Source organism: Syntrophaceae bacterium (genome assembly GCA_013177825.1).
GTDB lineage: Bacteria > Desulfobacterota > Syntrophia > Syntrophales > PHBD01 > PHBD01.
The window spans coordinates 1-229,999 of sequence record JABLXX010000006.1 but is presented as its reverse complement, the minus strand read 5'-3'; the positions used below and the strand labels follow the sequence as shown (position 1 = coordinate 229,999).

At 59.8% G+C, this 229,999-nt stretch carries 211 protein-coding genes and 3 tRNA genes (1 of these 214 cut by a window edge); 81 read left to right on the top strand and 133 right to left on the bottom strand.

Annotated elements, in window-relative coordinates:
- The 4 genes in view from HPY65_14015 to HPY65_14000 are tightly spaced (at most 11 nt apart) and all read right to left on the bottom strand, a layout consistent with a single transcriptional unit that may run on beyond the window.
- A protein-coding gene (locus HPY65_14015) for a 1-deoxy-D-xylulose-5-phosphate synthase (protein NPU85588.1) crosses the window boundary here: on the bottom strand, positions 1 to 1,646 show its 5' portion. The gene continues 268 nt to the left of window position 1, outside the view; 1,646 of the gene's 1,914 nt are visible here — the first part of the coding sequence; the start codon lies at positions 1,644 to 1,646; its stop codon lies off the left edge, out of view.
- An 11-nt stretch (positions 1,647 to 1,657) separates the two neighbouring features.
- Positions 1,658 to 2,563 (bottom strand): polyprenyl synthetase family protein, encoded by a 906-nt coding sequence (locus HPY65_14010; protein NPU85587.1) that lies wholly within the window; start codon positions 2,561 to 2,563, stop codon positions 1,658 to 1,660.
- On the bottom strand, positions 2,560 to 2,787 hold the full coding sequence (locus HPY65_14005; GenBank protein NPU85586.1) for an exodeoxyribonuclease VII small subunit: 228 nt from the start codon (positions 2,785 to 2,787) through the stop codon (positions 2,560 to 2,562). Before HPY65_14005 ends, HPY65_14010 begins: the two co-directional genes overlap by 4 nt.
- Positions 2,788 to 2,790: 3 nt before the next feature.
- Positions 2,791 to 4,134 carry an exodeoxyribonuclease VII large subunit gene (locus HPY65_14000; GenBank protein NPU85585.1) on the bottom strand — a complete coding sequence of 448 codons (1,344 nt, stop codon included), beginning with the start codon at positions 4,132 to 4,134 and terminating at the stop codon, positions 2,791 to 2,793.
- Positions 4,135 to 4,246: 112 nt separating this feature from the next.
- Between HPY65_14000 and HPY65_13995 the strand changes: the two genes are divergently transcribed.
- A complete protein-coding gene (locus HPY65_13995; protein NPU85584.1) occupies positions 4,247 to 5,320 on the top strand; it encodes a deoxyhypusine synthase in 1,074 nt (357 codons plus the stop codon).
- Between the two features lie 92 nt (positions 5,321 to 5,412).
- On the opposite strand, the gene HPY65_13990 is transcribed toward HPY65_13995, so the two are convergent.
- From HPY65_13990 to HPY65_13975, 4 genes are read right to left on the bottom strand one after another with little or no spacing between them, the layout of a single operon-like run.
- The gene (locus tag HPY65_13990; protein NPU85583.1) at positions 5,413 to 6,096 is read right to left on the bottom strand and encodes a hypothetical protein; all 684 of its coding nucleotides are present in this window, start codon (positions 6,094 to 6,096) and stop codon (positions 5,413 to 5,415) included.
- Positions 6,093 to 7,037: a hypothetical protein gene (locus HPY65_13985; protein NPU85582.1), complete on the bottom strand. Its 945-nt coding sequence runs from the start codon at positions 7,035 to 7,037 to the stop codon at positions 6,093 to 6,095. Before HPY65_13985 ends, HPY65_13990 begins: the two co-directional genes overlap by 4 nt.
- The gene (locus HPY65_13980) at positions 7,003 to 7,479 is read right to left on the bottom strand and encodes a hypothetical protein (protein ID NPU85581.1); all 477 of its coding nucleotides are present in this window, start codon (positions 7,477 to 7,479) and stop codon (positions 7,003 to 7,005) included. The genes HPY65_13985 and HPY65_13980 overlap by 35 nt, the downstream gene beginning before the upstream one ends.
- Positions 7,476 to 8,264, bottom strand: coding sequence for an ABC transporter permease (locus HPY65_13975; GenBank protein ID NPU85580.1), 789 nt, complete (start codon positions 8,262 to 8,264; stop codon positions 7,476 to 7,478). The genes HPY65_13980 and HPY65_13975 overlap by 4 nt, the downstream gene beginning before the upstream one ends.
- 271 nt (positions 8,265 to 8,535) lie before the next feature.
- On the opposite strand from HPY65_13975, the gene HPY65_13970 reads away from it, so the two are divergent.
- From HPY65_13970 to HPY65_13950, 5 genes are all read left to right on the top strand, one after another.
- A complete protein-coding gene (locus tag HPY65_13970; GenBank protein NPU85579.1) occupies positions 8,536 to 9,351 on the top strand; it encodes a 5-carboxymethyl-2-hydroxymuconate isomerase in 816 nt (271 codons plus the stop codon).
- A 140-nt stretch (positions 9,352 to 9,491) separates the two neighbouring features.
- Complete coding sequence (locus HPY65_13965) at positions 9,492 to 10,967, top strand: DegQ family serine endoprotease (GenBank protein ID NPU85578.1); 1,476 nt, start codon at positions 9,492 to 9,494, stop codon at positions 10,965 to 10,967.
- Between the two features lie 103 nt (positions 10,968 to 11,070).
- Positions 11,071 to 11,757, top strand: a complete 687-nt coding sequence (locus HPY65_13960; protein NPU85577.1) for an endonuclease III domain-containing protein — start codon at positions 11,071 to 11,073, stop codon at positions 11,755 to 11,757.
- Complete coding sequence (locus tag HPY65_13955; GenBank protein ID NPU85576.1) at positions 11,750 to 12,817, top strand: PHP domain-containing protein; 1,068 nt, start codon at positions 11,750 to 11,752, stop codon at positions 12,815 to 12,817. The genes HPY65_13960 and HPY65_13955 overlap by 8 nt, the downstream gene beginning before the upstream one ends.
- Positions 12,814 to 13,524 (top strand): lysophospholipid acyltransferase family protein, encoded by a 711-nt coding sequence (locus tag HPY65_13950; GenBank protein ID NPU85575.1) that lies wholly within the window; start codon positions 12,814 to 12,816, stop codon positions 13,522 to 13,524. Before HPY65_13955 ends, HPY65_13950 begins: the two co-directional genes overlap by 4 nt.
- 61 nt (positions 13,525 to 13,585) lie before the next feature.
- Here HPY65_13950 and HPY65_13945 read toward each other — a convergent pair whose 3' ends face one another.
- The 7 genes from HPY65_13945 to HPY65_13915 form a co-directional block, all read right to left on the bottom strand.
- On the bottom strand, positions 13,586 to 14,653 hold the full coding sequence (locus HPY65_13945) for a phosphotransferase family protein (GenBank protein ID NPU85574.1): 1,068 nt from the start codon (positions 14,651 to 14,653) through the stop codon (positions 13,586 to 13,588).
- A 128-nt stretch (positions 14,654 to 14,781) separates the two neighbouring features.
- Positions 14,782 to 15,987: an acyl-CoA dehydrogenase gene (locus HPY65_13940; protein NPU85573.1), complete on the bottom strand. Its 1,206-nt coding sequence runs from the start codon at positions 15,985 to 15,987 to the stop codon at positions 14,782 to 14,784.
- Between the two features lie 22 nt (positions 15,988 to 16,009).
- Complete coding sequence (locus HPY65_13935) at positions 16,010 to 16,720, bottom strand: histidine phosphatase family protein (GenBank protein ID NPU85572.1); 711 nt, start codon at positions 16,718 to 16,720, stop codon at positions 16,010 to 16,012.
- 68 nt (positions 16,721 to 16,788) lie between these two features.
- Positions 16,789 to 18,990, bottom strand: coding sequence for a CoA-binding protein (locus tag HPY65_13930; protein ID NPU85571.1), 2,202 nt, complete (start codon positions 18,988 to 18,990; stop codon positions 16,789 to 16,791).
- A gap of 121 nt (positions 18,991 to 19,111) precedes the next feature.
- Positions 19,112 to 19,945: a hypothetical protein gene (locus tag HPY65_13925; GenBank protein NPU85570.1), complete on the bottom strand. Its 834-nt coding sequence runs from the start codon at positions 19,943 to 19,945 to the stop codon at positions 19,112 to 19,114.
- Positions 19,946 to 19,978: 33 nt separating this feature from the next.
- The gene (gene lon, locus HPY65_13920) at positions 19,979 to 22,351 is read right to left on the bottom strand and encodes an endopeptidase La (GenBank protein NPU85569.1); all 2,373 of its coding nucleotides are present in this window, start codon (positions 22,349 to 22,351) and stop codon (positions 19,979 to 19,981) included.
- A gap of 62 nt (positions 22,352 to 22,413) precedes the next feature.
- Positions 22,414 to 22,857 carry an Hsp20/alpha crystallin family protein gene (locus HPY65_13915; GenBank protein NPU85568.1) on the bottom strand — a complete coding sequence of 148 codons (444 nt, stop codon included), beginning with the start codon at positions 22,855 to 22,857 and terminating at the stop codon, positions 22,414 to 22,416.
- Positions 22,858 to 22,973: 116 nt separating this feature from the next.
- On the opposite strand from HPY65_13915, the gene HPY65_13910 reads away from it, so the two are divergent.
- From HPY65_13910 to polA, 4 genes are all read left to right on the top strand, one after another.
- A complete protein-coding gene (locus HPY65_13910) occupies positions 22,974 to 23,528 on the top strand; it encodes an NUDIX hydrolase (protein NPU85567.1) in 555 nt (184 codons plus the stop codon).
- A 167-nt stretch (positions 23,529 to 23,695) separates the two neighbouring features.
- On the top strand, positions 23,696 to 24,049 hold the full coding sequence (locus HPY65_13905; GenBank protein ID NPU85566.1) for a phosphomannose isomerase type II C-terminal cupin domain: 354 nt from the start codon (positions 23,696 to 23,698) through the stop codon (positions 24,047 to 24,049).
- Between the two features lie 86 nt (positions 24,050 to 24,135).
- Complete coding sequence (locus tag HPY65_13900) at positions 24,136 to 24,426, top strand: hypothetical protein (GenBank protein ID NPU85565.1); 291 nt, start codon at positions 24,136 to 24,138, stop codon at positions 24,424 to 24,426.
- A gap of 43 nt (positions 24,427 to 24,469) precedes the next feature.
- A complete protein-coding gene (polA, locus tag HPY65_13895) occupies positions 24,470 to 27,139 on the top strand; it encodes a DNA polymerase I (GenBank protein NPU85564.1) in 2,670 nt (889 codons plus the stop codon).
- A gap of 36 nt (positions 27,140 to 27,175) precedes the next feature.
- On the opposite strand, the gene HPY65_13890 is transcribed toward polA, so the two are convergent.
- Positions 27,176 to 27,922: an amidohydrolase family protein gene (locus HPY65_13890; protein NPU85563.1), complete on the bottom strand. Its 747-nt coding sequence runs from the start codon at positions 27,920 to 27,922 to the stop codon at positions 27,176 to 27,178.
- 109 nt (positions 27,923 to 28,031) lie between these two features.
- On the opposite strand from HPY65_13890, the gene HPY65_13885 reads away from it, so the two are divergent.
- Positions 28,032 to 28,108, top strand: a tRNA-Arg gene (locus tag HPY65_13885).
- 288 nt (positions 28,109 to 28,396) lie between these two features.
- Here the strand turns inward: HPY65_13885 and HPY65_13880 are convergent.
- The 16 genes from HPY65_13880 to HPY65_13805 form a co-directional block, all read right to left on the bottom strand.
- Positions 28,397 to 29,176, bottom strand: a complete 780-nt coding sequence (locus tag HPY65_13880) for a DNA adenine methylase (GenBank protein ID NPU85562.1) — start codon at positions 29,174 to 29,176, stop codon at positions 28,397 to 28,399.
- Positions 29,177 to 29,336: 160 nt separating this feature from the next.
- Entirely contained in the window at positions 29,337 to 29,519 is a 183-nt protein-coding gene (locus tag HPY65_13875) for a hypothetical protein (protein ID NPU85561.1), read from the bottom strand.
- Between the two features lie 9 nt (positions 29,520 to 29,528).
- Positions 29,529 to 30,638: a hypothetical protein gene (locus tag HPY65_13870; GenBank protein NPU85560.1), complete on the bottom strand. Its 1,110-nt coding sequence runs from the start codon at positions 30,636 to 30,638 to the stop codon at positions 29,529 to 29,531.
- Positions 30,639 to 30,640: 2 nt separating this feature from the next.
- Complete coding sequence (locus tag HPY65_13865) at positions 30,641 to 30,844, bottom strand: hypothetical protein (GenBank protein ID NPU85559.1); 204 nt, start codon at positions 30,842 to 30,844, stop codon at positions 30,641 to 30,643.
- A gap of 9 nt (positions 30,845 to 30,853) precedes the next feature.
- On the bottom strand, positions 30,854 to 31,798 hold the full coding sequence (locus HPY65_13860; protein ID NPU85558.1) for a hypothetical protein: 945 nt from the start codon (positions 31,796 to 31,798) through the stop codon (positions 30,854 to 30,856).
- Between the two features lie 113 nt (positions 31,799 to 31,911).
- On the bottom strand, positions 31,912 to 35,658 hold the full coding sequence (locus tag HPY65_13855; GenBank protein ID NPU85557.1) for a hypothetical protein: 3,747 nt from the start codon (positions 35,656 to 35,658) through the stop codon (positions 31,912 to 31,914).
- Positions 35,655 to 36,032 (bottom strand): hypothetical protein, encoded by a 378-nt coding sequence (locus tag HPY65_13850; protein NPU85556.1) that lies wholly within the window; start codon positions 36,030 to 36,032, stop codon positions 35,655 to 35,657. Before HPY65_13850 ends, HPY65_13855 begins: the two co-directional genes overlap by 4 nt.
- Positions 36,025 to 38,616 carry a phage tail tape measure protein gene (locus HPY65_13845; protein NPU85555.1) on the bottom strand — a complete coding sequence of 864 codons (2,592 nt, stop codon included), beginning with the start codon at positions 38,614 to 38,616 and terminating at the stop codon, positions 36,025 to 36,027. The genes HPY65_13850 and HPY65_13845 overlap by 8 nt, the downstream gene beginning before the upstream one ends.
- A gap of 198 nt (positions 38,617 to 38,814) precedes the next feature.
- Entirely contained in the window at positions 38,815 to 39,339 is a 525-nt protein-coding gene (locus tag HPY65_13840) for a hypothetical protein (protein ID NPU85554.1), read from the bottom strand.
- Between the two features lies 1 nt (position 39,340).
- On the bottom strand, positions 39,341 to 40,510 hold the full coding sequence (locus HPY65_13835) for a hypothetical protein (protein NPU85553.1): 1,170 nt from the start codon (positions 40,508 to 40,510) through the stop codon (positions 39,341 to 39,343).
- Positions 40,511 to 40,523: 13 nt separating this feature from the next.
- Positions 40,524 to 40,937, bottom strand: a complete 414-nt coding sequence (locus tag HPY65_13830) for a hypothetical protein (GenBank protein NPU85552.1) — start codon at positions 40,935 to 40,937, stop codon at positions 40,524 to 40,526.
- An 8-nt stretch (positions 40,938 to 40,945) separates the two neighbouring features.
- Positions 40,946 to 41,401: a DUF1320 domain-containing protein gene (locus tag HPY65_13825; GenBank protein ID NPU85551.1), complete on the bottom strand. Its 456-nt coding sequence runs from the start codon at positions 41,399 to 41,401 to the stop codon at positions 40,946 to 40,948.
- Between the two features lie 56 nt (positions 41,402 to 41,457).
- On the bottom strand, positions 41,458 to 42,444 hold the full coding sequence (locus HPY65_13820; protein ID NPU85550.1) for a hypothetical protein: 987 nt from the start codon (positions 42,442 to 42,444) through the stop codon (positions 41,458 to 41,460).
- 66 nt (positions 42,445 to 42,510) lie between these two features.
- Positions 42,511 to 43,275: a hypothetical protein gene (locus tag HPY65_13815; protein NPU85549.1), complete on the bottom strand. Its 765-nt coding sequence runs from the start codon at positions 43,273 to 43,275 to the stop codon at positions 42,511 to 42,513.
- 27 nt (positions 43,276 to 43,302) lie between these two features.
- Positions 43,303 to 44,412 carry a hypothetical protein gene (locus HPY65_13810; GenBank protein NPU85548.1) on the bottom strand — a complete coding sequence of 370 codons (1,110 nt, stop codon included), beginning with the start codon at positions 44,410 to 44,412 and terminating at the stop codon, positions 43,303 to 43,305.
- 2 nt (positions 44,413 to 44,414) lie between these two features.
- A complete protein-coding gene (locus tag HPY65_13805) occupies positions 44,415 to 44,858 on the bottom strand; it encodes a phage virion morphogenesis protein (protein NPU85547.1) in 444 nt (147 codons plus the stop codon).
- A 57-nt stretch (positions 44,859 to 44,915) separates the two neighbouring features.
- Between HPY65_13805 and HPY65_13800 the strand changes: the two genes are divergently transcribed.
- The 3 genes from HPY65_13800 to HPY65_13790 are packed head-to-tail and all read left to right on the top strand — an operon-like array spanning position 44,916 to position 45,688.
- Complete coding sequence (locus HPY65_13800) at positions 44,916 to 45,074, top strand: hypothetical protein (GenBank protein NPU85546.1); 159 nt, start codon at positions 44,916 to 44,918, stop codon at positions 45,072 to 45,074.
- Positions 45,075 to 45,085: 11 nt separating this feature from the next.
- Positions 45,086 to 45,397, top strand: coding sequence for a hypothetical protein (locus tag HPY65_13795; protein NPU85545.1), 312 nt, complete (start codon positions 45,086 to 45,088; stop codon positions 45,395 to 45,397).
- Positions 45,398 to 45,400: 3 nt separating this feature from the next.
- The gene (locus tag HPY65_13790) at positions 45,401 to 45,688 is read left to right on the top strand and encodes a hypothetical protein (protein NPU85544.1); all 288 of its coding nucleotides are present in this window, start codon (positions 45,401 to 45,403) and stop codon (positions 45,686 to 45,688) included.
- On the opposite strand, the gene HPY65_13785 is transcribed toward HPY65_13790, so the two are convergent.
- The 25 genes from HPY65_13785 to HPY65_13665 all read right to left on the bottom strand — a co-directional run bounded on the left by HPY65_13785 (position 45,678) and on the right by HPY65_13665 (position 66,256).
- Entirely contained in the window at positions 45,678 to 47,939 is a 2,262-nt protein-coding gene (locus tag HPY65_13785) for a minor capsid protein (GenBank protein NPU85543.1), read from the bottom strand. The genes HPY65_13790 and HPY65_13785 overlap by 11 nt on opposite strands.
- Positions 47,932 to 49,434 (bottom strand): DUF935 family protein, encoded by a 1,503-nt coding sequence (locus HPY65_13780; protein NPU85542.1) that lies wholly within the window; start codon positions 49,432 to 49,434, stop codon positions 47,932 to 47,934. Before HPY65_13780 ends, HPY65_13785 begins: the two co-directional genes overlap by 8 nt.
- A 1-nt stretch (position 49,435) precedes the next feature.
- The gene (locus HPY65_13775) at positions 49,436 to 50,983 is read right to left on the bottom strand and encodes a hypothetical protein (protein ID NPU85541.1); all 1,548 of its coding nucleotides are present in this window, start codon (positions 50,981 to 50,983) and stop codon (positions 49,436 to 49,438) included.
- Positions 50,980 to 51,501, bottom strand: a complete 522-nt coding sequence (locus tag HPY65_13770) for a DUF3486 family protein (GenBank protein ID NPU85540.1) — start codon at positions 51,499 to 51,501, stop codon at positions 50,980 to 50,982. The genes HPY65_13775 and HPY65_13770 overlap by 4 nt, the downstream gene beginning before the upstream one ends.
- Positions 51,502 to 51,503: 2 nt before the next feature.
- Positions 51,504 to 51,818 (bottom strand): hypothetical protein, encoded by a 315-nt coding sequence (locus HPY65_13765; GenBank protein NPU85539.1) that lies wholly within the window; start codon positions 51,816 to 51,818, stop codon positions 51,504 to 51,506.
- Complete coding sequence (locus HPY65_13760) at positions 51,811 to 52,095, bottom strand: hypothetical protein (protein NPU85538.1); 285 nt, start codon at positions 52,093 to 52,095, stop codon at positions 51,811 to 51,813. Before HPY65_13760 ends, HPY65_13765 begins: the two co-directional genes overlap by 8 nt.
- Before the next feature lie 22 nt (positions 52,096 to 52,117).
- Positions 52,118 to 52,342 (bottom strand): hypothetical protein, encoded by a 225-nt coding sequence (locus tag HPY65_13755; GenBank protein ID NPU85537.1) that lies wholly within the window; start codon positions 52,340 to 52,342, stop codon positions 52,118 to 52,120.
- A gap of 41 nt (positions 52,343 to 52,383) precedes the next feature.
- Complete coding sequence (locus tag HPY65_13750) at positions 52,384 to 52,917, bottom strand: hypothetical protein (GenBank protein ID NPU85536.1); 534 nt, start codon at positions 52,915 to 52,917, stop codon at positions 52,384 to 52,386.
- Between the two features lie 14 nt (positions 52,918 to 52,931).
- Positions 52,932 to 53,408, bottom strand: coding sequence for a M15 family metallopeptidase (locus HPY65_13745; protein ID NPU85535.1), 477 nt, complete (start codon positions 53,406 to 53,408; stop codon positions 52,932 to 52,934).
- Entirely contained in the window at positions 53,389 to 53,583 is a 195-nt protein-coding gene (locus tag HPY65_13740; protein NPU85534.1) for a hypothetical protein, read from the bottom strand. Before HPY65_13740 ends, HPY65_13745 begins: the two co-directional genes overlap by 20 nt.
- Positions 53,584 to 54,773: 1,190 nt before the next feature.
- Complete coding sequence (locus HPY65_13735; GenBank protein NPU85533.1) at positions 54,774 to 55,193, bottom strand: universal stress protein; 420 nt, start codon at positions 55,191 to 55,193, stop codon at positions 54,774 to 54,776.
- Positions 55,186 to 56,319: a cation:proton antiporter gene (locus HPY65_13730; GenBank protein NPU85532.1), complete on the bottom strand. Its 1,134-nt coding sequence runs from the start codon at positions 56,317 to 56,319 to the stop codon at positions 55,186 to 55,188. The genes HPY65_13735 and HPY65_13730 overlap by 8 nt, the downstream gene beginning before the upstream one ends.
- 181 nt (positions 56,320 to 56,500) lie before the next feature.
- Positions 56,501 to 57,799, bottom strand: a complete 1,299-nt coding sequence (gene eno / locus HPY65_13725; GenBank protein NPU85531.1) for a phosphopyruvate hydratase — start codon at positions 57,797 to 57,799, stop codon at positions 56,501 to 56,503.
- 38 nt (positions 57,800 to 57,837) lie between these two features.
- On the bottom strand, positions 57,838 to 59,508 hold the full coding sequence (locus HPY65_13720; protein NPU85530.1) for a hypothetical protein: 1,671 nt from the start codon (positions 59,506 to 59,508) through the stop codon (positions 57,838 to 57,840).
- A 208-nt stretch (positions 59,509 to 59,716) separates the two neighbouring features.
- On the bottom strand, positions 59,717 to 59,929 hold the full coding sequence (locus tag HPY65_13715) for a Com family DNA-binding transcriptional regulator (GenBank protein NPU85529.1): 213 nt from the start codon (positions 59,927 to 59,929) through the stop codon (positions 59,717 to 59,719).
- Positions 59,929 to 60,498 (bottom strand): hypothetical protein, encoded by a 570-nt coding sequence (locus HPY65_13710; protein ID NPU85528.1) that lies wholly within the window; start codon positions 60,496 to 60,498, stop codon positions 59,929 to 59,931. The genes HPY65_13715 and HPY65_13710 overlap by 1 nt, the downstream gene beginning before the upstream one ends.
- Positions 60,495 to 60,962, bottom strand: a complete 468-nt coding sequence (locus HPY65_13705) for a hypothetical protein (GenBank protein NPU85527.1) — start codon at positions 60,960 to 60,962, stop codon at positions 60,495 to 60,497. The genes HPY65_13710 and HPY65_13705 overlap by 4 nt, the downstream gene beginning before the upstream one ends.
- Positions 60,946 to 61,344, bottom strand: a complete 399-nt coding sequence (locus tag HPY65_13700; GenBank protein ID NPU85526.1) for a hypothetical protein — start codon at positions 61,342 to 61,344, stop codon at positions 60,946 to 60,948. The genes HPY65_13705 and HPY65_13700 overlap by 17 nt, the downstream gene beginning before the upstream one ends.
- Before the next feature lie 20 nt (positions 61,345 to 61,364).
- Positions 61,365 to 61,853, bottom strand: a complete 489-nt coding sequence (locus HPY65_13695; protein NPU85525.1) for a DUF1018 domain-containing protein — start codon at positions 61,851 to 61,853, stop codon at positions 61,365 to 61,367.
- The gene (locus HPY65_13690; protein NPU85524.1) at positions 61,850 to 62,302 is read right to left on the bottom strand and encodes a hypothetical protein; all 453 of its coding nucleotides are present in this window, start codon (positions 62,300 to 62,302) and stop codon (positions 61,850 to 61,852) included. Before HPY65_13690 ends, HPY65_13695 begins: the two co-directional genes overlap by 4 nt.
- Positions 62,303 to 62,333: 31 nt before the next feature.
- The gene (locus HPY65_13685) at positions 62,334 to 63,023 is read right to left on the bottom strand and encodes an ATP-binding protein (protein ID NPU85523.1); all 690 of its coding nucleotides are present in this window, start codon (positions 63,021 to 63,023) and stop codon (positions 62,334 to 62,336) included.
- Positions 63,024 to 65,273, bottom strand: a complete 2,250-nt coding sequence (locus HPY65_13680) for a hypothetical protein (protein NPU85522.1) — start codon at positions 65,271 to 65,273, stop codon at positions 63,024 to 63,026.
- 3 nt (positions 65,274 to 65,276) lie between these two features.
- Complete coding sequence (locus HPY65_13675) at positions 65,277 to 65,480, bottom strand: hypothetical protein (protein NPU85521.1); 204 nt, start codon at positions 65,478 to 65,480, stop codon at positions 65,277 to 65,279.
- On the bottom strand, positions 65,477 to 65,953 hold the full coding sequence (locus HPY65_13670; GenBank protein NPU85520.1) for a hypothetical protein: 477 nt from the start codon (positions 65,951 to 65,953) through the stop codon (positions 65,477 to 65,479). The genes HPY65_13675 and HPY65_13670 overlap by 4 nt, the downstream gene beginning before the upstream one ends.
- A gap of 45 nt (positions 65,954 to 65,998) precedes the next feature.
- Positions 65,999 to 66,256 (bottom strand): helix-turn-helix transcriptional regulator, encoded by a 258-nt coding sequence (locus HPY65_13665; protein ID NPU85519.1) that lies wholly within the window; start codon positions 66,254 to 66,256, stop codon positions 65,999 to 66,001.
- A 292-nt stretch (positions 66,257 to 66,548) separates the two neighbouring features.
- On the opposite strand from HPY65_13665, the gene HPY65_13660 reads away from it, so the two are divergent.
- The 5 genes from HPY65_13660 to HPY65_13640 all read left to right on the top strand — a co-directional run bounded on the left by HPY65_13660 (position 66,549) and on the right by HPY65_13640 (position 69,904).
- Positions 66,549 to 67,244 (top strand): helix-turn-helix domain-containing protein, encoded by a 696-nt coding sequence (locus tag HPY65_13660; GenBank protein ID NPU85518.1) that lies wholly within the window; start codon positions 66,549 to 66,551, stop codon positions 67,242 to 67,244.
- A gap of 28 nt (positions 67,245 to 67,272) precedes the next feature.
- Entirely contained in the window at positions 67,273 to 67,485 is a 213-nt protein-coding gene (locus tag HPY65_13655) for a hypothetical protein (protein ID NPU85517.1), read from the top strand.
- 508 nt (positions 67,486 to 67,993) lie between these two features.
- Complete coding sequence (locus tag HPY65_13650) at positions 67,994 to 69,184, top strand: hypothetical protein (protein ID NPU85516.1); 1,191 nt, start codon at positions 67,994 to 67,996, stop codon at positions 69,182 to 69,184.
- 47 nt (positions 69,185 to 69,231) lie between these two features.
- Positions 69,232 to 69,660 carry a hypothetical protein gene (locus tag HPY65_13645; protein NPU85515.1) on the top strand — a complete coding sequence of 143 codons (429 nt, stop codon included), beginning with the start codon at positions 69,232 to 69,234 and terminating at the stop codon, positions 69,658 to 69,660.
- 64 nt (positions 69,661 to 69,724) lie between these two features.
- Complete coding sequence (locus HPY65_13640) at positions 69,725 to 69,904, top strand: hypothetical protein (protein ID NPU85514.1); 180 nt, start codon at positions 69,725 to 69,727, stop codon at positions 69,902 to 69,904.
- Between the two features lie 789 nt (positions 69,905 to 70,693).
- Here the strand turns inward: HPY65_13640 and HPY65_13635 are convergent.
- A complete protein-coding gene (locus HPY65_13635; protein NPU85513.1) occupies positions 70,694 to 71,179 on the bottom strand; it encodes a hypothetical protein in 486 nt (161 codons plus the stop codon).
- Between the two features lie 441 nt (positions 71,180 to 71,620).
- On the opposite strand from HPY65_13635, the gene HPY65_13630 reads away from it, so the two are divergent.
- The 3 genes from HPY65_13630 to HPY65_13620 all read left to right on the top strand — a co-directional run bounded on the left by HPY65_13630 (position 71,621) and on the right by HPY65_13620 (position 74,736).
- Positions 71,621 to 72,895 (top strand): radical SAM protein, encoded by a 1,275-nt coding sequence (locus tag HPY65_13630; protein NPU85512.1) that lies wholly within the window; start codon positions 71,621 to 71,623, stop codon positions 72,893 to 72,895.
- A gap of 149 nt (positions 72,896 to 73,044) precedes the next feature.
- The gene (locus HPY65_13625) at positions 73,045 to 73,572 is read left to right on the top strand and encodes a hypothetical protein (GenBank protein ID NPU85511.1); all 528 of its coding nucleotides are present in this window, start codon (positions 73,045 to 73,047) and stop codon (positions 73,570 to 73,572) included.
- A gap of 261 nt (positions 73,573 to 73,833) precedes the next feature.
- Complete coding sequence (locus HPY65_13620) at positions 73,834 to 74,736, top strand: hypothetical protein (GenBank protein ID NPU85510.1); 903 nt, start codon at positions 73,834 to 73,836, stop codon at positions 74,734 to 74,736.
- Between the two features lie 117 nt (positions 74,737 to 74,853).
- Here HPY65_13620 and HPY65_13615 read toward each other — a convergent pair whose 3' ends face one another.
- Positions 74,854 to 76,533: an autotransporter outer membrane beta-barrel domain-containing protein gene (locus HPY65_13615; GenBank protein NPU85509.1), complete on the bottom strand. Its 1,680-nt coding sequence runs from the start codon at positions 76,531 to 76,533 to the stop codon at positions 74,854 to 74,856.
- A gap of 509 nt (positions 76,534 to 77,042) precedes the next feature.
- Between HPY65_13615 and HPY65_13610 the strand changes: the two genes are divergently transcribed.
- Genes HPY65_13610 through HPY65_13590 form a run of 5 tightly spaced genes read left to right on the top strand, consistent with a single transcriptional unit; the run spans position 77,043 to position 81,198 of the window.
- A complete protein-coding gene (locus HPY65_13610; protein ID NPU85508.1) occupies positions 77,043 to 77,510 on the top strand; it encodes a Zn-ribbon domain-containing OB-fold protein in 468 nt (155 codons plus the stop codon).
- 9 nt (positions 77,511 to 77,519) lie between these two features.
- On the top strand, positions 77,520 to 78,665 hold the full coding sequence (locus tag HPY65_13605; protein NPU85507.1) for a thiolase family protein: 1,146 nt from the start codon (positions 77,520 to 77,522) through the stop codon (positions 78,663 to 78,665).
- Between the two features lie 11 nt (positions 78,666 to 78,676).
- On the top strand, positions 78,677 to 79,834 hold the full coding sequence (locus HPY65_13600; protein ID NPU85506.1) for a thiolase family protein: 1,158 nt from the start codon (positions 78,677 to 78,679) through the stop codon (positions 79,832 to 79,834).
- Between the two features lie 38 nt (positions 79,835 to 79,872).
- A complete protein-coding gene (locus tag HPY65_13595; protein ID NPU85505.1) occupies positions 79,873 to 80,313 on the top strand; it encodes a Zn-ribbon domain-containing OB-fold protein in 441 nt (146 codons plus the stop codon).
- A gap of 3 nt (positions 80,314 to 80,316) precedes the next feature.
- Positions 80,317 to 81,198 carry a hypothetical protein gene (locus tag HPY65_13590; protein NPU85504.1) on the top strand — a complete coding sequence of 294 codons (882 nt, stop codon included), beginning with the start codon at positions 80,317 to 80,319 and terminating at the stop codon, positions 81,196 to 81,198.
- A gap of 54 nt (positions 81,199 to 81,252) precedes the next feature.
- Here the strand turns inward: HPY65_13590 and HPY65_13585 are convergent, their stop codons facing one another.
- The gene (locus HPY65_13585) at positions 81,253 to 81,798 is read right to left on the bottom strand and encodes a hypothetical protein (GenBank protein ID NPU85503.1); all 546 of its coding nucleotides are present in this window, start codon (positions 81,796 to 81,798) and stop codon (positions 81,253 to 81,255) included.
- Positions 81,799 to 82,232: 434 nt separating this feature from the next.
- Between HPY65_13585 and HPY65_13580 the strand changes: the two genes are divergently transcribed.
- The 3 genes from HPY65_13580 to HPY65_13570 all read left to right on the top strand — a co-directional run bounded on the left by HPY65_13580 (position 82,233) and on the right by HPY65_13570 (position 84,483).
- The gene (locus tag HPY65_13580; protein ID NPU85502.1) at positions 82,233 to 82,820 is read left to right on the top strand and encodes a TetR/AcrR family transcriptional regulator; all 588 of its coding nucleotides are present in this window, start codon (positions 82,233 to 82,235) and stop codon (positions 82,818 to 82,820) included.
- 56 nt (positions 82,821 to 82,876) lie between these two features.
- Positions 82,877 to 83,437 (top strand): flavodoxin family protein, encoded by a 561-nt coding sequence (locus HPY65_13575; protein ID NPU85501.1) that lies wholly within the window; start codon positions 82,877 to 82,879, stop codon positions 83,435 to 83,437.
- A gap of 272 nt (positions 83,438 to 83,709) precedes the next feature.
- Positions 83,710 to 84,483: a class I SAM-dependent methyltransferase gene (locus tag HPY65_13570; GenBank protein ID NPU85500.1), complete on the top strand. Its 774-nt coding sequence runs from the start codon at positions 83,710 to 83,712 to the stop codon at positions 84,481 to 84,483.
- 8 nt (positions 84,484 to 84,491) lie between these two features.
- Here HPY65_13570 and HPY65_13565 read toward each other — a convergent pair whose 3' ends face one another.
- From HPY65_13565 to HPY65_13540, 6 genes are all read right to left on the bottom strand, one after another.
- A complete protein-coding gene (locus tag HPY65_13565) occupies positions 84,492 to 88,460 on the bottom strand; it encodes a PAS domain S-box protein (protein ID NPU85499.1) in 3,969 nt (1,322 codons plus the stop codon).
- Positions 88,461 to 88,745: 285 nt separating this feature from the next.
- Complete coding sequence (locus HPY65_13560) at positions 88,746 to 90,275, bottom strand: AMP-binding protein (protein ID NPU85498.1); 1,530 nt, start codon at positions 90,273 to 90,275, stop codon at positions 88,746 to 88,748.
- 208 nt (positions 90,276 to 90,483) lie between these two features.
- The gene (locus HPY65_13555) at positions 90,484 to 91,644 is read right to left on the bottom strand and encodes a 2Fe-2S iron-sulfur cluster binding domain-containing protein (GenBank protein NPU85497.1); all 1,161 of its coding nucleotides are present in this window, start codon (positions 91,642 to 91,644) and stop codon (positions 90,484 to 90,486) included.
- Positions 91,645 to 91,654: 10 nt separating this feature from the next.
- Positions 91,655 to 93,157 carry an NAD(P)/FAD-dependent oxidoreductase gene (locus HPY65_13550; protein NPU85496.1) on the bottom strand — a complete coding sequence of 501 codons (1,503 nt, stop codon included), beginning with the start codon at positions 93,155 to 93,157 and terminating at the stop codon, positions 91,655 to 91,657.
- Between the two features lie 745 nt (positions 93,158 to 93,902).
- Positions 93,903 to 96,149 carry a molybdopterin-dependent oxidoreductase gene (locus HPY65_13545; protein NPU85495.1) on the bottom strand — a complete coding sequence of 749 codons (2,247 nt, stop codon included), beginning with the start codon at positions 96,147 to 96,149 and terminating at the stop codon, positions 93,903 to 93,905.
- 38 nt (positions 96,150 to 96,187) lie between these two features.
- A complete protein-coding gene (locus HPY65_13540; protein ID NPU85494.1) occupies positions 96,188 to 96,613 on the bottom strand; it encodes a MarR family transcriptional regulator in 426 nt (141 codons plus the stop codon).
- Between the two features lie 169 nt (positions 96,614 to 96,782).
- On the opposite strand from HPY65_13540, the gene HPY65_13535 reads away from it, so the two are divergent.
- Together HPY65_13535 and HPY65_13530 are read left to right on the top strand one after the other, a co-directional pair.
- Positions 96,783 to 97,055, top strand: coding sequence for a hypothetical protein (locus HPY65_13535; protein NPU85493.1), 273 nt, complete (start codon positions 96,783 to 96,785; stop codon positions 97,053 to 97,055).
- A gap of 119 nt (positions 97,056 to 97,174) precedes the next feature.
- Complete coding sequence (locus HPY65_13530; GenBank protein NPU85492.1) at positions 97,175 to 98,143, top strand: 3-keto-5-aminohexanoate cleavage protein; 969 nt, start codon at positions 97,175 to 97,177, stop codon at positions 98,141 to 98,143.
- Between the two features lie 234 nt (positions 98,144 to 98,377).
- On the opposite strand, the gene HPY65_13525 is transcribed toward HPY65_13530, so the two are convergent.
- The 3 genes from HPY65_13525 to typA form a co-directional block, all read right to left on the bottom strand.
- Positions 98,378 to 98,995, bottom strand: coding sequence for a flagellar brake protein (locus HPY65_13525; GenBank protein ID NPU85491.1), 618 nt, complete (start codon positions 98,993 to 98,995; stop codon positions 98,378 to 98,380).
- An 87-nt stretch (positions 98,996 to 99,082) separates the two neighbouring features.
- On the bottom strand, positions 99,083 to 99,454 hold the full coding sequence (locus tag HPY65_13520) for a prepilin-type N-terminal cleavage/methylation domain-containing protein (protein ID NPU85490.1): 372 nt from the start codon (positions 99,452 to 99,454) through the stop codon (positions 99,083 to 99,085).
- Positions 99,455 to 99,603: 149 nt separating this feature from the next.
- The gene (gene typA / locus HPY65_13515; protein ID NPU85489.1) at positions 99,604 to 101,430 is read right to left on the bottom strand and encodes a translational GTPase TypA; all 1,827 of its coding nucleotides are present in this window, start codon (positions 101,428 to 101,430) and stop codon (positions 99,604 to 99,606) included.
- Positions 101,431 to 102,276: 846 nt separating this feature from the next.
- On the opposite strand from typA, the gene HPY65_13510 reads away from it, so the two are divergent.
- Positions 102,277 to 102,462, top strand: coding sequence for a hypothetical protein (locus HPY65_13510; protein NPU85488.1), 186 nt, complete (start codon positions 102,277 to 102,279; stop codon positions 102,460 to 102,462).
- Between the two features lie 481 nt (positions 102,463 to 102,943).
- Here HPY65_13510 and HPY65_13505 read toward each other — a convergent pair whose 3' ends face one another.
- Positions 102,944 to 103,762, bottom strand: coding sequence for an alpha/beta hydrolase (locus HPY65_13505; GenBank protein ID NPU85487.1), 819 nt, complete (start codon positions 103,760 to 103,762; stop codon positions 102,944 to 102,946).
- Between the two features lie 224 nt (positions 103,763 to 103,986).
- On the opposite strand from HPY65_13505, the gene HPY65_13500 reads away from it, so the two are divergent.
- Together HPY65_13500 and HPY65_13495 are read left to right on the top strand one after the other, a co-directional pair.
- Positions 103,987 to 104,655 (top strand): adenine nucleotide alpha hydrolase, encoded by a 669-nt coding sequence (locus tag HPY65_13500; protein ID NPU85486.1) that lies wholly within the window; start codon positions 103,987 to 103,989, stop codon positions 104,653 to 104,655.
- 224 nt (positions 104,656 to 104,879) lie between these two features.
- Entirely contained in the window at positions 104,880 to 105,062 is a 183-nt protein-coding gene (locus tag HPY65_13495) for a hypothetical protein (GenBank protein NPU85485.1), read from the top strand.
- A gap of 23 nt (positions 105,063 to 105,085) precedes the next feature.
- Here HPY65_13495 and HPY65_13490 read toward each other — a convergent pair whose 3' ends face one another.
- From HPY65_13490 to lysS, 16 genes are all read right to left on the bottom strand, one after another.
- Positions 105,086 to 105,256, bottom strand: coding sequence for a Trm112 family protein (locus HPY65_13490; GenBank protein NPU85484.1), 171 nt, complete (start codon positions 105,254 to 105,256; stop codon positions 105,086 to 105,088).
- Positions 105,253 to 106,143, bottom strand: coding sequence for a hypothetical protein (locus HPY65_13485; GenBank protein NPU85483.1), 891 nt, complete (start codon positions 106,141 to 106,143; stop codon positions 105,253 to 105,255). The genes HPY65_13490 and HPY65_13485 overlap by 4 nt, the downstream gene beginning before the upstream one ends.
- Positions 106,140 to 107,189, bottom strand: a complete 1,050-nt coding sequence (waaF, locus tag HPY65_13480) for a lipopolysaccharide heptosyltransferase II (protein ID NPU85482.1) — start codon at positions 107,187 to 107,189, stop codon at positions 106,140 to 106,142. Before waaF (HPY65_13480) ends, HPY65_13485 begins: the two co-directional genes overlap by 4 nt.
- On the bottom strand, positions 107,186 to 107,749 hold the full coding sequence (locus tag HPY65_13475) for an HAD family hydrolase (protein ID NPU85481.1): 564 nt from the start codon (positions 107,747 to 107,749) through the stop codon (positions 107,186 to 107,188). Before HPY65_13475 ends, waaF (HPY65_13480) begins: the two co-directional genes overlap by 4 nt.
- Positions 107,749 to 108,846 carry a lipopolysaccharide heptosyltransferase II gene (gene waaF / locus HPY65_13470; protein NPU85480.1) on the bottom strand — a complete coding sequence of 366 codons (1,098 nt, stop codon included), beginning with the start codon at positions 108,844 to 108,846 and terminating at the stop codon, positions 107,749 to 107,751. Before waaF (HPY65_13470) ends, HPY65_13475 begins: the two co-directional genes overlap by 1 nt.
- A complete protein-coding gene (locus HPY65_13465; protein NPU85479.1) occupies positions 108,843 to 109,730 on the bottom strand; it encodes a lysophospholipid acyltransferase family protein in 888 nt (295 codons plus the stop codon). The genes waaF (HPY65_13470) and HPY65_13465 overlap by 4 nt, the downstream gene beginning before the upstream one ends.
- Complete coding sequence (gene lpxK, locus HPY65_13460; protein ID NPU85478.1) at positions 109,727 to 110,866, bottom strand: tetraacyldisaccharide 4'-kinase; 1,140 nt, start codon at positions 110,864 to 110,866, stop codon at positions 109,727 to 109,729. The genes HPY65_13465 and lpxK overlap by 4 nt, the downstream gene beginning before the upstream one ends.
- Positions 110,867 to 110,878: 12 nt before the next feature.
- Positions 110,879 to 112,600 carry a lipid A export permease/ATP-binding protein MsbA gene (msbA, locus tag HPY65_13455; GenBank protein ID NPU85477.1) on the bottom strand — a complete coding sequence of 574 codons (1,722 nt, stop codon included), beginning with the start codon at positions 112,598 to 112,600 and terminating at the stop codon, positions 110,879 to 110,881.
- Positions 112,588 to 113,754: a lipid-A-disaccharide synthase gene (gene lpxB, locus HPY65_13450; GenBank protein ID NPU85476.1), complete on the bottom strand. Its 1,167-nt coding sequence runs from the start codon at positions 113,752 to 113,754 to the stop codon at positions 112,588 to 112,590. Before lpxB ends, msbA begins: the two co-directional genes overlap by 13 nt.
- Before the next feature lie 150 nt (positions 113,755 to 113,904).
- Positions 113,905 to 114,678, bottom strand: coding sequence for an acyl-ACP--UDP-N-acetylglucosamine O-acyltransferase (lpxA, locus tag HPY65_13445; GenBank protein ID NPU85475.1), 774 nt, complete (start codon positions 114,676 to 114,678; stop codon positions 113,905 to 113,907).
- A complete protein-coding gene (gene lpxD, locus HPY65_13440) occupies positions 114,675 to 115,715 on the bottom strand; it encodes a UDP-3-O-(3-hydroxymyristoyl)glucosamine N-acyltransferase (GenBank protein NPU85474.1) in 1,041 nt (346 codons plus the stop codon). The genes lpxA and lpxD overlap by 4 nt, the downstream gene beginning before the upstream one ends.
- A 33-nt stretch (positions 115,716 to 115,748) precedes the next feature.
- Positions 115,749 to 116,279: an OmpH family outer membrane protein gene (locus tag HPY65_13435; protein ID NPU85473.1), complete on the bottom strand. Its 531-nt coding sequence runs from the start codon at positions 116,277 to 116,279 to the stop codon at positions 115,749 to 115,751.
- A gap of 33 nt (positions 116,280 to 116,312) precedes the next feature.
- Positions 116,313 to 118,967 carry an outer membrane protein assembly factor BamA gene (gene bamA / locus HPY65_13430; protein NPU85472.1) on the bottom strand — a complete coding sequence of 885 codons (2,655 nt, stop codon included), beginning with the start codon at positions 118,965 to 118,967 and terminating at the stop codon, positions 116,313 to 116,315.
- On the bottom strand, positions 118,948 to 119,631 hold the full coding sequence (locus tag HPY65_13425) for an ABC transporter ATP-binding protein (protein ID NPU85471.1): 684 nt from the start codon (positions 119,629 to 119,631) through the stop codon (positions 118,948 to 118,950). The genes bamA and HPY65_13425 overlap by 20 nt, the downstream gene beginning before the upstream one ends.
- Positions 119,632 to 119,697: 66 nt before the next feature.
- Entirely contained in the window at positions 119,698 to 120,975 is a 1,278-nt protein-coding gene (locus HPY65_13420) for a lipoprotein-releasing ABC transporter permease subunit (GenBank protein ID NPU85470.1), read from the bottom strand.
- Positions 120,976 to 121,008: 33 nt separating this feature from the next.
- Positions 121,009 to 122,490, bottom strand: a complete 1,482-nt coding sequence (lysS, locus tag HPY65_13415) for a lysine--tRNA ligase (protein ID NPU85469.1) — start codon at positions 122,488 to 122,490, stop codon at positions 121,009 to 121,011.
- A gap of 149 nt (positions 122,491 to 122,639) precedes the next feature.
- Here lysS and HPY65_13410 point away from each other — a divergent pair, with 149 nt between their 5' ends.
- From HPY65_13410 to HPY65_13375, 8 genes are all read left to right on the top strand, one after another.
- Positions 122,640 to 123,662, top strand: a complete 1,023-nt coding sequence (locus HPY65_13410; protein ID NPU85468.1) for a KamA family radical SAM protein — start codon at positions 122,640 to 122,642, stop codon at positions 123,660 to 123,662.
- A 104-nt stretch (positions 123,663 to 123,766) separates the two neighbouring features.
- Entirely contained in the window at positions 123,767 to 124,330 is a 564-nt protein-coding gene (efp, locus tag HPY65_13405) for an elongation factor P (GenBank protein ID NPU85467.1), read from the top strand.
- Between the two features lie 69 nt (positions 124,331 to 124,399).
- Positions 124,400 to 125,266, top strand: coding sequence for an EF-P lysine aminoacylase GenX (gene genX, locus HPY65_13400; GenBank protein NPU85466.1), 867 nt, complete (start codon positions 124,400 to 124,402; stop codon positions 125,264 to 125,266).
- A gap of 92 nt (positions 125,267 to 125,358) precedes the next feature.
- Complete coding sequence (gene tolQ / locus HPY65_13395) at positions 125,359 to 126,087, top strand: protein TolQ (GenBank protein NPU85465.1); 729 nt, start codon at positions 125,359 to 125,361, stop codon at positions 126,085 to 126,087.
- A 46-nt stretch (positions 126,088 to 126,133) separates the two neighbouring features.
- Positions 126,134 to 126,517 carry a protein TolR gene (locus HPY65_13390; GenBank protein ID NPU85464.1) on the top strand — a complete coding sequence of 128 codons (384 nt, stop codon included), beginning with the start codon at positions 126,134 to 126,136 and terminating at the stop codon, positions 126,515 to 126,517.
- The gene (locus HPY65_13385; GenBank protein NPU85463.1) at positions 126,514 to 127,260 is read left to right on the top strand and encodes a TonB C-terminal domain-containing protein; all 747 of its coding nucleotides are present in this window, start codon (positions 126,514 to 126,516) and stop codon (positions 127,258 to 127,260) included. The genes HPY65_13390 and HPY65_13385 overlap by 4 nt, the downstream gene beginning before the upstream one ends.
- Positions 127,261 to 127,350: 90 nt before the next feature.
- Entirely contained in the window at positions 127,351 to 128,589 is a 1,239-nt protein-coding gene (gene tolB, locus HPY65_13380; GenBank protein ID NPU85462.1) for a Tol-Pal system beta propeller repeat protein TolB, read from the top strand.
- 36 nt (positions 128,590 to 128,625) lie between these two features.
- Entirely contained in the window at positions 128,626 to 129,357 is a 732-nt protein-coding gene (locus tag HPY65_13375) for a sulfite exporter TauE/SafE family protein (protein ID NPU85461.1), read from the top strand.
- Between the two features lie 38 nt (positions 129,358 to 129,395).
- Here the strand turns inward: HPY65_13375 and HPY65_13370 are convergent, their stop codons facing one another.
- Together HPY65_13370 and mnmG are read right to left on the bottom strand one after the other, a co-directional pair.
- The gene (locus HPY65_13370) at positions 129,396 to 130,358 is read right to left on the bottom strand and encodes a phosphotransferase (GenBank protein NPU85460.1); all 963 of its coding nucleotides are present in this window, start codon (positions 130,356 to 130,358) and stop codon (positions 129,396 to 129,398) included.
- The gene (mnmG, locus tag HPY65_13365; protein ID NPU85459.1) at positions 130,333 to 132,231 is read right to left on the bottom strand and encodes a tRNA uridine-5-carboxymethylaminomethyl(34) synthesis enzyme MnmG; all 1,899 of its coding nucleotides are present in this window, start codon (positions 132,229 to 132,231) and stop codon (positions 130,333 to 130,335) included. Before mnmG ends, HPY65_13370 begins: the two co-directional genes overlap by 26 nt.
- 404 nt (positions 132,232 to 132,635) lie before the next feature.
- Here mnmG and HPY65_13360 point away from each other — a divergent pair, with 404 nt between their 5' ends.
- The 3 genes from HPY65_13360 to ppsA all read left to right on the top strand — a co-directional run bounded on the left by HPY65_13360 (position 132,636) and on the right by ppsA (position 137,228).
- The gene (locus HPY65_13360; GenBank protein ID NPU85458.1) at positions 132,636 to 133,010 is read left to right on the top strand and encodes an ATP synthase F0 subunit C; all 375 of its coding nucleotides are present in this window, start codon (positions 132,636 to 132,638) and stop codon (positions 133,008 to 133,010) included.
- Between the two features lie 39 nt (positions 133,011 to 133,049).
- A complete protein-coding gene (locus tag HPY65_13355) occupies positions 133,050 to 134,351 on the top strand; it encodes a cache domain-containing protein (GenBank protein ID NPU85457.1) in 1,302 nt (433 codons plus the stop codon).
- Positions 134,352 to 134,813: 462 nt separating this feature from the next.
- Entirely contained in the window at positions 134,814 to 137,228 is a 2,415-nt protein-coding gene (ppsA, locus tag HPY65_13350; GenBank protein ID NPU85456.1) for a phosphoenolpyruvate synthase, read from the top strand.
- A 243-nt stretch (positions 137,229 to 137,471) separates the two neighbouring features.
- Here the strand turns inward: ppsA and HPY65_13345 are convergent, their stop codons facing one another.
- The 10 genes from HPY65_13345 to HPY65_13300 all read right to left on the bottom strand — a co-directional run bounded on the left by HPY65_13345 (position 137,472) and on the right by HPY65_13300 (position 150,893).
- A complete protein-coding gene (locus HPY65_13345; protein NPU85455.1) occupies positions 137,472 to 138,620 on the bottom strand; it encodes an acyl-CoA dehydrogenase in 1,149 nt (382 codons plus the stop codon).
- Between the two features lie 104 nt (positions 138,621 to 138,724).
- Positions 138,725 to 139,507: a crotonase gene (locus HPY65_13340; GenBank protein NPU85454.1), complete on the bottom strand. Its 783-nt coding sequence runs from the start codon at positions 139,505 to 139,507 to the stop codon at positions 138,725 to 138,727.
- A 94-nt stretch (positions 139,508 to 139,601) separates the two neighbouring features.
- Positions 139,602 to 140,891: an acetyl-CoA C-acetyltransferase gene (locus HPY65_13335; GenBank protein NPU85453.1), complete on the bottom strand. Its 1,290-nt coding sequence runs from the start codon at positions 140,889 to 140,891 to the stop codon at positions 139,602 to 139,604.
- 63 nt (positions 140,892 to 140,954) lie between these two features.
- Complete coding sequence (locus tag HPY65_13330) at positions 140,955 to 142,415, bottom strand: long-chain fatty acid--CoA ligase (GenBank protein ID NPU85452.1); 1,461 nt, start codon at positions 142,413 to 142,415, stop codon at positions 140,955 to 140,957.
- A gap of 227 nt (positions 142,416 to 142,642) precedes the next feature.
- Positions 142,643 to 144,013 carry a hypothetical protein gene (locus tag HPY65_13325; GenBank protein ID NPU85451.1) on the bottom strand — a complete coding sequence of 457 codons (1,371 nt, stop codon included), beginning with the start codon at positions 144,011 to 144,013 and terminating at the stop codon, positions 142,643 to 142,645.
- Positions 144,014 to 144,092: 79 nt separating this feature from the next.
- Positions 144,093 to 144,824 carry an outer membrane lipoprotein-sorting protein gene (locus HPY65_13320; GenBank protein NPU85450.1) on the bottom strand — a complete coding sequence of 244 codons (732 nt, stop codon included), beginning with the start codon at positions 144,822 to 144,824 and terminating at the stop codon, positions 144,093 to 144,095.
- Between the two features lie 24 nt (positions 144,825 to 144,848).
- Positions 144,849 to 146,087, bottom strand: coding sequence for an ABC transporter permease (locus HPY65_13315; GenBank protein ID NPU85449.1), 1,239 nt, complete (start codon positions 146,085 to 146,087; stop codon positions 144,849 to 144,851).
- A complete protein-coding gene (locus HPY65_13310) occupies positions 146,080 to 146,784 on the bottom strand; it encodes an ABC transporter ATP-binding protein (protein NPU85448.1) in 705 nt (234 codons plus the stop codon). Before HPY65_13310 ends, HPY65_13315 begins: the two co-directional genes overlap by 8 nt.
- A gap of 246 nt (positions 146,785 to 147,030) precedes the next feature.
- Complete coding sequence (locus HPY65_13305; protein NPU85447.1) at positions 147,031 to 147,858, bottom strand: phosphoribosylformylglycinamidine synthase subunit PurQ; 828 nt, start codon at positions 147,856 to 147,858, stop codon at positions 147,031 to 147,033.
- Positions 147,859 to 147,914: 56 nt separating this feature from the next.
- The gene (locus HPY65_13300; GenBank protein ID NPU85446.1) at positions 147,915 to 150,893 is read right to left on the bottom strand and encodes a phosphoribosylformylglycinamidine synthase; all 2,979 of its coding nucleotides are present in this window, start codon (positions 150,891 to 150,893) and stop codon (positions 147,915 to 147,917) included.
- A gap of 308 nt (positions 150,894 to 151,201) precedes the next feature.
- Between HPY65_13300 and HPY65_13295 the strand changes: the two genes are divergently transcribed.
- The 6 genes from HPY65_13295 (at position 151,202) to HPY65_13270 (ending at position 156,664) form a co-directional block, all read left to right on the top strand.
- Positions 151,202 to 151,363 carry a hypothetical protein gene (locus HPY65_13295; protein NPU85445.1) on the top strand — a complete coding sequence of 54 codons (162 nt, stop codon included), beginning with the start codon at positions 151,202 to 151,204 and terminating at the stop codon, positions 151,361 to 151,363.
- 90 nt (positions 151,364 to 151,453) lie between these two features.
- Positions 151,454 to 151,849, top strand: a complete 396-nt coding sequence (locus HPY65_13290; protein ID NPU85444.1) for a DUF1232 domain-containing protein — start codon at positions 151,454 to 151,456, stop codon at positions 151,847 to 151,849.
- Entirely contained in the window at positions 151,846 to 152,154 is a 309-nt protein-coding gene (locus tag HPY65_13285) for a hypothetical protein (GenBank protein NPU85443.1), read from the top strand. Before HPY65_13290 ends, HPY65_13285 begins: the two co-directional genes overlap by 4 nt.
- A gap of 225 nt (positions 152,155 to 152,379) precedes the next feature.
- Entirely contained in the window at positions 152,380 to 153,990 is a 1,611-nt protein-coding gene (locus HPY65_13280) for a citramalate synthase (GenBank protein ID NPU85442.1), read from the top strand.
- Between the two features lie 90 nt (positions 153,991 to 154,080).
- Complete coding sequence (locus HPY65_13275) at positions 154,081 to 154,689, top strand: threonylcarbamoyl-AMP synthase (protein ID NPU85441.1); 609 nt, start codon at positions 154,081 to 154,083, stop codon at positions 154,687 to 154,689.
- Between the two features lie 13 nt (positions 154,690 to 154,702).
- Positions 154,703 to 156,664, top strand: coding sequence for an Rne/Rng family ribonuclease (locus HPY65_13270; GenBank protein NPU85440.1), 1,962 nt, complete (start codon positions 154,703 to 154,705; stop codon positions 156,662 to 156,664).
- 106 nt (positions 156,665 to 156,770) lie between these two features.
- Here the strand turns inward: HPY65_13270 and proC are convergent, their stop codons facing one another.
- The gene (gene proC / locus HPY65_13265) at positions 156,771 to 157,589 is read right to left on the bottom strand and encodes a pyrroline-5-carboxylate reductase (protein NPU85439.1); all 819 of its coding nucleotides are present in this window, start codon (positions 157,587 to 157,589) and stop codon (positions 156,771 to 156,773) included.
- Between the two features lie 141 nt (positions 157,590 to 157,730).
- On the opposite strand from proC, the gene HPY65_13260 reads away from it, so the two are divergent.
- The 7 genes from HPY65_13260 to HPY65_13230 all read left to right on the top strand — a co-directional run bounded on the left by HPY65_13260 (position 157,731) and on the right by HPY65_13230 (position 162,515).
- The gene (locus HPY65_13260) at positions 157,731 to 158,504 is read left to right on the top strand and encodes an alpha/beta hydrolase (GenBank protein ID NPU85438.1); all 774 of its coding nucleotides are present in this window, start codon (positions 157,731 to 157,733) and stop codon (positions 158,502 to 158,504) included.
- A 116-nt stretch (positions 158,505 to 158,620) separates the two neighbouring features.
- A complete protein-coding gene (locus HPY65_13255; GenBank protein NPU85437.1) occupies positions 158,621 to 158,917 on the top strand; it encodes a YggT family protein in 297 nt (98 codons plus the stop codon).
- Between the two features lie 27 nt (positions 158,918 to 158,944).
- Positions 158,945 to 159,256, top strand: coding sequence for a DUF167 domain-containing protein (locus HPY65_13250; protein ID NPU85436.1), 312 nt, complete (start codon positions 158,945 to 158,947; stop codon positions 159,254 to 159,256).
- A gap of 71 nt (positions 159,257 to 159,327) precedes the next feature.
- Complete coding sequence (murJ, locus tag HPY65_13245) at positions 159,328 to 160,860, top strand: murein biosynthesis integral membrane protein MurJ (GenBank protein NPU85435.1); 1,533 nt, start codon at positions 159,328 to 159,330, stop codon at positions 160,858 to 160,860.
- A 95-nt stretch (positions 160,861 to 160,955) separates the two neighbouring features.
- Entirely contained in the window at positions 160,956 to 162,227 is a 1,272-nt protein-coding gene (serS, locus tag HPY65_13240) for a serine--tRNA ligase (protein ID NPU85434.1), read from the top strand.
- Between the two features lie 6 nt (positions 162,228 to 162,233).
- A tRNA-Ser gene (locus tag HPY65_13235) sits at positions 162,234 to 162,319 on the top strand.
- 102 nt (positions 162,320 to 162,421) lie between these two features.
- Positions 162,422 to 162,515, top strand: a tRNA-Ser gene (locus HPY65_13230).
- Between the two features lie 54 nt (positions 162,516 to 162,569).
- Here HPY65_13230 and HPY65_13225 read toward each other — a convergent pair.
- The 4 genes from HPY65_13225 to HPY65_13210 form a co-directional block, all read right to left on the bottom strand.
- Entirely contained in the window at positions 162,570 to 163,019 is a 450-nt protein-coding gene (locus HPY65_13225) for a hypothetical protein (protein NPU85433.1), read from the bottom strand.
- Between the two features lie 305 nt (positions 163,020 to 163,324).
- Positions 163,325 to 167,266 (bottom strand): hypothetical protein, encoded by a 3,942-nt coding sequence (locus HPY65_13220; GenBank protein NPU85432.1) that lies wholly within the window; start codon positions 167,264 to 167,266, stop codon positions 163,325 to 163,327.
- A 27-nt stretch (positions 167,267 to 167,293) separates the two neighbouring features.
- Complete coding sequence (locus HPY65_13215) at positions 167,294 to 168,901, bottom strand: tetratricopeptide repeat protein (GenBank protein NPU85431.1); 1,608 nt, start codon at positions 168,899 to 168,901, stop codon at positions 167,294 to 167,296.
- Positions 168,902 to 169,353: 452 nt separating this feature from the next.
- Complete coding sequence (locus HPY65_13210) at positions 169,354 to 169,674, bottom strand: hypothetical protein (GenBank protein ID NPU85430.1); 321 nt, start codon at positions 169,672 to 169,674, stop codon at positions 169,354 to 169,356.
- Between the two features lie 149 nt (positions 169,675 to 169,823).
- Here HPY65_13210 and HPY65_13205 point away from each other — a divergent pair, with 149 nt between their 5' ends.
- From HPY65_13205 to HPY65_13195, 3 genes are all read left to right on the top strand, one after another.
- Complete coding sequence (locus tag HPY65_13205) at positions 169,824 to 170,414, top strand: hypothetical protein (protein ID NPU85429.1); 591 nt, start codon at positions 169,824 to 169,826, stop codon at positions 170,412 to 170,414.
- Positions 170,415 to 170,556: 142 nt separating this feature from the next.
- Entirely contained in the window at positions 170,557 to 172,353 is a 1,797-nt protein-coding gene (locus HPY65_13200; GenBank protein ID NPU85428.1) for a hypothetical protein, read from the top strand.
- Between the two features lie 155 nt (positions 172,354 to 172,508).
- The gene (locus HPY65_13195) at positions 172,509 to 172,766 is read left to right on the top strand and encodes a hypothetical protein (GenBank protein NPU85427.1); all 258 of its coding nucleotides are present in this window, start codon (positions 172,509 to 172,511) and stop codon (positions 172,764 to 172,766) included.
- A gap of 57 nt (positions 172,767 to 172,823) precedes the next feature.
- On the opposite strand, the gene amrS is transcribed toward HPY65_13195, so the two are convergent.
- The 3 genes from amrS to moaA all read right to left on the bottom strand — a co-directional run bounded on the left by amrS (position 172,824) and on the right by moaA (position 175,699).
- Positions 172,824 to 173,831, bottom strand: a complete 1,008-nt coding sequence (amrS, locus tag HPY65_13190; protein NPU85426.1) for an AmmeMemoRadiSam system radical SAM enzyme — start codon at positions 173,829 to 173,831, stop codon at positions 172,824 to 172,826.
- An 18-nt stretch (positions 173,832 to 173,849) separates the two neighbouring features.
- Positions 173,850 to 174,617 (bottom strand): class I SAM-dependent methyltransferase, encoded by a 768-nt coding sequence (locus tag HPY65_13185; protein ID NPU85425.1) that lies wholly within the window; start codon positions 174,615 to 174,617, stop codon positions 173,850 to 173,852.
- Between the two features lie 86 nt (positions 174,618 to 174,703).
- Positions 174,704 to 175,699, bottom strand: a complete 996-nt coding sequence (moaA, locus tag HPY65_13180) for a GTP 3',8-cyclase MoaA (GenBank protein ID NPU85424.1) — start codon at positions 175,697 to 175,699, stop codon at positions 174,704 to 174,706.
- A 267-nt stretch (positions 175,700 to 175,966) separates the two neighbouring features.
- Here moaA and HPY65_13175 point away from each other — a divergent pair, with 267 nt between their 5' ends.
- Genes HPY65_13175 through HPY65_13165 form a run of 3 tightly spaced genes read left to right on the top strand, consistent with a single transcriptional unit; the run spans position 175,967 to position 178,816 of the window.
- A complete protein-coding gene (locus HPY65_13175; GenBank protein NPU85423.1) occupies positions 175,967 to 177,049 on the top strand; it encodes a type IV pilus twitching motility protein PilT in 1,083 nt (360 codons plus the stop codon).
- 44 nt (positions 177,050 to 177,093) lie between these two features.
- The gene (locus tag HPY65_13170) at positions 177,094 to 178,275 is read left to right on the top strand and encodes a PilT/PilU family type 4a pilus ATPase (GenBank protein NPU85422.1); all 1,182 of its coding nucleotides are present in this window, start codon (positions 177,094 to 177,096) and stop codon (positions 178,273 to 178,275) included.
- Positions 178,276 to 178,318: 43 nt separating this feature from the next.
- Positions 178,319 to 178,816, top strand: coding sequence for a hypothetical protein (locus tag HPY65_13165; GenBank protein ID NPU85421.1), 498 nt, complete (start codon positions 178,319 to 178,321; stop codon positions 178,814 to 178,816).
- Between the two features lie 74 nt (positions 178,817 to 178,890).
- Here HPY65_13165 and HPY65_13160 read toward each other — a convergent pair whose 3' ends face one another.
- The 4 genes from HPY65_13160 to HPY65_13145 form a co-directional block, all read right to left on the bottom strand.
- A complete protein-coding gene (locus HPY65_13160; protein NPU85420.1) occupies positions 178,891 to 179,997 on the bottom strand; it encodes a hypothetical protein in 1,107 nt (368 codons plus the stop codon).
- Positions 179,998 to 180,220: 223 nt separating this feature from the next.
- Positions 180,221 to 181,339, bottom strand: coding sequence for a Fic family protein (locus HPY65_13155; protein ID NPU85419.1), 1,119 nt, complete (start codon positions 181,337 to 181,339; stop codon positions 180,221 to 180,223).
- Between the two features lie 347 nt (positions 181,340 to 181,686).
- Positions 181,687 to 182,628 (bottom strand): tetratricopeptide repeat protein, encoded by a 942-nt coding sequence (locus tag HPY65_13150; GenBank protein NPU85418.1) that lies wholly within the window; start codon positions 182,626 to 182,628, stop codon positions 181,687 to 181,689.
- Positions 182,629 to 182,710: 82 nt separating this feature from the next.
- Positions 182,711 to 182,911 carry a hypothetical protein gene (locus tag HPY65_13145; GenBank protein ID NPU85417.1) on the bottom strand — a complete coding sequence of 67 codons (201 nt, stop codon included), beginning with the start codon at positions 182,909 to 182,911 and terminating at the stop codon, positions 182,711 to 182,713.
- 402 nt (positions 182,912 to 183,313) lie between these two features.
- Here HPY65_13145 and HPY65_13140 point away from each other — a divergent pair, with 402 nt between their 5' ends.
- Together HPY65_13140 and HPY65_13135 are read left to right on the top strand one after the other, a co-directional pair.
- A complete protein-coding gene (locus HPY65_13140) occupies positions 183,314 to 184,231 on the top strand; it encodes an ABC transporter ATP-binding protein (GenBank protein NPU85416.1) in 918 nt (305 codons plus the stop codon).
- Positions 184,228 to 185,004, top strand: coding sequence for an ABC transporter permease (locus tag HPY65_13135; GenBank protein ID NPU85415.1), 777 nt, complete (start codon positions 184,228 to 184,230; stop codon positions 185,002 to 185,004). The genes HPY65_13140 and HPY65_13135 overlap by 4 nt, the downstream gene beginning before the upstream one ends.
- A gap of 191 nt (positions 185,005 to 185,195) precedes the next feature.
- Here HPY65_13135 and HPY65_13130 read toward each other — a convergent pair whose 3' ends face one another.
- The 3 genes from HPY65_13130 to sfsA all read right to left on the bottom strand — a co-directional run bounded on the left by HPY65_13130 (position 185,196) and on the right by sfsA (position 189,112).
- A complete protein-coding gene (locus HPY65_13130) occupies positions 185,196 to 186,530 on the bottom strand; it encodes a pyridoxal phosphate-dependent aminotransferase (protein ID NPU85414.1) in 1,335 nt (444 codons plus the stop codon).
- 259 nt (positions 186,531 to 186,789) lie between these two features.
- On the bottom strand, positions 186,790 to 187,878 hold the full coding sequence (locus tag HPY65_13125) for an NTP transferase domain-containing protein (GenBank protein ID NPU85413.1): 1,089 nt from the start codon (positions 187,876 to 187,878) through the stop codon (positions 186,790 to 186,792).
- Positions 187,879 to 187,984: 106 nt separating this feature from the next.
- Complete coding sequence (sfsA, locus tag HPY65_13120) at positions 187,985 to 189,112, bottom strand: DNA/RNA nuclease SfsA (GenBank protein ID NPU85412.1); 1,128 nt, start codon at positions 189,110 to 189,112, stop codon at positions 187,985 to 187,987.
- 181 nt (positions 189,113 to 189,293) lie between these two features.
- On the opposite strand from sfsA, the gene HPY65_13115 reads away from it, so the two are divergent.
- Positions 189,294 to 190,541 carry a class I SAM-dependent rRNA methyltransferase gene (locus HPY65_13115; protein ID NPU85411.1) on the top strand — a complete coding sequence of 416 codons (1,248 nt, stop codon included), beginning with the start codon at positions 189,294 to 189,296 and terminating at the stop codon, positions 190,539 to 190,541.
- On the opposite strand, the gene HPY65_13110 is transcribed toward HPY65_13115, so the two are convergent.
- The 3 genes from HPY65_13110 to HPY65_13100 form a co-directional block, all read right to left on the bottom strand.
- A complete protein-coding gene (locus HPY65_13110) occupies positions 190,453 to 194,709 on the bottom strand; it encodes an activase (GenBank protein NPU85410.1) in 4,257 nt (1,418 codons plus the stop codon). The genes HPY65_13115 and HPY65_13110 overlap by 89 nt on opposite strands.
- Before the next feature lie 208 nt (positions 194,710 to 194,917).
- Entirely contained in the window at positions 194,918 to 195,127 is a 210-nt protein-coding gene (locus HPY65_13105) for a hypothetical protein (protein ID NPU85409.1), read from the bottom strand.
- On the bottom strand, positions 195,124 to 196,620 hold the full coding sequence (locus tag HPY65_13100) for an FAD-dependent thymidylate synthase (GenBank protein ID NPU85408.1): 1,497 nt from the start codon (positions 196,618 to 196,620) through the stop codon (positions 195,124 to 195,126). Before HPY65_13100 ends, HPY65_13105 begins: the two co-directional genes overlap by 4 nt.
- Positions 196,621 to 196,912: 292 nt before the next feature.
- Between HPY65_13100 and HPY65_13095 the strand changes: the two genes are divergently transcribed.
- The 4 genes from HPY65_13095 (at position 196,913) to HPY65_13080 (ending at position 201,615) form a co-directional block, all read left to right on the top strand.
- On the top strand, positions 196,913 to 197,644 hold the full coding sequence (locus HPY65_13095; protein ID NPU85407.1) for an enoyl-CoA hydratase/isomerase family protein: 732 nt from the start codon (positions 196,913 to 196,915) through the stop codon (positions 197,642 to 197,644).
- A 107-nt stretch (positions 197,645 to 197,751) separates the two neighbouring features.
- Positions 197,752 to 199,710, top strand: coding sequence for a HAMP domain-containing protein (locus HPY65_13090; GenBank protein NPU85406.1), 1,959 nt, complete (start codon positions 197,752 to 197,754; stop codon positions 199,708 to 199,710).
- Positions 199,685 to 200,080 (top strand): response regulator, encoded by a 396-nt coding sequence (locus HPY65_13085; protein NPU85405.1) that lies wholly within the window; start codon positions 199,685 to 199,687, stop codon positions 200,078 to 200,080. The genes HPY65_13090 and HPY65_13085 overlap by 26 nt, the downstream gene beginning before the upstream one ends.
- Positions 200,077 to 201,615 carry a response regulator gene (locus tag HPY65_13080; GenBank protein ID NPU85404.1) on the top strand — a complete coding sequence of 513 codons (1,539 nt, stop codon included), beginning with the start codon at positions 200,077 to 200,079 and terminating at the stop codon, positions 201,613 to 201,615. Before HPY65_13085 ends, HPY65_13080 begins: the two co-directional genes overlap by 4 nt.
- Before the next feature lie 115 nt (positions 201,616 to 201,730).
- On the opposite strand, the gene HPY65_13075 is transcribed toward HPY65_13080, so the two are convergent.
- The 4 genes from HPY65_13075 to HPY65_13060 all read right to left on the bottom strand — a co-directional run bounded on the left by HPY65_13075 (position 201,731) and on the right by HPY65_13060 (position 204,869).
- On the bottom strand, positions 201,731 to 202,294 hold the full coding sequence (locus HPY65_13075) for a hypothetical protein (protein NPU85403.1): 564 nt from the start codon (positions 202,292 to 202,294) through the stop codon (positions 201,731 to 201,733).
- Between the two features lie 288 nt (positions 202,295 to 202,582).
- On the bottom strand, positions 202,583 to 203,230 hold the full coding sequence (locus tag HPY65_13070) for a formate dehydrogenase (GenBank protein ID NPU85402.1): 648 nt from the start codon (positions 203,228 to 203,230) through the stop codon (positions 202,583 to 202,585).
- Positions 203,231 to 203,243: 13 nt separating this feature from the next.
- Positions 203,244 to 203,570, bottom strand: a complete 327-nt coding sequence (locus HPY65_13065) for an iron hydrogenase (GenBank protein ID NPU85401.1) — start codon at positions 203,568 to 203,570, stop codon at positions 203,244 to 203,246.
- A 15-nt stretch (positions 203,571 to 203,585) separates the two neighbouring features.
- Entirely contained in the window at positions 203,586 to 204,869 is a 1,284-nt protein-coding gene (locus HPY65_13060; GenBank protein NPU85400.1) for a 4Fe-4S binding protein, read from the bottom strand.
- 483 nt (positions 204,870 to 205,352) lie between these two features.
- Here HPY65_13060 and HPY65_13055 point away from each other — a divergent pair, with 483 nt between their 5' ends.
- Both HPY65_13055 and HPY65_13050 read left to right on the top strand, forming a co-directional pair.
- Positions 205,353 to 205,772 (top strand): YjbQ family protein, encoded by a 420-nt coding sequence (locus tag HPY65_13055; protein ID NPU85399.1) that lies wholly within the window; start codon positions 205,353 to 205,355, stop codon positions 205,770 to 205,772.
- Positions 205,773 to 205,894: 122 nt separating this feature from the next.
- On the top strand, positions 205,895 to 206,215 hold the full coding sequence (locus HPY65_13050) for a cupin domain-containing protein (protein ID NPU85398.1): 321 nt from the start codon (positions 205,895 to 205,897) through the stop codon (positions 206,213 to 206,215).
- A gap of 92 nt (positions 206,216 to 206,307) precedes the next feature.
- Here the strand turns inward: HPY65_13050 and HPY65_13045 are convergent, their stop codons facing one another.
- From HPY65_13045 to HPY65_13030, 4 genes are all read right to left on the bottom strand, one after another.
- A complete protein-coding gene (locus tag HPY65_13045) occupies positions 206,308 to 207,657 on the bottom strand; it encodes a DEAD/DEAH box helicase (GenBank protein NPU85397.1) in 1,350 nt (449 codons plus the stop codon).
- Between the two features lie 252 nt (positions 207,658 to 207,909).
- Positions 207,910 to 208,602, bottom strand: coding sequence for a type 1 glutamine amidotransferase (locus tag HPY65_13040; protein NPU85396.1), 693 nt, complete (start codon positions 208,600 to 208,602; stop codon positions 207,910 to 207,912).
- A gap of 83 nt (positions 208,603 to 208,685) precedes the next feature.
- Complete coding sequence (locus HPY65_13035) at positions 208,686 to 209,342, bottom strand: flavodoxin family protein (protein NPU85395.1); 657 nt, start codon at positions 209,340 to 209,342, stop codon at positions 208,686 to 208,688.
- A 159-nt stretch (positions 209,343 to 209,501) separates the two neighbouring features.
- Positions 209,502 to 210,284: a PhzF family phenazine biosynthesis protein gene (locus HPY65_13030; GenBank protein ID NPU85394.1), complete on the bottom strand. Its 783-nt coding sequence runs from the start codon at positions 210,282 to 210,284 to the stop codon at positions 209,502 to 209,504.
- 619 nt (positions 210,285 to 210,903) lie between these two features.
- Here HPY65_13030 and HPY65_13025 point away from each other — a divergent pair.
- The 4 genes from HPY65_13025 (at position 210,904) to msrB (ending at position 213,801) form a co-directional block, all read left to right on the top strand.
- Positions 210,904 to 211,179 carry a hypothetical protein gene (locus HPY65_13025; protein ID NPU85393.1) on the top strand — a complete coding sequence of 92 codons (276 nt, stop codon included), beginning with the start codon at positions 210,904 to 210,906 and terminating at the stop codon, positions 211,177 to 211,179.
- Positions 211,180 to 211,416: 237 nt separating this feature from the next.
- Positions 211,417 to 211,725 carry a hypothetical protein gene (locus HPY65_13020; protein ID NPU85392.1) on the top strand — a complete coding sequence of 103 codons (309 nt, stop codon included), beginning with the start codon at positions 211,417 to 211,419 and terminating at the stop codon, positions 211,723 to 211,725.
- Positions 211,726 to 211,811: 86 nt separating this feature from the next.
- The gene (locus HPY65_13015) at positions 211,812 to 212,261 is read left to right on the top strand and encodes a PaaI family thioesterase (protein ID NPU85391.1); all 450 of its coding nucleotides are present in this window, start codon (positions 211,812 to 211,814) and stop codon (positions 212,259 to 212,261) included.
- Between the two features lie 415 nt (positions 212,262 to 212,676).
- Positions 212,677 to 213,801: a peptide-methionine (R)-S-oxide reductase MsrB gene (gene msrB, locus HPY65_13010; GenBank protein ID NPU85390.1), complete on the top strand. Its 1,125-nt coding sequence runs from the start codon at positions 212,677 to 212,679 to the stop codon at positions 213,799 to 213,801.
- Positions 213,802 to 213,809: 8 nt separating this feature from the next.
- Here the strand turns inward: msrB and HPY65_13005 are convergent, their stop codons facing one another.
- On the bottom strand, positions 213,810 to 214,337 hold the full coding sequence (locus HPY65_13005; protein NPU85389.1) for a gamma carbonic anhydrase family protein: 528 nt from the start codon (positions 214,335 to 214,337) through the stop codon (positions 213,810 to 213,812).
- Positions 214,338 to 214,945: 608 nt separating this feature from the next.
- Between HPY65_13005 and HPY65_13000 the strand changes: the two genes are divergently transcribed.
- The 3 genes from HPY65_13000 to HPY65_12990 all read left to right on the top strand — a co-directional run bounded on the left by HPY65_13000 (position 214,946) and on the right by HPY65_12990 (position 219,273).
- On the top strand, positions 214,946 to 215,365 hold the full coding sequence (locus HPY65_13000; protein NPU85388.1) for a response regulator: 420 nt from the start codon (positions 214,946 to 214,948) through the stop codon (positions 215,363 to 215,365).
- 158 nt (positions 215,366 to 215,523) lie between these two features.
- Positions 215,524 to 218,307: a PAS domain S-box protein gene (locus HPY65_12995; GenBank protein NPU85387.1), complete on the top strand. Its 2,784-nt coding sequence runs from the start codon at positions 215,524 to 215,526 to the stop codon at positions 218,305 to 218,307.
- A 27-nt stretch (positions 218,308 to 218,334) separates the two neighbouring features.
- Positions 218,335 to 219,273, top strand: coding sequence for a hypothetical protein (locus HPY65_12990; protein ID NPU85386.1), 939 nt, complete (start codon positions 218,335 to 218,337; stop codon positions 219,271 to 219,273).
- Positions 219,274 to 219,430: 157 nt separating this feature from the next.
- On the opposite strand, the gene HPY65_12985 is transcribed toward HPY65_12990, so the two are convergent.
- From HPY65_12985 to HPY65_12950, 8 genes are all read right to left on the bottom strand, one after another.
- The gene (locus tag HPY65_12985) at positions 219,431 to 221,362 is read right to left on the bottom strand and encodes a methyl-accepting chemotaxis protein (GenBank protein ID NPU85385.1); all 1,932 of its coding nucleotides are present in this window, start codon (positions 221,360 to 221,362) and stop codon (positions 219,431 to 219,433) included.
- A 27-nt stretch (positions 221,363 to 221,389) separates the two neighbouring features.
- A complete protein-coding gene (locus HPY65_12980) occupies positions 221,390 to 222,406 on the bottom strand; it encodes a hypothetical protein (GenBank protein ID NPU85384.1) in 1,017 nt (338 codons plus the stop codon).
- Positions 222,407 to 223,645: 1,239 nt separating this feature from the next.
- On the bottom strand, positions 223,646 to 224,164 hold the full coding sequence (locus tag HPY65_12975) for a purine-binding chemotaxis protein CheW (protein NPU85383.1): 519 nt from the start codon (positions 224,162 to 224,164) through the stop codon (positions 223,646 to 223,648).
- A 5-nt stretch (positions 224,165 to 224,169) separates the two neighbouring features.
- Positions 224,170 to 225,285 (bottom strand): hypothetical protein, encoded by a 1,116-nt coding sequence (locus HPY65_12970; protein NPU85382.1) that lies wholly within the window; start codon positions 225,283 to 225,285, stop codon positions 224,170 to 224,172.
- A gap of 9 nt (positions 225,286 to 225,294) precedes the next feature.
- Positions 225,295 to 227,520: a chemotaxis protein CheA gene (locus HPY65_12965; GenBank protein NPU85381.1), complete on the bottom strand. Its 2,226-nt coding sequence runs from the start codon at positions 227,518 to 227,520 to the stop codon at positions 225,295 to 225,297.
- 3 nt (positions 227,521 to 227,523) lie between these two features.
- A complete protein-coding gene (locus tag HPY65_12960) occupies positions 227,524 to 228,555 on the bottom strand; it encodes a chemotaxis response regulator protein-glutamate methylesterase (GenBank protein NPU85380.1) in 1,032 nt (343 codons plus the stop codon).
- A gap of 24 nt (positions 228,556 to 228,579) precedes the next feature.
- The gene (locus tag HPY65_12955) at positions 228,580 to 229,002 is read right to left on the bottom strand and encodes a response regulator (GenBank protein ID NPU85379.1); all 423 of its coding nucleotides are present in this window, start codon (positions 229,000 to 229,002) and stop codon (positions 228,580 to 228,582) included.
- Positions 229,003 to 229,034: 32 nt separating this feature from the next.
- Entirely contained in the window at positions 229,035 to 229,874 is an 840-nt protein-coding gene (locus tag HPY65_12950) for a protein-glutamate O-methyltransferase (GenBank protein NPU85378.1), read from the bottom strand.
- Between the last annotated feature and the right edge of the window lie 125 nt (positions 229,875 to 229,999).

Here is a 229,999-nt window from a genome sequence, read left to right as displayed (position 1 = left end):
TTGACGGATCGGGCGTTGACCACCCGGGCCTCGATTCCCTCTTCCCGAAGCCGTTCCGCCGCCGCCAGGGCCGGCAGGACTGTCGCGCCGATGGCCACGATGGCCAGGTCTTTCCCCTCGCGCAGGATTTCCCCGCAGCCCGCGGGAAGGACCCGCAGATCGTCGTCCAGGGGGACCCCCGCCACGGAGCCCCGGGGGTAGCGGATTGCGATCGGGGCGCCCCATTCCACGGCGGTCTTCAGCATGTGCTGGAATTCGTTTTCGTCCTTCGGGGCCAGGACGGTCATGTTGGGAATGGAGCGCAGGTAGGAGAAGTCGAAGAGGCCGTGATGGGTGGGCCCGTCGTCTCCCACGAAGCCGCCCCGGTCCAGGGCCAGAACGACGGGAAGCTTCTGCAGGCAGACGTCGTGGAGAATCTGGTCGTAGGAGCGCTGCATGAATGTCGAATAAATGGCTACGACAGGGATTACCCCCTCCGTCGCCAGGCCGGCGGCGAAGGTGACGGCGTGCTGCTCGGCGATGCCGACGTCGAAGAAACGGGTCGGAAACTGCCGGGCGAACGCGTCGAGGCCGGTTCCCTCGCACATGGCGGCGGTGACGGCCACGATCCGGGGATCCTGTTCGGCCAGCCTGACGAGGGTGTTTCCGAACATCCGGGAATAGGAGATCCGCCCGTCGGCAGACGTGAGGGGTTCCCCCGTCTCGATGCAGAAGGGACCGATTCCGTGGAACTGCAGTGGCCTGGATTCGGCGGGGGCGTATCCCTTGCCCTTCCGGGTCACCACATGGACCAGGATGGGTCCGGGCATCTCCCTGACATTCTGCAGGTTCTTGACGAGGTGATCCAGACGGTGTCCCTCCAGGGGGCCGACGTAGGTAAAGCCCAGGTCTTCGAACAGGGCTCCGGGGACGATGAAGCCCTTCAGGGCTTCTTCGGCCTGTCGGGAGAACTTCAGCATCTGCTCGCCGATGCCCGGGAGGGTCCGAAAGAAGCTCTTCACCTCGGAACGGATCTTCATGGCCCGCTGACCCGTCATCATCCGGTTCAGGTAGGATGAAAGGGCCCCCACGTTGGGAGAGATGGACATCTCATTGTCGTTGAGGATGATGATCAGGTCCTTTTTCCGGTCTCCAGCCCAGTTCAGCCCCTCGTATGCCATGCCGGAGGTCATGGAGCCGTCGCCGATGACGGCGATCACCTTGAAGGCCTCTCCTCGGAGGCATTTTGCCTCGGCAATGCCGGTGGCGGCGGAAATCGACGTCCCGCTGTGGCCGACGTCGAACACGTCGTAAGGACTCTCCTCCCGCTTCGGGAAACCGCTGATGCCCCCCCGGCGGCGCAGGGTGGAGAAGCGGTCCCGCCGCTCCGTGATGATCTTGTGGGCATAGGCCTGGTGTCCCACGTCCCAGACGAGCTTGTCCCGTGGGGTGTCGAAGACGTGATGAATGGCCAGGGTCAACTCCACCGAACCGAGCGAGGAGGCCAGATGACCCCCGCAGACGGAGACGGTCCGGATGATGAGGGTCCGGATTTCCTCTGCCAGGTGGTTCAGTTGAGAAACATCGAGGCCGCGGATGTCGGCCGGCGAGTTGATCTCTTCGAGGGATACGATTCGGGACGTCGGTTTCTCTTCTTTGGCTGCCATAAGATCGTTTGTCAGGATTTTCGTTCGAGGATGTAGTGGGCGATCCGGCGGAGGGGCTCGGCGCGGCCGTCCAGGCAGGCGATGCCCTCCAGGGCCGCCTCGATGCTCTGCCGGGCCATGGCCCTCGACTCTTCCAGACCGAGCAGGGCCGGGAAAGTGACCTTCCGGCGGGCGGCGTCGCTTCCCGTTCCCTTCCCCAGGAGAGAGGGATCCCCTTCGACATTCAGGATGTCGTCGGCGATCTGAAAAGCAAGGCCGATGTGCCGGCCGTATTCCGAGACGGCCTCCAGCTCCTCTTCCCGGCCGTCTGCCAGGATCACCCCCGTCCGGAGCGAGGCGAGGATCATCCGGCCGGTTTTGCCGCTGTGGATGAAAAGGAGTGTGTCATAATCGGAAGGCCGCCCTTCCGACAGGATGTCCACCACCTGGCCGCCCACCATGCCGCCGGCGCCGGCCGCCGTGGCAATCTCGTGAACAATCCGGACCACCCGGCCGGGCTCGACGGAGCAGATGACAGCAGGGTCCGTCAGGAGGCGGAACGCCTCGGTCAGGAGGGCGTCCCCCGCCAGAACGGCCACGCCTTCGCCGAAGACCTTGTGATTCGTCGGGACACCACGCCGGAAATCGTCGTTGTCCATGGCGGGCAGGTCATCGTGGATGAGCGAATACGTATGGATCATCTCGATGGCGCAGGCGGCCGGGAGGATGTCTTCCAGGAGACCTCCCAGGGCCTCCGCCGAGGCGATGCAGAGGATGGGACGGAGCCGTTTGCCGCCGGCGAACAGGCTGTAACGCATGGCCGTATAAATCTCCGGCGGATAGAGACCCTCGGCGGGGAGATAGCGGTTCAGGGCGCTGTCCACAAGTTCCTTCCGGGACTTCAGATAGGAGGAAAAGTCGTCCGGTATGCCGCTCATGCGTCATCCCCGCCGAATGGCTTCGTGGTCAGGAGGTCCCCCTCCCGGAGGAGCACCTCGACGCGACGTTCCGCGTCGTCGAGACGGGCGTTGCACAGACGCACCAGCCGGATGCCCTCCTCGAAGGCCTTGAGGGATTCGTCCAGGCTCATCTCTCCTGCTTCCATGCGACGCACGATCTGTTCCAGCTTCTCGAGGGCATCCTCGAATTTTTCGCGGGCCATGAGTCAACTCCTGTAGGTTTCTTTCACCGCCGCCCGGAATCCTCCCTCGGCCACCCGCACGTCCACGAGGGTTTCTTCGATCAGCGCCGAGGCGTCCGTAATCAAGGTTCCCTGGGGGAGGCGGCGGGCGACGGCATACCCGCGCCGGAGCACGGCCAGGGGATTGAGGGCGTCAAGGCGGACCGCCAGGGTTTGCACCCGCTGCTTTTCCAGCAGCAGCAACGTTTCCAGGTTCCGCTTGAGATCCCGGTACAGGGTTTCCAGGTGCCTGGCCTCCCGGCGGATCCGCTCGCCGGGGCTGGCATGCTGCAGGTGCCGGGCGGCGTAGATCAGGCGTTGTCTTCGTTCCAAAGCGGATCCCTGGAGGAGTCTCTGCAGGCGCTGCAGGCGGTCGTCCATGGCCAGGCGATGATCGGCAATCCGACGGGCCGGATCCCTGAGCCGCCGGCGAGACAGGGCGATTCGCTCCCGCCGCCGGGAAGCACTTCGATCCATCCCTTTTAAAAGGCGATCCCGGAAGGATTCCACCGTCGCCAGCAGGTCCCGGCGCACGGGAACCACCAGCTCCGCCGCCGCGGAGGGGGTAGGGGCCCGAAGGTCGGAGACGAAGTCGGCAATCGTATAGTCCGTTTCGTGTCCCACCGCGGAGACGACGGGAACAGTCGATGCGGCGACGGCCCGGGCTACCCGTTCGTCGTTGAACGGAGCCAGGTCCTCCAGGGATCCCCCGCCCCGGGCCAGGATGATGACGTCCACGAGTCCTTCCGCCTGCAGGTCACGGACGGCCCGAACGATTTCCGGAGGGGCCTCCGGCCCTTGGACGCGCACCGGGGCGATCAGGAGGGGAATCGACGGGAAGCGCCGGGAGGTGATGTGAAGGATGTCCCGCAGGACCGATCCCGAGAGGGAGGTGACCACCCCGATCCGCCAGGGCAGGAAGGGAACGGGCTTTTTCCGGGATCGGTCGAAAAGCCCTTCCGCCTCCAGGCGGGCCTTGAGCTGCTCGAAAGCCCGCTGCAGGGCGCCGATGCCGTAGGGCTCGGCTGTGGAGACGACCAGCTGGTACTCCCCCCGGAGCGGATAAACGCCCAGGCGTCCCCGGCAGAGCACGCGCATCCCGTCCTCGAGACGGAACCTGAGTGCCGCCGCGGAGGAGCGGAACAGAACCGCCCGAACCTGGCCTCCCGCATCCTTCAGGGAGAAGTAGACATGTCCGGAGGAGGGACGGCGAAGATCGGCCACTTCCCCCTCCACCCACAGGAGATCGAACCGCCCCTCCAGCAGGTCCCGGACGGCCTCGTTCAGCTCCGAAACCGTCCAGACTTTTTGGGAAATTCCGTCCGTCATGTCGGGGACCTACCAGATATTCCAGTGGATGACAAGACGGATTCTGTCTTCCCCGCTGCCGCCGGGCCGGACCGCCGAGGTGATCATTGACAACCGGCTGGTCCCTGGGTTAATGAAAAATGAAGAAAAAACGGAAAGGTGGGTTATGAAGACGAAGAAGAAGGATTATCTCCAAACGCCGGTCCGGCATCTGGATATCGCGTCCGTCGACGCCGTCGGCCTGGTCAAGGCCATGAAGGGCATGTCCTTTTCCGCCCGGGACCTGGCCGCAGGCGCCGATCTCTTCGAACGGATGCTGAAGGACCGGTCCTGCTCCGTCATCCTCTGTATCGCCGGGAGCGCAAGCGCCGCCGGCTGCATGAACATCTACGCCGACCTGGTGAAGTACAACATGGTGGACGCCATCGTGGCGACGGGGGCGGCCATCGTCGACATGGATTTCTTCGAGGCCCTCGGATTCCGCCACTACCAGGGAAGCCCCCATGTGGACGATGCTAAGCTGCGCTCCCTGTACATAGACCGGATCTACGACACCTTCATCGACGAGGAGGAGCTCCAGCACTGCGACCGCACGATCGGGGAAATCGCCGACTCACTGCCCCCGGGCATTTATTCCTCCCGGGAGTTCATCCGGGAAATGGGCCGTTTTCTCAAGAAGGGCGCCCGGAAGAAGGGCTCTCTGGTGGAGACGGCCTTCGATCATGAAGTGCCCATCTTCTGTCCCGCCTTTTCCGACAGCAGCGCCGGCTTCGGGCTCGTCCTGCACCAGACCCGGCATCCCGCCGCTCACGTATCCATCGATTCGGTCAAGGATTTCCGTGAACTGACACAGATCAAGATCAAGGCCCGGACCACGGGACTCTTTATCATCGGCGGCGGTGTTCCCAAGAATTTCGCCCAGGACACGGTGATCTGCGCGGAGGTCCTGGGGAAGGAAGTCCCGATGCACAAGTATGCCGTCCAGGTCACCGTGGCCGACGTCCGGGACGGGGCCTGCTCCAGTTCCACCCTGAAGGAGGCGAGCTCCTGGGGGAAAGTGGACGGTACGAGCGAGCAGATGGTTTATGCCGAGGCCACGTCGGTCCTGCCTTTGATGGCCAGCTATGTCTACCACCGGGGGGCATGGAAGAAGCGGCGCCGCCGGTCCTTCTCGAAGCTGTTTCCCGATAGGACGGCGAATAAATAGAGGATTTTGGACGACGGAAGGGAATGAGCGCCGGGCAGCCGGGATGACTGCCCGGTTTTTTTGTGCGGAGTCTGGGTGGGGGAAGAGCCCCTCTATGACGGGATTTCCCGTTTCAGGATTTCCAGGGTTTTTCGCGTTTTTTCGGCCTCTGCCGCGTCTCCCCGCTTCTCATAGAGAAGCCGGAGGCGCTCCAGGTAGGCGAGGACGACCCGCTTCCAGCCGTTCCGGGATGCCTCTGCAAGGCCCGTTTTGAGCAGGGATTCGCCGCTGTGTCCCATCCTGACCGCCACGCCGATGCCGATGAGGCGGGAGAGGGGATCCTGGATCCGGCCGGCTTCCCGGTCGACGGCCTCGTCTTTTCCGTCCCGAAGGGCTTTCAGAAGGCCCCGGTAGGGATCGGGAAGGTTCCGGTCGTCCACGGAGGGTAGTTCTCCGGTCAGAAACCGGTGGAAGGCCCTGTTTTCGGGCATGAGGCGGAGCGCCTCGATTTCCCGGTAGGGCCGGTCGTCGAATGTCTCCAGGCAGGCCGTCAGAACGGCGTACCGGGTCAGATAGGCCCGGCCGAGGACTTCCATGTCCCCGCTCATCCGGATGGCCTCCACGGCATTGCGCCAGTTCGCTTCCGCCGGGCCGTCGCGGCCGGCCAGGTACCGTTCCTTGAAGGATTCCAGGTTGTTGTATCCGTCGGTCGTCCAGTCGGGCACCCGGGCGCCGCCGCAACCGGCCAGGGCGGCGGCCATCAGTATCACAAGGGCGAGAGCGAGGCGGTGCGTCATGGCAACTTGATCTCCCGTTCCTTCTTGAGGGGAACGATCCGGTCCAGGTCTTCCACGGTCCGGCCGATGGACTGGATGGTTGCGTCGATGTCTTTCCGGAGCAGGTGCAGGTCTTTCGTCGAGGCCGCCGCATCGGAGGTGACCTTGGTGACGTTGTCCAGGGCCGTATTCAGTTTTATCAGCTTTGCCAGAACATCCGACAGGATGGAGCGGACCAGCGGCAGCACGCCGTCCTTGCCGTAGAGTTCCACGTCCGTCTTGCCGGCCATATCGTCCAGCTTGACGAGGATGTCCCGGATCTTCTTGACGGACTCGTGAAGCGATTTCACTGTTTCCGGGTCCCCAAGGGCCATCTCGGCGATGGACTTCTTGTCGGTGAAATTGGCCGTCACCTGTTCGGCGTTCCGGAGGATCATGTTGACGCTTCCCTTCGGATTGGCCAGGTTTCCCGTGATGGTCTCGATATGGGAGACGATCTGCCCCACCTTCTCGATGATCGGGGTGAGCTGCTTGATGGCCTCGTTGATGTCGTTGACGACCACCAGTTCGAGCACCTTGTCCTCCGGCAGGATTGGGCTGGCCAGGTTCTCCGTCGAGACGATGAGGCGGGGGGATCCGATGAGGGGCTTGTAGAGGCTGAAGACGCTGTTGGTCCGGATCCATTTCACGTGACGCCGGGGCACCTTGATCTGGATAATCACGACGCCCTGATCGTTCAATTCCATCTGGTCGACCCTGCCGATCCGAAACCCGGCGAAATGGATGGGCATGCCCTCCGCCAGATCCTCGCCGGTTTTCGAGGAGAGCGTAAAGGTGTGCTCCGCCTCGAACAGCCCTTTCTTGTAGGCCATATGGGACAGGAAGAGAATCATCATCAGGGCCGTGATCGACAGGAACAGCCCGACCTTAAAGTTCGTCGATATCGACCGGGATATCTTCATAGCGCTCTCGGTTCCAGGGATAATCGAAAATCACGCAGGACGACCACAAATCCTCGACTTTTGTCAGCATGTCGTGGAAAAAACGGTTTTCCTGGAGATCCGGCACGATCTTCAGGGGGCGGTCGATCACGACGAACGCCTCGGGGACCAGGACGGCCCGGATCAGCATGGCGCAAAACCGCTCCTCCGCCGACAGGTTGGGATTCCGCCGGTATGCGATTCGCTCCATGTCGAAACGCTGCAGGTACGAAAGAACCAGGGCTTCTGCCTCTCGTTTCGGGAGGTTCTCGCGGAACTGCTTGATTAGGGCGAGGTTTCCCAGGATGTCCAGGTTGGAGATCAGGGGCACATCCATGGCCACGAGCCCCAATCGATCGCGGTGCTCCGCCGAGGTGACCGCCAGCGTACGCTCCAGGATTTCCTCCCGGGGGAAAAGTTTCAAAGAAATCTGAGTAGTAATGATAGCACCTCGATAATGACGATGGCAATGAAAACCTTGACCATCCCATTGAGCACGGAGACGGGGATGCTTGTCAGTTCGTCGGTGGCCCGAAGGCCGAAGCGGATGGGGATCAGGGTGATGAAAAAGCCCAGCAGAATGCACTTGACCAGGAGGATGAACAGATCCGAGAAGTCCGCCGACAGGAACAGAAGGTTTGTGTATTCATTGATGCCCAGGTCGAAGAGAAACCGGCTGAACAGGGCGCCGCTGGCAAGGGCGAGGATGGAAAAGAGGCTGCTCAGGCAGACGATGGACAGGATTCCGTTGATGATCCGCGGGAGGAAGAGATAGTCAAGGACGTCGATGCCGAACACATCGAGGGTCTTGAGCTCCCGGTTGACCTTCATGACGGCGATCTCGGCGTTGATGGCGGAACTGGAGCGCAGCGCGATCAGGAGAACCGTCATGAAAGGGGACAGCTCCGTCACGATGAAGCCCATCAGGACCGATCCCATGCGGTCGGCGAGGCCGAAGTGCTTGAGCACCTGCAGGGTGATGCCCACCATGGGGGACCCGAAGAGAATGGAAACGGCGATGAAGAGGGGAAGTACCTGGACGGAGGTGAAGTAAATCTGGTTGACCAGGACCATCCGCATGGCGCTGTTGTAGGATGTCCGGTCGAACATCTTGAAGAAGACAAGGCTGGAAAAGGCCAGCGTCTCGTAAAAGGACCTGGCCGTCCGGATGCTTGTCTCTCCGATCCGCTCGATGGTTGCGTACATGATCCCGTTCTTGATTCACCCGGCATCCGCCGGAGGAGGGTGAAAACCGCGGAAATGATACTACCACAGGTGGGCCGGCCCGGCAAAGAGGATCTGGAGATCTTTCCAGGGGTTCCCAAACGTGTTATGAATGCATAGATTCGCCGGAAGACCGGCCTGCGGCGCCGGGAACCGGAATTGCCGGCTGTCCGGAGGGAAGGGGTCCGATGAAAGCAGGAAGAATCACGTTCCCGGCGGCCTGGATGCCGGTGCAATGGATCGGAGGGAGAGCGGCATGAAGATCATTCGTTTTGCCGATCCGGAAGGCCGGATCGACTGGGGGATGGCCCGCGACGACCGGGCGGACGAGGCATGGGTTCTGAAGGGGGATCTCTTCGGTGGTTTCGAGGTCGGCGCGGATTGCCGGCCCGTCAGGCGGCTCCTCTGCCCCCTGTCTCCACCGAACATACTTGCCCTCGGCATCAATTACCGCCAGCACGGGGATGAGTTCGCCATGTCCTATCCGGAGCAGCCGGTTCTGTTTCTGAAGGCCACGACGAGCCTCATCGGTCCGGGCGATCCGATCCTCCTTCCCCGGGCCGGTGCAGAACACGTGGATTACGAGGCGGAACTGGCGGTGATCATCGGCCGCCGGGCCAAGAACATCGCCCCGGAGGAGGCGATGGAATACATCTTCGGGTATGCCTGTGCCAACGACGTCAGTGCGCGGGACTGGCAGATCGAGAAGCAGAAAGGGCAGTGGGCCCGGGGCAAGAGTTTCGACACCTTCTGCCCGCTGGGACCCTGGCTTGTGACCCGGGACGAAGTGGCTGACCCTGGAAACCTGCGGATCCGCTGCCTGGTGAACGGGCAGGCCCTGCAGGACGCCTCCACCGCCGACATGATCTTTCCGGTGGCGGCCATTATAAGCAACCTGAGTCTTTCCATGACCCTCGAACCGGGAACGGTGATTCTCACGGGGACGCCGCAGGGCGTTGGATTCACGAGGAAGCCGCCGATTTTCCTACATGCCGGCGACACGGTAACCGTGGAGATCGAGGGAATCGGGACCCTCACCAATCCTGTTCTTCAGGAGAACCGACCGGCCTGACCGGTTGCGAGTGAACGTTCCCGGCTGTGGAGAAGGCGGTTGACAAAAGTCCGGATCCGTTTATAAGACCGGATCACGCGAGCCGCCGCATATTCTTCCGGCGAGGCAAGAGTTTTCAGCAAAGTGCATGGGGAGGAAATATGGCCAAGGAAGGCAGCAGCCGGAGAACCTTCATTCTGTTTCTCCTGGCGTTTCTGATCGCCTTTTTTATCGTCTCCTTCGTGGAGGTCCTGAAATCGTCATTCGCTCCGTCTGGGACGGAGATTCCCAACGCCAACGCCGTCAGCGTCCGGGCGCCGGGCTCCTTTGCCGATCTGGCGGAGAAGGTGAAACCGGCGGTGGTCAACATCAGCACGACCAAGACCGTCCGTTCCGGCGGCCGGGGGATGCTCCGGAGTCCCTTCGGGCAGGACGATTCCATGGATCGGTATTTTGGGGACGATTTCTTCCGCCGGTTCTTCGGCGATACACCGCGCACCTTCAAGCAGCGGAGCCTGGGCTCGGGGTTCATCATCAGTTCCGATGGATACATCTTCACCAACAATCACGTCATCGAACAGGCCGACAAGATCCTCGTGAAGCTCTCTGACAGCCGGGAGTTCGAGGCCCGGGTCATCGGCCGGGACGCCAAGACGGACCTCGCCCTCATCCGGATCAAGACCTCCGACAGCCTGCCCGTGGCGGAACTGGGAGACTCGGAGAAGATCCGGGTCGGGGACTGGGTCGTCGCCATCGGCAACCCGTTCGGCCTGGACGCGACCGTGACGGCGGGCATCGTCAGTGCCAAGGGAAGGGTGATTGGGGCCGGGCCTTATGACAACTTCATCCAGACCGACGCCTCCATCAACCCGGGCAACAGCGGCGGTCCCCTGTTCAACATGGAGGGGAAGGTCGTAGGCATCAACACGGCCATTGTGGCCCAGGGACAGGGAATCGGTTTTGCCATTCCCATGGAGATGGCCAAGGCCATTCTTTCGGATCTGAAGGCAAAAGGGAAGGTGACCAGGGGCTGGCTGGGGATCTCCGTGCAGGATGTGACGGAGGACCTGGCAAAGAGCATGAAGCTACAGGACCGGAGCGGAGCCCTGATTTCCGACGTGTTCAAGGGAGATCCCGCCGACAAGGCGGGAATCCAGGCAGGAGACGTCGTGACCGAGATCAACGGCAAGAAGGTGAAGGACACCCACGATCTCCTGCTCATGATCGCTTCGATGCATGTGGATGACCGGATTTCCGTAAAGGTGCTGCGGGACGGCGTGGAACGAACGTTCCAGGTTGTCGTGGAGGAACGGACCGACTCGAAGGAGATGGCACGAGCGAGAGGCAAGGACGAAAAACAGGACTTCGGCATCGCCGTTCAGGACATCACGCCGCAGGTGGCCCGGTACCTGGGGATCGCTCCGCGGAGCGGCGTTCTGGTGACGGAGGTTCGGGAGGCGAGCCAGGCGGACGAAGTCGGCCTGCAGCCCCAGGATATCATCCTCCAGGTGAACAAGGTGCGGGTCACTTCCGTAAGGGATTATCAACGGGAGATCTCCAGGAAGAGCGACAAGAACACGGTGCTCCTCCAGATCAAGCGGGGCCGGGCCACCTTTTACGTGGCCCTCCGGAAGTAGGGTTCCGGACGACTACCACGGCCATCCCCCAGGCGCCTCCTCCCGGGGAACCCCGGTGAGGAGGCAGCCACCCCTCCTCTTTTCCAGCCGACAAGGCAAAATCATGGACAGCGCTCCTTCGACCGTCGATCTCTATGCAAGGATGAACGCCCATTTCGGGGACCTCGGATGGTGGCCCGGGGAGACCCCCTTCGAGGTCGCCGTCGGGGCCATCCTGACGCAGAATACGGTCTGGACGAGCGTGGAGAAGGCCATAGGGAACCTCAAGGAGACCGGCTGTCTGACCCCGGAGGGGCTCTTCGGGCTGGACGAAGCGGGACTGGCGGAACGGATCCGCCCTGCGGGGTATTTCCGCGTCAAGGCTCGCCGCCTGAAGGCATTTCTCTCTTTCCTGCATTCCCGCTACGATCTGAGCCTGGAGCGGATGTTCCGGCAGGATGCCGGGACGTTGAGAGATGAATTGCTGTCCGTTCACGGGATCGGGGAGGAGACGGCGGACAGTATTCTCCTCTACGCGGGGAACCGGCCAGTGTTCGTCGTCGACGCCTATACAAGGCGGATCCTGGCCAGGCATGAATGGATCGATGGATCGGAAACCTATAGAGCCGTTCGGGACGTGGTTGTTCGCGGCCTGCCGGAGAACGTGCCCCTCTTCAAGCAGTATCACGCGCTCTTCGTCCAGACGGGGAAGGTGTTCTGCCGGAAAGCAGAACCACGCTGCGAAGGATGTCCCGTTGACGGCCTCGGCCCGCGGCGGTCCGGACGGAAGGGAGAACCGGATCGTGCATGATTATACAGGTGTTATCCACCTTCACTCGGAGTATTCCTTTGACGGGCGGACGCCGGTGGCCGAGATGGTCCGGGCGGCCCGGACATCGGGAGTTCATTTTCTCGCCCTGACGGACCATGCCTGCATCACCGCCCGGGACCGGGGCTGGGAAGGATGGCACGACGGCGTCCTCGTCCTCGTTGGCCAGGAGATATCACCGCGCTTCAATCATTATCTGGCGTTCGGTCCCTGCGGGGCCGTCGACATTCCCGACGACACGGAAGAAGCGGATCCGCAAAGCTACATCGACCGTGTCCGGGAAGAGGGCGGCATCGGCTTCATCGCCCACCCGGACCACAAGGGAGCCCCTCTGTTTCACGTGAAACACTATCCCTGGAAGGACTGGAACGTCACCGGTTACAACGGCCTCGGCATCTGGGATTTCATGACGGACTGGCAGGGATCCCTCACGGGACACGGAAAGGCCGTGGCGAGTTACCTGATGCCGGGCCTGTTCCTCCGAGGGCCCGAGCAGGAGACGCTGGCCCGATGGGATGCCCTGGGGCGGGAGCGACGGGTCCCGGGGATCGGCGAGTGCGACAACCACAACACGACAAAGCGCTGGTTCGGTGTGGCCATGCCGGTCTTTCCCTTTGCCCGGGTCCTGCCGATTCTGCGGACCCACATCCTGACGGAGGAACCCCTGCCGGAGGAGCCGGGGCCGGCGGCGGAAGCGGTCCTGGAAGCCCTGGCGCAGGGCCGCTCCTATGTGGCGAATGACTGGTTGGGATCCTCCACCGGGTTTCGCTTTCACGCGGAACGACCGGGTGGTGACGTCGCCATGGGAGAAGATGCCCCTTTCCGGTCCGATGAAGACTGCGTCCTCACCGTACGGGTTCCCGGGGAAGGACGGATCCGCCTGCTCCGGGACGGGGGCCTGGTAAAAGAGGAACAGGGGCGTTTGCTTTCCGTGCCGGCCCCGGGGCCCGGGGTGTACCGGGTGGAAGTCAGACAGCGATTCTGGGGACGCTGGCGACCCTGGATCTATTCAAATCCGGTTTATTTACGGGGAACGTCGTGAAAAAAAAGTTTCTGAAGTGGCTTGGCAAAACGGTGGTTGAATCCGGCCTCATCATCCCCCTGGCGCACAACCTGATCCGCGGTTACCTGTTGCTGGTGCGGCTTGAGGTAATCGGAGAGGAGCGGATGCTTTCCCATCTCCGGGGCGGCGGCAAGGCCATTGCTGCCCTGTGGCATCAGCGGGTTCTCGGCGTCGTGGGATACGCTTCGCGATTCCGGGAGTTCAAACCCTCGGCCATCGTCAGCGCCAGCCGGGACGGGGATCTTATCGCCCGGCTCGTGGTGCGCCTCAATTTCCGGCCTGTCCGGGGATCCAGCACGCGGGGCGGCCGGGAGGCCCTCTCGGCCATGATCGAGGACCTGCGGGAGCATCCCTTTGCCGTCCATGCCTCCGACGGCCCCACGGGACCCCGGGGGGTCATCAAGGCGGGCCTGATTCGCATGTCCCAGCTCTCCGGAGCCCCCATTGTTCCTGTGTTCATCTCCTTCAGCCGGGCCTGGGTCCTCGGCAGCTGGGACCGGATGCTGGTCCCGAAGCCCTTCAGCACGATCGTCGTCCGGTGGGGAGACCCCATCTACGTCCCGGCGGATCTCGATGGCCAGGGATTCGAAGACATGAGGCTGAACCTGGAGCGAAGCATCCGGGAGGGGCAGGATCGGGACGACCGGCGTTGGGGATGGAAAAATCTGCTTCTGGAAGGTCTATGACGCAGGCCGGGTGCGACGTCAGGCCGCGGCCGGTCCGCTCCCCGTCCGTCCCTGCTTTTTTTTAAAGGGATGACGTTCCGATCAGCTTCAGGGCTTCCCTCTCGAGAACCTGGACGGCCACGATCATCATCTGGAACCGTTGGTCCTTCGTCTGGCCGTGGTAGAATCGATAGTAGATCTGCTGGGCAATGACGGCCAGACGGAAGAGGCCGAAGGTCTGGTAGAAGTCCATGGCCTTCGTCGTGATGCCCATTTTCCGCAGGTAGTACTCGATCACCCCCTCGCGTGTGAGGGCTCCCTCCAGGTTGGTCGGCCCGAAGAGGATGACCTGACGGTCCGGAGAGTCGTCCTTTTCCACCCAGTAGGCCAGGGCGCCTCCCAGGTCCATCAAGGGGTCGCCGATGGTGGCCATTTCCCAGTCCAGGATCCCGATGACCCGGAAGGGGTCGTCCGGGTGAAGGACCACGTTGTCGAAGCGGTAATCGTTGTGAATCAACGAAACGCGGTCCGATTCGGGCGGCTGTTTTTCCGCGAGCCAGGTCATGACGGCCTCGAAGTCCGGAGCGTCGGGCGTCCGGGCGTTCCGGTATCGCCCGCTCCATCCCTCCACCTGGCGCCGGACATACCCCTCCGGTTTGCCGAAATCGCCAAGCCCGGCCTTCTTTACGTCGACGCTGTGCAGATCGACTAGGACATCCAGCAGATTCTCGCTGAGCTTCCGGGCCTCCTGCGGCGTGAAGATGAGCCCTTTCGGCAACTCGCGCCGGAGGATGATCCCGCGGATTCTCTCCATGACGAAGAAGGGGCAGCCGAGGATCGATTCGTCCTCCGTGTAGACCAGGGGTTCGGGACAGCAGGGGAAGGAAGGCCGGAGGGCCTTGAGTACCCGGTATTCCCGGCCCATGTCGTGGGCCGTCTTGGCCTTTTTCCCGAAGGGAGGCCGGCGGAGGACCATCTCCCGGCCGCCACAGCGGATCAGATAGGTCAGGTTGGAATAACCGCCGGGAAACTGCTCCACCGCCATCGGCCCGTCCAGGCCGGGAATGGCGCTTCTCAGGTACGGCTCAAGGCGAGTGAGATCCAGTTCCTCGCCCGGGCGGATCGCCTTGGTTCGATCGATGTAATCCACGTCCATTCTCCTTTGCCGCAAGGACTTCCCGTCCAGGAGGATGCCGCGGGGCGGGACGTCCCGTGTCTCTCGCCGGCAGTCGGCCGGCAGGGCACCAATTTCCCCGCGGAGCGGGGACGTTTTTCCTTTCAGGCCTTCCTGGCCACCACCTGCTTGATGATCCGCCGGGCCACGGTGACCTTGTGTACTTCGTCCGCCCCGTCGTAGATCCGGGCGGCCCGCTCGTGGCGGTAGAAATAGGCGATGATCGTATCGTCGGTCATCCCCATGCCGCCGTGAACCTGAAGGGCGCGGTCCACGACCCGCTGGAGGACGCCGGCGACGTAGAACTTGATGAGAGAGATGTCCTCCCGGGCCTCCTTGACGCCCAGGTTTTCGATCTTCCAGGCGGCGTGGAGCGTCATGAGGCGGGCCGCCTGGATCTCGGCGGCGGATTCGGCGATCCAGGCCTGGACGATCTGGCGTGAAGCCAGTGTGTTGCCGTCGGGCGAAATGACCCGGCCGGCTGCCCGCCGGCACATCAGGTCGAAGACGCGGTTGCAGATGCCGAGCCAGCGCATGCAGTGGTGAATCCGGCCCGGCCCGAGTCGCTCCTGGGCGATGACGAATCCCCATCCCTCCGGACCGAGAAGATTTTCCCGGGGGACCCGGCAGGACTGGTAGAGGATCTCGGCATGGCTCGCGAAGTCGCTTCCCTGGTGTCCCATGACGGGTATGTTCCGGACCAGGTTGAATCCGGGGTTGTCCGTGGGGACGATGATCATGCTGGCCCGCATGTGCGGAGCGGCGTCGGGATTCGTGACGGCCATGACGATGGCGAAGGCCGCCCCGTCGGCCGACGTGCTGTACCACTTCTGGCCGTTGATGACGTAGTCGTTCCCGTCGGTGACGGCGGTCGTGTCCATCATCACCGGGTTCGATCCCGGGAGGTCCACCTCCGTCATGGAGAAGCAGCTGCGGATCTTCCCCTCCACCAGCGGCTTCAGGTACTGGATTTTCTGCTTCTCCGTCCCGTATTTGTGCAGGATCTCGATGTTTCCCGCGTCCGGGGCGTGGCAGCCGAAGACGTAGTGGCCGATGGGGGACTGGCCCAGGACCTCCGAGACGAGGGCGTGATCCATCAGGTTGAGTCCCATGCCGCCGTACTCGGGCGGATGGTTCGGCGCCCACAGCTCCATCTGCCGGACCATCCGGCGCTTTTCCTCCAGGACGGGGAGGAGGTCCCGGAAATCCGTGGTCAGGAATTCCGGCTCGAGGGGAAACAGCTCCTTCCGGACGAAGTCGTCCATCATCCCCGTGATGGCCTGCATTTTGTCGGATACGGCGAAATCCATGGGACACCTCCTCTACCGGGGATTACCGGTATGTGATGACGGACGGATCCCCCTCCATTTCGAGGTGGGTCGTCCCGTTGAAGGACAGCAGGGAAAGCCGGTCCCCGTCGTGGAGTAATTCCGTGACGGAGGCGTTGCGGATCATCCAGGCCAGGCGGAACGTCTCCTCCGTGGAGAGGCCCAGGGCCGTCTGGACGGTGGCGGAAATGGCCCCCCCGGAGGTGAAAACGGCGATCCGGCTGCCCCGGCCGTTCCGCTGCAGGACCTTTTGCATGCCCGAGGCGACGGTGACGCGGAAATCGTCCCAGCCCATGATCTCCGCCGGAGGTGCCGGGTCGTCGATCCAGCGGCGGACGACCGCTTCAAAAATCCGCTGGAAGGCCTTGCGGTCTTTGTAAAGCCGTTCCAGGTTGCTCTCCAGGGACGGATTGTCGCGAATGACCAGCGGGAAATAATGCAGAAAGATCGACCGGGATGGATACTCGTTGAATTCCGGGATGGTTTCGAGAGGGGGAAGAGGCCGTTCCCGGCCGTCGTAATGGGCTAGCACGGCCTGGGCGGTGTCCTGCTGTCGTTCGAGTTCTCCCGCGTATACGGCGTCGAACGTGCTGCCTGTCTTGAACAGGTGCGCGGCCAGGATCCGCGCCTGCCTCCACCCCATCCGGGAGAGGCGGTCGTAGCGGTCTTTGCCGAAGGAGGCCTGGCCGTGGCGGATCAGGACGATGCGGCTCACAGCAAGGCCCTCTCTTTCTGCGCGGATTCACGGCGCAAAGGGAAGACCGGGGCAGTTCTCATTTTTTTTTACTTCTCCACGGTGCGGCTCTTCTCGCGGGAGAGCCAACTGGAATAAGCACACATCTTCGCCAGGACCCTGACAGCCCGTTCCGGCGTCTGGAAGGCGACGCCCTTGTAAGGGCTCCCCTCCACTTCCACGATCGACCGGCTGTCTTCATCGTTCAGGAGGGCGACGCCCAGAACGGGTTTTTGGTAGGTCTCCATCATGCGGACGGCGAATCGGGAGAAATCGGCCTCGCTCTGGCGTGCCAGGGCAATGCTGCCTTTTAGTCCCTCTTCCGAGTAATTGGGGTCCGTCAGGATGGCCGAATCGGCAACCGTCCGGAAGAAGCTCACCCGCCCCAGCATTCCCAGGTGGAGAACGGCGTCGCATTCTTCCCATTTCAGGAGTTCTTCTATGATTTTCTGCGGGATCAGGGGGTCGAACTCGGCCACCAGGTCGATGGGGTTCGTCCGGCTCCAGTAGGGAGGCAGAATTTTATCGATGCCCGCAATGATTTCGTCCGTCAGGTTGGGAATCACGAGTCCGTTTTCGACGCAGAGATCCGTCGCCACGACACCCCATCCCCCGCCCAGGGTCGCTATGCCGATCCGGCTTCCCTTCGGCAGGGGGAGGGCGGAGAATGCTGCGGACAGATCCAGGAGATCCGTGGGATGATCGGCCGGGACAATGCCTGCCTGGCGGCAGGCGGCCTGGAAGACGGCGATATTGGAAGCCAGGGCACCGGTGTGGCTGGCCGCGGCCCGGTTCCCGGCATCGGTCCGTCCGCCCTTGAGAACCACCACCGGCTTCCTGCGACCCACCCGCCGGGACGTCTCGATGAATCGCGCCCCGTTCTTGATGCTCTCCAGGTACAAAACCACCGTGCGGGTCATGTCGTCCTTTTCGAAGGCGTCGAGGAAGTCCTCGATCGTGATCATTCCTTCATTGCCGGAGCCGCAGAAGGCCCGGATCCCGATGCCCTGCGATTTCGCGAATGCCAGAAGCTGCGTTCCCAGGTTTCCCGACTGGGCCACCAGGGACATTTCCCCTGCCCCGGGCCGAACGTGCATCCCCATACAGTAAAAATGGTGATGCGGGTTGCACAGGCCCATGGTGTTGGGGCCCAGGATCAGGATGCCCAGCTCACGCGCCTGGGCGACCAGTTCCCGCTCGAGCTGCCGCCCCTTGTCGCCCGTTTCGCTGAAGCCCGAACTGATGAGCACGACACGGCGGATCCCCTTGGCGGCGATCTCGGGAATGACGGCGGAAACGCTCGCCGCCGGAACGGTGACCACCGCCAGGTCCACCGGTCCGGGGATGTCCGTCACCGATTTGAAGACGGGCCTCCCGGCGATGACTCCTCCCTTGGCATTCACCAGGTAAAAATCATGTTCATATCCACCGGCGGCCACGTTGGTGAACAGCATATGGCCCCATTTCCCGATGATTCCCGAGGCGCCGATGAATGCGATGGACCTGGGGTAAAAGAAGCCTGCCAGATCCTGGGGATCGACGGGCTCCGCCGCCGCCGGGGGCGCGGCTCTTTTCCCAAGCACGACGAGGGCATCGACGGCGGTAACGCGGCCGTCCGGCCCGATCAGCAGGGGGTTGATGTCCACTTCCGTCACTTCCGGGCTGTCCTCCGCCAGGCGTGACAGACCCGTCAGGGTCCTGATGAGTTCATCCCGTAAGGCCGGCATCTCCCCCCGGAAGGGACCGAGCATGGCGGCGGCGTTGATTTCTTCCAGCATCAAGGCGGCCTCTGCCTCGTCGAAAGGGGCAACACGGAATACGACGTCCCGCAGGGCCTCGGTGAAAATGCCGCCAAGTCCGAACATGACCACGGGGCCGAACAGGGGGTCGCAGAAAAGGCCTGCTACGAATTCCCGGCGGCCCGAAATCATCGGCTGCACCAGGTATCCTTCCAAGTCGGAACCGGCCGCGTTCTCGATGACCAGGGCGGCCTGTCTTACCTCTTCATCCGTGGTCAGGTGGAGCTTTACCAGCCCCCGTTCCGTCTTGTGGGTCAGGCGCGCGCCCAGACCCTTCAGGACAACGGGATAGCCGAGACGGCGGGCTGCTTCAAGAGCCTCCTCGGGAGCCGTGCAGGCGGCTTCTTCCACGACGGGGATGCCGTATTGCCGGAGCAGGGTCTTCGACTCCGCTTCCGTCAACGCGGATCTCCCTTCCTGGAGAGCCTTCTGAATTCCTGCAGTGACTTTCATGAAACACCTCTACGGGCAAGAAACGTCGTTCACGGAAAGAACGCGGCTCGACCCATACCACAGGCGAACCGGTTCTGCAATTGTAGACAGCAAAAGCAGGAATGGTGTGGAATGAACGCGTTCAGACGGACGGAGGAAGATTCCGGAAGGCCCGTCCGTCGGGAGTGTACTCGACAATGGCTCCATCTTCCTCCCGCATTCGCGTAAGGATGCCTTCAACGACCCTGCCCCGGGTGGAACCGATGGCTTCCTCCAGGGTCCGGTAGCGGCACAGTTCCTCGATGGTCAGGAGAGTCGGAAGGACCATGTTGAACCGTCCCCGCCGGGAATCTTCGAGAACGTCCCCGGGGGTGCGCCAGACATGCTCCGTCAGCTCGATCCCGTCGTGGAGCGCCTCCTGGTGTCCCGGTGCCTCCGCCAGGAAAAAGCGGACGTCGTAGCGCAGGGGAAGGAACTCCGGTGTGATCCAGTGGGAGTAATAATGGAGCCGGTCGCAGGCCAGCGTCAACTCCTCCTGTTCGAGGATGTCCGCAAAGGAGGTTTCGCCTTCGATCAGGCGCCTCCGGAGGGATCGCAGCCTCTCCGTTTCCCCGTCGGGGGAAGGAGAGAGGATGCTGCCGTCGGGGCGGTAGGCCAGGAGTATGCCCACTTCCTCGAAGGTCTCCCGGACGGCCGCGACCCACGATCCAAGGGCGATTTCCGGTGAAGGGCTTGCCTCCAGGATCCCCAGGGCCCGGGAGGGCGTCAAGCCCGTGCAGAGCCGTTTCAGGCGCTCCGAGCCGTCCTCCTCGTCCAGGACACCTCCCGGGAAGACATAGGCGTCGGGGACGAACCTGCTCCTCCGGTCCCGGCGGACCATGAGCACTTCGAAGCCGCCGCCCCCGGGGGGACGGCGGAGCAGAATGACAGTGGATGCTTCCTTCGGGACAACAGGCATGGCCGGTCCTCTCTTCATGAAGCAGGGTCTTCCTTCGAGGGCCCCACGCCGTTATTTCTCCAGGGCAAGCCGGAGCACGTCCATCATGTCGTCGACGAAGTGGAAGTCGATTTCCTTCCGGACTTTCGCCGGGACGTCTTCGAGATCCTTTCGGTTCCAGCGCGGGAGCAGAATCGTCCTGACGCCCGCCCGATGCGCCGCCAGGACCTTCTCCTTGATGCCGCCTACAGGGAGGACAAGACCTCGAAGCGTGATCTCGCCAGTCATGGCCAGGTCTTTTTTCACAGCCTTGTTCGTCAGCAGCGACGTAAGAGCCGTGAGCATCGTCACGCCCGCCGACGGCCCGTCCTTGGGGATGGCTCCGGAAGGCACGTGGATATGGAGATCCCGGTCCTCGAAGAAATCCTCCGGGATTCCCAGTTCGGCGGCGTTGGACCGGATGAAGCTCAGGGCTGCCGAGGCCGATTCCTTCATGACGTCTCCCAGCTGGCCCGTCAGGGTGAGGCCTTTTTTCCCCTTCATGGAGGTGGCCTCGATGAACAGGAGGTCGCCGCCGGCGGGGGTCCAGGCCAGGCCCATGGCGACCCCGGGCTTGGAGACGCGGGCATGCATCTCCGAAAAGATCCGGACGGGGCCCAGATACTTGTGGAGGTCCCCGGTGCGGATGGAGGCCTTCTGGATTTCTCCCTCGGCGATGCGGCTGGCCACGCCGCGGCAGATGTTGGCGATTTCCCGCTCCAGGTTCCGGACGCCCGCCTCCCGGGTGTATCCGCAGATGATACGCCGGATAGCCCCTCGGGAAAAGCGGATCTGCTCGGCCGTGAGGCCGTTTTCCCTGATCTGCCTGGGAATCAGGTAGCGCAGGGCGATGTGGACCTTTTCCTCCTCCGTATAGCCCGGCAGTTCGATGATCTCCAGGCGGTCCCGCAGGGCCGGCGGGATCGTTTCGAGGATGTTGGCCGTGGTGATGAACATCACCTTCGACAGGTCGAAGGGCACGTCCAGGTAATGGTCTGCGAACGAGTTGTTCTGTGCCGGGTCCAGGACCTCCAGGAGCGCCGAGGAAGGATCCCCCCGGAAATCGCTGCCGAGCTTGTCGATCTCGTCGAGCATGAAAACGGGATTGTTCGACTCGGCCCGCCGGATTCCCTGGATGATGCGTCCCGGCAGAGCGCCGACGTAAGTCCGGCGATGCCCCCGGATCTCCGCCTCGTCCCGCACGCCGCCCAGGGACAGGCGGTAGAACTTCCGTCCCAGCGCACGGGCGATGGACGTGCCCAGGGATGTCTTTCCGGTGCCCGGAGGGCCTGCGAAGCAGAGGATGGGCCCCTTGGAGTCCGGCTTGAGCCTCCGGACCGCCAGGTACTCCAGGATGCGTTTTTTCGGCTTTTCCAGACCGTAGTGGTCGTCATCGAGGACCTTCCGGGCCTTCCGGATGTCCAGTTTGTCTTCCGTGCTCTCGTGCCAGGGAAGGGACGTGATCCAGTCGAGGTACGTCGAGGCGACGGTGAACTCCGCCGAGGACGGATGCATCCGGGACAGCCGCTCCAGTTCCCGGAGGGCCTCCTTCTTTGCCTCTTCCGGCAGGTCTTTGGACTCGATCTTCGCGCGGTACTCCTCGATCTCGACCTTGGATTCCTCGTCCTCTCCCAGCTCCTTGCGAATGGCCGCCAGCTGCTGGCGCAGGAAGTACTCCCGCTGGCTCTTGTCGATATCGTTTTTTACCTGCGACTGGATCTTGCTGCCCAGTTCCAGGATCTCCACCTGGTGGTTCACCAGACGGGTCACTTCACGGAGACGCTCCTTGACCTCGAGGGCCTCCAGGATTTTCTGCTTCTCTTCCATGGTGACGTTGATGACGGAGGCGATGATGTCCGCCAGGATACCAGGCTCGCTGATGTTCTTCGCCATGGCCCCGAATTCCTGAGGCAGGAAGGGAGACAGCTTGACAATGCGGTCGAATAGGCTGACGAGGTTGGCCATCAGGGCCTCCACCTCGATGTCCATTCCGCCGCTGTCCTCCAGGGTTTCCACCCTGGCGCGGATGTAGGGCTTGCCCTCGACGAACTCGATGACCCGGAACCGGCTGATGCCCTGAACGAGCAGCTGGGCCTTGCTGTCGCCGATCTTGGCCATCTTGAGGATAACCGCGCTGGTTCCGATGTCGAAGAAATGGCTCCGGTCGAGCTTCGTCTCCTGGGGTGGAGTCTTCGCCACGAGCAATCCCATCACCCGGTCCGACGACATGGCCTCGTCGACGAGCTGGATCGCCTGCTCACCGGAGACCTCCATCGGGAACATCATCCGGGGATAAACGGCCACATTGAAGAGCGGCATGATCGGAATCATGCCGGGGACTTGAACCGTACCGGCCTCAATCTTCACTTCGTCGGGAACTTTCAATTCCTCCATGATTGCCTCCATTCGGGTCGTTCCACACACCGCTATAGAGTAAGCATGAACGGGCAGAGATCAAGGGATGGATTTCAAGTGTGATTCTGGATGTGCACGCGATGGACCCGATCCAGTGGCTTTTTGACCATCCGGATGATCAGGAGGCCATTGACAAACGAGGCACGGACATGGTCCGCATCGACGGGGGCCGGAAGGGAAATGCTGCGCTCGAAGGGGCCGAAGGGGATTTCAGCCAGCCGGAAGCGCGCACTGCCTTCCATGGGTGTTTCGGAGCGCTGTCCCGAGACGGTCACGGTATCCGAAGAGACCTCCAAGTGCAGGTCTTCCCGGCGAACGCCGGCGATTTCGACCAAAAGCACGATTTCATCGACGGTTTCGTACATGTCCATATGAGGCTGCCAGACACGAAGCCCTTCCTCCCGGTCGGACTGGAAAAAATGAAGGGCGTCCTTGGGCATGTGGCCCGGGATCACCCGGTGGGATTCCTTTCCGAAGCGAATTCTGATGTATGGCATGGGCCGTCCTCCCGGAGGCAGATCTGTGGAATGTCCGTAACGGAGAAATGAATACAATGGCCTCCGGCAGAAAATCAACCGTTGTTTTTCCCGTCCTCCTGGAGTAGGAAGGCCCCATGATGCCGAAAGCATGGGATGTCCTTTCCACCCGCTATGACCGTTCCTTCCGGGTCTTCCGCCTGCGGACCGACCGGGCCCGCTCACCCCGGACGGGCAAGGATCACGATTTCTTCGTTCTCGAGTCCCCGACCTGGGTAAACGTCATTCCGCTTACACCGGAGGAAGAGGTGGTCCTGGTCCGCCAGTACCGTCACGGCACCCGGGAAGTCACCCTGGAAATCCCGGGTGGAGTCATGGAAGAGGGCGACACGCCGGAAGGGGCGGCCCGGAGGGAGCTTCGGGAGGAGACGGGCTGGAGGGAGGAGCGGATGACCTCTCTCGGCTATGTCATTCCCAACCCGGCCATCCAGAACAACCGCTGCTACACGTTCCTGGCGGAGGGAGTAGTTCCGGTCGGCGCACAGGAGCAGGACGACAAGGAGGATATCGAGGTCGTTCTCCTGCCGCTGGCGGAGATTCCCCGGCTGATCCGGGAAGGGGAGATTCGGCATTCCCTCGTGATCGCCGCGTTTTACCGATATTTCATGGAGTACCGGCACAGCGGAGCCTGAAAGCCTCAGCCGGAGTGGGAACGGGGGCTTTCTTTCCGGGCCGCTCCAACCGGCGCGGTTTCCCCTTGCCCATGGCCTTCTCCTATACGGCTTTCTTCGCCTTGAAAGGGACGCATTTTTCAGATACGCTCGAAACCGTGGATGCAGGAGGATAACCGGTCGTGAAAATCGATGCCGACAGCAACCGTCCCTGGGGTTTCTACGAAGTCCTTTACGACGGAGGCGAGGCCAAGGTGAAGCGGATCCTGGTCCGTCCGGGCGGCCGGTTGAGCCTTCAGCGCCATCGCCGGCGGGCCGAGCACTGGTTCGTCATCCGGGGAGAGGGGACGGTGACCCTGGATGTCCGCGAAATTTCCGTGAAGGCAGGAGATGCCATGGATATCCCCCAGGGAGCCCTCCACCGGATCTTCAACAGCGGCAGCGGCGATTTGGTTTACATCGAGGTTCAGACAGGAGACTATTTCGGCGAGGACGACATCGAGCGCCTGGCAGACGATTACGGGCGGGGAAACGATGGCTGATCCCGCCTGTTTCACGTGAAACGAACGGTTTGGAACGTGAATCTCTCCGGCGCGTCTCCCCCTCGGGGGCTCCCCGTAAGGATGCGATGTCCTCGGCAGTGAAGATGTTCATGGACCGTTATGGAGGATATGTCATGATGCAGGAGCGGTCTTTCGATCAGGGGCGCTTTCGAAATGCCTGCGAGGAGATCTGCCGGACTTTCGGCGTGCGTCCGGAGCTTTTCCTGGCGGTCCTGCTGGCCTGTGCCGTCCGCGGCAAGACGGACTGGAACCGGGAGTCGGTGCTGGAGGTCGTCGGCCGGCTCCAGGAAGGCCAGCCGCCCGGAGCGGTCGTTGAAGACTTCACCATCGCGCCGTTCGGAGGATCGGCCAATTGAGGCCGACAGCGGCGATCCACGAATCCTCCTTCCGGGGCCGGCCATGACGAGCTCGGGCAGCGAAACGAAACCGACCCTCTACCTGGTGGACGGAAGCAACTACCTCTTCCGGGCCTTCTACGCCATCCGCGACCTCTCCAACTCCAAGGGGTTCCCCACCAACGCGCTGTACGGCTTCACCAACATGCTCCTGAAGCTCATCCGGGAGAATGAGGTACAGTACATCGCCGTGGCCTTTGACGTCAAAGGACCTACCTTCCGCCATGAGGCCTTCGACGGCTACAAGGCCACCCGCCGCGCCGTCCCGGAGGCGCTTCTGCCCCAGATTCCCTATGTCAAGGAGATCGTGCGGGGATTTTCCATCCCGGTTCTGGAGCAGCAAGGGATCGAGGCGGACGATATCCTCGGCACCCTGGCCAGGCGCTATGCGTCGCTGGGCCTTAAGGTCGTCCTGGTCTCGGGAGACAAGGACCTGATGCAGCTTGTAACGGACGACGTGATCCTCGTGGACACGATGAACGACAAGACCTACGACCGGAAGGCCGTCCGGGAGCGCTTCGGCGTGGAGCCGGAGCAGGTGCCGGAGATTCTGGGCCTGATGGGAGACGCCTCGGACAATATCCCGGGCGTGCCTGGAATCGGCCAGAAAGGCGCCCAGCGCCTCATCGAGGAGTTCGGGTCCGTCGAAGCGGTCCTTGGAAACCTGGGCAAGGTACACAACGGCCGGGCAAAGGCCGCCCTGACGGAATTCGCCGACCAGGCGCGCCTGAGCCGGGATCTGGCAGTCATCCGCACGGACTCCGACGTGCCCTTCGACCTGGATGAGGCCCGCTGGAGCGGTCCGAACACCGAGGTTCTCAAGGAGCTGTTCCGGGAATTCGAGTTCTCTTCGCTTCTCCAGCAGCTGAAAATCCGGGAACAGTCCGTGGAGGGGGAGTACCGGCTCGTCTGGACGGAGGCGGAGCTGAAGGTCCTCGTGGACCGTCTGTCCCGGGAGGAATCCTTCACCATCGGCATCCTCATGGACGGCGAGGATCCCATGAAGGCTGACCTGGTTGGGCTCGCGCTTTGTCCCGCTCCCGGGGATGTGAGTTACCTGCCCCTGTCGCCGGACGGGGGGAGCGAGGAACTGCTCCGACTGCTCCAGCCCCTTCTGGCTGACGAGAAGGCGGCCAAGAACGGCCATGACCTGAAGGCCGCCGCGATCCTGCTCGCCGATCGGGGACTCCGTATGACGGGACTCGGCTGCGACACCATGGTTGCTTCCTACCTCCTGAATCCGGCACAGCCGTCCGCCGACCTGCCCGATGTGGTCACGGAGCACCTGGGCCGTCATGTCCCGGCCCCCCGGGAAGTGGTGGGCAGCGGCGCCAAGGCCGTTCCCTTCCGGTATCTTCCCGAGGAGGCACGCCTGTCCTATTCCTGCAAACGAGCCGACGGGACGGCGGGCCTGGTCCCGGTCCTTCTGGAGAAGATCCGGGAAGGCGGACTGGGCGACCTGTTTCACCAGGTGGAGATGCCTCTGGTGGAGGTCCTGGCCGCGATCGAGCGGAAGGGGGTGCTCGTCGACACGGAGCTGCTGAATAAGATCTCCCGTGAGATGGGCGGGCTCCTGTCAACTTCGGAGGATCGGATCCACACCCTGGCGGGAGAGCGCTTCAACATCAACTCCCCGAAGCAGCTTCAGCAGATCCTCTTCGAGAAGCTGAAGCTTCCCCGGGGGCGCAAGACGAAAGAGGGATATTCCACCGACGTCGACGTCCTGACGAACCTGGCGGCCCAGCACGAGCTTCCGGCGATGATCCTGGCTCACCGGAGCCTGGCGAAGCTCAAGTCCACCTACGTGGATGCGCTGCCCCTCCTCGTGAACCCGAAAACGGGGAGGATCCACACGTCCTTCAACCAGACCGTCACAGCCACGGGACGCCTTTCCAGCAGCAACCCGAACCTGCAGAACATCCCCATCCGCACCCCCGAAGGGCGGCGGATCCGACAGGCCTTCACGGCCCCCGAGGGAATGGAGATCGTCTCCGCCGATTACTCCCAGATCGAGCTTCGGGTCCTGGCCCACCTCTCCGGGGATCCGGCCCTGGTCGAGGCCTTCGCCTCCGAGGAAGACATCCACACCCGAACCGCCTCGGATATCTTTGGCGTCTTTCCGGGCATGGTGACGCCGGACATGCGCCGTCAGGCCAAGGTTATCAACTTCGGCGTCCTCTACGGCATGAGCGCCTTCGGCCTGGCGAAGGAGCTGGGAATTTACCAGAAGCAGGCCCAAGCTTATATCGACGGCTACTTCCAGCGCTACCAGGGGGTGCGGGTATTCCTGGACGGCATTCTCGAAGAGGCCCGCCGGCAGGGATACGTGACGACCCTCCTGAACCGCCGCCGCTATCTGCCGGAGATCAAAAGCTCCAATGCCGCGGTGCGCCAGTTTGCCGAGCGTACGGCCATCAACATGCCCATCCAGGGAACGGCCGCAGACCTGATCAAGGTGGCCATGGTGAATATCCACCGTCTGCTGGAGAAGAAGAAACTCCGGTCGGCCATGATCCTCCAGGTACACGACGAACTGGTCCTGGAAGTACCTTCGCCGGAGAAGGAGGAGGTCATGACCCTGGTGAAGCGGGAGATGGAGGAGGTCATTTCGCTTCAGGTTCCCCTGAAGGTCGACATCGGTTCCGGCCTGAACTGGGACGAAGCCCACGAGTGAACCGTCCCGGCATCGGCCGGGACGATCCTGAATCCTTCATGACCCGGCCCTCATCAGGTTCAGGATGTTTTTCGAGAAGATCTTTTCGATGTCTTCCGCCGGTAGTCCCAGCCGCTCGATTTTCTGGAGTTCCTGGTACGGCGTTCCGAAGGGGAAGTCGCTGCCGAAGAGGAGCCGGTCCGGGCCGTAGCGGTCCAGGAAGGCCTTGATCTCGTGGCGGGACGCCAGGGCTGTGTCGGCGAATACCGTTTGGTCGTCCCAGATTCCTTCCCGGAACAAAGCCGCAAATCCCCCGTTGAGCATGCCCATGTGGGGGATGATGACGACGGTCCGCCCGGATACCCGGTTCAGGAAATACAGCGTGTTTTCGAAAGACTCCTCCAGGACGATGGGCAGTTCGAGGCGGAAGACCTCCTGGAGGAATTCGCCGCAGCGCGGATCGCCATAGCGATAGATCGGTTCGTACTCGTGGCGGTGCCATTTGACGCCGTGGTATCCTCTCCCCAACTCCTCCCGGCGGAAGTCGTTCCAAACGAAGTAGTAGGCGAAGAAGTCCTCGTGCTGCTCCTGAACGTCCAGCAGATAGCGGTTCGCCCGCTGGCGGCAGTCGACCCAGGCCTGGTTGTCCTCGAAGTGGTAGTCGTACCGGTCGTACACATCCTCGACCGGAGCAAAAACACAGGCCCCGGCGATGTCCCCGTCGTCCAGTTCACTCCGGATGAGCGTATAGGGCTGCCGGACGTTCTGAACGCCGCAGTGCATGTGGGAATCGATGATTTTCACGGGGGATTTCTCCTGGATGGGGGCCTCGATTTATTTTTGCCTCCGCTGGAGGAATATGCTATAGGCACCTCCTCTTTCGGTCAACCGCAATTCACACGGCCTGCACCGTGCGCCCATAGCTCAGCTGGATAGAGCGTCGGACTACGAATCCGAAGGCCCTTGGTTCGAATCCAAGTGGGCGTACCATAGAAAAAAAGGGGGTTACGGATGTCAGCCATTCGTGACCCCCTTTTTTTCTGCCGTGGTAATCCATGGCTCTTCTTCCGGACCATGGGCAGCGCTGTGGGTCAGGAATCATCTCTGTTGTCAGGCGTAATCTATTCGGCGACACAGATTAATAGAATCGGCGACAACGAAACAGAATCGGCGACAAACTGAAAGCCGGTGTGCGAAGGGCGCACAAAACCTGTCCGACTTATCAAGGGATCTGAAATCGGCAGGTTAAGTGCGCTTTTTATGTTTTCAAACGGCTGATCAGTTGCCGTTGATCTCGTAGTTGCGAATCAGTAGTTCTGCCGCCCGTTTATGATGATTTCCACCGGCAATCGTGTAGGATGTAGTAACTTCCTCCAGGACAAACCCTTTAAATATCTGCCGGACCTCGGGCGTATCATTTATCGAGAGCAAGAACTTTCCCTTAATTCCTCGTAGAACATCTGCCAGCTTATTAAAGTCTTCCCTTTTAAAGATCCCAGGGCCGTAATAGTCCTCAAATCCGTAGTAGGGCGGATCCAGATAGAAGAAAGTAAAAGGTTTATCAACTCTAGTGATCAATTTCTCATAAGGCAGATTCTCTATATAAACCCTGGCCAGGCGGAGATGAGCTGCGGACAGGTCCTCCTCGATCCGCAGAAGGTTAAACCGAGGGCGGCCCGTTGCTGCCATATTGAAAACTGGCGACACGATCCGTCCCGCGTAGCCGTTTCGAAGCAGATAATAGAACCGAACAGCTCGCTGGATGTCTGTTAGAGTCTCCGGGCTTTCTTCCTTGAAACGTTCGAACTCCTCCCTTGATACAAGAAGCCACCGAAGATACCGGATGAACTCGTCCAAATGGTGTTTGACCACCCGGTAGAGAGTCACCAGGTCGGTGTTGATGTCGTTGATGATCTCCACCCGTGACTCTTCCTTCTTGAACAGGACCCAGGCGGCGCCGGCAAATACTTCACAATAGCAGCGGTGCTCGAGAATCCGTTCGATAATTTGCTTTGAAAGTAAGGATTTGCCGCCCACATAAGCCAACATGCTGTTCATCGGTCCTCCTCAGATTGTAATCCGGGATGGACCCTGCTATAAGCCGCGTCGCGATGCCCTTCGCACAGCGGATGGCAGCGGGTCATCCCGTCAGGTATTTCCGTACCTGGTCTGGGGAGGTGCCACTCCCTGGAATGCTGTCCGCTTCTTTTTGGAAGAATTACTTCATTTCCTTGATCGATTTCCTCTCGCTAGCATGTTTCGCTGCCGCCGCTTCATCACCGTCCATCATGGCATCAGCCCATTTCTCCCGGGCCTCTTTCAATTGCTTCTCTTGAGACCTGGTCTTTCTGGCTTCTGCCATTCCTTTCATCGCGGCTTGGTGCCTTTCCAATTCGTTCATCTCGATCTCCTATGGCAGCCGGCAAGTCCCGGTCAGATAACATCCCTCCGCTGGCGTGGTATGAACCGCTGAAATCATTGCATACAGAAGATCACCCGCCTGCAGGTCGTCATAGTCCGTGTTGATCACCGCGGGAGTCGCCGCCGTCAGGCTTGAAAATTCATCGCTGTCAATGGTCACTTCCGTGGATAGCATGGGCCGGCCTTTTCCGATCCTGATTGACCCTGTCCCGATGGTCTTGTCGTTCTCCTCCAAAGAACCGGAATCGATCGTCTCGAACCAATTGTCACCCACGGCCGTGATCATCTTTTGCCCGTTATTCCCGACGGAGAAGTTTTGTGCCTGGATATAAGCTGTATCGTAAGGTTGAAGGGATGCCAGGGTATTGGTGATGACCGGATCCGTTCCCGTCCCATCCCATGTATAGCGTGTTGTGTTGGCATCCGGGGTTCCGGGGCGGGTGATGTCAAATCGTGTGGTGCTGTCACCGATGGATGATACCCGAAGCCGATAAAGGCCGATCGACATCGTTGAGCCGACACCGACCTGTGATCCCGTGCCAGCGATAACCTCTTTCAAATTCAAACCTGTCCAGGATGAAGGTAGAACGCCGTTCATTGCTCCAGCTGCCCATTGGGTGCAGGCAACACCATCCTCAACGATCGGGATGAAAAAGTCCTTCGTTTCGGGTTTCATGGGAGGCTTCAAATAGACCGGGTAGAAATCATCACTGGCTGCATTCCGATACCCCAGAACAAGCCGGTTGTAAGCCAGGATGTTGGATGCCGCCCCAGTAGAGATGTTTCCAGCCGATACGGTAAGTGCTGTGCCATTGGTCTCATTCAGATCCACATAAGCGAATTGTCCGTCCGTCATGGCGATGCTGCCGGTGGCGATCGTGTTTTGAACCAGGTTCCCGGCTGCCGTGTTGAAGTGAATCCGGATCGTACTCGCCCATGAAAGGGTCCCCGTCGACGAATCCCAGGACAGGGCGCCGTCACAACTGACAACGATGTTCTTGAGATAGGTGATCGCCTTATCCAGTTCGTTGAACGGGATGTTCATGTGGGTATATTTCCAGAGGGTTTCGGCCGTAAGGGCCGTGAAGAAATTCCCCATGATTAGGTCCCTCCCTTGGCGATATTGTCGACAACGCTTCGAAGGTGAGGTGGGATCATTCCGTTCAGTGCGGATAAAGTGTTATCCACCTGGCTCTTATTTCTTTGCATGGCCTCCTGGGCGTTCTGCCTGGATTGTTCAATGTTAGCGTTCAGCTTCTTCAACTCCGCCAGGATCTCATTAAGCATTCCCTTTATCTCTTCCATGATCCCCTCCTATGGATAGCAGATGATGCTGGCCATCGCCTCGAGGGCGACATTGACATGCAAGGTGAACTTAAAGACGGCGTAATCAGTTGTTCCTTTCGTGTATGTGAAAGTCGTTGATGAAAAGATGCCCGTCCTTGTCGCGGTGGACTCCGGGCCATCATCCCCTGTAAGGGTGCCGTCATCATCGTTGTAGATTTCGGCGGTCAGCACATAGGGCGCCGATGAAGAAACAGCATTGCCATATTGGTCCAACACTGTAACGGTGATGATGGATTGCGTATCCGCCGCATTCAGGTGGTCCGGGGTCAAGGATATGGACAGGCTGGAAGCCGCAGGGGTAGAGTACCTGCCCCCGATATTCGCTGACGTGATCTCCGCTGTCCCTGAATGCAGGAATATATAAGTGGATTCACCGCCGATCTGGACGTGATCGGCGCTCACTTCCGGATAGACCGGCGTTGTCCGGAATGGTGCTCCCTGGACGTAATCAAGAACTCCGTCCGCTCCGATCTGGACAAGATCGAACCGGAAGTAACCGGCGGCCGGGGCCGCCGGGACAGCCAGCGCCCCGGCGATCGTGTTGATCACCCCTCCCATTGAGGCTTTGAACACGTCGGAATTGCAGGCGATGGCGTCCAGGGTATAAACCGTGCCGCCGATCCGGAAGGTCCCCGTCTTGACCAGGACAACCATTCCCGGATCATTATAGGCAGGGACCAGGTTGCAACCCGTCATGACGGCGTCTGCAGGTGTTTGCGAACCCGGGGATGCCGATCCGCCAGTCACAGGAGTAGGAACGACAAGTCCGCAACCCACAACCTCGATCCGGCCCCTGATTCCCCTGGTGTACGCAATCCGGACGGCATTTCCGATTTTGAGCCAGGCGGGCGTCTGCTGCCAGTTTTCCGGGTAATAGGCCGTGATCAGATTGTTGCTGCCCTGGATTTTCACTCGGCAGGTCCTGGTCGATGGTTCTACGCTCCACAAGATCCCGTCCATCGATTCGGAACGGGCCGCGATCTGTCTTTCGACCTTGGATTTGATAAATTGCCTGCTGTAAAGCCTCACGACAAATACCAGCCTTCGATCTCGTCGATGCAGGATGCTTCTTCCCTGGCTCCGGAAGGCACCCGGTACGTCCTCTTGAGATCCGTGATAAAGACCTTCATGACCTGCCCGGAATAGGGGTGAATTACGCTGATGGTGTCTCCTTCCTCATCCTGCAGGTGAGATATTTTGCTGAACTTCACCCGGCGCCGCTGCCCCTTCAGAACGTCCCGTTCATGATTCGCCACCAGCTGGCAGTCCTCGGTGGTGTAACAGAATTCGTTCTCCAGCTTCGTCGAGATGACCTTCCCGATCTCTCCCTGAAGCTCCGTATCGTCTGCCGTGGCCTGAAGAGAACGGCGGACATACCCGACAGGGAGGCCATAGATTTCATATTGATAATTCCCGATGGAGCTGATGATGTTGACGATGACGATCATGGCGATGGCCTGGATGATCCGGCCGATCGGGATAGTGAAGCCTCCCTCGACGATGAAGCCCACCGTTACGACGATGTCGGGGATAAATGCGGCCACAAGATATACAGCGATTGCGACGATCAGCGCGGGGACAAGGTTGGGGGCACTGACAGTGACGATGCAATATTTTTCATTCGCATCGATATATGTGATTCCTTCACTGACCCCGCCAGACAATTTGAAAGCGATCGTTGTAGCGGTCTCGATGACGACAAGACGCGGAGATCTGTACCGTGCCGACTGGTCATCCGAGTAATAAACGATGAAATCATTCTTATAGCCGTACCATCCCGTTGTCCCGCTCCTCGTTGTGATGCGTTCCTCTGCATATACAACCTCTGTGTAGGTCCTCTCCTGGCCCACAACGGTTACCTGGTTCGTGAAATCGGAAAACGTGTCGTCAGGCATGAAGCTCAGAACCTGCGCTGAATTGCCATAGGCATGGGTAACCGCATTATTGAGGGCGATCTTTCCGGCGGAGATCTTGTCGTCTCTGTTGATCTTTAGAAAGTAACCATACCTGTCCAAGATCTGCTGGATCGCATCGAGCAGGGTGGTTTCAACCCATTGGTGGTAAAGGATCGTTTCGTTGTCGATGGCCGGCCAGGAGAAATCACCGGAATCGATGGTATCGTCCGCTTCCATGACCAGGTCTTCAATGATGTCCGTCGGATCATCCGAATATTCGTCGGAAGCGATGATTTCCTTGAACTTCCAAAGCGTGCGCATGTCCTCGGCTGTGATCCTGATCGTGGGAAGCTTTCCCCTTTCGTAGCCCTCCATCCTCCGCTCGGTGATCCAGTACGTTCCCTGGTTCTCCCAATACTCGACGCCGCCGATTAATTCCCCCAGGCGGACGGTAACCTTCCGGCCTTTCTGCACATACTTCCGAAACAGGCTCGCCGTATTGAAGGGATCGAACAGATGGCCGTGGGAAAGCGTAATCTCCAGTTTCCCGGGATCTCCATCAATGGTCCATGTCAAGGCCAGGTCGGTGTCGCGGATCCAGAAGGGCGCGAAGTCGAATGAGGGACCGGCCAGATCCCACCAAACCGACATCTCCGCCTCCTCCTTGAAAACACCGAAGGCATAAAGGTTCCCGGATTCAGCATCCATCGCCGCCGCCAGGTCATAGATGTTGTTTCCCATGACCATGTTGTCGGCTTCACCCCAGGACCAGGTTCCGCCGGAGTAGGTTCCGATCTTGTAATATGCCTGTTTGAACGCGCCATAGACAGAGATGGCGATGACTCCATGCGGGTCTGCAATTCCGCCGAAAGCCGTAAAGATCAGCTCGTTGGCTTCATCATAGTCGAGCAGATAGAAGGAATCGTCCGCGGGCGTGGTCAGGCCAGGGCAATTGGCGTTGCTGAAATTCGTCCAGGTCAGCGTGGTCGGGTCAAAGATGATCAAGGCATAGATGGAGGAGGTGATCAGAAGCCTGCCGTCTTCCATTGCCTTGATATTGGTGAATCCGTAATCGTCAACAGTCGCAAAGGTGGGCCGCTGGAAGCTTATTGCATCTGTGGCCAGGTCGATGATTAAGAGCCCTCGATGATCTCCCTGGCTGTACAGATTCGAATAGTAAAATCCTGCATAGATTTTGCCGTTGACGATTTCGGCGCAGATAAGTCCTTTTTCCGGGAAAGTCGAAAAAGCGCTTAAATAATAATGCTTGATCAACTCTCCCGTGGATATTTTGTAAATGCAGCAAAACCCCGAATTCGTCCCGTTCCATCTGCTTCCATAGATAAGAATATAATCATATTCGGGATAAACCTTAAAATAACACACCTCATCGACATTATTAACGGGATCTGATTCCGGAACGGCGTCGAGGCAGGAGAATAATTCGGTGTATGTGTATGATCCGCTGCTGAACGGGATATATCCTACGGCAAAGGTTCCCTGCCAATAGGAAAAGAACCAAATGCGATCATTTGTTAAATCGATCTGTGTTGCACGCAGATGAACCCAGAAATAGGTATTGGTGAAATTGACATTGGCTGTGATTCCATAGGCCGGCCATGATCCAAAGGCATAATTGCGAATCACAAGGTTGTCATTTGCGTCCAGGACCTCGACATAGGCTGTTTGAAGCGCCCCAAGGGTATGGACTGCAACATAACGGCTTTCATTCCGGGAACCAAGATCGTAACCGAATCCAGGGTTGTTATTGAAAATTTGATGAAAGTCGCCGTTCCAGGACGACCAGGCTTTATCAATCTCCCAGGAGTCGACATCCACCCTTTCAACGGCAATTCCAGGCCAGTTTGTTGTTACAATGTATAATTTCCGATCGGTCGGATCGAAATGGATGCCACAGATATTTCCATTATAAGAATCGTAAGATGTAGGCGTTAACCAGCCGGCCGAGTCTTTATTGACCATCAAGGATTTTTGTTCCTGGTTCCAGATGGCATAGATTTCAGATGCTGACTTCATAACCGATCGGCAGTTGTTCCCGATCGTCGCATAATCGTCATACCCGGTCAGGGCGCCGCCAAGGGTCCAGGTCGTCCCATCGGGGGACGTTGCATAGTAAATATTGGTCCGCTCTTCCCCCGATCCCCCTACGCTATCCACCACCGTGACCCAAAGCCAGAATATGCTATGGCCGGGATCGTACATCAGGGACGGGGCGGATAATTTCAGGGCTGCTGCGTCCGTTACAATTCCCCAATCACCCCAGGTCTGGAAATCATCGCTGGCGATCGTGTAGACCACGTATTCTGTCGGGGTTTCGTATTCGCCGGCCGTGACGAGGAGATATTCATTGGCGAGGGGATTGTAGATGACCGAGATCCCGTTGCTGTAATAGTCATGCGACCAGTGGTCGATTTCCCCATTGGCCACCTTCGTCCCGGTGACCGTGACGATCTGATACTTGATCCGGTAAAAATGATTCGATTGATCGTCTTCCAGCCAGACGATCCCGACGTTTCCGTTTGCCATCTCGCAGATGGAGACGCTCTTGATCACCGTGACATAGGGAGATCCTGTAAGCTCCAGATCGATGATGCTGAACGTGGTCTTGCCGGTGTCCGTGAAGAAATATTTGAGGGTGTAGACACTGCCTTCTCCGGGACCGAAGATGTAGCAGCCCGCCAGCCGGCCGAGGGAATGGACCAGGACGGCGGGGCTGAACTCGTTGATGGTTTCTGTGGTCAGTGTGGCGCCGTCCATCGGGATGGAGCCGGCGGGATCGACGGAAAGAATCTCGACCAGAGGAGACCTCCGGTTCCCGTCCTGATTCGCCTGCAAGGTCGCGTTCAAGGTCCTCATGACGCGGCCTCACTCATAATCAGGAGGGTCAGCTTTACGTTCTTCCGATACTGGCCTGTGTCGTCTTTGAGATACAGGTGATATTCTCCGTCCAGAGCCAGGATCTCGACGTTGAACGTCCTTCCGGAGCCGTCCTGGGGATCGAAAACAACCTGCGCATCGGCTTCCTGAATGTCCTCCAGGTCGGCGAATTCGCCGGTATCCATGTAGCTCCATGCCAGATCCAGTTTCTTCCCTGCATAGCTGCTGCCCCAGCTGAAGATGGCGACAGAGCTGTAAGTCTTCACCCATGCGACGTCCCTGTCCTTCTTGATCAGGGTCATTGTGTCCGGGTTCGAAGCAAAGGTGAGGCTTCCCAGGGTAGCGTTAGGCATTGGCGTACTTCCTCACAAGGCCCATCACCAGGGTTTCCATTTCGTTGCGGAAGGCGGGTGACTTCCAGATCCGCTCGGGCGTGTCGCTGCCAGTGACCGACACCGGGACGCTGATTCCGATGCAGGTATGCTGTGAGCCCGTCGCCTGGACGCCCAGGTTGCCGTTGGAGAGCCTTTTCAGGGGCAGGACGGCCTCCGGTCCGGCCTCGCCCATGAGGCCCATGCCGTTGGCCATCGGGAAATACGTCGGGTTGAAAACGATGGTGCCGCCCTTGGCGAAGGGGATGATTCTTCCGCCACCGAAGATGTTCCCGCGGGCATTTCGATAACCGGTCGTGCTCCAGCCGGAGTCGACGTCGCCGCCGGTGTCGGCAAATGTGTATGAATTCCCAGACGACGAGCCGCCGAAAAAGGAGCCTACCAGGCTGACGGCCGAGGCGATCCAGCTGCCGCCGCCGCTTCCGCTGCCGATGGAGGATACGGCCGCCGCAGCCAGGAGCGCCCGGATTTCGATTTTGATCAGGTCCTTCAGGATGGACTGCGCCAGGGAATTGAAATCGGCCTTTCCTGTTGCGACAAGTTCCGTCAGCGAGTCGGCGATGCTGTCAAAGGCCTTTACGTAAGCATTCCCGATATTCTCCCCCATGTTGGTCGCATCATCGGCATACTTGCGAAGCTTTGCCCGGATGGGATCCAGCTCGTCCTTCAGGGCCAGCAGGCTCTTCTTCGTCGATCGGATCGCGGCGTCCTGGGCATACCAGGCGGATGCATCTTTCATTTTATCCATCTGGGAAAGGTTTTCTTCCTGGATGGCGATCAACTCCTCCGTCAGCCGGATCCGCTCATCCAGCGTGTCTCGATGATAGGTCCCCGATGCCTCCGCGATATCCAACTCGTCCAGGCTCGCCTTGATGGCTGATTCCCGGGCGGCCCTGGCCTGCTGGTGCTTTTTCTCCACCTCTTCGAGGATTCTCTTCTCCGTCTCGAGGCCTTTCAGATATTCCTCAAATTCCTTCTGGGCGGCCTCGGTGACCTCGTCGTTTTCCCGGCTGGTCGTCCATTCCGTGATCTTTTCCTTTGCCCCCGGGATGCTCTTGAATTTCTCCTGAAGCTCCTCCGCCTTTTTCCTGATCTCGATCAGTTTCTTTTCGAAGTCCGGAAGATCTTCCTTGGCGATGTCCGCGTTGAGGTCCCGCAGGGTGTTTTTCCATTCCTTGGCCAGCTTCTCCGCGGCCTTGTCTTGTTCCGGGCGGGGTGTCTTTGGCTGCCAGCCTGCCGGCCCGCCCGATTCCTTGAGCCGGTAATATCGGAGAAGCTGCTGTGTTCCCGGCTCTTCTCCGCCGACATTCACCTGCAGCTGGTCGGCGATCTTCTTTCCCTGCTGCGCGGCCTCCTTCATCCGCTTGTCCATCTCCGGCGTGACGGGCTTCCAGCCCATACCGCGCATCACCATGTCCTGAAGGGACTTCTCGGACGCCATGTAGCGGGTCCGGTATTCGTCATTCATCTTGGACCAGCGCGTGCTCCCGGTGAGTTCCGAGAACGAGAGCCCGTGCATCATCCGGGAGAATGAACCGCCGAACTTGTCCAGCAGCATCGCCAGGCGATACAACTCGGCAATGCTTTCCTGGAGCAGGTCCCGGAATCGATTGATCCCTTCCAGGAATTCCGGGTTCCATTTGATTTTTTGGGCCTTATCATCGATGACGACGATGGAGTCGGCGAGAGACTTCAGCTCCGCCTTCAAGGCGTCGAAAAGGGGTTCCAGCCGCTTGCCCAGGGCCTGAGAGACGATGTCCTTCGCGTTCGACCAAAGGCCGGCCCATGTGTTCTGCGATTCGATACCGGCGACGCGGTACGCTGAGAGCTTCTCCATCAGGAAACGGAACAACTCGTCTGCGTTCCCCTTGTATTGCCTTATGTCCTCGTTCCGGATTCCCAGGACCGTTGCAATGCGGCTGTTTCGCGGATCGATGGCCGCCGTCAGGAGGGACCTGGTCTCCTCCCCAAGCTGGTTCATCTGGAGGCCGATGGCACCCGCGGCCTGGACCATCGCCACGGTGAATTCCTTCACCTGCTGCCGGTCGAATCCCTTGGCCAGGGCCACGGGAAGGGTGACCTGGTAGGCATTGATCAGCTCGTCCAGGGTTGCGATCGTCTGCAGGTTGGCATACTGCAGCTCCTCGACAATCTTCTTCGCGTCGCCCTGGGCGGCCTTCAGCGCTTCCTCCGCGGACAGGGCCTTCTGGCTCGTCTGGTCGATGTATTCCCCGCCGGTCATGAACGCCGAGCCGATGGCGAGCGTAGCCGTCTCAATCTGGCCCAGGTAGGAAATCCCGCTCTTCACGACGGTGGCCACGGCGGTTACGCTGACGATGTTCGCCAGGAGACCGCCTATGGTCGCTGTCAGGGAAGCGGTCTTCCCATCCAGCCGTTCCGTCTCGACACGGTAATCCTGCAGGCTCCGCTTCAGGCTGCCGACGGACGAATCAAGGCTCTGCAGGCTGCTGCCGAACCGATGGACCGTCGGGGTCCCGTTGTCCTGGACGGTGATGACGAGATGAATTTCGTTCTGATTGGGCATCCGATTGGTCCCGGTCAGCCGGCCGGCTGATCTCCCTTATGGTACCGCTTAAGCAGTTGCTGCAGTCGTCATCTCTCCCCAGGGAGCGGCACGCTTTGCAGTATTCGCCCGTTATCCGATCGGCCTTTTCCTCTTCCGATTCCCCGACGAGGATGGCGATCACGGCCTCGCGGAAGAGGATCTCCCGCCTACGGAACGTCAGGTACGGTCTGCACTCATCGAGGGTGAATCCCCAGAGGATCGCGTCTCGTCTGGTGATGTCTCCGCCGGCGAGGGCGCAGACGATGTTTTCGATCCAATCCGTTTCAGCATCTCGGCCATGATCCGATCCGCGATTCGTTCGAACAGATCGTCGATCCTGCCCTGGAGCCCCTCCGCGACTTTCCCCATCATCCCGCTCATCCTCTCGAAAAGTGAGGAGATCGGGTTGCAGACGAAAAAATCGTCGACCACTTTCAGGGCCGTCTCCGCCGAGACCGTAAATTCCAGCTCATCGGCGAAGGCGGACAGGTCCTTGCCCTTGGGAGAGCGGTCTTTCTCCGTCAGAACCACGGCCAGCACGGCCGGCAGGCGGGATCCGAGGAGGTTGATCAGTTCCGCCGAGGTAAATTCGGCGGGGATCCTGAAGTCAATCAAGGTCTCCAGGAGCTGCCGGATCTGGCCAAGAACCAGAGGCTTCTGGACATAAACTTTGTCGCCGATTTCATACTGCATGGGCTCCATGTCAGATCGTTGCCTCCGCGTTTTTGAGAATGATCTGGATGGCCGAGGCCTGCACGGCGTCATGGTAGTAGGCCTCGAACGGCCCCTTGTAGAGGATCCCCTTGGGTCCCTCGATCGCCGGGGTCTCCTTGGAGAACTTCAGCTCCGGGATCAGGATCTCCAGTGACTCGTTGCCCGCGGTGCCGGCGCCGGTGCCGTGTTTCCAGATGAGCTTCAAGGAGGATTCGGTGAACGAGAGGGCCTTCTGGTACAGAGCCATCGATTCGAACAGCGCCGTCAGGGTGCCGGAGACCTTGACCGTTCCCTCGGGGATGGCCCGGCGGACGCCGCCGCCTCCCAGCACGTAGGAGTTGCCGTCGAGGTTGTTCTCGACGACGATGTCCACGGCAGACAGGCAGGCGATGTCGCTCCCACCCTCCTGGACCGTGGCGATGCTGAAGCCGTTGAACGGTGCGTGTCCCGGATCCGTCAGGCTGGAGTCCACGGAGGCGGACCCCAGGGTGCCGTCCGCCACGGCGGCGCCCGTTCCGCTGTCCGAGAGGGCCTCCCCGTCCTGGAAGACGCCCGTGGCGTTGAGGAGGCAGAGGAGGCCCGTCTCTCCCCCGTCGTTGTCCCCCTTGATGAGGGCCGTGTGCGTGGAGGTTCCGCCTGCCAGCGTGTTTCCCACGGCGAAGTTGCCCGTCTGGGTCTTGTATTTGAGGGCCTGGGCCTCGTAGGCGCCGAAGACATCGAAGGAGATGTCCTGGTATCCCTCCGGTTTCGCCGAAATGCTCAGCCGGTTGACCTTGCAGCCGGCAAACAGCAGGTAGGCCCCCAGGTCGGTGAAGCCCTTCTCGAAGAACAGCGAGGGCAGGTCGCCGACTTTCATCGTGTGGGTATAGGGGGACGAGGCCCCGGTCGTCGTGTTCGCCCCCAGGGCCGCTCTCAGGAGGGTTCCCAGGGATGGGGCAAGCTGCGTTTTGATGGTCCCGGAAACGTCCCGGTTGCCCCGGACCGGCATGACGGGGTTTCGGCTGTCGCGGATCACGTCGGAGGTGATCGCGTTGATCTTCTCCGACAGGGATTCGGAGACAAAATACAGGTTCTTCAGGGCGAAGGAGGCGGGCATGATGCCGAACGCTGTCTCCTCCTGGTACCCCAATCGTCCTTTGGATCCCTTGGCCTGTGCCATGATGCATTCCTCCTCACGAAATGACGTTGTTCATGCGGTATGTAAGCCCGTAGGCAAGAATCCCCCCTTCGGCCAGCACCAGCTCTTCCCGCAGAGGCCAAAGGTTTCCGTAAGGGGACACCTCATGACCCGTCAGCGCGGAACGAACGGCCTCGATGAACGGGTAACAGGTGGAGGCGGCCTGGGCGCGCCCCTTGAGGTTCCCGCCGATGAGGAGTACCAGAAAGTCCAGATTGCAGGGGGCCTGGATCCCGCCCACGATTTGGTTTTCCCCGAATGTGCATCCCTCATAGACGGCATAGAGCGCGGGGATCTTCTTGGGCTGTTTGAGCAGCTCCTTGAGGTCGCCCTGCCAGGCATCCGCCGTGGCTACCCCTTCGATGCCCGTGAGCTGGGTCAGGATGTCATTGATGATTTCCTGGATCATGGTGTCCCTCAGTAATGGTCGAGGCTTCCCGTCTTGCCGGCGGAGGGCCTGCCCGTCGTGAAGATCCGGTCGTCCCGGTTCGTCGAGGCCCGGGGAAGGCCGCTGTCCGGTTCCGCCGGGGCGTCGGCCCCCAGGGAGATGAGTCCCCGGGAGACGTCCCGGAGGAAACGGACGGCGTTGTCGTATCGCTTCTGCCGCTCCTCGGGGATCTTCACGGCCGAACGGCGGGAGAACAGGTTGTAGATCGCCAGGTCGACGGAGATCTTGCGGATCATCACCGGCGCCGGGGAGAAGGGGACGGTGTAGCGAGCCCCGCAATAGCCGTCGATCTCCGCGTCGGCGTCGGCGATCGCCCGGGCCACGGCGGAGGTGTCGACCGTGTCGGCGCCGGCGTCGTCGGTGAGCTGAATCAGTTCCGCCTCGGATATCTGTTCGATCAGATCGTTCTGTGTGCAGTAGGCCATGTTTCACCCTTCCGGGAGGCCGGAGGCGGCGGATCCCGCCCCCGGCTGGGGGTTCATCAGGTTGCGTAGGTGTCCTTGAAAAGGTAGCCCAGATCGGCATGGACCAGGACGATGTCGGTCTCTTCCGCCGCTTCGTAGACGTCCTGATGCTCCGCCGGTTCCCGCCAGGTGGTGACCCGCCGCGGCTGCCCGTCTTCGTAGGCCAACCGGACCTGCAGGCCCGCCGTCGCCGTCTTGAGCCCGACCTTCTTTGGCCGGTGGAAGAGGAACCCCATCCCTTTGCCGGCATTCACCTCCCAGATGTTGACGCCCGTGAACTCCGTCCCGGCCTTGGTCTCTTTCGCCGTGTTCTTGATGGACCCTCCGACCAGGACCTCGTCGAGCTCCAGGAGGGCGGCCAGCAGATCCTTGCCGAGCACACCCCGCTGGGTGTACTTGACCTTGTCCAGGATCGCCTCGCACTCCTTCAGGGCCAGGTAGGTCGCCTCGTCCAGGACCAGAACGTTGGCCTTCTTGCCTGTCTTGCTCTTGATGGCCTTCTTGGCCTTGGTGATGTCCGCCAGGAAGGTGTTGGTCGACCCGGCCGGCGACCAGAGCCCTTCCGCATCCTCGCCGCCGGCATTGCCGTCGGCCCAGGTGCCGGTCGTGATCAACTCGCCGGTGCGGATTTCCTTCTTGAGGTCGACCTTGTCGGTAGCGAACTCGATGGCGTCCTGGTCCGGCTGGAGAGGCGGTGCGTTCTTGGATTTGGCGAACCGCCGGTCTTCGTCGGTCACCTCCTTGGCGAAGGCGTATTCCTTGGTCGAAAAGGACACCTCCTCCAGCTTGTACCCGCCCCGCTTCGCCCGGGTTCCCGCGGTGCGGATCCCCGCCTCGTCCCGGAACCAGTCGGCCCTGTTGTAGATTGTGATCTTGGCCTTCGGATCCGCCCCGTCGATAATGGGGAAGACCCGGTCGGCGATATACTCCTCATTGCGAAACTGGATGGAGACGTTCTGCAGGGGTCCCGCAACGATCTGTTCCTTCACGTTCGGCTGCGGCATGTCTTAGTTCTCCTTTCATCGGGATGTCCGGTCCCCGGCGCTCAGGCCGGGGCGCGGACCGCCGTTTTAGTGGACCGTGGTTCCCAGGCTGTAGATCGTAACCGCTTCCGTGCCGGTGCCGACGTTTGTGAGGACGGCCCGGAACCGCTTGGAGTTGTTCTGGGCGATCGTCATGGTGCCGTTCAAGGTCACACCGGCGCCCGCCGTGAGGGTGATGGTCTCGGCTGCATCCGCGGTGTTGCGGATGACGAACTCGAAGCTGGAGCCGACGATGGCGCCGGCAACACCTGCGACAATCAGTGCGGCCGTGGGAGTGACGTCGGACCGGTTGTCTCCGGCCGGATCCCGGAGAATCAGGCCGCCGATCAGCTCCGCCGCCGTGTAGGTCACAGCCCCGGCGGTATTCTTTGTCGTGACGGTGGTCATCAGCTTCACCGCGTCGTTGATGGCCGGCACCATGCCCAACAGCAGGCAGGATCCCAGGCCGTCCTCCGCCTCGGCTGCCTCCAGGACGTAGCCGCGTGCATAGGCCAGGCTCCCGGCGTTGTCCTGGGCCTTGCCGGCATCCGTCGCGTCGACGTATTCCGGGCCGATGAAGGTCCCGACCCCGATGGCTGCGTTGGCCTGGAACTTCGAGATGCCGATGATCCGCACGGCCGCCGCCTCGCCCGCTGCCGGCGCGTTCTGGAGGATGCCCAGGGCCACTTCCGAGGCGCTGTCGGGCCGGCGGACCTGTTCGCTGGCGTTGAGGACCATGAACCGGTACTGGTCGTTGGAAAGGTCCTCCGCCGCCGGGAAGGAAAGGTCCAAAATCTTGTTTTCCGATGCCATGTTGAAATGCTCCTTTCCCGGCGGGATTCAGCCGCCGATCTCCTGGAGGTATTCCCGGGCCAGGTCGGGATTCTCCCGCTGGACCTCGGCAAAGGCCGCGCTGTACGTCAGGGTCTTGTCGGCCTCCTGTTTCTTCGCAACGAGGGCGCTGAGCCTGGCTCCCGCATCCCCCCGGCCGCCCGGATCCTTCTCCCGGGTGGCGATCTCCTTGAACTCGATCACCTTGGGCATCTCCGTCTCGAAGAAGGCCTTGAACCGGTCGTAGAGGGTGGCCTTGACCTTGCCGTCCCCCTCGCCGAACTCGATCTCGCCCTCCATGCCTGCGAAGGCGAGCATCATGTCCGGCACGCCGAACTTAACCCACGCGGGCGTCATCTTCCCGGCCTTGATCATGGACTCGCACCAGGAAGAGATCTCTGCCTGGCGGGCATTCTGGCGCGCCGTGCGTTCTTTTTCGGCGAACTCGGCGCTCAGCCTCTCCCGCTCCTTTTGCGTTGCATCGTCGGCCGCCTGTTTCCGGGCCGCCTCGATGTCCGTCTCCGAGAAGGTCTTCCCGGCGGGCGGATTCGCGGCCGGACTTCCCGCCTCGGTGATGAGGCTTTTCAGCTTCTGGATGAACTCTTCGAACTTCTGCATGCTTCTTTCCTCCTTTCCTGGATCGGAATGGGTTGCGATGGTCGTTGTCGGCTCCCCCCCGGCCGGCGCTGCCCGGATGTCCTCGCCGAACTCGAAGGATGTCGCTTCTCCTTCAGTGAAGGCCACGTCGGCCAGCCCCTTTACCGCCGGCGGCATGGCCCCGAGGAACCCCACATGGCGCAGGCTCCCGTCGTTGTAGAAGGCCGCCGATCGTTTCTTGAAGAGCCCCCGCCGGACCATGTCCTCGAACTCCGGCTGTACCTGCTTGAACTTGGCCAGGAGCAGGTCGCCCTGTTTCTTGAGCCCGGAGACCCAGCCGAAGGCGGGGGCGTTGTCCGCCGGATGGCCGATCACGATCGGCGGTTCGTGTTTCGATGCATTGAAGGTGGCCACGGCCTTCTCGATCAGGGCGTCCCCGTCGTGCTCCTGGCCGCTCGCGTCCACCTGCCGGCCGCCCCGGAAGATGGGGACCCAGTCGTTGAAACCGTTGAACTCGGGCATGCTCACACCCCTTTCGTCAGGTAGTTCTGGATGGCCGTCCGGATCTCGCCCAGGTCCTGGTCCGTGACGGCAAGGAAGGGCCGCGCGGGAATCGCTACCTTGTGCCCCCGACCGGCTTTGCCTCCGAACTGGTGGATGGCCGCGTAGATCCGATTCGTCCCCACCGCAGCGCTCCGGGCGTCGAATTTCCGGCTGATGGAGACGGCCAACTCGCCCCGGCGCTGGAGGATTTTCCCGGGCCAGTAGCCGAACCTGGACCGCTGCCGGATCGTCCGTGGCTTCAGGGGAACCCAGGCGGGCCGCCCCTGGCGCTCGAAATTTTCCTCGACGGCGTCGTGGAGGATCCCGGCGATCCGCCGCATGACCGGCGACAGATCCTTCGTCCGCTTGGCCAGCCGGGTCATCATGTCCTGGACACCCAGGTCCTGGAGGGTGATGTGGATCATCCGGCGGCCTCCCAATTTGTATTGACAAACAGCATACAAACGCTTAACATTTGAGCCATGAACAAGACATTGCTTCTGGCCGTCCGAGTGGACCCGGAAACGAAGCGTATGGCGGAGGAAAAGGCCGAGAGCCTTGGTCTCAGCATCTCCGCGTATGTGCGGATGCTTATCCGCCAGGACAACCGGGACGACCAACTAGGCCGCCGCAAATCGTAAGGAGACGCAAGATGTGGATTTTCACGAAACGTGGATTTCTGTCCGTCGTTCAGGATCATGATGATCCCGACACACTGGTCGTTCGCTCGCGCTTCCCGGGCCACATCCAGGCGCTGTTCCCCACCGCAAACGTGGCCACAACGCCCGACCACGACTACCGGTACCGGGCCTTTCTTTCCAAGGCAGTGGTCGCCCGTGTTATTCGTCGAGAGGTGGAGGCCATCGACTACGGGAACTTCAAAAATTCCATCACGGACGAGGCCTACCACTTGGCATGCCTCGAGGTGTGGTTTACGCTTTACGACCATCAGAGAAGGACGTGAGACATGGATCAAGACGCCATCAAAAAACGATACGACGCGCTGCAGCCCCTGCCGGAAACGGGATGGGACTACACCTGGATCGACCGGCTCCGCACTTGGGAGGACTTCCTGGAAAAGGGGCTCACTGTATCCGTCGGTTTGCGCCAGCTTCAGATCAGCGCCGCCGATTATGAAGGGATTCGCGGTCTGTGCCCCGGCCTCCATGACCTTGTCCTCGATGCGTATCCGGTGACGCCCGAAATCCAGGCGGAGCTCGATCAGTGGAAGGAGGAACTCGGCTTTATCGAATAACGTCCGCACGGACCGCCCTCCCGATGACGATGTATTCCGACTCGCTCCTGCCGAAGTGCATGTACTTGAGCCCCTGGTAGTACGTTTTGATTGTGTTCTCGACGCGGTGATACATCCGGACGCACCGCTGTCCCCCGAAGCCGTCCGACTTCACGGTCACGGACTGGACGGAGTTTCCCGAAAAAGCCCCCCGCCTGAAGCTACTCGTAAACTCGGACCGGGACATGAAACGGATCGCCGTGATCTCGTCGTATCCGTGGAGCCGGCGCATCAGGTACTGCTGGAACTCGTACTCGGCGTCGAGTAGCTCAAAGACCGTCTCCCGGGGGATCCGCGCGTTCTGCAGGGAACGCCGAATCCCATCCTCCAGCGCGGAGGAGACCTCGTGCCGGGACGTCCGGCTCGAGTGGTATTTCGTGAGCGTTCCGAAGCGGGATTCCGTCCAGAGCTTGATCGTCGCCCCGCCTTCCGACGATGACCCGAACGACCATTCCCTGAACAAGTTCCTCAGTACCCCTCGTCCCCACGGGTGGATCGTGCTGTTCACGTAGGCTTCGAACTTTCCGACCAGGGCCTCCACTTCGGCGGCAAAACCTCTCTCGATCGCACCGTTGACCAGGCCGCCCACATCGTTGGGCGTCCAGGCCGCCATTCCCCATTTCTTGAACTCCTCCAGGTGTTTGCCGAACCCCTGGGGAACCAGCTTGTTTTCCAGGTCGTAGCGGTCGATGAGCCACTGGCGCCGCTTCCAGAGGGTTTCCGTGAGGCTGTCGATTTCCGATGCCTCGAATCCCGCCTCCCGGAAGATCTTCCGGACCGCCGCCTTGTCCAGTCCCAGGAGCGACTCGGCCCCCCGGGCTTCGAGCCAGGCGTCCTTCCCGAAGGTCTCGTTGAAGACCTTGGCCGACTGCTGGTTGATTCGCGGATCCCGGAAGCTCTTGATCTCCAGGGGAATGTCCTCGAAGGCCTTGGCGCCCCCCTGGGCGCGGAAGCGGAAGCTCCCGCCGCTGTCGATCAGGACCAGGCGGCCGTTTTTCGCCAGGAGGAGGTTGTCGTACTCGAGGCCAACGACATCCCAGTTCTTGACCAAGGCGGAGGCCTGGAAGACCCTGGCCAGCTCTTCCGGGTGTTTGACCATCTCCGCCGCGCCGACCCGCTTCAAGTCGTCCCGCCAGGTGCTGATGACGGCCAGTTTCCGCTCTCCTCCAGGGGCCGCCATTTCCGCCAGGCGGAGCTCCGGGACCTCGACGCCCAGCTTCCGGTAGATCGCATTGGCCGCAAATTCCGAGCGGGCATGGTTCGGGTCCTGGTAAAACTTCACGTAGTAGCGCTGCCCCTGGCTGTCCTTGTAAAGCCCCCCGGGCATGCTGCCCTTCCTGGTGTCGGGGATAGGCCGCAGATCCTCGGGATTGAACCCTGCCGGGGCTGTTTTCTTCGCCCGGGGCTTCCGGGCTGCCTTCCGGCGGGCCAGGCGCTGCTGCAGCAGATCCTCCAGGTTCCACTTGGCCTCGCCGGGGTTGTAGCTCCAGCCGGGGTCCGTCTCGAACCTGCCCAGGAAATGATCGTGATAGACCGCAACAGGCCGCATCTCGCCGGCTCGGTTGATGACCCGATCCTCCCAGGTGATCTGGGCGGGATTTGTCTTGTGGACCGTCAGTCCCCGGGCCTCTACATTCGCCTCGCTCAGCGCCCGGGTGCGGCACCGGCAGCCCCAGCCATTGGGCGGATAGAAGGCCTTCCAGAAGGGGTCGTCGTACCGGTAGACCCGGCCGTGGAGTCTTGCATGGGACGGCCTCGTGCGGCGGTCCATGACGGCCACGTACTGGAGGTAGGGCCGGTCGTCGGCATTCTCCACCTGCTCTTTCCAGCGGCCCGCCATGAAGGATGTCTGGAGGTTCGTCCGGTAGATGGTCTTCAGCCGCCGGGGAGATCCCAGCTGCACCTCTTGGGCGTCGCCGGCCGGATCCGCGACCTTCTGCTTCCCCCACCAACCCTTCGCCTGCAGGATGGGCGTCAGGTTCTTCTGGAAGTCCCGGAGGGTGGTTCCCTCATCGAGGGCCTTCTGGACGGCCCCTCGGATGTCCTCCAGGATGTCCAGCTGGGTCACCTTGGCCACCGTGAAGGCCTTGGCGTGGGCTTCCTGCCACATCTCCTGCCAGTTCCAGGTAAAGGTGTAGCCCTTCTCCCGGAAGTAGCGGATGGCCTCCTCGGGCTTGAGCCCGATGGCATATCCCAGGTCCACGTCAGGCATTCAGGCGCCCCCAGGTCTCGGCCGCGAACATGGCCCGGGCCAGCATGTCCTCCAGGGCCTGGTCGTTCAGGGACGGATAGGCCTCCTCAAGGCTCTCCAGGATCTCCTCGTAGCTGCTCCCCGCCTGGATCATCTCCACCAGGGGCTTCAGGATCCCCTCCGCCTGGCTCTGGAGGGACAACCCCTCCACGGCCCGGTCCAGGGCATCCTGGTCGGGAAAGAGCCGTCCCGCCTTCTCCGCAAAGGCGGCCTTCTCTTCCTTTTTGGCCGCCGCTTTCTTTGTATTGCCGACGGTCTCCTCGCCCTCCTGGGGTGCCGGGATCCCGTAGGTCTCGTAGAAGTAGGCCGTCCCCACGGGGAGGCCGATGTCCACGACGAGGGTCTTGTCGATCTCGGACTGCTGCTTCAGGTCGGGCTTGGCCGCGGCGTAGGTCTTGAGCTTCGGGTAGGCCGCCGTCCCGGGGAAGTTGAAGTCGACAATCCAGCGGACCAGGGTCTCATTCAGGCAGGCGTCCAGGAGATCTGCGTCGGCCTCGATCAGCTCCTGGCGGACGTTCTCCTGGGATTCCTCGTTGCCAAGTTTTCCGGGGGTGCCCTCCGTCGAGGCCGTCTGTCCCAGGACGGCCTTCGAGATCTGGCGGTCCATGTAATTGCAGAGCTGCTCGTGGGTCACCGTACCGGCCCGGGAGGCCTCCAGGAACTCCACGTCCATCGTGTCGGGCATGGTGAGCCCCGTGTCGTTCTGGATCGCCTCGATGGCCTCCAGGAGCGCCTTCTTCTGCTCGGGACCCGTCCCCGCCGGGTACTTGCCCTTCACTGTGGGCATACCGAACTTCTCCAGGAAGACGAGCCAGAACTTGACGCCGTGCTTCTTGAACCAAACGGGCCACCAGAGTTTTTGGCCAAGGCCCCGGCCATAGGGATTGTCGGAGTCGCCCCAGGTGAGGAACACGAACTTCCGCTCCGGAAGGGCCTCTCCGTCGACCATGTTGTCGGTCGTGAGGAGGCGCGGTTCCCGCTCCGGCGTGAAGACAAAGCGCCGAGGGTGCTTTCCCAGGATCTTCCGGATGACGATCGAGGCGTCCTTCGGCTCCCAGAGGGTTTCGAGGCCGAAGAAGCCGTAGAGGACCGCCTTCAGGATCTCCTGGCGGGCCTGGTCGAAGTTGCAGCCCTCCAGAACCTCCGAAACAAAATCGGCGACAACCTGCTCCTGGGAGGTGGCAGCCGGCCGGCCCTGTTTTCGGGCGGACTTGGCTGGAATCATCTCCCATTCCTTCCCCACGACGGCGAGGATCCGCTGCTGCAGCACGCTTCCCGCGTGGGCGTCCCGGTCCACCTCGTCGTAGAGCTTGAGCCCCTTTCCGGCCGCCTCGGTCCGGAGGACCGGATCCGGGTTCTCCAGGCGCTTCAGCCAGCCGGCGAAGATGTCGATGTCCTTCTCGATGGTGGCGACTTCGTCGGTGACGACAGGCGGGCGTTTCGTCTCTTCGGCCATGTCACTGCCTCATGTAGTTAGCCATGCTGGTCCCGGCGGTCGTGCGTCGGACGCCGGTGGACTCGAACTCGATGTCCCCGCCCCATTCGGCATGGACGGCGTGCCAGGCCATCGCCCCGGCGATGCCGGAGTCGCCGTGGCGCTGCTTTTTGTCCTGGCCCTTCATCTTCGTCTCCGGCAGCTTCGCCACGCCCCGGACCACCTTGAAGGCCCGGTGGTCCTCGATGACATCGGCATCCTTCGCCAGGAGGATGGCCCGGTCCTCGAAGGCCGCCTTGTAACGGGGCATGTTCTCCCGGTACCAGGGCTCCGTCAGCATGACCTGGGCGATACGGGAGGCGCCGTAGCGCTGCATGGCCCGTTCGGCCAGGTACTGGCCGTTTCCCCGGGCGTCGAAGGCGCCGTATCGGAACCGCGGGAGGCGGTCGCAGATGTAGTAGAGGATCTGTTCCTGCTGCTGGAAAGGCATGTTCCGGAGCTCCAGGTGGAAGACGGCCCGCCAGTTGGCGTTCTGTTGTTCCTCCAGAGGAATGAAGACGGACAGGTCGCCGGTCCGGCCGAAGTCTTCGCCCACCACAGAGTTGCGCTCCCACCGCAGGAGTTTGAGCAGAGGCAGCAGGGTCTCCTCGCACCAGTCTTGGACCTCGGCATAGCGGAGGTGGTCCGCCAGCTCGGCGAAGGATTTCGGCTGCTCGTAGCGGATCACCGGGATCTCGGCGGACAGGCAGGTCTCGATCAGGGCGCGGGTCAGAAAGGTGCCGCTCCCCTGGCTGGGGACGCAGAACAGCTCCTCCTCGGCATCCTCGCCATAGAAGTCGATCACCTCCTGGCGCCAGGCCGCCTCGGCCTCGGGAGACCAAGGCCGCCCCAGGACCTCGCAGATCCGGTGGTACAGGCCGGCCGCCAGGGCCTCGTCGAAGTCCACCCGGTGGAGGCTGTAGGGCTTCCGGCCGGACCGGATGTCCTGGACCAGGCCGTTGAAGGGATTGTCGTCGCCGTTGTGGGTGGAGATGACCCGGACCTCGCCTCCCCAGATAAGAAGCGCCAGGGCCGCCTTCAGGAGCCCCGCCAGGTCGTCGTGGAAGGCCGCCTCGTCGATGATCACCCGGCCCTGCTTCCCGCGAAGGTTCGAAGGCCGGCTGGAAAGGGCCGTGATCCGCCAGCCCGACTGGAAGGTGATCCGGAAGGCGAGGATCTTCTTCTCCTGAACGACGCCCTCGTACTCCTCCTGATCGACCTCCTCGTATTCCTCCATCCCGGAGGCCGCCAGGTTGTAGGCCCTGGCCCAATTCGCGCAGTCGTTGATGAATTCGAGCGCCATGTCCTTCGTGTAACCGATGTACCAGACGTTCCGTTTCTCCCCCTTGCCCCGTTCCGAGGCATAGAGGGTGGAGTCCGCCGCCTCGCCCCAGGAGATCCCGATCCGGCGGGACTTCTCCATGACCTTGACGGGGGCGCGATCGGCCGCCCACCGGCCCTGGTAGGGAAGGAGGATCCCCGTCCCCTGCCGGGCCTGGTCGAAATCATTCTGGAGGGCGCCTGTCGTCATACGATCCCCAGGATCCGCCGGCGGATCTCCTCGGCCTTCTCTTCAGAGAGCCCGCCCTGCTTGGCCGTCTTGACCACGTCGTCCGCTGCGTCCCGGGCCTTGGACCGGACTTCCGCCATCCACTTCTTCTGGGCCACGGAGGCCTTGTTCAGCTTGGCCACCGCCACGGTCAGCTTGTTGAAGTCGATGCTTTCCGGATCCAGGGACTGCATCTCCACCAGGACCTGGAAGGCTTTCTCCTGGCAGAGCCGGGTCAGGGCGTCGCCCATGACGCCCTCTTCATCACCCACGGCCTCGGTGATGGCCCGGGCCTGTTCCGTGGCGATCCTGAGGGCCGAGAGCTTCTCCTCGAACTCCTGGCCGTAGCGGTGGATCGCCGAACGGGAGATCTCGAAGCCCTGCTCGGCCAGCCAATAGGCCAGGGAGGTGTAATCGGCGAAGCCGCCGCCGATCAGGCGCCGGTCGAGTTCGGCCTTCACCTCCGGGGGCAGTTTCGTGATCTTCGATCGCGCGGGCATCGTCACCACCACTTCTTCGGCCGGGCGATGCCGGGGTCGCATTCCACGGTGTATTCGACGACGTCGATGCCGTCCCGGGTCAGCTCGGCGGTCCAGCCGTGGCAGGTGTCCTTTCCCTTGATCTCCAGGAGTTTCCGGTGGTCCAGGTAGTCGAGCTCCCGGCGGATATCGAGGAGGGTCACGTCCCGGATCACCTCCTGGACCGTGGACAGGATCAGCCGCTCGTTGGCGCCGATGGGCCGAGCCGCGTCGAGGGTCGCCAGGATCAGCCAGCGGGTGCTCTCGCGCTGCACCTTCTTCAGGTCGATTTCACTCATCGGATCCTCTCATTGCTCGAAGCTCGTCGATCTTCTCGGCCAGCCGGTCCAGCTTGGCGTTGATGGTCACCTGCTGCCGGATGTCGTCCTCCTTCCGCACGTACTGGAGCGGCAGTTCCGCCTTCAGCTCCAGGAAGGCCCGCTCCAGCCGGGCATAGTCCTTGGCGGTCTCCCCGATGCCGGCCAGGCGCTTGTCGGTCTCTTCCTGGTTTCGTTTCAGCCATACCTTCACGATTCCTAGGAGGATCAGGTTCCAGGCCGCCACGAGGCCCGCCAGGAAAAGGAAAAGGGGCCACTGCTCACCCATGCCGGCGCCTCCGTTCCTGTTTCCCTTGGCAGTCGACACAGAAGGCTGCTTCGGGGACCGCCTCCAGCCGATCCGGTTCGATCTCCTCGCCGCACCGCCGGCACCGCCTCCGGCCCGGTCCCGCCCCTTCCGGGGACGGGCCGGGCCTTCGGCACGCATCAAGGGGGGTATTCGGTCGTCCGGCGAAGTGGGCCTTCAGAGCCTGTTGCCGGTACATCTCGTCATGCTGCTGGGCCAGATCGATGTCGTCCATGTTCCTCAATCCGGGATGAACCGGCCGTAGACGTTGTAAATGCCCCGGGAATCCAGCCAGCGGTTCACGTCAGCCGGGTCCGGATGCTTTAGGTCGTATTCGGGATCCACCAGGGACAGGTAACTCGCCCGGTCGGAGCAGATCTGCACGAAGGGGAGCTGGATCCAGTCCAGGTGCAGGGCCTGGCCGACGATCGCCACGGGGTCGTACAAGCGCCGGTACCAGGGCAGCTCAAGATCCGCGGCGATGGCCTGCAGGATCCGCAGCCGCTCTTCATCAGTCCACCGGGGATTGGTCCAGAACTTCAGGCGATGGCCGCCCTGGAGATAATCAGAGAGGGGAACCGTCTTAAATGTCGCATCCTGAGAGGCCAAAACGCCGGGAGCGATCAGCCACATGACGTGGTTGTAGCTCCAGGCCTGGTGGACCTTGATGGCCGTCCCGATCCAGGAGCGGAGCGCATCTGAGAAGACGATCATCGGGAACGTCTGGATCCCCATGATGTCTTCGATGGTCAGAACACGGTTCGGGTCCTTCATGGTTCATTCTCCCGTCAGGGCAGCTCAAAATGGACGTAGTCGGGCTTCCGGAAGCGGCCACCCCATTTAAGGCCGACGGATTCCCCGATCCGGCCGGCCTCCTCGTAATCGGGGATGTCATTGTCGTTGACGTCGGCCTTGAGATCCCAGGAGGGCTGCCGGTCCTTCTCGATGGCGATATCGAAGGCCCGGGCTTTGTCGTTATCCGGATTCCCGTCGTCCAGATCCACGATGTGCTTTGAAGCCAGGGTCCAGGTGACTTTCTTCCGGTTCTCGAACAGTTTAATGGGGAGCAGCCCGGCCAGTTTCCGGAGCCAGTTCGTTTTGGGCAGTGCCTCCCGGCCCTGAGCGTACAGGGCGATCTGCTCCTTGACCGTCCTGGCTGTGCAGGTAAGGCGGTAGGGGATCCCCGCCGCCTTCATCCGCTCATCGAAGAACCGCAACTTCCCCTGCAGGGCCGGTGTCAGGTCTTCAGAATTGCGGCTGGCCATCATTCCCCCCGTGCTTATGGTTCAGGATCAGGTACGTCAGGATGGTTCCCGCGTCCTCCAACTCTGCCAGCACCTGCTCCCGGGTGTAGACCGCGGATCCGGCCAAATGATCCCGGGCAATGCGGGCGCTGAGTCGGGCCTGGTAAAGCATGTCGATCGTGTCGTCTGTGGCCATGTGCAGAAAACAAAAAAGCCCGGCCCCGGAGACGTTGTCTCCGGAACCGGGCTTCGTGAGCCTCTCTCCGCCGCCGAATCAATCAGGCGGCTGCGCAGTTATAGGCGGTCGGACCGCTCGAAAATTTAATTGTAATTCTACACCATTCTTGTCATAAGTCAAGCGTTTTCTGTTTTATTGTAATAAAACGCCGGTTGGTTAAGAAAAGCTTTAAATTTGATACTCGTTTATATGTTAATCTACATTCTCTTTTTGTTCATATATTGTATTAATAATTACAAGTCCTATATCTTAACTGTATAATATTCTTTTCACCCTAGTCTTAATCTTGAGATTATTGCAAGGGCGTCGACGGCCATATGGGTATATTCAAGGGATGCAATACCCGCATGAGTCGCTCGGGAAAAACCTCCATTCCTGCTCTGACAAGCTCGTATAAACGTGCTGATGATGTCTCCATACTTGACCTCCCGGTTTAAAAACTCTGAAAGACCGATACCCGCAGACACATGTTCCAAGAAGGCTGAGTGCGCCCTAGGCATATTTATGAACCCAAAAACCGGATCTTCACAGGCCGCAAGAAAACAATCCACTCCTAAGGAAGTTACCGGATAATTAAGTCCAACAAGGATCCGAGTGGCTTGGTATGTTTCAACCAGTGTCGAGTGAGGATAACCGAACCCCCCGTCTATCTGCTGGTACCGGAACAGGAAATCCGTAAGGGACTCCTTCTGTGGAAACGTTACGGATAGTCTTTGTAGCTGTCGCAGTTCAATAACCGTCATTAACTTATAGAAGATGGATGTCACTCCAACTGGTAGGCAATCGACGTCATAGGCCCGCAAATGCTGAAGGATGTAAGTAGAGGGATCCGTTTTGGGTTCAAGGCCCAGGATTGAGAGGCTTTTGAGGCAGTAATACGCTTGGAATATGCTCTCATAGGCACCATTAGACGTCTGGCGATCCAGAAGAAAAGCTGCTGTTTCATCATCTTGTTCAAGTCGATCCAGCAAGCGAAGCGAGGACAAGGCGTGATAAGTATCTGATCCATTCGGTTCCGGGAGTCGATAGAAGCAATATCCCCCACCAGTACATCGTCTCTCCCGAATGTAATGTACAATCAAATCATTGCATAGCTCGCTTCCCGACATACACCCGGGATTCGCAACGACTTTCACCTGATGAATTCCTTATTTTACGACAAGGACCGAGCAGGGCGCGAGGCGAACTAGGTTCTGGCAGGTGCTTCCCATGACCCGGTCATACAACGCCGAACGGCCCATAAATCCTAGAACAAGGAGATCAAATTTGAATTTCTTCGTCATTTCGATGATCGTTTTGGCCTCGTGCCCGACAATGACGTGAACATGAAGATCCACTCCGGCCTCCTGAGCTATCTCCCGTGCGCCAGCAGCAATTTCGTTGAAATAGGCCTTGGAAGAAGCTTCCTCTTCCATCACCTCTCCAATGGTACCGGCATAGTGGGGAACCTCCTGAACGCTTACGGAATGCAGTTCTGCTCCATGCAGTCTTGCAATGTCTATAGCTTCCTTTAGCGCTTTGAAAGCCCCTTCCGATCCATCCATTCCGTGCAATATTTTTTTATACATCGGTCTTTTCCTCCAAACCATTCATAGGGGGTTGAAACCACTTCTGTGCGACAAGAGTGGGAAGCAGGGCGCTTCCGATCACGGCCGCAACAAGGATCGTGTATTGGTCCTGGCTGATAATTCCGTTGTTCAGACCGAACAGGGAGGCAATCGTTCCGAACGTGAGACCAGTGCACATCATAAGCGTGGTGTAAGTCCCTTCACGGGACTTAAACCGGAAACTTCTGGTGAGCGGCCAGACGCCGATGAACTTCGTCAGCATTTTTACGGCCAGAAAGATCAGGATCAGGACGAACGCAGATTGAACAACAGAATACTTTACGAACGAGCCTGCCTTCAGAAAATAAAAGGGCGTGAGGAACACGAAAGTACCGGCCCGCAATCGCTTGGCATGTTCCTTCTCCTTCAGAAAGAAGGGCGCCAGAACCATGCCGATCAAATAGGCCGGCAGAATCGCTTCACACTTGGCCAAGTCACCCAGCCCTCCTAGTAGAAAAAGCAGGACAAAAATGAACTTGATTCTCGGTTCACTGACCCTATCCCCAACCCTGCGGAAAAAACAGGGAAGAAATCTCGGGATTCCCCACATGGCTGCCGCTGTGACAAGTATGAAAACAGCCAGCCAGACATCGTAATCGGCGAAAAGAGCGCCGAGGACGACAACGGTTCCCAGGTCGTTAATGAAACATGCCGCCAGAATGATCTTGCCCAGTTCGGTCTGATTGAGTCCCGTTTCCACCATGACGGCGTAAACAACCGCAACGGACGTTGTTGACAAGGCAAGAGCGGCAATTTGCGACTGCGGCCAGGTCCACCCAAGAGCATAACGGCTGAATAGAAGGATTCCGGAAAATGGGATAAGAAATCCTGCCATTCCGATCCCAATGCTCGACCCGAAATGTTTTCGGATCACTTGGGGATCTACTTCAGCCCCTGCCAAGAATGTCAGCATGATGGAGCCAACGCCCGCCAGGTAATTGACCCATGGAGTTATGCTGAGACCAACAATGTTTCCCGCGAGAAAACCGACGAAGATTTCGATGAGTGCAACGGAAATGCCTACCCGGATGGAGATGAGTGATGACAACAGGGCCAAGCCCATCCAAAGCGCAGAGGTAAGCCAGATGCTATCCACCGCCATGATTGATGCTCCTTTCGCCAATTAGAATGCGTTTTGCCTCGCTCTTTCTCTGAAAAAGTTCGGCTGGCAGGAGTCATCAGCTGATCAAAGCAGCAGTTACGGTGGACCCCATCACCCGACATGGAAATTACCGCCCCTTCTTTTGAATCTCTGCGGATTTCCGTTCTCAGGTTTTGTCCTTCACGCCACCTCCCTTCAGTGGATTTTCGAAAATCGCCGCCTTCCCGAGTTCAGTCTCGATTTCTAGAAGGCGGTTATACTTTGCAATTCGCTCGCTGCGGCAGGCAGACCCTGTTTTGATCTGTCCTCCTCCCATCGCAACGGCAAAATCGGCCAGGAACGTATCTTCCGTTTCACCGGAACGATGAGATATTACATAACCCCAACCGGCTTTCCGGCATAGGCTGATCGCTTCCATCGTCTCTGTAATGGTGCCGATCTGGTTCAGCTTGATCAGGACCGCGTTGGCCGTCTTCTCATGAATGCCCTGCTGTACGAACATGGGATTGGTGACGAAGATGTCGTCCCCCACGATTTGGATCCGGTCTCCCTGCGTGGCCGTCTGCTGACGGAATCCTTCCCAGTCGGTCTCCGCCAGTCCGTCCTCAATGGAAACGATAGGATATTTACTGATCCATTTGTCATAAAAGGTGATCATATCCCGACTTGTTTTCTTTCCCTGCCCCGACTTCAATAGGTTGTATATGCCGTTCTCATAAAAAGAACTGGCCGCTGGATCGAGTGCAATGGCAATGTCTTTGCCCGGCTTGTAACCGGCTTCCCAGATGGCCTCGACGATCACATCACATGACTCGTCGTTACTTTTCAGGTCCGGTGCAAATCCACCTTCGTCGCCGACGTTGGTTGCGTATCCCTTCGCGGCGAGAATGCCTTTCAGGGCATGAAACGTCTCAGCTCCATAACGAAGGGCCTCACTAAAGGAAGGAGCGCCCACTGGCATGATCATGAATTCCTGGAAGTCGACGCTGTTGTCGGCATGCTTGCCACCATTGAGGATGTTCATCATGGGGACAGGCAGGCGCAGCGCCCCGAAACCGCCCATGTAGGCATAGAGGGGAAGGCCCGCCGCCATCGAGGCCGCCCGAGCGACAGCCATAGAAACACTCAGGATCGCGTTGGCCCCCAGCTTTGCCTTATTCGTAGTCCCATCCAAGAGGATCATGAGGCGATCAATCTCCGCCTGCTGAGTGGGGTCCATATCAATCAGAATTGGTGCGATAAGTTCCTTCACATGGGCAACCGCCTTGAGGACTCCTTTGCCTCCGTAACGGGTCCGCCCACCATCTCTGAGTTCAATGGCTTCGTTTTCCCCGGTGGATGCCCCAGAGGGAACAGATGCGGATGCGGTGATGCCTCCAGTCAGAGTAACGTAGGTCCGGATGGTAGGGTTTCCTCGAGAATCGAGGATTTCAATAGCATTGATGGCTTTGATCTTCTGGTTCATGGCGTTTTCTCCGTTCTGATGATGATGGAACCCATCGTTCAGCATGCGGGTCCCTCATTTCTGTCGATTGCATTGATAAGACCTTGGATCGTTTCCGTTTGGTCCTCCGTCCGAGACAGGAGTCCCTCGATGGTTTCGATCTCCTCCCGGATGTAGCGGGAGGCCTGCTTTCTCATGTCCTCAATGGTTCGATTTATACGTTCCTCCCAGGAATTCGACAGGCGGGAGAAGTTCACCTCTACCTGTTTGGGAATCTGGGCTAGAAAATGGCGTTCGAAGAACCTCCTGAACAGGACCATAGGAATCAGGAACCACAGAAGGTCGTAGTTGAACTGGAAGGTATGCCCTACCTGGATGTCCGGCCGGGAGGGCTCGTCTACCTCGATGTTCCACTGCGCCGTGGCCATCCGGACATCCAGGACCCGCTCTATGTTACCCTCCAAAATGGCCCGGAAGGACTTCAAATATCGATCCAGGGCTGATTGAGTCTTGAGCAGCGTGCCGAAGAAATTCCGGTTTTCTCTCTGGGAGATCTCTTCCAGTTCCTCTGTCAGGACGTCACGAAGCCACTCCTCATATCGGCGCGACAGTTTCCAGAGGTTCCCATGCCAGCTGGCCATATCGTTCGCGAGTCGGGCGGCAAGCTTCTCTTTAAGGGGTCTTTTGAACTGGTTCAGATACTTGTCAATATTAACCCGGGTGTAGCGGCAGGTCTCCCGGGTCATGATCATCAACTCCTCGTCGATCTGGGTGATGTTGGATTTCTCCCCAAGAATCTGGTCCCGGAGGGCCTGGCGGTCCTCATCGGCACGGAGGGAGGTTTTGAGGGCGATGTCTAAGTAACTCGAGCAGCTTCCTGCAAGGGACCGGATCTTGTAATGGAGGATCCGGATAAACTCGGAGTCTCGATTCCTAGCCAAGGGAGTGAGGAGTTCTGTTTCCAGCCTGTTCTTGAGAAGATCCGTATCCTGGCGGTTGGAGAAGAGATAAATTGGAAATTCGCGGTTTAGTTCCTTTTTCAAGGTTGCTTGGAAAAAGCGCACCACCTCGTCCTGTTGAGCTGGCAGTAGTAGGTCCACCTTTGTAAGGATCAGAACGATTTCGGGCGTGTACCGGAGAACTTCTCGAATCAGAACTAGGTCTTGATCTGAGAGAGGCCGATCTGCGCTGATGGCCAAGAGCGCAGATCCCACTTCCGGAAGCCAGTTCTCCGAGGTCTCCATGTGGTATTTAAAAACGCTCCCCAGACCCGGTGTATCCACAAAACGGAGTCCCCAATATCTGTCCAGCGAGGGCAGATCGATATCAACAACCGCCACGTCTTTTTCATTGTTTGGATTTTTCGCTTCGGAAGTGAACTCCTCAAGACAATCGAGGGAAATCTCTGTCCGAGTCCCATCGAAATGAGACACGACAGCTCGCTCCTCGGGACCATGCATAATGCGGGTGATAACCGTTGTCACCGGAATGACGCCCACAGGCAACAAACGGCGACCGAGAAGGCTGTTGAGAAAGGAACTCTTTCCTGCCTTGAACTGACCAAAGACGGCTACATCGATGATAGGACTTTTCGCAGCAAGGCCTTCGCAGATGTCAAGAGTCCGCTCAAGGGAGACTAGGTGAAAACGGGAGACAGCCTCGCGAATGGGAACGAGAATCTCAAGAAAACTGGGCGAGGTGGCGGAGATGGTCTGTTCGACAGAAGGCATAAAAAAGCTCCTCCAGGATTCGTGTCCTGCAGGAGCCTTTCCCCCTGCTGGACACATCGTTCAAGCAGGAGTCATTAGCCCCAAGGGCGGTTCTCGGTGAACTCCATCACCATGTATATCTTTATCTGAATTCACGAGAACTTGTCAAGTATCTTAAATGAATTCTTCCCTAGAGGCGTTCGAGTCTGACGATCCCTACACATCAAAGTTATCGACAATATGGTGCTTTCGGGAGACTCAAGAGACACCCACATTTGGGACATTTTATTTCCACCCTCTTGACTTCGCCCTTCATAAGTAGTCGATGGCAGCGAGGGCAGCGGATTTCAGGTAAAGAAAGAGGAGGGCTGGCAGGATTGATGGCGACATGGGTGTTACCATTCACCTCTTTGGCCGTAACGATATTTCGAAGCCCCATCATTAACCACCTAAAGACTCCAATAGGTCCTTTACCCGCTGTTTGTTCTCTTCAATCAGTTCCGACGTAAGGTTAGCCGGAGGCATCTCCCTGCTGACGGCAAAGGCATGGGTAACGTGACTGCCTGCCTCTCGTTCCCCCCCTATTCTTTGCCTTTCCTCCCTCTGTTTCAGTCCCTGCTCTGCCGATCGTCGAGCCTCCCGGGCCTCCCGTTCAGCGATCGAGATCATGATCTTCTTCAGGTAGTTGTGGTTTTCTAGAGGGTCGTCAAAATGGCGGTGGACGATGATGTTCAGGGCCTCGGCAATCCCCTGAGTGCTGATCCGGTATGTGCGGCGGTTGTAGGTGAAGGCTTCGGCATGGAAGAGGTTCTTCATTTCTTCCTGCAGGACCCTGGTCTTCTTTGCCCGGGACCGCATAGGCCGGATGCTGAAGAGTTCCGTGTAGGCCCAGACGAGGAGGGCATGCATCCCGAAGACTGTCTGCATCTTGATGATGGCCAGGAGATCTTCCTCCAGCCGGATCTCCAAGTAGTCGCATTCCCTGGAGCAGAAAGGGCACCGAAATTTCATCGTTTCAGCTCGTACTCAAATTTCTCGCCGGGCTTCCGTGTGGCGCCGATCAGGAAGAGCTTCGTGTCAGGCCATTTCTCGACTGCATCGCGGTCCAGGCTCTTGACGGTCTTGATCACATCCGTGAATCCCAACTCTTCGCACTTGGCCAAGGCGGTCTTGGGAATGGTCACCTTGTCGCCGGACTCTCGGATCAGGGTGCCATTGAGCAGGCGGACGACGTCCGTCCCATCGAAGAGGGCCGCTTTGTTCGCCTTCATGAGGCCCTGGAGGGCTTTCCCGTCCCGTTCCACTGTAGCCTTCATCGGGGCCATCATCCCTTCGTAGTGGGCCTTCAGGCGTTCGACTTCCCCATTAAATTGTTCCGTCAAGAGGTCGATGCCCGTCTGTGAGACGGCGATGGCCAGCAGCAGTTCCTCGGCCTCGCTCCGGACCTTCTCGATCGGTTCATGCTGCTTCTTCACGATTCCCCTCCATGCCCAGCTTGATCTGCCCCAGGTAGTTGGGGAGAGAGATCTTCTTGATCCTGGCGTTCCTGGACAAGATGGACAGTGCCCGCCGTTCCCCACGGCGGAGGTAGTCCGTCAGCTCGCTTCCCGCCGCGGCCAGGTAGTACCCTCCGCCGCTCTGGGACGACACGGAGCAAATGGGAACCCCTTCTTCCCGCAAGATCGTCACGAGATGGCGCAGATCCCGGGTGTCGTTGATCTTGTGGTTCCAGGGACGGCCGAAGACCGCCTCGTACAACTCCGCCATGCCCACGGCATTGTGGGCGCCGATATGCTCCGTCAGCTTACCCAGGAGACGCATCCGGTTGTCCGGGGTATTGATGAGATTCTCTGCCATGATGAAACCTCCCTTTCCAGTCAGGTTGTCGCCGATTCTGTTTCCTTGATCTTCCCCAGGACGGCCAGGAGCCTCTCCAGCTTCCCGGCGTCCCGGCACCAGGCAAGCTGCCCGGTCCCGCAAATCCGCTCCGCCAGGCCCGCCAGGCGTTTCTCCCCGTTTTGGATCTCTCCGGCCAGCTCCAGGCAGCGGGATCGCAGGGCCTCGATGTGCTCCTCCCGGCCGGCGGGGTGCCGCGTCTTGACGGGTTTCCAGCCGTAGTGCTTCAAGAGCTTCACCAGGTCTTCCAACTGCTGAAGTGTAAGATCCGCCGCCGTGGAGACCTTGAAGGCCCGGAGGATCATCTCGTACTCTCCCTCGTTGAGCCCCATTTCCTTCCGGGCGATGTGGATCTTGGCCAGGAGCCCCCGACGTTGCTTCGCCTGGGCATCCGACCGGATGGGTGGTGGTCCTTTCTGTTCGTGAATAGGGAAGGGGAAGGTCGTCCCGGGGATCGTCGCGGCATTCATTCCATGACCTCCAGGCGGAAACGGTTCGTGTCGACGACCCGGTACAGGGCTTCCCGGCCGTAACTGGAGGATCGGGCGCGGAAGCCTTCCCGTCTCAAGTGGCCTTCCTGGAGGAGACGGCTCACGAGCTTGTCGATATGGCTCCGGCCGGCTCCGGTCATCCGTTCGATGTCTGAAACGGCGAAGGATTCCTGGAAACTGATCATCCGCATGGCCTTGAGGATCTTGTCCTTGTTGTCTCCCGGCTTTGCCTTCAGACGGACACCGGCCACAAAGCGCCACCGGGTCGCAGTTTGTCGCCGAATATGTTTGTCATGAACAACGGCGATCTCCCCGCGGCGGGCAAAGTCTCGGAGGGCCTTCTGGACCTGGTCGCGGTCCTTGCCCCGGGGAACGTCCATGCCGTCGCAGATCTGCTTTTTCGTGAAGGGGCCTCGGCGGTTCCTCATCCATTCCCGCATGCGGCCGGCCATGCCTGTCTTAGGCGTTCCGGAGGACATCTTTCGCCATATCCAGGGTGCATTCATCGAGACCCGAGGCCTTCAACGCCCGCTCGACGCCGATGGCCGCCGTCAGGACCGGCCGCCAGTCGCCCCGGCCATGCTTGTGGATCAGGGCCGCCACGTCGGGCGTCAGTTTCAGCTCCAGGCAGCGCTTGAAGAAGAAGGCCACGTCCTGCTGGGTCACCGGGGTGAACTCCATCCGCCGGCGGATCCGGCTGGCCAGGCGCCGGCGGGACTCGATCTTCCCCTTCAGCTCGTCCTCGCCGATCAGGACCAGGGGACAGGCGTACCGCTCGTTCAGGTTCCGGAGCATCTCCAGAATGGACATGGGAAGGAGATCCGCCTCGTCGATGAAGATCAGGCGGCGTTCCTTGGCCATCTCCTCGCCGATGACGGCCAGGCAGGCCTCGGACCGGACCGGCCGGACCTTTCCCAGCTCGAAGGAGATCTCCCGGAGGACCATCGCCGGGGTCCGGGTATTCAAGGGAGGGATGTAGACCGCGCTGGAATGGACGGCGTAGTGTTTGGCCGCCTCCGTCTTTCCGCGCCCCGCCGGGCCGGTGACCATCGCCAGGGACGGACCCGCCAGGGAGGAGGAATCCTCCATCTCCTGGCAGAGGGACCGGAACTTGTTGACGTTCGCCGTGTCGATAAATTCGTTTTTCATTCAGCCTCCATAAGAAACGTAAGAGTCCCAATAGTCCCGCTGTCCTTCCGTGAGACCCGCCATGTAACGGGTCCGGAAGGCCTCGTCCTCCTCCGCCAGGGTGCCCCCGGCCTGGAGGAAGTTCATGATCCATTCGAACCGGCTGAAGTCGTCCAGGAAGTAGGTCGGACGGCCCGGCAGGGGTTTCGATGCCTTGGCCGGCAGGGGGACCCCCTGCTCCATCCGCTCGACTGCCCGGTCGAGCTCTTCCTGGCTCAGGGGCCGGTGGAATTCTTTCTGCTCAATGGCCCGGCGCTTCCGGTCCTCGCCGATGATCGCCACCGCCCGTTCCATCTCGGGGACCTTGGAGTATTCCCGGAAGTCCGGGGCCAGGGAGGAGATCCGCTTGAACTCCTCGGCGAAGCGTTTACGCCGTTCCCGCTTCTCGGCGATCTTCCGGGCAGCCAGATCCATGTCCTTCATGCTGGACCGCTCCACCGGGACGGCGGTGCAGAGGTATCGGCCTCCCCGGAAGACGTGGAGCTCGTCCATCGTCATGGGGTTGTACCGAAGGTCGACCTTCTCCTTGTGGAGTTCCAGGAGGGCGTCGTGTTCGTAGAAATCGTTGTCGAAGGCGATCCGGCCCATGTGGACGGTCCGGCTGCCCCGGGCCAGGAAGATCAGGTCCGCCGCCTCGGCGGAGATCATCCGGGGGCGCCATCCTTCCTCATAGCAGGCCTTCAGGCAGTCATAGGGGGTGGCCTCTTTCGGTCGCGGCTTCCAGGACCATTCCCGGAGGACACCCCGATGGGTCTTCTTCCGGTTGTAGTGGTCGCAGGCCTTATACAGTGCCAGGGCAAATTCCCGGGCTGTCAGGAGCTTGCCCGCCTTGGCCAGGGCCTGAGCCTCCTGGTGGTCGATGTCCTGGGCGTGGATGTCGTCGGTGAGGCGTTTCGTGTGCCCGGGGAGGGCCAGGCGGCTGGCCATGATCGTCTCCAGGTTGTCGAAGGACTTCTCGATCATCTTTGCCTTGGCGTTCTTGACGACGGCCTTCCGGTGAGTCCCCGGTAAGATGATGTTCGGGGCGATGTCCTCCCCGTCCAGGTCCAGGACGTCCATCATGACCTCGGAGGTGCGTTCCCATTCCATCCCCAGGGAGCGGAGGTTTGCCAGGATCCCCGTCAGGAACTTCGAGCACTCGGGTTTGCCGTTGTCGGTGTAGACGCTGGTGAAGGCCCCGTAGCAGGCCACACCGATCCGGAGTGCCAGGCCGATCAGCCAGGCGTCGTACCGGCGGTCGACCGCGGCGCCGTAGATGACCCGGGTGCGGAGATCCTGCCAGAGGTAGCCTTCCGGTCGGTAGACCTCGCCGGTCTCCTCGTCCACCACCCAGCGGTCAAAACGGTGCTGGTCGCCGACAATGATTTCGAAGGGGGCCAGGTCGGAATAATCCCGGAGGACCGGGGGCAGGACGTTGTCCAGAGCCCGGAGGCCGCCCTTCTGCATGGCCTCCATCAAAGGGTTCCATCTTTTCTCGAACCACCAGTTGGCGGATTCATACCCGCCGATCCGCCAGCCTCGGCGTGTTGCCTCGACCACCAGGATATCGTACAGGTCCCGGCGCTTCATGGCTCGGTGCTCCCGTTTCGCGCAGAGGGAGATCCAGAAGTCCACCGCCTCCGGGGACCACTTCCGGGGCTGGTCCTTCGATGATTTCCGGTGGCAGATGCCGGCGATGCCCCGCTGGTCGTACTTTTTCATCCAGCGGTAGATCGCCTGCCAGGTGACGCCGTGCTTGAAGGCGACAGCCTCGATCCACTTGCGCTTGCCCTTTGTCCAGATTCGGGGGACCGTCTCCGCCTCCCGGAGGATGGCGAGGATGTTCCGGACCCGCTCATTCTGCAGATCCTGTTCACTGATGGCCGTCTCGGGGGTCCAGGAGGGGCGCTTCTCCGTCAGGGCCTGGGTCAAGGTGGGCAGTTCCATCGGCGCCGGCGCCGGGCTTCCCTCTTGCCGGAGAACCTCGACCGCCTTGGCCGCAGCCGTGGGCGCCAGGACAGGGAGCAGTTCCGGGCGGGCGCCTTCCTTATTAATAATGGCCTCCTGGATGTCGGCCGGGAGGGATGCGAGGGGGTACTCGTTTTGAGGGCCGCCCTTGCCGTTCTTGATAACAAAGGTCCAGTTTTCCTTCTTAGCCCGGCGCAGGATGGTGACCCGTGATGCGCCGACGATCTCTGCGACCTGTTTCGCCGTGTACGTCTGTTCCATCATCTCCTACCTGTTCAGGACGTTGACGATGACGCCCAGGAAGTATCCCGATGCGAAAAGGAGGAAGCCCCGGATGATCTTCGCCAGGGCGGGACTCACAAAAAGCCGGTCCGTCCAGGCCACGACCCTGCCGGCCAGATCCTCCCAATCGATGCGCTGGATCCCGGTCTCGGTCTTGGCCATCATGCGTGCGATCTCTCTCGCCGTCATCGCTCTGCCTCCATTTCCTTGAGGAAGGTCATCCGCTTCCGCTTTTCCGCCTGCTTCTTTGCGATCTCCTCTTCGATCCGCTGGATCTCTGCCCGCAGGGCCTCGGGTCCGGGGAGGACGAAGGCGCCGACGAGCTGTCCCAGGAACCGGAGGGGCTCCTGGGATCCCGTCGCCGCGCAGAAGGCAGGCAAAAAAACAGCCGGAAAGCGGTGTCCTTCCTTGGACTCCGCCGTCCAGCTGTCGATCATGGTCTTGGTGATGTCCTGGCCGACCAACTCGCTCATCCGCGCCGCCACCTGGTAACGGGAGAGGGGGCAACAGCGGAGGGCTTCATTCAGGACTTCCCGGTATTGCCGGTCGATGTCCAGGCTTCCGGGCGGATTAAAATGCTCCGGGGGCTCAGATTGGGCGGTTTCCAGGATTTCGAAGATGGAAAGCTGGTGAATGTCTATTCTTTTTTTGTTATTTGACATTGCAGCACCGCCGAAAATTGGTTAAGACAGCGTTACAAAATTCAGTTAGGCAGCTCTTCTTTCCACCGGTTTGCACGCAGGCCGGCCCGGTTTCCTCGGGCCGCCGCATAAATAGGCCGAGGGCCAAATCAGCCCCAGGGGGGTGTTGATGGCCTCGGAAATGGCCTTCCGGATACGGTGGGAGACATTCATCCCCTCGATGATCCGATGGACGGCGGTTTGTGAGACGCCGACCCTCCGGGCGATTTCAGCCTGGGTTACGCCAGCGCGAAGCAGGGCGATCCGGATGTCGCCAGCAGTCATATCCATTGATTTCGGCTTCCTGGTAACTGACGGGGTGCGCTTCTTGCCGCCCATGAAGGGCCTCCCTTTTTTTAAGTGAGGATTAGCTTATTGAATAAACCCAATATACCAACATGGGTGCATAGTCAAGCCCTTTGTGGGTGAACAACGTTGACGGCCCGGCATTTTGGCGAGAACAACGTTAATTGACTGAATATATTAATCTATATGACGATGAACAACGTGAACAACGTTCGTGAACAACGTTGTTGGCAACGTTGTTCACCTATCATGGTCATTGGGAAAAGAAGGAATGAAGAAGAAGACTGCAAGAGAAGGTGAATTTACAAGCCTTCAAGGACGATTGATCTGGCTCCGAGAGGGTCGTAACCTGAACATGCAGGAAGCCGCACAAGCCCTAAGGATTCCATACCGGACATATCAGAATATTGAATACGGAAGAAACAAACCCAATGCAGATAATTTAATAAAGTTCGTTGACTACTTCGGTTGTACTTATGAATGGCTGCTCACCGGCGAGGGGCAGCCATTTTCATTAATGGACAAGAAGACCGTGGCGCCTGATTTCCCCCCGGACGACTTCGTCTTCATTCGCCAGGTTCGTGGAAAGATCAGTGCAGGAGGCGGTTTCTCACCTGACAATGCCGTGGATCTGATGCTTGCCTTCCGGAAGGACTGGATCAAGCGGAAGGGCAAGCCCGAGAACATGTCCCTAATCAAGGTCCAGGGTGATAGTATGGAGCCCACACTTCTCTCCGGCGATCTGGTCTTGGTGGACCACAACAAGACCTCCATCGCACCCCAAGGTGGGATTTACGCAATTTCCATAAATCATGAAATCATGATCAAACGTGTCCAGATCCTTTTCCCTGAAGGCCGACTTCGTATCATCAGCGACAATAAGCAGTATGAACCGATTGAAGCACCAGTAGACCAAGTTCGGGTCAACGGGAAGGTGATTTGGTTCGGGAGGGAAATAGAACGGTAAGTTGAGCCTTCAAAAGGAGGTAATCCAAATGAAGTATGCAGGACTTACAGATGATCCAGAAAGAAGAAGACAGGAACATGGAAACCCAAAGGATTTTCTAGTGGTTATGGAATTCGAATCAGAAAGGGTAGCTCGTTTGTGGGAGGTAGCAATGTTAAGGCAAGGTTACAAGGGTGATACAGGAGGTAAGGGTTGGAAATATGGATATACTTATTCAGTAACCCCAAAAACCAAGGAATAACTATTGATTAATAGTCAAAGGGGAATAATATGACAGTAAGAGCTCGATTTACGTTTGTTGTCAAGGAATATGCTAACGGTACACCTTGGATTGCTTTTGAACCGTTAGATGCTCAATTGACAGGGGAGGGCCTTCCATCGGGGATATTTGGTTTTGATCTACCGGAAGGCACATCATATGATCGAGCACGAGAAATAGCAGATTTCTTGGACGACAACATTAGTCATTTTTCTTTTACCTCAATTCCATTGAGTTAAACTTTATCAATCAAAATATTATGGGCGTCTTTGCGATTTCCATCAAACACGAGATCATGGTCAAGCGCGTTCAGATCCTACTGCGGGAAGGCCGCCTCTGCATCATCAGTGACAACAAACAATATGAACCGATCGAGGCGCCCGTGGACCACGTTAGTGTCAATGGGAAGGTTATCTGGTATGGGAGAGACTTGGAGACGTGATAAAATATTGAATGTTGGTAGCATCTATAATAAATATAGGAATATACAATGAAATGGCAACGCGAGAATAGAAATGATAGCGGATTCTCAATCCCGGACACGTGGCTATGGATACACTACTATGATGCTTTATCCGCGTTGTTTAGAATAGAAAATTCCCTTAGAACTTTTGTATTTCTTGTTCTTAAAACAAATGTTGGTGAATCATGGTTGGAATTATCAATCGCAAGCGACGACGGATCAAACACAACTATAGGTGCATTGGCAAAGAAAAGAATAGTACAAGATGAGACCTTTGGATACCTTGGTTACAATATTAATTCGCCATTGATGCATTTGACAAGCGGTGAACTAGTAGGGCTTATTACAGCAGAGCCATATTGGGCATATTTCAAGGAATATTTCCGAGCTGCCAAAAGAGTTGTAACCCTTAAATTGCAAGAGATAGGCAACATTCGTAATTCACTGGCTCATTTTAGGCCGATAAAACCTGATGATGTCGAAGTCGTAAAGCAAAACGCTACACAAGTACTATCGGGAATAGAAAATGCGTTAATGGAGGCATTACGTTGTAGCGAGAGGGTCCCAACAAATACGATAGATGAATGGTACAAAGAGCTCGGAACCCTTGGCTCCGAATATTGCCAATTTCTTTTTCATCAAAGTGTAAATAGGAATTGGATAAAAATCACTCTTGAATTTCGAAGCAAGGCTGTTGTTGAACCTCAAGAAATACGAGCGCCATCAGTGTACTTTGAGGTGCTTACTTTAGATACTCCCCAAATAATAAATATGTTTGACGAAATAAAAGCACATTTAACGATCCTGACAGAGGATCGGCATAATCCCAGTTGGATAGCTAAACCTTGTCTTTCGTATGGGAAAAATCTTCATTTTACATTTGCGGCGAAAGTATTAGCAGAAAACTATAGTTCTCTAAAATCTGGATATGAAAAACTTTTACTTAAGATTGCGCAGGAAGCTGAACTAATTAAGGCAGATCACCTTGCTCGTGGAGAAATTGTCCGTTTAGTTCAAATGAGGGCAGATCAAAATAAAACGCCCAGTGACAGAGTTTACTGGAGGTATGACCTCATGAAGTTGGCGCGTCCTGTACAGCCCGACGATCCCCCTGAGTATTGGGGCACGTTTTATTCTCCAGACAACGATATGATAACGTCGACAGAAAATTTCCCTTGGATGCCTGTTGCAATATGTGAAATTGAAGTTCCATTTTGATTATCCGTGAAGCATGAGATCGTTTCTGAAGCAAAGGGGATGATAGGATGTTTGGCCTTGGGGTTCCCGAGTTAACGATTCTATTTATAATACTCTTGGTTTACATATTAATAAAAGGGGCTTTTAAAGGGAAATTGTACGGAATCAATAATAAGGTGGGTATTGGAAAAAATAGTAGAAGTTGTTTAGCTTGTAGATACAAAGGCAATATGAAGACATGGCTTACTCATTATGGATTCCCACAATTTATTTCATTATTAGGGCTTCTTTTTTATGTGATTCCTGGATTAATATTTATTGCATGGGCATGGGGAAAATACAAATGCCCACAATGCGGAACTCTTGCGAAAAACATACCTCTAGAGAATATTGAAACTAATATGATAGTATCGGAAGAAATGAAAAAATGTCCTTACTGTGCGGAGATGGTAAAATATGAGGCAATAAAATGCCGCCATTGTGGGTCGAGCATTTAAAGGTGTGAAGAGAATATTATAACCATATTGTTCCTTTCTAATTCGTCTTGTATGGAGGCGTCTAATGGTTAAAGGTTCAGATGTGAAGGAAAAGAAGGATGGAACGGTCGTAATAATCGGAACCGATAAAGGGAAAAGTTCCAGAACCAATGATAGTCTGGGTGGCTATCGTGAGCGTAAAGCTGACCCTGTAATGGATACCATCCCTCCACCACCGCCTCCAAGCGAAAAGAATGAAAAATGACAATAAAAGATACAACTATTGGTCCCGTACCGACAAAGAGGACGCCTTATAGTGACCTTTTATTTGGAGTTCGTAGATCAATTCGATACCATCTACGGCGGAGAAGGTTTTTTGATCGCTTCAATCAGACATGCAAATTTCTTTCAGCCCTGTTTGGAACGGCTACGATCTCCACAGCCCTGTCACAGGCGGGCTCGGGAATTTTAATATCCTTTGCAGCCCTAGTCACGATATTTTCAGTACTCGACCTTGTAGTTGGATCCGCCCAAGCCGCGCGCTTGCATGAGGATTTTGTGAGGAAGTTTGTTGATCTAGAAAGAGAAATACATCTTACTGAATCAAATAACATGGAAAGAGTCCTAGAGCTTACAAATCAACGGCTTTCAATCGAACAGGACGAGCCTCCGATACTGAGAATCCTTGATTTGATCTGCCATAATGAAGTGTGCCGCGCGTTTGGATATGATGAACGGTATCAAGTGAAGATCACTTGGTATCAGCGTGTGCTTTGTCATTTTCTGGATCTTGGGGAGCAGTCGATTACTCCACCAACGTGCGCCTGACACCACCGTCGCGTAAAAATATTGTCGCCGAATTCGTTGTTCGATTTGCACCATTTCAGAATAATGTGAACTTCGACAATTGCCTTTTGAGCGGTATCCGGATGCGTGTGGCGTACGGATTCCATAATTTATAACTAGTCAACATTCCTAAAAAACAAAATGTTATTATCCTAGATTATCCCGCTTGTTCCCACCTGATCCCAGTTGTCACAGAATATGTTAGCCCCTACATCTGTCTTGCAGAGTCTGCAGACGGATTCCGGCGAGTTGTGCTAAGGCGTCCGCGCAGTTCATCGATCTGCTGTTGACGTTCCGTCCGTTCCTGAACCCGTTGCCTGTCCAAAGCGCGCAAATCGTCGCGGAGGCGTCTCCGATTGGCTGCAAGCTCTTGATCACGTTCACGTCCATGTGCCTTTATTTCCTTGATGGCCTCTCTTAGCTGTCGCTCGTTTTCCTTTTCCATTTCCATCGGCTTGCCTCCTTCAACGGCTGCCTTGAATCGCCCCCAAGCGGCTTGGCGGCTGATACCCATGGCTTGACCAATTTCATCCCATGTGGCGCCATCAGCAATCGCTTCGCGTGCCAACGCGGCTTGCCATTGCGCCCACAACGGCCAGAACTCCTTTGTGGCATGTAGCGCAATGAGCGGGTTTGAATGTCTCGTGCCGTCATTCCAACACTGCTCCAACTCACGCGGTATCTGTCGATCCATTTTGTCAACCTCCTGTTTACAACAAACACAAATATGCATCTAATTGTCAATCTAAAATTGACAGAACTTGAGATACTCATCACGGTCATGTCAGCCGGTTGGCCTTTTCATGATTTGACGTTTCACACCGCCTGACTGTGAAGTAACTGCGAACCAAAATTTCAGGGAAATAGCGGAAAGAACCAGGAAGGTCCACTCCTTGAGTAACCGCTTTCCGCAATATTGCCGGCGAAGCATGGACCGCGCGGCGGGTTTGGATTCAGGGGGCTTCGACCTGAGCGGCAAACTGCCGCTGGGTTTTGTCCGGCAAAAAAAGTATATATATGGAACCGTTTTGAATGAAGATACTGGATCTCTGCATCCGGATGGCCTGCCTTCCGGGAGCCGGTCCGGATTCCCGGATGACCCCATAAAATCGTCGGTCTCCTATAAGGTGTCGCCATGCGGGTCCTTTTGATTTCAGCGAACACGGAGCAGATCAACATCCTTCCGCTCCCTCTGGGATTGAATTGCGTGGCCATGGCGGTCCGGAATGCGGGGCATGAGGTGCGGCTCCTGGACTTGATGGTCGAGCGGGACTACCACTCGTCCGTCCGGGAGGTCGTTTTGGAGTTTTCTCCGGACATCGTGGGCATCTCGGTCCGAAATATCGACGACCAGGAGATCGAGGGAACGAGGTTCCTCCTCGATCCGGTCAAGCGTGTCGTCCGGGAGTGTCGCGATGCGACCGAAGCTCCGATTGTTCTGGGGGGAGCCGGGTACAGCATTTTCCCGGAGGCCGCCCTGGAGTACCTGGAGGCTGACATGGGGATCCAGGGGGAGGGGGAAGCGGCCTTTCCTCTTCTCCTGGACCGGATCGAGAGGAAGGAAAGCCTGGCAGGAACCCCGGGTCTACATGTCCGGGGCCTCGGTCTCATGGGTCCGCGGATGTTTGCCGATAATCTGGACGCTCTCCCCCTTCCGGACGCAGCCCTGTCGGCTCTTTCCGCTCCCGACCATAAGGAATGCTGGATGCCGATGCAGTCCCGGCGGGGTTGCCCCATGGATTGCAGTTACTGCTCCACGGCGACGATCGAGGGTCGTGCTGTCCGAAGACGGAGCCCCGAATCGTTTCTGAGAGGAATTGCCGCCCATGTCGAAGCGGGGTTCAGGCATTTCTATTTTGTTGACAATACGTTTAATCTTCCCCGGGCCGATGCACGGGAAATCTGTACCCGGTTGATCGAAAGCAGACTGGGCATATCGTGGCGATGCATCTTCTATCCTGGCAGCGTGGACCCGGAACTGATCAGGCTCATGGCGGGGGCGGGCTGCACGGAGGTAAGCCTGGGATTCGAAAGCGGCTGCGAGAGCATCCTGAAGCGGCTGAACAAGAAGTTCGGCCCCGATGATGTACGGCGCTCTTCGGACCTGCTCCGAGATGCAGGCATCCGGCGGATGGGGTTCCTGCTCCTCGGGGGGCCTGGCGAAACCAGGGAGACCGTCGAGAAGAGCCTGTCGTTCGTCGACTCGCTGAATCTCGATTCGTTGAAAATCACGGTCGGAATCCGCATCTACCCTCATACTTCGCTGGCCCGGGATGCCGTCAGAGAGGGGTTGCTCCTTCCCGGGGACAACCTTTTTCGTCCCCGGTTTTACCTGGTCCCGGAACTCAGGGAATGGCTGCCGAATACAGTGAAGTGCTGGATGGCAGACCGAAGCAACCGGGTGTCTTGAAGAAATGATTCGATTTCAAGTGATCGTACCATTACCAACTCCGGGGAGTTTGCCGACGGGCAGTTAAGGCCGGTTTTTGCTGAAGGTCGTCGGTCCGCTAAACGAAGCCCGCAAGGTCGTCTCCCCGCACCATGAACGGAAGGTGGTCCATGATAACGCTACTCATTCTTGGCGTGCTTTTGTCGGTGTTTACCTTTTTTCTCATCAGGAGGGCGAAGGATTTGTCGCCTGGGGAGATTCTGGGCAATTACCTGAACGCCCTCATCGGCGGCCGGACGGAAGAAGCCTACAGCTACCTTTCGATAAAAGATCGCGCTGGCGAGACTCTGCCGGACTTCAAAATGCGCCGTTCCCCCGGCAGCGGTTTGATTGCCGAACTGATGGCGCGCAAGATATCCTTTACCATCGAGAAAGCCGACACGGTCGATGGGCAGGCAATGGCCGTTGCAACCGTTACGGCGCCGGATTTCGTAAAGATCATGGACGATGTATGGCATGATATGGGATCCGCTGGATTCCCGGCAGGCAACGTGGACGCTTTTCTCTTCGTGTGTCAGAAGCTCAGTCATTTCCTGGACAAGTACCGGCAGGAGGCGATCCCCATGCGGACGGACACGGCCTCATTCCGGTTGATCCTTGAAAAAAGCGGATGGAAAATCTGCGGGGAAGACCGCTAACCTCCTTATTCCCGTTGGTACCGGGATCCAAAGGGAAATGGATGCCAGGTGCGGAGCTGGAGATACGGACGGCGGCTTCAGGCCGAAGACCGCGGGTCCCTCCAGGAACTTGCGGCCATGGGGGGATTCAGAACCAGCGGGTGTTCTATCCCTGCCGGCTGCCGGTCATGGCGAAACCTTCATTGACGTACAAGAATAATTTCATCATATTGCCTTTCCATGAAAGCCATTTCCCATCATCCCGTCCCGTGGATCCTCGCCGTGTTGATGATTCTGCTGATCCCGCTGGGTACCGCTTCCGCGGAGGCGGCGATGCCTCGTGCCGTCTGGATCTGGGAAGTCGACACCTTCCGTCTGATCGACGATGCCGCCTTCGAAAAAAAGATCCTGGACGACCTTCAGGCCCAGGGGATCACCACCCTGTACCTCTACGCGGACTCCTACAGGGGGCGCCTGCCCATCGTGGAGCAGCCCGGGAAGCTTCAGGACCTGATCGCGCGGATGCACGATCGCGGCTTCAAAGTCGAGGCCCTCCTGGGATCCCTCTATCTGAACACCCCCGAGTACGTGCTGCCCGCAAAGGCCAACGTGGCGAGGGAAATGGTACAGCGGGTGCTGGATTTCAACCTCAAGTCCCCGGTGAAGTCGCAGTTCGATGCCATCCATCTGGATATAGAGCCCTATGCTCTGGTCGCCTGGAAGAAGAACAGTAAAGGGATCGCGCGTCTATACCTGGAACGGTCCCAGGAATGGGTCCGCATGGCGCGAAAGGCGCGGCTGGAGATCGGCGCGGCCATTCCTTTCTGGTATGACGGGCTGGAAGTCGAATGGCAGGGACATCAGCGCCCCCTTAATGAGTTTGTGCAGGACCTCTACGACTACGTCGCCCTGATGGATTACAGGAACCATGCCGAGGGCGAGGACGGCATCCTCTTCCACGCAAAACAGGAATTGGCTTATGCGACCAAGGTCGGGAAAGGCGTCGTGATCGGACTGGAAACCGATCAGGCCGAGTTGGATAAGCTCACGTTTCTGAATCTCGGTTCGGAAGCGCTGTCGCGGGAGATGGCCATCGTCGAGCGCGCCTGTCGCGAGCAGCGGGGTTACCGCGGACTGGCGATCCACCACCTGAAATCCTGGAGGCGCCTCAGGGGCCTTTCGTGAACATCCTGCCTTCCTGGCAGCCCGATTCCCTGCGGAGAGTATCTCTCCGGCCGGGATTTCCTCCCCGGCGGCACGGCGGCATCGTCTTCATCCCTTCCCGAATCGCCGACCGGTTTGTCAGAACCGGTATTTAAGCTCCAGCGACAGTCTCTGGTTGGTCATATCCCGCCGGTATTCCAGTCCATAGTAAGAAACAAGCGATACATTCTCTCCGGCTGACAGGGCGATCCCTGCGCCGGCGGTCAGGAAGCTTGCCGGACGGTCGTCACCGTACACGATGAAGTCATCGGGCTGAGAGCTGAGCCCCGCCGTGAGGGAGCGATTGTCCAGGGGGTAGTCGTAGGCCCATCCGGCCTGGAGGAGCGGCGTCAGGACCGCGGCCTCCCCGACGATGAATCTTTTCGATACATCCATGCCAAAATGACTTCGGAACGTGCGGTTCTGGACGGAATCGACGCGCAGATTGAGACTGCCGGCCCCGGTTTCACTGAAACTGCTCCGGTATTGATGGACATAATCCACGGCCAGGGTCAGCACGGCGTCGAGAACGTCGGTCGGGAGCCGGTATCCCAACCTCAGGCGGGGATTCACCTCCCAGCTTTCGGGACGGGAATCGGCTTCACGGACCAGGTAGGAGAAGGTGATCGGGCGGGAGGCGTCGCTCCTTGCGTATCCCCCGTTCAGGCCGGCCTGCACAAAAAAGTCGCGCTTCAGCCAGGCGGCGTACGTCCCGATTCTGGCGTAATCGGTTTGCGCTCCGCCGCCCCCGTTCGTCCAGGTCTGGATGCTGTGGATATAGCCGAAGGACAGGCCGATGAGGGTGCTCTGCCCGGCTTTCCAGTCGGCGCCGATGACGATTCCCTGGGAAACGGCATTGAATCCCAGAGCGCCCGCCCGTTGTATCCCTCCGGCCAGCCGCGCCCAGATATGGCGTTTTTCTTCCTGATTGCCTCCCTCGGGAAGGAAAACAGGTCCGGCGACTTGCAGGAATGCTGCAGTCCTGACCGGTTCCGGGATAAACGCAGCTGAAATCCGCTGATCCACTGCGTCGTTAACTGCCTTGCCGGTCTCGAGGGCATCCGCCGCGAGCCCGTTATAGCGGGACGGACCGATCTGGTCGAGGGCGTTGCGAAACGATTCGGAGAGAGCGGGGAAATAGAGCATGTCCAGATTGAGGTACACCGTCTCCAGGTCCGAGTAGGCCGTTGGTATTCTGGCGTCCAGGTAAGTTGCGATCCGGTTGGCGTTGCTGCCCGGGGCCAGCGTCCGGTAGCACAGGATGCAGGACGTGACGGTCTGCCGGTTGAAGAAGTTGTCCACCGGAACCCAGGGGGGGCCGATCAGCTTGGATTGCAGTGCCCCTCCGTCGCCCCAGCCGGCTATGGGCGCCGCGAGTCCGGTATAGATCAGGGACCCAGCCGGCACGAGCACCAGAGTCATGTTGGTGGGCAGGGAAGGGAGGGCGAAAATCTCGCGGACTTGGGCGGGCGTGAGGCCCCGCACCGTCGCTGCCCGCATGACCCAGGATCCGACGGGGTTCGAGGGATTGACAGGGTCTGTCGGGTTGTAGAATCGGATAAAATACTGGGGGACCGTGGTCTGGATGGTCGTGACGTTCGTGCTGGACTCAAAGGGCGGGATTCCTCCCAGCCTTGCATTCACCGTCGCGGCCGTTTCCACCGCGACCAGGGTGCCGAGGGGCTGCACCAGATTCCGCCAGTCCTCGCATCGTGCCGCGGAAAGGGGGACGCAGAGGAGAGCCCAGAGCAGGCACAGCAGGATGGGAATCTTCTTCAATAAAGAATCCTCATGGATCGAACGGGATCCACCATTTTTCGGTAACTTTTTTTCATGTGATTCGCGCGAGGCCGAAGCAGCGCCATTGCGTCTCAGCGGGTGCATCCGACAACGGATTCGGGAAGGGCGACCCACTGGCCTGGCATTGTACCGGAATACTGCAAGGATGAGGAATAAAAAACGGAGGCCGAACGGGTCCTCCCTGATGTTTTCCGGTTCCAGTCCGGTAACGGCGGATTGCTCCCGTTAACGAATGTCAGACGGGAGCTCCTGTCAAAGGCCTTAAAACAACGGCAACAGTGTCCGTATAAGGACACAAGACCATATATTGCCTGGTAAAAGTTCTTGCTTGATTCCAGGTCAACGATAACATGCTGTTTTAAATGGATATTATACTGAAAAATCTTTGGCACTCATTGTGCGTAATATCGGGCTGCGCGAAATGCGGGATATGGACCGCTTTCGGATGCGAGGTGTAACAGTCACTTGAAAGAGAGGAGGCAATGGGAATGGCCGACGTGTTCAAGGGTGTTGAACCAATCGTTTACAACAGCAAGATCAGTGTCCCCTACAGCTGGTGGGCGGGTGATACCGCAAGCAGGTTTTTCATCAGCTTGAGGGACGACCAGAAGATTATCGCCCCGCGTTGCGGGACGTGCAAGAAAGTATTCATGCCGCCCCGCAAGACCTGTCCGGAATGCTTCACGGAAAACACGGAATGGATTGACGTGTCCAGTGAGGGAACCCTGGTTTCCTACAGTGTCGCAAGGCGTCCGTTGGAGGCGATCCCGGCGGACAAGAAAGTTCCTGTCATCTGGGGGCTCATCAAGCTGGATGGGGCCGACACCGCCCTGCTCCACTATCTGGGCGACGTGAAACCCGAAAAAGTCAGTATCGGCATGCGCGTGAAAGCGGTTTTTGCCGACTCCCGGACGGGAACCATCCGTGACATCTCACATTTCAAGCCGGTCAAGTAGGGAGGAACCATGGATAAGGCAGCAATCATCGGCGTCGGAATGACGAAAATCGAGGCGAATAAGAATCGGGAGACCTTTGCCGACATGGCCTGGGAAGCGGTGAACAAGGCCCTCGCGGATGCAGGCATGACCATCGATGACATCGACAATGTCATCACGACCTCCAGTGACTTCTGGGACGGCCGCACCATCTCCTGCATGGCCGTAGCCGATGCCAGCGGCGCGGCGGATAAGAACACCTCCTGTGTGGAAGGTGACGGGACCTATGGCGCTTTTTACGGTTACACCCGCGCCCTGTCGGGTTCCTACAAAACGACTTTGGTCACGGGCCACTCGAAGGGTTCCCAGTGCATCTCCAGCCTGATCACCAACTCGTCCTTCGACCCGATCTACGAGCGGGGACTGGGCATGGACATGATTACGGCGTGCGCGATGCAAGCCAATGCCTACATGGACCGGACCGGGCTGAAGCCGGATGACATGGCGATGGTCTCGGTGAAGAACCACGGAAATGCGCTCAAGAATCCCCTGGCGCAGCTTCCCATGAAACTGACCGTCGACGATGTCATGAAGTCCGAGATGATCGCGGACCCGCTCCGCAAGCTTGACTGCTCGCCCGTGTCGGACGGGTGCTGTGCCGTGATCATCGCCCACGAGTCGGTGGCCACGAAATTCAAGCAGCAGCCCGTCTGGATCAAGGGGCTGTCCTTCTGTGCGGATCATTTCTTTTTCGGCGACCGCGACCTGGCCCGGAGCAAATCTCTCGCCGAAGCGGCCAAGAACGCTTACAGCATGGCCGGGATCAAGGACCCAAAGAAAGAGATCGACGTGGTGGAACTCTACGACGCCTTCACCTACCAGGAACTGCTCTGGCTCGAAGAGATGGGGCTGGCGGAATACGGAAAGGCGGCCGGTCTTCTCAAGGCGGGTCACTTCAACATGGACGGCCCCCTGCCCGTGAATCCTTCAGGCGGCCTGCTTGCGGGGCATCCCGTCATTGCCGCGGGGCTGTATCGAATTGCCGAGGTCGTCATGCAACTGCGCGGCGACGCCGGGGCGCATCAGGTGAAGAAAGCGAAAACCGGCCTTGCCCATGGCGTGAACGGTCTCTGTGGTCAGTCACACTGCGTCTGGATTCTGGACAAGGAAAGGTAGGAGGTAAAACCATGGCGAAACGAGTAGCAATCGTGGGGACGGGACAGACCTTCCACAAGAGCCATCGGCCGGATGTGAACGGTCAGGAACTCATTAATGAGGCGGTTCAGCGTGCGTTGATTGACGCCAATCTGAAGATGAAGGACATCAGCGCCATCCTCATCGGCAATATGGATCACTTTGAAGGGATCAACTATGTGGACTGCTGGAGCGTCGATGGTTCCGGCGGCGTCATGAAGCCGGTCATCAAGATCACCACCGGCGGTACAACGGGTGCATCCCTGGCCATCGGGGGCTACCATATGGTTGCTTCCGGCATGTTTGAGAAGGTTTTGATCATCGGCTGGGAGAAAAACTCCGAATCCGATACGACCGGCGCCATTACGACGGCCTTCGATCCCATCTGGGACCGGCAGGTCTTCGCCGGCGCCATCTCGGGGCTCGCCGCCGAAGCGCAGGGCTACATGGCGCGTTTCGGCGCCTGCGACCGGGATGCGGCGCGCGTCTCCGTGCGCGATCGGAAGCATGCGACGAACAACCCCCATGCGCAGCTCCGGAAAGAGGTGACGCTGGAAGAAGTGCTGGCCTCGCCGATGCTGGCTGACCCGATCCACCTGCTCGATGTCTGCCCCCGGACGGACGGAGCCTGTGCGGTCATCATGGCCAACGAGGACGTTGCCGGAAAGATCTGCTCCGTACCGGATTGGATCTGGGCCACCGCCGCCCGTCACTCCTACACCTATCTCGGCGACGGCGACTGGGGCCGGCTGACGAGCATGGAAAAATGCGCCAAGGAGATCTGGAAGAAAACGGGGATCAAGGAGCCGCGGAAAGAGATCGACGTCATCGAGATGTATCAGCCTTACTCCTTTGCCGGGCTCATCTGGATCGAGGACATGGGCATCGTCGGCCATGGCGAGGCGCCCCAGTACATCTGGGACGGCAACACCGACATGGGCGGGGAGCTTCCCGTCAATCCCTCGGGCGGCGTCATCGCCTGCAACCCCATCGGGGCGACCGGGCTCATCCGCTGCGCGGAGGCGGCGATGCAGGTCATGGGCAAGGCGGACGCACGACAGGTGCCGGACGTCAATTTTGCCGTCAGCACCGGATTCGGGGGCTGCATGTGGACCGATATGCTCCTTCACGGGAAGAGAAAACCCAATTGAGAGGTGAATGAATCATGGCTGAAAAAGAACAATTGATCATTGAATCCGGTGACGCGTCACAGCCTTTTGCATATGCGGTAGGGATGCACGGCAGCAAGTTTTTCGCAGAAACCCGTGACAACAAGCGCTTCATGGGGGTAAAGTGCCCCAAGTGCGGCAAGGTGTATATCCCGCCGCGGGGCGTCTGTGGCTCGTGTTTTGTGGAAATGAATGACTGGGTCGAAGTCGGCCCGAAGGGTGTGATCGGCACGTTCACCATTTTGCGCTTTGCCTTCATCGATCCGGAAACCGGGCACCAGAAACCGGTGCCTTACGGCTATGGGTTCATCAAGCTGGATGGCGCCGACACGCTGCTGCAGCACTATATCGATCTTGAGGATGAGAGCAAGGTCAAGATCGGCGCCCGTGTGGAACCGGTGTTCGCTCAAGAACGCAAGGGGAACACAAGGGATGTTGAATACTTCAGGGTCATAGACTGATTCATGGAAGAGTCTCCGGTCATCGAGATCAATGCCGCGAAGCGCATCCTGAGACAAAAGGGTGCGCTGAGCGGCGGCATCTTTACCGGAACGGACAAAGTCCGAAGCGGGTACGGCAACGGCGACTGCCTGTATTTCGACTTCCACCATCGGGTTTTTGCGTTGGCGGACGGAACGGAGCGGTTTCCCTGGGCTTCGCGTGACATTCTTTGCCGGCTTTCCGATGCATTGATGCAGGACGGTGTTCCCGATTCGGCGGCGGGCTGGAAGGATCTGATCAACCGCAGGGTCTATGCGGGACAGAAATACCAGCACAAAACGACATTCAGCTGTGTGGCCGTCAGCGGCGATGATAGTGAAATCGCCCTGACGGTGGCACACGGCGGTGACAGCGCCGTGACGGCCATGGATTCGGTCAGCGGTGACATTCTATTCCAGACCGAGCGTAACATGGTGTTTGCGGGACGGAGCCTGGAGATCGTCGATGTAACCGAACACCGTCTTGCGGGCGGGAATGTCCGGGTGATCCTTCACAGCGACGGATTCGACGATCTCTTTCGCTTCTGCGTCCGGCAGTCTGTCTTTGGCAGCCTATCGGACGCTTTCATCACCCTTCCGGTGGATTGCGTCGGTGACCGGTTGCACCATGTTCTTGGAGAACATGCCGGCCGGTTCGAGCATGACGACATCGCCTGCATCGTGATCGATCCGTTTCGCCTGCCCTGCATCGAGTCAAGCAGGGTGCTGATCGGGGGCACACAGCCCCATGAAGAGATGCACTATCGGGCAGGGAATGGAAACGGCCTTTCGGATCGATGGCTGTCACAGGAGAGATGGGCCGCGGTCGCGGATGCGTTTCTGAAACTTGGCATCACGATCCAGTAAGGCTGGAGAATCCGGAAATCTCGAAAGCGCCGGCCCGGACTCCCTCCCTTTCATTCAGTCCCTGGGAGCGGTTTGCTTGGGAGGGCGCTTCTTGAGCCCGTCGGGAACAGAGCCTTTCCTGCTTTTTGTCCGAATTCGCTTGTGCTGTGGCCGTTTCTTGTATCCTGTTTTGGGAACTCTTCTGTACGCTCCTGCCGCCGCTGCGTCCTGAAGTGCCTCCGCGGCCCTGGCGGCCGCGGCATCGGCAGCCGCCCTGGCCTCAGCGACCTCCTTTCTGAGCCTCAGGATCTCTGCCTCGCCGGTCTTTTTTTCCTCTGCTTTCCGCTCAGCCTCCATCCGGGCCTTCCATTCCCGCTCCTCTCCGGCTTGACGTTCCCGCCACGCTTTTGCCTGCTCCTTCTTCTCCTTTTCGATCTGGCGCCTTTCCTGGTCCGTCAGCTCTTCATATTCAATGATGGCGGCCGCTTTTTGGTCGCGCCGGTCGGGAACGGGCACGTTAGTGATGGTCACGGGCCCCTTTCTGTCCTTGTAGATGGAGATTTCTCCGGCGGCGCCGATGGCGGCTGCCATCAGGACGGTGATAACGACGAAAAATCTCATCGGGTCCTCCTTTGCCCGTCCGGATTGCCGGGCCGACGGGCTTTCTGAAACCGGAGAAGAAGGAGGGGACGGGCGTCTTCCAGAGATCGAGACCGATTGCAGTTGGAATCGCAAATGCCGGAGAGGGCCGGAGCATGCAGCGTCGCGCTCTGCAACGGCATATGGGATCATATGGCAACGGATTGCAATTGTCCATCAGAGGAATGCCTGTCTGATGTATCGAAACGCCTTGTGGATTCTCCGACAAGGCCTCCCTACCGACAGGTAGAGCCGGTTATCGGTTCATGATCGGAACAGGTTGCCGGCAATCCAGCCGCTCGGGGACCGCGTGCTATGGAAAGACCGGAGGATACGGGAGCATGATCGGAACGATGGGAAAAAATAGCTTGACAGGAGACGACCGGTCTAATATTTAGCGCCGAAAAGGGACTGCCATGGTCGGTAAGGACACCAAAAATCACATTCTGCAGACGGCGAAGGGGATCATCCTCTCGAAGGGATATGCCGCCGTCGGCCTGAACGAGATCCTGTCCACGGCCGGGGTCCCGAAAGGGTCTTTTTATCACTACTTCAAGTCCAAGGAAGATTTCGGCGTTGCGCTGCTGGAGAGCTATCTTGACGAGCACATGGAGTTTCTCAAGACGATTCTGCTGGATGAGCGAGTGGAACCGTTTGAAAGGATCATGTCTCTGTTCGACCTGTACCGGGCCGGTCATGAAGAGCATCAATGCCAGCAGTTGTGCCTGGTCGCGAAACTCGGATCGGAGGTTTCCGACCTGAGCGAGAACATGCGGGCGGCACAGAGCAAAGGGATCAAGAGGTGGCTTGAGGTATACGAGCGCTGCATCCGCAAGGGGCAGGAAAAAGGATCCATCAACCGCAATATCGATGCCACGGCGGCGGCGGCGCTCATTTATGACCTCTGGCAGGGCGCCTCGGTGCGGAAGCAGATCGACCACAGTACGGAACCCCTGGAAAACGCCATTGCGATGATCAAGAGGCTGCTCAGCCCGGCCTGGTGATTTTTTTTGTGCCGTGGAGAGACGACCAGTCTAATATGACGAGGAGGTAAGAAAAGATGAAGGCGATCGGTATTATCGGAAGTCCGCGAAAGACGGGGAACACGTCAATGCTTGTGAATGAGGCGCTTCGCGGGATGCAGGAAGACGGTTCGGAGACGAAGGTTTTCTACCTGAACGAGATGCAGATCCGGGGCTGCCAGGGATGCAGGACCTGCAAAAAGCCCGAGGCGAAATGTGCCCTGAAGGACGACATGGCTGTGCTGTACCAGGAGATCGAAAGCGCCGATGCCGTCGTGATCGGCTCCCCGGTTTACATGCTCCAGATGACCGGGCAGACAAAGCTCTTCGTGGACCGGCTTTATGCCTTTATGAATCCGGATTTCTCGCACCGGTTGGGGAATGGGAAGAAGACCCTGATGATCTATGCCCAGGGGCAGCCGGCACCGGAGATATTCCAGAACTCCTTTGACACGAACAAGGCCATTCTTTCGATGCTCGGCTTCAACATTCAGGATACCATCGTTGCGGCCGGTATGGCGGATCCTGGGGATGTCATGAAGAAAGACGGGATCATGGGGAAGGCCTATGCAGCGGGGAAGGCCCTTTTGACAAGCTGAGTTGCGGGCATGTTCCGGGCCTGTGACGGAGAAACACGCCCTGCGATGGGACCGGCCAGGCTGAAAAGTCTGGATCGGGTTCGTACTTCCGCAAAGAAGGGAGCCTCCCGACGGAATGGCTCCCTTCTTTTATATCCCTGGACCGTTAACAAACAATGGATCCTCTCTCGCCTTTCTGCTGCTTCGGTTTCCCGTCAAGCCCCCAAATCGGCGGAATTATCTTTCGACCTGTGGTATGAAAAATCACGTTTGAATCATGGTTGAAGGATGTCATGGCCGTGCCGACCGACGCTCCCCCGAAGAATATCTACAGGGATCCATCCATCGAGATGGAAGAGGACGGGGAATATCTGCGTCAGCTTTCACTTTTTGTCCAGTCCTGCACGGAAAAGGGGATTGAGCTGGTCAAGATCGGTGAGCTGATTGCGGATCTGAATCAGCGCCGGTCGTTCCTGGACATCGGCGCCGGCGGCGGGGACCTGACCATCCCGGTTTCTTCGTCCTTTGAATCGACGACTGTCGTGGAGCCGAACGAACTGCAGGCGCATCGCCTCCGGCGCAGATGCCCCACCTTCCGGGTGATCAACGATCGGTGGGACAATGTCGACCTCGGAGCGGAGCGATTCGAATTCATTCTCTGTTCCCATGTCCTGTACTACGTTCCGGAGGGGACGTGGCTCGCCACGATCGAAAAAATGCACGATCACTTGGAGCCCGGCGGCCGCATCGCCATTGTCATTCAATCGCCCATCGGAGAGGTTGCGGAATTCTTCAGCCGCTTTGCCCAATATGACGTCAATATCCTCGGTTTATGGGGGGAGTTGATTCGGAAATACGGCGATGAGTCCGTCGAGGTCCGGTATTTTATCAACGAAATCTTCACGGAGAATCTGGAAGACATGGTCTCCATCGGCCTCTTCCTCCTGATCGACAGGAATTACCGGCGTCATGAGGACGAGATCCGGAAGTACTTCGAGGCTCGCCATAAAACGCCGGAAGGGTATCGTCTCAGGCAGGATGACATCCTGCTCGTGATCCGGAAATAACCGCCCTCTTATTTCCGATCCAGTTCCCGCCGGACGGCAAGGCCGATCTTTTCCATGATGTAAGGCTTCCGGACAAATGCGCCGGCGCCGAGCTGCTGGGTTTCCCTGACCCGATCCGTCTCCGAGAATCCGCTGACGATGATCGCTTTCTGCTTCGGATTGATCTCCAGGATCTTCCGATACGTCTCCATTCCGTCCATCCCGGGATCCATGATCATATCCAGTACAACGAGATCCGCTGTTTTGCGGCGAAGGTACGTTATCACCTCTTCCCCGCTGGAAACAGCTTCAACACGATAGCCGAGACGCCCGAGCATGCTGGCGGCCAATTCCCGTTGCTCCTTCACATCATCCACGACCAGAATGAATTCGCCTTTACCCGCATAGGTGGCAACGGCCGCCGTTTTTTCGGGAGCCGCCGGTTCTTCCCGGGTCACGGGAAAATAGAGGGTGAAGATTGTTCCCGCATCTTCCTCGCTCTTCACGTCGATGTATCCGCTGTGATCCTTGACGGTACCCCAGACAACGGCCAGTCCCAGCCCGGTCCCGCTTCTTCCCATGACCTTCTTCGAGTAGAAGGGTTCGAAAATTTTCGCAATGTCCCTTTCGGCAATGCCTTTTCCCGTATCGGTTACCGTCAGAACGACGTAATCCCCTTCCTGCACGTCGTCGTATCCGCTGATGGGCTGATCCAGGTAGCGATTCTCCGTTCGGATTGTCACGATTCCCTTGCCGGAGATGGCCTCTGCGGCATTTGCGACCAGATTCATGACCGTCTTGGCGAGGTGAACCGGAGATCCATGGATGTACAGCAGGTCTCCCGCCAGCTCCGACCGGCAGATCACTTGCCCGTGATCGGACATCAGTTTTTCATACTCCGGTGTCTTGAGATAATCCCTCACCACCTTGTTCAGATCGACCACCTCGGAGACGGCTACGCCGCGCCTGGCCAGCGTCAGGAGATCCTGGATGATGGCCGCCCCCTTGACGCCGGATTGGAGGATGTTGTCGGCATATCTCCTCATCTGGCCACCCAGGGGCAGCTTCTCCGCCAGTAATTCCGAATACCCGACCAATACGCCCAGCACGTTGTTAAGGTCGTGGGCCACACCGCCGGCCAGCGTGCCCAGAGCCTCCATCTTCTCGGCCCTCGCCAGGCGCTCTTCCATACGCTTGCGCTCCGTGTTGTCGCGGACGCACTCGATCGCGGCGATAATCTCGCCCCTGGAATCGCGAAGGACGGAGGCCGTTGCGGAAAGATGAATGTTTCCAGGCGGCAGATTCCTGGTGTAGGCTTCGCCGAAGATCGTATCTCCCTGTCTGCGAATGGACGTGTATTGCTTTTCCCGTTCAGGATCCGGCTTGAGGGCCAGATCGATCAGGATCGCCCTTCTGTCGCCATAGAACGGGATGGAATAGGCCCGATCCCCTTTGCCGAGCATGCTGTCCTGCCTGATTCCCGTCATGGCTTCCATCGCCCGGTTCCAGGCGATGACCCTGCCCTCCCTGTCGATGACCAGGGTGGCGTCGGGAAGAAAGTCGATGATGTCTCCCAGTCTTCTTTGCGATTCCTGCAGCTCTTCTTCCATCCGCTTGCGCGCGGTGATGTCCATGACGAAACTCAGGGAGGCGGGGGCGCCTTCCCAGGAAATGATCTGGGAATGAATTTCCAGCCACTTTTCATTGCCGTCCGCTGTAATGGCTCTGAAAGTATATCCCGTTTCGACGTCCTCTCCCTTCATCCTCCTCAGGTGGCGGCCGAGGACCATGGTGCGGTCATCCGGATGTATGAAGGAAACGAACGGCCGCTCCATCAGCGTATCTGGTCTGTATCCCAGAATTTTCACAAGAGCGGGATTGGCGAGGCGAATCACCTCGCCCTGGACGATCATGATTCCCTCTCCTGCACTTTCAAACAGGCGTCGATAATTCTCTCCGGTTTTCCGCAATTCTTCTTCCATTCGCCGGCGCTCGGTGGTGTCCCTGGAAAGACCCAGGAAACCGGCCGGGTTTCTGTTTCCGTCCCGGAGCAGCGTGATGACCGTGTCGGCCCAGAAGGTGGAGCCATCCTTGCGGTAAAATTCCAGTTCCGCTGAGATCGTCATTTCTTCCCGCGGATCGGCGAGTCTTTCCGGCGTGAGATTTTTCTCGATCAGATCGAGGGCAAGCCGGAGAGATGGTGTTGTCAGGTGCCGATCCAGGGGAAGGGCCTGCAACTCTTCCAGAGTGAAACCGCGCGTCTTCTTGACGGATGAGGAGATCCAGGTCGTCCGGAGGTTCACGTCCATGAGCCATACGGTGTCGTGGGCATTTTCCGTAATCAGCCGGAATCTTTCTTCGGTTTCCCGCAGCGTCTCCTCTATCCGTTTTTGCTCATTGATATCGGTATGGGTGCCGATGATGCGGAGAGGCTTGCCGTCATCGGCCCGCTGGATGACCTTTCCCCGGGCAAGGATCCACTTGTATTCTCCATTCTTGCAAAGAAGCCGGTGTTCCTTTTGGTAGATGGCGCTTTCCCCTAAGAAGTGCCTCTCCAGATTTTCCCAGCAGCCCTTGAGATCGTCAGGATGGACGCGTCTTTCCCATTCATCCAGACCGTCGCCGATTTCGGCTTCCCCATAGCCGAGAATCGTCTTCCACTGCAGCGAATAAAAGACCCTGTTTGTCTGGAGATCCCAATCCCAGATGCCGTCTCCCGCTCCTTCGAGGGCAAACTTCCAGCGAAACTCGCTTTCCTGCAGGGCCTGCTCGGCCGCCTTGCGCTCCGTGATTTCCGTGGTCATTCCGCACAGGCCCGATACGGCGCCGTTCTTGTCCCGCATGGGAAACTTGATGGAATGAAAAAAGCGTTTGCTTTTCTCGTCTTCAAGAACCTCTTCCAGTTCCATTGTGGTCCCGGAGTGCATGACTGCAAGGTCATTCACGCGAAACTGACGGCCGACGGCACCGGGAAACAATTCATCATCCGTCCTGCCCAGGACCACCCTGCGCATCCATCCGGTCACCTGCTCCCACTTCCGGTTGATGAGAAGATAGCGGCCATCCATGTCCTTCACATAGACGAGGGCGCCGCTGTTATCGATCAGGCTGGCAAGAAACTGTTCATTTTCCCTTAGTTTTCCCTCCGCTGCCTTGCGTTCGGTGATGTCCGTCGACGATCCGACAATCGTCGGTATGTCATTCAACCGGATGGCTGTCGCAGAGAAATCCACCCACTTTTCTTTTCCGCTTTTTGTAATGATTTTGAATTCATACCTTGCTTGAGGGTTTTCCCCTTTCAAACGGCTGAGCCCCCTGGTTTTTACCAGTTCCTGATCATCAGGGTGGATGAAATCCCAGAAGCTCATGTCGGCAAGGTCATCCATGGTATAGCCGGTCATGGTCTCGAAGGCCGGATTGATGTATGTATACGTTCTATCCTGAATCAGAAAAATGGCTGTGGAGGAACTTTCCGTTACAGCGCGAAATTTCAACTCGCTGAGACGAAGGTTATTTTCGGCCACCTTGCGTTCGGTGATGTCGGTGATCAGGTTCAGTGTTGCGGGCCTGCCGTTCCATTTGACCAGAGAGACCGACAAGGTCACCCATTTCAATGTTCCTCCCGCCCCTTTGATCCGGAGTTCATACGAGGAATCGACTTCTTCTCCCCCAAGTCGCCTTGTGTAATTCGCGGCGATCCTCTCCCGGTCGTCCGGCCAGATGTAGTCGAAGACCCGCTTGCCGATCAGGTCGTCAACCGGGATCCCCAGAAGATCGGACATTTTCCGGTTAACGAAGATGAAGCGCTCATCCTGAACAATGATGATGCCCTCATTCACCTTTTCCACCAGGGCAAGATACTTGTCTTCGCTTTCCCTCAGAATTTCTTCCAACTCCCTGCCGCCGGGAATCGCCCTTTTCTTCAACGCTTCGATCTGACGGCGAAGCTGGATGTTTTCTTCGATCAGTTGTTTTTTTGTTTTTTTTTCGTCTCCCATGATCTCTCCCTATGTATTGCAAGACCATCGGCCGGACAGGTCGAATCCTACGCTGCGGCCGGGCGGCGGGGCTCGTCTGAACAAACGCGGCAGGCCTTTGGTGAGAGCGGCAGGGTTGCTGAGTGGTAGAGAAGGGCTTCCATGCGTCGGCTGAATCGAAACCACAGATGAAAACGGAATGCAAGAGGGAATAGACCGCAGGAAGAGGGACGGCAGCCAGAGAACACAGAAAGGGGAAAGGTCCCAAGGAACCCTTCCCCGCGCCTGGCGATCGTGGCCCTCGTTCTACTTATGCTCTGTAAAATCCTTTTTCAGGACGTGCTTCAGGACCTTGCCGCTGGGGTTCCGGGGCAGCATCGGGATGAAGTGGACCGCCTTGGGCCGCTTGAATCCGGCCAGCCGCTCTTTTCCGAACGACAGCACCTCCTCCTCCGTCGCCTCCATGCCGGGCTTGAGGACGACGGCGGCGTGGATCATTTCACCCCACTGGGCGTCGGGCAGTCCGAACACGGCGACCTCGGAAACCTTTGGGTGATTGAGCAGCGCATCCTCCACTTCCTTGGCGAAGACGTTTTCGCCGCCTGTCTTGATCATGTCCTTGAGGCGGTCTACGAAATACAGGAATCCCTCCCCGTCCTCCCGGACGATGTCACCCGTGTGCAGCCATCCGTCGACAAAGGTGGCCGCCGTTTCCTCGTCCCGCTTGTAGTATCCCCGGATGACCGCCGGCCCTTTGAGAAGAAGCTCCCCGGCCTCGCCGGTAGCCACGGCCTCGTTCCGGTCATTGACGATCCGGTACCCCAGGAGCGGATTGGGGACCCCGATCGCCCCGGATTTCCGGAAGGTGTTGTCGTGATGGAGCAGGACGGCGTTGCCGCCGCTGGACTCTGTCAGGCCGTAGACATAGAGGATTTTTGCCCGGGGCATGGATTTCAGAACGTCCCGCTTCAACTCGTCGGGGAAGGTGGCGGCGGCTGTGGCGAAGATGCGGACATGGGTGATGTCGTAGGCGATGGCCTCCGGCACCGCCATGATCCAGCTCCACAGGAAGGGGGGCACGACGATGACGATGGAGACCTTCTCCTCGTGGATCGCTTTCATGAACTGGAACGCGTCGAACCGGTGCTGGAGCACCACCGAGGCCCCCGCGGCGAGCAGGGGGTGGAGGCAGTTGTTCTGGATGACATGGAACAGGGGCAGGACCTGGAGTCCCACGTCGTCGGGGGTGATGTTCATGGCCCCGATGGAGGTGTGGATGGCGACCAGGGCATTGAGATGGCTGAGCATGGCCAGCTTGGAGACGCCCGTTGTACCGCCGGTGCAGATGAAGCAGTAGACGTCGTCGGGCAGGACCTCCACGTCGGGTTCCATGTCTTTGCCGGACTGCAGGAATGACTCGTAGGAGGTTGCCCAGGAGGGGACGTTACCGCCGATCTGGATGTACGTCTCGACGTTCGGGAGGTCCGGCCGCATGGGCTCCACGACGGCCTGGAAATCGGGATGAAAGATCAGTGCCCGGGCGTCCGAAAGGCCGAGAAGACGTCGGATGTCATTGGGGAAAAGTCTTGACATGACGGGGAAAAATACGAGGCCCGCCTTGGCGCAGGCATAATTGGCCTCGACGATGGCCGGAACGTTCTCCGTCAGGACGGCCACCTTGTCGCCCTTCCGGAGGCCCAGACCCATGAGAGACTGGGCAAGCCGGTTGATGCGGCTGTTGAACTGCCGCCAGGTCCAGCGTTCGCCCTCGAAGATGAGGGCCGTCTTGTCCGCATACTGTATGGCGTTTCTGCGAGGGATATTGCCGATGTTCATGAATGCACCTCCCGAAGGTCTGGTGCCCCGGGTCGGTGTCCCGCCCGAGGGGCGTTCGACATCATTCCTGTCCCGGCATGGGACAACGGCGACGACGATCCGAATACGGGAATCGCCCGGCAGGGCCGATTCCCGGCGGAACCTGCGGTGTGTCTTCAAAACGGCTTCTCCCTGCGACGGGAAGGCAGGGAGGTTGGGAAAGGTCCTGTTACAGTCGGATTTCCAGATCCGACAGGGGATAGGTCAGGCAGGCGTGGACGTAGTTGAAACAGCGGTCCGATTCCCGGACGGCGGTGCGGTCCGGCATGAAGACGCGGCCGCTCAGGATTTTCATCCGGCAGAAGCCGCATTCTCCGCTGCGGCAATGGGAGGGAACGGAGAATCCGTTCCGTTCCAGGGAGTTGAGCAGCGGTTCCCCCGCCGCGGCCGGGAATGTCGTGCCACCGCGGACGGCCACCTGGAACACCCGGCTGGCGGAGACATCGGAGGGCCACCCGGCTTCCCGGGTCACGTCCGACAGGGGGCCGCAGGACTCGCGTTTGATCCGGCGGCGGGGAATCGACAGTTTTTCCAGCTCCGGTTCCATGAACCGGTACATCTGCTCGGGTCCGCACAGGTAGAAGGTCTTCCCTTCCGGTGACCCGACGAACCGCCGGATCCGGTCCGCCGTGATGAATCCCCTGGGACCGCGGTACCCCGGAGGAGGGTCCGAGATCACGAAGCGGACCTTGAAGGAGGAGTGGCGGCGGGCGATCGCCTGCAGCTCCCGCTTGTAGATCACGTCGTCGGGGGTGCGGCTGCCATAGATGAGCCAGATCCGTCGGGGCAGGTTGCGCTCGACGGTCTCCCGGATCAGGCTGCGGAAGGGGGTGATTCCCGAGCCGCCGGCGAGAAAAACGAGGTCGTCGGTGTCGATCAGCGGTTCGTGGTAAAAGGTCCCGCCGGGTCCGGAGATGGTGAAGGTCTGGCCGGCCCGGACTTCGTCCAGGAGGTAGGGGGAGACGAATCCGCCGTCCTGGCGGCGGACGGTCAGCTCGTAGAACCCGCGCTCGTGCGGCGGCGAGGCGATGGAAAACGCCCGGCCCGTCCGGACCCCGCCGATGGTCACGGACCAGTTTACGTACTGGCCCGCCCGGAACGGGGGTAGTTGTCCGTTCAGCGCAGCGAGGCGAAAGGTTTTCGCCGTGGGCGTCTCGTCGTGGATCTCCGCTACGGCTACTCCGATCTCCCTCGGGTGGAGCCGGCCGATCACCGAGGCTGCGAAATCCCGGGGAAGCGCCAGGTCGCCGCAGGCCTGCTCCAGGACCTGGCGCTCCCGTGCCGCTTCCGCATAGCCTTCCACCTGGTTCAGGTATTCTTCAATGTTCAATGCCGATCCCCTATGCAAGTTTCTTCAGGGCCATGGAGCCCGCCAGGAATCCGGAGGTCATGCAGGTCTGGTATCCGCCGCCGGGAAGGGTCCAGGCGGAGGCGAAATAGAGCCCATCCAGGGGCGAGCGGTTGCCCAGCCGGAGAAGGCCGGAATCCGAGAGGTACTGGTCGAAGCCGTAGATGCTGCCCCCGGGATTGCCGGTGTAGCGCATGTTTGTGAGGGGCGTCGCCACCTCCACGACCTCGATATGATCGCGAAGCCCCGGGAAATACCGCTCCGCCTGGTCGAACATGGAAGCGGCGAAGGCGTTCTTCTCCTCGACGTACCGCTCCGGCGGAACCAGGTACCACGGCCTGGCGTAGCTGGCCGCCGTCATGACGATGGCTGCGGTCCCGGGTGGGGAGAATTCGGGATCGGAGGCCGTGTAGCTCGTGAAGAGCATCCCCCTGGGAGGTTCCAGGGTGAAGGCCGTCTGCCAGGCCTCTTCGATCCGGTTGCCGAAATGGATGAAGTTCTCATGGGTTGTCGCCCCGACGGCCTCGGGAGGACAGTCGAGGCCGGCGTAGACGTTCACGGTCGAGAAGCCGATCTGGCGGCTGTTCACCTGACGGCTGTACGCCTCCGGGACCTGCCCGATCCCGACCAGGTCGCTCAGGGTCGAGGGGATGCTGGCGTTGGAGACGACGACCCTCGTCTCCACCTCTTCATCTTCGTCCGTGATCACGGCCCGGACGGCTCCGTCCTTCAGGACGATCCGCCGGGCGCCGCACCCCAGCCGAACCTCCCCGCCACTTTCGGCAAAGGTCTCCAGGAAGGCATTGGACAGGGCCTGGTTCCGGCCCCGGATGTGCATGGGGTGCTGCTTCAGGAGGGCGTCCCAGCAGGAGGCCATCATGTGGAAGGGAACCTTGGAGGGAGGCAGGCCCAGGTAGGACCAGAACGGGGAGACGGCGCTCTTGAGGTCTTCGTCCCGGAAGAAATGATCCCTCGCCTCGCCGTAGGTTTTCATTCCCCAGCGCGAGAACGCGGGAAAACTCTCCGGGGTCAGGTCGGCGGCCCGCTTTTTCGCTGCCATGAAGACGCCCGAGAGATCGCGGGCAAGCTGCTTCATCAGGGCGAAGAAATCCCGGATCCCGTCGGCCTCCCGGGGGAACCGGCCGGCCAGGGCGGCGATCGCTTCCTCCCAGTCGGGGGGGATGGTCACGTCGATCCGGTCGTCGATGACACGGTAGAGCTCGTTGAGGGGGATGAATTCGACCCTGGAGGCGACGCCCAGAAAGTCGAGATATTCGAAAAGCCTGCCCCTCTTCCCGGGTACCCCGATCCCCGAGAGGACATGGAGGGAGGCGTCGAACTCAAACCGACCGCGACGGAACGAACTGGCGTATCCCCCGGGGACGTGATGGCGCTCCAGGAGCAAAACCTTTTTCCCGCAGCGTGCCAGGAACGTGGCGGCTGACATTCCACCGAGTCCGGCTCCGACGACAATGGCGTCGTATTTCTTGTCCATGCGTATTCCCATTCCGGCACCGGCTTCAGGCCGGCATCCGACAGGCGAAGCGTTCCTTAACAAGTTCCGGTAGGCTTACGCTACCCGGCGTGGAGTGGTATTCCGCTCAACCACTCGGTGACGTGCCATGGGACGGTAAGCCCAAAATCCTCAAAATTATAGCCGGAAACATGCCAACGGCGACATTTTCCCGTTTGCGCGGGTTGCTCCCTCACATTTATTAATGATTTCGATTCGATATTGATTCGTGGGCGGGTTGTGCATCCCGTAGGCGAGCGTTTCTCCCAGCAGTCGCTCCTGGCTGAATCTTGATCAAACAAGATATCCACAGCCGTCGGCGAGGGATCTTCCACCAGGAACATCTTGAAATGAAAGATAGATATGGTGTGGCTGAAACCGGACCAGGGGTGCGGACGATATTCATCCGGTTCCGGGGGTGAACAGCGATGAACGGAATTTCAAGTCCGCTCCCCTCATTTTTATTAACGTTGGGGCGCGGGGGCTGCCACGGGGGCTCCCGCCGTCGCGAAAACGTTTCCGCTCTTCGCCTTCTGAAACCGATGAGCCTGGGGTCCGGAAACGTTTTCCAATTGCTCCTCTGGGAACCCCCGGTCGCGCCCCCGCGAACGTCGGTCGGGGAGGGAAGCCCCAACCATGCGAATTGGGCGCCCGACCGTGGAGCCCCCCTCTCTAGAAAAAAAGAAAGAGGAAGAAGATCGGACTCGAAATCCGTTCGCCGTAACGGTCAACCTGCTTGACCGGAGGCCTCCACCCGGCAGGGGACATAACGGTGCATGGGCGTTCCCAGCCAGTCCCGGTGGGTATTCTTGGTCAATCGGTTCACGTTTACCCCGTACATCTTTCCATCGTAAACCAGGCCGAAGCCATGGGGAATGACCACGTGTCCCTTCCGCGCGGTCTCCGTCACCTCCGCCTCGATCTCCACGGAGCCGGCCTCCGTCGTGACCAGGACGGTCTGGCCGTCGCCGATATGCAGAGCCTCGGCGTCGGCAGGGTGGATCAGCAGAGTGCAATCGCGCTTTCCCTCGTTCCATGCGGGGTTTCTCATGAGGGTGGTGGCGTTCATGTTGAAGTGCCGGCCGGCCATGAGGACAAGGGGGAATTCCGGGTCAGGCTCCAGGTCCTTTTCCTCGCTTGCCGCATCGATGCCTTCCAGTTCCGTCCGGAGTTCCGGGATGACGAGATTGATCTTTCCGTCTTCCGTGCGGACGGATTCCAGGTTGACTTCCGGGTCCACCTGCCCGATCCAGATCCCTTCCGGGTGGTCCATGATCTTCTGGAAGATCTCCTCCCCCATGCCCAGTCCCGGTGTGAAGCCCGCCCGGGCGGCGTCCTTGCGGAAGGACTTGGGCAGGGTCTGGAGCATCCCCCAGAGGGCGGCCAGGTGAACGGACCCCATGGCCTTGCCAAGGGTCTTCCCAAGGATGAACGGGATGGTCTTCATGGCCGCCGGTTCTTTCCCGATGTAGTCCATCAGGGCCATGCCGAAGGCGGTGTGCCCCTCTTCCGCCGCTTTGTACAGGCTCTCCGGGATGGGCGGAATCAGTCCCAGCCGGTCCGCCAGGCGCAGGTGGATCTCGCCCAGTTCCAGGGGCTCCCCTTCCGGCTGGATGATGGGGCGCCGCATCTGGAAGAAGATCCCCGGGTAGGTCATTGCGAAAAAGGTTCCATCCCATGATTCATAGGCGGAGCGGGAGGGAAGGACGTAATGCGACAGGACCGCCGTTTCCGTCATGGCCAGCTCCGCCGTGACGAGGAGGTCCAGCCGTCTGAAGGCCTCTTCGTAGGCGGTAGTGTCGGCGTAGGAGCGCAGGGGGTTCGATCCGGAGACCAGGACCGCGCGGAGCCGCTCCGGATGGTCCGAGAGGATCTCCTCGGGCATGGCATTGGGCGGGTAGCAGCCCGTGATCGGGGGGAAATTCGTGGCCATCGTGCGCCAGGATTTCGGGTCCCGCTCGTCGGAGTGGGACCCGATGGGCATCATGTGGCCGCGGAATACGTTGCCGCCGCGGACGCCGATCCTTCCGCAGATTGCCAGCAGGATTGCCGCCAGCCAGGATGAGACGGCGCTGTGGCGGTTCATCATGATTCCCAAGTCGTAGCGGAGGCAGGACTTCCTTGTCGCAAAAAGACGACAGATCTCGCGGACCTGGTCGAATTCCAACTCGCAGGCGCGGACGGCCTCGCGGGCGTCGAAGTCGTCAAAGAGGGACCTGATTTCTTCCAGGCCGGAGGTGTGCTTCTCGATGTATTCGCGGTTTTCCCAACCTTCCTGGAGGATGATGGCGATCATGGCCCGCATGAGCAGGGCGTCCGTTCCGGGGCGGATGGGAAGGTGGATGTCGGCGATCTTTGCCGTTTCGGAGAGGCGGGGGTCGATCACGACGAGCATCTTCTCCGGATCTTTGGCAATCCGCTGCAAATGTCTCGGAGCCTGGGGGATCTGGTGGCTCTGCATGCCGTTCCAGCCGAACACCAGGAGGAAATCCGTTTCCTCCGGATCGATCTCGATGTGGATGTTCTGGCGTCCGTACATCCGCCCGCCGGTCCAGAACAGGCCGGAGAATTCCTGGGTGAGGGCACTGTAGTGGTAGCGGGATCCCAGGCCCCGCATGAACCGGACACCGAAGGCAGCCTCGAAATGGCACCCCTGGCCGCCGCCGCCCATATATGCAAAGGAGCGGGGACCGTATTGCCCAATGATATCCTTCAGCTTTCCGCCGATCTCGTCGATGGCCTGTTCCCAGGAAATCCGCTCGAACCGGTCTCCCACCCGCTTCAGGGGGTATTTCAGGCGGTCGGCGTTGTGCTGGTGATAGCCGATGTTCATGCCTTTCCGGCAGACGTATCCCTCGCTGCGGGCGTTCGTTTTGTCACCCCTCACCCTGACGATGCGGTTGTCTTCCACTTCGACTACCAGGCCGCAGTTCTGGGCGCACAGCACACAGCCGGTGTGAAAGGTTGTACCCATGATCTTCCCCTTTCTTTGGTCGGCTCACTCCCGAGCCATCAGGATTTTGCCGCGGAGGCTCGCAGTTTTGCGATGAGACGCCGTAGCTCGCTGTTTTCGCTTTCCGAGAGAATTGCCAGAAATTCAACATTGGCCTCGGTGATCAGCCGGACGGCCTCGGCTCCCATGGCCCGGCCCCGTTCCGTCAGGTGGACCTGGATGGACCGGCGGTCGGCCGGATTGCCCTTTCGTTCGATCAGCTGTGCCGCCTCAAGGCGGTCGATGATTCCCGTCAGGGTGGCGCTGTCCAGCTCCGTTTTCCGGCCAAGCTCACTGGAGGTGATCCTGTCTTCAACGTGGAGGGCCCCCAGAATCATGGCCTGAACCGGCGTGATGTTCAGCTCCGAGACCTTATGGTTCAAAAACCGGTTTCCCGCCTGGCTCGCCTTGGCGAGTTGGAAAAAAATGCAATCGTCTAATTTCATGAGCGAACCCCCACAATGCTTGCCTACAATTTACTTGTGTGCGAGCGTAATAGAAAAGGCAAATCTTGTCAAGCGCCATTGCTCCCGAGTGTGATTTCCAGGTCGAGTCGTCACCACCCTCATGGCTCAAGCCTCTTCTTCCTCTCACGAAGGTTCATGGATAATCCGAATGGTCTTTATCAGCGCGATATCCTACAATCTTGATCCTGGAATTCATGGTGCGATGGTTGATCGCATCATAGACGTTTTCCGCAAAGAAGCTGAGGAAGTGGTCGGAATCTTAAAAGAATGGCAGTTCATTGAGACCGAACGGAAAGGGAACGGAAAAGTAACAATACGGTTTTTAGGGCTCTATGGTGGCGGGTTTTTCCGTGAAGCTGGCCGAGGCTTTCATAACCCGTTGTCTCATCCCTCCTCAATATTCATCGGAGACCCCTCCTAGTAATAATCCAATAAAGATAGCCCTTTACACGGCGTGAGAATTTGTTTATCAAAAAGGTCCACTCGGCCGCGGATTGTCGGATTTCACAAACCAACCACCAATTGCATAAGGAGGAGACGATGAACTGGGAAGCGCATATCTGGGACTACCGGAATCCTTATGAATGGATGGACCGGACCATGCAGGCGAAATTTCCGCCGATGATCATTACCTGCGCCATTACCGGCGGCGTGCAGGGCAAGGAAATGAACGAGAATCTTCCGGAGACGGCGGAAGAACAGGCCGATGCCGTGTATGAGGCCTACAAGGCGGGGGCCGTATCCGTGCATCTCCATGCCCGCGTCCCGGGCAACCAGTCCCTCACGACGTCCGATCCGGCGGATTATTCGAAGGTTAACCGCCTCATCCGGGAGCGCTGCCCGGACATCATCATCAACAATACTACCGGAGGGGGGCCTTGGCTGACGACGGAACAGCGAATGTGCTGCCTCTTTGCCGATCCGCCTCCGGACATGGCCAGCCTGAACTTGGGGCCTTTCGTCCTCAAGATGCCCCTCAAGGATCGGAAGGAACCGCTGTCCAATCCGCGTCCCGGGTTCCTTTTCGATCAATGCATCCCGGCCAGTTACGCCGACATCAATCTCTATGCGAAAACGATGAAAGAGAAGGGGATCAAACCGGAGATCGAACTGTATCATCCGGGTCAGTACTGGGTTCTTCAGGATCTGATCCGGGAGGGGAATCTCATTCCGCCCTATATGGTGCAGTTCGTGATGGGCTTTCAGACTTCTTCATTTCCGACTCCGGCCAATCTCCTGGGACTGATCAATGAGCTTCCCCCGCAGTCCATGTTCGCCGTGATTGGGGTGGGCCCCTTCCAGTTGCCCATGAATGCCATGGGGATTCTTCTGGGTGGTCACGTGCGGGTCGGCATGGAGGACAACATGTATTTTCGAAAGGGAGAAAAGCTCAAGAGCAACGCTCAGTTGGTCGCAAGAGTCAAAAGGATTGCGACGGAGATGAACCGTGAGATTGCGACGGTTGCCCAAGCCAGGGAGATGCTGGGATTGCCGGCGGCCAAGAGATGATTCTTCGCGGAAGGAGGAAACGGTTTCGTTTCCCTCCGTTCCGCTGGGGCCTGATAAAAAAACGGAGGGTTCGATCATGGAAACCGGGCGGTCCTGCAGGATTTTTCGGCTTGCGGATATCCCTGCCATCCAGCTCCGCATGGATGGATGAATCGCAGCTGCCGCAGTTTCCTGATCGGCCCGGGAAAAGGCCCATATCATGGGCTTTCGGAATCCGAACTGTTTTTCGTCCGATCAGTCCTGCAGGCTGGTGACGATCTCCTGAATAAAGGCCATGGCCTTCCGCTGAGGCTCCGTTTCAATGCCTTCCTTGATCGAGAGACCCATCGTCACCATTTTTTTATCGACGGTCAGGGAGCGGAGTTCCATGACTAGGGCTTGCCATGTCTCCTCGCCGATAAACCGGAATGAGAGGGTGACGGTCTCACCCATGGTAAGCGTTGCAAGGTCCGGGTAATCGTTCACCTTTGCCCGGAACCGGCATCCCCCCATGCTCATGTCGTTGATGAAGCCTTTCCATCCCGTTTCCTCGGGGAGTCCCTCCATGTGGATCGACGCTGGAATCAGGCAGTCGAACCGTTCGTTCTTTCTTGTGTTGTGGCTTTCAATGGATTCCGGGTAGGAAAGGACAAACAGGCGGACCGGTTCCTTGATCGAACCGATGAGGGTTGATCGGAATCCAAAGACCTTACCGGCATGGAGATAGCGGACGATTACGTGATTTTTCTGGTAAAGTTTCGAGACGAGGTCCGGAACGTGGGGCAGTTTCACAATGAGATAACGGCCGTGCTCCGCTCCGATCAGCAGGCTCTTGAACGTTCCGATTCCCTCAACGGTCAGTTGCAGGGGCATTTCCTGGGGAACCCCTGGGCAAAACTCAAAATTGCCGTTCTCATTCTCCATACGGCGTACACTCTATGATAAAAATGTCGTTCGGCGTCAGGGCGAGATGACGCCGGTACTGTTAACCGAATAGGTCCGGCCTCCGCTTGAGTGAACGGAGGTGATGGACAGAGTGGATATATCCCCGTTCGCAACCGTGGTCGTGACGCCGGCCGTTGACTTGAAGCCGCTTGCGGACAGGATTGCGATATCCAGTGTGGAAGCCGGTGAGCCCGTGAAAAACGTCTGTGCCGCCGTATAGGCGTTTTTCACATCCGACCTTGCCGCCGCTTCATAGCCCCTTGTGCGGTAGGCTGTGAACTGCGGAATGGCGATCGCCGCCAGGATACCGATGATGGCAATAACGATCATCAGTTCAATGAGGGTAAATCCTGCCTGTCCTCTACGCTGACGGAATGCATTCAACATTGCGGCCCTCCTATGCAAGAACATGATCGGTTGCTATTCCCGGACAATTCTCACCCGGCCCTTCCTTCTCAACTTGCGCCTCTTCATATCAAATCATATCCACGGAATCCAGCATCTTGCACACGGAACACCGGCAAAAAGGTCTTTTTTCATGACTCCCGCTCCTCCCTCTTCTGGAGCGATGCCCGCCGGTTGGCGTCAAGCTCTGCCTTGCGCAGGCGAATGCTCTGTGGCGTGATCTCCACCTGCTCGTCCACCGCGATAAACTCGATGGATTGATCCAGCGACAGGGGGCGTGGCGGTCTCAGCGTTACGGTGGCCTCCGCCGTGGAGCTCCGGATATTCGTCAGTTTCTTTTCCTTCGTGATGTTTACCGTCAGGTCCCCTGCACGGTTCCTCTCGCCGATGATCATGCCGGCGTAGACCTCGGTTCCCACCTCGACGAAAAGCTCTCCCCGGTCTACCATCGCCAGGCTCGCATAGGTCGTCACCCGTCCACTCCGATCGGCAAGGATCGCCCCGCTGGCTCGCTGCGGGATCGGGCCGAACCACGGCTGGTATTCCTCAAAAAGCGTGTTCATGACGCCGGATCCCTTCGTGTCCGTCATAAAATGGCTGCGGAAGCCGATGAGGCCGCGGGAGGGAACCAGGAACTCCAGGTTGACCCGTCCGCTTCCCTTGTTGACCAACTGGACCATGCGCCCCTTCCGGGTCGATAATTTTTCCGTCACGATGCCGACATACTCATCCGGCACATCAATAAAGACGCGTTCGACCGGCTCACAGATCTTGCCGTCAATGGTCTTTGTGATGACGTTCGGCTTGGACACCATTACTTCATATCCTTCCCGTCGCATGGTCTCGATCAGCACGGCCATCTGCAGTTCCCCCCGGCCGCAGACCTCGAAGGCATCCTTGCGATCCAGGTGCTTCAACTGCATTGCGACGTTCCGGAGGCTCTCCTTCTCAAGGCGTTCCAGGAGGTGCCTTGATGTCAGGTACTTCCCTTCCCTGCCCGCCAGGGGGCTGTTGTTGACGGAAAAAATCATTGAAACGGTTGGCTCGTCTACGTGGATCCGGGGCAGCGGCACTGGATTTTCCTGGGATGAGATGGTGTCGCCGATGGTGATGGATGGGACGCCTGCTATGGCTACGATGTCGCCGGACTCGACGACGTCGACCAGCTTCTTCTTCAGGCCGTGAAATGTATACAGGGCGGAAAACCGCATGCCGGTCGTGACAACATCCTCACCGCAGAGGGCATAAAACTGATTCATCGCCAGTGTTCCGTGCTGTAGCCGCCCGATGGCAATCTGGCCTACGTACGGGTCGTAGTCCAGGTTCGTTACCAGGAACTGGGGGATCTGCTCATCGTCTGCCTCGGGGCCGGGGATGACTCTGCAGATGACGTCCAGAAGGGGCTTAATGTCTTCTGAAGCGTCGCCTAACTGCTGGTGAGCGATTCCCTTCTTGGCGTTTGTGTAGAGGATGGGAAATTCAATCTGTTCTTCTCCCGCGTCGAGATCGATGAACATGTCGTAAATCTCGTTGATGACCTCGTCGATCCGGATGTCGCCACGGTCGATTTTATTGATGACGACGACGATGGGCAGCCCTTTGGCAAGGGCCTTCTTGACGACAAACCGTGTCTGTGGAAGCGGGCCTTCGCTGGCGTCGACGAGCAAAATTGCACCATCGACCATGTTGAGGCTTCGTTCAACTTCCCCTCCGAAATCCGCATGACCCGGTGTGTCGACAATGTTGATTTTGGTATTTTCGTACAGGATGGCTGTGTTTTTCGCCATGATGGTGATGCCGCGCTCCCTCTCGAGGTCCATGGAATCCATAACGCGTTCGGCGATTTCCTGATGCTCCCGGAATGTCCCCGTCTGCTTGAGCATGGCGTCAACAAGTGTTGTCTTGCCATGATCGACATGGGCGATAATGGCAATGTTCCGAATATTCTGTTTGCGCATTGTATTTCCTTCGTTCCTTATTGTGTTGTGAATATAGATTACTGGACCATAACAGAGGAAGGAGCGTCGTGCAAAGAAACAAAGCCGCAGAGCAACCGGAAATGCACGTTTTGCCTTGCGGAATCTTCATGAATCGCGGCTTCAGGTATAAGTTGCCCGAACCTTCCTTCCTCTTCCCAATTAAGCAGTTGATATCTGTAACGGATTGCCTGTGAACCCAGCCGATGGGTCGAAGCTGACCGGCGATACATTCTTTGCTTTGAATATAGCATAGCGATATCTTGTCGTTACGCTTCTCTGTCGGACGTTCTTGACAACCGTATTCATTCGTTCTATGAAAAAATCAAAAGAAGGAAGATTCTGCGGTGCCCGTTATCGTGCCGGATGGCTGAAACAACACAGTAAGAGCGTCAGGGTCTTATTGGTGGATGCCACCCGAAGGAAGACCGACTCGTTCAACAAAGGGAATTCAGTCCCGTCCCAGCGAAACGGCAACCGCGGATCATATGCCCCCCAGCGGGTTTCCCGTTGGGGGTTTTTTTAACCCCTGATCGTTTCGTTCAAGTCGATTGAACGAAGCATTCCCCAAATCCCATTCAGACCGAGTTTTTCTTTTCCGGAACCTTCCCCCACCCTTGTTTGTAATCTAATAGTATCGTTATTTTACAAATTAGCACCTCCGTTTTTCTTTCCTGGCATGCTTTTTTCTATGGAGATAGTCAAACAAGACAAAAAACCCTCAGAGAGGAGACGGATCATGAAAAAGACACTGGGAACGATGATGGTGGCAGGGATTGTGGTTCTTCTGACGGCAACCTTCAGCTTCGCGGAATACGCGCGGCGGGCGTGGGGAGCTTCCCCTTCTTCCAGCTGGGCTGCCTGATCGTGGGCGGTCTGACGATTGTGTCGCTGAAGCACAAGTATGAGAAGATGTACACCAACGAGGCCGTGGGCGCTTTCGCCCTCTACACGGTCCTGGTGGCCCTCTTCACGAACCCGGTCATCGACGCCATCCGGGGACTCATCGGCTGAGCGCAAAGAATGAATGAGACGGACGGGGCTTCTCCCGTCCGTCCGCAGCAGACGCACGGAAAGCGGATTTCAGGACGAAGAACAGGGAAAGGAGGAGAGGGTCATGACAACGCTCCGGAAACAGCAGGCGGAACAGTACAACCAGTTGCGGCATGTGTTCATGTTGAGCGCCTGGGGATTCGTGATCGGGATCGCTTCCTTCCTGTTCCTGTACGTGGGCTACCTGTGGACAACCTCCTCGGGACGGCCCCGAACTTCATGCTGGGCCTGTTCTTCCTGGCCCTGGTGACGACCATCGGCCGGCTCTACCAGGAGGCCTGGTCCAAGAAGAAGGACGTCTGAGCAAACGCGCGCTGCACGGCGCAGGACATATCGCAACCGGATCTTTTTCTGATCTGTGTTCCTCGAGCAGCCCCGCCGGGTCCCAGCCCAACGGGGCTTTCGAGTCTTAGGGGGGATGGTGAAAGACATCGTCCCGTCTTTATTCCACTTCCAAAATCCGACCCAATTCCTGCTGATAGAAAGGATGATGGCCCAGATCGTTGTGTCCGCCGCCTGGAACGGCGATCAGGCGGTGCTTCACCGTCGCAAGGGCATTCAGGCGCTCACTCATGCCGAACGGAATGATGTCGTCTGCCGTTCCGTGAAACAGGAACACCGGACAGGCGATGGACGGGAGCCACTGGTCTGTCGGGAGAGGATATTTGAGAAAGATCCGAATCAACGAGCGGGGCAGGAAGGGATGGTGATAAGCGCCCAGGTCCGCAAGGCTGGTGTACGGCGATTCAAGGATCAGCATCCGCGGCTTCCGCTGTGAGGCCACCCAGGTCGCCGGGCCGGTGCCGATGGATCTTCCGTATAGGACGATCGCCTGTTCGGGGTATTCTTTTCTCAGGTGGTCGTACATCCGGAGTGCATCCTCCAGGAGAACACTCTCCCCGTCGAGGCGGCCGCCGCTCTTGCCGAATCCACGATAGTCGGGAATCAGAAGATCGAATCCCCGGCTGGTGAAATCGGGGGCAATCTCCCCCCATGTACGAAGGCTGCCCGCATTGCCGTGAAAATAGAGAATTACTCCGCGGGGGGACCGGATCCGGAAATGCAAGGCGTTCAGTTCGATCCCGTCGGCGGACAGATGGACTTCCTGAAACGGTGTCGGGAAGGCAAACCGGTAATCTTTCGGTAGGACTTCCGGGAAGAAGATAAGGGATTCCTGGCTGCAGCCTGTCAGAAACATCCCGGCCAGAACGCAGAAAAATACAGGCAGGACCGCAATCCTCTTGATGGAACGACAGAGCATGAAGATGTCTCCTGATCCCTGGGAGATTATCTATCATGAAGTGCGGGATGCCGCCCAGTGATGATTACCCCACATGCCGCAATTCCCGGTGTCCCTCGCAGGCGGATGAGGACGTTTTGCGGGGTGCTGCCGATCATGGTATCATGACAGCAACGTACACCTAGAGGATTGCCGGACTTTATGAATTGAAGCAGGCCTGAAGGGCAGGATAAGGAGGGCACGGGATGACGGAGAGGGTGCTTCTTTCCTGGAGCGGGGGAAAGGATTGTGCATTGGCGCTGCGGGAACTGCAGCAGGGAGGCCGGTTCGAGGCGGTGGCCCTGCTGACGACCTTTGTCGGCGAGACGGACCGGGTGGTGATGCACGGCATTCCCCGGTTCCTGGTGGAGGCCCAGGCCCGATCGCTGGGACTTCCCCTGGAGGCGGTTTCCCTGGCAGAAAAGGCCGGAAATGAAGCCTATGACCGTGCGATTGCGGAAGTTCTGGAAAGATACCGCAAGCGCGGCTGTTCCACGATCGCCTTTGGAGATTTGCATCTCGAGGATGTGCGGCGCTATCGGGAAGACAGACTCGCCGCTACCGGGATGGCCCCCCGGTTCCCCCTCTGGGGAATGGATACGAGGGCCCTGGCGGAACGGTTCGTCGGCGAGGGCTGGCGGGCTATTGTCACCTGTGTCGACACGGCTGCCCTGGGCGGGGCGTTCGCCGGGCGTCTCCTGGATCGGGATTTTCTTTCCGACTTGCCGCCAGGCGTAGACCCCTGCGGAGAGAACGGAGAGTTCCATACCTTTGTTTTTGACGGCCCGATATTTCGGGAAGAGGTGGCCTTCCGGCTGGGGCGGCAATCCCTTCGGGACGGCCGCTTCATGGATGTCGACCTGCTCCATCCGTGATCGGAGGCAGACGGGAGACGATGGACGGCTTGGCCGGAGCGTATGGGTGGCAGTCTGCAACGGGCCGTGCGTCAGGAGACGCCGAACCAAGAGGACTCCTGTTTGTCTCGCTCGTGTGGATGTGCTAAAAGGAATGTCGAGTCTTCTCTTCCCGGGGAACGGCGGTGCCTTGGTATCCATATCCGGTTTGACGGAACGACGAAAGAATCGTGCCGGGAGTGTGTATGCTTGAGAAAATCAGTGAATATACGGATATTCTGAACGCGTTCGTTGCCCAGTACACCGACCGGTTTGCGGCCTGGTACGGGGGGTTGAGCGAGATGGGGCAGGTGGGTGTTCTGGTCGGCGGGGCCATCGGCATCATGGTCATCGTCGCCCTGTTCGTCATTTCCCGCATCACCCGCTGAATTCCCCGCGGGCAGGGCAATCCTCACAGAAGGCGCTTTGCTTCGTCGATCAGCATGATGGGGATGCCGTTCCGGATCTCGTAAAGCAGTCTGCAGGCGTCACAGATCAGACCGTCACCAGCCTCGTTGAGCCGGATGTCGCCCTTGCATTGCGGACAGGCCAGTATCTCCAGAAGTTCCTTGCTGATGGTCATTCGTTCCTCTCTTTCTCTTCCGGTACATCCAGGAACATCGAGTACCCGACGACCAGGAAATGGTTGTTGATGCCCGTATTCGGAGTCCTGATGCCGCCGTTGGAAAGGTGGCGGATCCGATAGCCGATGTTCAGCGCGGAGCCACTGCCGAGGGAGAGATAGAATCCGCCCCCAGCCTCACTGTCGATGACGAAACCCCTGGCCTGCTGCTCCGTGTGAACGGAAATGAAATGGGGGCCACAGGACACCGCCGTGTAGAAGAACAGGTTCCGGAAGACCGGATAGACATATTGAATCCCGAGCCCGATTCCCAGCTCATAATCCCCTGACGGCTCGTGGAGAGGGGTGAATCGGGGTTCGACGAATAACGTGAACCGTCCCCGGTGCATTTCGGGAAGGTTCAGGAATCGGTTGGCGTCGAGACCGAAGTGTGCCGCCATCAGGATCGGCTCATAGCGTCCCTCCGGGATCCTGCCAACCCCGAAGCCTCCCAGCATACCCGCCTCGGAAAGCCGGACGGGGAATTCAATGCGGTTCAGGTTCGTTTCCGAAAACGACGGTGTCCCGGTGCCGGGCGATGATGCCGGTTCCCGATATTCGTCCTTCGGAGGGGACGCCGGCGGTTTTTCCCTGGCTGGGCTTCCCGGAACGAGCGTCTGGTCGGGGCGGAACCCCGTTTCGCCCACGCTGATCCACTGGCTGGAGCGGATGCACACGCCTCCCATCCGGATTCTTCCCTTGGCTGCCGGTGCGACAGATGCGATCCCGTCGGGTTGACGATGGGAGTCGTCGGCGTACACATCGCCTGCTCCGCCGCCACTCCATACCAGCACCAGGGCGGACAGCAGGAATAGGAAACGGGTTCGGCCCCGCGTTCGCATCCTCATCTGGCATCCTTCGGACCCATGTATTCCCGGACCGCTTCCAGGACCATATCAACCGTTATGTCCTTCATGCACTGGCGGGTGTCGCAGGTCTTCTTGAAGCAGGGGCTGCAGGGCAGGTCCGCCCTGATCACCGTGTGGATTCTGCCGTAGGGACCCGTCCGAGCGGGCTCCGAGGCGCCGAAGAGGGCCACTACGGGCGTTCCCACTGCAGCGGCGATGTGCATGGGACCCGAGTCGGGGGTCACTACGACAGCAGCTCGCCGATACAAGTGAGCCAGTTCCTTGAGGGTTGTCCGGTTTTCCAGGTTCAGAGCCTTCGTTTCCATGGCCGTCGTGATGCGGCCGATGCTTCCTCCTGTCTCGTGGCCCGTGAGCACCACCGCCCGGCCCAGCTCCAGTCGGATGCGATCCCCCAGCGCTGCAAACCGGTCGTCCTCCCACAGCCGGGTCTCGCCGGCGTAGGACATCGGGCTCAGGACGGCGAAAGGAGCTTCCGGGTCCACGCCGCCTTCCCGCAGCAGGGCCTCAGCACGAGTCCGGCTTTCCTCCGGGACATGCAGGAAGAATTCCGGTTCCGCCGGTTCCGCTCCCAGATAACGGGCAAAGTCGAGGTAGCGGTCCACGGCGTGTTTTCCCATGTCCTCCGGAATCTTTTCATTGTAGAACAGGCCGCTCATCTCCTGCATGCTGTCATATCCGATTTTCCGGCTCCCCCGGCTGGCGAATACGAGGATGGCGCTCTTGAGGAGACCCATGAAATCGATGATCACGTCGTAAGGGCGGTCCCGCAGGTCCCGAAGAAACCGGCGGATCTCCCCGAAGGTTTCCCCGATATCGCGGCCCTCCCTGAGCCGGTGGGCCCAGCGCTTTCTTCCCGAGACGAGGATCCTGTCTATCTTGGGATTCCCCTGGAGGATGTCAAGCGATTCCTCCTCGACCACCCAGGTGATGTGGGCCTCGGGATACCGGTTCCTCAGGACCGCAAGCGAGGGGAGTGTGTGGACCACGTCTCCGATGGAGCTGAGCTTGACGAGAAGAATGTTCATGGGCGGTCGATCCCGAGGATCCAGTGGGCGGCATCGATCAGATCCTCTGCGATGTAAGCCGCCTCCGGCGGTGCCTCGATGTCACGCCCGTAACCCGTCCGGACCAGGATTCCCCTTGCACCTGCCCGGGTTCCCGCTTCCACGTCTTTGGGCATGTCTCCGACCATGAAGGAATCCTCCAGGGCGATTCCCATCTCGGTGGCGGCCCGGAGGATCAGTCCCGGTTTGGGCTTCCGGCAGGGACAGTCCAGCCGGTAGGGTCCCAGGCCCTCCGTCGGGTGGTGCGGACAGAAGTAAAAGGCGTCAATGCGGGCTCCCTGTCCGCGAAGAAGATCCCGGAGATGCCGGTGGGTTTCCTCCACGAAGGCCTCGGTGAAGAATCCCCGGGCGATGCCCGACTGGTTTGTCACGACAACGACCTTCAGGCCCCCCCGGTTGAGCATGGCGATTGCCTCGGCCGCGCCGGGAAGGATCCGGAGTTTCTCGATGCGGTCCAGGTATCCCACTTCTTCGTTGATCGTACCGTCCCGGTCCAGGAAGACCGCACGCCGTCCCGCCATCACGGGCCTCCCTCGAAAAGCGATCTTGCCTCGTTCCAGACGTCTTCCGCGGAGATGGCATCCATGCAGCGGAAATCCTCCGGACAGGTCTCCCGCAGACAGGGGCTGCAGTCCATGGGACGGCGGATGACGGAAAACCGGGGGCCCATGGGGCCGGTCGTCACGGGGTTCGTGGAGCCGAAAATGGCCACGGTCGGTATTCCCATGGCCGCCGCCACGTGCATCAGCCCGGAATCGTTGGAGATAAATACGCGGCACCGGGAGATGAGGGCCAGGGCCTCCCGCAGCGATGTGTTTCCCGCCAGGTTGACCAGTTCCGTCCGGGCGCCTGCCTGGACCGCCTCGGCGCTCTCCCGGTCTCCGGCGCTTCCGAAGACGAGAATCCGGGTCCCGAATTCATCCGCGAGACGGTCCGCCACGGCGGCAAAACGATCCGGATACCAGCGCTTGGCCGGCCCGTAAGCCGCCCCCGGCGCGAGTCCCGCCAGGGGGACTTCGGGATCGCACCCTCTGTCCTGCAGCACCTTTTCCGCCAGATCCCGGTAAGCCGGCGGCGTGACCAGAAGGGGCGTCGCCGGTTCCGGCGGAGGAAATCCCAAGGCCCGGACCATCTCCACATAGTAATGGCTCTGGTGAACCCGAAGGATCTCCCGGGACCGCCGCACCGAAGACGTCAGAAGCAGTCCCCGGGCATCCGTGTTGTACCCGGCCCGGACGGGAATTCCCGCCAGCAGGGTTACAAGGGCCGCCTCAATGGCGTTCTGCAGGAGGATGGCCCCGTCGAATCCCATGTCTCTCAGGTCCCGCGCCAGGCGCAGACGGCCGGCAACGCCGGCATGGATTCCCGGTTCCTGGAAGGTGAGAACCTCGTCCGCATGGGGACAGATCCGGTAGACCTCCCCCACCCACGGTTTTGCCAATACGGTGATGTGCGCTTCCGGCATTCCTTTGCGAATGGCCGCCATGGCTGGCAGGGTAAGGATGGCATCGCCGATCCAGTTGGTTCCCCTCACCAGCAGACGCTTGATTTCACGGGCCGGAAAAGACCGTCGGTGGCGGACCAGGAGCACGGTTTGCAGAGTGATGCCATCCGTCATGTCCGCCTCGGTGCCTGCCAGGGTTTCGTCTTCCAGCGCTGGTGTACCCAGAACCACTGATCCGGGTATTTCCGCACCGCATCTTCGATGATGCTCGTGAAGCGCTGCGTGTTTTCCAGTACGTCCTCCCGGCGGTTTCCGGTCCGGACCAGGGGAACTTCTTCTCCGAGAACGAGCCGGTATTTCCCGTTCTCAAGGCGGGCCATGTATCCCGGGATGACGGGAGCCTCGGTATGGAGGGCCAGCAGGGCAAGCCCGTCTGAAGTGCAGGCGGGACGTCCGAAAAAGTCGACGAAGACCCCTTCCTGCCAGGCCATGTTCTGATCCAGGAGGAGACCGACCACCCCGTTCTGCTTCAGGATTCGGAGCATGGGTCGCATGGCCCGGTCCTTGTCCTGGAGAATGTTTCCCGTGCAGGAGCGGACCTTCGATATCAGGGCTTCCAGAAAGGGGCTGTCCATGAGGCGGTAGATCACCATCATGGGCTTGATGACCAGGGAGGCGACGATGGCCTCCAGTTCCCAGTTCCCGAAGTGGGCGCCGAACATGAGGAGTCCCTTGTTCTTTTCAAGGGCCCGAAGGGCATGTTCCGTGCCCTCCAGCTCCACCCAATCCGCCAGATTTTCCCGATTGATCTTCGGGAGATCGAAGAACTCGGCCGCCACGATTCCCATGTTGCGGTAGACTCCGCGGGCGATCGGAACCAGCTCCTCCGGTGACGTCTCCGGGAAGGCCATGCGGAGATTGTGCAGTGAGATCAGGCGGTGACGGGGGTCGGCGGCATAGGCGAGCAGGGCGATCCGGACGAAGAAGGCCTTTCGGATTCCCAGAGGAATTCGCTGGAAAAGGTGGAGCAGTTTTTCCGCTTGCGATTCCACGCTCATGGCTTTTCTCCCATTTTCCATCCGCACCTGTTTTCCAGAAGTCCCAGGATGTCCCGGCCGAGCCCTCCGTCGTCCGGTTCCATGGACAGGTCCACTTCGAGGACCAGAAGCTCCGGCAGGAGCTTTTCCATTCCGGCAAGCCGGGCGGCATCCTTTTCGGTCGTCACATACGCGGTGGCATCCCCGGTGGCAGCGCAGCGCTTGATTTCGTCGAGATCTTCCCGGCTGAACCGGTGGTGGTCCGGATAGGCCAGGAATGTTGCCGCCCTGCATCCGAGCGACTCCAGCGTCCGGCGGAAGGCATCCGGCGAACCGATCCCGGCGAAGGCGCAGACCTTTTTTCCGTCCAGAAAACCCGTCGGCAGGACCTCCCCCCCGGAGGCGCGGACAAGGCGGGACGGCCGGTGCAGGGCCCGCAGGACCGGCCGTCCGTATCCGGGAAGGACAGGTGTGCTCTCTTTTTCGCCGTCGGCCGGTGCGGGACCCGTCCGGATGATCCAACGGGCCCGCCGAAGGGATTCCAGCGGTTCGCGCAGGGGGCCCCGGGGCAGCAGGTGGCCGTTTCCGAAAGGCTTTCGGGCATGGATCAGGAGGATGTCCGCGTCCCGGTGAAGACGGCGGTGCTGAAAGCCGTCGTCGAGAAGCAGTACGTCCGCTCCAAAGCGGTCCACGGCGGAGCGGCCTGTCAGGAACCGCTCCGGCCCCGTCAATACGGGCACTTCATGGAGCCGGCGGGCCATCATGAACGGCTCATCTCCGCAGACGGCCGGTTCAGAGAGCACGTGCTTTCCGTCGGAAACGACCTCGACGGGTCCCCTGGGCCGGCCTCCGTAGCCGCGGCTCAGAACGGCCGGATGCATACCCCGATTCCTCAGGAACTCCGCCAGGTGAATCACCATGGGGGTCTTCCCCGTTCCACCGACCGTCAGATTGCCCACGCTGATCACCGGGACGGGGAGTCGCCGCACCCGGAGGACCCCCCGGTCATACAGGGCGTTCCGAAACCGGATCCCGAGGCCGTATCCCCCCGAGGCGATGCCCAGGGCCGGACCCAAAAGGAGGCCCGGAGAGGCGTCTTCGCCGTACCAGAGGGTCTGGACACGATCGTGAAGATTCCTGGTCGGTTCGGTCTGCATCGCGCGAAATCTTCAGCCCTCCCGGAACTGCATATTGTAGAGCCTCCGGTACTCGCCCTGTTTCGCCAGGAGGGCTTCGTGATTTCCCTCTTCAACGATCTCGCCGTTGACCAGGACAATGATGCGATCGGAGTTGCGGATCGTCGACAGCCGGTGGGCGATGACCAGCGTCGTCCGGCCTTTCATCAGGTTCTCCAGGGCTTCCTGTACCTCGATTTCCGCTTCCGTGTCGAGGGAGGAGGTCGCCTCGTCGAGGATCAGGATGGGGGCGTCCTTCAGGATCGCCCGCGCGATGGAGATCCGCTGCCTCTCGCCGCCGGAGAGCTTCATGCCCTGTTCGCCGATCAGGGTGTCGTAACCGTCGGGGAGTCGCATGATGAAGTCGTGGGCGTTGGCCGCCCGGGCGGCCCGGACGATGTCTTCCTGGGACGCCTGCTGGTTGCCGTAGGCGATGTTGTTGCGGACGGTATCGTTGAACAGGATCGTCTGCTGGGTCACGATGCCGATCTGTCCCCGCAGGGACTCGAGGGTCACTTCCCGGATGTCGTGACCGTCAATTGCGATCCTTCCCTCCGCGATGTCGTAAAAGCGCGGGATCAGGTTGACCAGGGTCGTCTTTCCACCCCCGCTCATGCCCACGAGGGCGAGAGCCTCGCCGGCCCGGATGGAGAGGTTGATGTTCCGGAGCACCGTGTCCTCCTCATACCGGAACGTCACATCCTGGATGTCGATTCCTTTTGTGATCTTGGGAAGTTCGACGGCATCGGGGCGGTTGCGGATCTCCGGTACGGCGTCGATGATGGCAAAGACCCGCTCGGCGGCGGAGATGCCCTGCTGGATCTGGTTGTTCGTGGCGGTGAGGCGCTTGATGGGTTCGTAAAGCATGATCAGGGCGGCGAGGAAAGAAAAGAAGGTTCCCGGTGTCGATGTACCGTGGATGACCTGCCATCCCCCGTAGAAAATGATGACGGCGATGCCGATGCCGCCCAGGAACTCCATCAGGGGGCTGGAGAGAGCGTTGACAGAAACGGCTTTCATGAACAGTTTCAGCAGGTTCTCACTTTCCTTCGCGAACCGTTTGTTTTCATAATCCTCCATGCTGAAGGCCTTCACGATCCTTGCTCCGGTGATGGTTTCCTGGAGCAGGCTCGTGAGGCTCCCCATGGTGATCTGGGCTCCTGTCACGGCACTGCGGATCCTCCGGCCGAACCGGGAGATGGGATAGACCGTCAGGGGAAAGACGACCATGGCGATGATGGCCAGCTTCCAATCCCTCCAGAAGACGACGAACACAAGGCACAGGATCGTGAAGCTGTCCTTCAGGAGGCTCGTGATGGCCTCCGACACGGCCCCCTGGATATAGTTGACGTCGAAGGTGATCCGGGACATCAGGACGCCTGTGGGATTCTTCGTGAAGAAAGACAGGGATTGCTGCTGGATCTGCTTGTAGAGCTGGTTCCGGAGGTCCGTGACGATCCGCTGGCCGATCCAGTTCATGATGATCGACTGGGCGTAGGTGCATGCGCCCTTCACCAGGTAGATCCCGATGACGGCCAGGGGGATCCATTGAAGCATCCGGGCGTTCCGCTCGACGAAGATGTCGTCCAGGGCGGGCTTGACGAGGAAGGCCAGGACGGACGTCAGCCCTCCCACGATGAGCATGAAGAACATGGCCAGAATCAGCTTGGCCGTGTGGGGTTTGGCCAGGCGAAAGAGGCGTTTTAAGATATCCAAGATGAATCTCCTTTTCCCCGCGCCATGGCGCAGGCGATCCGTGCGACTTCGCGGGCGGCGCCGCCCGTTCCCAATTTCAGCCGGACCTCGCGAAAGGCGTCCGTCATGGCCGTTCTCCGGAAGCTGTCCGTCAGGAGGGGCAGGATCTCGTCCGCGATTCGTTCCGGGCTTGCATCACCCTGGATCAACTCGGGGACGATCGTCCGGCCGGCGATGATGTTGGGAAGTCCGATGTGGTCGATGCGAATGACGAGACGGGCGAACGGGTAGGTCAGCGGGGAAACCTTGTACACGATCGCCATGGGAATACCCAGCAGGGCCGTCTCCAGCGTCGCTGTGCCCGATGCGACAATGGCCGCGTCGGAGGCGGCGACGGCGTTGTAGGTGTTCCGGCGGACAAGCTGAACGGGAACGGCGCTCTGTTTCAGGCGTTCCTGCACGAGGTCTTCCGGAAGGGTGTCCGCCAGGGGGAGCAGCAACTGGAGATCCGGGATCTGCCGCCTCAGGATGTCCGCCGCCCCGAGCATGGGACGGAGCAGACGGTCCAGTTCCCCCCGCCGGCTTCCCGGCAGCAGGGCGACGGTAGTCCGGTCCGGCGCCAGGCCCAGGCGCCGCCGGATTTCCGGGACGGGTCCTTCAGCCCGGACGAGGTCCAGGAGCGGATGCCCCACGTAGGTGACGTCCACGCCCGCTTGTTCATATAGGGGAACCTCGAAGGGAAAGATGACGGCCATTCTGTCCACGGACTCTCTTATTTTTTCGATTCTTCCGGCTCCCCAGGCCCAGATTTTCGGGCTGATGTAATACAAGACGGGGATGCCTGCCCTGTTCGCCTCTCTGGCGAAGCGGAGGTTGAATCCCGGGTAATCGATGAGGATCACCAGGGCGGGGTGGTTCGTTGCCAGAAAACGGCGAAGGCCAGTGAAAAGCGCCCTGATCCGGCCCAGTTTTCCCAGGACTTCCGTGAGGCCGACCACCCCGAGGTCGGAAACGTCGGCCAGCAGATTCACCGAAGCAGCCCGCATGTGCATCCCTCCGACCCCGGAGAAGGAAAGATCCGGGGCGATCTCTTTCATGGCCTCCACGACCCGGGCTCCGTAGAGATCGCCTGACGCCTCGCCGGTCAGGATCAGGATGTTCGGAGTGTTAGCCATCGGGGCTGTCGTCCTGTTGATATCAGATGCCGCAGGCGAACAGGCTGGATAGGACGCTTCTCCGGGAGGAAGCGGTCCGGGAATCCGTGTTTCTTCGATTCCATCGAAGGTCCGCCCTGTCGGCGCGGAAGAATCGGCCGCTCCGGCCGTTTACCTGCAGATTCCCCGCTGGGAGTTTTCCAGGAAGGAGACAAACTGACGCACCTCCGGGAGGTCCTCGACCTCCGTCCGGATCCGTGCGATGGCCTCGACGAGCCGGAGAGAGGATCGGAAAACCAGTTGGTAGGATGCCCGGAGGGCCCTTAGAGCCGGTTCGGAGAAGCCTCGTCGCTTGAGGCCGATCAGGTTCAGCCCGTAGGGTCGTGCCCGGTTGCCCGAGACGGTGATGAACGGCGGCACATCTTGGGCCACGGCGGATGCCCCCCCGACAAAGGCGTGGGCGCCAATGCGGATGAACTGATGCACTCCCGTCAGTCCGCCGATGATGGCCCAGTCCTCCACATGGATGTGTCCCGCCAGGTTTGCCGCGTTGGCCATGATGACGTGATTGCCCAACTTGCAGTTGTGGGCGATGTGGCAGTACGCCATGATCAGGTTGCGATCCCCCATGATGGTGACGCCGATATCGGAAACAGTGGAGCGGTTGATCGTGACGAACTCCTTGATAACGTTTTGATTTCCGATAACAACCCGGGTTTCTTCCCCCCTGTATTTCAGGTCCTGGGGCAGGCCGCCGATGGAAGCGAACTGGAAGATCCGGTTGCCTTCTCCGATGTCCGTATGGCTCTCGATGACGACATGGGGCCCGATAACCGTGTTCCGGCCGATGGTGACGCTGGGGCCGATGATGCTGTAGGGACCGATCTCGACGCCCTCGGCGATTTGCGCATCAGGGGCGATCACGGCGGTGGGGTGGATGTTCATGAATTCCGTCCTTCCAGTTTCTTTTCCAGCACTTCCAGCTTTCTGGCCAGTTCGATGAGCTGCTTCCTCATGGCCGGAAGTTTCGGGATGGTGGCCTCCAGCCGCAGCCATTCGCGGTGAGGCATATGGGGAGCCCCGGCCACGATGGTTGCTGCTGGGACGTCCTTGTGAATCCCGGCGCGGGCCGCCACCATGGCATGGTCTCCCACCCGGATATGGCCCACCAGGCCGGCCTGCCCCCCGATCATGACCCCCCTGCCCACGGTCGTACTGCCGGAAATGCCCGCCTGGGATACGACAATGGCATTTTCTCCGATGACCACATTGTGAGCGATCTGAACCAGGTTGTCGATCTTGGCGCCTTTTTGGATCCAGGTTCGCCCCAGGGTTCCCCGATCGATGGTCGTATTGGCGCCGATCTCGACGTCGTCATCGATCTGGACGATTCCGACCTGGGGGATTTTTATATTCTCCCAGCCAGGCCGGGCGAATCCGAAACCGTCGCTCCCCACGACGACACCCGCGTGCAGGATGACCCGCCTTCCGATGAGACAACGGTCATAGACGGTCACATTGGGGTACAGTACCGATCCCTCGCCGATGACCGCCTCGGGACCAACATAAACACCCGGGTACAGGACGGCCCCGCCCCCAATTTCGGCTCCCCGGCTGACGGCCGCTCCGGGATGGATGGAGGCCTCGGGAGAAACCCGGGCGTTCCCATCGACGAATGCCCGCTCGTGAATGCCCGGCCGCTCCGGTTCCCGGGGATGGAAAAGAGCCAGTGCCTCGCCGAAAGCGACATAAGGGTCCGCGACAACGATCAGGGTCCGGCCGGGCTCCTCGGTCCCGGGTGCAATGAGAACCGCCGTCGCCCCGGTGGTCTTGAGCCGGGATCGGTACTTGCGGTTGGCAACGAAGGTCAGGTCTCCTTCCCCGGCCTCGTCGATTCCCCGCACGCGTTCGATCAGGGCGTTCGCATCCCCGTGAACGACACCGCCCACATGGGCGGCAATCTCGTGAACGGTCCGTTTCAATTTACGATCCAACCCGGTACGGGCACCGGTTCTCTACTTCTTTTCCTTGTAAGTCCGGTTGAACTCGTCCACGACGCGCTTGGTGATGTCTTCTTTCGCGCTGAAGTAAGGGATCTGGAGAACATAAGGATCCAGGATCAGCGTGAATTTCTCCTTGTCGGCGATGGAACGGACGATCTTGAGGACTTCCGGGAACAGCTTTTTGAAGATCTCCTGCTCTTTGGCCCGCAGTTCGTCCTCGAAGTCCTTTGCCGCGACCTGATAATCCCGGTATTTCTTCTGCAGGGTGGTTTCCTTCTCCCGCAAGGCCGATTCCGTCAGGACTGTCCGCTGTTTATCAAGCTCCTCTCTTAGCTTCCGGAGTTCTTTTTCTTTTTCTTCGATGACGGCTCTATCTTTGGCAATGAGCTTGCGCATCTCCTCGCCCATCTGTTTGCCTGCGTTGGAGGTCAGCATGGCCTCCTGGACGTTGATAAAACCGATCTTCTCCACAGACCAGGCCGCTCCGGCCGACAGAGCCAGCAGAAGCACTCCCGCAATCGCGCCAACCACCGCTTTCTTCATCCGTGATTCCTCTCTTTCACTTTGTTGATTTTCCTACATGAACATGCCGATGGCGAACTCCCATCGCGATTTGGACTCACCATCCTTTGGGTCAAGTACGTAACCCCATTCGAGACGCAGGGGACCGAGCGGCGAGTACCAGCGGATTCCCGCTCCCGTGGTATGACGGAAATCGGAGCCGAAGGAATACGTGTCCCATGCATTGCCGGTGTCATAGAAGACGACCCCCTTGATGCCGGCTTCCTTGATGAGGGGGAAAAGATACTCGAAGTTAAAACACAGGAACGTCGTCCCTCCGATGACGTATAACCCCGTCGAGTCGGTAGGTCCTATGTCCTTGAGTCCCCTCAGGGAGTTCATCCCTCCCAGTGTGAATCGCTCGAAGAGAGGGATGCTCTCTCCTTCGCTCGGGGCCAGGTATCCGGCCCGCCCCCGCACGCTGAAGACCGTATCCAGGGGGAGACCGAAAAACCATTGCGACAACAGCGTGGTCTTGACGTAACTCGTTGTTCCTCCCAGGAGCTTGCTGGCGTAGCCTACGGAAACGCCGTTCCGGGATCCCCGGGTGGGGAAGAAGTTGTCATCCGTCGTGTCCCGGTTGATGCCGACGGTGATGATTCCCGTCCGGTATGTGCCTGCGTAATCCTGGATATACTGGGGTGCGTACACGTTAATGTCTTTCACTTCGTCGATCGTATACGTGTAGCCGATATTGCCGCTGAAGAATTCCCACAGGGGGTATCCCAGGTTGAAGCCCCCGCCCGTTGAATTGACGTTGTAATAATCCCATTCCTTCTCCGAATGCCAGGCGTTCCAGTTGCTGTAAAGCGGCAGGTCGAACAGCCACGGCTCGATGAACTGCACCTCGAACCAGGTTCTGGTGCTGGATAGGCTGGTCTTCACCTTCAGAGTCTGTCCCCGGCCCAGGAAGTTCTGCTGTGAAATCTCCGCCATGAAGGCCAGGTTGTCCTGGCCGCTGTAACCGGCGCCGATGCTGAACATCCCCGTGGCTTTCTCCTTGATGTGGATCCGGACGTCCGTCAGGTTTTCCGCAGGGCCTTTTTCCGTCTGGAAGTTGATCTCTTCAAAGTACCGGGTCCGTTCCAGGGCCGTATAGCTGTTCTTCAGGTTTGTGCTGTTATAGAGATCTCCCTCGACGATGGACAGAAGCCGTCGCATGACCTTGTCCCGGGTTTTCGTGTTTCCCGTGAAGGTGATGCGGTTGAAGTAAACCAGGATTCCCTTGTAGATCTTGTAGGTTACATCCACCGACAGGTCCTTCTCCCGGATATCGGTCTGGGGATGGACGTCCGCATAGGCGAATCCCTCGTCGTTGGCGGCCTTGGTCAGGGCCTCGATGTCCTTGATGATGGCCGAGCGGTCGTAGAACTCCTTCTTTTTGATCTCCAGCCTGTCCATCAGCTGCTTCCTGGAGACTTCCAGCGTGTCGCCGGTGATCGACACGGTTCCCACCCGAAATCGCTTTCCCTCGTTGATGGGGATCTTGATGTAGATGCCTTTGGCATCGTGGGTGATAACCGGATCCGCCACCTGGGCCTGGATGAACCCGTTGTTCAGGTAATAGGCGCTGAGCCTGGCGACGTCCTGCCGCAGTTCGTCTTTCTTGAGAAGACCCGAATCGGTGAAGACGTGAAGGAAGTCCCATTCCGTCGTCTTCATCTGCTTCCTGAGCTCTTTTGCCGTGAAGGTCCGGTTTCCTTCGAAGGAAATCCTCTCCACATAGATCTTCTTGTTCTCCTGGATGTCCACCACGATGCGGGTGTCCTTCTCTCCCGCTTTTTCCACTTTATATGTGATCTCGGCGTTGTAGTACCCCTTGCCTTCGTAAAGGTTCTTGAGCTTGGTGATATCGGCCGCCAGCTTTTCGGGATTGAGGACCTGCCGCGTTTTTACGCTCATGTTCGACAGAAGCTCATCCTTGTCGATGGCTTTGTTCCCGGTGAACTGGATCTGCGAGATGAGGGCCTTTTCCACCAGGATGAACGTGATGGCCACCCCCTCCGGGGTTGTGGACGTGTCGGCCTTCACGTCATCAAAATATCCCATCTTGTAGATGGCCTTGATGTCGCCGGACAGGTCGAGCTCGGAGTAGACATTGCCCCGGGCGCTTTTGATAACCTGGACGATGGCGCTGTTCTCGATTTTCTGGTTACCTTTGAAGTCCACACGGGCAATCCGCTGAACCTCTCCGATCCGGAGCAGGAGATCTCCCTTGAGGCGGGAAACCATTGCCGGAATGCCCTCCAGTCCCCTTCCCTGGGCGAAGACCCCCGGCAGCACCTTTCCCTGCTGAATATCGATGATTTTCGCATCAACGCTGATGAGCTCTCCGAACTCGGACACGCTGCCGATGATGGAGTACAGGGCGCCCGTCTCTTTCCCGACCGCTAGGGCCCTTTCCTCGTTCAGCGGCCTGCCGGCCACCTGTTTGAGAATCATTTCCCGGTCCACCGGCATGATCCCTTTGGTCTTGGCCAGCTCGGCATACAGGGCGCTGAAGATGGATTCCTGGAGGAGGTCCCGCTGTGTTCCGCTGAAGACCTCGAAGGGAAGCAGTGCGATTTTTTTGGGTTCCTGCGCGGAAATGGGGTGCGGGTTGGTGATGAGGAAGAGTGCGATAAATAATCCGAGAAGGCCTCGGACAACGTCAGATCGCGTTTTCGTCATGCTGGAGCACCTTTCCGTCCTTCAGGCCAACGCTTCGGGACATCCGTTTCGCCAGGGACCGGTTATGGGTCACCACGACCATGGTTATGTTTCTTTGACGATTCAGGTTCATCAGCAGGTCCTCGACCTTCCGTCCCGTTTCCGTGTCGAGGTTTCCGGTGGGTTCGTCGGCCAGGATGACCTCCGGTTCCATGATGACCGCTCGGGCCACGGCCACACGCTGCTGCTCGCCGCCCGAAAGCTCTCCCGGCTTGTGGGTCATCCTATCACCAAGTCCTATATCCATCAAGATTGATTCGGCCCGCTTCCTGGCCTCCCGTTGGGAGAGACCGGAGATGAGGGCCGGCATCATCGTGTTTTCGAGGCTCGTGAATTCCGGCAGCAGGTTGTGGAACTGGAACACGAAGCCGATCTTCCGGTTGCGGAAGGATGCCAGTGCGTTTTCGTTCCACGAGAAGACGTCCGCCCCGTCGAACAGGACCTTGCCCGTAGTCGGGTGATCGAGCGTCCCCAGGATATGCATCAGCGTGCTTTTCCCCGCCCCGGAGACGCCCAGGATGGCCATCGACTCCCCGGTGGGGATGACCAGGTCCATTTTCTTCAGGACCTCGATCCGCTGCCCGTTCTTGATAAACGTCTTTTCCAGGTTTCGTACTTCAATCATGGAGATTGTCGGCTGTTCTCAATTGTTGGGAAGACGTCCGGACGATGTGCCGGATTCCTGGCCGCTTCAGTCGTAACGGAGGGCCTCCGCCGGATCCAGGCGGGATGCCCGCCATGAGGGATAGAGCGTGGACAGGAACGAAATCAGCAGGGTCCCGATTACGATGATGCCCACGTCCGTATAGTTCACCCGGGACGGAAGCTCGCTGAGATAATAGACGTCGCCGGGCAGGATCTTGAACCCGAAAAAGCGCTCGATAAAGGAGGAAACGGGTTCGATGTTCCAGGCCAGAAGAAGTCCGCCGGCGCATCCCAGGATCGTACCGATGAAGCCGATGGTCACCCCCTGGAGGATAAAGATTTTCATGATGCTCCGGGAAGTTGCTCCCATCGATTTCAGAATGGCGATATCCTTGTTTTTTTCCATGACGACCATGATGAGCGTCGTGATGATGTTGAAGGTCGCCACGAGGACGATCAGGCTCAGGATGATGAACATTACTTTTTTCTCCAGCCTGAGCGCTGCGAAGAGGTTCTTGTTCATTTCCATCCAGTTGCGGGCCCAGTAGGGGAACCCGAGTTTTTTCTCAATATTCTTGGCTATTTCCGCAGCCCTGTAGAGATCATTCACCTTGATCTCGATACCTGTGACGCGGTCGTCCATTCCCAGGAAGGTCTGGCAGTCCCGAAGGGAAAGATAGGCCAGCGTGGAGTCATATTCGTAAAAGCCGGATTCGAAAATGCCCACCACGAGGAACCGTTTCATTCTTGGGACCATGCCCATCGGGGTCGATGTGCCCATGGGGGAGATGACGCTCACGGTCTCGTACAGATAAAGCCCCAGGTGCTTGGCCAGTTCCTTGCCGACGAGGATCCCCGGCAGGTCCGCCCGGTCCTTCGGAATCGCTGCGGCGTTCCGGCGGTCCGGAAGGAGCCCCTCGATGCTTCCCTCTTTCATCTTCCCGAGGCTGATGACGCGGAAGGCGTCTTCCGGGGAGAGCCCCCGGAGAACCACGCCGCTGATGCCATCGCCGTTCTTCAGCATGGCCTGGCTATAAATGAAAGGCGTCGAAGCCACCACGCCGGGGGTGGAATTGACGGCTTCCTGGACGGTCCTGTAGTTTCGCATCGGTCCCGTGTACTGCATGATGACTGCGTGGGAATTGATGCCCAGGATCTTGTTGCGCAGATCCGACTCGAAGCCGTTCATGACCGCCAGGACCACGATGAGGGCCGCCACCCCCAGGAAGATCCCGGTAATGGAAATCATCGTGATGACCGAGACGAAGACCTGCTTGCGTTTGGCCCTTAAATACCGGAGGCTGATATACGATTCATAAGACATGATGGATAGTCCGGAGAGAAGGGGCCCGACGGATCAGGCGTCTTTCTGGCGCATCTGGGGGTACAGGATCACGTCCCGGATGGAGGCCGAGTCTGTGAAGAGCATGACAAGCCGGTCGATGCCGATTCCCTCCCCCGCCGTCGGGGGCATGCCGTATTCCAGGACCCGGATGTAGTCTTCGTCCATCTCGTGGGCCTCCTCGTCGCCCGCCTCCCGTTCCCGAAGCTGCTGGAGGAACCGTTCCCGCTGGTCAGCGGGATCGTTGAGCTCGGAGAAGGCGTTGGCGATCTCCTTCCCGCAGATGTACAGTTCGAACCGGTCCACGAGCGACGGCTCATTGTTGTTCCGACGGGAAAGAGGTGAAACCTCCACGGGGTAATGGGTCACGAAGGTCGGCTGGACAAGGCTGGCTTCGACCTTTTCCTCGAAGAGAGCCATGAGAATCTTGCCGGGAGGATCGTCATCCTTTGTCTCGATCCCGAGGGATCGGGCCAAGGCGGCGCACCGGGATGCATCCTCCAGGGTTTCCCGGTCGACGCCGAGGCTTTCCATGACGGCGTCCCGGACGCGTACCCGGCGCCAGGGAGGCGTCATGTCGACCTCCGTTCCCTGATAGGTGATGCGCGTTCCCCCGGAAAGGTCGAACGCAATGAAAACAAACAATTTCTCCGTAAAGTCCATCAGGTCTTCGAAGGTGGCGTAGGCCTGGTAGAACTCCATCATGGTGAATTCGGGATTGTGAAAGGTGGAGACGCCTTCGTTGCGGAAGTTCCGGTTGATTTCGTAGACCCGCTCCAGTCCTCCCGTGACCAGCCGCTTGAGATAAAGCTCCGGCGCGATGCGGAGAAATAGATCCATCCCCAGGGCGTTATGGAAGGTCTTGAAGGGACGGGCGACGGCTCCCCCCGCCCGGGGCTGCATCATGGGTGTTTCCACCTCCAGGAAGTCGTGGTCGTCCATGAACTGGCGGATCAGGCGGATGATCCTGCTCCGCTTGAGGAAGACTTCCCGTGATGAGGGGTTGGCGATCAGGTCCAGGTGACGCTGCCGGTAACGGGTCTCGACGTCCGTCAGGCCGTGCCACTTTTCCGGCAGGGGCCGCACCGACTTGGCGAGGAGGCGCAACTCCCTTGCTTCAAGGGTCAATTCGCCGGTCCTGCTCTTCATGATCTTCCCGTTCAGAAAAACGATGTCGCCGACATCGAGCGATTTGAAGAGATCGAAGGCCTCGGGGCCGATGCCGTCGCGGCGGATGAATCCCTGGATCCTGCCGGTCCGGTCCTGGAGGGACACAAAGGCCCCCTTGCCGAAGTCCCGGATGGCCATGATCCGGCCGCCCAGGCTGAAGGTTTCCTCGATTCCCTGGAAGGCATCCTTGTCCAGGGCTCCGAATCGCTCGGCGAGAGACGCGGCGGTATCCCCGACGCGGATCCCGTTGGGGTACGGATCGATTCCGCGGGCGGCCAGCTCGGCCACCTTTTCCCGTCTTATCTTCAGAAGTTCGCTTTCTTCCATAGGTTCCCGTGATCAGTTGACGTATAGAGGGGTGTTGGACTATATGGATTTTTCCGATTCGTCAAGCAAATTCGCCCGCCGGGGCATACCCTTCCGGGCCTCCGGCGGCAGAGGGTAAATCTTTGGAATCCGCATCTTTCCGGCAGGATATCTCCTCCTCTGACTGGTCAGACTGGCGCTGGCAGATGGGCCGGTCGGCCCTTCGACGGGACAGGCTGGCCCGGTTCCTGGGAAAGGAGGCCGTGACGGGACCGGTCTGGGAGAACCTCCTCCGCCTCTATCCCTGCCGGATCACTCCTTATTATATGTCGCTCCTGTGTCCGGGTGGCGCCGGGGATCCCCTGGCCCGGCAGGCCTTTCCCGATCCTCGGGAGCTGGAGGACGGGTCCGGGGAAGACCCTGATCCCCTGGACGAGGAGAGGCACATGCCCACGCCGGGGCTCATCCGCCGCTACGGGAACCGCTGCCTCCTCCTGGCAGCGGAACGGTGCGCCGTCCACTGCCGCCACTGCAACCGGAAGCGGCTCTGGCGCCGCCCCGCCTCGGGAAGCCTGCTGCCGCGCCTGCGCCGCGCCCTGGACTGGATCGCCCGTACCCCAGCCATCCGGGAGGTCATCCTCTCGGGAGGAGATCCCCTGACCAGGGACGACGGAGAGCTGGACTGGCTACTGGGATCGTTGCGGGCGATCCCTCACGTGGAGGTCCTGCGGCTGGGCAGTCGCGTTCCCGTCGTCCTGCCCATGCGCATCACGGATGACCTCTGCCGGATACTCCAGCGCCATCGTCCTCTCTGGCTCAACACCCAGTTCAATCATCCGCTTGAAATAACGGAGGAATCAATGGCCGCGTGTGACAGGATCCTCACCCGGGGCATTCCCGTCTCCAGCCAGTCCGTTCTACTCAAGGGGGTCAACGACCGCTATGAGGTCCTCCGGGATCTTTTCGAGGGGCTACAGCGCATCTCCGTCCGCCCCTATTATCTCTTCCAGTGCGACGCGGTGACGGGGACGGGTCATTTCCGGACCTCCCCTGCGGCTGGCATTGAGATCATGGACCGGCTCTGGAGGGACCTGTCGGGCCTTTGTCTGCCCCGATACGTGCAGGACCTTCCCGGGGAGGGAGGAAAGGTTCTCCTCCATCGACCTCCGGTTCGGATCCCCCTGGATCCATGATGTCCCAAGGGTTTGTTTTCTTTTGACAAGGGCTTTCAAATGCATTATGAATCCCAATCCCGAGAGGTGAATAACCCCTTGGATTTCCACAAGGAGAAACAACGATGTATACGGCCAGTGACCTGCGGAAAGGGCTCCGGATCAAGATCGACGGCGATCCCTATGTCATCACCGAGTTCAATTTCGTGAAGCCCGGAAAAGGACAGGCCCTCTACCGGTGCAAGCTCAAGAACATGATCAATGGAAACCAGTTCGAGCGAACCTTCCGGTCTGTGGACATGTTCGAACAGGCGGACCTCCAGGTGAAGACGATGCAGTACCTCTATATGGAAGAGGGAAAATACTGCTTCATGGATACGACCACCTTCGACCAGGTTTTCATTACGGAAGACCAGGTGGGAGAGGCGAAGAACTTCCTCTTGGAAAACGTGGAGGCGGAGGTCCTTTTCTTCGAAGACCGGCCCCTGGGGGTGACTCTCCCCAACTCGGTGGACCTGGTGGTGACCAAGGCGGATCCCTGGATCAAGGGCGATACGGTTTCGGGAAACACCAAGCCCGTCACTGTCGAAACGGGCTACGTGGTCCTCGTTCCCTCCTTCATCGAGGCGGGAGAGAAGATCCGCATCGATACGCGCTCGGGGGAATACCTCACCCGGGTTAAAGACTGAATTCCCGTGGAGCAGGAAGAATCCTGGTTCCTGGCCAGACGGCGGAGGGCCCTTTTTATCCGGGCGAGGATGATCGGGGCTCTCCGCCGTTTCTTTCTGGACCGGGATTACCTGGAGGTGGAGACGCCGGCCCGGATCCCGGCACCCGCACCGGAGGCCCACATCGAACCCGTTCCGAGCGGGGACTGGTTCCTTCATCCCTCTCCCGAGCTCTGCATGAAGCGGCTCCTGGCCGCGGAATATCCCCGAATTTTCCAGATCTGCCGGTGCTTTCGCCAGGGGGAGCGGGGGGACCGCCATCTTCCCGAGTTCACCATGCTGGAATGGTATCGGCGGGACATCGATTCCCGGGAACTGATGGACGAGTGCGAGGCCCTGATCCTGTCTGTGGCGAAAGATCTCGGGATCGGGGATGTGCTTTCCTACCAGGGGAATCCCCTCCGTATTGCACCCCCCTGGCCGAGGCTCTCGGTCCGGGACGCCTTTGCCGCCTGCGCCTCGGTCCCCCTCGAGGATGCCCTCCGTGAGGACCGCTTCGATGAGATCCTGGCCTTTGAGGTTGAGCCTTTCCTGGGCCGGGGAACCCCTCTGTTTCTCCACTCCTATCCGATGGCATTTGCATCCCTGGCGAGAGCGGATCGGAACGATCCTTCCGTGGCGGAGCGCTTCGAGCTCTATGTGGCGGGAATGGAGCTGGCCAATGGCTTTGCCGAGCTGACCGACCCGGTGGAGCAGCGGCGCCGCTTCGACGAGGCCCGGGCGGAGGTGGAGCGCCGGGGCGGAACGGTGCTTTCCCAGCCGGAGCGGTTTCTCCGGGCGCTGGAACGGATGCCCGACGCATCGGGGATTGCGCTGGGGGTCGACCGGCTGGCCATGATCCTCTGCGATGCAGCGACCATCGGCGAGGTGGTGGCATTTCCACCGGAAATCCTTTGAACCCCTTTGGTTTCCAGGGTCGCCGCCCTTGACAAGGGGGCGAAATTCCATTACGGTCCATCCAGTTTCAAATACCCTTTCAGGAGCATCCCATGTCCCCTGTCGCCGCCGCTGCGGGAAGTTCTTTTCATGGCAGCCTTCTCGGAATGATCCTGGGCGCGGGACTGATGGTCCAGTTTGTCCTCGTCCTCCTGCTCGTGTTCTCCGTTGTGTCGTGGGCCATCATTTTCATGAAGTACCGCCAGTTCAGGAAAGTAAAAAGGGATAACGAGGCCTTCCTGGAGGCCTACGGCCGAAGCAACCGCCTTTCTGAGGTTTACCCGGTGGCAAAAAATCATGCCGATTCCACCCTGGCCGGTGTTTTCATGTCGGGATATGAGGAATTGAGCCGGGTCGGCCGGATGAGTTCCGATTCGCCGGGTTCCGAGGCGTCATCCGTTTCGATCGAGCGCCGCGGCGTGGATCACGTGGAGCGCGCCCTGAGCCAGGCCCTTGGCATGGAGGGTGCGAAGCTGGAAGGCGCCATCGGATTCCTGGCCACGACCGGGAGCGCCAGCCCTTTCATCGGTCTTTTCGGCACCGTCTGGGGAATCATGGACACCTTCAAGGGGATCGGCGCCCGCGGATCGGCGACGCTGGCCGTGGTCGCACCGGGCATTTCGGAGGCCCTCATCGCCACGGCGGCCGGGCTGGCGGCAGCCATCCCGGCGGTTATTTTTTACAATTATTACGTGAACCGTGTTCACGGCATGACCCAGGATATGGAGCATTTCGCCTCCGAGTTCCTGAACCTGGTGGACCGTCATTCAGGGAGATCCTGATTCCGTGATGAACCGTTTCCGAAGGACCGCCTCCGACCACAAGCCCATGGCGGAAATCAATGTGACGCCGCTCGTGGACGTGGTCCTGGTGCTCCTCATCATCTTCATGGTGACGGCCCCGATGCTCCAGATGGGCATTGACGTCAACCTTCCCCAGGTCAAGTCGAAAAGCGTCGACGTAACGGAGGAAAAGCTCGTCCTGACGATCCGGAGCAACCAGGAGATCGTTCTCAACCGGACCCGCGTGACCCTGGTGGAATTGAGCGACAAGCTTGAGGCCATTTTCGCCAACCGGATCGACCGGGACGTCTATCTGCGGGCGGACAAGACCGTGCCTTACGGATTCGTCGTGCAGGTCATGGCGGCGGTGAGAAAGGGCGGCGTCGACAAACTCGGCATGATCACCGAACCCCCGGAGGAGGAGCGATGACATCCGCCGGGCTCTTCCGACCGCATCAGCACGGGGGGAGCAGCCTGAACCGCATGATCCTCTTTTCCGGATTCCTGCATGTCCTCGTCCTTGTCCTTCTGGTCTCCCTCGGTCCCATCTCTTCCCCCACGCGGCTCACGTTCGGTCCCGTCTATTCCGTTTCCCTCGTCAGCATGGCGGACACGGTTCTCAAATCTCCAGGTCCGGATCTGACCCGGGAGGTTCTGGGCGTCGCCAAGCCGGATCACTCGACGGTCCTCAGGAAGGAGCCGGTCGCCCTTTCAAGGAAGACGGCGAAACCGGCTAAGCAGCAGGCAGTCCTGGACCGAAGAATCGAAGAGCTCCGCCGGAAAGTGGAGCAGACGGAACGGTCGACATCCCCGTCCAAGCCGGCGATGACGGCCCGCTTCTCGTCTTCTTCCAGCCAGATGTCCGAGGCCGATCTGAACAATCGCATGGGCGTTTATTATGCCGTCCTCTGGAACCGGATCCGCAATCAGTGGGCCCTCCCGGCGGACCTGACGAAAGGGCAGACCCTGGAGGCAATTGTCCAGGCCCGCATTCTCCGCAGCGGAGAGATTACCGGGCTGGACTTTGAAAAACGGTCCGGCAACCGATATTTTGACGATTCGGCCCTGAAGGCAGTGCAGAAAGCATCCCCCTTCCCCCCCCTTCCGGAATGGATTCCCGACCGGGTGGTCGAGGTCGGCATCCGGTTTCATTCGTCCCAACTGAAAAGGTGAGCCATGCCTGAAGCGGTACGAACCCAGGTCTGCAGATTCCGTGTCTTTTTTTTCGTGATGTTCCTCCTGCTCCTTCCACCGGGGCCGGCCTTGGCGAAGGTCTATCTGGACATCGATTCGCCCGCCTTCCAGAAGTTTCCCATCGCCGTGACGGATTTCCAGTCCAGGACGAGCGGTCCCGGATCGGAAGGCCTGTCGCAAGGCTTGGCGGACCGGCTGGGGCACTATCTGGATGTAACGGGATTCTTTAACGTCATTTCCCGGAAGGCTTTCCTGGAGGATCCCCGGAAAGCGGGCATTCTGCCGGGAACGTTCCGGTTTGACGACTGGTCCGCCATCGGCTCCGAGTTCCTGGTCAAGGGTTCCTTTGCCGTCACCGGAACGGAGCTCGACATCGAGGCCCGTCTCTTCGACGTCGTCAAAGGGGAGGTCCTGGTCGCCAAGGGTTACAAGGGACGCAAGGACAAGCCTGAGGAACTGCTCCGGCGTTTTGCTTCGGACATTCTCATGGCCCTCACGGGAGAGGGGGGAGTGTTCGATACGAAGATCGCCTTCGTCATGAAGTCGAAGGGGAAGGGTGATATCTATTCAGTCCTTTTCGACGGGACGGAACGTCAGCGGCTCACGAGCCACCAGAGCATCCTCTATGCACCGCGCTGGTCTCCCGACGGCCGGATGCTGGCCTTCACCTCCTACAAGGACGGTACGCCGGACCTGTATGTACAGGACCTGGCAACCAGAAGAATCAGGAAGCTTATCGATTACGGTGGGATCAACCTGGCCGGCTCCTGGTCCCCCGACGGGCGCCGGCTGCTTGTTACCCTGAGCAAGGACGGCAACGAGGAGATTTATGTTCTGGACACGTCATCCTATCAGCTTCGCAGGCTGACCTTCAGCGCCTCCATCGATATCTCGCCCGCCTGGTCACCCGACGGCACCCGGATCGCCTTCGTCTCCAACCGGGGCGGCTCCCCCCAGATCTACCTGATGAATACCGACGGAAGCAACGTCCGTCGGCTCACATTCGAGGGGAATTATAACACGTCGCCGTCCTGGTCTCCCCGGGGCAAGCGTCTTGCGTTCGAAGGCATGGCCGGCGGCCGGTTCCAGATCTTCACCATCGACGAAGACGGATCCAACCTGCTGCAGCTCACATTCGACCGGGACGACAACGAGTCCCCCACCTGGTCACCCGATGGCCGTTACATCGTTTACAGCTCCCGCCGGGGAGGGGGGCGGATCCAGGTGATGAACGTCAACGGGACGAACGTCCGGACGCTCCAGGATGGAGGTGCGACTTCGCCGTCCTGGTCGCCGCGACTGAAGTGACCGGATGAATGCAACTCCCCGCGGAACCGGATCATCATGCCGCCTGACACCATCTTCTGGATCCTTCTGATCGCCTTTTTCGCCGGGCTGGTTCAAGGATTCACCGGCTTCGGCTCGGTCCTCCTGTCGCTGCCGCTGGTCATGCTCTGGCTGGACGTGCGGATGGCGGTCCCAGTGACCAGCCTCTTCGGCGCGCTCCTGACGGTCGGGCTCACCATTCCCCTCCGGCGCTACCTGGACTGGCGGAAGGTTCTTCCTCTCCTCCTGGGCAGCCTTCCCGGCATTCCCCTCGGCGTCATGCTTCTTGTCCACCTGCATGCCCTCTGGATCCAGCGGTTTGTCGGGCTTGTCCTTCTGCTTTACAGCCTCTGGGGCTTTTTCCTGGCTTCGCCGAACACCCGGGAGCTGCGGGGGGCATGGCCCTACGGATTCGGTTTTCTGGGGGGATTGTTCGGCGGGGCGATCAGCGCCTCCGGACCGCCCGTCATCGTTTACGTCACGCTCCAGCCCTGGAGCAAGGACGTCCTCAAGGCGACCCTGCAGGGCTTTTTCCTGTTTTCGGGGATCGTGGTCATCCTGTTCCAGGCGAGGGAAGGACTGATGACGGAGCCGGTGCTCAAGCTCTTCCTGTACTCCATCATACCCATCCTGACGGGCACCTGGCTGGGACACGTCCTTTACGGCAGACTCGGAGAGCGCTCGTATCGCAGCGTGGTGTTCGCCATGCTGGGCCTCCTGGGGATCTTCACGCTGTTCCGGTCGCTGTAGCCGGCAACGGTCGGAACCGCCCCGGCGCAGTCGCCGATTCAGCGTGGAAGCTCCCAGGCCTCCCGGAGGAGCGATTCTTCCGACAGGAGCAGGTCCATGTAGTCCAGCTCCAGCCGTGCCATCTCCATATCCCGTCCGCGAAGCCACTCGGACAGCCATAGGAAGCGAACCGCCAGGACCAGTTCGAAGAGGACGGACAGGCTGGCCGGCGACAGGAGATTCTCCCGGCGGATTCCGGCGAGAAACGCCGGGATGAAGGAGCCCGTCAGGGCCTGGGGATCCTCCATGCCGATGCATCCCATGAGGAGGGCCGCATCGAAGGCCTCCGTTTTGGGACCGCAGAACTCCCAGTCGATCACGGATTTCAGGGTCCGTTGCGACCAGATGGCGTTGAGGGGGTGGAAGTCGCCATGGCAGAAGGCCGAGGGCAGGCGCGCGAGAACGGGGAAGAGGCGTTCCCGCAGCCTTAAAACGGCGGAACTCAGCTCCGGCAGGATGGCGGGGTCACGGCGGCGGATTCGCTCCAGGAGATCTCCGACGAAGGTTTCCAGGGAAAACGGCAGGCCCTGGATTTCCGGAGGCAGGGAATGAGCTGCCCGGCGGAGGCCGGCGAGAAAGGTTCCCAGGGCCTCTCCCCGCCAGGCTTCGCGGGCGTAGCCGGGCCGCTCCGGGAAGTCTCCATCCAGAAAAGGCCGGAGCATCCGGCAGCTTCCCTTTCCGCAGGCAATCCACGAGCCGCAGCGATCCCGGAGATAGGGATGGACTGATTTCAGGCCGGAGAAGCTCAGACGGTCCAGGATCTCCGCCTGGCGCTCCTTCTGCGTGACCGCTCCGGCTGCGACCTCCTCGAGAATCCAGAGGCTGCCGTTCTCGTCTTCAAGGACCAGGCGCGACAGGACGCGTTCGGGGCTGCCCGCGACGATAAGATCGGGCCGGCTCCGCCTCGGACGGAGTCCCCATGGGGTAGTGTCGGGATCAGGGGCGGGCGGCTGGGTCGTCACGGCGGTCTGTGGGTGGCCCCTTCATTTTCTTTATGATGATCAGGATGGAAGCGAGGGCCGACTGGGTCATCCCGGGAATCCGTCCCGCCTGGGCAATGGTCGCTGGGGCTATGGCCTTCAGTTTTCCCCGGAGTTCGTTGGACAGGCCCGGAACGTTTTCATAGTCCATCGAAGGCGGGATGGCCTTCTCCTCCTGGGCCTTCATCTTCTCGACGGCCTCGCGCTGACGCCGGATGTACCCCTCGTACTTCGCTTCGATCTCGATCTGCCCCTTGACCATCCGGTCCGGGATCGCTTCCCAGCCGTCGAAGACGGACAGGCCGTCATAGCCGATTTCCTCCCGCTTGAGGAGATCGAAGAGAGTGGCCGGGTTCCGAAGGGGGGACGACCCGAGAGCCTGGAGCTTGCGTGCGCTCTCTTCCACGGGGTATATCTTGATCGACGTCAGACGTTTCATCCCGGACTCGATCTGCCGGACCCTTTCCCGGAGGTCGCGGTAAACGTCGGACGGCACCAGGCCGAGCTCGTGCCCCTTTCCCATCAGGCGGATGGCGGCGTTGTCCTCCCGCAGGAGCAGCCGGTATTCCGCCCGAGAGGTGAACATCCGATACGGTTCGTCCACCCCCCGTGTGACCAAGTCGTCCATCAGCACGCCCATATAGGCCTCTGAGCGCCTGAGGATGAAGGGCTCCCGTCCCTGAACGGCGCAGGCGGCGTTGATCCCGGCCCACAGGCCCTGGGCGGCGGCTTCCTCGTATCCGGACGTCCCATTGATCTGCCCGGCTAGGTAGAGTCCCCGGAGCCGCTTTGTCTCAAGGGTTGGCTGAAGCTGGGTGGGCTGGATGAAATCGTATTCGATGGCGTAGGCGTAGCGCATGATCTCCGCCGCCTCGAGCCCGGGGACGCTGTGAACGATCCGCTCCTGGAGATGCGGCGGCATCGAATTGCCGAGCCCCTTTGCATACACTTCTTCCGTGTCGAGCCCCTCGAACTCGAGGACCACAGGGTGGCTCTCCCGGTTGGAAAAGCGGACGATCTTGTCCTCGAGGGAGGGGCAGTAGCGGGCGCCGACACCCTGGATGGACCCGGAATAAAGAGGGGACAGGCGGATGTTGTCTGCGATGATCCGGCGCGTCTCTTCCGTTGTGGCCGTAAAGTAAGAGGGGAGGCGCTCCTTCCGCAGCGTTTCCGTCGTGTAGGAGAAAGCCTCCGGTTCCGGGTCGCTGTCCTGTCGGGCGAGACGGGAGAAATCGATGGATGACGCCCGAAGCCGGGGGGGCGTTCCCGTTTTCATCCGGCCCGTTTCAAAGCCTTGGGATTTCAAGTGTTCCGCAAGTTCCAGCGAGGCGATCTCCCCGGCCCGGCCAGCGGAAAAACGGGCGGTACCGATGTGGATGAGGCCGTTCAGAAAGGTGCCGGTGGTAATGACGACGGCACGCCCCGCATAGGAGACACCGGCCTGGTCGATGACGCCGGTTACGCGGTCCCCTTCCACCCGCAGGGCCGTGACCAGCGATTGACGGAGGTGGACGCGTCTTTCCCGCTCCACAACCGCCTTCATGGCCAGCCGGTAGAGCTGCTTGTCGCACTGAAACCGGGAAGAACGGACGGCGGGTCCCTTGGAAGCGTTCAGGAGACGGAAATGCACCGCCGTGCGGTCCGCGATGCGTCCCATCTCGCCCCCGAGGGCGTCGATTTCCTTGACAAGCTGGCCCTTCGCCAGCCCGCCGATGGCGGGGTTACAGGACATCAGGGCCACGGAATCCAGGTTGATGTTGAACAGCAGAGTCTCACAGCCCATCCGGGCTGCTGCCAGGGCGGCTTCACAGCCTGCATGACCACTGCCGATCACGATGATGTCATATTCCTGCATGGTTTTCTCCGTCTGCCGGGGCCTCCGTTTCGCATCCGGCGGCGGTTGTCCCGGAAGGCAGCCATCGTAGCGAATTGCAGGAGATGCTGTCAACGGGTTCCCCTTGATTTCACCGATTCCTGGAACATGCACATCACAACGTTCAACGTTTCGTTTCATCGGGGATGCCGGTTGAACGGTTCGTTCAACCAACGTGCGCTCGATGGGGAGGCGACATCCCGACCAGAATCTTTTTTCTGAATGTTATTCCAGGTGTTTGCAAGTCACGTGATGGGTTTGTAAGGATGTGGTACAGCCGTTGCTTGCAACACGGCGGATCGAAAAACCTCTTTCCCCTGGCGAAAGAATCATGTTAAGGGCAGAGGTACAAAATTACTCACCAAAGGAAGAAAGGAGAATCCAAGATGTTCGGGAAATTCGGGAAGAAACTGTTAACACTCATCGCAACGGTGGCAGCTCTTGTTGTGTCATCTCCGGCGGTCTGGGCCGCAGAAGCGATTCCATCGGGCGATAACTACACGAAGGTCCTCTTCGCCGCCGCGGCCATGCTGGCGGCGGGTATCGGCGTCGGCCTCGGTGCCATCGGCGCCGGTGCGGGTATCGGTAATGCAGCGAACGGCGCCTGTATGGCCGTCGGCCGGAACCCCGGCGTTCAGGGCAAGATCATGACGACCATGCTGGTTGGTATGGCCATGGCCGAGTCCTGCGTCATTTATGCTCTGGTTATCGGACTGGTGATCCTGTACGCGAACCCCTTTGCAGCGCTCATCATGAAGTAATGCTGCTTCTGCAAAAAATCCATTTCTCAGGAGAGGATGATGTCAGAAAAGAACAATGACAAGCAGTTCTTCTCTGTCGGTAAGATCTTCTTCCTGCTGGTCGTGATCCCTCTGTCCCTCATGGCAATTCTTATCGCCAACGGGATCTTCAAGGTGGGGGACATGGCGAGGCAAGGAGCCATGACGGTCCTTGACCAGAAGGCGCAGGAGGAGATCAAGACGCGCGCCATCAGCGTTGCAGAGGAGGTTGCCAGTTTTCTGAAGGAACGGGAAAAGGACGTTCTGGTCGCCACGATCATCCCGCCGACGGAAGGTGCCTACAGGGACTTCATGGCGAAAAACACCGGGGCTCTCTGGGTAAAGAAGGACGGCCAGATCATCCGGGTCTCCGAGCCTCTGTACACGGAGATGGCGTTTATCGATAATTCGGGCAACGAGACGATCCGGATTTCCGGGGGCAAGGTAGTGCCGAGGGCGAATCTGAAGAATGTGGCCAACCCGGCGGGCACGACCTATAAATCAGAGGATTATTTTGCCAAGGCGAAGGCTTTGGCCCGCGGCGAGGTTTACGTATCCCATCCTGCCGGATGGTACGTGAACAAGCAGGATTTCGCCAAGGGCAAGCGGTTCGATGGTGTCATCCGCTTTGCGACGCCCGTTTTCGACAAGTCGGGTGCGAGCGGTGTGGTGGAACTGGCGCTGGATATGCGTCACGTGATGAAGTTCACCGACAACGTCATTCCCACCCAGTCGGGCTATGTTCTTGAAGCGGATGCCGCGACAGGGAACTACGCCTTTATGGTGGATAACCGCGGGCTGATCATTTCGCATCCCAATGATTTCCATATCGCCGGTTTGAACGAGGACGGCACGCCGGTGGCGCCGCTGACAGCGGACAATCAGGCCGCCTTGACGAAGAAGGGCGAAGAAGTCCTGGATCTGAACCAGTTGGCCTTCATGGATCCCAATCTCCCGGCCATTGCCAAGGATGCCGCGGCAGGGAATGCGGGTATGAAACAGTATAAATTTGCCGGCCTCGATAAGTTCGTGGCTTACGCGCCGATCAAATACTATGCCTCGTCCTATCCCAAACCCGCCGGGTTCGGATGGATCGGCATGGGCGTCGATGTCGGGAAGTACAATGAGTACGCATCAGCGGCAGCCAAGAAAATCCAGTCGGAGACGAAAGCCTGGACGACGACGATCGTCATCATCATTATCGCCTCCGTCATTCTCCTTTTCCTTATCATGGCACTGCTGACCAGGGGAATTTCCAGGTCCATCGCCTCGGAGGTTCCGGCCGGTTCGGAGTCAATCGTATTCGATGACGACGACGATTGATCCGGAGGGCAGAATAAAAAAGAGAAGGCCGGCTGCAAGCCGGCCTTTTTTATTGCATCCAGTCTGTCCGTTCTGCAGGGCTGAATGAAACCGGGATGGGAAAAAGAAACGCGGCGGCATGGGCCAGGCATCTGAAGGCACGTGCCGGTGCCGGGATTCCAGCCATCGCGATTCGGCTTTTCCTGAATCTTTCCCTCCAGGATGATTCTGTCTTAGTAGGAATCCGTATTGATCTTGCAGTGGTGTGTAGGCCCTTTCCCAAAGGCTTTTCTTATCTTTCCATTTGACTCAATCCAACAAAATTGATAGTGAAAATGCGCAATCCGCAGGAAAGCAAACAGTGACCTATCCGGCCCGACCATTCTTTAGAAGAATTCCCTGCACAACACCTGTCGGTGCAGAGGGCTCCCCTCATATCGCCCTTCACCGCCGAGGTCTCACAATACCAAGAGGAGGTTTTGCATGAAAGACAACAAACTGGTTATGTGGTTCGACGAACTGGAACTGGACGATATTCCTCAGGTCGGCGGGAAAAACGCCTCCCTCGGCGAGATGCGCCGGGAACTCATCTCCAAAGGAGTCAGCATCCCGGATGGATATGCGATTACGGCCGATGCTTACCGGTATCTCCTGCAGTCGGCAGGAATTACTCAGAAGATGGGAGAAATCCTGGGAGACCTGGATACCCATGACATGCAGAACCTCTCTGACAGGGGAAAGAAGCTCCGCAGCCTGATCTATTCGGCGGAGCTGCCGGCGGACCTGAAGGAAGCCATTCTCCATGCATACAAGAAACTCTGTGAGGAATATGGAGAGGACACCGATGTGGCCGTCCGGAGTTCCGCCACGGCGGAGGATCTGCCGGACGCCAGTTTTGCCGGGCAGCAGGAGACATACCTAAACGTCCGCGGCGAGACTCAGTTGCTTGACGCCTGCAAGCGCTGCTTCGCGTCCCTCTTCACCGACCGCGCCATCAGCTACCGCGTCGACAAGGGATTCGACCACATGTCCATCGCCCTCTCCATCGGAGTGCAGAAAATGGTCCGGTCGGACCTCGCTGCCTCGGGTGTCATCTTTTCCATCGATACCGAATCGGGCTTTCGGAACGCCATCCTTATCACCGGTGCCTACGGTCTCGGCGAGACCGTCGTCCAGGGAACCGTCAATCCCGACGAGTTCTTCGTCTTCAAGCCCACCCTGAAACTGGGAGCCCGTCCCATCCTCCAGAAGAAGCTGGGTGCAAAGGAAATCAAGATGATCTACGCCACCGGCAAGAGCGAGGAGGGTACCAAGACTGTCCCCGTTCCGTCGGAGGAGCGGCAGCGTTTCTGCCTGAACGACGACGAGATCCTGACACTGGCCCGCTGGACGGCTATCATCGAGGACCACTATTCCCAGAAGGCGGGCTTCTTCAAGCCCATGGACATTGAATGGGGAAAGGACGGCGTTTCGGGAGGGCTGTTCATCCTTCAGGCCCGACCGGAGACGGTCCAGTCCCAGAAAGACGATGCGGTTCTGGAGACATTCATTCTCAAGGAAACGAAAACACCCATTGTGACGGGAACGGCCGTGGGGTCCAAGATCGGCGCCGGTCCCGTGCATATTATTGAAAATGTGAGTGATATCAAGACGTTTAAAAAGGGAGAAGTGCTGGTCACGGACATGACGGACCCGGACTGGGAGCCCATCATGAAGATCGCAGCGGCCATTGTAACGAACAAGGGAGGCCGGACATGCCATGCCGCCATCGTCAGCCGGGAACTCGGCGTTCCCTGTATCGTCGGCAGCGGCACAGGTACGGCGGCCCTCCATGGGGTGAAGGAGGCTACGGTCTCCTGCGCCGAGGGAGAGGTTGGAAAGGTTTACGAGGGGCTGCTCAAATTCGACGTCCAGAGGATGAACATCCAGAACATGCAGCGTCCCAAGACCCAGATCATGATGAACGTCGGTAACCCCGACGACGCCTTCAGCCTTGCCGCCATCCCCAACGACGGCATCGGGCTGGCCCGGCTTGAGTTCATCATCAACCAGTTCATCCGCATCCACCCCATGGCGCTCATCAAGTTCGACAGCGTTACGGATCCGGACATCCGCAAGGAGATTACGGGTCTGACCCATGGCTATCCGAACATGCCGGACTTCTTCGTCGACAAGCTGGCCCAGGGAGTGGCTAAGATCGGTGCGGCTTTTTGGCCCAACGACGTCATCGTCCGGATGAGCGATTTCAAGAGCAATGAATACGCGAACCTGATCGGCGGATCCTTCTTTGAATATGAGGAGGAGAACCCCATGATCGGCTTCCGGGGGGCTTCCCGCTATTACGACGAGCGCTATCGCGAGGCCTTTGCCCTGGAGTGCGAGGCCATGAAGAAGGTCCGCAACGAAATGGGAATCACGAACGTGAAGCTCATGATTCCCTTCTGCCGTACCGTGGAGGAGGGAAAACGGGTCATCCAGGTTATGGCCGACAAGGGACTGGTCCAGGGAGAAAACGGACTGGAACTTTATATGATGGTGGAGATTCCCAGCAACGTCATCCTCATCGAAGAATTCGGCAAGATCTTCGACGGTTTCTCCATCGGCTCCAATGACTTGACCCAGTTGACCCTCGGGCTGGACCGCGATTCGGCCCTGGTCAGCCACATCTTTGACGAGCGGAACCAGGCCGTGATGGACCTGGTGCGGATCGCCATCACCAAGTCCCGGAAGATGGGAAAGAAGATCGGCATCTGCGGGCAGGCCCCGAGCGACTACCCGGAATTCGCAAAGTTCCTCGTCGAGTGCGGGATTTCCAGCATTTCCCTCAACTCCGACACCGTCATCAAGACGACCCTGGAAATCCTGGAGACGGAGAAGGCGTTGGGTATCACGAAGTAATCACTGTGGACCAGGCGGGAATTTCCGTCTGATCTCGATCCGGAGGGGTCCCGGCTGCAAGGCAGGGGCCCCTTTCCTTATGTTGAAATCCTTTTCCCATGTGCGCCCCCGCGGATGGATGGTTACGTCGGGGCACTCATTGTCCCTTTCTCCCCCAGGGAGGAAAGGATCCGCTCATTAATTGACGAAAAAGGGGGTGAGCGTTTCCGCTCACCCCCTCGGTCAAGCTCTATTCAGGGATCGTTACCGCATGCTCAGGAGCTTGCGGGAGATGACCACCCGCTGGATTTCATTCGTTCCCTCATAAATCTGGCAGATCTTCGCATCGCGCATGTGCCGTTCCGCCGGATATTCCTTGCAGTATCCGTAACCGCCGAAGATCTGGACACCTTCGATGGCGGCCTTCATGGCCACGTCGGAGGCATACATCTTGGCCATGGCGGATTCCTTCTCATAGTCCAGGTGGTTGTCTTCCATCCAGGCGGCCCGGAGGAGCAGGAGCTCCGCCGCGTCGAGTTCCGTCGCCATGTCGGCCAGCTTGAACTGAATGGCCTGGAAGGTGGAGATAGGCTTGCCGAACTGCACCCTCTCCTTGGCGTAGTTCAGGGCGTCTTCCAGGGCGGCCTTGCCGATGCCGCAGGCCTGGGATCCGATGCCGATGCGACCGCAGTCAAGACCCATCAGCATCTGTTTGAATCCCTGGCCGACCTTGCCAAGCAGGTTTTCAGCCGGAACCTCTGCATCCTCAAAGACCAGTTCGGCCGTGCCGGAGGCCAGAATGCCCATCTTCTCTTCGATCTTGCCGAGGGAGAACCCCTTCGTGTTTTTCAGATCGACGATCAGATTGATGACTGCTTTGTAGCCCTTCGTCGAATCCGTTGTGCAGGCCAGGACGCAGTACTGGGCGACGTTGCCGTTGGTGATGAATCGCTTGGTACCATTGAGAACGTACTTGTCGCCTTTCAGCTCGGCCTTGCAGGCAAGCGCACCGGCATCGGAGCCGGCACCCGCTTCCGTCAGCGCGTAGCAGCCCTCGACCTTTCCGCTTGCCACGGGGGTCAGGTACTTTAACTTTTGTTCTTCCGTCCCGAAGGTATTCACGGGGAAGCCATAGAGCGAGTTGTTCACGGAGACGATCACGCCGCAGCTCGCGCATGCTTTGGAAATAGCGATCATGGCGTGGACATACGTCACTGTGTCCATGCCGGCCCCGCCGTACTCGACGGGAATGGCAACGCCCATGATGCCCATCGCGCCGAGCTTGCGGCAGATCTCCTCGGGATGCCGGTGGGTGTGGTCCAGCTCCGCGGCGATCGGCTTGATTTCCGTTTCGGCGAACCGGGTTACCTGGTCCTTCACCATCTGTTGTTCTTCTGTCAGACCGAAATTCATGATGCCCCCCCTTTCAGAAATGTGGTTGAAAAAATAGCGGATCGCACCGGCGGTTCCGCGCGGTCCCCCCTGGACCGCATAGGACCGACGCCTGCGTTTGCCTGTCAGCAGCCCTTGAAGTTGGGTTTCCGCTTCTCCAGGAAGGCCCCCATTCCTTCCTTTTGATCGTCGGTGCTGAAACACTGGGCGCAGCATTCCATTTCCAGGCGGTTGGCATTGTCCAGGGAGAGGTCATAGCCAAAGTTCATGGAGTGCTTGGCCATTTTAAGGGCGAAGCCCGGGAGCCGGGCCATTTTTGCCGCGAACTTCTTGGCCGCCGGCAGAAGCTCCTCGGCGGGATAGATACGGTTCACGAGGCCGATTTCGTAGGCCCGCTGGGCGTCGATCTGGTCCCCGCCCATCACCAATTCCTTCGCGCGCCCAAGTCCGATCAGCCGGGACAGCCTCTGGGTTCCCCCCCACCCGGGGATGAGTCCGATCAGAATCTCCGGCTGGCCGAAGCGCGCCTTGTCGGAGGCGAAGCGCATGTCACAGGCCATGGAGATCTCCGTGCCGCCGCCGAGGGCGAAACCGTTGACCGCCGCGATGGAAGGCTTGGGCAGCGTCTCGATCAGGCGGAGCGTCTCGTGTCCAAGCTCCATGAAAGCCAGGGCCTGCTGGGGCCTGAGGTTTTGCATTTCCGAGATGTCCGCACCGGCTACAAAGGCCCGGTCCCCGGAGCCCGTCAGGATCAGGGCCTTGACGGCGTCGTCGTTCTTGCAGATGGTCGCCGCCTGGTAGAGCTCCGACATGGTCTCGGAGTTCATGGCGTTGAGTGCCTTGGGCCGGTTGAAGGTGATCGTCGCGACCCCTTCCTCCACCTGGAAAATGAGGTTCTTGAACTCCATCGGACTGCCTCCTTTCTGGATTCGCTTCCCCCGTGTCTGTAGAAGGCCGGCACCCCCCGATTGAACCGGGGAGTGCCGGTGGAATGACGGATGGCTAGACGCTTTCGAGGACAATGGCCATGCCCTGACCGCCGCCGATGCACAGCGACGCCAGTCCGAGCGGAACGTTCCGCTTCTTCATCTGCATGGCCAGTGTGTAGGTGATGCGGGCGCCGGTGCATCCGATGGGATGGCCGATGGAGATCCCGCTGCCGTTCAAATTGGTGATGCTGAGGTCCACGCCCAGTTCCTTGACACAGCCCAGGGCCTGGCAGGCGAAGGCCTCGTTCAACTCAATGAGGCCGATGTCCTTCATAGTAAGGTTCAGTTTCTTGAAGAGCTTTCTCACCGCCGGGATAGGACCGAGACCCATGTACGCCGGATCGACGCCGCCGGAGGCCCAGCCCTTGATCTTGACCAGGGGCTTCAGGCCCAGTTCCTTGGCCTTTTCGGCACTCATGACCAGCACGGCCGCAGCTCCGTCGTTGATACCCGAGGCGTTCCCCGCCGTGACGGATCCGTCTTTCTTGAAGACCGGCGCCAGCTTGGCCATCTTCTCCAGGGTCGTGTCCATGGGCCGCTCGTCAACGTTGAAGATCTTCGGATCGCCCTTTCTCTGGGGAATGATGATGGGGACGATCTCGTCGGCCACGGCCCCGCTGGCGATCGCCGCCCGGGCGCGCCGGTGGCTCTCGTAGGCCAGTTCATCCTGCTCCTGGCGGGTGATCCCGTACTTGGCGGCGATGTTCTCCGCCGTGAAGCCCATGTGGTATCCGTTGAAGATCTCCCAGAGGCCGTCATGGACCATCAGGTCCGTGATCTTGCCATAGGGCATGTTCATCCGGAAGCCCCAGCGGGCGTCGGCAACGGCATAGGGGACGTTGCTCATGTTCTCCATGCCGCCGGCAAGGACGATGTCTGCGTCGCCCGTCATGACGGACTGAGCCGCCAGGGCGATGGCCTTCATCCCCGATGCGCAGACCTTCTGGACGGTGAATACGTTCGATTCCTCCGGCAGGCCGGCGAAGATGGCCGACTGGCGGGCCGGGTTCTGGCCCACGCCGGCGTTCAGGACGTTCCCCATGATGACCTCGTCAATGTAGACGGGGGTGAGGGAACTGTCGTAGTCATAGCCCTTTTTCTGGACGTCCGTCATGTCGAAGTCGCCGAAGACATCGGGGCGGCAGGACTTGATGAAGTCGCTGACGGCCGGCCGGAGACCCGCCCGCTTGATGGTCTCTTTCATGACCACCTTGCCCAGTTCCACCACGGAGACCCCCTTGAGGGATCCACCAAACTCGCCCACGGCGGTTCTGGCGCCACTTACGATTACCGCATCTCTCATGTTACTCCTTCCTCCTCTCTCAAGGATGTGAAATATTCCGGCGGGGACGAATCCCCGTATCGTTCATGCCTCGTCGATGGCCTCGACGAATTCGATCTCCCGGGGGTGTTTGTAGTTGGAAAGATAGGTCCGGCAATGGCGGAGGATGTCCTTCTCGCCGGCCGTCGCACCCGGCTTCAGCACGATGCTGGCCTTCACGATCTCGCCGCGCATCAGATCCTGCTTGCCCGTGATCTTTGCCTGCCTGACGGCCGGGTGCATCTCCAGGACCAGCTCGATCTCCCGGGGGTAGACATTGAAACCGCTGGTGATGACCATCCGCTTTGCGTGGCCCGTCAGGAAAATATATCCGTCCCCGTCCATGGTTCCCAGGTCGCTTGTATGGAGCCAGCCGTCCCGGATGACCTCGGCGGTCCGGGTCGAGTCCTTGTAGTATCCCTTCATGACGTTTGGGCCCCGGACAATGAGTTCCCCCACTTGCCCCCGGGGCACCTCCCGCCCGTCCTTGTCGACGATCTTTGCCTGCAGGCCGGGGATCACCGTGCCAATGGAACCGGGCCGGTGGGGCCGGTCGATGCGGCTGAGCGTGCAGATCGGGGAGGCCTCCGTGAGACCGTATCCTTCGACCAGCTTGACCTTGAATTTGGACTCGAAAGCGGTGAAAACGTCAGGCGGAATGGCAGCACCGCCGGTGATGCAGAAGCGGAGCGAGCTTACATCGTAGCTGTCCGCCTTGTCATGAAAGATCATTCCCAGAAAAAGCCGGGGCACGCCTGTGATGTAGGTGACTTTTTCCCGTTCGATGGCGGTGAAGATGCCGTCCAGGGTGAAGCGGTCCATGAGGACGATGCTGGCTCCGGTCCTGAGCGGTGCAAGCATGTTGGCGACGGCTCCGAAGGAGTGGAAGAAAGGGATGATTGCCAGGCAACGGTCTTCCTCCGTGCCGGCAACCTCCGATGCCAGAAGGCCCGTCTGGCTCTGCAGGTTGCCGTGGGTGAGCACCGCCCCCACGGGCCTGCCGGTCAGTCCCGAGGTGTAGATCATAACCGCGGAATCGTCGTCTCCAATGGCGGGAATCGGGAAATCGTCCCCTCCCTTCGACACGAGTGTACTCCAGGCATAGGGAGAATCGGCACTGTCGGTGACCAGAAGGTGCCGGCAGAGCGGCATTTCATCCCGGATCTCTTCGAATCGTCTTGCCGCCGAGGCCGTGGTGATAAAGGCTTTGGAATCGCTGTTGCCCAGGAGGTGTCGAAGCTCGAAGGCGGTGGACATGACGTTGAGCGTGACCGCGACGGCGCCGAGCTTTTGGGCGGCAAGGTAGGCGATGACGAATTCGGGGATGTTGGGGAGCAGGATGGCGACCTTGTCGTCTTTGCCGATTCCCAGATCCCGAAGACCGCCGGCGAGGGCGTTGACAGCCCGGTTCAGATCCCGATAGGTAAGGTTATTGCCGTCATGGATGAGGGCAATCCGTTCGGTGAAACGTCTGGTACTTTCCTCCAGCATGTGGCCGAGGTCCATGGTTTGCCGCTCTCTCTCTCGCTTGGAATGCCGATACCCTTAACATCGGAAGGGTTTTTTTTCAATGAATTTATGGGTTCCGTGAGTCGCAATAAAGCGTTGTAATATTTAATAGTTAGAGTGTCTTAATGAACGGCCGGGGGGCTCCGGGCAAGGGGTCCCGCACGCCATCACGGAGCGCTTCAAGCCCGGATCGGGCGCATGTGATCAAAGCACGGCGGTATTCCCTAAAACGAGTATCCCGCCCGGAACTCGATGCGCCAGCGGTTCTGTTTCTCGCCGAACTCGCTGTCGGGACCCCCGTACAGAAAACTGGCCTTGAGCCTCAATTCCAGGTTCGTTATCCTTGTGTACACGGCCTCCGGCGAGACCGTATATCCCCCGTCGTTCAGGTTGGCCATGACGGTCAGAGCGGGCGTGAAGTAGAGGATGTCGAAGGGTTCCTTCTGGACGATCCGCAGGTACAGGTAGTCCCTCATCGGGTTGGGCCGGCCATACGTTCCATCCGCTGTCAGAAGAGCCCGCTGGAGAATGCCATCGCTTCCACCGGCCAGGTACGTCCGCCACCCCCGGTTGACGAATGCATAGAATCCTTTCATTTCCTCAGCCGTGTATCCCGTCCCGCTGTGGTAATACTCGGCGATGATCGTCGTGTCCCGGGTCGTGAGGTAGCGGAGGCCGATGAGGCCGCTGAAGGCGTTATATGTTTCCGTCTCGGTAGACCCGGCCGCGTCGATCCTGGTTTTCGCATGATCCCGGATCCAGGCGAATTCTCCGTGGATCTCGAAGTTGCTCGTCCAGTTCCGGGAGAAGTCGAACCCGAAGCGGGTGGTGCGGCTGCCGTCGGCCAGGACCATCAGGTCGATGTCCGTGTCGTACAGCAGGAGATAGAGCTTGCCTGCAACATTGATCCGGGCGGCGGCTCCGAACTCGTCGTTCACATGGTCATGGACGGGAAGCACGACGGGGGAGAAAGAAACGGTCTTCAGCGGCCCGTCGAAACTCCGGATCCAGTCGGCCGTGAGGACGATGTAACCCTCCATGGGGAGTTCCGGATCGTCGGGATCCTTCGGTCGGTCCAGGAAAGCGGCCGGATTCCAGGCATAACCCTTTCCCCACTTGAGATTCTTCTTGCCGGCGTCAATTTTGAAGGAAGCGGAGGGGCGGAGGGAACCGTACCCCTCGTAGATGCTCGTTTTTTCGGTCTCCCCTGTGTACGAGCGTCGATAGTCCGTGTTGGTTCTCATGTACAGGCGGGCAATGCCTTTCTCATAACTCCCTTCCAACTGCAACCGGCCATTGTACTCGTCGACGGCGTCTCCCTCGTGCCGGTTGTAGAAGCGAAGCTTGTAGAATGCCCCGTCGGGATTGAGGCGGTATCGGACCGGCCGGACCTCGGCGTAGCCTCCGATGTGCCAGGATTTTTTTTCGATTTCCGAAAGGTCGAAGGAATAAGACTCGTCCGCAGCTCGGGCAGCGGGTGCCAGGGTAAGGAGGACCCACAGGAGCAGTGCGCCTGCAAGACACGGGCGTCCGCCGTTCCTGCGAAGGGATCCCCGGCTGTGCCAGTCCGGAGTCCCCGGTTGTGCGGGCTTCATGTTTGCCTCCCGGGGCAGGCTCGGCCGCGGTCGGGTCCGCGGCCAAATGCACGAAACCGGGTCATTCGTCCATCGGTCCCTATCGGAGCGAATCGATGTTCGGCATGTGAGTGAGGGTGAAGACCTCGTCTTTGAACGTCCGCTTGCGAATCTTCGCATAGATCATGATGGACCGGTAGCCCTTGTAGAGGGGGCTGTCCGTCTCGACCACCGAGGGCCTCACGAGCCCGCCGCCGAACTCCTTCGGGTCTTTGAAGTAGAGGGTTTTGATGAGCATCCCCGCCTCGGTGAGGCACTCGATCCGGATTGGAACCTTGCGATTCCGGTCGACCTGCATGCGTAGCTGGTCATAGGCGACCTCCCGGGTCTTCGCCTTGAGGTGCAGCAGGTACCCCCCGTCCTTGTCCGTGACGGATTTCACGTCGTACTCGGCACTGTAGTCGAGGTTCAGGATGTCGGCATTGTTGAACACGCCCCCAACCACGGACTGGAGGCTGGTGATACGGATCGGCTTGCCCACACTGGGGATATAGAGCCACATGTTGTCGCCCAGCCGGAGAGTGCTGCGGCCCTTTTCGCTGGCCGGGGCGAGGAAGAGGGCGGCCACCTTGTCGGCTCCCTTCTTGACGGAAAAGAGGGTGAACTCCTTCTTTTTTCCATCGGGTTCCACGTTGATCAGCTTCCGGTACATTTCGTAGGACTCGGGGTTCAGGTTCCGGTCCACCTGCTTCAGCAGAGCCGGGCCGTCCAGGGCGAAGGCCGGCAGGGCGAACAGAAGGACCAGAGACGTGAGCAGCAACTTGTGCAGCATGAGGTTCCTCCTTTTCTTTTCCGGTCAGACGTGGCGCAGCGCCTCGATCGGCTCCATCCGTGAGGCCTTCCAGGCGGGCTGCAGGCTCGCTGCCACGGAGACGAGGATGACGGTGACGGATATGGTCAGAAGGTCTCCCGGCCGGAGGGATACCGCCAGGACAAGTCCCTTCTGCTGGCCGAAGTCGAAGGTGAGCCGGGAAAGATTGAGGATCCACAGGAGCAGGCTCCCTGTGATGCAGCCGACGACGGCCCCCAGGATGCCAAGGCAGAAGCCCTCGAAGAGAAACAGGGAGAGGATCCGGCCGGGAAGGGTGCCGATGGCCGCCATGGTGCCGATCTCCCGGACCCGCTCGTAAACGGCCATGATCATGACGTTCATGATGCTGATCAGGACAATGGCAATGAGCATGAGCTTGATGAAGAAAGTCATGACGTCGATCATCCGGGCGACGTTGAAAAAGGGCGAGAGGGCCTCCCAGGTGTGGACCTCGAACAGGGGCTTCCCCTGTTGATTCTTTTCCCCTGCAAGAAGACCGGAAAGCCTGTTGTGAACGTCCGACAGGCGCCCGAAATCCTTCAGCCGTACGGCGATCTCGCTGATTTCGGGCTCCCGCATCCGCAGGGTTTCCACGGCGTCGTCCAGGTGGATGTAACCGTCCCGTCCCCCCGGGCCGGTTACGCCCTCGAGGATTCCCGCGACAATGAACTGCCTGCCGTTGACGGAGCCGTCCTGGTTTGTCGCCACGACGACCACCGGGTCCCCGACCTTGATGCCCATCCCGCGGGCGAGGAGGGCCGGCAGGAGCATCTCCCCCTTCCCGAGGGCCTTTTTCCCCTCAATGATCCGGGAGGGAAGCAGGGGCACCGTTTTGAATTCCCGTTCCGGGATGACCCCATTGAGACGGATGTTGGTCGTTTCGGTGAAGTTGCTGAACATGCCCCCGAACTTGATCCGCGGAGAATAGGTCTCCACACCGGGCATCCCATCGAGGGCCTCCGACACTTTGCGGACCTCCGGCGGCTTCAGGTTGAGATTCAGGGGAAGATTGTCGATGGAGGCAACGTAGCCATGCCGGTGGATCTGGAGATGGCCGAGCATCGAATCGGTGATCTGGCCTATCATCATGGCCTTGAAGGAGCCGGAGACAGACAGGAAAACAAGGACAAAGACCACTCCGATGGTGATGAGAGACGCCGTCAGCAGGGTTCGGCGGCGGTACCGCAGGAGGTTCCGGACGGCCATCTTGAAGAGATTAACCATGGTTCCGACCTCCCTTTTCCTGGACCTCCCGGAGGGCGCCGTCCTCCAGCCAGAAGAGAATCTCCGCCTCGCCGACGATCTTCTGGTCGTGGGTGGAGAAGATGAACGTCGTCTGGCGTTCGTCCCGCATGCGTTTCATGAGATCGATGACGGCGTAGGCCGTTGCCGAGTCCAGATTCGCCGTCGGTTCGTCCGCCAGGACAAGCCGGGGGTTCGTTACCAGCGCCCGGGCAATGGCCGCCCGCTGTTTCTGGCCCCCCGAGAGCTGGTCCGGGTACTTGTCCCGCTGATCCGCCATCCCCACGGCCTCCAGGAGCGTCCCGATCTGTTCCCGCCGCTCCCGTTCCGGCACGTTCTGGACCATCATCAGGGGGTACTCGACGTTCTCGTGAACAGTCAGCACGGGGATGAGGTTGAAGTCCTGGAAGATGAAGCCGATGTGATTTCCCCGAAAGCGGGCGCTTTCCTTCATGTCGAGGGCCGTTACGTCCGTTCCGGCGACGGTCAGGCTTCCCCCGCTGGGCTTGTCCAGGCAGCCGACGATGTTCAGGATGGTGGTCTTCCCGCTCCCGGAGGGACCGACGAAGGAGACGAAAGAAGCGGGCTCGATCCGGAAGGACACCCCCCGAAGGGCATGGACGGTAACTTCCCCGGTCCGGTAGTCCTTCGCCAGATTCTCGGCGGTGATGAGGCTCATGGCAGGGCTCCTTTCAGGACGCCGTCATTACGAAAGAGGATGATGATTCCAGTTGCCGGGCAGCCCGTGTGCGACGGCACGGTTTTCGGGCGCGAGCTGATTCAAATTAGCCGAAAGGGTTCAGAAAAAAAAGAGTTTTGTTCCCGCTGCGGGCCCGGGTTTGCCGTCGAGCCGGGAGGCCGGATTGCCTGTCCGATCCAGGGCCCTCACGGCCCGGGGCGCTGTTTTCAATTTCCGTTGCGATTGTCAGAGCGACTCGCGCCGGAGAAACTCCACGGCGTTTCGGAACAGGGCGAGGCCCATCCCCTCCTCCGGGAGTTCCTCCCGGGTCCAGCGGGGATGGTTCGTCCGGTGGAGGTAGGCCTCCGGGTGGGGCATCAGGCCGAAGATGCGGCCCGTCTCGTTGCAGATGCCGGCGACGGCCCCGACGGAGCCGTTGGGATTGAGCGGATAGTCCATCGTCGCTTCCCGGAAATCCGGCGTGCAGTAGCGGACGACGATCTGCCCCTGTTTCTCGAGCCTCTCACAGACGCCGTCCCCGGCGGGGATGAACTTCCCCTCGCCGTGGCGGACGGGAAGATAGAGGCCGTCCAGGCCCCGGGTGAAGACGCAAGGAGATTCCGGGTTGACCTTCAGGGATACCCATCGGTCCTCGAAGCGCCCGGAATCGTTGAAGGAGAGCGTGGCCGTCTGAGTGCGGTGATCGCCGTCGAATCCCGGGAGCATGCCCAGTTTCACCTGGAGCTGGAAGCCGTTGCAGACCCCGAGGATGAGCTTGCCGGCACGGATGAACCGGTCGAACTGGTCGAAGAGTCTTTCCTTCGTCCCCCGGACCGGGGCGTGGAGGATCCGGTTCGCTCCGGCCTTGGCGGAACCCAGGTCGTCGCCGTCGAGGAACCCTCCCGGCAGGTTCAGGAAGTCATAGTCGTCGAGTTTCCTCTCTCCGCAGAGCAGCTCGCTGATATGGACGATGTCCGTGACGTCCGAGCCCGCCAGCCGGCAGGCGTGGGCCATTTCCCGCTCGCAGTTCGTGCCGTTTCCCGTGATGACGATGGATCTCACCGGTTTCGCCATGCCTTGAATCCCCTTGCCGAGATGTTTCTCGTGTCGCGTCCGGATTCTGTCCCGGATCAGAAATGGAGCGGCGCCTGCCAGGCAGCCTTCAATGCGCCGATGTCCTCCTCCAGGAGCGTTCCTCCCGACCGTCCCTTCACCTTCAGGATGCCGTCGCTCCGGACGGCGCCGATGCAGCCGAAGGCGCATCCTTCCAGGGTCGCTTCAAAGGCCTGTCGGTTCTCCGGGGAGACGGTGGCGATGAAACGGCTCGGTGTCTCCGAAAACAGGAGGTGATCGTCCCGGTCGACGTCCCGGGCGGGGACGAGTCCCAAGTCCACGTCCATCCCGAGCCCGCCGGCGAAGGCCGTCTCCGCCAGGGCCACCCCGAGGCCGCCGTCGGCGCAGTCGTGGCAGGAGGCCACGCGGCCTTCCAGGATTGCCCGGTGCAGGGCTTCATAGAGGACCTGGGCCCGGGGGGCGTTCACTTTTGGGACGCTGTTCCCGACGGCATGGTGAAGGGCGTACCACTCGGAGCCACCCAGTTCGGGATACGTCTCCCCGAGGACGTACACGAGGTCGCCGGGCCGCTTCGCGTCCATCGTGACGGCCTTCCGCACGTCCTCGATCTTCCCGATGGTGGAGAACAGGAGTGTCGGCGGAATGGATATTTTCGTGTCTCCGATGAGGTAGTCGTTCTTCATGCTGTCCTTGCCGGAGATGCAGGGAACGCCGTAGACGAGCGTGCAGTCGTAGAGCGCCTGGTTGGCCCGGACGAGCTGGGCCAGCTTGTATTCCCCGTCGGGCGTCTTCTCCGACTGGACCGGGTCGCACCAGCAGAAGTTGTCGAGCCCCGCCAGGTGATCCAGGGAAGCGCCGACGGCGACGGCGTTGCGGACGCCTTCGTCGATGGCGCAGGCCGCCATGTCGTACGTGTCGATGTCGCTGTAGCGGGGGCAGATGCCGTGGGCCACGACGATGCCCTCGAAGGAGTCGAGGAGAGGCCGGATTACGGCGGCGTCGCCGGGGCCGTCATTGGCAGCGCCCACGAGGGGCTTCAGGACGCTCCCCCCCTGGACCTCGTGATCGTATTGGCGGACCACCGATTCCTTGCTGCAGATGTTGAGGCGCGAGAGCATCCGCTTCAGGGCGTCTCCGTAGTCGGCCGGTTCCGGGATCTCCGGATCCGGGTGCTGCGGCGGGATCCAGCGGGCCGTGAGGTTCATCCTGGGAAGCCCTTCGTGGAGGAAATCCATGTCCAGGAAGGTCACGGTCTTCCCGCCGTAGAGAACGTGGAATTTCCCCGAGTCGGTGTAGCGGCCCAGGACGGTGGCCTCCGTGTCCATTTTTTTCGCCAGTTCCAGGAATGAGTCGATCTTTGCGGGATCCACTGCCAGAGTCATCCGTTCCTGGGACTCGGAAATGAGGATTTCCCAAGGATTGAGACCGGCGTATTTCAGGGGAGCCTTCTTCAGGTCCAGCTCGCATCCGCCGGCCAGGCGCGCCGTCTCGCCGACGGAGGAGGAAAGGCCGCCGGCGCCATTGTCGGTGATGCAGCGGTACAACCCCCGGTCCCGGGCAATGAGCAGGAAATCGGTCATTTTTTTCTGGGTGATGGGATCGCCGATCTGCACCGCCGTGACAGGCGAGTCCTCGTGCAGCTCCTCGGAGGAGAAGGTGGCGCCGTGGATGCCGTCCTTGCCGATGCGGCCGCCGGTCATGACGATCCAGTCGCCGGGGAGGATCTCTTTCGTGTGGGTGGGCTCGCCGCCGAGCTCGGCCGGCATGATCCCCGCCGTTCCGCAGTAGACCAGGGGCTTCCCGAGGAACCGGTCGTCGAAGACGAGGGATCCGTTCACCGTCGGGATGCCGCTCTTGTTGCCGCCGTGCTCCACGCCTTCCCGGACGCCCTCGTAGATCCGCCGCGGATGGAGGATCCGTGCCGGCAGGGGCTTGTCGTAGCCGGGAGGGGCGAAGCAGAAGACGTCGGTGTTGAAGATCAGCCGGGCGCCCCGGCCGGTGCCGAAGGGGTCCCGGTTGACGCCGACGATGCCTGTCAGGGCGCCGCCATAGGGATCCAGCGCGGAGGGGGAGTTGTGGGTCTCCACCTTGAAGACGAGGCTGTGGTCGTCGTTGAAGCGGATCACGCCGGCGTTGTCGGAGAAGACCGAGAGGCACCAGTCTTTCTCCCCCATGCGTCTCCGGATTTCCTTCGTGGAGCCCTTGATGAAGGTGTCGAAGAGGGAAACGACCGTCTTCTCATCCCCCTGCTCGTCGATGTAGCGGATTTCGGCGTTGAAGATCTTGTGTTTGCAGTGCTCCGACCAGGTCTGGGCGAGGCATTCCAGCTCCGCGTCGGTCATGGCCGGCCCGAGGCCCACTCGCCGCCGGGCCTCCAGGACGGCGGGGTCCTTCAGGTAGTCCCGGAGGATCTTCATCTCCTCCAGGGTCAGGGCGAGGACCCGCTCGGCGCTGATCCGGAGGAGGGTTGCGTCGTCCGTGTCGAGGTCGATCTCCTCCACCTGGGGATCGTCGATCCCGGCGACCCGGGGAACATGGGCCGCCATGCCGGCGCTGGCATTCCAGGATGCCCCGTCCACGATCTCGTAACGCTCGATGAGGTCGTTCGCCAGGAGGCTCGATGCAATCCGTTCGGTGTCACGGCGGTCGAGCGGGCCGCTGAGGAGATACTGCCTGGAGGTGTAGACCCGGGGGAAGGCCTCCGTCTTCCTGCCGAAGAGGAGGGCCAGGGCCTCCCGGGCCGTCTTGCCGACGTTGTCCGTGACGCCGGGCCGGAAACCCACCTCGATGAGCCAGTCGAAACGGTCCGCCAGGCCCCGGTCGACCGCATAATGCTGGATCACCGGGTCGGAGAGGGGACCGGAGGCGGACGCCTCCAGCGCTTCCGGTGCCAGGTCCCCGTCGATGGTGTAGACCTCCACCGTCCGGACGGTGTCCACGTTCAGGTTCAGGTGTTCGATGATTCGCCGCCGGATCTTTTCGCCCAGGGCGTCCCGCAATCCTTCCTTGAAGCCGATCTCGATTCTGTGGGGCATGGTCTCTCCCGTTGGTCTTCCTGAAGCCGGATTCTTCCATATCAGAAAGGCCGCTTTCAACGCAACGGATTCACCGTCGCGCGGCGTCCGAATCATGCGGAAAAGGGAATAATTACAAATTTGTTCCCTTTGTCGATGGACCTGTCTGCCCCCAGGTCCCCCTTGACAAGGCGGCATGCCTTCGCTCAAAGGTGAACACGGTGATGGAGTTCACCAAAAACAGCCCCCGGGGCTGATGACTCCTGCTTGAACGATCCGTCCAGGCAGGAGAAGATGCTCCTGCAGGACTTGACCCCTGGAGGAGCTGCATGAGGAAGCAGGCCTCCCGTCATATCCGCGAGGAGATCGACACCCTGGAGGGCCTTCTTTCCCGGACAGAAGGGCAGACAGAGACGATCAGCGGCCTGATCGACGCGCTCGACGAGTGGCAAATGGATCTACCCTCCGGAAGTGAAGCACCTTTCCGGTGAGTCGAAACAGTCGAGAACGCGAACCGTGCATTGGGGAACCTTGTGGTTGACACGTTGTTGGCATTTCCTTCAGGATGATTTCCCGATCCTGTGTCCTTCAGAATCGGATGGCTTGTGATCTGGAGGAAATGCGTTTTGCCCGTGTTTGAAGACTGGCGCAACAGAGTAGCCTTATTGAGAAGAGAATTTCAGACCCTTCGCCTGGCCGCGGCGGAGCCCCGGGTACCCTGGTACGTCAAGGCCCTGGCGGCGGCGGTGGTTGGGTATGCGCTTAGCCCCGTGGACCTGATCCCCGACTTCATTCCTGTCCTGGGGTGGCTCGACGATCTGGTCCTGGTGCCCGCCGGGTTCTGGCTGGCCGTGAAGATGATTCCGCCGGACGTGTGGGAGGACTGCCGCCGTAAGGCCTGTCAAGAGACGGATCCTTCCGGGATCGTGCCGGAGGCCCCCGACACCCCGGACACGTCCGGAGCACAGGCGTCATGAAGGAAGCGCTTCTCCAAAATCTTGCGGATCAGATCAGGGCGATTGAGGCCCTGTGCTCCCTGTCTCCCTATGCAGAGGCGTTCCGGGAGTGGCATGCCGCCACGGAGGATCTGCTCGCTGCCGTCTGGGGAGAGAACGGCCGGCCCGTCGAGGATTTCCGGGCCATCCTGTACACCCCCCTGTTCCTGTCCTGCCGATCCGGGGACGCCGCCTTTGACGAGGCCTACCGGGAGGGGCTCCGGCAGGCGGAGAGTCTTTTGCGGGCGCTCCTGGAAGGCGAAATTCCCGTTGACAAGGACGGCTAAAGCAAATATACAGCGGCTTCCATTGGTTTCATCAAGACGGAGAGAGCGCAAGAGAGCAATGACCGGCCGGATTTCTACCATCATTATTATCAGCGGCATAATTAGGACTCCTGACATAGGAGGCCTGATAGGGGGATAGTCCCGCCGGACATCGAAGAGCGAAACAACCATCCGTTATCAGGCCACCCCTGGTAACGGATTTTTTTTTCTGAGAGGTGCCCGCATATGACAAAAACCGATATCCTGGTCTACGACACGACCCTCCGGGACGGAGCTCAGGGGGAGATGATCAACTTCACGGCGGAGGACAAGCTCCGGATCGCTCATCGACTCGATGACTTGGGGTTCCACTACATCGAAGGGGGATGGCCGGGATCGAACCCGAAAGACGTACGGTTCTTCGAGCTGGCAAAAAACGCCGCCCTGAAGCATGCCCGGCTGGCTGCCTTCGGCAGCACCCGTCGGCCGGGCATTCGCCCGGAGTCCTGCGAGAACCTGAAAGCCATCCTGGATGCCCAGACGCCGGTGGCGACCATTTTCGGCAAGTCCTGGGACCTCCATGTCACGGAAATCCTGGGTACGACACTGGAGGAAAACCTGGTGATGATCCGGGATTCCGTGGCCTTTCTCAAGGACAGGGGCCGCGAGGTCGTCTACGATGCGGAGCATTTTTTCGACGGGTTCAAGCGGAACGGCGACTATGCCCTGCAGACCTTGCAGGCGGCTTTTGAGGCGGGAGCCGACATGATTGTCCTCTGCGACACCAATGGAGGCACCCTGCCCCACGAGGTGACAGAGATCGTCCGGAAGGTCGGAGAGGCCCTGCCCAAGGCGAAGCTGGGCATCCACGCCCATAACGACGGGGGCGTCGGGGTGGCCAACACGCTCGCCGCTGTCCAGGCCGGGGCGAAGATGATCCAGGGGACGGTCAACGGTTTCGGCGAACGATGCGGCAATGCCGACCTGGTCGCTTCCGTCTGCAATCTTCAGCTCAAGATGCGCCGGCGCTGCTTTTCCGAATCGGCCCTCCGGCAGATGACGAACCTTTCCCTGTACGTGAGCGACGTGGCCAACGTACCGCCCCAGAACTCCATGCCGTTCACGGGCCGGAGCGCCTTCGCCCACAAGGGAGGGATCCATGTCAATGCGATCCTGAAGAATGCGGAGGCCTACGAGCACATCCGGCCCGAGGCGGTGGGGAACCACCAGCGGGTCCTCGTTTCCGACATGGCCGGCCGGAGCAACATCGAATACAAGGCCCGGGAACTGGGCATCGATCTTGGAAAAGACGGCACGGTGAGCAAGAGCATCGTCAAGCAGATCAAACAAATGGAAGACAAGGGGTACCAGTTCGACGCCGCCGACGGGTCCCTCTCGCTCCTGATCCGGAAGGCCACCGGCGAGTTCACCGAGCCCTTCGTCCTGGAGTGTTTCAATGTGGCGGTCGTGAAGACGGCGCACCATCCCTCCACCGCACTGGCGACGATCAAAATCTCCGTGGGCGACGAGGAGGAACTGACGGCTGCCGAGGGAAACGGTCCCATCAATGCCCTGGATCATGCCCTCCGGAAGGCCCTGGCGAAATTCTATCCCGAGATCGAGGGGATGCACCTGACGGATTTCAAGGTTCGCATCGTCGAGGCGAGCGAGGGAACGGCGGCGGTGGTCAAGGTCATGATCGAGTCGGCCGATGAAAAAGAGGCCTGGAGCACCATCGGCGTTTCGGAGAACGTTATCGAGGCCAGCTGGTATGCCCTCGTGGACAGTATGCAGTACAAACTGAGCAAGGATCGGCTCAACAAGAATCACAAGCGGCGGGAAACCGCGCCGGCCTAAGAATTCATTGCCAATCCAACCGCCATTTGATACTCTCATCAAGTTTTACAGGGAAGGGGACCGGCACGGCCCCCTCGAGAAGCGGTATGTATGCTGTTGGCAATCCACAATTCGCACCCCCAGCCGCGCCAGATCCGGAGGGCCGTCGATGTGCTCAAGGCCGGAGGCCTCGTGGTCTATCCCACGGACACAGTCTACGGGCTGGGTTGCGACCTGTACAATAAAAAAGGAATTGAACGTATTTATCAGATCAAAAGGCGGGACAGAAACAAACCCCTGAGTTTCATCTGCGCCGACCTGAAGGACATCAGCCAGTACGCCCGGGTCACCGATTATGCCTACAAGATCATGCGGCGACTTCTCCCCGGGCCGTACACCTTCATCCTGGAGGCTTCCAGGCTGGTTCCCAAGATCATCCTCCCCAAGCGTCAGACCACGGGCATCCGCGTACCGGACAATGCCATCTGCAACGCTCTCCTGGCCGAACTGGGTTCGCCCATCATCAGCACATCCGTCAAGTTGGAAGACGGAAGCTACATGAACGACCCCCGGGAGATCGAGAAGAAGTTCGGACACTGCGTCGATCTGGTCATCGACGGGGGGAGCCTGATACCCGAGGAATCCAGCGTAATCAGCCTGCTGCAGGACGAAGCGGAGGTTATCCGGGTCGGCAAGGGGGACGTCTCGGCCTTTCTCTGAGAAAGGAACCGTCATGAAACGAATGCTTATCAATGCCGTGCACGTCGAGCAGAAGCGCATGGCCATCGTCGACGCGGGCAAACTGCTGGAATTCTATATCCAGATGTCCGTGCGGGAACCCATTACGGGCAACATCTACAAGGGAACGGTCCTGAAGGTCGAGCGGGGGCTCCAGGCGGCCTTCGTGAATTACGGGGGCAGGCGGGACGGTTTCCTGCCGCTTCGGGACGTGAGCGACGACTACTTTACACCTGCGGAAGGGGGACGGTCCGTCCTCAAGACGGGTCAGGAAGTGCTCGTCCAGGTTCTCCGCGAGATGAGCGAACGCAAGGGGGCGCTCCTCACGACGTACCTTTCCCTTCCCGGCCGCTACCTGGTGCTCTTGCCCAACAAGGCCGGCAGCGGCGTTTCCCGGAAGATCGAGGACGAGGAAGACCGGAAGCGCCTCAAGGATCTGGTGGAACAGATCCGCGTCGGAGAGGGGATGGGGCTCATCGTCCGGACCGCAGGCATGACCCGGACCAAGCAGGAGCTCTCCCGCGATTACCAGAACCAGCTGCGCCTCTGGAAGGAGATCCAGAAGGCGGCGAAGGAATCCCCCTCGCCGGCTCTCATCTACCAGGAAAGCGATTTCGGCGTTCTGGCCCTCCGGGACTACTACACCTCCGATATCGAGGAAATTCTCGTCGACGACCAGGAAACCTTCAAGAAGATGCGCAACTACTGCAAGGTCGTCTCGCCCCGGATGGCCAAGTTCGTCAAACTCCACAAGGAAAACGCCCCCATCTTCGACCAGCACAACCTGGAGGACCAGATCCGCGTGATTTACCAGGAGCGGGTCGATCTGAAATCGGGCGGCCATATCGTCATCAACCCGACGGAGGCGATGATTACGATCGACGTAAACTCCGGCCGGGGATCCAACAAGCGCAACGTTGAGGAAACGGCCTTCCGGACCAATCTCGACGCGGCGGAGGAGATCGCGCGGCAACTGCGCCTCCGGGATCTCGGCGGGCTCATCGTCATCGATTTCATCGACATGGCCGACAGCAAGCATCGGGCGGAGGTGGAGAAGGCATTCAAGAAGGCCCTGAGCCTGGACCGGTCCCGGATCCAACTCTCCCGGATCTCCAAGTTCGGAATGCTGGAGCTTTCCAGGCAGAAGAAGCAGCCCACCATCCAGGAAATCAGCTTCTCCATGTGCCCCTTCTGCAAAGGCCGGGGAGTCCGGCCATCGCTGGAATCCACGGCTCTGGCGGCCTTCCGGAGAATCCAGTCCCAGGCTGTAAAGGGTTTCTCGGCGGTGCTGAAGGTTTCGCTTCCTTACGAGATTGCGGATTACCTCCAGAACCAGAAGCGGTCCGAGCTCCTGAAGCTGGAAAACCAATATGACATGGACATCCATATCTCCGGAAGCCCCGACATGGCCTGGGACATGCTCCGTGTCGAATCCGTCGGCAGGCAGGCGGCGCCGGCACTGGTGCCGGAACAGGAGCCGGAGTTGGACAGGGATGAACCGGATGAGCCGGTTGAAGTGGAGATGAATACCGAGACACCGGAAACGGCGTCGAAACCGAAAAGACAGCGAAGGCAGCCGAAGAAGCAGGAAAAAGGCGCCCCGGTCAAAGAGCCCCGAAAAAACGCCGGGACCATCGAAGGAAAGACGGGTCGGGAAAAGGCCCTTGAACCGGTTCCAACCGCACCATCAACGGAGATGCACATTGTCGCCGGTGACGCCGAGACGCTGCCGGGGCAGGAGCCCCCGAAGAAGAAATCCCGTCGCCGGCCTCGCCGCCGCCGGAGATCAGGCGCCCGGGTGGAGAGTCGGGGTGAGGGACAGGGGGAGGTAGATCTTCCGCAGGACGGCGAGGTGAAGGTGTCCGGCGAAAGCAACCCGCTGGAAAGCGAATCGTTTTTTGACCTGGATGACGAGGACGATTCCTTCGGTGGTTTTTTCTCGCGGCAACGACGCTGATCAGAGAAGGCCTTTGCGAGTCCCGCAAAGGCCTTTTATAAAGAGGGACGGATCAAAGTCCGTCCCTGGAATTGGACAGGGGGCGGATCTGAAATCCGCCCCCTGTTTATTTTGCTTTTCCCAGTTCCTGCGAACGCAGCGTCGCCGCCTCCACGGCCCGGATCAGGGCTGCCCGCAGGCCCCCTTCCTCCAGTGCCTGGATCCCCGCGATGGTCGTCCCTCCCGGGGATGTAACCATGTCTTTGAGCTGGCCCGGATGTTTGTCTCCGGCGAGAACCAGGCGCGCCGCCCCAAGAAGTGTCTGGGCTGCGAGTACGAGGGCCGTGTCCCGGGGAAGTCCCATCCGGACGCCCCCGTCGGAGAGGGCCTCCAGAATGATGAACCCGTAGGCGGGGCCGCTGCCGCTGAGACCCGTGACGGCGTCGAGCTGCTCCTCCGGGACGAGGACAGTTTGGCCCACGGCGTTGAAGATCTGCCGAGCCGCCTCCAGGTCCTGTTCCGAGGCGTGACTTCCCCGGGCCAGGGCCGTGGCGCCTTCGCCGATCAGGGCCGGTGTGTTGGGCATGGTGCGGATGACCCGGACCCCCTTGCCAAGGTGCTCCTCGAGGAACGCGATAGGGATGCCGGCCGCAATGGAAATGACCAGTTTTGAAGGGCCGACGGCCCCGGAAAGTCCCTTGAGGACCGATCCCATGACCTGGGGCTTGACGGCGAGGATCAGGATGTCGGCATTCTTCACGGCCGTCCTGTTGTCCGTTGTAGTATGAATTCCATGGAGGTCTTTCAGTTTCTGGAGCCTGTCCTTTGCCGTGTCGGATACCCAGATCCGTCCTGCATCCGCCACGCCACGCGAGAGAAGTCCCCCGACGATGGCACCACCCATCTTCCCGCCGCCGATGAAGCCGATTCTCGTCTTTTTATCCATCGCCCCGCTCCCTCCTTTTCAGGTGTGCTGAAATGGTGGGAATCATAGGGGATATTTAAAGCCGGCGTCAAGCTTTCATTTGCGCAAGTCCCGCCGGATGTGCTACACCATGCCCCACTGCCCGACAGGAGGTGATCGATCATGATGCGTACGGTGGATGTGGACGGCCGGAAACTGTCCACTTGGGTGAGCGGGGAGTCCCTTGACCCGTCGCGGAAAACCCTCGTGTTCATCCATGGCTCGGCGGGTGATCACACGAACTGGATCTACCAGTATTCGACCCTGAAAGACCGTTTCCAGGTCGCCGTCCTCGAACTGCCGGGCCACGGCCAATCCGAGGGGCCCGGTGAGCAGTCTGTGGACGTTTACGTGGAGTGGGTCCGAAAGACGATCGCCACCCTGGGCATCGCCCGGCCCATTCTCATCGGCCATTCCCTGGGATCCGCCATCAGCCTGACCTTCGCCGTCAGGCATGGATCCCTCCTCACGGGAATTGTAACCGTCGGAAGCGGCGCCCGCATGCCGGTGAACCCGGCCCTCCTGGAGGGGCTGAAAACGAACCCGGGGCCGATTTATGAAATGGCCGTCAAGTTTTCCTTTACCAAGGCCAATCGAGAGCGCTTTGGTAAAATCATGGTTGAGAGCATGTCGCGAGTGGATCCCATGATCTTTCATGGCGACCTGACCGCCTGCGACCGCCTGGACCTCACCGAGACCGCCGGTTCCATCCGGGTTCCAACCCTCGTTGTCTGCGGGGACGACGACAAGATGACCCCCCCGTCCCTTTCGGAATTCCTCCGGGATACCATTCCGGGTGCGAAACTTGCCCGCATTCCCGAGGCGGGCCATTTCGCCATGATGGAGAATCCGGAGGCTTTCAACCAGGTGCTCTCGGAATTCGCCGAATCTCTGTAGCGACGGTTCGATAAGCGCTCGAATTTTATCCCCGGGGGATCGTTTCCCGGTGCGGTTTCCGGCCGGAGATCCGGGAACGGAAGCTGCCGGTGGCGGGACCGATCCCAGGAGGCATCATGTTTGTCGCACAAAACCTGATTGTGGCCGTTGCCAAGGTCATCAACCTGATCCTGACCATCTACATGTGGATCATCATCGCCCGGGCCCTCGTCTCCTGGGTGAACCCGGATCCCTACAATCCGATCGTCCGCTTCCTCTACCGGGCCACCGAGCCGGTCCTGGCGCCGCTCCGGAGATTGATTCCGTTCAGCACGGGCGGGATCGATCTCTCGCCGATCCTGGTCCTCCTGATCATTTTTTTCCTCCAGGAGTTTCTTGTTCAAACCCTGATCCAGGCTGCCCTGCGCTTCTGATCCCGGCCGACCGCGCCGGATGACGCCATGTCGATTCCGCTAACCGAGACAAAAAGCGGCCTGATGCTGAAGGTCCGGGTTCTGCCCCGGTCCTCCCGGACGGAGGCCTCGGGCGTTCAGGACGGGGCGCTCAAGCTCAAGATCATGGCCCCCCCTGTGGAGGGGCAGGCCAACGAGGCCTGCCTCCGCTTCCTCGCTGAGACGCTGGGGATCCGGAAATCTCAGATAACCCTTGTGACAGGGCAGACTTCAAAAACAAAGACATTCGCGCTTTCCGGCGTGGACCGGCGGGAACTGGAACATCGGCTGGCGGAACTTCTGGGAGAACGGAAGCCGTGAACGCCGAGAAGCCGGTCCGGTCCGAGAATGCAAACGTTGCGCGGGCGGCGGGGGTCGTGGGACTGGCGACGATGCTATCCCGGGTCTTCGGCTTCATCCGGGACGTGGTCATTGCCGCCTTCTTCGGGGCGGGTCTCGCCACGGACGCCTTCTTCGTGGCCTTCCGGATTCCCAACATGCTCCGGCGCCTCCTTGCGGAGGGATCCCTGACCGTCTCTTTCGTTCCCGTCTTCACGGAGTATCTCAAGAAGAAATCCCGGGAAGAGGCCTTCGAGCTGGCCGATGTGGCCTTCACGGCGCTCTCGATCATCCTCGTGGTCGTTTCCCTGCTCGGCGTCCTCTTCGCCCCCCTCATTGTCACGGTGATGGCCCCGGGGTTCTCGCGGGTTCCCGAGCAGTACGACCTGGCGGTCTTCCTGACCCGCCTGATGTTTCCCTACATCTTTTTCATCTCCCTGGTGGCCCTGTGCATGGGGATCCTCAATTCCCTCCGACACTTCGCCGCCCCGGCCCTCTCGCCGGTGATGCTCAACATCACCATGATCCTGGGGGCCCTTTTTCTGAAGGACTGCTTCTCCGAGCCGATCGTGGGGCTCGCCGTGGGCGTCATGGCGGGGGGGATTCTACAGCTGGTCATGCAGTGGCCTTTCCTCGTGAGAATGGGGATACGGCTCAAGCTGAACTTCGCTTTCCGCCACCCCGGCGTCCGGCGCATCGGCGCCCTGATGCTGCCGGCGATTTTCGGCGCCGCCATCTATCAGATCAATGTCTTCATTGGGACGGTCCTGGCATCGCTCCTGCCCAGAGGAAGCGTCTCTTACCTTTACTATGCCGACCGGATGGTGGAGCTTCCCCTGGGAGTCTTCGCCATTGCCATCGGGACGGCCACGCTGCCGAGCTTCTCCGAGCAGGTCGCCCAGGGCCGGTTCGACGAGCTGAAAAAAACGATCTCTTTTTCGCTCCGGCTGATGCTCTTCATTACCGTTCCCTCCATGGTGGCCCTGATCGCCCTGCGGGTTCCCATCATCTCGGTCCTCTTCGAGCGGGGGGCGTTCACAGCCGAGTCCACGACGCAGACAGCCTGGGCCCTCCTGTGCTACTCCGTTGGCCTGTGGGCCTTCTCGGTCATCCGGGTCATCGTCTCGGCCTTTTACTCTCTTCAGGACACGAAATCCCCCATGAGGGCGGCCATCGTCGCCCTGGTGGTAAACGTCGCCTTCAGCGTGGTTTTGATGTATCCCATGAAGCACGGCGGGATCGCCCTGGCGACCTCCATCGCCTCGGCGGTAAACGTGGGAATGCTTTCCGTCATCCTCTGGCGCAGGATCGGCCCCTTCCTGATGCGTGACTTTTATCCCTCCCTGGGCAAGGTCCTCTTTTCCTCGGCGGTAATGTGGGGCGTCATCCTCGGGGTTGATGTCCTGTATCCCTGGAATGCATCCGGTCCCTTCTTCGAGCGGGCCGTTTTCCTGGTCCTGGCGGTATTGTTCGGAGGCGGGGCGTTCCTGCTCTCCTCCTGGCTCGTCAGGAGCCCTGAGATAACGGCCCTGGCGGATGCACTGCGGCGAAAAATGAGCCGCTCCAGAACCGGGAAAACCCCCTGAACTCGGGCTGGAACGGGACAAAGAGGTTGACTTGACCCGGACCGAGTGGTAGGAAATTTGTCCCTTTAGACCTTTATGACCGGGATGGAAGAGCCATGCTGGACATCAAATATCTGAGACAGAATCTGGAGCACATCCGGATCAAAATGCTGGAGCGGGGCCAGGAAATAGACATGGGCCGCTTCACGGAACTGGATGCGCGGCGGCGGGACATCCTCCAGGAAGTGGAGGTTCTCCGGAGTGAGCGGAACGCCGTCTCCAAGGAAATCGGGGAAAAGAAGAAGCGCAAGGAAGACGCCGCGGAGATCATCGCCCGGATGGGTGAGGTATCCGCCCGGATCAAGACCCTCGACGAGACGCTGAAGCAGACCGAGGAAGACCTGAATGCCTTCCTGATGGTCATTCCGAACGTGCCCCACGAGTCGGTGGAATACGGGACATGCTCCGAGGACAACCCGGTGATCCGTACCTGGGGAGAGAAGCGGGTTTTCGATTTTGCCCCGAAGCCCCACTGGGACATCGGCGAAGACCTGAAAATCCTCGACTTTGCCCGGGGGGCCAAGATCACGGGTGCCCGGTTCACCCTTTACCGGGGAGCGGGGGCGCTCCTGGAACGGGCCATCACCAATTTCATGCTGGATCTCCATACCCGGCAGCACGGCTACCTGGAGATCCTGCCGCCCTTCATGGCGAACCGGGACAGCATGACCGGAACGGGGCAGCTCCCGAAGTTCGAGGAGGACCTGTTCCACGTGGAGAAGACGGACTACTACCTCATCCCCACGGCGGAGGTGCCCGTCACGAACATTCACCGGGACGAGATCCTCGAAGAGAAGGACCTGCCGATATACTATGTGGCTTATTCGCCCTGTTTCCGGGCCGAGGCAGGATCTTACGGGAAGGATACCCGGGGGCTCATCCGGCAGCACCAGTTCAACAAGGTGGAAATGGTGAAGTTCAGCCAGCCGGAGACGTCCTATGATGAGTTGGAGAAACTGACGGCGAATGCCGAGGAAGTGCTGAAACGGCTGAAGATCCCCTTCCGGACGGTCAGCCTCTGTACGGCGGACCTGGGCTTCTCCTCCGCCAAGACCTACGATATCGAGGCCTGGCTGCCGGGGCAGGAAGCATACCGGGAGATTTCCTCCTGCAGCAATTTCGAGGACTTTCAGGCTCGGCGGGGTGCAATGCGATTCCGCCGGACTGACGGGGGCCGGGTGGAATTCCTCCATACGCTGAACGGTTCGGGGTTAGCGGTTGGGCGAACGGTGGTAGCCGTCTTGGAGAACTACCAGCAGGCCGACGGGACCGTCGTCGTCCCGGATGTTCTCAGGCCTTACATGGGAGGACTCGAGGTCATTCAATAGACAAACGGAGGGATGGCCGAGTGGTCGAAGGCGGCGGTCTTGAAAACCGTTGACCGAAAGGTCCGCGGGTTCGAATCCTGCTCCCTCCGCCAGAAAACGGACCGTCCCCTGATGGGGGCAGATTTCGATGGAACGGGGACGGATTGGAACTCCGCCCCCCGTGATGTGCCCCCCGGAATGCATAACGGCCCAGCGGAGAGATGGCTGAGTGGCCGAAAGCGAGCGCCTGCTAAGCGCTTGTACGCCATAAAAGGTGTACCGCGGGTTCGAATCCCGCTCTCTCCGCCATTGAATTACAGGAACGGGGACAGATTTAAATCTATCTGTCCCCGTTCCTGCTTTTTATCGGCAGGTAGGTTGTTGGACCTTGTCCCAGAGGCTGCCCGGCTGGACGGTATGCCATGGCGGGACCGGCTCGCCGGCCTCGTGGATGGGTTTCCAGTTCCGGTTCAGGTACACGTAGCGGAGAAAGCGGATCCGGCTGCCGGTGCAGTCATATTCGCAAAGGATCTCGATGGCCCGGAAGGCCCGGGGATTCACACCGGCCGACGCCAGGTAGCTGCGGATCTCGCCGATGTAGGGGCTCTTTTCCCGGGGGGCCACCCGGATCCAGGCGGCGGCGTTACCTGGAGAGGGAGCGGAACGGCGTTCTCCGTCCACAAAGACGCCGTCCTGATACTTCGTGAAACCCGCCAGGGTCCATCGCCCTTCTTTCTGCTCTGCCGTTGCCGCCGTGGGAGCCAGCAGCAGGACCACGGCGATCAGCATCACAAAAACCGTATTATTTCTCATGATTGTGTCCTCCTCGCCGGGGGGTAGTTTCTTCTTCCCGAATTCGTTCCGCTGCTTCGGGAGGAACTGTAGCACCGCCCGGACCGTGAGGCAACCCCGCTCCGGGAGAAATCCGTGCGGATCTCCAATGTGCGGAATCCGTCTTTCCTTCCGCCGCCCACGGCAGATTCTTCTTTCCGGTCATGCTGTTAATCTTCCAGCTTGATTGACTCCGGTGTTCCGGCCGGAATGCGGCGGGATAACAAAAAAGGCACAGGCCTGCAGCCCGTGCCTTTTTTTTACGAAAATGCTTTTTGGTGCCGGTCCTAGAATGGACCCGAAGCACTTGTGACACCGGCGCCGGTTCCCGATATGGTTCCGGCCGTTCCGACTCCGGGTGTGATGGCTCCGGCGGCCCCGCCCTTAAACGTGATGGTGCCGGTGTAAGACCCGCCGCTCAAAAGCCCGCTCCCGGATACGGTTGCGCCCCAAGAGGCACCCGTCCAGGCGACCGGTGTGAAGTCCGCTATCAGCCCGCTGCCGCTCAATGACACGCTCTTTCCCACGCCAAGCAGCGGTGTATCCGAATAGGATCCCGAGATGTTCTTGGTCGCCCAGATCTGCGGCGCCGACCCGCTCTGGGTGGCGAGGAAGGTGACGCTATTCATGTTCAGGGCGATGATGTTCGGGTTGCTCGCATTGTTCGCCAAGGCCAGGTCGGCCGTTCCGACGACGATGCTCGGGATGCCTGTGGCTTTCTGGAAGGCCGCCCGGCCCGCCTCGTCAAGCCCGTTGATCTTGTCCAGGAAGGCCCCCGTCTCCATCGAAAAGCCGGTGCCGGCCATCCGCCAGGTCGTCGTGGCGGGATCGAACAGTCCCTTGGCGACGGCCCCGTTGACGGATGTCCAGCCGGCTTCCAGGCCGACCTGGGCCCCGGCGATCGTGGCGGCGAAGACGCCCGTGCTTTCATCAACCGAGGTGAAGTCGACCCGGTCGTAGGTATTCACCGTACCGAGTGCATTCGAACTGGTCATGGTGAAGGACTGGCCTTCGAAGCCTTTGATGCCGTCCTCCATGCCGCCCACGGAATAGGTTCCTCCCGCGAGACGCACGCCCACGCTCCAGGAAGCATTGGTGATCTTGACGTACTCGTTTCGGTAGGCCTTCTGGGTGATCGTTCCGTCGGTCAGTCCCTGGGCCGAGACGAGATAGTTGTTCCTTCCCTCGGATACCCAGTCGTCGATCCCGGGTGCCGAAGCCACGGTATCGATCTGGTAAGCCTGGAGCCGGGCATTGGCGCCGAGAAACCACATCTGGTAAGCCCCCGTCGGGAGGTCTTCATAGAGGTGCGTGGTGAAGGAACTCCGGGCGCCGCCACTGGAAGAATACAGGAAGCCGATGCTGTACGATCCCTCGCTGATCTTGTTCCAGTAGACACCGCCCAGGACGGATGAAACCGTATCCGTCGCGGTCCGAAGGCCCGCGTAGGATAGCCGGTACCCTGTCTGATCCGGAATGCCGCCGCTGAACTGGCCGAGAATGGTCGTATAATTGAGATCGCCTGTTTTCGTGAGTCCCCCAATGCCATAAAGTTGAACAGACGGGTAGGGAGTGACCCCGCTTGCGCTGTTGAAAAGGGTTTCGGTTCCGCCGATCAGCCCCGGGATCCCCCCGCTTGATAGGAAGCTGCTGGTGCCGGAGTCGTAATCCCAGAACTTGCCGCTCCCATTCTCCTGGGTCACGAAGGCCAGCTTCGTCCCGGTGTAGCTGCCGACGCTCTCCCCGACCCAGGATGTAGACGAATCGCTGACTCCGTAGACCTGGCCCGACAGGACGCCGACGTAATCCCGTGTCATCCACAGGCTGAAGGAGTCGGCGATCCCGGAGACGAAACCCAGCCGGCCCCGGATCTCGCCGGTGTCGTTCCAGGTCCCGTTGATTGTCGACACCCAGTAGCCTTCGGCGTTGGCGCCGGAGCCGAAGATTCCCTCGCCGCCGAGGCGGGCCGACCAGGTCGTCGCGCCGGCAGGGCGATCATAGCTTTCTTCCTTGCTCTGCAGGGCCATTTTGTAGATGCCCCAGGGGCGATAGACCGTGTCCACCAGGTAGAATTTCAACGATCCAAGGACCTCGGCTTTGATGGAGCCGCCGTTGTCGAACTGCCCGGCGAGCCTCGAATTGGATTGAATCGTGCCGGTGCCGGTGGCCAATGTGGTGACCTCGGTGATCGTCTCGCTGTAGGAAGGACCGAGCGTGCCTGAGGCCTGCCACATGCCTTTCAGGGTACCCGCACCGGGACTGTATAATCCATAGTAGTTACCGCTCAGGCTGTCGGAACTCAGGATGCCGATGGTCCCGCTGTAGGAAGTGCCGTATGTGACATTCTGGAAGAGTGTCCGGGCCGTGCCTTCGATGGTCCCGTTGTTCGTGCCGGAGGTTGGCAGCCAGAGTCCCGTCATGTAGCCGTCGAATTTGCGGTATGTGTCCGTCACTCCGCCGCTCCGGGCTTTCCCGGTGAGGTCGCTGAGCCAGAGGTAATGGGTGTTCGAGGTCGGAGTCAGCGTGAAGCTGCCCATGGCGTACATGGTCGTACCCCCGGACCAGGGAAGGGAGTAGCCGCCGACGAGGCCGTACATGTCTTTACCCGATCCGGCGATGGTCTGGGTGCCGGTGCCGTCGTATAAGAAGGCGCCCACGGCGCTTGCGCCGGGATGGGTTCCGTCGCCCCCCCAGTCGCCAGTGAAGGCCAGGGGGGCGAGCTTGTAGATCCCCGTTCCGGCGATCTCATAGTTCGCTCCGATATACTCGCCCATATAGCTGACGCTCATGAGGCCGAAGTAGTCCCGGTCCATGTACTGTATCGAGTCGTTCCCGGTCAGGGTGGTGTGTCCCGCCATGTCATCCGTTCCGGTGACCAGGCCCAGCATGAAGACGTCCGACGGCCCCCCTACCGAGGATTTTGTGAAGTCATAACCATAATAGCTGATCCAGGTCGTATAGCCGCCGTCGTTCACATATTCTCCGCCGTTTCCCGAAAACCCCCACAGGCCGAAGAGACCTCCCGAAGAGGTGAGGTACCCGTAGGCGAGTCCCGTCTCGACCGGAGCATAATAGGAAAAGAGGCCGCTCAGCTTGGTTGTTGCGAAGGTCGGAACGGCAACGCTGCCGAAGGCCTGGAACGCCCCGGCTGCGGTGTAGCCGGTGCTGGTGTAATCCAGTGTTCCATTTGCGGTGATACTTCCGCCGGAATACGTTCCATCCAGGTTGCCCGCCAGGATGCCGAGAGCCCCGCCGTTGTTGGTGATGCTGTTGAAGAAACCATGATAGGTTCCGGTCACGCCTCCGATGAGCCCTGTGTACGTGGAGCCGTTGCTGAGGGTTCCGGTCAATGGCGTGGCCAGCGAGGTGACGGCCGGCCCCGACGGCCCGGTGCCGCTGTAGCTGATCGTACCCCTGCTTGTTAGCAGACCGTAGCTTCCCTGCAAGGTACCGGCAAAACCGTCCTGCGCGATCGTGTTTGTGAACGTGACATCGGTCGTCTCGTCCGTGATCGTGGCAGGCGGCGTTTCGGCGCCGGTCTCCGGGGTCCAGGGGGCTGCCACCTCCAGTTGCGTCTCGGTAGTGCCGGACGTTTCCGCCGAATTTTCACCCGTCCCTGCGGATGTGTCCTGCATGTGCATTTCGATATCCGCCGCCGTGGAGGGTTTGACCACGGGTTCGGCCTTTTCGTTTGTTACCACCATCCCGCTTCCCGCCGGGATTGCCACCTCTTTGCCGGGTTCGTTCTTGTTATAGCCGTACCCGGCGCCGCCCTGCAGGAAGAAGGCGCTCTCCCCGTTCAGGAACAGGCCGATGATGATGGTGCCGCGGACACCGCAGACGGCCGTTGGCGTGTGGAGCTCCATGCGGGAGCCGCGGGCCAGCTTCGTTACAACCGCCCGGGACTTTCCGCGGAAAAGGTCGAAATAGCTGTGCGAACCGGCTTCTGCGCTGTACCGGCTGATCTTCATGCGGGTTTTTTCCGCCAGCCACAGGGTGTTGCCGTCGCTGAAGGTGATCCCTACCTTGGATTTACTCTTCGTCCTGAGGATGTCGCCGTTTTCGATCGGATCGCTAAGCTTGAGAGCCCGGGACTTTCCGGCCGGACCGGTGAGATCCGCCTTACCCTCCAGATGGGTGACCTTGCCGACCGGAGCAGCCAGTGCCGGTCCGGCAATGAACAGCGCCATCAGGAAAACCACAAGGATCCACCATTTCCCTGCCTTCATGGGTCAGACTCCTTTCTTCGCGGTCCGCTAAAACCGCAGTTCGAATCCCGCCGCATAGATCTCCCGATTGTAGTCGTACAGGAAGATGTTCGAGTGGGCCCGAATGCGTGTGTATTGGATCAGAGCGCTCAGATGCCGGTTGAATTCCCAGGTGAGGCCTGCCGTGCCCGTGTAGATCCTGTCTTTCCTGGTTACGCCGTTGAAGATGGCGAAGGTGCTCGGATGGGTGAAATCCTGGAGGTAGGCATCTCCGGAGATCTGGAGCTTGAGGGCCTTCCAGACGGGATAGATCAGGTTCGCAGTGAAGCGGTGCCCTTCATTGTCCCAGTTGACGCCCCGGGCATGATCCTTGTTGTAGGTGTATTTCAGGTTGAAGAGGCCGGTGTTCCGGAAGAGCCAGAACCAGCTGGCATGGGCGTTGAACCCTTCGGAGGTCTGATCTTCCTCGTCCCTGTCGAGGACGTCCTGATACGGCCATATTTCCGTATTGACCTTGTTGGCGTAATCCTTCTTGGAATAGCCGGCGTAGAATTCCAGGATCTGGCTGTTGGTCGGGGTCAGGGCGACCCGGAAGAGGGGTCCGATGTTGTACGTGTCGATGTAGCGCTCATAGCCGGGGTTTCTCTTCAGCGTGTTGGTATAATTCATTGACAGGTTGAGGGCGGCGCGGCCGAAATCGTAGCCCGGCGCCATGTAAATACTCGTGGCGAACATGTCGTAGTTGGTCGACGGCACGTTTCCGTTCTGGGCGATGATGAACCGCTCATGGAGCGTGCTCAGGACGGCGAAGCCGGCGTTGAACAGCCATGGACCCTTTAGGGCCGGGACCCAGTCCATACGCGCAGAGGTCATCAGCGCGTAACCGTATTCCTTGCCCATATCGAGCTGTCCGGGCGTCGGTAAGGGAATGCCAATATAGTCGTTCGGCTCCTGGATGAAGTTCGTGTCATACTGACCCATCATGCCGAAGGTGAAGCGCAGGGGCCTCTCGAGGAAGCTGCGCCGCTCCACGATGTCCGTATAGCGCCGGGCGTAGGCAGCCAGGTCGGAGAGAGGATCCTGGGTGATGGCGGCCTGGAAGCGATCCCTGGCCTTGTCGAACTTTTTTTCAAGCATCAGGGAGACGCCGATCTGGAAATCCGCGGCGGTTTTGTAGCTGGGGTCCATTTTCTTGGACCGCTCGAAGGATTCAATGGCCTCGCTGTGCCTCTCCTCCCTTGCGAGTACCATCCCCTTGAGGAAAGCCGTTTTGGCAGGATAGATGCTGTTCTCTTCCGCCACGCCTATCCACTTTTTCGCTTCTCCCACCCTGCCGGTCTGGTACAGGGCGTCTATCAGTTCGATGACCGCTTCCTTGACGGATGGCTTCAGGGTGGATGCGGCTTCCAGATGCGGCAGCGCCTCCGCCGTACTGTTCATCTGCTTGTAGGTCAGTCCCAGCCAGAAGGCGGCCTCCGACGAGGAAGCGTTTTCCTCTCTGACCTTCTTGAAGATTTCCAGGGCCTCCTCGTAATTGTCAGCTTTGTACTGCTCGATTCCCGCCTGCAGGTCCGGCAAACCCTGTGCAAGGGGTGCCGAAGGAGTGAAACAAGCGATGAGGACTGTCAGAAGGAAAATCAGGATGTTCTTTTTCATGGGCAGCTCCCTTCTTTGAAACGCAGCTGGAAATCAAGCGTGTTCACAGGTAGTGCAGAAAGGCGCCCCGGTTGCAGGTAAATTGACGGGGGGTGCGATTGAACCGGGTTGAGAACCGTTTATTAAGTTCAGGGTCTTCATTCCCTTGATGGGTCGGGAGAATTGAGTTTTTATAACGAATATTTGCCTTACATATATTTACATATTACATAAGAGTCAAGTGGAATTGCCTGAAAAAGCGAACACCTATGAGGTTAGGTGGCTTGTCCAGCGGCTGACGATCATGGAAGGAGTTTGCAGCGGGAAAACCGAAAGGACCCATGCCGGGGGCAGGGACGGGTTTCGTCGGAAGACTTTGTGATGGGACGGCCTTCAAGTCTTCAGAGAAGAGAACCGGTAAGATGTGCGGCCGGCCGATCCTTATGGAAGACAATAACGGAAGAGGTAGAATATTACAGGAGATTCAGGATTGCAAAAAGGGCCATCCCCAGGATGAAAAACACCGTAGGCAGCGGCCGTTTTTTCAGATACTCAGGGATTCCCGAAAGGGGAATTGTTTCCTCTTTCCGATGGAGCGTCAGGAAGTCCGTGACTACGAACAGAACGAGAACCGCCGGCCCTTTCTGCAGAATGAACCAGGCCATGGCCGCGCCCCGTCCGCTTCCTCCGGGAGCCCAGCCCGGTACGGCGAAGAGGAACCAGAGCACGGCGATCCATAGAAGGCCGTACATTCCAAGCCAGTGGGATCGTTTCATGGTCCTGACGGGTATCATGGATCGCGCATTTCCTCAAGGTCCGGCATTCTTGATCCCTCGCCTGGAGAGAAGCGCGTCCTCCCGGCTGCGAGGGGCCGGTTCGGATTTTTCTTTGACACCCGGGGAGCGTGAAGATAAAAAGCTCTAAACAGTCGTGGAGCGAATGTATGACCCGAGCAAAGTCTTATGAAGACCTTTCCTGCCGCTACTTTCGACACCCCGGCCGGCGCAATACAAAGGCTCTGCTTGAAGCAGCGGCCGGGAGGGCGGAAGAGGCGGGGATCCGGAAGGTCCTTGTGGCCACGTGCAGCGGTCGCACAGCCTTCGAGGCCCGGAAGATTTTCGCGGCAGACATCCGGATCATCGCCGTGACCCATTTCACCGGATTTGAGAAGCCGAACCACCAGGAGCTTGCCGAGGCGGACCGCCGGAAGCTGGAATCCCTCGGCGTATCCGTGCTGACGGCCCAGCATGCCTTCGGCGGCGTCGGCCGCGGGATTCGCAAGCGGCTGGGTACATACCAGGTGGATGAAATCATGGCCTTCACCCTCCGGCTCTTCGGTCAGGGAACCAAGGTCGCCGTCGAGTTGGCCCTGATGGCCGCAGATGCAGGGCTCGCCCGGACTGATGAGGATGTCGTCTCCATCGGCGGCACGGAAGAGGGATGCGACGCCGCCCTGATCATCCGGCCCGCCAACAGCTCGAACGTCTTCGACCTGAAGGTAAAGGAAATCATCGCCAAGCCCGCATCCTTCTGAAGGTTTTGATTCCGATCCGGAAGATCGCCGCCCGGGGCGTTTCCGTAACCCTCTTCCCGGTCATCCGTACCGGTCGTCTCCGGGTGGATCCCGTCATCGGAAGACGCGCCGAACGTCATATATCTGAAAGGGAGGTTCCATCATGCACCGATTGGCCGTCCGGATCCTGTACGTGCTTTTGCTTGCGCTCATGGCGTCTCCGGCCGCTGCGGAAAACGTCACCGTTCAGGGCGACATGGGCTCCACGATCCGCTACGTGCTGGAGGAAAAGGTCATCTCCGGCGACGGGATGCGGAAGATCGTGATGAGTTTCGTCATTCCCCAGAGCTTCGAGTCACCCACCTACCGTCAGGCAATATCGGATTTCTCTCTGGACCTGAAACCGAATCCGCAGGACCGGCAGGAAACGACGGATGCCCGGGGAAACCGGATCGTAACAGCTACCTGGACGGAGCCACCCGCGTCGGTGGTCGTGAAGCTTTCCTGCAATGCCTTGAACCGGACGAACCTTCAGCTCCTGGAGACCCGGACGCCCTTCCCGCTGGGAAGAGTCGACGCAGTCTTGGAGGATTACCTGAAACCGACCGAGCAGGTCCAATCGGATAACCCGAAGATCCGGCTTCTTGCCGCGGACCTGACGAAGGGCTTGAAGACCGAATTCGATGCCGTCCAGCAGGTGATTTCCTGGGTTGTTGATCATGTCCGTTACGTCAGCCCTCCGGCCCAGTATGATGCCCTGTACTCCCTCCAGTCGGGCAAGGGGAATTGCCAGAATTATTCGCACCTCAGCGCGGCCCTGCTCCGCTCCGTCGGCATTCCGGTTCGCATCATCAACGGCGTGACCCTGGATCGGGCCTACGACGTGACCTGGGACCGGGGCGTCATGACCTTCAAGATGGGCAAAGGCCGCCATTCCTGGATCGAGGTCTGGTTCCCCGATCTGGGCTGGGTGCCCTTCGATCCCCAGAGCACGGTCCTGTTCGTGCCGAACCGCTTTATCAGGGTCGAAGTCGGCGTTGACAACAACGAGACGAAGAACGACGGACTGATGCGGTGGTCCCAGGTGGCGAATGCCAGGACAAAACCGACCATGCAGGAGAACATCGACGCCGCCTTCGCCAACGATGCGGTGAAAGTCCGAGGTACCCGGCAGGCATACGGGCCGAAAAACCTGCTCCTGACGCCGAGCGTGAAAGCCGAGTTCAAGCAGATCATCATCGAACCGCCTCCTCCTCCGCCGGTCATTCCCGAGGAGGTGAAAAAAGAGCTGCGCTATGATGTCCCCTTCCTCTACGGCAACCTGGAATATCCGGAGAATGTCGATTTCGCCTTCCCCCGGGCGACGAAGAAGTCAGGGGCGAACCAGTTTGAGATGGCCCGGAATTTTCTCGTGGAAACAGCGGAATACGTGACCACCAAGGCCACCCAGTACGCCCAGGTCGTCGTTCTGCGAAAGCCAGTGAAGCTTCAGAAAGTGGCCCTTGCCCTGCACAATTTCGGCGGCGACGGCCAGCTCTGGGCTGAGATCTACCAGGACAACGGAGGAAAACCGGGTGCGCCCCTGGCGACAAGCAGACTCGTCACCCTTGACCAGCTTTCCACGAAGCCCGGGTATCGCTGGACGGACTTCGACTTCTCGAAGGACAGCCCGATTCTGATGCCCGGCTCCTACTGGATTGCCCTGGGATTCACCGGGGACCCCATCGTGAACTGGTTCTATACCTACGGGAAGCCCGTGGGACCTGTCGACGGAACCCGCTACAAGGGTATTTTCGACGAGGACTGGAGCGGCGCCCTGGCGTTCGAGTTCAACTATCGTGTGGCGGGTTTCACGACGAAGGACGAAACGGCTGCCCCAGTGGCCGCGAAGAAAACATCGGAGGCGGCGAAAAGCACCAAAAAGATTTTGAAGAGAAGGGTCATCATCAGGAGGCGCTGAGAAAACCTCGTTGTGAGGCGGATTCCGAGGTGTCCGTTCCGGTATAGGGGGTATTCGACGATCCGGTTCCACGGGATGTGTTCCCGAATCCGCCCTGTCGGGGTATTCGCTGTTCCCATTGTTGGAGAAACAAGGTATCCGGCGCATAGGAGGTCATGATGGATCCTGAATCCTGGTCCGTCGCCGTAACCGCTTCGGGTTTGACTGCGGCGCAGGTCATGGCCGGCCGCCTGGAGGCGGAAGGCATCCCGGTAAGGCTGAGGTACGATGTGGCGGGTTCCCTCTATGGTGTGACGATCAACGGGCTGGGGGCGGTGAGAATCCTTGTGCCGGAAGAGTACGTGGAGCAGGCCCGGCAAATCCTGAACCGGACCTATGCAGAACGGGACCTGGACTGGCAGGGCGAAGAATAGAACGTGAAAGGGACAGCCGGGGCGTCGTTCCGTATGGGCGGAGCCGCCTTCCGTCCGTCAGAAAATGCCGTCCAGGGGGGTGCCGCATTGCGGACAGGCGCCCTGCCGGAGGCGGTTTTCCGCAACGGTGAAGCCCCATCGCCGGATCAGCGCCTCTCCGCAGGCGGCGCAGGATGTGTTTTCCCCCTCGTCTCCCGGGACATTCCCGCTGTAAACGTATTTCAACCCCGCCTCCCGTCCGATCTGCGCGGCCCGATGAATGATCTCCAGCGGGGTCGGCGGTGCTGACGTAAGCCGGTATTGGGGACGAAACCGGCTGATATGCCAGGGGGTCTCCGGTCCGAGGGACACGAGGAACGACGCAATCTCCCGAAGCTCCGCATCGCTGTCGTTGAGCCCCGGGATCAGCAGCGTCGTCACTTCCACCCACACCCCCCTCCGTTTCATCTCCCGCAGGGTCGCGAGGACAGGTTCCAGCCTTGCCCCGCAACGCTTCCGGTAAAACTCGTCGGAGAAGGACTTCAGGTCCACATTGGCTCCGTGAAGATCGGCGCCGATCATGTCGAGGGTCTCAGGGGTCATGTAACCGTTGGTGACAAAGACATTCCGGAGCCCTCTACCGCCGGCCAGCCGTGCGATGTCGAGGGCGTACTCGAAGAAGATCGTGGGTTCCGTATAGGTGTACGCAATGGTCCGGGACTCTGAACGGACGGCCCGTTCGACCACGTCCTCAGCGGAAGTCTCGCGGCCCTGGATGAATCCGGTCTCGCGGGGCATCTGGGAGATGTCCGAGTTCTGGCAGAACGTGCAGGAGAAGTTGCAGCCCACCGTGGCGATGGAAAAGGATTTCGAACCCGGATGGATGTGGAAGAGGGGTTTCTTCTCGATGGGATCGACGTTCTGGGCGATGAGAGCCCCGTACACGAGGGTGTGGAGCATCCCGTCCCGGTTTTCCCGGACGGCGCAGATCCCCCTTTTCTCCGGGGCGATGAGGCACCGGTGGGCGCAGAGCCCGCATCTGACTTTTCCTTCTTCCTTCTTCTCGTAGAGCAGCGCTTCCCGCATCACGGTTCGGTACCTCTCCTATTTGATCACCCGGATGGCGCCGGGGATGGGTCGCTGCTTCCGGGTCTCCATTCCGAAGGAAATCCGAATGGGTTCCTGGATGGTCCGGGTGGAGAAGGTAACCGGGAAAGACAGTCCCAGGAAGGCCCCCAGGGGATTTTTGGTTACCGGGATCAATTCTTCCAGGTCCGAGAAGGAGGGATACCATCCATAGGGCAGGAAGACGACGCTTCCCCACTGGATGTGGGATCCCGGCAGGAGCTTCCGGATGAGCCGCCGAAGTTCCCCGGCGGTAAAAAAGCGGGCATGGCGAAAGATGGTCGGGCCGCGCCGATCGGCCAGGCGGCGCTCGACGGCGATGAGAGACCAGCGGTTGAGGGCTCCTACGAAGACGCGGCCCCGGCAGACCCGGATCGCCTCGGCGACCGCCCGTTCCGGGTCGGCGGTGAATTCCAGGGAAGTAATGAGCGTGACGACATCGAACTCGTTGTCCGAGAAGGGCAACTCTTCTGCCGAGCCGAGCCGGAGGTCCGCATGAGCCCCCAGTTTTTCCCTGGCCCGGGCCAGCATGGGGGGAGACGGGTCGATTCCGGAGACGGCGCAGCCCTTTGCCCGGAAGAGGGCAAGGTGGTCTCCGGTTCCGCACCCCACGTCCAGCAGCCGCTCCCCTTCGCGAGGCGCCAGGTGGTTCAGGATGAGGCTTTTCTCTCTCCTGTCCATGTAGGCCCCGGCAGGGGTCAGGAGCCAGTCGTCGTAGGCCTGGGCGATGTCCTCATTGAAAATCAATTCCCTGCTCCTTTGCCCGGCGAAGCGCCGGCATGGCCCGGGATCTGCACCCGTGCGGTGGACTGTATCCTTTTGTATTACCGTCCTTATCCACCGATGGTTGACATCTGCCGGCTGCATTTCTTCGGAGATGGATCCCCCGGCAGCATGTTCTTTGCCGCTGGTTTGCTGGCAATGGCTTTACGAATCAGCGCCTTGAGCACCCGGTCGGAGCATCCGCTTCTCAGGTCGTGCTTGAGGTCGATCTCGTCGTCGGAGAGCAGACAGGCCCGCAGGTGGCCTTCGGCGGTGAGGCGGAGCCGGTTGCAGTCGCCGCAGAATTCATGGCTGATGGGGCTGATGAAACCGATTTCTCCCTTCGCCCCCTCGATCCGGTAGCGCCGGGCAGGCCCTCGGTTTTCCGGAGCGCCGTTCTCGCCCAGGTATTCCAGCTTGAACATCCGGCCGATCCGTTCGAGGGCCACATCGTTGGACAGGTATTCGGTGATCGCTTCCGAATTATTCTGTCCGATGGACATCATCTCGATGAATCGGACCTGGTAGGGCCACCGGAGGGTGGCCTGGGCAAAGTCCAGAATTTCATCGTCATTGGTCCCCTTCATCAGGACAACATTGATCTTGATCGGAAAGAAGCCGACTGCGGCGGCTTTCCGGATCCCCCGCAGTACCGCCTCCAGGTCTCCGCCCCGGGTGATGGCCCGGTACCGCTCGGGATTCAGGGAGTCGAGGCTGATGTTGATCCGCCGGACGCCCGCCCGATAGATCTCCTCCGCATGGTCCGCGAGCAGTGTGCCGTTGGTCGTGAGGCTGACGTCCATCAGGCCCTTGAGCCCTGCGAGCCTGGCAATGAATCCCACGAGACCTTTCCGTGCGAGTGGCTCACCGCCGGTGAGCCGGACCTTGGTAATGCCTTCCGGGATGGCCGCCCTTACAACCCGCAGGATTTCCTCATAGCGCAGGATGTCGTTGTGCCCCAGCAGGGATAGTCCCTCCTTAGGCATGCAGTAGATGCAGCGCAGATTGCAGCGGTCCGTGACGGATACTCGCAGGTAGTTGATTTTTTTTGGCAATTGTCCATTCATAAAAAGCTTCTTCCGACCTCCTGAAGGAACCATTAACATACCCGAAACCGCCTGACAAGGCGCATGGTCGCAGAAACGCTTGACATTCTTTTTACCTATCCTTTATAGATTGTCGCATCCGCACGCACCGGGATCGGCCGATTCATCCAACAGGCAGCCGGGCTTTTCCACGAGATCGGCCTGCCTTTCTCCGGATTCCCGCTTTCGGCGACGAAAGCGCGGTTTCAGAATCCAACGGGGCCGCCAAATCGACAGAGGAGGAATTCCATGGCCAAAATAGATGCCTTTTTCCAGTTGATGAACGAACAGGGGGCTTCGGACCTGCACCTCGTCACGGGCCAGCAGCCTGCCCTCCGCATCCGTGGCGAAATTGAGCGTATCAAGTACGACACCCTGGACAATGATGGGCTGAAGGCCATGCTCTACGAGATCGCCCCGGAGATCAAGATCAAGCAGTTCGAAGAGACCGGGGATGTCGACTTTGCTTATGAAATCCCAGGGCTGGCCCGTTATCGTGCCAACTTCTTCGAGCAGAAATGGGGCTGCGCCGCCGTTTTCCGGGAGATCCCGAGCAAGATCCTCACCTGCAAGGATCTGGGACTCCCGGACGTGATCGCCAAACTGGCCCTCCTGCCCCGGGGACTCGTCCTGGTCACGGGACCCACCGGGAGCGGCAAATCGACGACCCTGGCGGCCATCGTCGACGAGGCGAACAGGCTCCGCAAAGACCACATCATCACCGTCGAGGATCCCATCGAGTTTGTTCACCAGAGCCAGGGCTGCATCGTCAACCACCGGGAAGTGGGGCTCCACACGCGCAGCTTCTCGGCGGCCCTCCGGGGCGCCCTCCGCGAGGACCCGGACATCATCCTGGTCGGTGAAATGCGCGACCTGGAGACCATCAGCCTGGCCATCGAGGCCGCCTCCACGGGCCATCTGGTTTTCGGGACCCTGCACACCACCAGCGCGGCCAAGACGGTGGATCGCGTCATTGAAGTCTTCCCCGCCAACGAACAGGCGCAGATCCGCTCCACCTTGGCCGACGGCATCCGGGCGGTCATTTCCCAGACCCTCTTCAAGCGGGTCGACAAGAAGGGCCGCTGTGCCGCCCTGGAGATCCTCATCGCCAACTCTGCCGTCCGCAACCTTGTCCGGGAATCCAAGACCTTCCAGATCCCGTCCATGATCCAGACAGGAAAGAAATACGGCATGCAGCTCCTGGACGACGCCATCATGGAACTCATGAACAAGGGGTGGATCTCCGGCGATGATGCGTACCAAAAGTGTAACGACAAGGCCCGGTTCCGCCAGTATCTGAAGAACCCGCCGACGGATTTCACGGAGGTGTAGTCGACCGTCCGGTCCCGCCGGACCGGCGACGAGGAGGCAAGGACATGAGAAAGCAGGAGATCGACTATATCCTGGGAAAGATGCTGGATGCCCACAAGGGTGTTTCGGACCTGAACATGACAGTGGGCAAGCCGTTCCAGGTGGAGACATCCGGCCAGCTGTCGAAGGTTGACCTGGAGCCGAGCTTCGAAAAACTCTCGCCCTTCCAGACGGAAGTCTTCGCGATGAACCTCATCAACCGGGACCGCCGCCTCACGGAGGACCTCCTGACGAAAGGATCCTGCGACCTGGCCTATGAGTTGCCCGGTAGGGCCCGATTCCGCGTGAACGTCTTCTCCCAGAAGGGCAACTACTCCATCGTCATGCGCAAACTGGAGACGAAAATTCCCACCATTGCCGGGATGAACCTGCCGGATGGCTTCCAGAAGATGGCCCAGGAGAAAAACGGCATCATCTTCGTCACCGGCGCCACCGGAAGCGGGAAGTCCACGTCGCTGGCGGCGGTCCTCGACAAGATCAACGACGAGCAGTCCGTCCACGTGGTCACCCTGGAAGACCCCGTAGAATTCGTTCATTCCCAGAAAAAAGCGACCTTCAACCAGCGGGAGATGGGCCAGGACTTCGATGTCTTTGCCAATGGCCTCCGGGCGGCCCTGCGCCAGGCCCCGAAGGTGATCCTCGTCGGCGAAATGCGCGACCGCGAAACCGTCGAGATCGGCCTCTCCGCCGCGGAGACGGGGCACCTGGTCCTGACCACCCTGCACACCGTCGACGCGGGTCAGACCATCAACCGCATCATAGGCATGTTCAACACGGAGGAGGAAAAGCAGATCCGCATCCGCCTGTCCGATACGGTCCGCTGGATCGCCTGCCAGCGTCTGCTGCCGAAGGTCGGCGGCGGCCGGGTGGCGGCCTTCGAGATCATGGGTTCGAACCTGCGGGTGAAGGAAACGATCCTGAACGGTGAGTCCGAAGGCAAGACCTTCTACGATATTATCTCCCAGAGCCGGCCCTTCGGCATGGTCACCTTCGACGAATCCATTGTGGAGCTATACCAGCAGGGTCTCATCACGGAAGACACGGCAAAGGCCTATGCGTCCAACAAGAGTGCCGTGGGACGGGGCATCGACTCCATCAAGAGCGCCAGGGGCGAAAAAACGACGGACCTGGGAAAACTCCAGGTGGACTCGGATTACGGCAGGCCTCCCAAGAAACCGGGCTGGTAGATATTCGTTCCTGATACCGTTTTCAGACAAGGGGAGAGAGGCGATGGAAGAAGAAAAGAAATTGTTGGACGAGGTGGCGGCGGATACATACGATTCGTCGGACCGTCCGTTCGACTTCGTTCTCGAGGAGGGAGAGACGGCCCTGGTGTGCTCGAACGAGACCTCGAGCCGGGAGAAGATCATCCAGGCGCTGCAGGCGATGGGATTCCAGATCAGCGAGTCCGCAGCCGCCAAGGACGCCCTGAAGAGCATGCGTTTCCACCTGTTCGACCTCGTGGTTGTGGATGAGGGCTTTGAGCAGGAGGTGCTGGATTACCTGGAAACCCTGAACATGAGCGTTCGGCGGAACATCTTTGTCGTTCTGCTCACTGCCACGATGCGGACCATGGACAACATGGCCGCCTTTCATCATAGCGTGAATCTGGTGATCAACAAGAAGAACATCGACGACGTCGGACCGATCCTGCGCCGGGGCATCAACGACAACAAGAACTTCTACGCCGTGTTCACGGACGGATTGAGGAAGATCGGGAAGATCTGAGGCCCGGTTGTAATATTTGCGGGAACGACAAAAGGGGGCGGCGAGCCCCCTTTTGTCGTTCCAGAGCTGCTCCCTTACTTTTTATCTTTCATGTATTGATAGGATGGGCTTGCCGGCATGGCGTCACCGGGGTTTATGTATTTGTACTTGAACGTTACCCCGTTCCAGGCTTTGCGGCCCGGTCCGGCCTGGCCCGATGCATTATAGGAGATCCCGTAAAGATTGCCCAGGGTTCCTCTGGCATTCAATTCCGGCACGATCAGCGTCGCGGTGCCTTCCGTGGTCTGGATTTTTCCGTCCCAGACCAGCTTCCCGTAACTCCATGATGTATTGGCGGTTTTCTCCAGGGGCTTCCCCGGCCATTGCAGGCTGCCATGGGTCACCTTCGCCGTGAGCGTGATGGATGACCCCGCTACGAGCTTGGCGGGCGGAAGGCTCCATTTGATTTCAACCGGTATGTTCCGGCCGTCCGTTGGATTCAGTTTGAATGTGCCGGCGAGCCCGTCATCTCCAAATTGCACGGTCGCATAGTCCCCCCCTTTGTTTTCATTGCCGCGGCTGATGTCATAAAGCACCCACAGGCCCCCGCCTTTTGCGATCGCCGGCTGCGGCGCCTTGACTTCCGTCTTCATCGCAGGCATCTTTCCCGCCGCACCGGCCAGATACTGCTGCCGGCATTCGTTCAGCATGCCCCGCGTCCATCGCGCTTCCTGAATGGCGGGGATCAGGGTTTTCATCTGCTCGTCGGCATAGCGCGCCATGGCGTCCAGGCTTTTCATGGCCTTTGCCCGGTTCACCACTTTGCCGGCATCATTGAAATTACCCAGAAAGTCGGCGGCCTGCTTGCCCATCTCCGTCACGATCTTGCCCGCCCCGGGAACCGGTGCCGTCACCAGCGTGACCGTGACCTCCGTGACCACGTCCTCCGCCATTTTTGCAGCGATGCCCCGGATCAGACCGTATGCCTGTTCCACAGCCCCTTGCAGTTTGAGGTCGCGAACTTGCCGGAGCTGGTCGTATACTGTCCGTATCTCGATCAATCGTTTCTCCACGGCCCTGAGGTCTGCCTCGATCAGGGCTTCTCCTTCCTTTGCCCGCTGGTAGCGCGCCAGATTGTCCCCCTCCCTCCTGCAGGCCGCCGTATCGCCTTTTGACAGAGCGGCTTTCAAACGGGTTCGCATCTCCGCGACCGCCTGCTTCTCGGCGTTACTTCCGTGCAGTTGGGCCGAAGCGCTGTTGACGAAAAACACCATGATAAGTGCAGAAACAAACAACAGGATCGGTATGAAATATCTTTTCCCCATTTTGTCCTCTCGCTTTCTTGCATGAATCAGGAAGGCCGGATTTTTCTTTGTTCTCAACGCGATAGAAAAAAACCTTTTTCGACGCGCTCTGTTTTCTCGTTCACATTTCATCCCAGCGCAAGTCATAGCTTGCACTCCGGCCTTTTCCAGGATTCACGGTCAGGATGCCGAGCTTGACAAGCTGGTCCATCTCACGGAAGGCTGTTGCCCGGCTGACTTTGGCAAGCGAAACACATTTTCTTGTGGTCAGGCCTCCCTCGAAACCGCCTCTGCCGGCATCCAGCATCCGGTTGATGACCTTGCGCTGCCGCTCTGTCAGGGGCGTCTGAGCATGCGTTTTCCAGAAGTCAGCCTTGTCGAGAACGCCTGACAGGATTCCCCCGGAGTGCTCGATCGCCCTGCGGAAACACCCGAGAAACCAGACGAGCCACTCTGTCATATCCCCAGTTCCCTTCTGGCATCGTTCCAGGATACGATAGTAAGCATCGCGTTCCGCCATGATCCGGGACGAGAGGCTGTAGTAACGGATCGATTGTCCGTCATCCTGGGACAGGGCCATGTTGGTCAGGGCGCGGGCGATTCGACCGTTGCCGTCTTCGAAGGGATGGAGGGTTACAAAATGGAAATGGGCGATTCCCGCCCGGAGGATTCCTTCCACACGGTCCCTGCTCTCGTTCCACCACCCGAGGAAACGATCCATTTCCAAGGATATGCGATCCGCTGGAGGCGCCTCGATGTGGACGGTTTCTTTGCCCAGTGGGCCGGACACAACCCGCATGGGTTGGTCTCCACGCCATTCTCCAACCCGGATCCGATGCATTCCCGAGTATCCCGTCGGAAAAAGGGAGGCGTGCCAGCCGCAGATCCGTTCTTTCGTCAAGGGTTCGTTAAAATTTTTTGTGGCGCCCAGGAGAACGGAAACGAGCCCGTCAACGGGACGGCTCACCGGGAGCCCTGCGGATGGAAGTCCGAGCTTTCTTGCCACGGAAGACCGGACAGCCTGCAGATTGAGGGTCTCTCCCTCGATCAGGGCCGTTTTCAGGGTTTCCTCTGTCAGGATTTCAACATGGGCCTGGCTTTCCAGCGTCAGCCCGAGGTCTGTCACCTTGTTGAGCAGTTTGCCCTGCAACAGCCTGCACTCGCCCAGTCCAACGAGCATCTCCTCGCTGTTCCAGCGAAACCGTGTCCAGTTCGGACGCTGCCAGAGGTATCGAGCCATTTGCCGTCCTAAATGCTTCATTCTGTGAAGCAATAAGACGGGTCTTTCGCTTCATGTCAAGAAGAGAAGTCTTTTCGGAGGAATCGTCGTCAACGGAAGAAATGCTTATATCCTGTCTGTCCCAACGGAATATTTTTCAGGGATCATTAGGTTAAAGGCAGTTTAGAGTTGATGCTTCGCTAATTTGCTGAATTTGTGAAAAAGTGGTTGATGTGCATGGGAATCGGACCCATGTAGTCTGAAAAGCAGATTTTTAATTGTAATGCTCTATTCCTGATTGAGAGGGGGTTTTAACGACATGAGAAAGTCGTTGATACTTTTTATCATGCCAATTATCGTGTTTGGCGTTAGTTAAGATTCTTCAGAATCTTATTCGCTTCTTCCTCCTTCCCCATGGCCAGGAGGCATTCGGCGAGATGGAGGGGGTAGAGGGGGTTGTCGGGCTCGGCGGCGGCGGCCTTGCGGAAGGCGTCGGCGGCTTCCGGGTGCCGGTTGTGACGGGCCAGGCTGTGGCCCAGCCGGTTCAGGTAGGCCCCGGCCTGTTCCGGGTTGAGGGAGACAGCCAGGTCATAGGCCTCCAGGGCCTCTTCCAGCCGGTCGAGTCGGAGGAGGATGTCTCCCCGGCCGCAACGATAAAGGGGATCTTCCGGCTGGAAGTCGATGCAGTGGCTATAGACATCAAGCGCTCGTTCGGGCTCATTCAGATCCAGAAGAATGTGGGCCATGCGGCCGTAGAAGACGCCGGTCTTCTCGGGCTCCAGGCAGACGGCCCGCCGGTAGGCCGCCTCGGCGCGGTCCCATTCGGAGAGGGCCAGGAGGGCGTTGCCGAGGAGGCAGAGAACGGCGGCCGCCTCCGGCTCCTCCTCCGTCATTTTTTCCAGCACCCTCACCGCGTCCCGGGGACGGTCCGCCTTTAGGTAGGCGTCCGCCAGCGCCTCGCTGAGGGCGAAGTCCTCCGGCTGAACCGCCATGGCCCGTTCGCAGATGTCGACCAGCCGGTCGAACATCGCATTGTCCTTGAAGATGCGGACGAGCTCGTCAAAGCCGAACCCGGTGAAGACCTGCCGGGTCAGCTCCTTCTGGAAAAGGCGCTCGAAGTGCCCGATGGCCTCCTCCAGACGGCCTGCATCGTGGCAGGCCCAGGCAAGGGAGAGGGCGATGGAACTGTCTTCGGGAGATGACGCCAGCAGATTCCGATACAGAAGGATCGCTTCCTCGAACCGCCCGTCCTGATAGAGCCGGTCCGCCGCATTGCGCCCGCTTTGGCTATTGTCGTTCGCAGTCGTCATGATTGTTTAAAAAAGAGAGCGGCCGGGGAAGCGGATGGGATGATCCGCAGCCCCGGGCCGCAAGTGGTTGAGAGATGTCCGTTTAACCGCAGGAGGAGCAGGTGCCGCAACTGCCGCCGGCGGCGACGAAGTTGGACGACAGCTTGAATCCGGACCCGTTCGGGGTCTCGATGAAGTCCACGGTGATGGGTTGAATCTCGTCGTACAGGGCCTGATTGATCACAAACTTGAGGCCGTTGTCCTCGAACGTCTGGTCGTCCTGTTTCGGCTCATCCAGAGCCATGCCCAAGGAGGGCCCCGATCAGCCGCCCTCGAAAACCATCAGCCGGATCGGCAGGTTCTCCTTCCGGTTCTTCATGAAATCCTTGATCATTTCGTTTGCTTTTTCCGTTACCGTGAACATGTGTCTCCTGTCCTTTCCGACACCTTGGTGTCCTTTGGGTTCATGCGTTCCCCCATATCCCGGCGGTAATTCCGATGCAATAAAAATCGTCCGACAGTTCCCTTTTCCGCGAAGGGTATGGTATCAGCGATGTGACTGCCAAGATAATCATCCCGGTGGCGATTGGCAAACGGAGGGATGACCCTGTCCGGTCCGGTTGCCGGACCGGGAGAACAAAAACCCTGTGTGAGTGGGTGTTGCCGGGGATCTCCGGCTCATTTTTTTTCGGAAACGCAAAGCGGTATGGAATCGGTTATCGAGGCAACCAATCTGCGGAAGACCTTCGGCGATCTTGTGGCCGTGGACGGCCTGTCGTTTGCGGTGGAGAGCGGCGAGTGCTTCGGGATCCTGGGGCCCAACGGCGCCGGCAAAACCTCCACGATCCGCATGATCTACGGCTTTTCGCCCATGACGGCGGGGGATCTCTCGGTCTTCGGGATGGACATCCGCCGCCGTTACCGGGCCATCAAGAGCCGGATCGGCGTCTGCCAGCAGGAGAACAATCTGGACCCGGACCTGACGGTGGTCCAGAATCTGGAGGTCTTCGCCGGGTTTTTCAACGTCCCCAGGCAGGAAGCCCGCAAACGGTCCCTGGATCTCCTGGCCTTCATGTCCTTGGAAAACCGCCGTGAAACACGGGCCATGGAGCTTTCCGGCGGCATGATGCGCCGCCTGGTGATCGCCCGCGCGCTCATCAACAACCCGGACCTTCTCATCCTGGACGAGCCGACGACGGGCCTCGATCCGCAGTCGCGGCACCAGGTCTGGGAGCGCCTGGAGGAGCTCCGCTCCCGGGGCCTGTCGATCCTTTTGACGACCCACTACATGGACGAGGCGGCGCGGCTCTGCGACCGGCTCATCATTATGGACAAAGGGAAACTCCTGGTGGAGGGGAGCCCCCGGGAACTGGTGGAGCGATTTGCCGGGCGGCACGTCATCGAGGTGGCCGAGCCGAGGGAGGATCTCCGCGCGTGGGTCCGGGAGCGGGGGTTTCAATTCGACGATCTGGGTCACCGGCTGATCATCTTCGGAAACGACGGAGACAGCGAGGGCCTGTTCCGGGAGGTCGCCGGCCGGTGCCCGGGAGACGGCTGCCTGCTCCGGATGGCGACCCTGGAGGATGTCTTTCTGAAACTGACGGGACGGGGGCTACGGGAATGAGCGCCATTTCGGGGCGGTTCTGGAGGGTGTGGAGGCGCAATCTCGCCGTCTACCGGCAGAACTGGATGGTCAGCTTCCTGACGCCGATGCTGGAGCCGTTTCTCTATCTCCTGGCCTTCGGCGTGGGTTTCAGCCGCCTCGTCGGGGACGTCCCCTACGGCGGGGCGACTGTTTCCTACACTCTCTTTCTCGCGCCGGCCCTGGTCGCCATGACGGTGATGAACAACGCCTTTTTCGAAAACACCTACGGCTCCTTCGTCCGGATGTACTACCAGAAGACCTTCGACGCCATGATGGCCACACCGCTGACCGTCTCGGAGATCATCACCGGCGAGATCGTCTGGGGCGCCACGAAGGCCGTCATCGCTACGGCCATCATGTTGGTTGTAATCAGTCTCTTCGGGCTCCTGCGCTGGCCCGAGGCGCTTCTCCTGATTCCCCTGGCTTTCCTGGGAGGGATCGCCTTCGGCTCGATCGGCATGATCTTCACGGCCGTCACGCCCCACATCGAGCTGTTCAACCTCCCCTTTTTCCTTTTCATCACGCCCATGTACCTCTTCGGCGGGACGTTCTTTCCACTGGAGGCCCTTCCCGAGTGGGCCCGCCACGCGGCCCTCATCATGCCCCTGACCCACCTGGTGAACGTCACCCGGGCCATCAGCATCGGGTTCAGGGACCTGTCCGCCCTGTGGGGCCTTCTTTACTTCCTGGCCTTTGCGGCCGTGTCGTACCCGCTGGCCCTCAGGCTGATGCACCGCCGCCTGGTAAAATAATGTCTACAGGCTGTTGAAAAACGCCCATCTGCGGCGTTGCCCTTATCCCGCTCCGCTCAACGTACTGCCGAGTACACCTCGCGGCCCGGGATATCGGGCGCCTTGCCATCCGGGCATTTTTGAACAGCCTGCCAAAAGAAAAGGCGGACCGGATTTCCCGGCCCGCCTTTGTGTACGATTCCTTGGAATGATTACGGCCCCACCATGGCATTGACGGACTGCTTGTTGGAAGACTCGATGTACTCCACGATCTTCTCGGCGATGACATGGATGTTGTGGGCGAACTTATCCTCGTCCTTTTCAAGGAGGGTCATCCGGAAGCCCTGCATGTTCGTGAAGAACGACGTCAGGGGCACGACGCAGATCCCCGTGGAGGCAAGGAGGTAGTAAACGAAGCGCTTGTCGAACTCGATGTTCGGGCCGGTCAGCTTTTCGATGTACTCCCGTACTTCTTCATGCTCGATCGGCAGGAACTGACGGGCGTTGAGGACCGCCTCGTTGAACACGGCGGTCATGTAGAAGGCGCCGTTGGTCCGGTTCACCATCAGGTAGGGCACATCCTTGAGGATCTTGTAAGCGATGTTGGACAGGCGCTCATACCGGTTCGTCCGTTCGGCCAGGTAATTCTGGTACTCCGGATGGCTCATGATCTTCGGGATGGTGATCTGGGGCAGCGTGGTGGAGCATACCTCGGACATCTTCTGGTGCAGGATCGTGTTGATGTAGCTGGCGAACTTCTCGTCCTTGTCGGCGTTGTACACCTCAATCCAGCCGCAGCGCGATCCCGGCCATGGGAATTCCTTGGAGATTCCCTTCATGCTGAGCCCGGGCACGTCCTCGATGACGTCGGAGAGCTGGGCCGTCTTCTTGTTGTTGTAGACGATGTTGATGTACGTCTCGTCGAAGATCAGAAACAGGTCGTACTCCTTGGCGATGCGCACGATCTGCCGGAGCGTGTCCGCCGGATAGACGAAGCCCGTCGGGTTGTCCGGGTTGATGACCAGGATGCCCACGACGGCATTGTGGCTTTTGACCTTCTGCTCCAATTCCCGGATGTCCGGATACCAGTTGCTGTATGGATTCATCCGGTAGGTGTTGGGCGGAAACGATGCGTGGAGCACTTCCGCCAGGAAATGGGTCGAATAGGTCGGCTCGGGGACGATGACCCGGGCGTCGATGCGTATCGCGCTGTACGAGCGGGCGATGGCGTCACCCAGGCCGTTGAAAAAGATGATGTCCTCCGGCGTGATCTGGGTCTTGCCCCGGCTGTTGACCCGATCAACCAGGAATTTGCGGGTCTCGTCCATGCCCTTCGTGGGAGAGTAGGCGAAGGACCTGTCGTCCCGGATCAGTTCGATGATGACTTCTTTCATCCAGTCGGGGATGTGCTCCCCCTTCTGAACGGGATCTCCGATGTTTTCCCAGCAGATCTCGACCCCGTACCCCTCCAGCTTCTTCGCGATGTTGACGATGTTGCGGATTTCGTAGGTAAGCCCGCTTCCGCCTTTGCAGATTTCAAACCTCATATGAATTGATCCCCTGTAATCATAGCGCTTATCAAGTGAGAGTGCTTAATATAATCAGAATAAATTATCCACACTTTTTTCTGGAAGAATGGGACAGCGGAACTGACCGTCATAAGGCAGGAATCCCTGCCGTGCAGCTCAAAAATGTTGCAGTCTCGGTCTTTGGCATGACCGTGGCTCGGGACTCGGAGAACACGGCCGGCGGGTGTTTTCAAGAACCCGATGGAAAGTCTCCCGATTGCTGTCTGTACCATGCCGGTCAGAGATACTGTGTGAGTCCTTCCTTCTCCAGAAGGTCCACCAATTCCTTGACCCGCTGGGAGTCGCCCCGCCGGCAGACGAGGAGCGCATCCTCCGTGTCCACGACGATCAGATCCTCCACCCCCGCCAGGGCGACCAGCCGGTCCCGGGCCACGACGAGCGTGTTCTGTGTCCCGGTAGTGGCGACGGATCCCTTGATGACGTTTCCCGACGGATCCTTTGGCGACACTTCCCAGAGGGCGTCCCAGCTTCCCACGTCGGACCATCCGAAATCCCCCCGGAGGACGAGGACATTGTCGGCCTTTTCCATGACGCCGTAGTCGATGGAAATGGAATCCATCGCCTGGTATTCCTTTGCAAGTGTATGCCCGTAACCGCTTGTTCCGAAAGTGCCGGCGATGGTTCTCAACCGGCCGGCGGAATTCTGAATCTGTGCCTCGATTGCCTGCAGGATTGCTCTTGTGGTCCAGACGAACATCCCGCTGTTCCAGACGTAACAATCCTTCTCCGCCAGGAAGGCCTTCGCCGTTTCGAGGTCCGGTTTCTCCCGGACGGACCGGACCCGCCAGACCTTCTCGCCACGAACGGGATCCTCCGCATCGCCCAGTTCGAGATAGCCGTATCCCGTCTCCGGGGCCGTGGGGGCGATGCCGATGGTCACGAGGTGCCGCCCCGGTGCCGCCGCTTCGGCGGCCGCCTGGAGAACTTCCAGAAACCTTGCTCCGTCGGTAATCAGGTGATCCGCCGGGAGGACCGCCATGACCTCATCCTTGTCGGGACAACCCCTGTTCTGCCAGCGGATATAGTGGGCCGCCAGGCCGATGCAGGGGGCGGTATTCCGCCCCATCGGCTCGACGAGAATGTTGTCTTCAGGGATGTCGGGGAGTTGGTTCCGTAATTCTTCTTCGTGGGACTGTCCGGTGACGACGAGGATGCGTTCCTGCGGTACGAGCGGAAGAAGGCGGTCGACGGTTTCCTGGATGATCGTCCGCTCGCTCAGAATGTCCAGGAGGTGCTTGGGCTTCCGGTCCCGGCTCCGGGGCCAGAAGCGGGTTCCCCGGCCGCCGGCCATGATGACGATATACATGAGAATTCTCCTTGCAGATAATGGGTCGGCGTTCGACTTGTCATATGAATACGGACGGTTATCACGACCCCGGGATGCATAGCAGAGACAGCCCCCGTTGACAAGATCAATCCGGCGGGAGGCGGTCCATGCGAAAATGCTGGAGCAGGGCGACGAAGGCCGGATCGCGGAGCGGGTCGCCCCGCCAGCCGAAGAGATGGCTTTCGCAGGAGCAGTCGGAGGACCCGAAGCGGGGGACGGAGAAGTCGGCGATTGCCCCCAGTGCCCGGGCGAGTTCGTGCTCGATGTTTTCAGCCGTTCGGATCGGAAGGGCGGTACAGGAGTCCGCCACGGCCCGGAGATGGTCGATGTGCCAGTGCAGGGTCTTCCGCAGACGCAGGTGCCGTGCAACTCGACGGGACAGGTTCTTCCGGGCGGAGCCGACGTAGCAGTAGGTCCCCGGCGGGAAGGCGATCCGCCCCAGGGAGCCGGCCTCGATGGAGCGCTTCGACGCCAGGCGGCAGAGGAGGAGATAGGCGCCCCGGTCCCGGGATTCCCGGCGGAGCAGGTCCCACGGAACGGGGAGGACACGGACCTCGGGGGCGAGGCGCAGGTCCTCCGTCCAGGACACGGCGACGGGGAGATAGAAAAGCCTGTCTTTCTGTTCCAGGAAGGTTTGGGCGAATGCGGGGTCCGTGTGGTAGTCCGGGAGGAATCTCCGCGCCCGGGGCCACTGGACGAGCCAGACGACGCCGCATCGCCGCCCCGGCCGGACCTGTTCGGCCAGGTTCAGGAGATGGCGGCGCCCCCGTTCGGTGACGGCATCGGGGAACATCGCCAGGTCGTTTCCGAAAAGCGTACAGGATTTCACTTCCAGGAGGATCTCCTCTTCTCCCCGCCGGAGGATGAAGTCCAGGCGGCTGTCCCCGACGGTCGCCTCCCGGCGTACGACGGACGCCCCTTCCAGGTCCGGGATCCGGCCGGCTTCGATCAGGAATTCCACGACACGGTTCGCCAGAGTCGTGTGGAGCAGGACCGTGGCCCCGTCGCGCAAAACGGCCACGGCCGTCCAGACCAGGGTGCGCCCAGGCTTGTCCGCGGGCGCCAGGAGGACGGTCCGGCCCGGCAGGAGAAGCTCCCAAAGGCGCCCCGGGTTGGGCAGATGGGCCGTCACCGTCCGGCCGTCCAGGTCGCACTCGACGGCGAAGCGGTGCAGCCGGCGGCGAAACGTCGACGGGCACAGGTTGGGGTACAGGGGATCGCGGAACAGGTTCAAGGGGCGCCTCGCGGTTTTCTTGCAATTTAGCCTGCCCGCCGGTACATTGCCAGGGCCAAATGCATCCGGTCCCGGCGTTGTGGCAACAGGTGAAGAGGCGGATGAACAAATTCCACCCTCTCCCCGGGCCCGGTGATTCCATCGGAGGTGAATTCCCACCGTGAGCGATGTCGTCCCCCAACTGATTCTCAAGGCCGGCCGGGACCGGTCCCTGCGCCAGGGGCATCCCTGGGTTTTCTCCGGGGCCGTTGCGTCGGTGCGCCCGCCCGCCAGGGCCGGAGACGTCGTCCTGGCCGTCTCCGGAGACGGCCGGCCCCTTGGCCTGGGGTTCTACCAGCCGCAGACGGACATCATCTTCCGCCTGCTCACGGGCCGCACCGACGAACCCGTGGACGGCGCCTTCTGGCGGAGAAAAATCCGGCGGGCCATGGACCTGAGACGCCTCGTCGTGCCGCCGGAGACGACGGCGTACCGGCTGATTCACGCGGAGGGGGACGGAATGCCGGGGCTGATCGTGGACCGGTACGACCGGGTCCTGGTGGTCTCCTTCGCCACCGCCGGCATGGACCGGCGGCGGGAAGAGATCGTCTCGGCGCTCGTGGAGGAGACAAAGCCGGACTGCGTGCTGGAACGCTCCGAGGGCAAGGCCCGCCGCCTGGAGGGGCTCCCGGACCGGCATGGATCCCTTTTCGGAGACGTCCCGCCGGGGCCGGTCGAGATTCGCGAGCGGGGCCATCGCTACCGGGTGGATGTCCTGAAGGGACAGAAGACGGGATTCTTCCTGGATCAGCGGGAGAACCGGGCCCTTCTCGGAAGCCTCTCCGTCGGGGCGGCGGTCTTCAACGGATTCGCCTTCACCGGAGGATTCTCCGTCGCCTGCGGCCGGGGCGGGGCGAAACGGGTCGTCTCTGTGGACGTCTCCGAAGATGCCTGCGCCCTCGCCCGGGAAAACCTGGCCGCCAACGGCCTTTCGCCGGAGGACCATCCCGTCGTACGGGCCGATGTCTTCCGGTATCTCCGGGAGACGGAGGAGACCTTCGACCTCGTCATCCTCGACCCGCCGGCCTTCGCCAAAACAAGACGGGATGTCACCCGGGCAGCCCGGGGATACAAGGACGCAAATCTGCAGGCCCTGCTCCGGCTGCGGGAGGGGGGCATACTGGCGACGTTTTCCTGTTCCAATGCCGTGGACGAGGTGCTTTTCGAGCGGATCGTGCAGGGGGCGCTGCAGGACGCCGGCCGGTCCGCCTCCATCCTCTACCGGCTCGGGGCGGGACCGGATCATCCCTCGTCACTGGGGCACCCGGAGGGACGCTACCTCAAGGGGCTGGTTCTCTCCGTCCGGGGCTCCGCTCCTGGTGGACCCGCCGGGCCTGCAGGAGGAAGGCCTCCAGCCGGGCGGCAATGAGCTGGGGGAAGGGGGTGCCGTCGCTCTCGATGGCCAGGAACGGGAGCGGATGCATCCGGCGGGACAGGATGGCCTCGGCGATGCGGTTCGGCATGCAGCCGAAGGGGCCGATGGCGATGGCCCCGCAGGCCCGCGAGGGAACTTCGTGCAGGCAGCCGCCGATGGTGAGAACCGCCTCACCCGTCAGTCGGGGATCCAGGTAGGGCCGGGCGCACTCGATGGCGGTCCCGACGTCTTCCTCGTGGGAAGCGTAAAGTCCTGAACGCGCCATGACTTCCTTGAGCGACCGTTCCCCCCTCTTCATGACGGCCCCACGGATGGCGCGGGCAAGGCGGCCGCGCAGGTCCGGACGCTCCTTGCCGATGCCCTGCCGCAGGCACCAGTCCGTGTAGTACACCCACTCCATGCCGCTGGCCACCTTCGCGGCGTATCCCTCTTCCGCCAGCCGCTCCACCAGAAACTGCCGTGACAGGTCGTCGTGGCGGACGAAGATCTCTCCCGTCAGGAAGATCACGGGGATGTCCGGGACAGGCCGCTTCAGGGAGATCCGGCCCAGTCGTTCTGCCGCTCCTGCCAGCGCCTCACGGACGTCCGTCTCGTCTTTCATCCGCTCCAGGGCGAGCAGGATCCGCTGCCATTCAGCCTCGAAGATGCCGAGCGCAAGCTCCCGGTCATAGGCATCCGACAGAAGGACCGAGTAGACGTCCTGGATGATGTCTGCGGTCACGGCGCCGAGCCAGAGGCGCTGGAAGGCGCCGCTCTCCCTGAGACCCGTGTAGCTGTCTTCCGAGGTCAGCGAGAGGATGGCTACGTTTTCCCAGCCCTGCCCGCGGATGAGGTCTTTCATGAAAGGGGCGTAGCGGCCGAACCGGCAGGGGCCGCCGGTGGTGGGCATGAAATAGACCAGGAGCTCTTCCGCCGAGGGACGTTCCCGGACGGTCTTGAGAAGCGTTCCCGTTGTCAGGAGGAGGGGGAGGCACTCCTTGCAGGTCGTTTCCCCCCGCCCGAGCTGGAGAATCTCCATGTCGGCCGGGGGCATGGCCTCGGCACGGATGCCCAGGCCCCGGAAGACCGAGGCCCCCGCCTCAGAGAGAAAGCGGCCCATGGACGGGAAGACGACGCGGACCGATTCATCCATGAGGCTTCGGGGGCATCCTCTGGAATCGACGAACGACCTGCGTGCTTCGTCCCAGCGGGCCGGCTGCGTTGCGGTGGCAGGGCACCGGGGCGGGTCCTCCTTGGCGCTCCGAAAGTTGGTGATGATGTCGAGAAACGCCTCGATGCGTGTCTCAAGGCCCGCGTCGGCCGTATGGCTGTCCAGCTCCAGAACGAGGAAGGGCTTGCGACCCATGATGCGGCGTGCGTCCCCGAGGAGAAAAGAGTCAGGACCACAGGAAAAGTTCATGATGTAACAGCCGAAGAGCTGGGGATGCTCCCGGATCTTCCGTGCCGCCTGCAGGATCGTCTGGCCGGCGGCCCAGTACATGCCGGGATCCGGCGGGAATTCGCCCGGAGGCAGCATCCCGCAGGGAATGACGGGAATGCCTCGGGTGGCGAACTTCTGAGGGATGCTGAGGTGGGCCTCGGGAACACAGGTGTTGTATGCGCGGCCCAGGAGAACCACGGCGAACCGGTCCGGCCGCCCTTCCAGTTCTTCCAGAAATTTCCGTCCCTCCGCGAGGAGTTCCTCCGTCGTTCTCCGCTGCTCCTCCTGGGCCTCCCGGAAGGCAAAACGGCTTTTCCGGGCCGTGGCTCCGAGATCCCTGCCGATCTGAACGAAGGCCTCTTCCGCCCCTCCCCATCCGCCTGTGAAATCCAGGAGTGGCGAAAGGATCCGCTTTTCCGACTGCAGGCGGCGGAAGACGGGGTGCTCCCCGAAGGCCGTCGCCAGGACATAGGGCTCCGCCTGCGTGACGGGACAGGTGGTACTCCGGGGCGCCCCCGGCTGTGCCGGCAGGTCCCGCACGTGGGGCAGGAACAGGAAGTCGGGCTCCCGGTTGAGGAGGTCGAGGAAGAAGCCGTGGGCCAGCTCCGCGGGGTAGCAGAAGGCTGCTCCCCGGGCCTCCATCCCGTCCGGCTCGGGTTTCTCCGGCAGGATCGGATCGAAGCCGAGGCGGCGGAAAAAGGTTCGGAAGAGGGGTGCGCAGGCGTGGACGTGGAAAGACCGGTTGAGACCGACGGTGTGCGTCCCCGCCGTCTTCTCCGCCGCAAGGGCGGACGCAGGATGGATCCGGCTTTCATAGACCGCGGCCAGATTCGGCGTGTCCTCGGTGTCGCGGTGGATCCGCAGGTTGTACCAGCGGTTGCAGGCTCCGCCGAACGGAAACACCTTGCCGCCGATTCGGACCCGGGAGATCTCGCATTTCCGGTCGCATTTTTCCCGGGCGCCCCCCTTGCAGACGAAGGAGGCTTCGTGGGAGAAGTCGCGGTCCCGCAGGTCTTCCAGGATGTACTCCTCCGGCTCCAGGAGTCCTCGGCGCTGACGGTCCACCACCTCCAGGGCGACGCCGAAGGCCCCCATGAGGCCCGGCTCCGGGGGGACCACGATGTCTCTGCCCGCGAGTGCCGCCATGGCCATCGGTACGGCCCGGTTGTAGCAGACGCCGCCCTGCATGAAGACGCGCCTGCCGACGGGCCGGTTTCCCTTGACCCGCACGTTGTAGTTCATGGCGATCGAGTAGACGAGCCCGGCCAGGATGTCCTTTTGGCCGATGCCTTCATGGAGGGCGTTCTTGATGTCGCTCGAGATGAAAGCGGCGCACTGGTCATTGAAATTGGGAGGGCGGCTCCCCTCCAGGGCCAGGGGGCCGATGTCCTCCATGGCGACGCCCAGCGTTTCCAGGGCCGCCTCCTCCAGGAACGATCCCGTTCCGGCGCTGCAAGCGTCGTTCATGGCGTAGTCCATGGGAACGCCGTTGACGAGATGCGTGTATTTGGCGTCCTGGCCGCCGATTTCGAAGAGAGTGTCCACGTCCGGGTCGAAGTAACGGGCGGCGGTGGCGTGGGCGATGATCTCGTTGACGATGCCGCTCGTTCCGGCATGGAGCGCAGCGATCTGGCGGCCCGAGCCCGTGACGCCGAGGCCCGTGATCCGGACGGGAGTCCCCTGCCCGTCCATCTGCCGGGCGAGTTCGGCGTAGCAGGCGCGGCAGGCCGCAACCGGGTCGCCACCGGTCCGGAGATACACCGAGGCCAGGATCCGGCTGTCGGCGATCTGCATGATCACGGCCTTGGTGGTGGTCGAGCCGACGTCGAGGCCGAGGATCGCCTCGCCACCCACCGGCGCGCTCTCCGTTCCATTATTCTGAAAAGACACCCTGGCTTCGGAGTCGGCCAGGGGAGGCAGGTAGTGGAAAGACCGGTGCTCCGGCCGGAACAGGGAGCCGGCTTCAGGCAGCGGGGTCGCGTCGTTTTCCAGGGCCCAGAGGGCGGCTCCCCAGGCCTCGAACCAGGCGGCCTGCGGGGGGACAACGACATTCCGGATCTCCCGGCGCAGGATTTCCAGGAGCACTTCGTTCCGGGAGACGCCGCCCACCAGGAGGATGTTTTCCCGGGCCGTCTGCCGGAGCAGCTCCAGGATCTTGCCCGCCATCATCTGGCAGAGCCCCGCGGTGATCCTGCCCTTGGGGATGCCCTTGTTGGCGGCGTGGGTGCAGTCGCTCTTGCAGAAGACGCTGCAGCGGCCGGAGACCCGGTAAGGATCGCCCGTCCGGGCCAGGGGCAGCGCCTCCGGAAGGCTGAGCCCGAGCCTCCGGATCTGCTGGAGGAAGAATTCCCCCGTCCCGGAGGCGCACTTGTTGCCCGTGTTGATGCCGCAGATCCGCCCGTTCCCGTCGATGCGATAGACCATGAAGGTCTCGCCGCCGGCGCTGACGACGGCATCGAAGGACCCGTTTCCCTGAACCGAGACGCGGACGGCCTGTTCGACCGCCTCCGGCTCCGAGATCGACGACAGGTTCAGGAGCCCCCGGAACTTGCGGCCCGTCACGGCCACCCGGCAGTCTTCGCCGGTCCGGTACCGGTCGAGAATCGCCCGAACGGCCTCCCGCGGATTTCCCGCGTGGGCGCTGTTTACCACAAGGCCTTCCCGGAAGCCGCCACCGTCAGATGGCAGGAGTTCCACAGCGGATAGAGTCGATGCGCCGATGCAGATACCGAGAGATTTCATTTCCCGTCCTTCATACTGCCGAGTGAAGGGAGCCTGCTAAAGGATCAACCGTCTGCCGATGAAATGATTTCGCAGCATATCTTTTTTCTGTCCGTTTATGAAGGGGCGATAGAAAAGACAATCGTCCAAAAGTACGAATGTTTTCTATAGGTAGGAACCCGCATAGGCCAAAAGCATCAGATGTTATGAATGGCGGAAGGCTGTGGTTTCAGAAATCATCTCGAAAAGCGGCATTCGGATTGACCAGGGGATCGACGGCGCATTTCGGACAGAAATAGGCAGGCACCACCGTGCCGCACCCTTCCGCGAGCAGCTCGAAGCAGGCACAGCCTTCACAGAGGGGAACGCGGCAGTCGATGCAGGAGACGAAAAAATCTGCCTGCCTGCATACGGAGCAGACAACGTCGGTCCCGGTCATTTTTTCCGCTTTCCTTCACCCCCGGACTTGCCGAAGGTCTTTTCGCAGGTCCTGGAGAAATCGTCCTTGCCTGCAGCCAGCATCATGGTCAGGGGCATTATCTTCCGGGCCAGCGCCAGCATCCCGTCGCTTATGTTCCGGATGTCCCACTGGGCGTGTCCGTCGGAGCGCATGCGGGCCAGGTGGTACAGCTCCCGGGCGTTCAGCTTCAGGCAAACCCTCCGCCGGTGGGCATTGGTCAGGATGTAGGGGGCGGCGGCGGGCGCCGCTTTCCGGATCCTGAAGTAGGTTTTCTCCGTCTGCCGCATGACTTCCAGAAACCGTTCCTCCATTCCCGCCTCGCGGATCGCCCGGGGAATCGTTACTCCCAGCGAAGGATCGTAATCCTGGGCGATCAGCGTGGCCATGCGGTGCCTCTTCAGTTGCGCAAAGCAGGAGGCGCTCACGACCAGATCGAAAACCAGCTCCGGAAACTCGAATTCCCGAAGGGCCGCGTCATGGGACTGCATGCGGTAAAGGGCTTTGCGGATCCATTCCTTCCGGCCGTCCGGCCCCATTCGGTCCGCTTCCTCGATGCAACGGACCAGGGGCCAGCGGGTCGAGGCAAACAGGAGGGCCGCCACCGTCTGTCCGTCCGCATCGGGCGTGGCGTGGACCAGGGAGACTTCCCGCGTTCTTGCGCGGGGTATACCTTTCCCGGTGTTTCCGTCGGCCAGAACGTCCCCCTCCCGCCGGAGCTCTTCCCGGGTCAGCCGGTCGTATTCCGTGGCTTCGGTATAGCGGATCAGGGAGGGGGCGACCGGTCGGACGGCTTCCAGGATGCGCCGGCTGCAGTCGGCCGCCTCCGCCAGGGGAGACGCGGCAAGGCGCCGGATCATGAGTTCCAGGTTCCGGGCGTTGGCGGTCAGGCCGAGCTGTGTCTCCGTGGCCAGGGCGATGACGTACCGGGCATCCTCTTTGGCCCACCCCTCCAGGAGGGACCGGTTTTTCCCTTCCGCGGCCAGGTCGGCATGGCGCTCGAAGATGAGGGGCCGGAGCGCTTCGTACAATTCAGCGTAGAGCTTCTGCTGGGCGCGGATCGTGTCCACGTAAGGCTCCAACAACCCTGCCCGGCTGATTTCCTCGGGGCGGACGAAGTCGTCCCGGAACAGGACATAGCGCTGTGACTTCTCCATGTAGGAGCAAAGCCGGAAGCGCTCCACCTCTTCCACCACGAGCCGGGAGATCCCCGTGATGTCCAGGTTGAAGACGGCGTGCTCGGCAACGGAGCTGTGGCCCATGTCGAAGACGATCGACCGGTTCGACCGGCGGGCCTTTTCCACTTCCAGGCGGGCCGAGGCCCGCAGTTCACCCACGGTTCTGGGGCTGCGGCTGATCCGGGCATAGGCCGCCGAAACGGTCTCCGGTGTCAGCTCCATCTTCTCCGGCAAGGCCTCCCGGAGGCTTTCCAGGAGCTCGGCGTCCACATTGTAGCCTGCTATGCGAATGTCCATGTCGATACCGTTACCGCCGGGATGGTGACCACGGGATAGCGTGTCTTTATCCCGGATTGTCTGTTAAAGTGCTTGATATGCTGGAAGATATCTGAGATTCTTTCCCGGCCGCCCGGCCGGAGGGTTACTGTAAAGGACCCCCGGCGCGTTTGCAAGAAGGAATTGAATCTCTGTAATGACGATATGGTCGGTTCGGGTTGTTGACCCGAGGGGTTTGGGGGCGGATTTCAAATCTGCCCCCTGGATCTGTAACGCTGCCTGGAGTTATGCGAACCGGAAAGGAGGAACAGGGATGGAATTCGAGACGATTCGTGCGGAAATCCGGCCGGACCGCGCGGGAGTGCTTACACTGAATCGCCCGGAATTGCGGAATGCCATATCCGTCAGGATGCGGAAGGAAATCTCCGCCTGCCTGGAGGCGTGGAAGGAAGACCCCGCCGTGGGCGTTCTGGTCATGACGGGCGCCGGCGCCGCCTTCAGCGCCGGGTTCGACCTGAAGGAATTCCGCGACCCGACCCTGACGGAGGAGATCTTCACAACCTCGTCCCGCTATCACCGGGATGTCTGGAAATTCCCGAAACCCGTCATCGGCGCCGTCAACGGCCCCGCCCTGGCGGGTGGATTCGACCTGGCGAAACTCTGCGATATAAGGATATGCGCGCGGTCGGCCGTTTTCGGCCACCCGGAGATCAAGTTCGGCTCCCCCGTTCTCTATACTCCCCTGCGCTGGATTGTCGGGGAGGGAATCGCCCGGGACCTCTGCCTGTCGGGGCGGACGATGGGGGCCGAGGAGGCCCTGAGGACGGGGCTTGTCAGCGAGGTCGCGGAAGACGGACAGGTCCTTGAACGGGCCCTGGCAATCGCCGCGACCCTGCTGGAGGCGCCTCTTTCGGCCCTGACGACCACCAAGAGCTTCATGATCGATGGCGGCACCCCCGGGATGGAGGCCTCCTTCCTCCTGGAACATGATGAGGGCTTCCGGCGGGTCCTCCCCGTGCTTGCGGCGGCGGCGAAGAAGAAGTAAGATGCCCTGCTTCCCGGGACGGTTCGACGGTTCCATGCCGGAGGTGTGAAACGCCGGTGCGTGTGTCGAAGTCCCGGCCGTCTTTCCCATATTCGGTTTCGGCGAAGATGAAACTCAAGTGGAAACTCCTGGTTCTCTTCGGTGTGGCGTCGCTGGCCATCACGGCCACGCTGGGAGTCCTCCTCTATCAGCATCTCCGCGAGGACCGGTTTCGTTCCATTCGTTTGAATACGCAGGAACAGCTTCGCCATATCGCATTCTCCGTCGGCGCCTTTTTCGACGAGGTGGAAAACGATGTGCGAACCCTGGCGCAGAACGGGATCGTCTGCACAAAGGATGAAGGGGACTTCACGAACTTTACGAAGGCCGACGAAAGGACCTTCCAATACCGCATCGGGCCGTCCGAACAGAAGATCATCGATATCTTCAATGCCTATCGCGTCACCCACCCCTATGTGAATTCCGTCTACATGGGGCGGGCAAACGGCAGCTTCGTCCGTTCCCACAAGCGGGAGCGACCGACCCGCTTCGATCCCCGCAGGCGCCCCTGGTACAGGCACGCCGAGCGGTCCCCCGACGGAGTCGTCATTACCGAGCCCTATCCTTCCATTACGACCAAGGACGTCAACATCGGTATCGTGAAGGCACTGGTCGACAGCGTCGATCATGTTTACGGGGTCGTAGGCGCGGACGTTACATTGGCGAATCTCACGGACTACATTCTCAACTTCAAGGTCGGGCCTGAATCCAGAATACTCCTTGTGGACCGGAAAGGGATTGTCCTGGCTTCCCAGAACAGGGACCTCCTGTTTTCAAAGATCGGAGACTACTCAAAAGAGCTTGGGCAGATTCTGCTGAGTGACAGCCGGGGAGAGGATGCGGTTGCGATCGAGGGAGTCAGGCTTTATGTGTTTTCACGGGAAATGGCGGGGATCGGCTGGAAGGTCGCCGTTCTGATTCCCGTCGATGCGATCGAGCGGGAAATCCGGGTTCCTATCCTCCTGACGACGGCGGGACTGATCCTCGGCCTCCTCTTTCTCAGCGCTCTCAGCCTCCTGGGATTGAATGCCTTCGTCATCCGCCCTCTCAATCACCTGAACGAAGAGACGACCCGGATTGCCAGGACGTCCGACCTGAACCGCCAGGTCCGCATTACCTCGAAGGACGAGATCGGGATGCTGGGAACGTCCTTCAACGAAATGATCACGGCCCTGAATGTCACGCAGAAAGCCCTGCAGGATACGGAGCGGAACCTTATCCGCCACCAGGAACACCTCGAGGAACTGGTGAAGGAGAGGACCGAGGAACTGGCCGGGGCGCGGGACAAGGCCCAGGACGCGGACCGGCTGAAATCCGCCTTTCTTGCCTCCATGTCCCACGAACTCCGAACTCCGCTGAATTCCATCATCGGTTTCACGGGCATCCTGCTGCAGGGGCTCGCCGGTCCCGTCAATGAAGAGCAGGCGAAGCAGTTGAGCATGGTTCGCAACAGTTCCAATCACCTCCTGCAACTGATCAACGAGGTGCTCGACATTTCAAAGATCGAGGCGGGGGAACTGAAGCTGTCGCCCGAGTGGTTCGACCTGGGCGAAGCCGTCGACTCGGTCGCCAAGCTGGTGCGGCCCCTGGCCGACAAAAAAGGCCTGCCGATCCGGGTGGATCCCGTTCCCGCCGATGCGAACCGGCTTTTTCACGATCGGCGGAGAGTGGAGCAGGTTCTGATCAACCTGGTCAACAACGCGGTCAAGTTTACGGAAAACGGCGAAATCCATGTCCGGTGCGAGCGACGTTCCGACGAAGTCGTTGTCAGCGTGCGGGACACGGGTATCGGCATCAAACCGGAGGACATGGGGAGCCTTTTTGAAACGTTCCGCCAGATCGAGACGGGGCTGACCCGGCGATACGAGGGAACGGGCCTGGGACTTTCCATCAGCCGGCGGCTGGTCGAGCTGATGGGCGGGCGGATCCGGGCGGAAAGCGAAGGTCCCGGCAGGGGAAGTGTTTTTACGTTCACGCTGCCGTGGAAAAAGGAGGAAAACGATGAAACCAAGGATTCTTATCATTGAGGACAATGAGCAGAACCTGTATTTGTTAACATTCATTCTGAACCGGAACGGGCAGGAGGTTCTGCAGGCCCGGGACGGGCGGCAGGGAATCGAACTGGCGCTCCAGGAGAATCCCGACCTGATTCTCCTCGATATCCAGCTTCCGGAGATGGACGGTTACGCCGTGGCGCGGGAATTCAAAACCAATCCGGTCCTCAAGGGAATCCCCATCGTGGCCGTCACGTCCTACGCCATGGTAGGCGACCGGGAGAAGGCGATCGCCGCCGGTTGTTCGGGATACATTGAAAAACCGATCAATCCCGACACGTTCATGGACCAGATCGCCGGTTTTCTGCCCGGGATGCCGCAGGGAAAGAGAGTGGATTCATGAACCGGTGCCTGATTGTGGACGACCAGGAGCAGAATCTCTATATGCTCGAAGTGCTTCTGAAAGGGAACGGATGCGAGGTGGAGAGCGCGGTGAACGGCCTGGAGGCCCTGGAGAAGGCTAGGCGCAGTCCTCCCGACATCATCGTCTCGGACATCCTGATGCCCGTCATGGACGGTTTTACCCTGTGCCGGGAATGGAGACGGGATGAGCGGCTGAAGAAGATCCCCTTCATTTTCTATACCGCCACCTATACGGACCCGAAGGACGAAGCCTTTGCGCTGAACCTCGGGGCGGATCGCTTCCTGGTGAAACCATTGGATCCGGAAACGCTGGTTCGGGAGATCGCATCCTTTCTTCTGAAACGGGAAAGCGATTCCAAAGCCCCTGCGGACGAGAAGGACATGAAACTCCCGGAATCGGATTACCTGAAGGAATACAATGAGGTGCTGATCCGGAAGCTGGAAGCGAAGATGCTTCATCTCGAACAGGCGAATCGCTCGCTGGAGGGGGAAATCCGGGAGCGCAGGCTGGTAGAGGGGAACCTGAGGGTCAGCGAAGCCCGGTACCGGGACATGTTCACCAATGCGGTGGAAGGGATCTACCGGAGTACGCGGGAGGGTCGATTCCTCGTCGTCAATCCGTCGTTTGCCCGGATGTACGGCTACGAAACGCCGCAGGAAATGATTGACGGCATTTTCTCCGTCGACCGGCAGGTCTACTGTCTGGCGGAAGACCGGGATCGGATCAACGCCGAACTGGAGGAGAAGGGGTCGATCCGGGACATGGAGGTCCGGCACCGGCGAAAAGACGGAAGCCCGTTCTGGGTATCGCTGACATCCCGAGTCATCCGGGATGGGGAGGGAGAGATCCTGTTCTACGAAGGACGGGTCGTCGACATCACGGATCGGAAGCAAGCGGAGGAAAAGATCCGCGAGGGGATGGACAGGCTTCAGCAGGCGCTGCGGGGAGTGATTCAGGTTCTGGTGAGGGTTGTGGAACAGAGGGATCCTTATACGGCGGGGCACCAGATGAGGGTGGCCGATCTCGCGGGTGCGATTGCCGGTGAATTGAGCCTGGACGAAGAAGAGACGGAAGGAATCCGCATGGCCGGGATGGTTCACGATGTCGGGAAAATGTCGATTCCGGCCGAGATTCTCAGTAAATCCGCGGGATTGAACAACATGGAAATGATGCTGATTCGCGAACACCCGGAAACCGCTGTTCGGATTTTGCGGGAGATCCAGTTTCCCTGGGAAATCGCCCGGACCGTCCTGGAGCACCACGAGCGAATGGACGGATCCGGTTATCCGCAGGGCCTGAAAGAAGGGCAGATCCTGCTTTCATCGAGAATCCTGGCCGTCGCGGATACCGTGGAATCGATGGCGTCTCACCGGCCCTACCGCCCGGCTCTCGGCGTCGACGCGGCCCTCGCGGAGATTGGAGAATACAGGGGAATACGGTTCGATGCGGATGTGGTCGACGCCTGTATCCGGCTGTTTCGGGAAAAGGGCTATCAGTTGAAGGAGCCGTCTTGAACGTTTGCGGTTTGTTGCGGCTGTCAACGGCAGCGTGAAAGGTCGGGGGCTGGAAAGACCCCCGGCCTTTTTTGTATCCTCTTCTATGTTTTCGTGTTGCGGCAGGGTTCTTCCCTTAGCGCGACCGCTCCCGGTCCTGCCTCTCCTTGGTGATGCTTTTGGCGAGCGAGTCCAGTTTCCCCTGGATGGAACGGATTTCCTCGTCCTTCAGGTTTCCGTCCTGCTGTGCCCGCTCATAGTGACCGCGGATCCCGTCCAGGCGCTTCTGGAGGTTTTGCGTCTCCACCGGGGTCAGGGATCCCCTTCGGGAACCCTCGTCGATCTTCTTCTGCAGGTCGCTGATCCGGTGGTCGATCCGGCCTGCCGAGCGGGTGTCCTCCCGGTCGTGCCTCTCCTTGGAGACTTCCTTGCTCAGGGTGTCGAGGCGCTGGTTGAAGTGCTTCGCCTCGCGGTCGGAGAGCCCATTCCGGACGGAGCTGTCGAAGCCCCGGCGGATGCTGTTCAACTGGTTCTGGACGCGCTTGGCCTCCTGGCCGGTCAGCGTTCCCGTCCGGGTGCCTTCATCGATCCGATGCTGCAGGCTATCCATGCGTCCCCGGATCTGGTCGGCAGGGCCCGCCCAGGCCGATGCTGCAACGAGAAGCAGACAGATGGTGACGGTGGCAACGATCTTCTTCATGAGCAATCCTCCCTTTTGTGAATGGCCGATCCATTGTCAGGGGCCGCCGAGAAACGGGTTCTCCGGATACCGGCCGATACCTGAACCGATGGTGAGACTATCCGAAAGGAAAAGGACGTGTCAACGTCCGGATTGCTTATTGCGTGCATATGATCTGCGAGAGGAAGTGTATCTGCTGACGGGAGGCATGAAAAGGAGGCTGGACTGGGGGGCCGGAGAAAGGGGGCCGGAGGGCGACCGCCCTTTCTCCGGGAACCGCCGTGCCCGGGGGCAGGCGGGATAAGGGGCTCAGCTCAGCCGCTGAAGTTCGTTTTTCACCCACAAGGGGGCTTTCTCCGCCGCATCCTCGTAGGGAATCCGGCCGTCAACGAACATGGCCTTGAAGTCGTCCCACATGTAGATGCCGAGGAAGAGATGGACGAACAGGAAAAGGATCAGGACCCAACTCGCGTACAGATGGATCGAGCCGATCATGGACGCCGTGCCGTGGGGCACGGCGTGGGGCAGAGCCCAGAGCACCCATCCCGACAGGATGAGGAGCGTTCCGCCAACGAGGACGCAGATGCCGAACAGTTTCTGGCCGGCGTTGTATTTTCCCATGGGGGGAACGTCCACCTTCTTGTGCAGAAGGATCTTCTGGGGATATCCCCCGAGGATGGCGAACCATTTGATATCGTTTCCGGAGAACGTGAACGTCCGTTTCGTGAACAGAACGACCCGGTCGAAGGCCAGGAAAAAGAAGGCCAGGGCGTCCAGGGTCATTACGACCCCGGCCACGACATGGACCTGCATGGCCGTATTCATGGCCGGCTCGGCCAGGAGTTTGAAGTAGAGCATGATCCCCGTCACCGCCAGCGTCAGAAAGCTTGCGGCGAGAATATAATGAAAAACACGGACCCTGAGCGGATGTTTCAGGATGAAGGATGATTCAGTCATACCCATGCTCCTTTCATGAAAGTGCCTTCATTCGATTGATGTACTTCGTGTGCAGAAGTTCCTCGGACACCGGGCTCAGGGGCTTTCCGGCGAAATCCCTGTACAGCCTCATGACGGCCTGGTTCTCATGACTCAGACGGATCTTCGCCGTGGCGTCGTCCCGGTAGAGCCCCTTGGTCCTGGCCTGGATGTGATGATTGCGGTTGATCAGGGCGGAGCGGACCCAGACGGCCGGCAGGGCCAGGAGGGCGATGATCACGCCGCCGATGGCGATGAATTCCCTTCTGGACAACGAGAAGGGGCTTTCCATGAATTCATGGGACGGATCGTTCTTGCTCATGTTCTTCTCCTTTCCTCAGGACCAGGCAAACGAAGGCAGGACGCGGCCGATCCATGATGAGCCTGTGTCGCAGATGGGCTGCCCGCCTCCGTTGATGCATCCTCCGGGGCAGTTCATGACCTCGATGAAATGATAGGGGGACCGGCCGGCCATGACCTCCTCCACGATGGGACGGATGTTCGCCCGGATGTCGTGTACGACGGCCACCTTCACCGTCACGTCCTTGCCGTATTTCTGGTCCCGCAGGGTGACGTCGGCGCTCTTGACTCCCTTCAGGCCGCGCACAGCCTCGAATTCGAGCCTGGCGAGGGGGGTTCCCGTCAGAACGACGTAAGCCGTTCGGAGGGCTGCTTCCATGACGCCTCCCGTGTTGCCGAAGATAGTCCCGGCACCGGTGTATTCCGCGAAGAGCGTGCCTCCCTCGGCGTCGTTTTCGGCGGCCAGGTTGATCTTCATTTTCTTCAGAAGCCGCGCCAGGTCCCGTGTGGTCAGGACCGCGTCGATGTCCGGATAGGGTGCGGACGAAGCTGCGCCGCCCTTCTCTTTCATGAAATGCCAGGCCGACTGGAACTCCGGGCGCGAGGCCTCGAACTTTTTGGCGGTGCAGGGCATGATGCCCACGGTATAGACGGACTCCGGGGCTGCCTTGAAGACCTGTGCCGCCCCGTAGGTCTTCGCCACGGCGCCGGCCATCTGTTGGGGGGACTTCGCCGAAGACAGATTCGGAATCAGGGCGGGGTAGTTCGTTTCCACGAACCGGACCCAGGCGGGACAGCAGGAGGTGAATTGCGGCAGCGGACCGATTTCCCCTCCGTGTTCCGCCTTTTCCCCGAAGAGGGCGTGACGCGCCCTCTGGATGAATTCCGTCCCTTCCTCCATGATCGTCAGGTCCGCGGCGAAATTGTTGTCCAGGATCACGAACCCGGCCTTCTTCATGGCGCTGTACATCTTGCCCGTTACGAGGCTGCCGACGGGCATGCCGAAGGGCTCGCCGATGGCCACGCGAACCGCCGGGGCGATGATTCCCACGACGGTCGTGCGCTTGTCCGCCAGTTTCGCCGCCACCTGTTCCACCGGATCCACCGTTTCATACGGTGCCCCGAACGGGCAGTTGACCAGGCACTGGCCGCAGCTGATGCAGAGGTCCGCATCGACCCGGTGTGTTGCGCCGAACATGCCGGTGATGGCTCCCGTGGGACAGAAGCGCTTGCAGGCGTCGCATCCCTTGCATTCCCGGGTATTGATGGCGATGATTCCGGGAATCTCCCCTTTCCGATAGGTTTTTGTCTCTTTATTCAATGTCCTGAACCTCCCTGTGGTCGTCTCGGACGGATTGGACGGGTTCGAACCCGGCAGGCCCGTTGCCTGTACCGTTCCCTGCGCCCTTCAAATGGAATGAAACGAGGCGTCCGCAAGGCCTGCCGGTCCTTCGAACATCCGGTTCATCCAGGCAGTCATGAAAAAGCGATAGATATCACGCGTGCCACGTTTATTCATTTCGTGCCTTATGTCATGTCTTGCATAATGTCAAGCGCCATTTGTATTCAGGGTATTTCCCTTCGCTTCTGTTCAGCGCATCCCGATTTAGCGGGACCTACAGGATCGTGGCATACGGATACGCAGGGAATGCCTTCTCGGGAAGAAGGGGATGAAAGAGGTTTTGACCGTTCAGGAAGCCGGTGAAGGACAGGCTTTGGGAGAAGGGCTTCCTTGTGGAACAAAAGGTCCGCATGGTAAAAACAGAAACGAATTCTGGAAAGCGCGCGGGAGGAGAAAGCGGACATGAAGATCCATCGGGATGAGTTGAGTTTTACCACATCGGCTGAGACCGACGTAATCGATATCAGCCGGGAGACGACCGGTATCCTCAGGGATTCCGGCATTCGGGAAGGCCTGGTTGTCCTGTTTGTCCCGGGATCCACTGCCGCCCTGACCACGATCGAATATGAACGCGGAGTGGTCCGGGACCTGGCGGAGGCCGTCGAGCGGATCGCTCCACGGGGCATCCCCTACCGCCACGATGCGCGCTGGGGGGACGGGAACGGCTATTCCCACGTCCGGGCGGCCCTGCTGGGACCGTCCCTCACCATTCCGGTTGCCGCGGGTCAGCTCATCCTCGGGACGTGGCAGCAGATCGTTCTGTTGGATTTCGACAACCGTCCTCGACAGCGCAGGGTGGTCTTCCAGGTGTCCGGGGTGTGAGAAACGGGGCCGGGAGCAGGATCTCCTGATGGATTGCAGGTTTCCGATGACCCGGCTGGAAGAGGTGCAACAACAGGGCAGGAGGGCAAGTCCCTGACGCCCGACCCGAAAGGAGAGAAACCATGCCTTTTTTCGAGATTGCGGAACTGGCGGTAAAACCGATGCTGCCGGGATTCACGGCCCGGATGATCCATGCCGGGGCCATGACGATTTCCTACTGGGAGGTCAAGGCCGGCTCGTCCCTTCCGGATCATTCCCATCCGCACGAGCAGATCACGACGATCCTGGAGGGTACCTTCAAGATGACTGTCGGCGGCGAGACGAAGATCCTGCAGGCGGGCCACGTGGCCGTCATCCCGCCGCACGTTCCCCATTCCGCCACCTCGCAGACGGACTGCCGGGTTATCGACGTCTTTTCCCCCGTTCGGGAAGACTATAAATAGGCGTCGAAAAAGCGAGCGGCCCGCCGGGTGAGCCGGCGGGCCGCTTTTTACGTGAGATTGATGTTTATCGTTCTTGCTTACAGGGGCGTTGTTCAGCGCTTGCCGTTGGTTGAGAACCGTAAGGGCCGCGAGGGACGGTGGCGGCTGGAGGCATCGGAGCGCGACTCGCCACCACCTTGCTGCTGCGAGCCCATGAAGCCGGTTGCCGGCAGGGTCCGGCGTGTTGGTTCCTTGCGGCTCCCGGCGTTGGGACGGGGGGACGCAGAGTGCGAACTTCGCCGTCTCTCGTCGGTCTGCCGGGCAGGACCCTCCTCGACGCTTCTGCTGTAATCGAAGTCGGGCAGCCGACGTCTCTCGATCCGGGCGCCGAGGACCCGCTCGATCTCACGCACCATCTCCTCATCTCCCCTGGAGACGAAGGTGAAGGCCTCGCCCGTGTGGTTGGCACGGCCGGTGCGGCCGATCCGGTGCGTGTAGGCGTCGACGGTGTCGGGCATGTCGAAGTTGATGACGTGGGAAATGTCCGACACGTCGATGCCGCGGGCGGCGATGTCCGTCGCGACGAGGATGTCGAACGTCCCGTTCCGAAAGCCGTTGATGGCGCTCTGGCGCTTGTTCTGCGTCATGTTCCCCTGCAGGGCCGAGACGCGGAACGAGCTTTTCTCCAGGTGCGCTGCCAGGCTGCGGGCCCGGTGCTTCGTCCGGGTAAAGACCAGGACGCGGCCCGTCGCCGTTTCCTTGAGTACGGTTGTGAGCAGCTTCGTCTTGAGGCCGTCCGCCGCCGGGTAAAGGGCATGGGAGACCGTCTCGACGGGTGCGGTGGCGCCGATCTGGATCGTGGCGGGGTTGCTCAGGATGCTGTCCGCCAGGGAGCGGATGTCCTTCGGCATGGTGGCGGAGAAAAACAGGGTCTGGCGCTTGGCCGGCAGTTTCTGAATGATCCGGCGGATGTCCGGCAGGAAGCCCATGTCGCACATGCGATCCGCCTCGTCCAGGACAAGCGTTTCGACCCGGGACAGATCGATGCTTCCGTCTCCCAGGTGGTCCAGCAGGCGACCGGGGCAGGCGACGACAATCGCCACGCCTCGCTTGATGGCCGCGACCTGTCCTCCCTTGCTCACGCCTCCGTAAACGGCGACGCTGCGAATAGGGGTGTAACGGCCCAGGTCCGCAATCGTCTGGTGGATCTGTTCCGCCAGTTCACGAGTGGGAGCGAGGATCAGGGCGCGGATGCGCTTCGCGGGACCCCTGGCCAGGCGCTGCAGAATGGGCAGCACAAAGGCCGCCGATTTTCCCGTGCCGGTCTGGGCAAGGCCCATCAAGTCGCGTCCTTCAAGGACGACCGGGATGGCTTTTTCCTGAATGGGGGTGGGGGTGGTGTAGCCGGCCTTCCGAATGCCGGCAAAGATGTGGGGCTCGAGTTGAAACTCTTCAAAATGCACTGATTGTTCTCCTTGACTCCGTTGAGCCAAGGGCACTCTCAGCTCGATGAAGCTCTGCAAATTCCTTTGCGTGGTTGATTTTACGAACCGTATGGTTCGCATTGATTGCTGCAGCTTTTATCCCCGATCCAGCGCCAATGCAAGGATTATTATCGGTCCGGTCTCCGGAGGGGGGCGGCGTGCGGCCTGGAAAGCACGGCTGCGGCTCCGAAAGCGTGGTGCCGGTTTTCTTCCTCCGGTCTCGCCCGTTGTTCAGCCCGGCAGACGGTCGAGGATTCCGAACATCGCCTCGTTGATCCCGCGGAATCGATCCGCGTTCGGCGACAGAATCTCCCCTTCATTCTGGATATAGGGGGCCGGAACGATTTCATCACGGCAGTTCTCCGTCAGGAGATGAACGCTCTCCGGCGTCGATTCCAGGTGAAACTGGAGCCCGAGGACGCGGCCGTCATAGAGGAAGGCTTGGTTCTCGCAGGCCTCGCTGCGAGCCAGATGAAGGGCTCCCGCGGGGATATCGAAGGTGTCGCCGTGCCAGTGAAAGGCGTCGAGCCGCTCCGGTAGAAATTCGTAGACGGCGGACTGCCGGGCCGGCTCCGTCCACTCGACGGGAAACCAGCCGATTTCCTTGTGCGGATTGCGCTGAACCTTTGCGCCGAGGACGCCGGCGATCAGCTGTGCGCCTAGGCAGATGCCGATGACGGTCTTCCCGGCGGCGACGGCCTCGCCGATGAAGCACTTCTCCCGGGCCAGCCAGGAGTAACGATCCTCTTCGTAGATGTTCATGGGGCCGCCCATGATCACCAGCCGGTCGAAGTTTTTCATCCGGGGGAGGCTGCCGTCCTCGAAAAAACGAGTCGCCGTGAGCAGATGACCGCGGGATTCTGCCCACCGTCGGATTGCGGCGGGTCCTTCAAAGGGCACATGCTGGAGGTAGTGGATTTTCATGGAAGGCGTCTGTGTCTGTTATTGACGGGATCCCGAAATCCGAAGATCCATCGGGGCGTTATGAACAGCGGCTTCCTGTGCTTTCATGACTTTCCGCCCTTCAGCATCCGTGCGGTTTCAACGGCCTTTTTCATGATCTGGGATGTAGCCGACAGGGCCCACGCATCGTCCATGACGGCCCGCTTCCGGTCGGAGAAGGTGCCGTCATCGTTCAACTTGCCTGCCACGGCCCCGATCCCGCAGGCAACCCCTGCATGGTGGACCGCCGGCGTCCACATTTCGTGGAGAAGAAAGGCATTGTGGAGGCTCTGTAGGGTGAACTCGACGCCGAAGTTCCGGAGCCAGCCCACCGCGATGGCTACACCGACCTTGTCCCGGAGGGCCGTATGGCCCTGGCGGCCGAAGGTAAAACACCGCGTCCGGTCGACGAGACAGGCCATCCGGCCGGAGAGGCGGGTGAAATAGACCGGTGTGGCCAGGACGAGAACATCGCAGTCCCTGATCTTCTGCAGGATTTCCGCAGCATCGTCCTCGATGCTGCAGAGCTTCTCCGGAGTTTGTTTGCGCATGCACCAGTTGCAATGATTGCAGTCGCCGATGGCGAGACCCGCCAGGGCGATCATTTCCGTTGCCACTCCCGGATCCGCCGCTGCGGCCTGGAGGGCGTATTCCGTCAGCGAGGCGGTGTTTCCGTTCTTGACGGGACTGGAGTGAATGCCGAGAACCCTGATTGTTTCCATGATCGAGTGCTTCCTCCTTTGCCGTTCGCGGTTGTTCCCGCGTTACCCTGCTTTGCGATCCAGGCGATCCGGATGTTCATCGCCGGTCCTGGAAAGGCGGGCGAAGCCGGCTGTCGCCTTCCATGATGATTGATCATGGTGGTGAGTGGTCCCTTTCCGTCAGTCGGTATGGATGATTCCTTCGAGGTATGTCACGGCCCGGCCGGCGATCCGGACGCGGTCGCCCAGATCGGCGCAGAAGAGTTCTCCGCCCCGGGGAGAAACCTGGATGGAATGCAGATCCTTTTTCCCCAGCCGCTCCGACCAGTAGGGAATCAGGGTGCAATGGGAGGATCCCGTGACCGGATCTTCCGGGACGCCCACCCGGGGGGCGAAGAAGCGGGAGACGAAATCGGACTCCCTTCCCGGCGCCGTCGCGATGATTCCCGTACAGTCGAGCTTGACCAGTTCTTCCATCCGGGGCCGGAGTCCCCGGACCGTTTCCTCGCTGTCCATGATCGCCATGTAATCCCGAGAACGGAATACCGCCAGGGGTGCAGCGCCAAGGCCGGTTGCCAGAGCCTCCGGAAGGGAGCAGGGATCCGCCGGCCGGGCGGGGAAGTCCATGGCCAGGAGGTCTCCCTGTTTTTCCACCGTGAGGATTCCGCTTCTGGTCTGGAACTCCGCGCGGCTCAGGGTGGGTTCGAGATAGCGGAAGATGACGTAGGCCGATGCAAGCGTCGCGTGGCCGCACAGGTCGATTTCCGAGGCAGGGGTGAACCAGCGCAGGCGGTACGTGCCGTCCCATCCGCTGAAAAAAGCCGTTTCGGAGAGGTTGTTCTCCATGGCAATGGACTGAAGGAGCGCATCTGCGGGCCATTCCTTCAGAGGGCATACGGCTGCCGGATTTCCGGCGAAAAGCCGGCCGGTGAACGCGTCTAGCTGGTATAGGGGTAGTTGCACGGCATTTCTCCTTTAAATCGGCCTCTGAAAATGACTGGATGCTGCGTTGCGCCTCAGCCGTCGTCGCTGCGGCGTACGCGAATGTACGTTATAATGTCTTTGACCGGCCGTCAAGCCGCCCCGGCCCTGGTTCCGCATTTTCTCGGGAATCACTCGAAGGAGATTCCGTCCTGTTGGAAATGTCGATCCAACCTGCCGAAAAGCGATGAAAGGTAGGACAAACACCGATGTTGCTTTCGGACGCTCACCGAACGGAAAAAAGGCCTGAACCCGATTGGATCGTTTGCCTTCGTCACGTAGGGTGCCTCTCGGATCGAGACAGCGGAAGTCTAACGCATCCACAGAAGTTACCTTCCTCTCAGCGACCCCGGGTTGTGCAAGCCCGGGGTCGCCACTCCTTTAAAAACCTCTGAATGTTTCAAACCATCTTTAACGTTTTATCGAATGGACCGCCCGATTCCTGCGTCGGTACGCATTATCGCAAGCAATTGTATGTTCGTTAAACGTATATAAATACATGCGCTTAAGCGTCTCTTCTTCCTCCCTGTCTCGTCCTGGCACGCTTTTTTCTATAGAGATAGTCAAACAAAACAAAAAACCCTCGGAGAGGAGACGGATCATGAAAAAGACACTGGGAACGATGATGGTGGCAGGGATTGTAGTTCTTCTGACGGCAACCTTCAGCTTCGCGGAATACGCGGCGGCGGGCGTGGGGAGCTTCCCCTTCTTCCAGCTGGGCTGCCTGATCGTGGGCGGTCTGACGATCGTGTCGCTGAAGCACAAGTATGAGAAGATGTACACCAACGAGGCGGTGGGCGCCTTCGCCCTCTACACGGTCCTGGTGGCCCTCTTCACGAACCCGGTCGTCGACGCCATCCGGGGACTCATCGGCTGAGCAGGATATTCAGCCAACGGTATCTATTCCGAGCCCCCCTCGCAGGATATCGCGAGGGGGGCTTTCTTTCTCGCCCCGCCGGTTCAATCCGGTGTTTCAACACCCCTGCTTTCTTTCCCGATTCATCATTGCCTTGTCCTCGCTTCTTCCACCCGTACGTTGCCAAGGTTCCTGAAATGAGGTATGACGGCCCTGTCAGGCCAATCGAGCCCAAGGCCTGACCAGGAAAGAGATGCCGTGAATTCCTTATCCCCTCTGCCTGAGCGCTCCTACGACGAAATCAGCCGGAACCGCCGGAGGATTCTCCGGGAGGCCTATGCCTGTTATCCCGAATACGCATATTGCGACCCGGAGGTTTTCGACTGGAACACAGCAGAGGGGAGGGCAAACCTCTTTGATCTTTATTATTTGAACGACTCCGGGTTGGTCCATTGCACCGGGTCCACCACGACGGGACACCGCCGACCCGACTTTTTCATGCTGACCCCTGCCGGGGCGGACCTTCTGGAGATTCCGGGACGGCTGGACGAACGCTTCCCTGTCTGACGATGCGCGGCGGGAAAGACCGGGTTCCGGCTGTTCCTTGCCGGGATCCGGAAGCGAACGGAAAATGATAACTGAGGATCATGATCATGACGAAACATGCCGGCCAGGAGCCGCCGGTCCGTGAGGAGGACCTGAAGCGCTATTTCCGGAGGGACATCTTCGCCAATTATGTCGGGATTGAACTGGTGGAAGCCTTTGACGGCCGGGCCAAAGCCGTTCTGGAAGTCCGGGATGAGCACCTCAACGGTCTTCGCATGGTCCATGGTGGTGTCGTGTTCACACTGGCGGACCTGGCCTTTGCCGCGGCGGCCAATTCCAAGGGGCGCGTGGCTGTTGCTGCCAATGCCTCCGTTTCCTTTCTCAAGTCTCCCAAAGGGCGGCTCCTGACCGCCGAGGCCTGGGAAATATCATCGAGCCGGACACTCGCCGCGTACACGGTCCACGTCAAGGACGAAACGGGGGAGCTCCTGGCGGTGGTCCAGGGACTGGCTTATCGACGCCCGGAAAAGGTCGCCGAGGTTTTTGAGAAGAACTGACGGGATTCGGTATCCCGCGCCCGTGCCCCGCCGCCCGTTCCAATCCACAAGCCATCCAATCACCGGTGGCATTCACCTTATCCCCGGGAGCATGAACCGGCGGCCGTGCTTCGGCATGGCCGCCGGTATCATTTTCGGCTTGTCCCGATCTTCCTTCGCAGCGGCAAGGAGAGAACCTGCATTCGGAATGTCTCCGCGTCCGCAGGGGTCTCATTGACATCGAAAGAAACGGCCCTACCTTATTCCCCAGGCTGCTGTTGAAAAGGCCCGTCTGCTGCATTTTCCTCACGTTCTCATTTCCCTGCAACAGCGGTGCGGATCGGGCCTTCGGAGGCCCGGCAACCGGGCGTTTTTGCGGCCGGGTGACGGCATTTCAGCCGTAGGAGACGTATTGCGGAAAAGAGGGGAGGGAGCCATGAGACGGTTCTTGATTCCATTAATGATGATCTCCATTGCATTCCTGCTCGGTTGTCAGCAGGCGGGGAGTTCGCAGGAGGTGAAAGCGGCCATGCCAGGTATGAACGAAAATGTCCGTACGGCGACCTTTGCCGGTGGATGCTTCTGGTGTGTTGAATCGGATTTCGAAAAGGTTCCCGGAGTTGTCCGCGTCGTTTCGGGATATACGGGGGGACGGACGGAAAACCCGCGCTACGAGGACGTATCGGCCGGGAAGACAGGCCACCTGGAGGCCGTACAGGTCCATTACGACCCGGCGAAGGTTTCCTACCGGGACCTTCTGGACGTGTTCTGGAGGCACATTGATCCCACCGACGGCGGCGGCCAGTTCGTCGACCGGGGAGGGCAGTACCGGAGCGCGATCTTCTATCAGGATGAAGAGCAGCGGCTGCAGGCGGAGGAGTCCAAGACGGCCCTCGGGCGGACGGGACGATTTTCAAAACCGATCGTGACGGAGATTCTCCCGGCCGGCCGTTTCTGGGAGGCGGAGGATTACCATCAGGATTACTACAGGAAAAATCCGCTCCGATATCGGTTTTACAGGAACGGATCGGGGCGGGACCAGTTCCTGGAAAAAGTCTGGCCGGGCGGGGAGAAAGAGCGGGTAAGCAGCGTCGCTCCGGATACGAAAGGAAGCGGCTATTCCAAGCCCGACGATACGACGCTCCGGCAGCGCCTGACTCCCCTTCAATACGACGTAACGCAGAAGGAAGGAACGGAACCGCCCTTCCGGAACGAATACTGGGACAACAAGCGGGAAGGGATTTATGTGGATGTGGTGTCCGGGGAGCCGCTGTTCAGTTCCCTCGACAAGTACGACTCGGGAACCGGCTGGCCCAGCTTTACCCGCCCGCTGGTGAAGGAGAACATCGTGGAGCGGGAGGACCGGCACCTGTTTACGACCCGGACCGAAGTCCGAAGCCGGCGCGGGGATTCCCACCTGGGGCACGTCTTCCCGGACGGCCCACGCCCGACGGGCCTGCGATACTGCATGAACTCCGCGGCCCTCCGCTTCATTCCGAAGGAGGACCTGGAGCGCGAGGGATATGGCGAGTATCTCCGGCTGTTTGGAAAAGACCGCTGAGTCCCGGATTACGGGGCGGCTTCCCGGAAGGTTTCCAGGTACCGCCGGGTCAGCCCCCTGTATTCGTCGATCCCCATGACGATGTAGGCCGCCAGGTCCGCCGGGACTTCCTTTATAATCCGGGCGGGGCTTCCCGCGGCCATCATCCCGGCGGGGATCTTCATGCCCTGGGGAACCATCGACCCTGCGGCCACGAAGGAGGCCTCTTCGCAGACGACCCGCTGCAGAAGGACGGCCCCCATCCCGACGACGCAGCCTTCATGCAGCTTGACATCATGAAGGATGGCACCGTGGCCGACAATGACCCGCCCGTCGACCACGACCCGGTCTCCGGGAGTCACGTGCAGAACGGCGTTGTCCTGAATGCTGGAGCCGTCGCCGATGGTGATGGGGCCGAAATCGGCCCGGAGGACGGCGCCGGGGCCGATGAAACATTCGCGGCCGATGGTCACTTCCCCGATCAGAACCGCCTGTGGATGAATGAAGGTTTCTCCGCCGATCAGGGGCTTCTTCCCCGAAAACTCGTATAATGGCATAGAATATTCCTTTCCCGCTGGCTCGGTTGTCGGGCCGAGAGACGGATGTCTTTCCCGCGGCGGCCTCCCCCGTCGGGCGGATTGCACGTGCCTGCCGGGGACCCATAAATACCGGGGAAGACCGACTTTGAAAAGGGATTTCTGTCCTCTCCCGGAGACCCGCACGAACGGCATGATCTTGCTCGGTTTATGACGGCACGTCAAAAAACTGTCGCCACAGTCCCCGTCTGCAAAAAGGAGACGGTTTCCCGCCGGGGGGGACAGATCGAACGCTTTCCGTTTTGCCTTTCATAATAGATTAATGAAATCAAATGGATGCCACGATGTAATTCTTTTTTTCAAGTTTTGTCCCATCCGGCACGAAAATGGAATAGAGATCAAGGTGCTTCCCTCTGGAAACGTCCCCGCTCATTCCCGGGAACGGGGTTCCGGATGGAGGCATGCGGTATGGGAAGTCCGGTTGTCGGAATCGATGATGGGATGGTGTGTTTGCTCATGGGCATGGCGGAAGCGGGAACGCAACACCGCTTTCGAATACGGGGGGTGCCGCCTGCCGCGGAGGTCGCTCCCGCCGCCTCGTGCTCCTGAACGACAGTGGAGAAGTTCTTGTGAAGATATCTGATTTTGCGGCCGAGAAGACCCTTCTGGTCGTGGATGACGAAGAGGCGTTGAGGAATTTTTTTCAGGAGATCCTCACGGACGAAGGATACCGGGTGCTCACGGCCGAAGGAGCCGTCGATGCACTGGAGATCCTTTCGCGCGAGCAGGTTGGGCTGCTGCTGCTCGACCTGAACCTCTTCGGGATGAACGGGATCGAGCTGTGCCGGAAAATCCGGCGGGAGAAGCCGCTGTGCATTCTCTACGCCATGACGGGCTGGACGGGACTCTTCGAAGTGGAAGAATGCCGGGAGGCCGGATTTGACGATTTCTTCGCCAAGCCTCTTCCCGTTGACTTTCTTTTTCGGGTTGTGGAAGATGCGTTCGAAAAATTGAACCGGTGGCGGAGAGGATACGCTCAGGGAGCATGATGCGGACAAAATTCGCGTTATGTTGCCGTAATTCCCAGGCCAGGCCGGAAACGACGGGACCGGGGTTTTCACTGCCATGTGAAACGATTGACGGTTTGCGATGGGCTGATCGGGAATCGGAAGAGCGGCATGATGAAACGGATTGGAAGGCGGGCTGAATGAGCACGGAAGACATCAAGGACATCCTGGAGTCCGTTCTGAATGCCATTCCTCATGCTGTTCTGGTGCTGAAGAATCGGCGGATCGTATTCGCGAATCCGGCGGTGACCAGCGTCTTCGGATGGCGTCCGGAGGAAGTCGTCGGCAGGGATACGCTTTTTCTCTACCGGAGCGCGGAAGATTACGAAGAGGTGGGCCGGCGGTTTTATTCGGCCCTCGAGCACGAGCGGACGCATTCCGAGCCCTTTCCCTGCCGGCGCAAGGACGGGAAAGACATTGAATGCATGATCAGCACGTCCCGGACAGGGGCATCGCTCCGGGACCGAATGATTGTTGCCACTTACGAGGACATTACGGAGCGCAGGGTACTGGAGGAGGCGGTCAAGAATACCTGCAGAGCCCTGGAGATGAGGGTTCAGGATCAGTCCCTTGAGCTCTCGGGAGTCCTGGAGACCCTGAGCTCTACCATCGGCGAGCGAATCAAGGTGGAGGATTCGCTCCGGGAGTCGCAGCAGCTGATGAGCGACATCATTTCCTTCATTCCCGATCCGACGCTCGTCATCGACCGCGAGGGGCAGGTGATCGTCTGGAACAGGGCGATCGAGGAGATGACGGGGGTCCGGAAAGAAGGCATGATCGGCCGGGGGAACTATGAATACGCCCTGCCTTTCTACAACGAGCGGAGACCCATCCTCATCGACCTGGTGTTCGTCTCTCACGAGGAGATCGAACAAAAGTATTCCTTCATCCAGAAAGAAAAGAACCTCCTCATTGCGGAGACGGATGCACCCTGTATCAAAGGCCGGAAGCGGACCCTGTGGGGGAAAGCCAGCGTCATTTACAACAGCCGCGGAGAGGCGGTGGGAGCCATCGAGTCCATCCGGGATGTTACGGAGCGCAAACAGATCGAGAATGCCTACCGCAGCAGCGAAGATCGTTTCCGCAAGCTGACGGAAGCCACGACGGCGGCTATTTTCATCTACCAGGAGGATCGCTATCGTTACGTCAATGCGGGGATGGAGGCTATTACGGGATTCGGCTCCCGGGAACTGATGAGCATGCCCTTCTGGCATATCGCGCATCCCGATTTTCGGGATATGCTCCGGAAGCGTGGATTCTCGAGCCCTCATGGTCCGGAAGTCCCGTCGCATTACGAGTTCAAGATCCGGACAAAGGAAGGAACCGACCGGTGGGTGGACTGTTTTGCCGTTGTCGTGGACTGGGAAGGGAAACCCGCCGGCCTCGGGACGTTCTATGATGTAACGGCCCGGAAACTGATGGAGGAATCCCTCAAGGAATCGGAACAGGGACTCCGGAGGATTCTGGACGGCATCCCCATCGCCGTGGTTGTTTCCCGCCTTTCCGACGACGGGATCCTCTACCTGAACCCCCGGGCGGCCAAGATTTTCGGTCTCTCCGAGGAGGCGGTGAGCGGGAAAACGGTCCGTGAGTTTTACGAGAATCCCGTCGAGAGGGAATCACTCCGGGAAGAACTTCGCAAATCCCTCAGCATCGCGAATGTAGAGCGGACGTTCCGCGGCGCCGGCGGCAGCCCGTTTACGGCCCTCCTGTCGGCCGTGCCGATCCCCTACGCGGGGGAAGAAGCCGTGCTGGCGAGCTTCATCGATATCACCGAGCATAAGAAAATGGAGGCCCGGCTTGCCCAGGCAGCGAAAATGGAGGCCGTCGGCACCCTGGCCGGGGGGGTCGCGCATGATTTCAACAACCTGCTCATGGGGATTCAGGGATTTGTCTCCCTGATGCTCATGGAGCTCCCTCCGGATCACCCGCACGTCGCGAAACTGCAGAAGATCGAGGAGCAGGTGGCCAGCGGGGCGGGTCTCACGAACCAGATCCTGGGATTTGCACGGGCCGGGCAGTACGAGATGAAACCGACGAACCTGAACGACCTCGTTCGCAAAACCGTCGACCTGTTCGGCCGGACGCGCAAGGACATCAGCATCCATCAACGGTTCGAGCCTGCCTTGTGGAGCGTCATGCTGGACCGGGCGCAGATCGAGCAGGCCCTCCTGAACCTGTATGTGAATGCCGGCCAGGCCATGCCAGGGGGGGGAGATCTCTACCTGGAATCGGACAACTGGCTCATTCGCGACTCCGATGTCATGGAGGTTCCCGTCATTCCCGGCCGCTATGTCCGAATCTCCATTACGGATACGGGAACGGGCATGGACGAAAAGACCCGGAAACGGATCTTCGAGCCGTTTTTCACGACGAAGACCATGGGGAAGGGTGCAGGACTCGGTCTGGCCTCCGTTTATGGGGTTGTCAAGGCGCATCAGGGGTATATCTTCGTCACCAGCAGCATCGCCGCCGGGGCGCGTTTCGACATCTATCTTCCGGCCCGGCTGGTGTCGGCGGTCGAAGACAAGCGGGTGCAGGACGGGGTTGTCCGGGGGAAAGAGACCATCCTGATCGTGGACGACGAAGAGATTGTGATGGATGTGACGCGCGAACTGATCGAGATCATGGGATACCACGTGTACACGGCCAAAAGCGGCCGGGAAGGGGTTGATCTCTATCGGAAAATGGGAAAGGACATCGACATGGTGATCCTCGACATGATCATGCCGGGAATGGGAGGAAGCGAGGTCTTCGATCAGCTCAGGGAGATGAACCCGGAGGCGCGGATCCTTCTTTCCACAGGATTCAGTCTCAGCGATCAGGCCCAGGAGATCATGGACAAGGGATGCAACGGCTTCATCCAGAAACCCTTTCAGCCGGGAGAGCTGTCCCTGAAAATCCGTCAGATTCTCGACTCGTAAACGGATTGTGAAAACAGAGGCAAACCTATGGACGTAAGAATCATCAATCCCTTCCTGAATGCGACCCGCGAGGTACTCTCGACCATGGCGGCCACGAACGCCGTTGTGGGGAAGCCGTTTCTGAAAAAGAGCGATACGGCGTATGGAGACGTCTCCGGGATTATCGGCATCACCGGCGATGCGCTGGGGTCCATGGCGATCAGCTTCACCGAGCCCTGCATTTGCCGCATTACCGGGCTGATGCTGGGGGAGACGATATCGGAGGTGATCGACGATGTGCTCGACACCGTGGGGGAGCTTACGAACATGATTTCCGGGGTCGCCCGGCGCACCATGGAAAAGGAGGGCCTGTCGGTATACGCCGCCATCCCTTCGGTCATTCACGGGCGGAGCCACCAGTTGAACCATATCCTGAAGAGCCCCAGCATCGTGATCCCCTTTTCCACCGAGCAGGGGAATTTTGTGGTGGATGTCTGCATCCGCCGCTCCGAAGAGGGGGAGAAAAGGCAGGAAGGCTACCGGGTAACGAATGTCCGGACGCAGGTCGAACGCCCTGCGGATCCCGATGGCGTTGAGGGTCGGTTGACGCCCCCGGCCGTCCATCCCTCGGCGCCTCCACAAACGCCCCAGGCGGCGCCGTCGGCGGAAGGGACTCCGGAGGCCCCGCCGAAAAAGAGCCCAACTCCCATGACCGAAGCGGAGAGGATCGAGCACATGAAGAAAGCGCTTTCCGAAATGGTCAAGGCCCGGAATCACATTTTCCAGGAACTGCGGGACAAGCCTTTCATGGCGGTGGAGCAGAGAAAGGCTTACAAGAAAAAGCTGCCCTTCCTGGACGAGAAGATCAAGCGCCTCAAGCTGGATATGCAGGCCCTGGAGATGCTGACGAAGCTGTCCCAGGACGATTTGGACAATCCGATAATCACCCGTCACTATCAGCATTACGGAAACAAAGACAAACCCTGATAAGATGTTTCGGATTGCTTTTCTCCGGGTGTTCCGCATGATCCCGCCCTTTCAGGTCGGCCTCGAAAACCTTGAGGATACCGGTTCCGGTTCATGTTCTCCGCATGTCAAAAAATTCGGGGGAGACCATGCGGCCTCCCCCTGGTCCATCCGTTTTCTAGAAATCCTTGAACTCCGTTTCCTCTTCAAGGGGAATGATCTGGCTCGGTTTTTTTACCGCCAGCCCCGTGCTTTTTCCCGATGCCAGCCCCGCTCCGGTATGCCGCTCAAGAAGAGGCGTCCTCATTTTACCCGCCAGGCCGGCGTTCCGGACCGCGGCGACGGCATGATGGCCGTTTCCTCCGATTACGAGCATCAACTCCTGAACGACCTCTCTCATGGACATCGCCTGGGCGTTCATCTCTTCTGAAGCGGATGCCGATTCCTCGGCGTTTGCCGCCGTCTGCTGGGTGACTTTGTCCATTTCCGTGACGGCCTTGTTGATCTGGTCGATGCCCTGGGCCTGCTCGCTGGAGGCGGCGGCGATCTCCCCGACCAGCTCCCCGACCTTGGCGGCGTTGACGGCGACCTCGCTGAAGGCCTCGCTCGTCTTCCCGACCAGGTCGGATCCTTCCCGGATCCTCTTGACCGTGCCCTCGATGAGTCCCGAGGTGTTCTTCGCGGCCTCCGCGGCCCGCATGGCCAGGTTCCGCACCTCCTCCGCCACGACGGCAAATCCCGCTCCCGCTTCCCCGGCCCGCGCCGCTTCCACGGCAGCGTTCAGGGCCAGGAGGTTGGTCTGGAAGGCGATTTCGTCAATTGTCTTGACTATCTTCGACGTTTGCTCGCTGGCGGCAGTGATTTCCCGCATGGAGCTGGTCAGGTGCTCCATGGAGTCGTTGGCTTTGGTCACGATGGTGTTTGCCTGCTTCATGAGGGCGTCCGCCTGGGAGGCGTTGCCGGCGTTCTGTTTCGTCATGGAGGACATCTCTTCCAGGGAGGAGGAAGTCTCTTCCAGGGAAGCCGCCTGTTCGGAGGCGCCTTCCGCCAGGGACTGGCTGGACGAGGCGACTTCGCCGGAGGCCGCGGAGATCTCGTCGGAGCTGGCGAGCAGCCTTTTCACAGCCCTCTGGACGGGGACGGCGATCGACCCGGCGGCAAAATACGCCAGTACGGCAGCGATCAAGGCAAAGACGACAACGCCGATGAAAATGATGTTCCTTGTCGTATAGGCGGACTGCAGCATCTCGTCGACGGGAACGGCCGACACGACGCTCCAGCCGTTGATCTTGACCGGTGAGAAGCCTGCATATTTGCGGGCTCCCTTGTAGGTGTATTCCTGAACGCCCGTCTCTCCGGCGATGGCCCGTTTCATCACCTCTTCCATGCCCTGTTCTTTGGCCAGGTTGAGCTGAAGAATCTTTGTAACATCCGGGTAGGCGACGACCGTGCCTTCACGGTTGATCATGTACGAGTAACCAGTCTTACCCAGCTTGATCTCGTTGATCTTTTCCGTAAGAAACGTCATCTTCACGATCCCGAGGATGATGCCGATTGGCTTGCCGCTTTCATCCTTGACGGGGTAGGCGATGGAGCAGATGGGCTGCTTGCTGTTTCTCGAAATAACAACGGATTCCGCGTTGGGCTGGCCCTGCATCCCTTTCTTGAAGTAGTCCCTGTCAGTGATCTTGATGCCCTTGAGTGCGCCGTTCAGGCTGTCGGCAATGTTAAATCCTTCCTCTCCGGCGACGGCGATGACTTCATACCGATCCTTTGCGATGGCAAACATCTTGGTCAGTTCTCTCTGGACCGCTTCGGCCTTCTGTGTGCTTCCACCGGTATTCACTTCCTTGACGGCCTGAACCAGCGAATCCCGGTGTGCGAGCATGCCCATGGCGTTCATTTCGGATGCCAGGACGGAATCCACCATGTCCGCCGTGCTCTTTGATACCGCCGTGATCTGCTGGCTGGTTTCCTGCCGGATCGACGACATGGCGTTGAACACGGCAATGGACCCGAGGATGATGACCGGAACGAGCGCCATCAGGCAGCCGCCGATCATGAGTTTTGACCGTAATCCGCCTTTCTTGAGTGAAAAATTTTTAACCATCTTCCTCTCCTTTCTACTTGAAATTGATCAGGTTAAATTGTTCGAAACGGATTCGCGCAGCGGAACGATTGCTTTCCCGGCGACCGGGACACCGTTCGGACGGCCCCGTTCCATGAGTGCGTTCTTCCCGGAGACCAGGGCCGACAGGGCGGCCATGAGCCCTTTGATCGCCTCCGCCTGGGCGTTCAGTTCCCCGCTGACGGACGCGGACTCGCCGGCATGGTTCGCCGCCTGTTGCGTCACTTTCTCGATCTCCGACACGGCCCTGCTGATCTGCTGGATGCCCGCGGCCTGCTCTTCCGAGGCCGCGGCGATTTCATCGATGACGGCGCCGACCTTGAAGGCGATCTGCATGTTTTCTCCGAATGCCTCCCTGGTTCGGCCCATGATCTCGTTGCTCTGCTTGACGACGGTGATCGTGTTGTCGATCAGGCCGGTCGTATTCCGGGCCGCCTCCGCCGCCCGGGTGGCCAGATTGCGGACCTCTCCGGCCACGACGGCGAAGCCGGCACCCGCCTCGCCCGCGCGGGCCGCCTCCACCGCGGCGTTCAGCGCCAGGAGATTGGTCTGGAATGCGATTTCGTCGATGGTTTTGATGATTTTTCCGGTTTCTTCGCTGGAGCGGGTCACCTCCCCAATGGCCTCCGCCATGCCTTCCATATGCTGGCTTACACGCTCCACGATATCCCGTGCTTCCGACATGTGGGCTTTGGCCAGCCCGGCGTTGTCTGCGTTCTTCCGGGTCATGGATGACATTTCCTCGATGGAAGCGGACGTTTCCTCGACGGAGGCGGCCTGATCCGCAGCTCCCTCGGCCATGGACCGGCTTGCCGATGCGACCTGGCCGGATGCGGATGCAACCTTGTCGGCGCCATCCGCCAATCCCCGGGCGATTCGCTGGATCGGCCCCGTAATGGTACGGACGACCAGGAACCCCAGGATGAAGACGATGACGAGGCTCGACGCACCGAAGATCGAGACCTTCAGAACAATGTCGCTGACGACCTGGTTGTAGCGCGTGTCCGGGACGCCGACGTAGAACATGCCGACGACATCGCCCCCGCTGTCCCGGATCGGTTCATAGGCCGTCTGGTACCAGGTGCCGACGACGTTGGCCTTTCCCGTATAGGACTGTCCCTTGCGGACGACCGTATCCACGACGTTGGCCGCCGCCTTCGTTCCCACGGCCCGGGCGCCGGAGGCGTTTTTCACCGTGGTGGCAATCCTTGTATCCCCCTGAAAGATGGTCACGGTGTCGTTTGAAAGCTCGGCAATGCGGTCAATGGCGACAAAGTTGTCGTTCAGCGGCACTTCCCCCTTGAACAGCTTCCCGTCGCGGACGGACCAGTCTCCCGGATATTGATCGTTGATCATGGCGTAACCCATGGCCATGTCGGCCTTTAATTTTTCCTGGGCGGTCAGAATGATTTTTTCGCGCACTGTCATGATGGTGAACAGGATCGTCCCGGAGAAAAAAACAGCGAATATGACAAGTAAGATCAGGGTTTTTGTTTGTAGTTTCAGTTTTGAGAACATCGGTGTCTCCTTTGTTGCTCGATTGGACGTCTGCAGGGTCATGCATGCCCGGTTCGCTCCGTCCGGAGCCTTCCGGACGCAGGTATGCCGTCTTGGATCTCCTCTCCTGTTCGAGCGAACAGGGAGATACCGGGAAGCATGTGTCCCGCGACCATCGGCCCGGCATGCGGCGCGTATCAATCCGCAGGGCCGGGGAGCCGGGTGGTCAGATCAGGTCCGTGCCGGTTCTTGTCTGGTGTCTCGGAGCGCGAGTTCCGGGTGGGAATTGGAATGGGAATGGAGATGGTATGAATGCTTTTTCGATAACATCAGGTTGCGATATTCCTGAATGTGATTCCAGGATATTGATGAAATCGTGGGCTGCCACGCCTGCCAACATTCCGATGCCCTCGGTTCTCGTGCGATTTCCATGCAGGTCTGGAAATATCTCCGGACCTTGCCTCGATGAATATCGTTCCCGCTTTTGGTCGGACGGTTTCCAGCGGCGGTTGCGACTGGAAACGTCCGGGATTGTAACGTTCTTCTAAGCCTCCATGTTGTCTGTCGAATGAAATGATCCAACCGCAGCCGCAGGGCTGCCGGCGGGAGGGGGATTTCCCCCTCCACGGCCGAAAGCGCCGCAGCTCTCTTACCATGCGGTTCTCCGAAAGGGGACCCGCAGCCCGCCATTCCCGCCTGCCTTTCAGGCAGACGGGTGAATCGCTGAAAACGGCGATTGCCGCCACTCTCCGCCTGTGCTGCGCCCGATCAGGCCGCCCGCTCCATGATGGCGATCTCGTCGATGTTGAGGATCTCGTCGATGTCCAGCAGGATTTTGATTCCGCCTCCCGCTTTGGCCATGCCGAGAATGTAGTCCGTGTCGAGACGGCTGCCGAAGTTGGGGGTGTCTTCAATGTCTCCTGCTTTGATGTTCAGGACTTCCGACACGGAATCCACGACGATGCCCATGTGGATTTTCTTTCCCGCTCCGCTGATCTCCACGACGATGATACAGGTCCGCTCGGTATAGTCCATGGGATCCATCCCGAATTTCAGCCGCAGGTCCGCAACGGGAATGACCTTCCCGCGGAGATTGATGACTCCCTTTACGTATCCGGGCGTCTTGGGGACCGTTGTGATCGGCATCATTCCGATGATTTCCTTGACCTTGAGGATGCCGATTCCGTATTCCTCATCGTGCAGCGTAAAGGTCAGGTACTTGCCCTCGCGCTCGGTCGCGGACTTTCCGATGTGTTCCACCGCTGTTGTGTTTTCCTGCTGGCTCATACGAATCACCTCCCGATAGAGTTTGCTGTCTGAATATGTCCGAGCCGGTGCGGAGCGAGCGAAAGCAACCGCTCCCGCCCGCCGCGAACGGCCGGTGCTTCTGTTTCGTGTTGCGCGATTCCGTCCAGGTCGATGCCGAAGAGTGAGACCACCTCTCCGAGGTGCACGTTCATCTGCTGGGCTTGGGCGGCCAGTTCCTCAGCGGCGCTGGCCGACTCTTCGGCGCCGGAAGCGGCCTGCTGCGTCACCTTGTCCATTTCCGTGATGGCCTGGTTGATCTGCACGATGCCCTGGGCCTGTTCCCCCGAGGCGGCGCTGATTTCCTTGATCAGGTCGTTGGTTTTCTTGCCCTCTTCCCCCATGGAATAGAACTGCTCAAGGGTTTTGCCGACCAGGGAGGCGCCATCCTGGATGTGGCCGGACATTGTGCCGATGATCGTTTCCGTGTCCCTGGCCGCTTCCGCGGAGCGAATCGCCAGGTTCCGGACCTCTTCGGCGACCACGGCAAAGCCGGCGCCGGCCTCTCCGGCCCTGGCTGCTTCCACGGCGGCATTCAGCGCCAGCAGGTTGATCTGAAACGCGATTTCGTCGCTCGTTTTGATTACCTTGGCGGCCTGTTCCCCTGCGGTGCCGATCCGCTTCATGCAGGAGTCGGTTTCCCGGAGGGACTTGTGGCAACTCTTCATGAGCATGAAGGTCACATCCCCGGATTTGGTCATGCTGGAGGAATGGTCTGATGTTTTTTTGGTCATCGACGACAGTTCCTCCAGGGATGCCGATGTTTCTTCGAGGGCCGAGGCCGCCGTGGACGTCCCCTCCGCCAGGGCCTGGCTGCTGGAAGCCACCTGCGAGGAGGCGCTGGATACCTGACCGGTGCTGTCGTAAAGTCCGGCCAGGATGCCTGAAAACCGGCGGGCGATGGACCGGTATGTCAGCCAACCGCCCAAAAGGCAAAGAATGACTCCCACCAGGGTTCCCCCGATCAGCAGGATCGCCTGGGCCTGCGGGCTCAGGAAGTTTTTGAGAAGATTTACCGTCCCGGCGTACCCGATGATTCCCCCAAACAGGATCAGTGCAGCAGAAAAGAAGTTGTTGATCATCATGCTTTGGCGTAAATTCATGGTTCCCTCCTAGGCGTTTGTTTCGCTCAGTTCGAAGATTCCTTCCACGTCGAGGATGAGGCCGATCTGCCCGTCTCCCAGAATTGCTCCGCCGGAGATCCCTCTGAGATTTTTCATTCCGTCACCCAGGCTCTTGATCACGACTTCCGTCTTTCCCAAGATCTCGTCAACCATGAGGCACTTGCTGCGTCCTTCGCCCTCTGTAAGGACCATGATCGCCTCCATGGGATCCTTGACCGACTCCTCGATGGAAAACAGCTCGTTCAGGCGGACCAGCGGGAAGAGGCGGCCCATGGCATGGATCATCTCTCCCTTGCCGACGGCGTTCGTATAGGCGTCCGCGGAGGGGCGCAGGGCCTTCTTGATGGCCGTCGTCGGCAGGATGTACCGTTCCGGTCCCACCTGGACGATCATGCCGTCGATGATCGCCAGCGTGAGGGGGAAACTCGTTACGAATCTCGTCCCCGCTCCAGGGTGGCTCTCGATCTCGATCTTGCCCCGGAGTTTTTCCACCGCCTGCTTGACCACATCCATCCCCACGCCGCGGCCGGAAACGTCCGTGACTTTCTCCGCCGTGGAAAGGCCGGGCAGAAGGATCAGCCGGAACACTTCCTGGTCCGTCATGATTTCCCCGCCCGTAATGAGGCCGGACTTCTCGGCCTTGCGGAGGATCTTTTCCCGGTTCAATCCGCGCCCGTCATCGGCGATCTCGATGATGATGTTTCCACCGCGGTGGTAGGCCTTCAGCCGGACAAGGCCTTTCTCGGGCTTGTCGGTCTTGAGCCTTTCCTCCGGCGTTTCCAGCCCGTGATCCACGGCGTTTCGCACGAGATGAACCAGGGGGTTGTAGATCTCGTCCACCATGTTGCGGTCGATTTCCGTGTCCTCTCCCTCCATCTCGACGCCCACGTTTTTCCCGTTGCCCTTTGCCAGGTCGCGGATCAGGCGGGACATGCGCTGGAAGGTCTGCTTGATGGGGACCATGCGCAGGCTGGTGGAGGCCCTCTGGAGTCCCGAGGTGATCCTGGAAAACTGGGCCACATTCTGGGTAAGGGACCGATCGACGTTGAGCGTCCGGCTGATGTTCTGCTGGATCATGGAGTGGGTGATGACCAGTTCTCCCACCATGTCGATCATGTCGTCCAGTTTACGGATGTCGACCCGGATGGTGGCCGTATCGGTGGCTTGCTCCGACTGCTTCCTGAGCGCCTGGGTAACCTGCTTCGAAGTGGCGATTCCCTCCTCGATCAGGGCCTCGCCGAGCTTTTTCCCCGGTTCGGCCTGTGTCGCCTTGAGACCCGCATCAAGCTCTTTTTCCGTGATGACGCCGTCGGTCTTGAGTATCTCTCCCAGTTTCGCCGGCTTTTGGGCCGGGTCGGCGCGGCCCTCTTCGATGGCCTTGATGCGCTCGTAGATGGACGTCGTATCGACAGGCTCCGCCGCTGCCGTTCGCCCCTCGAGCCTGTCCTTGAGCTGGACGACCATGGATTTCACCGCGTCCGCTCCGTCGAGGACCACGTCGATGACGGGAGGGGTCACGGACAGTTCACCGTTGCGTGCCCTGTCCAGGAGGTTTTCCAGGTTATGGGCCAGGGTCCGGATGGTGTTCAGATTGAGAAAACCGGCAACGCCCTTGATGGAGTGAAAAGGCCGGAAGATGACATTGATGTATTCGCGATCTTCCGGGTTCTGCTCCAGGTTCAGGATGTTGACCTCGATCTCCCCGATGTATTCCAGCGCTTCGATGATGAAGTCGCGCAGCAGCCCTTCGTCCTGAAATGCGACCGCGTCTGGATCTTCTTCCGGTGGAGCGGTTTCCGCAGACTCCGACGCCGCTTCCGCTGCTGGCGAATCCGCTTCCGCCGCGGTTTCCGTCATGACGACCCCGGTTAGCGCCGTCACGCTTTTCAGGAATGCCGTCGGGTCCGGTCCCGTCTGCTCGGGAAGCCCCGCGTCCCGGACCATTCCCTGCAGAAGCTGCAGGCCCGACTCGAGGGCGGCGAAGCCGGCCTTCTTGTCGTCCAGGGCGTCGATCACCATCCTCTCCAGGAGGAGGTTCATGCCCCCGGCAATTCTCTGAAGCGGAGCGAATTCTTCGGATGCCGCTTCCTGGAGAATGCCTTCCAGGTAGTTGAGGAACTTTCCCGCCGTGGGGATGTCGATCTCCTGTCCTTCCAGAAACAGGAAGTCAGAGGCCATTTCATCGATTTTGTTCGCGAGTTTGTCTTTTTCCATGTCTCATACCATGCGGATGATTTCACCGGCGATCGAGTTCAGGGGCATGACCCGGTCCGCCGCGCCGGCCTTGATGGCTTCCTTCGGCATTCCGAAAACGACGCAGGATTTCTCGTCCTGGGCGATCGTCTTGGCCCCCGCTTTCTTCATTTCCAAAAGTCCTTCCGCCCCGTCGCTTCCCATCCCCGTCAGGATGACGCCGACGGCATTGGCCCCGGCGTATCGTGCGGTCGACTTGAAGAGGATGTCCACGGCGGGTCTCTGGTGATGAACCATCGGCCCGGTCTTGACCTCCACGTAGTACTGGGCGCCGCTGCGCCGGAGGATCATGTGGTAATTGCCCGGTGCGACGAGGGCCGTTCCCGGCACCACGGGGTCATTGTTTTTTGCCTCCCGCACCGTAAGCTGGCAGATTCCGTTGAGCCGGTCCGCGAAGGCCGTGGTGAAGTTGGCGGGCATGTGCTGGACGATGACGACGCCAGGGAGATCCGGGGGAAGTTTTGTCAGGACCGCCTTGATGGCTTCCGTGCCGCCCGTGGATGCCCCGATGGCGATCACCTTGTTCGTCGTTTCCGTCATGGATCGTTTGGCGGTCGTTCTTTCCACGACGGCCTCCTGTCTTTCCGGTGACCGGTCCCGCGAAATGTTGGCTACGGCGGCGGCCCGAATCTTTTCGACCAGCTCGGCCCGAATATCCGCCACCGAATAGGAACCTCCCGGTTTGGCCACGACGTCCACGGCACCCACGTCCAGGGCCTCCAGCGTCATGGCACTGCCCTTGGGAGTCAGGGAACTGACGATGACGGTGGGCACGGGATAGTATTTCATCAGTTTTCGCAGGAACGTCAGCCCGTCCATCCGGGGCATTTCAATGTCCAGGGTCAACACGTCGGGCTTGAGCTGGATGATCTTGTCCCGGGCGACGAAGGGGTCCGGCGCGGTGCCGACCACCTCGATGTCCGGATAGGTGGACAGTTCCTTTGAAAATACGTTTCGGACGATGGCCGAGTCGTCGACAATGAGCACTCTGATCATGGTTACGATCCGTTCCTCTCGATTTCAGAAATCACAGGATTCCGAGTCGTCCTGATACATGCCTTCCTCGGTGAGCCCCAGAATGCGATACAGTTCCGATCGCAACTCTTCCGGCACAAAGGGTTTCTTGAGGAATCCCCGGGCGCCCATGCGTTCCGCCTCCTCAATCCGTTCCCGGTTTCCCTCGGTGGAGACGATGATCACGGGAATCTCCTGAAACAGGTTGTCCTGCTTCAGTTCCTTCAGCAGTTCCATGCCGTTCATCTCCGGCATGTTGATGTCGGAAATGATGACGTCCACCCAGTTCCGGGAAAGGATCTCCAGGGCCTGGCGTCCGTTGGCGGCTTCGAAGCACTCCGTCACGGGGATCCCCGACAGGGTGATGACCTTGCGGATCACAGCCCTCATGGAGAGCGAATCGTCGGTAATGAGGATGTTGAAGGACATGTTGTCTCCTTTGCGCGGAGCCGGGGCTCGCCTTATTTCCTGTAAATACTGGGCTGCACGTAATGGAACTGGTGGTCGAGACCCGTCAGGGTCTCCGAATGGCCGATAAAGAGGTGGCCGTTCGGTTGCAGCACGTCGTAAAAGCGTTTCACGACGGCGCTCTGCGTCTGTTTGTCGAAGTAAATCATCACGTTCCGGCAAAAGATGAAGTCAAACGGCTGATTGAAACGAGGGATATCCATCAGGTTGAACCGCTCGAACATGATGCGATCGCGGAGTTCCCGCTTGATCCGGATCTGGCCTTCCGAGGTACCCGTTCCATATTGCAAATAGCGCTTCATCAGCGGCGGCGGGATGCCTTTCACCTTGTCCGCCGGATAGACGCCGCGCCTGGCCGTCTGGAGAACACGGGTAGAGATGTCCGTGGCCGTGATATGGAAGGACGTCCGACGATCCTTGAGGCATTCGCTCACCGTCATGGCGACGGAATACGGTTCCTCACCGGTGGAGCAGCCCGCCGTCCAGATTCGGATCATGTCGGTCCGTCCCCCCTTTTCTTTTTCCCGGGCAACCTCGGGAAGCAGGGCCGTCAGTTTCTGGAAATGCTTTTCCTCCCGGAAGAAGTATGTGACGTTGGTGGAGATGGAGTCGATCATGGTGACCAGCTCATCCGTTCCCTCCTCCGTCGTCACGTACTTGTAGTAATCCAGAAACGACTTGAACCCTCCTTCCCGCAGGCGCTTGCCGAGTCTTGCCTTGACAAGGTCCTTCTTGCCTTCATGCAGGCAGATGCCGCACTGCTGGTAGACAAGACGGCTGATCTTGTCGTACTCGTTATCTTTCAGTTCTGTGGCGGCCTGAAAGAGAGTCATCTCAGAAATCCTTGAAATCGCCATCTTCCAGGGGAATGATGTCCTGGGGTTTCTTGCCCTTTGCCAGCGTCTTTCCCGCTGACGGGGGGCGTTTCAGGGACGGGCCGGAGAGAACCTGGCGGAGC

Coding starts and splice junctions, on each gene's coding strand:
- lysS (NPU85469.1), bottom strand. CDS start 122,490: ATGGAAGAAAGCGAACTTCTGAAGATAAGACGGGAAAAGGTGGCCGAG.
- HPY65_13360 (NPU85458.1), top strand. CDS start 132,636: ATGTTCGGGAAATTCGGGAAGAAACTGTTAACACTCATCGCAACGGTG.
- HPY65_13815 (NPU85549.1), bottom strand. CDS start 43,275: ATGGCATCGGAAAACAAGATTTTGGACCTTTCCTTCCCGGCGGCGGAG.
- HPY65_13990 (NPU85583.1), bottom strand. CDS start 6,096: ATGACGCACCGCCTCGCTCTCGCCCTTGTGATACTGATGGCCGCCGCC.
- HPY65_13720 (NPU85530.1), bottom strand. CDS start 59,508: ATGCCTTCTGTCGAACAGACCATCTCCGCCACCTCGCCCAGTTTTCTT.
- moaA (NPU85424.1), bottom strand. CDS start 175,699: ATGAATGGACAATTGCCAAAAAAAATCAACTACCTGCGAGTATCCGTC.
- HPY65_13985 (NPU85582.1), bottom strand. CDS start 7,037: ATGAAGATATCCCGGTCGATATCGACGAACTTTAAGGTCGGGCTGTTC.
- HPY65_13015 (NPU85391.1), top strand. CDS start 211,812: ATGACGAAACATGCCGGCCAGGAGCCGCCGGTCCGTGAGGAGGACCTG.
- amrS (NPU85426.1), bottom strand. CDS start 173,831: ATGCGGGAAGCGCTGCTCTACGAGAAGAAGGAAGAAGGAAAAGTCAGA.
- bamA (NPU85472.1), bottom strand. CDS start 118,967: ATGACGAAAACGCGATCTGACGTTGTCCGAGGCCTTCTCGGATTATTT.
- HPY65_13095 (NPU85407.1), top strand. CDS start 196,913: ATGGAATTCGAGACGATTCGTGCGGAAATCCGGCCGGACCGCGCGGGA.
- HPY65_12970 (NPU85382.1), bottom strand. CDS start 225,285: ATGAATTTACGCCAAAGCATGATGATCAACAACTTCTTTTCTGCTGCA.
- HPY65_13255 (NPU85437.1), top strand. CDS start 158,621: ATGTTTGTCGCACAAAACCTGATTGTGGCCGTTGCCAAGGTCATCAAC.
- HPY65_13280 (NPU85442.1), top strand. CDS start 152,380: ATGACAAAAACCGATATCCTGGTCTACGACACGACCCTCCGGGACGGA.
- HPY65_13670 (NPU85520.1), bottom strand. CDS start 65,953: ATGTCAAATAACAAAAAAAGAATAGACATTCACCAGCTTTCCATCTTC.
- HPY65_13300 (NPU85446.1), bottom strand. CDS start 150,893: ATGCCCCACAGAATCGAGATCGGCTTCAAGGAAGGATTGCGGGACGCC.
- HPY65_13875 (NPU85561.1), bottom strand. CDS start 29,519: ATGAACGAATTGGAAAGGCACCAAGCCGCGATGAAAGGAATGGCAGAA.
- HPY65_13090 (NPU85406.1), top strand. CDS start 197,752: ATGAAACTCAAGTGGAAACTCCTGGTTCTCTTCGGTGTGGCGTCGCTG.
- HPY65_13485 (NPU85483.1), bottom strand. CDS start 106,143: ATGAGGATGCGAACGCGGGGCCGAACCCGTTTCCTATTCCTGCTGTCC.
- HPY65_13425 (NPU85471.1), bottom strand. CDS start 119,631: ATGATTGAAGTACGAAACCTGGAAAAGACGTTTATCAAGAACGGGCAG.
- HPY65_13390 (NPU85464.1), top strand. CDS start 126,134: ATGGCGGAAATCAATGTGACGCCGCTCGTGGACGTGGTCCTGGTGCTC.
- HPY65_13570 (NPU85500.1), top strand. CDS start 83,710: ATGGCCGTGCCGACCGACGCTCCCCCGAAGAATATCTACAGGGATCCA.
- HPY65_13420 (NPU85470.1), bottom strand. CDS start 120,975: ATGTCTTATGAATCGTATATCAGCCTCCGGTATTTAAGGGCCAAACGC.
- efp (NPU85467.1), top strand. CDS start 123,767: ATGTATACGGCCAGTGACCTGCGGAAAGGGCTCCGGATCAAGATCGAC.
- HPY65_14000 (NPU85585.1), bottom strand. CDS start 4,134: ATGACGGACGGAATTTCCCAAAAAGTCTGGACGGTTTCGGAGCTGAAC.
- HPY65_13145 (NPU85417.1), bottom strand. CDS start 182,911: ATGGCTCTGGATGAGCCGAAACAGGACGACCAGACGTTCGAGGACAAC.
- HPY65_12955 (NPU85379.1), bottom strand. CDS start 229,002: ATGTCCTTCAACATCCTCATTACCGACGATTCGCTCTCCATGAGGGCT.
- HPY65_13765 (NPU85539.1), bottom strand. CDS start 51,818: ATGAGTGAAATCGACCTGAAGAAGGTGCAGCGCGAGAGCACCCGCTGG.
- HPY65_13660 (NPU85518.1), top strand. CDS start 66,549: ATGAAGAAGAAGACTGCAAGAGAAGGTGAATTTACAAGCCTTCAAGGA.
- HPY65_13355 (NPU85457.1), top strand. CDS start 133,050: ATGTCAGAAAAGAACAATGACAAGCAGTTCTTCTCTGTCGGTAAGATC.
- HPY65_13025 (NPU85393.1), top strand. CDS start 210,904: ATGAAAAAGACACTGGGAACGATGATGGTGGCAGGGATTGTAGTTCTT.
- HPY65_13325 (NPU85451.1), bottom strand. CDS start 144,013: ATGAAGCCCGCACAACCGGGGACTCCGGACTGGCACAGCCGGGGATCC.
- lpxK (NPU85478.1), bottom strand. CDS start 110,866: ATGCAGACCGAACCGACCAGGAATCTTCACGATCGTGTCCAGACCCTC.
- HPY65_13070 (NPU85402.1), bottom strand. CDS start 203,230: ATGACTGAATCATCCTTCATCCTGAAACATCCGCTCAGGGTCCGTGTT.
- HPY65_13465 (NPU85479.1), bottom strand. CDS start 109,730: ATGAGCGTGGAATCGCAAGCGGAAAAACTGCTCCACCTTTTCCAGCGA.
- lon (NPU85569.1), bottom strand. CDS start 22,351: ATGGAGGCAATCATGGAGGAATTGAAAGTTCCCGACGAAGTGAAGATT.
- HPY65_12960 (NPU85380.1), bottom strand. CDS start 228,555: ATGATCAGAGTGCTCATTGTCGACGACTCGGCCATCGTCCGAAACGTA.
- HPY65_13525 (NPU85491.1), bottom strand. CDS start 98,995: ATGCCCCTGCAACTGACCGTTGAGGGAATCGGAACGTTCAAGAGCCTG.
- polA (NPU85564.1), top strand. CDS start 24,470: ATGACGAGCTCGGGCAGCGAAACGAAACCGACCCTCTACCTGGTGGAC.
- HPY65_13870 (NPU85560.1), bottom strand. CDS start 30,638: ATGGGGAATTTCTTCACGGCCCTTACGGCCGAAACCCTCTGGAAATAT.
- HPY65_13800 (NPU85546.1), top strand. CDS start 44,916: ATGAACAAGACATTGCTTCTGGCCGTCCGAGTGGACCCGGAAACGAAG.
- HPY65_13050 (NPU85398.1), top strand. CDS start 205,895: ATGCCTTTTTTCGAGATTGCGGAACTGGCGGTAAAACCGATGCTGCCG.
- HPY65_13605 (NPU85507.1), top strand. CDS start 77,520: ATGGATAAGGCAGCAATCATCGGCGTCGGAATGACGAAAATCGAGGCG.
- HPY65_13040 (NPU85396.1), bottom strand. CDS start 208,602: ATGAAAATCCACTACCTCCAGCATGTGCCCTTTGAAGGACCCGCCGCA.
- HPY65_13220 (NPU85432.1), bottom strand. CDS start 167,266: ATGAAGGCAGGGAAATGGTGGATCCTTGTGGTTTTCCTGATGGCGCTG.
- HPY65_13855 (NPU85557.1), bottom strand. CDS start 35,658: ATGAGGACCTTGAACGCGACCTTGCAGGCGAATCAGGACGGGAACCGG.
- HPY65_13530 (NPU85492.1), top strand. CDS start 97,175: ATGAACTGGGAAGCGCATATCTGGGACTACCGGAATCCTTATGAATGG.
- HPY65_13520 (NPU85490.1), bottom strand. CDS start 99,454: ATGTTGAATGCATTCCGTCAGCGTAGAGGACAGGCAGGATTTACCCTC.
- HPY65_13965 (NPU85578.1), top strand. CDS start 9,492: ATGGCCAAGGAAGGCAGCAGCCGGAGAACCTTCATTCTGTTTCTCCTG.
- HPY65_13495 (NPU85485.1), top strand. CDS start 104,880: ATGCTTGAGAAAATCAGTGAATATACGGATATTCTGAACGCGTTCGTT.
- HPY65_13085 (NPU85405.1), top strand. CDS start 199,685: ATGAAACCAAGGATTCTTATCATTGAGGACAATGAGCAGAACCTGTAT.
- HPY65_13845 (NPU85555.1), bottom strand. CDS start 38,616: ATGCCCAATCAGAACGAAATTCATCTCGTCATCACCGTCCAGGACAAC.
- HPY65_13535 (NPU85493.1), top strand. CDS start 96,783: ATGGTCTTTATCAGCGCGATATCCTACAATCTTGATCCTGGAATTCAT.
- HPY65_13130 (NPU85414.1), bottom strand. CDS start 186,530: ATGAGGTTTGAAATCTGCAAAGGCGGAAGCGGGCTTACCTACGAAATC.
- HPY65_13295 (NPU85445.1), top strand. CDS start 151,202: ATGAGGAAGCAGGCCTCCCGTCATATCCGCGAGGAGATCGACACCCTG.
- proC (NPU85439.1), bottom strand. CDS start 157,589: ATGGATAAAAAGACGAGAATCGGCTTCATCGGCGGCGGGAAGATGGGT.
- HPY65_13805 (NPU85547.1), bottom strand. CDS start 44,858: ATGATCCACATCACCCTCCAGGACCTGGGTGTCCAGGACATGATGACC.
- HPY65_13500 (NPU85486.1), top strand. CDS start 103,987: ATGACGGAGAGGGTGCTTCTTTCCTGGAGCGGGGGAAAGGATTGTGCA.
- HPY65_13650 (NPU85516.1), top strand. CDS start 67,994: ATGAAATGGCAACGCGAGAATAGAAATGATAGCGGATTCTCAATCCCG.
- HPY65_13125 (NPU85413.1), bottom strand. CDS start 187,878: ATGTATATCGTCATCATGGCCGGCGGCCGGGGAACCCGCTTCTGGCCC.
- HPY65_13165 (NPU85421.1), top strand. CDS start 178,319: ATGGAAGAAGAAAAGAAATTGTTGGACGAGGTGGCGGCGGATACATAC.
- HPY65_13710 (NPU85528.1), bottom strand. CDS start 60,498: ATGAAATTTCGGTGCCCTTTCTGCTCCAGGGAATGCGACTACTTGGAG.
- HPY65_13835 (NPU85553.1), bottom strand. CDS start 40,510: ATGGCACAGGCCAAGGGATCCAAAGGACGATTGGGGTACCAGGAGGAG.
- murJ (NPU85435.1), top strand. CDS start 159,328: ATGCTATCCCGGGTCTTCGGCTTCATCCGGGACGTGGTCATTGCCGCC.
- msrB (NPU85390.1), top strand. CDS start 212,677: ATGAGACGGTTCTTGATTCCATTAATGATGATCTCCATTGCATTCCTG.
- HPY65_13345 (NPU85455.1), bottom strand. CDS start 138,620: ATGAATTTCGGTCTGACAGAAGAACAACAGATGGTGAAGGACCAGGTA.
- HPY65_13100 (NPU85408.1), bottom strand. CDS start 196,620: ATGGACATTCGCATAGCAGGCTACAATGTGGACGCCGAGCTCCTGGAA.
- typA (NPU85489.1), bottom strand. CDS start 101,430: ATGCGCAAACAGAATATTCGGAACATTGCCATTATCGCCCATGTCGAT.
- eno (NPU85531.1), bottom strand. CDS start 57,799: ATGAACCAGAAGATCAAAGCCATCAATGCTATTGAAATCCTCGATTCT.
- HPY65_13260 (NPU85438.1), top strand. CDS start 157,731: ATGATGCGTACGGTGGATGTGGACGGCCGGAAACTGTCCACTTGGGTG.
- HPY65_13700 (NPU85526.1), bottom strand. CDS start 61,344: ATGGCAGAGAATCTCATCAATACCCCGGACAACCGGATGCGTCTCCTG.
- HPY65_13745 (NPU85535.1), bottom strand. CDS start 53,408: ATGGCCAGCCGCAATTCTGAAGACCTGACACCGGCCCTGCAGGGGAAG.
- HPY65_13930 (NPU85571.1), bottom strand. CDS start 18,990: ATGAAAGTCACTGCAGGAATTCAGAAGGCTCTCCAGGAAGGGAGATCC.
- HPY65_13925 (NPU85570.1), bottom strand. CDS start 19,945: ATGAAGAGAGGACCGGCCATGCCTGTTGTCCCGAAGGAAGCATCCACT.
- HPY65_13970 (NPU85579.1), top strand. CDS start 8,536: ATGAAGATCATTCGTTTTGCCGATCCGGAAGGCCGGATCGACTGGGGG.
- HPY65_13435 (NPU85473.1), bottom strand. CDS start 116,279: ATGAAGAAAGCGGTGGTTGGCGCGATTGCGGGAGTGCTTCTGCTGGCT.
- HPY65_14005 (NPU85586.1), bottom strand. CDS start 2,787: ATGGCCCGCGAAAAATTCGAGGATGCCCTCGAGAAGCTGGAACAGATC.
- HPY65_13270 (NPU85440.1), top strand. CDS start 154,703: ATGAAACGAATGCTTATCAATGCCGTGCACGTCGAGCAGAAGCGCATG.
- HPY65_13715 (NPU85529.1), bottom strand. CDS start 59,929: ATGATGGGGCTTCGAAATATCGTTACGGCCAAAGAGGTGAATGGTAAC.
- tolQ (NPU85465.1), top strand. CDS start 125,359: ATGTCCCCTGTCGCCGCCGCTGCGGGAAGTTCTTTTCATGGCAGCCTT.
- HPY65_13675 (NPU85521.1), bottom strand. CDS start 65,480: ATGACGGCGAGAGAGATCGCACGCATGATGGCCAAGACCGAGACCGGG.
- ppsA (NPU85456.1), top strand. CDS start 134,814: ATGAAAGACAACAAACTGGTTATGTGGTTCGACGAACTGGAACTGGAC.
- HPY65_13105 (NPU85409.1), bottom strand. CDS start 195,127: ATGACCGGGACCGACGTTGTCTGCTCCGTATGCAGGCAGGCAGATTTT.
- HPY65_13075 (NPU85403.1), bottom strand. CDS start 202,294: ATGAAGAAGATCGTTGCCACCGTCACCATCTGTCTGCTTCTCGTTGCA.
- HPY65_13645 (NPU85515.1), top strand. CDS start 69,232: ATGTTTGGCCTTGGGGTTCCCGAGTTAACGATTCTATTTATAATACTC.
- HPY65_13900 (NPU85565.1), top strand. CDS start 24,136: ATGTCCTCGGCAGTGAAGATGTTCATGGACCGTTATGGAGGATATGTC.
- HPY65_13635 (NPU85513.1), bottom strand. CDS start 71,179: ATGGATCGACAGATACCGCGTGAGTTGGAGCAGTGTTGGAATGACGGC.
- HPY65_13915 (NPU85568.1), bottom strand. CDS start 22,857: ATGCCATACATCAGAATTCGCTTCGGAAAGGAATCCCACCGGGTGATC.
- HPY65_13475 (NPU85481.1), bottom strand. CDS start 107,749: ATGGCGGGACGGCGTGCGGTCTTCCTGGACCGGGACGGTACGATCAAC.
- HPY65_13310 (NPU85448.1), bottom strand. CDS start 146,784: ATGAGCCTCATCACCGCCGAGAATCTGGCGAAGGACTACCGGACCGGG.
- HPY65_14010 (NPU85587.1), bottom strand. CDS start 2,563: ATGAGCGGCATACCGGACGACTTTTCCTCCTATCTGAAGTCCCGGAAG.
- HPY65_13160 (NPU85420.1), bottom strand. CDS start 179,997: ATGCGAACCCGTTTGAAAGCCGCTCTGTCAAAAGGCGATACGGCGGCC.
- HPY65_13825 (NPU85551.1), bottom strand. CDS start 41,401: ATGGCCTACTGCACACAGAACGATCTGATCGAACAGATATCCGAGGCG.
- HPY65_13330 (NPU85452.1), bottom strand. CDS start 142,415: ATGGACCTCGGCCACATGCTGGAGGAAAGTACCAGACGTTTCACCGAA.
- HPY65_13850 (NPU85556.1), bottom strand. CDS start 36,032: ATGCCTAACGCTACCCTGGGAAGCCTCACCTTTGCTTCGAACCCGGAC.
- HPY65_13545 (NPU85495.1), bottom strand. CDS start 96,149: ATGGGTACAACCTTTCACACCGGCTGTGTGCTGTGCGCCCAGAACTGC.
- HPY65_12975 (NPU85383.1), bottom strand. CDS start 224,164: ATGAGCCAGCAGGAAAACACAACAGCGGTGGAACACATCGGAAAGTCC.
- HPY65_13340 (NPU85454.1), bottom strand. CDS start 139,507: ATGGAGTTCAAGAACCTCATTTTCCAGGTGGAGGAAGGGGTCGCGACG.
- HPY65_13625 (NPU85511.1), top strand. CDS start 73,045: ATGATAACGCTACTCATTCTTGGCGTGCTTTTGTCGGTGTTTACCTTT.
- lpxB (NPU85476.1), bottom strand. CDS start 113,754: ATGGCTAACACTCCGAACATCCTGATCCTGACCGGCGAGGCGTCAGGC.
- HPY65_13140 (NPU85416.1), top strand. CDS start 183,314: ATGGAATCGGTTATCGAGGCAACCAATCTGCGGAAGACCTTCGGCGAT.
- HPY65_13795 (NPU85545.1), top strand. CDS start 45,086: ATGTGGATTTTCACGAAACGTGGATTTCTGTCCGTCGTTCAGGATCAT.
- waaF (NPU85482.1), bottom strand. CDS start 107,189: ATGAACATTCTTCTCGTCAAGCTCAGCTCCATCGGAGACGTGGTCCAC.
- HPY65_13960 (NPU85577.1), top strand. CDS start 11,071: ATGGACAGCGCTCCTTCGACCGTCGATCTCTATGCAAGGATGAACGCC.
- HPY65_13995 (NPU85584.1), top strand. CDS start 4,247: ATGAAAAATGAAGAAAAAACGGAAAGGTGGGTTATGAAGACGAAGAAG.
- HPY65_13005 (NPU85389.1), bottom strand. CDS start 214,337: ATGCCATTATACGAGTTTTCGGGGAAGAAGCCCCTGATCGGCGGAGAA.
- HPY65_13305 (NPU85447.1), bottom strand. CDS start 147,858: ATGGCGAAACCGGTGAGATCCATCGTCATCACGGGAAACGGCACGAAC.
- HPY65_13565 (NPU85499.1), bottom strand. CDS start 88,460: ATGGGAGACGAAAAAAAAACAAAAAAACAACTGATCGAAGAAAACATC.
- HPY65_13135 (NPU85415.1), top strand. CDS start 184,228: ATGAGCGCCATTTCGGGGCGGTTCTGGAGGGTGTGGAGGCGCAATCTC.
- HPY65_13540 (NPU85494.1), bottom strand. CDS start 96,613: ATGAAATTAGACGATTGCATTTTTTTCCAACTCGCCAAGGCGAGCCAG.
- HPY65_13065 (NPU85401.1), bottom strand. CDS start 203,570: ATGAGCAAGAACGATCCGTCCCATGAATTCATGGAAAGCCCCTTCTCG.
- HPY65_13200 (NPU85428.1), top strand. CDS start 170,557: ATGCACCGATTGGCCGTCCGGATCCTGTACGTGCTTTTGCTTGCGCTC.
- HPY65_13775 (NPU85541.1), bottom strand. CDS start 50,983: ATGACGACAGGCGCCCTCCAGAATGATTTCGACCAGGCCCGGCAGGGG.
- waaF (NPU85480.1), bottom strand. CDS start 108,846: ATGACGGATGGCATCACTCTGCAAACCGTGCTCCTGGTCCGCCACCGA.
- HPY65_13780 (NPU85542.1), bottom strand. CDS start 49,434: ATGGCCGAAGAGACGAAACGCCCGCCTGTCGTCACCGACGAAGTCGCC.
- HPY65_13695 (NPU85525.1), bottom strand. CDS start 61,853: ATGAATGCCGCGACGATCCCCGGGACGACCTTCCCCTTCCCTATTCAC.
- HPY65_13880 (NPU85562.1), bottom strand. CDS start 29,176: ATGAACAGCATGTTGGCTTATGTGGGCGGCAAATCCTTACTTTCAAAG.
- HPY65_13580 (NPU85502.1), top strand. CDS start 82,233: ATGGTCGGTAAGGACACCAAAAATCACATTCTGCAGACGGCGAAGGGG.
- HPY65_13750 (NPU85536.1), bottom strand. CDS start 52,917: ATGAAGGACCCGAACCGTGTTCTGACCATCGAAGACATCATGGGGATC.
- HPY65_13810 (NPU85548.1), bottom strand. CDS start 44,412: ATGCCCGAGTTCAACGGTTTCAACGACTGGGTCCCCATCTTCCGGGGC.
- HPY65_13155 (NPU85419.1), bottom strand. CDS start 181,339: ATGGCTCGATACCTCTGGCAGCGTCCGAACTGGACACGGTTTCGCTGG.
- HPY65_13665 (NPU85519.1), bottom strand. CDS start 66,256: ATGACTGCTGGCGACATCCGGATCGCCCTGCTTCGCGCTGGCGTAACC.
- serS (NPU85434.1), top strand. CDS start 160,956: ATGCTGGACATCAAATATCTGAGACAGAATCTGGAGCACATCCGGATC.
- HPY65_13315 (NPU85449.1), bottom strand. CDS start 146,087: ATGGTTAATCTCTTCAAGATGGCCGTCCGGAACCTCCTGCGGTACCGC.
- HPY65_13585 (NPU85503.1), bottom strand. CDS start 81,798: ATGAGATTTTTCGTCGTTATCACCGTCCTGATGGCAGCCGCCATCGGC.
- lpxA (NPU85475.1), bottom strand. CDS start 114,678: ATGAACATCCACCCCACCGCCGTGATCGCCCCTGATGCGCAAATCGCC.
- HPY65_13205 (NPU85429.1), top strand. CDS start 169,824: ATGACCCGAGCAAAGTCTTATGAAGACCTTTCCTGCCGCTACTTTCGA.
- HPY65_13385 (NPU85463.1), top strand. CDS start 126,514: ATGACATCCGCCGGGCTCTTCCGACCGCATCAGCACGGGGGGAGCAGC.
- HPY65_13655 (NPU85517.1), top strand. CDS start 67,273: ATGAAGTATGCAGGACTTACAGATGATCCAGAAAGAAGAAGACAGGAA.
- HPY65_13590 (NPU85504.1), top strand. CDS start 80,317: ATGGAAGAGTCTCCGGTCATCGAGATCAATGCCGCGAAGCGCATCCTG.
- HPY65_13275 (NPU85441.1), top strand. CDS start 154,081: ATGCTGTTGGCAATCCACAATTCGCACCCCCAGCCGCGCCAGATCCGG.
- HPY65_13225 (NPU85433.1), bottom strand. CDS start 163,019: ATGAGAAATAATACGGTTTTTGTGATGCTGATCGCCGTGGTCCTGCTG.
- HPY65_13740 (NPU85534.1), bottom strand. CDS start 53,583: ATGGCCACAGACGACACGATCGACATGCTTTACCAGGCCCGACTCAGC.
- HPY65_12965 (NPU85381.1), bottom strand. CDS start 227,520: ATGGAAAAAGACAAACTCGCGAACAAAATCGATGAAATGGCCTCTGAC.
- HPY65_13755 (NPU85537.1), bottom strand. CDS start 52,342: ATGTACCGGCAACAGGCTCTGAAGGCCCACTTCGCCGGACGACCGAAT.
- HPY65_13055 (NPU85399.1), top strand. CDS start 205,353: ATGAAGATCCATCGGGATGAGTTGAGTTTTACCACATCGGCTGAGACC.
- HPY65_13820 (NPU85550.1), bottom strand. CDS start 42,444: ATGCCGCAGCCGAACGTGAAGGAACAGATCGTTGCGGGACCCCTGCAG.
- HPY65_12985 (NPU85385.1), bottom strand. CDS start 221,362: ATGGTTAAAAATTTTTCACTCAAGAAAGGCGGATTACGGTCAAAACTC.
- HPY65_13375 (NPU85461.1), top strand. CDS start 128,626: ATGCCGCCTGACACCATCTTCTGGATCCTTCTGATCGCCTTTTTCGCC.
- HPY65_13830 (NPU85552.1), bottom strand. CDS start 40,937: ATGATCCAGGAAATCATCAATGACATCCTGACCCAGCTCACGGGCATC.
- HPY65_13685 (NPU85523.1), bottom strand. CDS start 63,023: ATGAAAAACGAATTTATCGACACGGCGAACGTCAACAAGTTCCGGTCC.
- HPY65_13770 (NPU85540.1), bottom strand. CDS start 51,501: ATGCCCGCGCGATCGAAGATCACGAAACTGCCCCCGGAGGTGAAGGCC.
- HPY65_13575 (NPU85501.1), top strand. CDS start 82,877: ATGAAGGCGATCGGTATTATCGGAAGTCCGCGAAAGACGGGGAACACG.
- HPY65_13840 (NPU85554.1), bottom strand. CDS start 39,339: ATGGAGCCCATGCAGTATGAAATCGGCGACAAAGTTTATGTCCAGAAG.
- HPY65_13215 (NPU85431.1), bottom strand. CDS start 168,901: ATGAAAAAGAACATCCTGATTTTCCTTCTGACAGTCCTCATCGCTTGT.
- HPY65_13335 (NPU85453.1), bottom strand. CDS start 140,891: ATGAGAGATGCGGTAATCGTAAGTGGCGCCAGAACCGCCGTGGGCGAG.
- HPY65_12950 (NPU85378.1), bottom strand. CDS start 229,874: ATGACTCTCTTTCAGGCCGCCACAGAACTGAAAGATAACGAGTACGAC.
- HPY65_13195 (NPU85427.1), top strand. CDS start 172,509: ATGATGGATCCTGAATCCTGGTCCGTCGCCGTAACCGCTTCGGGTTTG.
- HPY65_13110 (NPU85410.1), bottom strand. CDS start 194,709: ATGAAATCTCTCGGTATCTGCATCGGCGCATCGACTCTATCCGCTGTG.
- HPY65_13035 (NPU85395.1), bottom strand. CDS start 209,342: ATGGAAACAATCAGGGTTCTCGGCATTCACTCCAGTCCCGTCAAGAAC.
- HPY65_13080 (NPU85404.1), top strand. CDS start 200,077: ATGAACCGGTGCCTGATTGTGGACGACCAGGAGCAGAATCTCTATATG.
- HPY65_13150 (NPU85418.1), bottom strand. CDS start 182,628: ATGACGACTGCGAACGACAATAGCCAAAGCGGGCGCAATGCGGCGGAC.
- HPY65_13600 (NPU85506.1), top strand. CDS start 78,677: ATGGCGAAACGAGTAGCAATCGTGGGGACGGGACAGACCTTCCACAAG.
- HPY65_13910 (NPU85567.1), top strand. CDS start 22,974: ATGATGCCGAAAGCATGGGATGTCCTTTCCACCCGCTATGACCGTTCC.
- HPY65_12990 (NPU85386.1), top strand. CDS start 218,335: ATGGACGTAAGAATCATCAATCCCTTCCTGAATGCGACCCGCGAGGTA.
- HPY65_13320 (NPU85450.1), bottom strand. CDS start 144,824: ATGCTGCACAAGTTGCTGCTCACGTCTCTGGTCCTTCTGTTCGCCCTG.
- HPY65_12995 (NPU85387.1), top strand. CDS start 215,524: ATGAGCACGGAAGACATCAAGGACATCCTGGAGTCCGTTCTGAATGCC.
- HPY65_13170 (NPU85422.1), top strand. CDS start 177,094: ATGAGAAAGCAGGAGATCGACTATATCCTGGGAAAGATGCTGGATGCC.
- HPY65_13210 (NPU85430.1), bottom strand. CDS start 169,674: ATGATACCCGTCAGGACCATGAAACGATCCCACTGGCTTGGAATGTAC.
- HPY65_13490 (NPU85484.1), bottom strand. CDS start 105,256: ATGACCATCAGCAAGGAACTTCTGGAGATACTGGCCTGTCCGCAATGC.
- HPY65_13505 (NPU85487.1), bottom strand. CDS start 103,762: ATGCTCTGTCGTTCCATCAAGAGGATTGCGGTCCTGCCTGTATTTTTC.
- HPY65_13785 (NPU85543.1), bottom strand. CDS start 47,939: ATGCCTGACGTGGACCTGGGATATGCCATCGGGCTCAAGCCCGAGGAG.
- HPY65_13865 (NPU85559.1), bottom strand. CDS start 30,844: ATGGAAGAGATAAAGGGAATGCTTAATGAGATCCTGGCGGAGTTGAAG.
- HPY65_13630 (NPU85512.1), top strand. CDS start 71,621: ATGCGGGTCCTTTTGATTTCAGCGAACACGGAGCAGATCAACATCCTT.
- HPY65_13610 (NPU85508.1), top strand. CDS start 77,043: ATGGCCGACGTGTTCAAGGGTGTTGAACCAATCGTTTACAACAGCAAG.
- HPY65_13640 (NPU85514.1), top strand. CDS start 69,725: ATGGTTAAAGGTTCAGATGTGAAGGAAAAGAAGGATGGAACGGTCGTA.
- HPY65_13560 (NPU85498.1), bottom strand. CDS start 90,275: ATGAACATCGGCAATATCCCTCGCAGAAACGCCATACAGTATGCGGAC.
- mnmG (NPU85459.1), bottom strand. CDS start 132,231: ATGCAGGAATATGACATCATCGTGATCGGCAGTGGTCATGCAGGCTGT.
- HPY65_13735 (NPU85533.1), bottom strand. CDS start 55,193: ATGTATAAAAAAATATTGCACGGAATGGATGGATCGGAAGGGGCTTTC.
- HPY65_13175 (NPU85423.1), top strand. CDS start 175,967: ATGGCCAAAATAGATGCCTTTTTCCAGTTGATGAACGAACAGGGGGCT.
- HPY65_13250 (NPU85436.1), top strand. CDS start 158,945: ATGTCGATTCCGCTAACCGAGACAAAAAGCGGCCTGATGCTGAAGGTC.
- HPY65_13680 (NPU85522.1), bottom strand. CDS start 65,273: ATGATGGAACAGACGTACACGGCGAAACAGGTCGCAGAGATCGTCGGC.
- HPY65_13940 (NPU85573.1), bottom strand. CDS start 15,987: ATGGATTTCGCCGTATCCGACAAAATGCAGGCCATCACGGGGATGATG.
- genX (NPU85466.1), top strand. CDS start 124,400: ATGATCGGGGCTCTCCGCCGTTTCTTTCTGGACCGGGATTACCTGGAG.
- HPY65_12980 (NPU85384.1), bottom strand. CDS start 222,406: ATGTTCTACGTCGGCGTCCCGGACACGCGCTACAACCAGGTCGTCAGC.
- HPY65_13690 (NPU85524.1), bottom strand. CDS start 62,302: ATGAGGAACCGCCGAGGCCCCTTCACGAAAAAGCAGATCTGCGACGGC.
- HPY65_13790 (NPU85544.1), top strand. CDS start 45,401: ATGGATCAAGACGCCATCAAAAAACGATACGACGCGCTGCAGCCCCTG.
- HPY65_13550 (NPU85496.1), bottom strand. CDS start 93,157: ATGGACAAGAAATACGACGCCATTGTCGTCGGAGCCGGACTCGGTGGA.
- HPY65_13285 (NPU85443.1), top strand. CDS start 151,846: ATGAAGGAAGCGCTTCTCCAAAATCTTGCGGATCAGATCAGGGCGATT.